Annotated in this window: 177 protein-coding genes, 2 tRNA genes, 1 other RNA gene, 2 pseudogenes, 2 riboswitches and 1 other annotated feature; of the genes and pseudogenes, 101 read left to right on the plus strand and 81 right to left on the minus strand. The window is 71.7% G+C overall.

Annotated features, from left to right (window positions below):
• Positions 1 to 675, plus strand: a 675-nt coding sequence (locus tag BM314_RS14875; RefSeq protein ID WP_280142560.1) for a flagellin, incomplete at its 5' end; no start/stop codon positions are given.
• Positions 676 to 1002: 327 nt separating this feature from the next.
• A complete protein-coding gene (locus BM314_RS14880) occupies positions 1003 to 3444 on the plus strand; it encodes a PAS domain S-box protein (protein WP_091978693.1) in 2442 nt (813 codons plus the stop codon).
• 339 nt (positions 3445 to 3783) lie between these two features.
• On the opposite strand, the gene BM314_RS14885 is transcribed toward BM314_RS14880, so the two are convergent.
• The 4 genes from BM314_RS14885 to BM314_RS14900 form a co-directional block, all read right to left on the minus strand.
• Positions 3784 to 4230 (minus strand): lysozyme inhibitor LprI family protein, encoded by a 447-nt coding sequence (locus BM314_RS14885; protein ID WP_091978695.1) that lies wholly within the window; start codon positions 4228 to 4230, stop codon positions 3784 to 3786.
• A gap of 101 nt (positions 4231 to 4331) precedes the next feature.
• Positions 4332 to 4652 (minus strand): YbjQ family protein, encoded by a 321-nt coding sequence (locus tag BM314_RS14890; protein WP_020094546.1) that lies wholly within the window; start codon positions 4650 to 4652, stop codon positions 4332 to 4334.
• A gap of 42 nt (positions 4653 to 4694) precedes the next feature.
• A complete protein-coding gene (locus BM314_RS14895) occupies positions 4695 to 5099 on the minus strand; it encodes a lysozyme inhibitor LprI family protein (RefSeq protein ID WP_244539946.1) in 405 nt (134 codons plus the stop codon).
• A 50-nt stretch (positions 5100 to 5149) separates the two neighbouring features.
• Positions 5150 to 6202 carry a hypothetical protein gene (locus tag BM314_RS14900; RefSeq protein WP_091978698.1) on the minus strand — a complete coding sequence of 351 codons (1053 nt, stop codon included), beginning with the start codon at positions 6200 to 6202 and terminating at the stop codon, positions 5150 to 5152.
• A gap of 767 nt (positions 6203 to 6969) precedes the next feature.
• Between BM314_RS14900 and BM314_RS14905 the strand changes: the two genes are divergently transcribed.
• The 13 genes from BM314_RS14905 (at position 6970) to BM314_RS14965 (ending at position 20803) form a co-directional block, all read left to right on the plus strand.
• On the plus strand, positions 6970 to 7227 hold the full coding sequence (locus tag BM314_RS14905; protein WP_091978700.1) for a hypothetical protein: 258 nt from the start codon (positions 6970 to 6972) through the stop codon (positions 7225 to 7227).
• Positions 7228 to 7506: 279 nt separating this feature from the next.
• A complete protein-coding gene (locus BM314_RS14910) occupies positions 7507 to 9600 on the plus strand; it encodes a caspase family protein (protein ID WP_091978702.1) in 2094 nt (697 codons plus the stop codon).
• Positions 9597 to 10931, plus strand: a complete 1335-nt coding sequence (locus tag BM314_RS14915) for a hypothetical protein (RefSeq protein WP_091978704.1) — start codon at positions 9597 to 9599, stop codon at positions 10929 to 10931. Before BM314_RS14910 ends, BM314_RS14915 begins: the two co-directional genes overlap by 4 nt.
• A gap of 161 nt (positions 10932 to 11092) precedes the next feature.
• The gene (locus BM314_RS14920) at positions 11093 to 12484 is read left to right on the plus strand and encodes a hypothetical protein (protein ID WP_091978706.1); all 1392 of its coding nucleotides are present in this window, start codon (positions 11093 to 11095) and stop codon (positions 12482 to 12484) included.
• Positions 12481 to 12993, plus strand: coding sequence for a hypothetical protein (locus tag BM314_RS14925; RefSeq protein WP_091978708.1), 513 nt, complete (start codon positions 12481 to 12483; stop codon positions 12991 to 12993). The genes BM314_RS14920 and BM314_RS14925 overlap by 4 nt, the downstream gene beginning before the upstream one ends.
• A 70-nt stretch (positions 12994 to 13063) precedes the next feature.
• Positions 13064 to 14194, plus strand: a complete 1131-nt coding sequence (locus tag BM314_RS14930) for a hypothetical protein (RefSeq protein WP_091978710.1) — start codon at positions 13064 to 13066, stop codon at positions 14192 to 14194.
• 80 nt (positions 14195 to 14274) lie between these two features.
• Positions 14275 to 15255, plus strand: coding sequence for a trypsin-like serine peptidase (locus BM314_RS14935; protein WP_091978712.1), 981 nt, complete (start codon positions 14275 to 14277; stop codon positions 15253 to 15255).
• A gap of 107 nt (positions 15256 to 15362) precedes the next feature.
• A complete protein-coding gene (locus BM314_RS14940) occupies positions 15363 to 16178 on the plus strand; it encodes an OmpA family protein (protein ID WP_091978714.1) in 816 nt (271 codons plus the stop codon).
• A gap of 44 nt (positions 16179 to 16222) precedes the next feature.
• Positions 16223 to 17209, plus strand: a complete 987-nt coding sequence (locus BM314_RS14945) for a hypothetical protein (protein WP_234082334.1) — start codon at positions 16223 to 16225, stop codon at positions 17207 to 17209.
• A gap of 53 nt (positions 17210 to 17262) precedes the next feature.
• Entirely contained in the window at positions 17263 to 18264 is a 1002-nt protein-coding gene (locus BM314_RS14950) for a hypothetical protein (RefSeq protein WP_091978718.1), read from the plus strand.
• A 33-nt stretch (positions 18265 to 18297) separates the two neighbouring features.
• A complete protein-coding gene (locus tag BM314_RS14955; RefSeq protein WP_091978720.1) occupies positions 18298 to 19023 on the plus strand; it encodes a hypothetical protein in 726 nt (241 codons plus the stop codon).
• A gap of 50 nt (positions 19024 to 19073) precedes the next feature.
• Positions 19074 to 19391 (plus strand): hypothetical protein, encoded by a 318-nt coding sequence (locus tag BM314_RS14960; RefSeq protein WP_042670658.1) that lies wholly within the window; start codon positions 19074 to 19076, stop codon positions 19389 to 19391.
• Complete coding sequence (locus BM314_RS14965) at positions 19388 to 20803, plus strand: hypothetical protein (protein ID WP_091978722.1); 1416 nt, start codon at positions 19388 to 19390, stop codon at positions 20801 to 20803. Before BM314_RS14960 ends, BM314_RS14965 begins: the two co-directional genes overlap by 4 nt.
• On the opposite strand, the gene BM314_RS14970 is transcribed toward BM314_RS14965, so the two are convergent.
• Complete coding sequence (locus BM314_RS14970; protein ID WP_091978724.1) at positions 20787 to 21035, minus strand: hypothetical protein; 249 nt, start codon at positions 21033 to 21035, stop codon at positions 20787 to 20789. The genes BM314_RS14965 and BM314_RS14970 overlap by 17 nt on opposite strands.
• A gap of 304 nt (positions 21036 to 21339) precedes the next feature.
• Here BM314_RS14970 and BM314_RS14975 point away from each other — a divergent pair, with 304 nt between their 5' ends.
• From BM314_RS14975 to BM314_RS14995, 5 genes are all read left to right on the plus strand, one after another.
• The gene (locus tag BM314_RS14975) at positions 21340 to 21756 is read left to right on the plus strand and encodes a hypothetical protein (RefSeq protein ID WP_091978726.1); all 417 of its coding nucleotides are present in this window, start codon (positions 21340 to 21342) and stop codon (positions 21754 to 21756) included.
• Positions 21757 to 22096: 340 nt separating this feature from the next.
• A complete protein-coding gene (locus tag BM314_RS14980; RefSeq protein ID WP_020094563.1) occupies positions 22097 to 22321 on the plus strand; it encodes a ribosome modulation factor in 225 nt (74 codons plus the stop codon).
• 164 nt (positions 22322 to 22485) lie between these two features.
• Positions 22486 to 24564: an ATP-binding protein gene (locus tag BM314_RS14985; RefSeq protein WP_091978888.1), complete on the plus strand. Its 2079-nt coding sequence runs from the start codon at positions 22486 to 22488 to the stop codon at positions 24562 to 24564.
• A gap of 10 nt (positions 24565 to 24574) precedes the next feature.
• Positions 24575 to 25243, plus strand: a complete 669-nt coding sequence (locus BM314_RS14990; RefSeq protein WP_091926902.1) for a response regulator transcription factor — start codon at positions 24575 to 24577, stop codon at positions 25241 to 25243.
• Between the two features lie 125 nt (positions 25244 to 25368).
• The gene (locus tag BM314_RS14995; protein ID WP_026605162.1) at positions 25369 to 26361 is read left to right on the plus strand and encodes a DUF808 domain-containing protein; all 993 of its coding nucleotides are present in this window, start codon (positions 25369 to 25371) and stop codon (positions 26359 to 26361) included.
• On the opposite strand, the gene BM314_RS15000 is transcribed toward BM314_RS14995, so the two are convergent.
• A complete protein-coding gene (locus tag BM314_RS15000) occupies positions 26335 to 29574 on the minus strand; it encodes an efflux RND transporter permease subunit (protein WP_091978728.1) in 3240 nt (1079 codons plus the stop codon). The two genes, BM314_RS14995 and BM314_RS15000, sit on opposite strands and share 27 nt — an antisense overlap.
• A 114-nt stretch (positions 29575 to 29688) precedes the next feature.
• On the minus strand, positions 29689 to 30933 hold the full coding sequence (locus tag BM314_RS15005) for an efflux RND transporter periplasmic adaptor subunit (protein ID WP_091978890.1): 1245 nt from the start codon (positions 30931 to 30933) through the stop codon (positions 29689 to 29691).
• 103 nt (positions 30934 to 31036) lie between these two features.
• Here BM314_RS15005 and BM314_RS15010 point away from each other — a divergent pair, with 103 nt between their 5' ends.
• Complete coding sequence (locus tag BM314_RS15010) at positions 31037 to 31636, plus strand: TetR/AcrR family transcriptional regulator (protein ID WP_091978730.1); 600 nt, start codon at positions 31037 to 31039, stop codon at positions 31634 to 31636.
• Between the two features lie 142 nt (positions 31637 to 31778).
• Here the strand turns inward: BM314_RS15010 and BM314_RS15015 are convergent.
• From BM314_RS15015 to BM314_RS15025, 3 genes are all read right to left on the minus strand, one after another.
• Positions 31779 to 31853 (minus strand) — tRNA-Gly (locus BM314_RS15015).
• Between the two features lie 107 nt (positions 31854 to 31960).
• The gene (locus tag BM314_RS15020; protein ID WP_042670671.1) at positions 31961 to 32425 is read right to left on the minus strand and encodes an NUDIX domain-containing protein; all 465 of its coding nucleotides are present in this window, start codon (positions 32423 to 32425) and stop codon (positions 31961 to 31963) included.
• A 13-nt stretch (positions 32426 to 32438) separates the two neighbouring features.
• The gene (locus tag BM314_RS15025; protein WP_091680704.1) at positions 32439 to 33134 is read right to left on the minus strand and encodes a fumarylacetoacetate hydrolase family protein; all 696 of its coding nucleotides are present in this window, start codon (positions 33132 to 33134) and stop codon (positions 32439 to 32441) included.
• A gap of 137 nt (positions 33135 to 33271) precedes the next feature.
• Here BM314_RS15025 and BM314_RS15030 point away from each other — a divergent pair, with 137 nt between their 5' ends.
• The 3 genes from BM314_RS15030 to BM314_RS15040 all read left to right on the plus strand — a co-directional run bounded on the left by BM314_RS15030 (position 33272) and on the right by BM314_RS15040 (position 37011).
• On the plus strand, positions 33272 to 34717 hold the full coding sequence (locus BM314_RS15030; RefSeq protein ID WP_091978732.1) for an FAD-binding oxidoreductase: 1446 nt from the start codon (positions 33272 to 33274) through the stop codon (positions 34715 to 34717).
• A gap of 258 nt (positions 34718 to 34975) precedes the next feature.
• A complete protein-coding gene (locus BM314_RS15035) occupies positions 34976 to 35269 on the plus strand; it encodes a DUF2218 domain-containing protein (RefSeq protein ID WP_012320003.1) in 294 nt (97 codons plus the stop codon).
• Between the two features lie 149 nt (positions 35270 to 35418).
• Entirely contained in the window at positions 35419 to 37011 is a 1593-nt protein-coding gene (locus tag BM314_RS15040) for an ABC transporter substrate-binding protein (protein ID WP_091978734.1), read from the plus strand.
• Between the two features lie 16 nt (positions 37012 to 37027).
• Here BM314_RS15040 and putA read toward each other — a convergent pair whose 3' ends face one another.
• Positions 37028 to 40714 carry a trifunctional transcriptional regulator/proline dehydrogenase/L-glutamate gamma-semialdehyde dehydrogenase gene (gene putA / locus BM314_RS15045; protein WP_091978736.1) on the minus strand — a complete coding sequence of 1229 codons (3687 nt, stop codon included), beginning with the start codon at positions 40712 to 40714 and terminating at the stop codon, positions 37028 to 37030.
• Positions 40715 to 40816: 102 nt separating this feature from the next.
• Positions 40817 to 41629: a polysaccharide deacetylase family protein gene (locus BM314_RS15050; RefSeq protein WP_091978738.1), complete on the minus strand. Its 813-nt coding sequence runs from the start codon at positions 41627 to 41629 to the stop codon at positions 40817 to 40819.
• Between the two features lie 141 nt (positions 41630 to 41770).
• On the opposite strand from BM314_RS15050, the gene BM314_RS15055 reads away from it, so the two are divergent.
• Positions 41771 to 42817, plus strand: coding sequence for a saccharopine dehydrogenase family protein (locus tag BM314_RS15055; protein ID WP_091978741.1), 1047 nt, complete (start codon positions 41771 to 41773; stop codon positions 42815 to 42817).
• 143 nt (positions 42818 to 42960) lie between these two features.
• Here BM314_RS15055 and BM314_RS15060 read toward each other — a convergent pair whose 3' ends face one another.
• From BM314_RS15060 to BM314_RS15080, 5 genes are all read right to left on the minus strand, one after another.
• Entirely contained in the window at positions 42961 to 44484 is a 1524-nt protein-coding gene (locus BM314_RS15060) for a UxaA family hydrolase (RefSeq protein ID WP_091978743.1), read from the minus strand.
• Between the two features lie 46 nt (positions 44485 to 44530).
• Positions 44531 to 45841 carry an MFS transporter gene (locus BM314_RS15065; RefSeq protein ID WP_091978745.1) on the minus strand — a complete coding sequence of 437 codons (1311 nt, stop codon included), beginning with the start codon at positions 45839 to 45841 and terminating at the stop codon, positions 44531 to 44533.
• Between the two features lie 107 nt (positions 45842 to 45948).
• Positions 45949 to 47019, minus strand: coding sequence for a malate/lactate/ureidoglycolate dehydrogenase (locus tag BM314_RS15070; protein WP_091978747.1), 1071 nt, complete (start codon positions 47017 to 47019; stop codon positions 45949 to 45951).
• A gap of 120 nt (positions 47020 to 47139) precedes the next feature.
• Positions 47140 to 48639 (minus strand): M81 family metallopeptidase, encoded by a 1500-nt coding sequence (locus BM314_RS15075; RefSeq protein WP_091978749.1) that lies wholly within the window; start codon positions 48637 to 48639, stop codon positions 47140 to 47142.
• Positions 48640 to 48671: 32 nt separating this feature from the next.
• Entirely contained in the window at positions 48672 to 49388 is a 717-nt protein-coding gene (locus BM314_RS15080; RefSeq protein WP_091978751.1) for a DUF1194 domain-containing protein, read from the minus strand.
• Between the two features lie 222 nt (positions 49389 to 49610).
• On the opposite strand from BM314_RS15080, the gene BM314_RS15085 reads away from it, so the two are divergent.
• A complete protein-coding gene (locus tag BM314_RS15085) occupies positions 49611 to 49832 on the plus strand; it encodes a hypothetical protein (protein WP_020094582.1) in 222 nt (73 codons plus the stop codon).
• Between the two features lie 18 nt (positions 49833 to 49850).
• Here BM314_RS15085 and BM314_RS15090 read toward each other — a convergent pair whose 3' ends face one another.
• The 10 genes from BM314_RS15090 to BM314_RS15135 all read right to left on the minus strand — a co-directional run bounded on the left by BM314_RS15090 (position 49851) and on the right by BM314_RS15135 (position 60132).
• Positions 49851 to 50618 carry a DUF1223 domain-containing protein gene (locus tag BM314_RS15090; RefSeq protein ID WP_091978753.1) on the minus strand — a complete coding sequence of 256 codons (768 nt, stop codon included), beginning with the start codon at positions 50616 to 50618 and terminating at the stop codon, positions 49851 to 49853.
• Between the two features lie 7 nt (positions 50619 to 50625).
• A complete protein-coding gene (locus tag BM314_RS15095; protein ID WP_091978755.1) occupies positions 50626 to 51642 on the minus strand; it encodes a lipid A biosynthesis lauroyl acyltransferase in 1017 nt (338 codons plus the stop codon).
• A gap of 139 nt (positions 51643 to 51781) precedes the next feature.
• The gene (locus tag BM314_RS15100; protein ID WP_091926887.1) at positions 51782 to 52804 is read right to left on the minus strand and encodes a zinc-binding dehydrogenase; all 1023 of its coding nucleotides are present in this window, start codon (positions 52802 to 52804) and stop codon (positions 51782 to 51784) included.
• A gap of 11 nt (positions 52805 to 52815) precedes the next feature.
• Positions 52816 to 53133, minus strand: a complete 318-nt coding sequence (locus BM314_RS15105; protein ID WP_091978757.1) for an SH3 domain-containing protein — start codon at positions 53131 to 53133, stop codon at positions 52816 to 52818.
• A gap of 2 nt (positions 53134 to 53135) precedes the next feature.
• Positions 53136 to 53903: an SDR family oxidoreductase gene (locus BM314_RS15110; protein WP_091978759.1), complete on the minus strand. Its 768-nt coding sequence runs from the start codon at positions 53901 to 53903 to the stop codon at positions 53136 to 53138.
• Complete coding sequence (locus BM314_RS15115; RefSeq protein ID WP_091978761.1) at positions 53900 to 55183, minus strand: beta-ketoacyl-ACP synthase; 1284 nt, start codon at positions 55181 to 55183, stop codon at positions 53900 to 53902. Before BM314_RS15115 ends, BM314_RS15110 begins: the two co-directional genes overlap by 4 nt.
• A 99-nt stretch (positions 55184 to 55282) precedes the next feature.
• Positions 55283 to 56539 carry a Zn-dependent hydrolase gene (locus BM314_RS15120; protein ID WP_170868123.1) on the minus strand — a complete coding sequence of 419 codons (1257 nt, stop codon included), beginning with the start codon at positions 56537 to 56539 and terminating at the stop codon, positions 55283 to 55285.
• Between the two features lie 126 nt (positions 56540 to 56665).
• Positions 56666 to 57127 (minus strand): tellurite resistance TerB family protein, encoded by a 462-nt coding sequence (locus BM314_RS15125; protein WP_020094590.1) that lies wholly within the window; start codon positions 57125 to 57127, stop codon positions 56666 to 56668.
• 230 nt (positions 57128 to 57357) lie between these two features.
• Positions 57358 to 58524, minus strand: a complete 1167-nt coding sequence (locus BM314_RS15130) for a carboxylate-amine ligase (RefSeq protein WP_091978765.1) — start codon at positions 58522 to 58524, stop codon at positions 57358 to 57360.
• Between the two features lie 90 nt (positions 58525 to 58614).
• The gene (locus BM314_RS15135; protein ID WP_091978767.1) at positions 58615 to 60132 is read right to left on the minus strand and encodes a CYTH and CHAD domain-containing protein; all 1518 of its coding nucleotides are present in this window, start codon (positions 60130 to 60132) and stop codon (positions 58615 to 58617) included.
• 375 nt (positions 60133 to 60507) lie between these two features.
• Here BM314_RS15135 and selB point away from each other — a divergent pair, with 375 nt between their 5' ends.
• Positions 60508 to 62445, plus strand: coding sequence for a selenocysteine-specific translation elongation factor (gene selB, locus BM314_RS15140; RefSeq protein ID WP_244539947.1), 1938 nt, complete (start codon positions 60508 to 60510; stop codon positions 62443 to 62445).
• A 69-nt stretch (positions 62446 to 62514) separates the two neighbouring features.
• On the opposite strand, the gene BM314_RS15145 is transcribed toward selB, so the two are convergent.
• From BM314_RS15145 to BM314_RS15155, 3 genes are all read right to left on the minus strand, one after another.
• The gene (locus BM314_RS15145) at positions 62515 to 62814 is read right to left on the minus strand and encodes a hypothetical protein (protein ID WP_091680741.1); all 300 of its coding nucleotides are present in this window, start codon (positions 62812 to 62814) and stop codon (positions 62515 to 62517) included.
• 98 nt (positions 62815 to 62912) lie between these two features.
• A complete protein-coding gene (locus BM314_RS15150) occupies positions 62913 to 63191 on the minus strand; it encodes an MSMEG_0570 family nitrogen starvation response protein (RefSeq protein WP_026605168.1) in 279 nt (92 codons plus the stop codon).
• Entirely contained in the window at positions 63184 to 64410 is a 1227-nt protein-coding gene (locus BM314_RS15155) for an MSMEG_0565 family glycosyltransferase (RefSeq protein WP_091978771.1), read from the minus strand. Before BM314_RS15155 ends, BM314_RS15150 begins: the two co-directional genes overlap by 8 nt.
• A gap of 333 nt (positions 64411 to 64743) precedes the next feature.
• On the opposite strand from BM314_RS15155, the gene BM314_RS15160 reads away from it, so the two are divergent.
• The 7 genes from BM314_RS15160 to BM314_RS15190 all read left to right on the plus strand — a co-directional run bounded on the left by BM314_RS15160 (position 64744) and on the right by BM314_RS15190 (position 74388).
• Positions 64744 to 65553 (plus strand): SGNH/GDSL hydrolase family protein, encoded by an 810-nt coding sequence (locus tag BM314_RS15160; RefSeq protein WP_020094597.1) that lies wholly within the window; start codon positions 64744 to 64746, stop codon positions 65551 to 65553.
• 124 nt (positions 65554 to 65677) lie between these two features.
• Positions 65678 to 66205, plus strand: a complete 528-nt coding sequence (hslV, locus tag BM314_RS15165) for an ATP-dependent protease subunit HslV (RefSeq protein WP_020094598.1) — start codon at positions 65678 to 65680, stop codon at positions 66203 to 66205.
• 470 nt (positions 66206 to 66675) lie between these two features.
• On the plus strand, positions 66676 to 68364 hold the full coding sequence (locus BM314_RS15170) for a methyl-accepting chemotaxis protein (RefSeq protein WP_091978773.1): 1689 nt from the start codon (positions 66676 to 66678) through the stop codon (positions 68362 to 68364).
• Between the two features lie 148 nt (positions 68365 to 68512).
• Positions 68513 to 70183, plus strand: a complete 1671-nt coding sequence (locus tag BM314_RS15175; RefSeq protein ID WP_091978775.1) for a methyl-accepting chemotaxis protein — start codon at positions 68513 to 68515, stop codon at positions 70181 to 70183.
• A 129-nt stretch (positions 70184 to 70312) separates the two neighbouring features.
• Positions 70313 to 70368 (plus strand) — a sequence feature (sul1 is cis-regulatory element that is thought to sense ions involved in sulfur or methionine metabolism; They are found in Alphaproteobacteria).
• A gap of 60 nt (positions 70369 to 70428) precedes the next feature.
• Positions 70429 to 71925 carry a SulP family inorganic anion transporter gene (locus BM314_RS15180; protein ID WP_091978777.1) on the plus strand — a complete coding sequence of 499 codons (1497 nt, stop codon included), beginning with the start codon at positions 70429 to 70431 and terminating at the stop codon, positions 71923 to 71925.
• A 100-nt stretch (positions 71926 to 72025) separates the two neighbouring features.
• The gene (gene hslU / locus BM314_RS15185) at positions 72026 to 73339 is read left to right on the plus strand and encodes an ATP-dependent protease ATPase subunit HslU (protein WP_056528150.1); all 1314 of its coding nucleotides are present in this window, start codon (positions 72026 to 72028) and stop codon (positions 73337 to 73339) included.
• Between the two features lie 161 nt (positions 73340 to 73500).
• A complete protein-coding gene (locus BM314_RS15190) occupies positions 73501 to 74388 on the plus strand; it encodes an EamA family transporter (RefSeq protein WP_091978779.1) in 888 nt (295 codons plus the stop codon).
• Positions 74389 to 74398: 10 nt separating this feature from the next.
• Here the strand turns inward: BM314_RS15190 and BM314_RS15195 are convergent, their stop codons facing one another.
• The 4 genes from BM314_RS15195 to BM314_RS15210 form a co-directional block, all read right to left on the minus strand.
• Positions 74399 to 74800, minus strand: a complete 402-nt coding sequence (locus BM314_RS15195) for a PTS sugar transporter subunit IIA (RefSeq protein WP_010682249.1) — start codon at positions 74798 to 74800, stop codon at positions 74399 to 74401.
• 174 nt (positions 74801 to 74974) lie between these two features.
• On the minus strand, positions 74975 to 75415 hold the full coding sequence (locus tag BM314_RS15200) for an HPr kinase/phosphorylase (protein WP_091978781.1): 441 nt from the start codon (positions 75413 to 75415) through the stop codon (positions 74975 to 74977).
• The gene (locus BM314_RS15205) at positions 75415 to 77220 is read right to left on the minus strand and encodes a sensor histidine kinase (RefSeq protein WP_020094606.1); all 1806 of its coding nucleotides are present in this window, start codon (positions 77218 to 77220) and stop codon (positions 75415 to 75417) included. Before BM314_RS15205 ends, BM314_RS15200 begins: the two co-directional genes overlap by 1 nt.
• A 17-nt stretch (positions 77221 to 77237) precedes the next feature.
• On the minus strand, positions 77238 to 77948 hold the full coding sequence (locus tag BM314_RS15210) for a response regulator transcription factor (protein WP_020094607.1): 711 nt from the start codon (positions 77946 to 77948) through the stop codon (positions 77238 to 77240).
• 313 nt (positions 77949 to 78261) lie between these two features.
• Between BM314_RS15210 and BM314_RS15215 the strand changes: the two genes are divergently transcribed.
• The 3 genes from BM314_RS15215 to lepA all read left to right on the plus strand — a co-directional run bounded on the left by BM314_RS15215 (position 78262) and on the right by lepA (position 81338).
• Positions 78262 to 79047, plus strand: a complete 786-nt coding sequence (locus BM314_RS15215) for a HugZ family pyridoxamine 5'-phosphate oxidase (protein WP_091680758.1) — start codon at positions 78262 to 78264, stop codon at positions 79045 to 79047.
• A 61-nt stretch (positions 79048 to 79108) separates the two neighbouring features.
• Positions 79109 to 79309 carry a hypothetical protein gene (locus tag BM314_RS15220; protein ID WP_010682254.1) on the plus strand — a complete coding sequence of 67 codons (201 nt, stop codon included), beginning with the start codon at positions 79109 to 79111 and terminating at the stop codon, positions 79307 to 79309.
• A 226-nt stretch (positions 79310 to 79535) separates the two neighbouring features.
• On the plus strand, positions 79536 to 81338 hold the full coding sequence (lepA, locus tag BM314_RS15225) for a translation elongation factor 4 (protein WP_091978892.1): 1803 nt from the start codon (positions 79536 to 79538) through the stop codon (positions 81336 to 81338).
• A gap of 107 nt (positions 81339 to 81445) precedes the next feature.
• Here lepA and BM314_RS15230 read toward each other — a convergent pair whose 3' ends face one another.
• The 3 genes from BM314_RS15230 to BM314_RS15240 all read right to left on the minus strand — a co-directional run bounded on the left by BM314_RS15230 (position 81446) and on the right by BM314_RS15240 (position 84961).
• Complete coding sequence (locus tag BM314_RS15230) at positions 81446 to 81763, minus strand: c-type cytochrome (protein WP_020094610.1); 318 nt, start codon at positions 81761 to 81763, stop codon at positions 81446 to 81448.
• A gap of 148 nt (positions 81764 to 81911) precedes the next feature.
• A complete protein-coding gene (locus BM314_RS15235; RefSeq protein WP_091978783.1) occupies positions 81912 to 83195 on the minus strand; it encodes a PQQ-dependent sugar dehydrogenase in 1284 nt (427 codons plus the stop codon).
• 263 nt (positions 83196 to 83458) lie between these two features.
• On the minus strand, positions 83459 to 84961 hold the full coding sequence (locus BM314_RS15240) for an NAD(P)/FAD-dependent oxidoreductase (protein WP_020094612.1): 1503 nt from the start codon (positions 84959 to 84961) through the stop codon (positions 83459 to 83461).
• A gap of 208 nt (positions 84962 to 85169) precedes the next feature.
• Between BM314_RS15240 and BM314_RS15245 the strand changes: the two genes are divergently transcribed.
• Positions 85170 to 86954: a hypothetical protein gene (locus BM314_RS15245; protein ID WP_091978785.1), complete on the plus strand. Its 1785-nt coding sequence runs from the start codon at positions 85170 to 85172 to the stop codon at positions 86952 to 86954.
• A gap of 3 nt (positions 86955 to 86957) precedes the next feature.
• Here the strand turns inward: BM314_RS15245 and glp are convergent, their stop codons facing one another.
• The 7 genes from glp to BM314_RS15280 all read right to left on the minus strand — a co-directional run bounded on the left by glp (position 86958) and on the right by BM314_RS15280 (position 94805).
• Entirely contained in the window at positions 86958 to 88187 is a 1230-nt protein-coding gene (gene glp / locus BM314_RS15250) for a molybdopterin molybdotransferase MoeA (protein WP_020094614.1), read from the minus strand.
• A complete protein-coding gene (gene moaC / locus BM314_RS15255) occupies positions 88184 to 88675 on the minus strand; it encodes a cyclic pyranopterin monophosphate synthase MoaC (protein ID WP_020094615.1) in 492 nt (163 codons plus the stop codon). The genes glp and moaC overlap by 4 nt, the downstream gene beginning before the upstream one ends.
• A gap of 3 nt (positions 88676 to 88678) precedes the next feature.
• Positions 88679 to 89566 carry an indole-3-glycerol phosphate synthase TrpC gene (gene trpC / locus BM314_RS15260; RefSeq protein WP_056528117.1) on the minus strand — a complete coding sequence of 296 codons (888 nt, stop codon included), beginning with the start codon at positions 89564 to 89566 and terminating at the stop codon, positions 88679 to 88681.
• On the minus strand, positions 89563 to 90600 hold the full coding sequence (gene trpD / locus BM314_RS15265) for an anthranilate phosphoribosyltransferase (RefSeq protein ID WP_091978787.1): 1038 nt from the start codon (positions 90598 to 90600) through the stop codon (positions 89563 to 89565). The genes trpC and trpD overlap by 4 nt, the downstream gene beginning before the upstream one ends.
• 34 nt (positions 90601 to 90634) lie before the next feature.
• Positions 90635 to 91249 carry an anthranilate synthase component II gene (locus BM314_RS15270; protein ID WP_091978894.1) on the minus strand — a complete coding sequence of 205 codons (615 nt, stop codon included), beginning with the start codon at positions 91247 to 91249 and terminating at the stop codon, positions 90635 to 90637.
• Positions 91250 to 91379: 130 nt separating this feature from the next.
• Positions 91380 to 92900, minus strand: a complete 1521-nt coding sequence (gene trpE, locus BM314_RS15275; protein ID WP_091978789.1) for an anthranilate synthase component I — start codon at positions 92898 to 92900, stop codon at positions 91380 to 91382.
• A gap of 3 nt (positions 92901 to 92903) precedes the next feature.
• Positions 92904 to 94805: a peptidylprolyl isomerase gene (locus BM314_RS15280; protein WP_091978791.1), complete on the minus strand. Its 1902-nt coding sequence runs from the start codon at positions 94803 to 94805 to the stop codon at positions 92904 to 92906.
• 186 nt (positions 94806 to 94991) lie between these two features.
• On the opposite strand from BM314_RS15280, the gene tpiA reads away from it, so the two are divergent.
• Complete coding sequence (gene tpiA, locus BM314_RS15285; RefSeq protein WP_020094621.1) at positions 94992 to 95753, plus strand: triose-phosphate isomerase; 762 nt, start codon at positions 94992 to 94994, stop codon at positions 95751 to 95753.
• Between the two features lie 55 nt (positions 95754 to 95808).
• On the opposite strand, the gene BM314_RS15290 is transcribed toward tpiA, so the two are convergent.
• Positions 95809 to 96267, minus strand: a complete 459-nt coding sequence (locus BM314_RS15290) for a nuclear transport factor 2 family protein (protein ID WP_056528103.1) — start codon at positions 96265 to 96267, stop codon at positions 95809 to 95811.
• 305 nt (positions 96268 to 96572) lie between these two features.
• Between BM314_RS15290 and secG the strand changes: the two genes are divergently transcribed.
• From secG to BM314_RS15310, 4 genes are all read left to right on the plus strand, one after another.
• Positions 96573 to 97007: a preprotein translocase subunit SecG gene (gene secG, locus BM314_RS15295; RefSeq protein ID WP_091978794.1), complete on the plus strand. Its 435-nt coding sequence runs from the start codon at positions 96573 to 96575 to the stop codon at positions 97005 to 97007.
• A 156-nt stretch (positions 97008 to 97163) separates the two neighbouring features.
• Positions 97164 to 98792: a CTP synthase gene (locus BM314_RS15300; RefSeq protein WP_020094624.1), complete on the plus strand. Its 1629-nt coding sequence runs from the start codon at positions 97164 to 97166 to the stop codon at positions 98790 to 98792.
• 58 nt (positions 98793 to 98850) lie between these two features.
• Positions 98851 to 99303, plus strand: a complete 453-nt coding sequence (locus BM314_RS15305) for a DNA polymerase III subunit chi (RefSeq protein WP_020094625.1) — start codon at positions 98851 to 98853, stop codon at positions 99301 to 99303.
• Positions 99303 to 100895, plus strand: a complete 1593-nt coding sequence (locus BM314_RS15310; protein WP_091978796.1) for a S10 family peptidase — start codon at positions 99303 to 99305, stop codon at positions 100893 to 100895. The genes BM314_RS15305 and BM314_RS15310 overlap by 1 nt, the downstream gene beginning before the upstream one ends.
• Positions 100896 to 100917: 22 nt before the next feature.
• On the opposite strand, the gene BM314_RS15315 is transcribed toward BM314_RS15310, so the two are convergent.
• Positions 100918 to 102282, minus strand: a complete 1365-nt coding sequence (locus BM314_RS15315) for a discoidin domain-containing protein (protein WP_091978798.1) — start codon at positions 102280 to 102282, stop codon at positions 100918 to 100920.
• A 161-nt stretch (positions 102283 to 102443) separates the two neighbouring features.
• Positions 102444 to 102639, plus strand: a riboswitch (cobalamin riboswitch).
• Positions 102640 to 102673: 34 nt separating this feature from the next.
• On the opposite strand from BM314_RS15315, the gene BM314_RS15320 reads away from it, so the two are divergent.
• Genes BM314_RS15320 through cobJ form a run of 9 tightly spaced genes read left to right on the plus strand, consistent with a single transcriptional unit; the run spans position 102674 to position 111986 of the window.
• Positions 102674 to 102856: a CbtB domain-containing protein gene (locus tag BM314_RS15320; protein WP_026605173.1), complete on the plus strand. Its 183-nt coding sequence runs from the start codon at positions 102674 to 102676 to the stop codon at positions 102854 to 102856.
• Positions 102857 to 102872: 16 nt separating this feature from the next.
• The gene (locus tag BM314_RS15325; RefSeq protein ID WP_091680780.1) at positions 102873 to 103625 is read left to right on the plus strand and encodes a CbtA family protein; all 753 of its coding nucleotides are present in this window, start codon (positions 102873 to 102875) and stop codon (positions 103623 to 103625) included.
• Positions 103618 to 104019 carry a DUF1636 domain-containing protein gene (locus tag BM314_RS15330; protein WP_020094630.1) on the plus strand — a complete coding sequence of 134 codons (402 nt, stop codon included), beginning with the start codon at positions 103618 to 103620 and terminating at the stop codon, positions 104017 to 104019. The genes BM314_RS15325 and BM314_RS15330 overlap by 8 nt, the downstream gene beginning before the upstream one ends.
• Positions 104016 to 105050, plus strand: a complete 1035-nt coding sequence (cobW, locus tag BM314_RS15335) for a cobalamin biosynthesis protein CobW (RefSeq protein ID WP_091978801.1) — start codon at positions 104016 to 104018, stop codon at positions 105048 to 105050. Before BM314_RS15330 ends, cobW begins: the two co-directional genes overlap by 4 nt.
• Before the next feature lie 46 nt (positions 105051 to 105096).
• A complete protein-coding gene (gene cobN, locus BM314_RS15340; protein WP_091978803.1) occupies positions 105097 to 108426 on the plus strand; it encodes a cobaltochelatase subunit CobN in 3330 nt (1109 codons plus the stop codon).
• Positions 108423 to 109760 carry a precorrin-3B synthase gene (gene cobG / locus BM314_RS15345; protein WP_091978805.1) on the plus strand — a complete coding sequence of 446 codons (1338 nt, stop codon included), beginning with the start codon at positions 108423 to 108425 and terminating at the stop codon, positions 109758 to 109760. Before cobN ends, cobG begins: the two co-directional genes overlap by 4 nt.
• Positions 109757 to 110449 carry a precorrin-8X methylmutase gene (locus BM314_RS15350; RefSeq protein ID WP_280142561.1) on the plus strand — a complete coding sequence of 231 codons (693 nt, stop codon included), beginning with the start codon at positions 109757 to 109759 and terminating at the stop codon, positions 110447 to 110449. Before cobG ends, BM314_RS15350 begins: the two co-directional genes overlap by 4 nt.
• Positions 110449 to 111228: a precorrin-2 C(20)-methyltransferase gene (locus BM314_RS15355; RefSeq protein ID WP_091978806.1), complete on the plus strand. Its 780-nt coding sequence runs from the start codon at positions 110449 to 110451 to the stop codon at positions 111226 to 111228. Before BM314_RS15350 ends, BM314_RS15355 begins: the two co-directional genes overlap by 1 nt.
• Positions 111225 to 111986 (plus strand): precorrin-3B C(17)-methyltransferase, encoded by a 762-nt coding sequence (gene cobJ, locus BM314_RS15360; protein ID WP_091978809.1) that lies wholly within the window; start codon positions 111225 to 111227, stop codon positions 111984 to 111986. Before BM314_RS15355 ends, cobJ begins: the two co-directional genes overlap by 4 nt.
• Here cobJ and BM314_RS15365 read toward each other — a convergent pair.
• Complete coding sequence (locus BM314_RS15365; RefSeq protein WP_244539949.1) at positions 111953 to 112750, minus strand: cobalt-precorrin-6A reductase; 798 nt, start codon at positions 112748 to 112750, stop codon at positions 111953 to 111955. The genes cobJ and BM314_RS15365 overlap by 34 nt on opposite strands.
• A gap of 13 nt (positions 112751 to 112763) precedes the next feature.
• Between BM314_RS15365 and cbiE the strand changes: the two genes are divergently transcribed.
• Genes cbiE through BM314_RS15385 form a run of 4 tightly spaced genes read left to right on the plus strand, consistent with a single transcriptional unit; the run spans position 112764 to position 116474 of the window.
• Positions 112764 to 113984, plus strand: coding sequence for a precorrin-6y C5,15-methyltransferase (decarboxylating) subunit CbiE (gene cbiE, locus BM314_RS15370; RefSeq protein ID WP_091978813.1), 1221 nt, complete (start codon positions 112764 to 112766; stop codon positions 113982 to 113984).
• Positions 113981 to 114385, plus strand: a complete 405-nt coding sequence (locus BM314_RS15375) for a cobalamin biosynthesis protein (protein ID WP_244539950.1) — start codon at positions 113981 to 113983, stop codon at positions 114383 to 114385. Before cbiE ends, BM314_RS15375 begins: the two co-directional genes overlap by 4 nt.
• Positions 114382 to 115158, plus strand: a complete 777-nt coding sequence (gene cobM, locus BM314_RS15380) for a precorrin-4 C(11)-methyltransferase (protein ID WP_091978817.1) — start codon at positions 114382 to 114384, stop codon at positions 115156 to 115158. Before BM314_RS15375 ends, cobM begins: the two co-directional genes overlap by 4 nt.
• The gene (locus BM314_RS15385; RefSeq protein WP_091978819.1) at positions 115155 to 116474 is read left to right on the plus strand and encodes a cobyrinic acid a,c-diamide synthase CobB; all 1320 of its coding nucleotides are present in this window, start codon (positions 115155 to 115157) and stop codon (positions 116472 to 116474) included. The genes cobM and BM314_RS15385 overlap by 4 nt, the downstream gene beginning before the upstream one ends.
• Before the next feature lie 60 nt (positions 116475 to 116534).
• Here the strand turns inward: BM314_RS15385 and BM314_RS15390 are convergent, their stop codons facing one another.
• Positions 116535 to 116972 carry a helix-turn-helix domain-containing protein gene (locus tag BM314_RS15390; RefSeq protein ID WP_020094642.1) on the minus strand — a complete coding sequence of 146 codons (438 nt, stop codon included), beginning with the start codon at positions 116970 to 116972 and terminating at the stop codon, positions 116535 to 116537.
• Positions 116973 to 117327: 355 nt separating this feature from the next.
• Between BM314_RS15390 and BM314_RS15395 the strand changes: the two genes are divergently transcribed.
• Positions 117328 to 117675 (plus strand): heme-degrading protein HmuQ, encoded by a 348-nt coding sequence (locus BM314_RS15395; RefSeq protein ID WP_091978821.1) that lies wholly within the window; start codon positions 117328 to 117330, stop codon positions 117673 to 117675.
• Positions 117676 to 118010: 335 nt separating this feature from the next.
• Complete coding sequence (locus BM314_RS15400) at positions 118011 to 119516, plus strand: undecaprenyl-phosphate glucose phosphotransferase (protein WP_020094644.1); 1506 nt, start codon at positions 118011 to 118013, stop codon at positions 119514 to 119516.
• 35 nt (positions 119517 to 119551) lie between these two features.
• Here BM314_RS15400 and BM314_RS15405 read toward each other — a convergent pair whose 3' ends face one another.
• On the minus strand, positions 119552 to 120037 hold the full coding sequence (locus tag BM314_RS15405; RefSeq protein ID WP_020094645.1) for a transcriptional repressor: 486 nt from the start codon (positions 120035 to 120037) through the stop codon (positions 119552 to 119554).
• Between the two features lie 124 nt (positions 120038 to 120161).
• On the opposite strand from BM314_RS15405, the gene BM314_RS31285 reads away from it, so the two are divergent.
• The 3 genes from BM314_RS31285 to BM314_RS15415 are packed head-to-tail and all read left to right on the plus strand — an operon-like array spanning position 120162 to position 121962.
• Entirely contained in the window at positions 120162 to 120296 is a 135-nt protein-coding gene (locus tag BM314_RS31285; protein WP_020094646.1) for a hypothetical protein, read from the plus strand.
• Entirely contained in the window at positions 120293 to 121090 is a 798-nt protein-coding gene (locus BM314_RS15410; protein ID WP_091680804.1) for a metal ABC transporter ATP-binding protein, read from the plus strand. Before BM314_RS31285 ends, BM314_RS15410 begins: the two co-directional genes overlap by 4 nt.
• Positions 121091 to 121137: 47 nt before the next feature.
• Positions 121138 to 121962 (plus strand): metal ABC transporter permease, encoded by an 825-nt coding sequence (locus BM314_RS15415; protein WP_091926923.1) that lies wholly within the window; start codon positions 121138 to 121140, stop codon positions 121960 to 121962.
• Here the strand turns inward: BM314_RS15415 and BM314_RS15420 are convergent, their stop codons facing one another.
• From BM314_RS15420 to BM314_RS15430, 3 genes are read right to left on the minus strand one after another with little or no spacing between them, the layout of a single operon-like run.
• A complete protein-coding gene (locus tag BM314_RS15420; RefSeq protein ID WP_091926852.1) occupies positions 121963 to 122826 on the minus strand; it encodes an SDR family oxidoreductase in 864 nt (287 codons plus the stop codon).
• A complete protein-coding gene (gene queG / locus BM314_RS15425) occupies positions 122823 to 123968 on the minus strand; it encodes a tRNA epoxyqueuosine(34) reductase QueG (RefSeq protein WP_091978897.1) in 1146 nt (381 codons plus the stop codon). Before queG ends, BM314_RS15420 begins: the two co-directional genes overlap by 4 nt.
• A 29-nt stretch (positions 123969 to 123997) precedes the next feature.
• Positions 123998 to 124690 (minus strand): glutathione S-transferase family protein, encoded by a 693-nt coding sequence (locus tag BM314_RS15430; protein WP_020094651.1) that lies wholly within the window; start codon positions 124688 to 124690, stop codon positions 123998 to 124000.
• Between the two features lie 253 nt (positions 124691 to 124943).
• Between BM314_RS15430 and BM314_RS15435 the strand changes: the two genes are divergently transcribed.
• From BM314_RS15435 to BM314_RS15455, 5 genes are all read left to right on the plus strand, one after another.
• A complete protein-coding gene (locus BM314_RS15435) occupies positions 124944 to 125747 on the plus strand; it encodes an undecaprenyl-diphosphate phosphatase (RefSeq protein ID WP_020094652.1) in 804 nt (267 codons plus the stop codon).
• Positions 125748 to 125975: 228 nt separating this feature from the next.
• Entirely contained in the window at positions 125976 to 127865 is a 1890-nt protein-coding gene (locus BM314_RS15440; RefSeq protein WP_091978823.1) for a methylmalonyl-CoA mutase subunit beta, read from the plus strand.
• Positions 127866 to 127884: 19 nt separating this feature from the next.
• A complete protein-coding gene (locus BM314_RS15445; RefSeq protein ID WP_244539952.1) occupies positions 127885 to 128280 on the plus strand; it encodes a hypothetical protein in 396 nt (131 codons plus the stop codon).
• A gap of 135 nt (positions 128281 to 128415) precedes the next feature.
• Positions 128416 to 128865: a hypothetical protein gene (locus tag BM314_RS15450; protein WP_091680812.1), complete on the plus strand. Its 450-nt coding sequence runs from the start codon at positions 128416 to 128418 to the stop codon at positions 128863 to 128865.
• A 48-nt stretch (positions 128866 to 128913) separates the two neighbouring features.
• Positions 128914 to 129633, plus strand: a complete 720-nt coding sequence (locus BM314_RS15455; protein ID WP_091978825.1) for a glutathione S-transferase — start codon at positions 128914 to 128916, stop codon at positions 129631 to 129633.
• A 15-nt stretch (positions 129634 to 129648) separates the two neighbouring features.
• Here BM314_RS15455 and BM314_RS15460 read toward each other — a convergent pair whose 3' ends face one another.
• Entirely contained in the window at positions 129649 to 131406 is a 1758-nt protein-coding gene (locus BM314_RS15460) for a bifunctional protein-serine/threonine kinase/phosphatase (RefSeq protein ID WP_091978827.1), read from the minus strand.
• On the minus strand, positions 131403 to 132941 hold the full coding sequence (locus BM314_RS15465; protein WP_091978829.1) for a YifB family Mg chelatase-like AAA ATPase: 1539 nt from the start codon (positions 132939 to 132941) through the stop codon (positions 131403 to 131405). The genes BM314_RS15460 and BM314_RS15465 overlap by 4 nt, the downstream gene beginning before the upstream one ends.
• 143 nt (positions 132942 to 133084) lie before the next feature.
• On the opposite strand from BM314_RS15465, the gene BM314_RS15470 reads away from it, so the two are divergent.
• From BM314_RS15470 to BM314_RS15485, 4 genes are all read left to right on the plus strand, one after another.
• Positions 133085 to 133345, plus strand: coding sequence for a PepSY domain-containing protein (locus tag BM314_RS15470; protein WP_020092787.1), 261 nt, complete (start codon positions 133085 to 133087; stop codon positions 133343 to 133345).
• Between the two features lie 75 nt (positions 133346 to 133420).
• Positions 133421 to 133519: signal recognition particle sRNA small type (ffs, locus tag BM314_RS15475), an RNA gene on the plus strand.
• Between the two features lie 37 nt (positions 133520 to 133556).
• Positions 133557 to 135470, plus strand: coding sequence for a DNA polymerase III subunit gamma/tau (locus BM314_RS15480; RefSeq protein WP_091978831.1), 1914 nt, complete (start codon positions 133557 to 133559; stop codon positions 135468 to 135470).
• A 62-nt stretch (positions 135471 to 135532) separates the two neighbouring features.
• On the plus strand, positions 135533 to 135856 hold the full coding sequence (locus tag BM314_RS15485; RefSeq protein WP_020092789.1) for a YbaB/EbfC family nucleoid-associated protein: 324 nt from the start codon (positions 135533 to 135535) through the stop codon (positions 135854 to 135856).
• A 154-nt stretch (positions 135857 to 136010) separates the two neighbouring features.
• Here the strand turns inward: BM314_RS15485 and BM314_RS15490 are convergent, their stop codons facing one another.
• On the minus strand, positions 136011 to 137630 hold the full coding sequence (locus BM314_RS15490) for a phosphoenolpyruvate carboxykinase (RefSeq protein WP_020092790.1): 1620 nt from the start codon (positions 137628 to 137630) through the stop codon (positions 136011 to 136013).
• Positions 137631 to 138045: 415 nt separating this feature from the next.
• Here BM314_RS15490 and recR point away from each other — a divergent pair, with 415 nt between their 5' ends.
• From recR to truA, 4 genes are all read left to right on the plus strand, one after another.
• The gene (gene recR, locus BM314_RS15495) at positions 138046 to 138651 is read left to right on the plus strand and encodes a recombination mediator RecR (protein ID WP_020092791.1); all 606 of its coding nucleotides are present in this window, start codon (positions 138046 to 138048) and stop codon (positions 138649 to 138651) included.
• A 104-nt stretch (positions 138652 to 138755) separates the two neighbouring features.
• The gene (def, locus tag BM314_RS15500; RefSeq protein ID WP_091680823.1) at positions 138756 to 139271 is read left to right on the plus strand and encodes a peptide deformylase; all 516 of its coding nucleotides are present in this window, start codon (positions 138756 to 138758) and stop codon (positions 139269 to 139271) included.
• Positions 139272 to 139278: 7 nt separating this feature from the next.
• Positions 139279 to 140208, plus strand: a complete 930-nt coding sequence (gene fmt / locus BM314_RS15505; RefSeq protein ID WP_091978833.1) for a methionyl-tRNA formyltransferase — start codon at positions 139279 to 139281, stop codon at positions 140206 to 140208.
• Positions 140209 to 140428: 220 nt separating this feature from the next.
• The gene (gene truA / locus BM314_RS15510) at positions 140429 to 141190 is read left to right on the plus strand and encodes a tRNA pseudouridine(38-40) synthase TruA (RefSeq protein ID WP_091978835.1); all 762 of its coding nucleotides are present in this window, start codon (positions 140429 to 140431) and stop codon (positions 141188 to 141190) included.
• Here the strand turns inward: truA and dapE are convergent.
• From dapE to BM314_RS15525, 3 genes are all read right to left on the minus strand, one after another.
• Positions 141172 to 142350: a succinyl-diaminopimelate desuccinylase gene (gene dapE / locus BM314_RS15515; RefSeq protein WP_091978837.1), complete on the minus strand. Its 1179-nt coding sequence runs from the start codon at positions 142348 to 142350 to the stop codon at positions 141172 to 141174. The two genes, truA and dapE, sit on opposite strands and share 19 nt — an antisense overlap.
• 80 nt (positions 142351 to 142430) lie before the next feature.
• Positions 142431 to 144776 carry an amylo-alpha-1,6-glucosidase gene (locus BM314_RS15520; RefSeq protein ID WP_020092796.1) on the minus strand — a complete coding sequence of 782 codons (2346 nt, stop codon included), beginning with the start codon at positions 144774 to 144776 and terminating at the stop codon, positions 142431 to 142433.
• 148 nt (positions 144777 to 144924) lie between these two features.
• Positions 144925 to 146055 carry a glycosyltransferase family 4 protein gene (locus BM314_RS15525; RefSeq protein ID WP_091978839.1) on the minus strand — a complete coding sequence of 377 codons (1131 nt, stop codon included), beginning with the start codon at positions 146053 to 146055 and terminating at the stop codon, positions 144925 to 144927.
• A gap of 466 nt (positions 146056 to 146521) precedes the next feature.
• Between BM314_RS15525 and rpmI the strand changes: the two genes are divergently transcribed.
• The 5 genes from rpmI to BM314_RS15550 all read left to right on the plus strand — a co-directional run bounded on the left by rpmI (position 146522) and on the right by BM314_RS15550 (position 151796).
• Positions 146522 to 146725, plus strand: a complete 204-nt coding sequence (gene rpmI, locus BM314_RS15530) for a 50S ribosomal protein L35 (RefSeq protein WP_007561407.1) — start codon at positions 146522 to 146524, stop codon at positions 146723 to 146725.
• 51 nt (positions 146726 to 146776) lie between these two features.
• On the plus strand, positions 146777 to 147154 hold the full coding sequence (gene rplT, locus BM314_RS15535) for a 50S ribosomal protein L20 (RefSeq protein WP_012320099.1): 378 nt from the start codon (positions 146777 to 146779) through the stop codon (positions 147152 to 147154).
• Positions 147155 to 147303: 149 nt separating this feature from the next.
• Positions 147304 to 148386 carry a phenylalanine--tRNA ligase subunit alpha gene (gene pheS / locus BM314_RS15540; protein ID WP_091978841.1) on the plus strand — a complete coding sequence of 361 codons (1083 nt, stop codon included), beginning with the start codon at positions 147304 to 147306 and terminating at the stop codon, positions 148384 to 148386.
• Positions 148387 to 148484: 98 nt separating this feature from the next.
• On the plus strand, positions 148485 to 150905 hold the full coding sequence (gene pheT, locus BM314_RS15545) for a phenylalanine--tRNA ligase subunit beta (RefSeq protein WP_091978843.1): 2421 nt from the start codon (positions 148485 to 148487) through the stop codon (positions 150903 to 150905).
• A 9-nt stretch (positions 150906 to 150914) separates the two neighbouring features.
• Positions 150915 to 151796, plus strand: coding sequence for a DUF1186 domain-containing protein (locus BM314_RS15550; RefSeq protein WP_091978845.1), 882 nt, complete (start codon positions 150915 to 150917; stop codon positions 151794 to 151796).
• On the opposite strand, the gene moeB is transcribed toward BM314_RS15550, so the two are convergent.
• From moeB to BM314_RS15565, 3 genes are all read right to left on the minus strand, one after another.
• Positions 151785 to 152570, minus strand: coding sequence for a HesA/MoeB/ThiF family protein (moeB, locus tag BM314_RS15555; protein ID WP_091978847.1), 786 nt, complete (start codon positions 152568 to 152570; stop codon positions 151785 to 151787). The two genes, BM314_RS15550 and moeB, sit on opposite strands and share 12 nt — an antisense overlap.
• A gap of 304 nt (positions 152571 to 152874) precedes the next feature.
• On the minus strand, positions 152875 to 153396 hold the full coding sequence (gene infC / locus BM314_RS15560; protein WP_020092802.1) for a translation initiation factor IF-3: 522 nt from the start codon (positions 153394 to 153396) through the stop codon (positions 152875 to 152877).
• A gap of 200 nt (positions 153397 to 153596) precedes the next feature.
• Complete coding sequence (locus tag BM314_RS15565) at positions 153597 to 154883, minus strand: glycosyltransferase family 4 protein (RefSeq protein ID WP_091978849.1); 1287 nt, start codon at positions 154881 to 154883, stop codon at positions 153597 to 153599.
• Between the two features lie 107 nt (positions 154884 to 154990).
• Here BM314_RS15565 and BM314_RS15570 point away from each other — a divergent pair, with 107 nt between their 5' ends.
• On the plus strand, positions 154991 to 155758 hold the full coding sequence (locus BM314_RS15570; protein ID WP_091978851.1) for an alpha/beta hydrolase: 768 nt from the start codon (positions 154991 to 154993) through the stop codon (positions 155756 to 155758).
• A 41-nt stretch (positions 155759 to 155799) separates the two neighbouring features.
• Here the strand turns inward: BM314_RS15570 and BM314_RS15575 are convergent, their stop codons facing one another.
• Together BM314_RS15575 and BM314_RS15580 are read right to left on the minus strand one after the other, a co-directional pair.
• The gene (locus tag BM314_RS15575) at positions 155800 to 156084 is read right to left on the minus strand and encodes a BQ00720 family protein (RefSeq protein ID WP_091978853.1); all 285 of its coding nucleotides are present in this window, start codon (positions 156082 to 156084) and stop codon (positions 155800 to 155802) included.
• A gap of 101 nt (positions 156085 to 156185) precedes the next feature.
• Entirely contained in the window at positions 156186 to 156614 is a 429-nt protein-coding gene (locus BM314_RS15580) for an Hsp20 family protein (RefSeq protein ID WP_012320108.1), read from the minus strand.
• A gap of 413 nt (positions 156615 to 157027) precedes the next feature.
• Here BM314_RS15580 and BM314_RS15585 point away from each other — a divergent pair, with 413 nt between their 5' ends.
• The 7 genes from BM314_RS15585 (at position 157028) to BM314_RS15615 (ending at position 161307) form a co-directional block, all read left to right on the plus strand.
• The gene (locus BM314_RS15585; protein WP_091978855.1) at positions 157028 to 157507 is read left to right on the plus strand and encodes a hypothetical protein; all 480 of its coding nucleotides are present in this window, start codon (positions 157028 to 157030) and stop codon (positions 157505 to 157507) included.
• Positions 157508 to 157581: 74 nt separating this feature from the next.
• Positions 157582 to 158052 (plus strand): Tat pathway signal protein, encoded by a 471-nt coding sequence (locus BM314_RS15590; RefSeq protein ID WP_091978857.1) that lies wholly within the window; start codon positions 157582 to 157584, stop codon positions 158050 to 158052.
• A 132-nt stretch (positions 158053 to 158184) separates the two neighbouring features.
• Positions 158185 to 158874 carry a MotA/TolQ/ExbB proton channel family protein gene (locus BM314_RS15595; RefSeq protein ID WP_020092809.1) on the plus strand — a complete coding sequence of 230 codons (690 nt, stop codon included), beginning with the start codon at positions 158185 to 158187 and terminating at the stop codon, positions 158872 to 158874.
• Positions 158875 to 158928: 54 nt separating this feature from the next.
• Positions 158929 to 159423 carry an ExbD/TolR family protein gene (locus BM314_RS15600; protein ID WP_056527994.1) on the plus strand — a complete coding sequence of 165 codons (495 nt, stop codon included), beginning with the start codon at positions 158929 to 158931 and terminating at the stop codon, positions 159421 to 159423.
• Between the two features lie 4 nt (positions 159424 to 159427).
• On the plus strand, positions 159428 to 160423 hold the full coding sequence (gene tolA, locus BM314_RS15605; protein ID WP_056527992.1) for a cell envelope integrity protein TolA: 996 nt from the start codon (positions 159428 to 159430) through the stop codon (positions 160421 to 160423).
• A gap of 299 nt (positions 160424 to 160722) precedes the next feature.
• A complete protein-coding gene (locus tag BM314_RS15610; protein WP_020665400.1) occupies positions 160723 to 161040 on the plus strand; it encodes a hypothetical protein in 318 nt (105 codons plus the stop codon).
• Positions 161041 to 161046: 6 nt separating this feature from the next.
• The gene (locus tag BM314_RS15615; protein WP_056527989.1) at positions 161047 to 161307 is read left to right on the plus strand and encodes a BrnA antitoxin family protein; all 261 of its coding nucleotides are present in this window, start codon (positions 161047 to 161049) and stop codon (positions 161305 to 161307) included.
• A 42-nt stretch (positions 161308 to 161349) separates the two neighbouring features.
• Here BM314_RS15615 and BM314_RS15620 read toward each other — a convergent pair whose 3' ends face one another.
• The 3 genes from BM314_RS15620 to BM314_RS15630 are packed head-to-tail and all read right to left on the minus strand — an operon-like array spanning position 161350 to position 163105.
• A complete protein-coding gene (locus BM314_RS15620) occupies positions 161350 to 161832 on the minus strand; it encodes a YaiI/YqxD family protein (RefSeq protein ID WP_091978859.1) in 483 nt (160 codons plus the stop codon).
• Positions 161829 to 162032, minus strand: a complete 204-nt coding sequence (locus BM314_RS15625) for a hypothetical protein (protein ID WP_056527984.1) — start codon at positions 162030 to 162032, stop codon at positions 161829 to 161831. The genes BM314_RS15620 and BM314_RS15625 overlap by 4 nt, the downstream gene beginning before the upstream one ends.
• On the minus strand, positions 162032 to 163105 hold the full coding sequence (locus tag BM314_RS15630; protein ID WP_056527981.1) for an adenylate/guanylate cyclase domain-containing protein: 1074 nt from the start codon (positions 163103 to 163105) through the stop codon (positions 162032 to 162034). The genes BM314_RS15625 and BM314_RS15630 overlap by 1 nt, the downstream gene beginning before the upstream one ends.
• Positions 163106 to 163402: 297 nt before the next feature.
• Here BM314_RS15630 and BM314_RS15635 point away from each other — a divergent pair, with 297 nt between their 5' ends.
• Complete coding sequence (locus BM314_RS15635; protein WP_056527978.1) at positions 163403 to 164242, plus strand: aldo/keto reductase; 840 nt, start codon at positions 163403 to 163405, stop codon at positions 164240 to 164242.
• Positions 164243 to 164255: 13 nt separating this feature from the next.
• On the opposite strand, the gene BM314_RS15640 is transcribed toward BM314_RS15635, so the two are convergent.
• From BM314_RS15640 to BM314_RS15650, 3 genes are all read right to left on the minus strand, one after another.
• Positions 164256 to 165806, minus strand: coding sequence for a GGDEF domain-containing protein (locus tag BM314_RS15640; RefSeq protein ID WP_091978861.1), 1551 nt, complete (start codon positions 165804 to 165806; stop codon positions 164256 to 164258).
• 292 nt (positions 165807 to 166098) lie between these two features.
• A complete protein-coding gene (locus BM314_RS15645; protein WP_091978863.1) occupies positions 166099 to 168285 on the minus strand; it encodes a transglycosylase domain-containing protein in 2187 nt (728 codons plus the stop codon).
• Between the two features lie 253 nt (positions 168286 to 168538).
• On the minus strand, positions 168539 to 169405 hold the full coding sequence (locus BM314_RS15650; RefSeq protein WP_042672295.1) for a LysR family transcriptional regulator: 867 nt from the start codon (positions 169403 to 169405) through the stop codon (positions 168539 to 168541).
• Between the two features lie 99 nt (positions 169406 to 169504).
• Between BM314_RS15650 and BM314_RS15655 the strand changes: the two genes are divergently transcribed.
• Positions 169505 to 169723 (plus strand): hypothetical protein, encoded by a 219-nt coding sequence (locus BM314_RS15655; RefSeq protein ID WP_020092819.1) that lies wholly within the window; start codon positions 169505 to 169507, stop codon positions 169721 to 169723.
• Positions 169724 to 169727: 4 nt separating this feature from the next.
• Positions 169728 to 170444, plus strand: coding sequence for a YoaK family protein (locus BM314_RS15660; RefSeq protein WP_091978865.1), 717 nt, complete (start codon positions 169728 to 169730; stop codon positions 170442 to 170444).
• A gap of 37 nt (positions 170445 to 170481) precedes the next feature.
• On the opposite strand, the gene BM314_RS15665 is transcribed toward BM314_RS15660, so the two are convergent.
• The gene (locus BM314_RS15665; RefSeq protein ID WP_091978867.1) at positions 170482 to 170865 is read right to left on the minus strand and encodes an ATP-dependent helicase; all 384 of its coding nucleotides are present in this window, start codon (positions 170863 to 170865) and stop codon (positions 170482 to 170484) included.
• Between the two features lie 184 nt (positions 170866 to 171049).
• Here BM314_RS15665 and BM314_RS15670 point away from each other — a divergent pair, with 184 nt between their 5' ends.
• Both BM314_RS15670 and BM314_RS15675 read left to right on the plus strand, forming a co-directional pair.
• Positions 171050 to 171553, plus strand: coding sequence for a hypothetical protein (locus BM314_RS15670; RefSeq protein WP_091680853.1), 504 nt, complete (start codon positions 171050 to 171052; stop codon positions 171551 to 171553).
• Between the two features lie 100 nt (positions 171554 to 171653).
• Positions 171654 to 171899, plus strand: a complete 246-nt coding sequence (locus BM314_RS15675) for a hypothetical protein (protein ID WP_020092823.1) — start codon at positions 171654 to 171656, stop codon at positions 171897 to 171899.
• A gap of 6 nt (positions 171900 to 171905) precedes the next feature.
• Here the strand turns inward: BM314_RS15675 and BM314_RS15680 are convergent, their stop codons facing one another.
• The 3 genes from BM314_RS15680 to BM314_RS15690 form a co-directional block, all read right to left on the minus strand.
• The gene (locus tag BM314_RS15680) at positions 171906 to 172976 is read right to left on the minus strand and encodes an acyltransferase family protein (RefSeq protein WP_091978869.1); all 1071 of its coding nucleotides are present in this window, start codon (positions 172974 to 172976) and stop codon (positions 171906 to 171908) included.
• 116 nt (positions 172977 to 173092) lie between these two features.
• On the minus strand, positions 173093 to 173467 hold the full coding sequence (locus BM314_RS15685; protein ID WP_091978871.1) for an HNH endonuclease family protein: 375 nt from the start codon (positions 173465 to 173467) through the stop codon (positions 173093 to 173095).
• A 15-nt stretch (positions 173468 to 173482) separates the two neighbouring features.
• Complete coding sequence (locus BM314_RS15690) at positions 173483 to 174313, minus strand: alpha/beta hydrolase (protein ID WP_091978874.1); 831 nt, start codon at positions 174311 to 174313, stop codon at positions 173483 to 173485.
• A 114-nt stretch (positions 174314 to 174427) separates the two neighbouring features.
• A riboswitch (TPP riboswitch) is annotated at positions 174428 to 174533 on the plus strand.
• A 71-nt stretch (positions 174534 to 174604) separates the two neighbouring features.
• On the opposite strand from BM314_RS15690, the gene thiC reads away from it, so the two are divergent.
• Positions 174605 to 176491, plus strand: a complete 1887-nt coding sequence (gene thiC / locus BM314_RS15695; RefSeq protein ID WP_091680898.1) for a phosphomethylpyrimidine synthase ThiC — start codon at positions 174605 to 174607, stop codon at positions 176489 to 176491.
• Between the two features lie 22 nt (positions 176492 to 176513).
• On the opposite strand, the gene BM314_RS15700 is transcribed toward thiC, so the two are convergent.
• Complete coding sequence (locus BM314_RS15700; RefSeq protein ID WP_128083392.1) at positions 176514 to 177032, minus strand: TY-Chap domain-containing protein; 519 nt, start codon at positions 177030 to 177032, stop codon at positions 176514 to 176516.
• A 254-nt stretch (positions 177033 to 177286) separates the two neighbouring features.
• Between BM314_RS15700 and BM314_RS15705 the strand changes: the two genes are divergently transcribed.
• A complete protein-coding gene (locus BM314_RS15705; RefSeq protein WP_020092829.1) occupies positions 177287 to 177625 on the plus strand; it encodes a flagellar protein FlaG in 339 nt (112 codons plus the stop codon).
• Between the two features lie 10 nt (positions 177626 to 177635).
• Here BM314_RS15705 and BM314_RS15710 read toward each other — a convergent pair whose 3' ends face one another.
• Both BM314_RS15710 and BM314_RS15715 read right to left on the minus strand, forming a co-directional pair.
• On the minus strand, positions 177636 to 178460 hold the full coding sequence (locus BM314_RS15710; RefSeq protein ID WP_091978876.1) for a class II glutamine amidotransferase: 825 nt from the start codon (positions 178458 to 178460) through the stop codon (positions 177636 to 177638).
• Between the two features lie 118 nt (positions 178461 to 178578).
• Complete coding sequence (locus BM314_RS15715) at positions 178579 to 180348, minus strand: N-acetylglutaminylglutamine amidotransferase (RefSeq protein WP_056527957.1); 1770 nt, start codon at positions 180346 to 180348, stop codon at positions 178579 to 178581.
• A gap of 254 nt (positions 180349 to 180602) precedes the next feature.
• On the opposite strand from BM314_RS15715, the gene BM314_RS15720 reads away from it, so the two are divergent.
• A tRNA-Gly gene (locus BM314_RS15720) sits at positions 180603 to 180677 on the plus strand.
• A gap of 183 nt (positions 180678 to 180860) precedes the next feature.
• Here BM314_RS15720 and BM314_RS15725 read toward each other — a convergent pair.
• A pseudogene (locus BM314_RS15725) lies at positions 180861 to 181992 on the minus strand (IS3 family transposase).
• A gap of 187 nt (positions 181993 to 182179) precedes the next feature.
• Positions 182180 to 182785, minus strand: coding sequence for a DUF2239 family protein (locus BM314_RS15730; RefSeq protein ID WP_091978878.1), 606 nt, complete (start codon positions 182783 to 182785; stop codon positions 182180 to 182182).
• 118 nt (positions 182786 to 182903) lie between these two features.
• Between BM314_RS15730 and BM314_RS15735 the strand changes: the two genes are divergently transcribed.
• Together BM314_RS15735 and BM314_RS15740 are read left to right on the plus strand one after the other, a co-directional pair.
• The gene (locus BM314_RS15735) at positions 182904 to 183239 is read left to right on the plus strand and encodes a GIY-YIG nuclease family protein (protein WP_026604874.1); all 336 of its coding nucleotides are present in this window, start codon (positions 182904 to 182906) and stop codon (positions 183237 to 183239) included.
• A 23-nt stretch (positions 183240 to 183262) separates the two neighbouring features.
• Positions 183263 to 184165, plus strand: coding sequence for an alpha/beta fold hydrolase (locus tag BM314_RS15740; protein ID WP_020092836.1), 903 nt, complete (start codon positions 183263 to 183265; stop codon positions 184163 to 184165).
• A gap of 215 nt (positions 184166 to 184380) precedes the next feature.
• On the opposite strand, the gene BM314_RS15745 is transcribed toward BM314_RS15740, so the two are convergent.
• Entirely contained in the window at positions 184381 to 185019 is a 639-nt protein-coding gene (locus tag BM314_RS15745) for a TetR/AcrR family transcriptional regulator (protein WP_020092837.1), read from the minus strand.
• A gap of 73 nt (positions 185020 to 185092) precedes the next feature.
• On the opposite strand from BM314_RS15745, the gene BM314_RS15750 reads away from it, so the two are divergent.
• From BM314_RS15750 to BM314_RS15760, 3 genes are all read left to right on the plus strand, one after another.
• Positions 185093 to 186253 carry an FAD-dependent monooxygenase gene (locus tag BM314_RS15750; protein ID WP_091978882.1) on the plus strand — a complete coding sequence of 387 codons (1161 nt, stop codon included), beginning with the start codon at positions 185093 to 185095 and terminating at the stop codon, positions 186251 to 186253.
• 642 nt (positions 186254 to 186895) lie between these two features.
• The gene (locus BM314_RS15755) at positions 186896 to 187168 is read left to right on the plus strand and encodes a hypothetical protein (protein ID WP_091978884.1); all 273 of its coding nucleotides are present in this window, start codon (positions 186896 to 186898) and stop codon (positions 187166 to 187168) included.
• 610 nt (positions 187169 to 187778) lie between these two features.
• Positions 187779 to 188333 (plus strand): hypothetical protein, encoded by a 555-nt coding sequence (locus BM314_RS15760; RefSeq protein ID WP_244539953.1) that lies wholly within the window; start codon positions 187779 to 187781, stop codon positions 188331 to 188333.
• 372 nt (positions 188334 to 188705) lie between these two features.
• Here BM314_RS15760 and BM314_RS15765 read toward each other — a convergent pair.
• Positions 188706 to 190395 (minus strand): annotated as a pseudogene (locus BM314_RS15765) (methyl-accepting chemotaxis protein).
• Between the two features lie 207 nt (positions 190396 to 190602).
• Between BM314_RS15765 and BM314_RS15770 the strand changes: the two are divergent.
• Complete coding sequence (locus BM314_RS15770; protein ID WP_348272735.1) at positions 190603 to 190974, plus strand: bleomycin resistance protein; 372 nt, start codon at positions 190603 to 190605, stop codon at positions 190972 to 190974.
• 393 nt (positions 190975 to 191367) lie between these two features.
• On the opposite strand, the gene BM314_RS15775 is transcribed toward BM314_RS15770, so the two are convergent.
• A partial coding sequence (locus tag BM314_RS15775) for a transposase domain-containing protein (RefSeq protein WP_139237836.1) occupies positions 191368 to 191673 on the minus strand: 306 nt, incomplete at its 5' end.

Below are 191673 nucleotides of genomic sequence, written 5' to 3' on the forward strand. Positions count from 1 at the left end.
GCTCAGGCGGACGTGGAATTCCAGAACTCCGGCAGCCAGACGGCGCTCGGCTTCACCGCCTCGGCCACCACCGCCTCGACCTACGGCACCGCCGCCAGCACCGTGGTGTCCAGCGACCTGTCGATCTCGGGCGTGACGCAGCGCGCCTCGCTGGCCAACCAGTACAACAACCTGCTCAACCAGATCACGCAGCTCGCCAGCGACGCCAGCTACAACGGCGTCAACCTCATTGCCGGCAAGGGCAATGACATGAACATCAAGTTCAACGACACCGGCAGCTCGAACCTGAACGTCGCCTCGGTCGACGCGACCTCCAGCGGCCTGGGCCTGTCGTCGATCACCAACTCGAACAGCTCGACCAGCCAGAACGGCCTCGGCAACTTCCTGCTGAACGCCGACGTCAACAAGACCCTGGCGGTCCTGACCACGGCCGGCGCGGCCCTGAACTCCGCGGCGAGCACGCTGGGCTCGAACCTGTCGGTGGTTCAGAACCGCCAGGACTTCTCCAAGCAGCTGATCAACGTGCTGCAGACGGGCTCGGCCAACCTGACGAACGCCGACCTGAACCAGGAGGCGGCCAACTCGCAGGCGCTGTCGACCCGCCAGTCGATGGGCATCTCGGCCCTGTCGCTGGCCAACTCCGCCCAGCAGGGCGTCCTCCAGCTCCTGCGGTAAGCGACACGCACCGCGTCGACCGAGCGGCCGGAGTTGAACTCCGGCCGTTCGCGTTCGCGGGGTCCCGAGGCCGCATCCGGCCGGAACGCGAGAGACCGGTCCCGGCGGCACGACCGCCCGCAGCCCGCCGCTGTCTCCGGACTCCCGTGGAGTCAGCGCCGGTCATCGCGGGTCGGGAACCGGCGGACCCGCCCCCTTCCGGCATCGCAGGATCCGAACGTCCGGTGGCCGACGCCGGCACTGTCGGGACCAGAGGTCACACCCCCTTCTCGCATCCGCGTGCCGGTTGCGGTTGGACGCGGCGGCGGCTCCGGATAAGACCGGGCCATGAGCATCGAAGATCTTCGGGGGGAGGTCGAGCGGCTGCGTCGGCGCGAGCGCGCGCTGGTTGAGGAGAACGCGCGCCTGCGCGCGTCACAGGCCCCGGTCACCGCCCCGACAACCACTCTGGCCGGAGTCGGCACCGCCCGCTCCGATCTTCTGTTCACCGCCGCCGACAAGACCCGGATGGCGATGATCGTCACCGATCCGAATCTGCCCGACAACCCGATCGTCTTCGCCAACCGCGCCTTCCTGGAACTCTCCGGCTATTCGGCGGGGGAGCTGATCGGGCGCAATTGCCGCTTCCTCCAGGGGCCCGCGACGGATCCGGCCGATGTCGCCCGCATCCGCGATGCCATCGCCGCGCGGCGCGACGTGGTGGTCGAGCTGCTGAACTATCGGCGCGACGGCAGCACCTTCGTCAACGAACTCTACATCAGCCCCGTCTTCGGACCGCTCGGCGAGTTGCTGTTCTTCTTCGGCAGTCAGCTCGACCTCACGCGCTTCCGGCAGCGCGAGGCGCAGGCCGTCGAGCGGACCATCGCGCCGCGGCATGCCCGGGCGGACGACGCGGTGGGCTTCTGCATCGTCGAGCTGCGCTTCGACGGGGATGGCAGGGCCGCGGATTACCGCGTCGTGGAGACCAACGCCGCCTTCGAGGATCAGTCCGGCCTCGGCGCCGCAGCGGGACGCTGGATGAGCGCGCTCGAGCCGGACCACGCCCGACGCTGGTTCGACACCCTCGGTGACGTGGCGCGATCCGGGCACAGCGCCCGGTTCAAGGGAGCCCTGTCGCGAACGGGACCCATCCTCGATGTCCGCGCGATGCGGACCGGTAGCGGGACGCAGAACCGCGTCGCGATCCTTCTCGAGGATCCGGCGGCCCGGCAGGCGGACGAGGAGCGGCGGGAGGTCCGGACGCGCGACCGGAAGATCGAGCATGACCTGGTCTGGCGGACGAGCCGCGACCTTCTCGTGGTCTGCGCCCTCGACGGAACCTGCCAGGCGGTCAACCCGGCCTGGACGGAGCTGCTCGGGTGGCCGGCCGGCAGCTTGGTCGGCATCCGCATCGATACCCTGATCCATCCGGACGACGGCGAGACCGCGGCCAGCGCGTTCGAGACGTTGCGGACCGGCCACACGCTGTCGGACCTCGACGTCCGGTTCCGGACCGCCGACGGCGCGTATCGCTGGATCGCCTGGAACGCCATCGCGCGCGAAGACCGGTTCCACGCGACAGGGCGCGACGTCACGGAGCGCCGCGCCCTCGAGGAGCAGCTGCGTCAGTCGCAGAAGATGGAGGCCGTCGGGCAGCTCACCGGCGGCGTGGCGCACGACTTCAACAACCTGCTGACCGTCATCAAGTCGTCGACCGATCTGTTGAAGCGACCGGGCCTCAGCGAGGATCGGCGGGGCCGCTACGTCGACGCCATCGCCGACACGGTCGACCGTGCCGCCAGATTGACCAGCCAGTTGCTGGCCTTCGCGCGCCGGCAGGCGCTCCGGCCGTCGATCTTCGACGTGGTGCAGTCGGTGGCCGCCATCGCCGACATGGTCGGCACGCTGACCGGCGCGCGCATCCACGTCGCGACCGACACGGATGCCGGCACGGACGCGGACGGCCGCAGGCTGCGCTGCCACGTCGATGCCGACCCCAGCCAGTTCGACACGGCCCTCGTCAACCTCGTGGTGAACGCCCGCGATGCCATGCAGGGCGAGTGCCGCCTCGTGATCAAGGTGCGGCGCGCGGACCGCATCCCGGCGCTGCGGGCGCATCCGGCCGTGCCCGGCGATTTCGTGGCCGTGTCGGTCTCGGATACCGGCTCGGGCATCGAAGCCGACCTCCTCGAACGCATCTTCGAGCCGTTCTTCACGACGAAGGGCGTCGGCCACGGCACCGGCCTCGGCCTCAGCCAGGTGTTCGGCTTCGCCAAGCAATCGGGCGGTGACGTCGCGGTCGACAGCGTCGTCGGCGTCGGGACCACCTTCACGCTGTTCCTGCCCCGGTCCCAGCAGGCGGAGGTCCAGGAGGGCGTGCCGGACGAGCCGGAGCCGCTCGCCGAGGGTCACGGCACACCCGTCCTCGTGGTGGAGGACAACGAGGAGGTCGGCGCCTTCGCCCGGCAAGCCCTCGTGGAACTCGGCTACAGGGCTGTCTGGGTGAAGGACGCGCAGGCGGCTATCGCCACGATCGAGGCGAACGGCCAGGAGATCGAGATCGTCTTCTCCGACGTGGTGATGCCGGGCATGAACGGCGTCGATCTGGCCCGGGAGATCAGGCGCCGTCGTCCCTACCTGCCCGTCGTCCTCACCTCCGGCTACAGCCACGTGCTGGCGTCGGAGGGCACCGACGGCTTCGAGCTCCTGCACAAGCCCTACTCGGTGGCCGACCTCAGCCGGGCCCTGCGCAGGGCGCTCCGGGAACGGTCGGCGCTGACCTTCGGCTGACGAGGCCGCATCCGACCGGACCGACGCGCGTTACGTCCCCGACCGCCCAAAGATTCGGACAGGACACCGCACCATGTCGTCGGATACGCCGCGTCCCGGGGACGACCCGCTGCCTCCCATCGACGATCCGCTGCCGGAGCCCGCACCGCCCGACGGGGACCCGCCGGCCGAGCCGCCGGCGCCGCGTCCTCCCGGTCCCATCGAAGCGGGGTGAGATCGGGCGCCGGACGGCCGCCCGTCCGCAAGCGGACGAGGACTGCATCGGGGCCGGGGGAGCTTCCGGCGGAACCGAAGTGTTCACCGGTTCGCGACGGGCCCCAGGCGATGCCGCGCCGCTTCTCAATGCAGCGGGTAGCGGCTCAGCAAGTCGTCCGTCCTCTGGACGGTCTTGTCGTAGAGGCAGGCGGGCAGCGCCGCGTTCGCGCCGCTCCCGTTGGCCCACTCGCTGTCGGTCAGGTCGCCGCAATCCGCGTCCCGGAAGGCGATCCAGGCCCGCTGCGCCCGCTCGAGCCGCGTCTTCCAGAGCGCCCTGGCGTCGGGGTCCGGCGTGCGGTCGTCGTGATCGATCACCGACATCGCCTTCCTGTAGGCCGCGTTGAGCTTCGCGTCGGCCTCCTGCAGGGCGCGGGTCATGCACGCCGTCGTGCCCGGCGTGGAGGTCTCGGTCAGGCAGAGTTTCGCGGACGGCTGGTCGGCTCCGGCGGTCGTCGGCACGGCGAGGCAGGCGAGCAGCCCGGCAAGGACGGGGGCCGAGGCCTGCAGCAGGCGTGGGCGCTTGTGATTCATGGCTCTGAGATCCGGTTCGCACGTCGCATCGACCCGGCTGAGGGGTCCTGCGCGCGGCGGGTGACGGCGGGTCGGAGCGGAACGCGGCCCGGGCCGCGACCTCAGCGTGCCTCGACGACCACGGCGGTGCCGTAGGCGACGACGCCCATCATCGACTGGTCGGTGTCCGCGGTATCGAAACGCATCATGACGACGGCGTTGGCGCCGAGTTGCGCCGCGTTCTGCGCCATGCGGTCGATCGCCTGCGACCGCGCCTGCTCGATCAGCTGGCTGTACTCGCTGATCTCGCCGCCCATGATGCTGCGCAGTCCGGCGGTGAAATTGCCCACCGCACCGCGACTGTGCACCACGGCGCCGAAGCAGGGGCCGCGGACCTCGCGCACGTGGTAGTTCGGAATGTTCTCGGTCGTGACGATGATCATGGCAGCTCGCTCAGGCCGGTGGTTGGGAAAGACGGGAGGTAGTCAGGGCGAGCACGACAGGTCGCCGCCCGGGCACTTGATCTGGGCTGCCAGGTCCTGGATCCGCTGGCGCGTCAGCGTGATCTTGCACGCGCCCAGCAGCATCGGGGCGATGCTTCCGTTGTCGTCGGGCGTCAGCGTGTTGAAGCCTGTCCGCAGGTTGCACTCGGAATCGCGGAAGGCGATCCAGGCGCGCTCGGCGGCGACCAGATTGCGTCGGCCGTTCTCGTCGAGCTTGCTGCGCAGGGTCGCGTAGCGGCGGTTCAGCTCCGCATCGGCCCGGTCGAATTCCTGGGCCGTGCAGATGTTGGCGTCCATCTGGTTCGCGGAGGCGCCGCAATCGACCTCCGCCGCGTATCCGGCGGTCGGGACGAGGATCACGGCAGTGAGAAAGGCGTTGCGCAGCATGGCGGACTCGGTGCGGGAGAAGGCGGACGACACGGCGGCCGATGCGCAGATCACGGGTCGTCGGACGCCGACTGTGCGTCGCGGGCTTGGAAGCCGTAATAGCCGCGGTCGGCGTCGTAGAGGACGTCGAAGCCGTTCAGGACGTGCAGTCCCGTGTTGATGAAGGGCTGCGGGCGCACCGTGTTGAGGACGATGCGTTCGGGAGCGAGCGGCGCGGCTCGGTCTCCGACATCGATCGCGTAGCCGGCCGCGTCGCCGAACTGGAAGCCGAGACGCGTTCCCGGGCGGAGCACGGCGTGATCGCCCGCATCGGCCCGGAGGCTGTCGGCGACCTGGGACGGCGGCAGCGTCAGGAACATGCCGGTGACACCGGTATCGAGGAGCCCCCGGCCGCAGGCGGCGGGCTCACGGCCGTCGACGGTGATGCAGACGGAAACGCCGAGCCAGTCGCCCGGCACGTGCGGGTGCGGGTCGAGCTTCACGAAGCGATAGCGGCCGCGCGTGTTGGCGCGCGTCAAGCCGACATGCACGCCGCGTCGGGTCAGCACGTAGCCGCGGTGCACCGAACCGGGTCCCGGCGGCTCCGCGTTGAGGAGCGGATTGGTGTCCGGCGTGCTCTGCGTCTGGCTGTCGTCCTCGCGGCCGAAACCGATCCCCATCATCGCCACGTGGGCCGGCGCCACCTCGGGCGTGCAGCTGCGAGCGCGCGCGGTGCAGTCGATCCGGTCGACGGCGAGGACCCGGATGGGCTGCGTGACCACGCTCGCTCCATCGCGGCCGACGATGGAAACCGGGACGCGCACCCAGCGTCCGACCATGATCCGGCCGGAACTCGAGTAGGTCAGCCGTCCGGGCTCGCTCGGCAGGCTCTCGTTGTCGGGAATCCGAGCGGCTGAGACCACGATGCCGGTCGAACCGGTATCAACGAGCACCGGACGAGGCTCGCGGCCGAACGACAGGCCGAGGCGCGGGGACTTCGTGATGGCGTCGCCGGGTCGCGGCGCGTTGAGGAAGGGCAGGAAGATGCCGCGTCGGTCATCGCCGTAGCTCGGCCCATCGTCGGCCCGCGCCGACATCGCCGGGCCGAGCAAGGCCGCGCTCACGATCCCGACGCCGAGGAGAGCCGAGACCGATCGGGTGTGAGGGTCCCCAGGACGGACGGTCAGGCAAGCTGAGCGCGGAGGATGCTGAAACACCTGGCACATGTCGGCCCCGGGAGATGTCGTTTCCGAGTCGACACCGCGCGCGATCCGCACCGGCGTCGAGAACAGGTCTGCAGTCCGCGCACGGTTGCGCAGGCGTGGTGGACCGGATCCGGGCGGTCGGCGGCGAGAGCCTGTCCACCCTCAGGCGGTCGGGAGCACGATCCGGTCCGCCACGCGCGCAGCCGGAGCCACCACGAGAGATTTCATGAATACCTCTCAAATGAAGAGAAGCCCTTAACAGTATTCGCCGTCCATCGCATAGGCTCTCAACGATCAGTGGACGCTGTATTGACCCCTCTCCGATCCCGGGTCAACGAATCGTGAGAAATAGTGTTACCGGTTCAGTAAGCCGGGATGGCTTGCGGCGGATGATGAGCATTCGACGCCGTCGCGTCGCGTGTTCTGGACAGAACGCAGTGCCCGCGTCGCTCTCGATCGGAGCGCGCTGACGGTCCTGTGGGTCAAGGCTGATCGTGGTGACCCTGCCGTCGATGGCGACGGACACCGCCGCCGTCGGGCGGTTACCGGACGACCGACGCCATCTCGGCCGCGCCTGTCGGAAAAAATTTTTCGCGTCACACCGCGCCGGCCGCACGAAACCGCGTCTGGCCGACCCATGCCCCTGTCGAGGCGGACGATCCACCGCCCGACCAGGGAGACCCGAGATGACCAAGACCAAGATCCTCGTCCTCTCCGCCAGCCTTCTCTGCGTCGCGGGTCCCGCTCTCGCCCAGGAGGCTGCGCCGCAGCACGGGAACCAGGAGTTCCTCGGCGTCGATCTCGACAACGGCGGCGTCTACTACAACGGTCGCAACTCCGGCCGTTACTGCGTCTACCGCACGGTCGAGGTCTACAACCGCTACACCGGCTACTTCGAGGCGCGGCGCGCCCGCCGCTGCGGCCGCGGTCTCTACCTGCCGTGAGGAGCGAGACCATGCTGACCGCCCTCTCGCCGCTCCACCTCGCCGCCCTCAGCCTGATCGTCGCGTATCTCGGCTGGGGCTGAGATGCCCGCTCCCCGCACCGGCACCTGCGCCCCCGATGTCATCCGCATCGTCGCGGAGCCCGCCTCGACCGGTCGCGCTCGCACCGTGAGATTGTTTCCCGATCCTCCAGCGGATAACCCTGTCGCGCGTGCCGACCGGGCGCGCCCCGTTCCGAGGACGATGAAACCGGGCCGCGACCCGGACAGGAGGACGCGCTTGCCGAGAGCCAACCCGGTATCCGCGCTGCGGCGGGCCACCCGCACCGCGCTCATCCTGCTCGGGATGAGCTGCCTCGCCCCGCTCGCGCCGGCCAGGGCCGCCCCGGATCCGGCAGCCTTCGCCGACAATGCCGATGCCGTGGCGGTGGTGATCGGGAACCGCAGCTACAAGCAGACCGTGCCTGTCGACTACGCGCACAACGATGCCGAGGCGATCCGCGCCTACCTGATCGAGCGCCTGGGCTACCGCGAGAGCAACGTCTTCCTCCTGAAGGACGCGACCCTCAACGAGTTCAACCAGGTCTTCGGCACCGAGCGGAACCCGCAATCCGGCCGCCTCTGGCGCAGCGTGCGCGAGGGCCACTCGAACGTCTTCGTGTACTATTCCGGCCACGGCGTCCCGGATCTCGCCACCAAGCAGCCGTTCCTGCTGCCCGAGGACGGCAACCCGAACCAGGGCGAGAGCGGGTACGCGCTGGAGACCCTGTACCGCAACCTCGAGCTCGTGAAGCGCAAGATCGGCGCCGACCACCAGCTCGTCGTGATGGTCGATGCCTGCTTCACCGGCGAGACCGGCCGCAAGGGCGAGAGCCTGCTGGCGGTGTCCGCGCCCGGCTTCGCCCCCGCCCGGCCGAAGACGGAGGGCGGCATCGTCCGGCTGGTGGCGACATCGGGCGCGACACCGGCCAACTGGGACGAGGCGAACAAGCTCGGCCTGCTGACCAGCCGGTTCCTGATGGGCGTGTCGGGCCTCGCCGACGCGCGCGACCATCAGGGCGACGGCGACGGGCTCGTGCAGTGGACGGAGCTGAAGCGCTACCTCCGCCGCGAGGTGGAGGACGCGGCCCGCCGCGCGTCGGGCCGCGAACAGGTGCCCGAGATCGACGAGGCCCCGATCGTCCTCAAGGCCTCCCTGCCGGTGGCGGCCGTCGCGAAGGGGGTCGAGGCCATCCGGGACGAGGCGGCATGGCGGCGGGCCGAAGCGCTCGGCAACCGGGAGGGCTTCGAGGCCTATATCGGCGCCTGCGGCGAGATCTGCCTGTACCGGCCTCAGGCCATGGACAGGCTCCTGGCCGGGCGGCGCCGGGACGCGGCGGCGATCGATCAGGAGAACTGGGCCAAGTTCGGGACCCAGCGGCAATATCAGGCCTATCTCGATTCCTGCGGCGAGGTCTGCGCCTATCGCAGCCTCGCCGAGGGCTATCTCGGCGGCAAGAACCCGAGCGCCGATCCGCGCGTCAAGCGCTGCGACGAGCTCGCCGCCGGCACGGACGATCCCGACCGTCCGAGCGGGGTCGCGGGCGTGAAGCTCGGCCGGATCGAGCCCGCGGCCGCCATCGAAGCCTGCCGCGGGGCCGCGGCCGCCTATCCGGACCTGCGCCGGCTCTCCTACCAGCTCGGCCGCGCCTACGACCGGGCCGACCGCTACAAGGAGGCCCTCGCCGCCTACGACCGCGCCGCCAAGGCCGGGAGCATCTCGGCGCTGAACAACCTTGCCGCCCTCTACGAGAACGGCCAGGGTGTGAAGCGCCAGCAGGCCGAGGCGTTCCGCCTCTACCGGCAGGCGGGCGAAGGCGGGAACGTCGTGGCGCTGGCCAACGCTGCCCGGATGCTGGAGTACGGCAACGGCATCCCGAAGGACGAGGCGCAGGCGGTCGCCCTGTATCGCCGCGCCGTGGCCGGGGGCGACGTCGCGTCGATCAGCAAGCTCGTGCCGCACTACGCGACGGGCGCCTACGGCTTCCCGAAGGACCTGCGCCAGGGCTTCGACCTCTTCCGGCAGGCGGCGGACCGGGGCGACCCGGTGGCGATGGCCACGATGGCGACGCTGATCGACAACGGCTTCGGGCGGTATTTCCCCGGCGTGCGCTCGGCCGACATGGTCCTGCGCGCGCTGAAGCACGGGGAACTCGGCGCCGCCTCCGTCTCGGCGACCGACACCGCCGCTCAGAAGCTCAAGCCCGAGACGATCCGCTCGGTGCAGCGCGCCATCAAGGACGCGGATTACTACACCGGTGCCCTGGACGGGCGGTTCAATCCGGTCTTCGTCCGCGCCCTCGATCAGTACGCCCGGGCGAACGAGACCGAATGAGGCGCCTCCTCCTCGCCGCGCTGCTGCTCGCCCCGGCGGCTGCGCGCGCCGACCCCGCGACGCAGGCGCTGGCACCGTTCCTCGATGCGGTGGCGGCCTGTGCCGGCCGGCCGGACCTGACGCTCGCGGTCGTCGGCGTCGAGCCCGGCCAGACGGCCCTGTCGCGCGAGCAGTCCGAGGAAGTGCGCCTCGCCGTCGAGACGCGGCTCCAGGCGACCGGCCGGGTCAGGCTGGCGGCGGCGGCCGACGTCGTGCGGATCAAGGCCCTGCGCGAGGGCACGACGGGCCTCTCGGGCGCGGAGGCCGAGGCGCAGATCCGGTCCGCCTTCGCGGGGGACGCGGCCGTGTTCCTGGTCGAGCCCCGCCGGGCCGGCGAGACCGCCTCCCTCCGGCTCCAGGCCGTGACGCAGAGCGCCGCCTGCAAGGCGACGAGCGACCCTCTGGTCGTACCGATCCATGTCGGCGCCGGCGTCGCCGACGTCGACGCGGTCATGGACGGTGCGGTGAAGGCGTTCGCGCAGGCCGCACCGAATGCCGGCGCCGTCGAGGTCTGCCCGTTCGTGGCGGAAGGCGGCCATTCCACCTGCGCCGGCGCCCTCACGGACCGCCTCGTCATCGCCCTCGACGCGGAGGCCCGCTCGGCCAATCGGGTGCTCCGCGGCGCGCGCCTCGACGTGCGCCGCCGGCCGCCCGGCAGCGCCTGCGCCGGCACCGTCACCGCGCGCGGCCGCTTCCGCACGGACCACGACCGGCAATCCTGGATGGAGGTCGAGTTCCAGCGCGACGGCGCTGTCCTGGCCCCGACGGGGCGACGCCGGATCGCGACGGAGGGGCTCGGCTGCGATCCCGTCCCGCGGCCGTTCCTGGACCACCTCGCCGCCACCGCGCGCACGGATGCCGGCCGCCTCTCGGTGGCGGCCGCCGCCACGCCGTTCGCGGCCGGTCAGCGCCTGGAGATGCGCATCGAGTCCCGCGTCGCGCAGAACCTGTACTGCTGGGTGGTCGCGGCCGACGAGACCGCCTTCGTCGCCCTGCCGGTGCGCGACAACCCGGCCTCGCAGCTGGCCCTCAAGCCGGGAGACTCGCGGCGCTATCCACGGGGCTACGGCCTCGACGAGATCGTCGCGGGGGAGCCCTTCGAGAACCTGTTCGCCTGCTTCGGTGTGCCGGGCGGCCTGCCGCCGGAGCTCGCCGCGCGGTGGCTGGCGGCGGCGCCGGGCGCCGACGGCGAGGCGCGTCTCCTGCAGCCCCCGGACGTGCTGGACCTCCTCGACCGGATCCGGGCGACGCCCGGGGTCACGGAGGCCGCCGCGCGCGTCGTGGTGCGCTGAGCCGGAGCGCGACGGGATCAGAACCGCGTCTGGACCGCCCAGAGCAGACGGGTGGCGCCCGGATGGCCGCCGGAGGTCGACGGATGGCCGGTCGCGAGGTAACCATAAGGCGAATCGAACGATCACAAGGGGTTGCGTGGCAGCCCGCGACCGGGAGGCGCATGACGGGCGGATACGATGAGCGCTGCGCGGCCGACCTCGCCAATATCGGCGACGGCCGCGATCTCTCCCGCGCCGACCGTGCCTGGCTCGCCCGCGTGGTCACGGGTGCCGTGCGCCCGAACCGCGACAAGCCCCTGTGGGACCTCGCCCACGCCCTCGCCGCGCTGGCCGAGGCGGCCGGGGCCCGCGACGGGCGCGATCTCATCACCCTCGCCCTGGACCCGGGCCTCGCGCGACCGGCCGCCCTCTCGGCGCGCTTCGGCGGCGGCCCGGCCGTCGACGACCGCGGCCCCGTGCTCGGCACCGCCTGGTCCACCGGCTGGGCCGGGCTCGCCCGGCTCCTCGCGCTGGCCGAGTTCGTGCTCACCGCGGAGGACTTGGCCCAGTTCGCGACCGTCGCGGGCTGGCTCGACGAGCTCGCCGCCGCGCCCGACCCGGAAAGCGCGGCGATCCTGGCCAAGCGGCTGGCCCGGCATCTCGCCGCCTACCGGAACGCCCATCTGCCGCTGGCGCCGCTGGAGCGGCGCTTCCGGGCGCTCCTGACCTTCCTGGGCGGCCGCCGGTCGGTCGCGGACGACGACATCCTCGATTTCTGGCGCGCCGAGATGGCGACGGGCGAGCGGCCGGGCTTCCGCATCGTCGCGGAGCATTTCGTGACCTTCGAGGCGGCCGGCCGCCTCCTCGAAGGCCTCGACGCCCTCGCGGCCCCCGCCGCCCTCGACGCCCACGCGGGCTGGGAGGAGCGGCTGGACGCGGCCCTGGGCGATCTCGCGGCCGCCGAACCCGCCGCGGCGCTGGCGACCCTGCTGGCGGACTGGCCGGAGGGCCCGAAGATCCTCACCGGCGCCGAGCGCGAGGACCTGGCCGACTTCCTGCGCCTCGAGCCCTACCACCGGACCCGCCCGCTGACGACGCTCCGGGCCGTGAGCTTCGGCCGGGTCCAGTCGGGCATCGCCAACCGCCTGCGCCGCGGCGGCGGCGGCGCCGCCATCGCCGAGCGGACGACCTGCCTGGAGGCCGAGAGCTACGCCGAACTCCGGACGCGCGCGGGACTGCTCGCGGCCCATCTCGGCCGGATGCTGCGCATCGCGGCGGCCCTCCGGATCGCCGATCGCGACGCGCTGCCCGAGGCGGTGCGGGGCGCGCTGGAGGCCGCCGAGGCCGACCTGCGCCGCGTGCGCCGCGCCGGATTCGACGATCGGGAGGGCCTCGCGGCCGGGTTCGCGGCCGCCGAACCGGCGCTGCTGCGCCTCGCCGAGGCGGCGGCCGAGCTGGAGCGGTCGCTCGAAGGCCTCGCCCGGCACCGGCCGCTGGACGCGCTGTTCCCGGCGGATCGGGACATCTTCGCGGTCGCGTTCGCGGCGGCCTATGCCGGGGAGGCCGCGGCGTGAGCGACGCGGCACGGCTCCTCGCCGAGATCCACGCGGCCCGCGCCCTCGTGCGCGATGCGGCGACGACCGCCCGGCCGGACCACGCGGGGCTCTGGGCCCACGCGACCCGTGCGCCCGACGGCCCGGTCGACCTCGCGACGGTGCGGGCGATCCGCGGCGACCCCGCGACGGCCCGGCGCTACCGGACGATGCTCGGCGCCCTGGCGCTCGCCCACGCGCCGCTCGCCGCGGCCGCCTCGGACGGCGCGATTCTCCGGCGCCGGGTCGGCGCCTACGCGCTGGAGATCCTCGAGGCCGCGGACGGCGCGCCGCCGCTCCTCGTCCTGCGCGGCGAGTCGGGGCAGATGCCGCGGGTGATCGAGGCGTGGCTCGGCGACGAGACGGTCCGGCTCGACCTCGGTCCGGCGATCGAGGGCGCGGCGGTGCTCGCCCTCGACCCGGCCGTGCCGGACGCGGCCCTCATGGGCCGGATGCTCCGCGACCCGGCCTGCGCGGTGTTCCTGCTTTGACGAGCCGTCGGACGAGCCGTCGGACGAGCCGGCAGGCCGGTCTCGGCCCGTCCGGGAGACCGGCCCGCGCATGACGCGTCCGGCCATCCTCGTCGTGGTGCCCACAACCCGCGGACCGCTGGTGCTGCGCGGGCTCAGGCCGCGCCCCGGCCTTCCGGCCCCGGCCGCCTTCGCGGACGGCGATTATCGCCCGCTGCCGTGGTCGGCCGATTACGCCCGGCTCTGCGGGGCCGCCGGCCCGCTCGCCCGGTGGACGGGCCGGATGCCCGAGCCCCACGAGCTGCGGCTGTCGGGCTCCTTCGATGCCGGACGCTCCTGGGAGGTTCCGGTCTGCCTGGCGCACGGCCTCGCCGAGGGCGGCCACCCGCTCGCCGCGGCACCGGAGGAGGCCGACCTCATCCTCTGGGCGACCGGCGCGGTCGATCTCGACCTCGCGGTGCTGCCCGGCGACTACGCGCTCCTCGACAAGATCGAACGCTCCACCGCGACGATCGCCGGAGCTCCGAACGCCGCGCTGGCGGTCCTCCTGCCGGACGGGCCGGAGCGCGCGCAGGCCGAAGCCGTCTTCCGCGGCATGGGCCGGAACGTGCGGATCCTGCCGTCGCACAGCGTGCCCGGAGCCCTGGCCGCATTGACCGCGCTGCGGCCTCCGGAGAGGGCCGAGACGCCGCCGGCGCGGCGATGGTGGCGTCTCGCGTTGCCGGTCGGCGCCGTCGCGGCAGCCGGACTCGCCGGTGTGCTCGCTCTCGGGGCCACGCGGCCCGATCCCGTCAGCGAGCCGCGCCCCGACGCGCCGGCCGTTCCCGCCGCCCCTCCCCCCAGCATCGAAGTCCGGATCGCGTCGCCGATCCACGTCTCCGAGCTGCGCGCCCCGGCGGGCTCCTCCTGCCGCCGCGTCGCCTTCGGAGCCGACCCGCCCGAGCGGCGCCCGGTACCGGCGGAGTCGGGCGATCACCTGGCCGCGAGCCGCCTCACGCCGGACCTGTGCGGGCTCGCCATCGGAGCGGAGCCGGGCCTGCGCGTGCAGGTCGGGCCGGAACTGCGCGACGCCGCCCTCCCGGCCGTCCGGCTGGCGGACGGCGCGCTCGGCTATTTCCTGCGCGAGGGCGCGCGGCAGAACCTCGTCTACACGGTCCAGGCCGTTCCGGAGGCCGGAACCGGCGCGCTTGCCGGCCGCCTGGTCCACACCCTGGCGCGCTGATGAGAATCCGGCGTGTTGCGAATGCTGTCGATCGACCCCGCGAGCGCGGGCCCGATTCGCGGACCGAGAGGAGGGAGAGGATGATCGCGATGCGCCGGAGAGGCCCACTCCTTCTGGGAACGGCCTGCGCGCTGATCGTGCTCGGCCGCGGCGATGCCGCGCGGGCGCAGAGCGTCGGCTTCGATCCCGCCGATTACGGCCGGGCGCAGCTGCCCCTGCGCCAGACGACCGGCGACGCGGCCGCCTATGTCGACCAGAACAAGGGCGCCTTCGAGCCCGTGAGCGAGCTCGACCCGAAGGACGGCCTCGCGGCCCTCGCCCGACCGATCGGCCGCGTCGACATCGTGCTCCAGAACGGCCGCACCGGGCAGCAGGTCGGTGCCTCCTGCACGGGGACGCTCCTGACCGGCGACTACGTGCTGACCAACCACCATTGCCTGCCGCAATCGGGCGACCTGCGCCCGATCAAGGCGTCGATCCTGATGGATTACCTGACCCTCGACGGGAAAGGCTCCCGCCGGTTCGAGATCGACCCGAAGCCCGTCGAGTTCGACGCCCGCCTCGACTTCGCCCTCGCCCGCGTGGCGGGCAATCCGACCGCGACCTACGGCGCCGCGCGGCTCTCGGGCGAGCCGGTGACGGCCAACCGCTCGATGCTGGTCATCCACCATCCCCTCGGACGACCGAAGGTGATGAGCCGCTTCCGCTGCTTCGCCGTGAAGGACCAGGCCGAAGGCCCGGACCTGCGCCACCGCTGCGACACGCTCGGCGGCTCGTCCGGTTCGCTCATGTTCGACGCCTCCGTGGCCGGCATCGCGCTCCACAAGGAGGGCGGCCTCGATCCGAAGGATCCGACGAGCTTCAACAGCGCGACCCGCCTCTCGGCGATCCTGGGCCGGAGCCCGACCCTGACGCGGATCGCGGCGGCCCAGGGGCGCCCGGTCGCCGCCGCGGATCCGGGGACCAGGCCGGTCGGGCCCGGCCCGGCACCCCAACCCAGGCCGGCGACCGACGGACCCCTCGACCCGGCCGGGATGAACGCCATCCTGCGGGGACGCTGAGCGCCGTCGCGAAGATCGCGAGGCCGGGCGACGAAAATCGCTCTGGGCCGCCCATGGACGGGGTGAGAGGGGCCGAAGCAAGGCCCGGGACACTGGAAGGGTAAGCGATGCGGACCCACGATCTGCCGCGCGCCGCGCGGGCGCGCCTCGGCCGCTCCGGACTGTTGCTCGCCGTCGGCCTCGCCCTCGCGCTGGCCGCGCCCGCGCGGGCGAACCCGCTCACCGAGGTGCCGGGTGCCCGGGCAGCGCAGCCGGACGAAGCGCCTCCGCCGCGGGACCCGGCCGCGGAGCGGGCGGAGGCCGAGGAGGCGCGGGCCGCGAACCCGGGTCCGACCGCGATCATCCGGTCGCTCGCGCCGTTCGCCGACGGCAATCCGGGAGCGCCCGCGCGGCCGCTGGCGGTCAGCCCCGACGACGGCGGCCCGGCGGTCCGCGTCGTTCCCGCCCGGTCGATCGATCTCACCGTGTTCTTCGCCTACGACAGCGCGCGCCTGACCCCCGAAGCGCGCATCCAGCTCGAACCGCTCGGCGAGGCCCTGCGCGCCGAGCCGCTCGCGGGCCACGGATTCCTGATCGCCGGCCACACCGACGCCGCCGGCGGCCGCGCCTACAACCGCCGCCTCTCCCTGGCCCGGGCCCGGGCCGTGAAGGCGCATCTCGTCGAGACCTACGGCATCGCCCCGGAGCGCCTGCGCGTCCACGGCTGGGGACCCGCGCGGCCGAAGGATCCCGACGCACCCCTGTCACGGGTGAACCGCAGGGTGGAGGTCAGCCTGATCGCGCCGGCCCGCAGCGGTGCCCTCCGCTTCGTCCTGCCGGTCGCGGATGGTCCGTGCAGCGACCTGGCCGATCCGCGCCTGCGGACGGATCTCGACCTCGACGATTTCCGCGCGGCGCCGACCCCACGTCCCTGCACCGAATGACGCCAACTCGCCTCACCGACGGTCCGAAGACGGAGAGACCCGCGATGTCCTGGAGGATCCCGATGCCCCTCGTCCGCACCACCGCGTTCCGCACCACCGCGTTCCGCGCCGCCTGCCTCGCCGTCCTGGCCCTCGGTTCCGCCTACGCGGCACCGGCCCGGGCGCAGACCAAGCCCAACGTCGTCGTGATGGGCGAGGACGCCGACGAGGACGCGGTGCCCCGCGGCAACCGCATCTTCCAGCGGGTGATCCACGAGCTGTCTGAGACCATGAACCTGCGCGGCTACAACGTCTACGACGAGACCGCCGTCGCGATGGGGTTCACCCAGGCCAACCGGGTGCGCCGGCGGGATGCCGAGCTGATCGAGGTCGCCCGCGCGGTCCAGAATCCGCCGCTCGACGTGGTGGCGGTGTTCCAGATCTACGCGTCGGCGTCGAAATCCGCCTACTCGGATATCGTCCGTCCGGAGATCCGTATCCCCGGACGCCTCCTCAACGTCCGCACCGGTCAGTCGCTCGGCTCGTTCGAGGTGGCCGGGCTCCAGCTGCCGCCCCTGCCCCAGGGGTGCGACCGCGAGTGCCTGCTCGAGCGGGTCGGCGCCGAGGCGAAGACGGTGGCCGCCGACCTCGCGGCCGCCCTCACCGCGAAGCTCGACGGCGTCATCGCGCCTCGCCGCGGTGCCGATGCCGGCGCTGCGCCCCCTGACGCCGCTCCGGTCGGCGGCGCCGTGGCGGCGGCGCCCGGCGGCGAGGGCTGTGGGGGTTTGCCCAGCGCCTACGTCGTCCGTCTGAGCGGCTTCTCGGCCCAGGAGGTCCAGGCGGCCGAGGAGTACATGGCGGCCTTCCGCTGCTACGAGCACCACCGTCCGGTGCGCGCGAGCGGGGCCAGCACCGAGTACTGGTACGAGACCCGCTCGGATTCCGCCCGGCTCGGCCGGAACCTCCGCCTGATGCTGGAGCACATGAGCGCGCCGGGTCAGGTCCAGTTCTCGGGCAACACCTTCGTCATCAGCCGCGTGGCGACGCGGTAGCCGAACCTTCGCCTTCCCCGCCTCGTCGTCCCACCGTTCCCTGAAGGTTGACCATGTCGGTTCGCGAGCGCCTGCGCGGCGCCCTCTCCCATCTTGTCCCGCAACGCCCGGCGCGGCGCGTCATCCTGGCCGGACTGGTCTTCGCGCCCCTGGCGATCGCGGCCCGCGAGGCCCGGGCCGACCCGGTCTTTCCGGGCGCCGGCGCCCTCGGCCTGACGCCGCCGGCCGGGATGAGCGTGAGCCGGCGCTTCGCCGGTTTCGAGCATCCGGCCGGCGCGTCGATCATCCTGGTGGAGATGCCGCCGGAGGCCTGGGACCAGATCAACGGCCGGTTCACCCCCGAGGCGCTGGCCGCCACGGGCTTCCGGGTGAAGGGCGGGGCCGAGCCCCTGCCGGTCGCGGGCGGTGAGGGCTTCGTTTTGCGCGGCACCCAGCCGGCCAACGGTCTCACCTACGCGAAATGGGTCGCCGTCGTGCGCGGCGCCCCCGGGACCGGGCTCGTCACCGTGCAGGTCCCCGAGAAGGCGGCCCGGCAGGTGCCCGCCGCTTCCGTCGAGGCGGCCCTCCGCACGATCGCGTTCCGCGCGAAGGCGAGCCTGACCGATCAGGTCGCGGCGCTGCCCTACACGGTCGGCGACATGGCGGGCTACCGGCCGACCGCGGTCTTCGCGGGCAACAGCCTCCTCCTCACCGAGGGACCCAAGGACGTCGATCCCGAGCGCGAGCAGCCGGTGATCGTCGTCGCGCCCTCGCTCGGTCAGGCGCCGGTCCCGGCGGGTGCGGAGGTCGCGGTCGCCCGCCGGCTGTTCGCGGCGCAGAAGGACTTCGCCGACGTGAACGTCACGGACGAGGCGCGGTCCAGTCGCGGCGAGGCGGTCGTCGTGCGGCTGCGCGGCACCGGGACCGACACCAAGAGCGGCCGTGCCCTCGGCGTGACGCAGACGATGGTCTTCGACGGCCAGCGCTACCTGCGGGTGCTGGGCTTCGCCGATGCCGGTCGCCCCGACGCCCTGGACAGGGCCGACCGTGTCGCCGCTTCGGTGGCGATGCGCTGACCGACCTCTGCACCCACAACGAGAGCCTTCCCGATGCGCCCGCCGCTCCTCGCCCCGCTGCTCCTGGTCTCCGCCCTCGCCCTGCTCGCTGGTCCGGCGCGCGCGGAGGAGAACGAGTGCCGGCGGTCCCCCTCGCTCGCGTCCGGCGCGCCCCCAACCTTCGGGCGCATCAGCGCGCCGGGGCGCACGGCCTTCGTCAAGGACGGGCTCGCCCGCGCCGGCTGCCCGGACCCGAGCGCCACGTGCCGCGAGCGCGCCTACCTGGTGAGCGCCGATCCCGTCATCCTCGGCGAGCGTCGCGGCGCCTATGTCTGCGCCCACTATCGGGGCGCGGGCGACGATATGGGCCGGACCGGCTGGCTCCCGGGCGAGGCCGTCGCCGTCGAGCCGCCCGGTGCCGTCGCGCCTGGGGACTGGCTCGGCACCTGGACCCGTGCGGAGGCGCGCATCCGCATCACCCAGGCCGACAAGCCGGGGCTGCTCACCTTCGGGGGCGACGCCACCTGGGGCGCCGGGGATCCGGAGCGGGCGCGCCGCGGCGGCGTCCATATCGGCGAATTCGCCGGCACGGTCGCCCCGCAGGGCGCCGCGGTGAGCTTCGCCGTCGGCGAGAACGGGGCGCTGCCGGTCGAGGCCGGTGACGCGTCCGATTGCAAGGTCTGGCTGCGGCGGGTCGGCCCCTGGCTGGTCGTCGACGACAACCTCGCCTGCGGAGGCGTCAACGTCACCTTCCGCGGCCTCTACCGCCGCCAGCCATGAGCGGCGCAGCGCGACGCGGCCGCCCCGGCTCCGCTTAGGGGTTGTGACCGATGGCCATCCCCACGATGGCGCGGCCGAGCCCGTCCCGGCGACGCCTGCGCGTGATCCTCATCCTGCTGCTCATCACGTGGCTGCCGGTCGTACCCTTCGCGCTCGGCCTCGCGCTGACGAACCTGACCGGCTGCACCGTCAACGAGGCGGGGACGCACCCCTGCCCGGTGGCCGGACACGATATCGGCGGCCTGCTCTACACGCTGACGATGACGGGCTGGCTGCTGATCCCGTTCCTGCCCTTCATGGCCCTGACACTGCTGCTCACCGTCGTGCAGGGCCTGCTGATGATCCTTCGAGCGTGGTTGCGGCGATGATGCGGTTCACCTTCCGGCGCGCGGCCGCGCTGCTCGGCCTCGGCGTGACAGCCGTCCCGCTGTGGAGCCTGGCGATCCCGGTAACGGCGACCCCGGCACGGGCGCAGGCGACCGAGGTGGAGGGACCGGCCCTCCCCTACGCCTCGACGCCCGACCTGCGGGCCGCCACGGTCGCGCGGGCGGTGCGCGACCAGCGCGCCACGAACCCGATCGCCGCGGCCGAGACGGCGCGAGAGCTGGCCCAGCACGATTACGACACCATCTTCCGCGGCTTCCTCGACGGGACGCCGCTGCGGCCGGACGATGCGGGCGACGTGCTCACCGCCTTCATCGCCCTGCAATGGATGGTCGCCAACGACGCGACGGTCGAGCCGAGCGCGGCGGCGCTGCGGGCGATCCGGACCCGGTTCGTGGCGCCGATGGCGGAACGGCCGCCCCTGTCCCAGCCGGCCACGCGGGCGGCCTTCGCCGAGCAGGTCAAGCTGCGCGCCGTTCTCCACCATGCCGGCTGGCAGGCGGCCAAGCGGCTCGGCGTGCTGCCGCGTTTCCTGGCGGGCCTGTCCAACGAGTTCATCCCGGTCGCCACGCTGCGGAATCTGGCGCTGACCGAGGACGGGCTGGTGCCGAAGGGCCGGGCCGGACGCGCGGCCCCGAAGCCGCCGCCGGTCGCGGAGAGCCCGCCCGTGCCGGACGCGCGGCCGGCTCCCTCCCCGGCTCCCTCCGCCCCGGACGCGGCCGGTCCCCCGCGCCACGCCGCCAATTGGGATCAGGTCGAGGGCGTGTACTTCCGTTCGACCACCGGATTCGGCGTCGGCGGTCTCATGACGATCGATTTCGAGCCGCTGATCTTCCTGCGCGACGGAACCTACTACGAGATCGCCGACACCGCGCTCGAAGACGTGGACCTCGCCGCCGAGCGGGCCGCACGGCCCAAGCGATTTGGGCGGTGGAGCGCCAAGGGCGCCGGCTTCGTCCTGACGGACGCGCGCGGCCGCGCGAACGATTACGCCCTCGGCGACGGCAGCTTCTTCCGGGCCTTCCCGGCCGTCGCCAATGAGCGGGTGGCGCGGGCGTACCGGCGGCTGTCGGGCGGCGGCAACACCGCCCTGGGCGGCGACGTCGCGATCGCCGTCGAGAGCCGCTACGACTTCCACGCGGACGGGAGTTACGGTCGCGGCGGCTCGGTCGGCGCGACGAATTCGGGGGCGAGCACCGGCGTCGGCACGGCGATCGCCCGTCGGCGCGCGCCGGAGGGCGGGCGCTACGCCCTCGATCGCCACACGCTCACGCTGACCGCGGCGGATGGCCGGACCCGGCGCCTGTTCTTCGCCTACGGCTCGCAGAAGGATCCCCCCGAGATCGACCGCGAGATGATCTTCGTGGGCGACGACGTCTTCAGCCCGGCGGACTGATCGGGATGCCGAGGGCGGCCCCTCGATCGGCGCGGATCTCAGGACGCGGGGCATCGGCGGATTCCGGGCCGAGCAGACCGCCGCCGAACCGCGCCCAGTCCTCCAGCGAGCGTCCGGAGGCGGCCTGCGGGCCCTGCTTGACTGGTCGCGGCGTCCGCGGCGCGCCGAGGCGCCCGTAGCGCCGGTACCAGGATCGCGCCCTCTGCACCGGCCGTCCCAACGCCTTCCGCATGCCGTCCCCCTGTGCAGCGCGCGCGAATGTCCACGGCCAAGCTAATCCAGGCCGGTCGCCCGGGCATGTCGGGCCGACCCTGACACGATTGCCGATCTCTCCGACTGCGGATCGGCGCCAGGCAACACAGATGAGCCTGCGGGACAGCGACCGGCGGTCTCCCGCCGTCCGCGCGTCCCGGGGAATGCGCGGTGGCCCGCGATGGCGGCCGGCATCGCCGTCCCGACAGACCGCGCCGCGCGGTCGGATCCGGCATCGGGTCCGATCCGTGCGGACGTCCTTCACCGTCTCTGGAGCTCAGCCCATGAAACGTCTCGCGATCGCCCTCACGGCGCTGTCGAGCCTCGTCCTGTTCGCCCCGTCGAGCGAGGCGCGGCCCCACGGCCGCGGCTTCCATCATGGGCCCCACCATCTGGGTCACGGCGTCTGGAGGGGGCGGCGCCACGGCCTCCATCGGTACCGCCATCACCGTCTGCACCGGCACTACCGGCGGCACCGGGGCTACCGCGGATATCGCGGCGTCCACTTCCGCCCCGCCGGCTACGGCTTCCGGCCCCACGCGTATCGCTCGGGTGGCTGGGGCGGCTATCGCGGGGTCGGCTTCGCGACCGGCGCCGGCCTGGGCCTCGCGGCCGCTGCACGGCCCAATCTCTACGGCGCGGCCTACGGGCGGCCCTACGGGTACGGCTACGCGCCGATCGGCTACGGCTGCGCCTACTAGGCGGCGCATCCGGACCGGGAGGCCGGGCCGTCACGGCCTCCCGGTCGGCGTCCCACGCCACGCCCACGCCGGCGGGGCACGCGTGATCCTCGCGTCCGACGACGCGAGGATCTCGTGTCTCTCCGCGCATCATTCGGACGGATCGGGGCGATCTCCGAAAGACCCGGTGCCGCTTTCGTGCAATGGTCAATCGATCATCGCACGCACGGCCTGTCGGGATATTCCCGACAGGCGTCGGTGTGAGCGGTATCCCGGCTCGAAACAGCTTGCTTGGCCGTTCGAACTCGGCGCTTCTGACCCGGCGGGACAGGCTCCCGAGCGGCCGGAGAGATCAGCGCCCATGCTCATGGACATCGTCAAACAGGGCGCCCGCGCGCGCGCCGTCGGTCGGCCCCGCGACGCCTGCCCCTATCCCGGCGAGTCGCGCGAGCGTCGGGCCTGGTACGAGGGCTACGACGGCTCCTCATGGGCGGTCGCGACGCGGATGCCGCACCCCGCCCGGATGCTGCCCGGATCGGCCCTTTCCGACGCCGGTGCCGCGTCCGACCCCGCCTCTCCGGCCTGACGGCGGCCCGACTTTCCCGTAGGAGAGCTGTGAGCTTACGGGCCGATGCGGGGATACGGGAGGCGGGCGAGGGTGCGCGCGGGACGGCGAGACAGGGGCGTCGGGCCGTCCGAGCGATGGGCGCCGGGTCCGGACCGACGCGCAGCGTGTCCGCGCACGGCCGCATGAATGTTCGCGCCCGCGACACCGGGATCCGGAGGCCCGAGCTCCAGCTGAGCCGCGGCAGCCGCCGCACCTTCGTCGCCCTCGCCCTCGCGGCCGCGATCCCGGTCCTGCTGCTCAGCGGCTGGGTCGCGACGCTGATGGCGCAGCAGCAGCGCGACCTCGCCCGGAGCGCCGCCGTCGCCAGCGCGACCCGGGTGGCCGAGCGCGTCGCCTCGGACATCGCCGCCCAGATCGCCGTCCTCGAGGCCGAGGCCGCCTCCGCGACCCTCGACAGGCCCGACCTCGCGGCCTTCTACGCCGAGGCCGTGCGCCTCCGGCAGGCGCACCCGCTCTGGGAGACGGTGGAACTCGCGCGACCGGACGGCGCCCAGATCGTGAATCTTCTCCGGTCCCTCGAGGAGGAACTCGGACCGACCTCGGACCGGACGAGCTTCGACGCGGTGGTGCGCACGCGGCAGCCGGTGATCGGCGGCATCGGCCCGGCCGGCTCGATCTCGGGCAAGCGCCTCGTCGCGCTGCGCGTGCCGGTCATCCGGGACGGCACGCTGCGCTACGTCCTCTCGATCCGGCTCGCCACGAACGCGGTGAGCTCGATCCTGCGCGACGCCGGCGCCCCCGAGGGCTGGGTCGGCACCATCGTGGACGCGGAGGGCAACACGATCGCCCGGACCCGGGCCGAGGTGGAGGAGCTCGGCCACCCGGCGAACCCGGCGCTCCAGGCGGCGATCCGGAACGCCCCGAACGGCTTCTACACCGGACCGACGCTGGAAGGCGCCGATGTCGAGGTGGTCTACCGGACCCTGCAGCATACGGGCGGCTGGTCGGTGCATTTCGGGATGCCGGTCGCGACGCTCAACGCGCCGGTCTCGCGGTCCTACGCCGTCCTGGGTGGCGGCAGCTTCGTCAGCATCGGGCTCGCCCTGGCGCTGGTCGGTCTCGTCGGCCGCGACATGGCGCAGCGCCGGGCGGGCGAGCAGGCCCGGTTCTCCCTCGCGCTCCGCTCCAGCGAGGAACAGGGCGCCGTCGCCGCCGAGGCCGCGGAACTCGGCACGCTGCGCTGGGACACCGTCGCGCACCGGGTCACCGGCTCGCCCCGCGCGGCCGATCTCCTCGGTTGGACGGCCGCCGCCGAAGGGCGCGACAGCGCCGTGGACGCCGACACGGTCCTGCAGGCGGTCGATCCCGAGGATCGCGGGCGCCTGAGCGAGGCCCTGCGCCGGAGCCTCGCCGAGGGCACGCCGCTCGACGTCGAGTTCCGCGTGATCCAGGAGGGTCGGGAGCCGCGCTGGGTCCGGGTCGCCGGCCGCGTGCCGCAGCTCCACGAGCATACCCCGGCCGGACTGATCTACGGCGTGGTGTCGGACATCGAGCCGCGCAAGCGCGCGGAGGCCGAGCGCTTCGCGCTGCTGCGCCGCCTCGGCGAGGCTCAGGAGAACGAGCAGCGCCGGATCGCCCGCGAACTCCACGACCAGGTCGGCCAGACGGTGACGGGTCTGTCGCTGGGCCTCAAGAGCATGGAGCGGCTCCTGGCACGCGGCGCGACGGCCGAGGCCGGCCGGCAGGTGGAGTGGCTGCAATCGCTCGCCGGGGAGATCGGCCGCGACATCCACCGGGCCGCCGTCGACCTCCGGCCGACCGCCCTCGACGATCTCGGGCTGCGCGAGGCCCTGGCCACCCTGCTGCGCGACTGGAGCCAGCGGCACGGGATCCGCGCCGACCTGGAGTTCCTGAGCGAGGCGACCCGGCTGCCGGCCGCGATCGAGACGGCCGTCTACCGGATCGTGCAGGAGGCCCTGACCAACGTTCTCAAGCACGCCCGGGCCGCGAGCGTCAGCGTCTCGGTGGAGAAGCGCGCGGGCGAGATGCGGGTCGTCATCGAGGACGACGGCGCCGGCTTCAACGCCGACGAGCAGCGTGAGCGCGCCGGCGGCGAGGCGCCGGCCAAGCTGCGGCTCGGCCTGTCGGGCATCCGCGAGCGGCTGTCGCTCCTGAGCGGGACTCTCACGCTGGAATCGTCCCCGGGCATCGGTACGACGCTGTTCGTCACCATCCCGATTCCGGAACATCCCGAGACCTGAGGAGAAGCGCATGACGGACCGCATCCGCGTCGCCCTGGCCGACGACCATCCCATCGTCCTCGCGGGGATCCGGACGCTCCTGAACGCCGACCCGGAGATCGAGCTGGTCGGCGAGGCCACCAGCGGCAGCGAGGCGCTGCCGATGATCCACGCCGCCGACCCGGACGTCGCCGTCGTCGACGTCTCGATGCCGGGCCTCAACGGCCTGGAGCTGACCGAGCGCGTCGCCGGGTCGTGCCCGCGGACGCGGGTGCTGGTGCTGACGGTTCACGAGGACGCGGCCTACGTTCAGCCGCTGCTCAAGGCGGGCGCCCGGGGCTACCTCCTCAAGCGCTCGGCCGCGGAGGACCTGCTCCGCGCGGTCCGCGCCGTCGCGGCGGGCGGGATCTACCTCGACCCCTCGGTGGCGAGCCACGCCATGGCGCATCCGGGGGCCCCGACGCAGGGCGCGGAGTCCGAGCCGTCGGCCGAGGCGCTGAGCCCGCGCGAGACCGACGTGCTCCGGCTGATCGCGCAGGGCTTCAGCAACAAGGAGATCGCGCGGCGCTTCGATCTCAGCGTGAAGTCCATCGAGACCTACAAGGCGCGGGCCGCCGAGAAGCTGGGCCTGCGCACGCGCGCGGAGATCATCCGCTACGCCGCCGCGCACGGATGGCTCGACGCCCTGGCGCTGCGCTAGGCGCGAGCGAGCGGGGGCAGCCAGTCCCGGGCGACGGCCGGGTCCGCCGATTTTTCGCCGGTCAGGGATCAAATCCTGCCGCGGATCGTCTGTCTGGCGGACCGGTCAGGGACGAGGGGGGACGGGTGAGCGTCGGATTGATCGCCCTGTTGGACGATGTCGCCTTCATGGTGAGGGCCGCGGCGGCCTCGCTCGACGACGTGGCCGGCCAGGCGGCGCGCGCCGGCACCAAGGCCGCCGGCGTCGTCATCGACGACGCGGCCGTGACGCCGCGCTACGTCGTCGGCTTCGCCGCGGAGCGCGAATTGCCGATCGTCGGCAGGATCGCCCTCGGATCGCTGCGCAACAAGATCCTTTTCCTGCTGCCGGGTGCCCTGGCGCTGAGCGCCTTCGCCCCCTGGGCGATCACGCCACTCCTCATGCTGGGCGGCGCGTACCTGTGCTTCGAGGGCGCCGAGAAGGTCTACGAAGCCGTGTTCGCCCATCACGGCCACGGCGACGAGGCGGACCAGGAGGGTGGAGCCGGCGGCGATCAGGCCCGGGAAGACCGGCGCGTGGCGAGCGCCATCAAGACGGACTTCATCCTGTCGGCCGAGATCATGGCCATCACGCTGGCGGCGCTGCCGGAGGGCAGCTTCTGGATGCGGGCGGCGGTGCTGGCCATCGTCGCGGTCGGCATCACCGCGGGCGTCTACGGCGTGGTCGCGCTGATCGTGAAGGCCGACGATGCCGGTCTGGCCCTCGCCCGCAGCACCGCGGGCCCGCCGCTCGGAAGCCTGATCCGCGGGCTCGGCCGCGGCGTCGTCAAGGGCATGCCGATCCTGCTCAAGATCCTGGCCGTCATCGGGACGGCGGCGATGATCTGGGTCGGCGGCGGGATCCTGATGCACGGTCTGGAGACCTACGGGTTCTCGGCCCCGGCGCACGCCGCCCACGCGATGGCGGAGGCCGCGGCGGCGCGCGTGCCGTTCGCCGCGGGCCTCGTCGAGTGGCTCGTCACCGCGACCGTGTCGGGCCTCATCGGGCTGGTCGTCGGCGGGGCGCTGATCCCGCTGACGAACGTCGTGCTGGCGCCGGCGTGGCGCGCCCTGTCAGGCCTGTGGCAGCGGCGCGGCTGACGGGATCCCGTGATCGGCCGGGGCGGAGCCCGGCACAGCTACTGGCGCCGGGACCGGCGCTGCGGCGCCGTGATGCTTCAGGGGCCTGTTGCCGCTCAGGCGACGCAGCAGCACGTAGAAGACCGGGGTCAGGAACAGGCCGAAGGCGGTCACGCCGATCATGCCCGAGAACACCGCGACGCCCATCGCGCGGCGCATCTCCGATCCGGCGCCGGTCGCTGTCACCAGCGGCAGCACGCCCATGATGAAGGCCATCGACGTCATCAGGATCGGCCGCAGCCTGAGGCGGCTCGCCTCGATCGCCGCCTGGAGCGGGGTCCGACCGGCGAATTCGAGCTCACGGGCGAATTCGACGATCAGGATGGCGTTCTTGGCCGAGAGCCCGACGAGCACGATCAGGCCGATCTGCGTGAAGACGTTGTTGTCGCCGGCCGACAGCCACACGCCGAACATCGCGGCGAGCAGCCCCATCGGCACGATCAGCAGGATCGCCAGCGGCAGGGCGAGGCTCTCGTACTGCGCGGCGAGCACGAGGAAGACCAGGAGCAGCGCGAGGGGAAAGACCCAGATCCCGGAATTGCCCGCGATGAACTCTTGGTACGTCAGGTCCGTCCACTCGAAGGCGAAGCCCCGCGGCAGCGTCTCCGCCGCGATCCGCGCCGCCGCCGCCTGGGCCTGCCCCGACGAGTAGCCGGGCGCCGCGCCGGCGTTGATGTCGGCCGACAGGAAGCCGTTGTAGCGCATGGCCCGCTCCGGTCCGGCGGTCTGGCGGACGCGCAGCAGAGCGGAGAGTGGGACCATCTCGCCGGAACCGGCCCGGACCTTCAGCAGACCGACATCGTCCGACCGCGCCCGGAACGGGGCGTCGGCCTGGACGCGCACCGAGTAGGTGCGGCCGAACTTGTTGAAGTCGTTGACGTAGAGCGAGCCGAGATAGATCTGCAGCGTGTCGAAGACGTCCGTCACCGGGATGTTGAGCTGACGGGCCTTCGTCCGGTCGATGTCCGCGAAGAGCTGCGGCACGTTCATCTGGAAGCTCGAGAACAGCCCGACGAGTTCCGGCGCCTGGGCGGCCTTCGCCATGAACGCCTTCGTGGCGTCGTTCAGCGCCTCGTAGCCGAGGCCGGCGCGATCCTCGATCTGCAGCTTGAAGCCGCCGATCGTCCCCAGTCCGTTCACCGGCGGCGGCGGGAACATCGCGATGAAGGCCTCCGGGATCGCGGCGTACTTCCTGTTCAGCGACTGCGCGATCGCCGCCCCGTTGAGGGACGGATCCCTCCGCTCGTCGAACGGCTTGAGCGTCGAGAACACGATCCCCGAGTTGGAGCTGTTGGTGAAGCCGTTGATCGAGAGGCCCGGGAAGGCGACGGCGCTCTCGACGCCGGGCTCCCTGAGGGCGATCTCGCTCATGCGGCGGATGACCTCCTCCGTCCGGTCGAGGGTCGCGCCGTCGGGCAGCTGCGCGAAGCCCACGAGGTACTGCTTGTCCTGGCCCGGCACGAAGCCGCCCGGGATCTGGCGGAACAGGCCGACGGTCAGCCCGACGAGCAGGACGTAGAGGGTCATCATCGCGGCCTTGCGCGACACCGCGAAGCCGACGCCGCGGCCATAGCCGTTCGAGGCCCGCCCGAAGGCGCGGTTGAAGCGGCGGAAGAACCAGCCGAGCAGCCGGTCGAGGATGCGGGTGAGACGATCCTTCGGCGCGTGGTGATCCTTCAGCAGCAGCGCCGAGAGGGCCGGCGAGAGGGTCAGCGAGTTGATCGCCGAGATCACCGTCGAGATCGCGATGGTGAGGGCGAACTGCTTGTAGAACTGGCCCGTCAGGCCGCTGATGAAGGCCAGGGGCACGAAGACCGCGACCAGCACGAGGGCGATGGCGATGATCGGGCCCGAGACCTCGCGCATGGCCTGGTAGCTGGCGTCCCGCGGGGACAGGCCGCTCTCGATGTTGCGCTCGACGTTCTCGACGACCACGATCGCGTCGTCGACGACGATGCCGATGGCCAGCACGAGGCCGAACAGGCTCAGCGCGTTGATCGAGAATCCGAAGACGTGCATCACCGCGAAAGTGCCGACGATGGAGACCGGCACGGCGAGCAGCGGGATGATCGAGGCCCGCCACGTCTGCAGGAACAGGATCACCACGAGCACGACGAGGGCGATGGCCTCCAGCAGCGTGTGGATCACGGCCTCGATGGAGGCGCGCACGAACTGCGTCGGGTCGTAGACGATCTGGTAGTCGACGCCCTCCGGCATGGTCCGCTTGATCTCCGCCATGGTGCGGCGGACCTCGTCGGAGATCTGGATCGCGTTCGAGCCCGGCGACTGCGAGATCGGGATCGCCACCGCCGACTTGTTGTCGAGGAGCGAGCGCAGGGCGTAGTCGGAAGCGCCGAGCTCGATGCGCGCGACGTCGCGCAGGCGCGTGATCGCGCCGTCGGCGCCGGTCTTGACCACGATGTCGCCGAACTGCTCCTCGCTGCTCAGGCGCCCCTCGGCGTTGAGCGAGAGCTGCAGGTCGAGGCCCGGAACGGCCGGCGACGCACCGATCACGCCGGCCGCGGCCTCGACGTTCTGGGCCTGGATCTCCCGCACGACGTCGCCCGCGGACAGGCCATGCTCGGCCACCTTCTGCGGGTCGAGCCAGATCCGCATCGCGTAGTCGCCGGAACCGAAGAGCTGGACCTGGCCGACGCCGTCGAGTCGCGCCAGGCGGTCCTTGATGTTCAGCACCGCGTAGTTGCGCAGGTAGGTCATGTCGTAGCGCCCGTTGGGCGAGACGAGATGCACGACCATGGTGAGGTCGGGGGAGCTCTTCACCGTGACGATGCCGAGCTGGCGCACCACCGCCGGCAGCCGCGGCTCGGCCTGCGAGACCCGATTCTGGACGAGCTGCTGCGCCTTGTCAGGGTCGGTGCCCAGCCGGAAGGTGACGGTCAGCGTCATGATGCCGTCCGTCGTGGCCTGGCTCGACATGTAGAGCATGCCCTCGACGCCGTTGATCTGCTCCTCGATCGGCGTCGCCACGGTCTCGACGATGACCTTGGGGTTGGCGCCCGGGAAGGTCGCGCGGACGACGACGGAGGGGGGCACCACGTCCGGGTACTCGGAGATCGGCATCGCGAAGAGCGACAGCAGGCCGCCGATGAAGATGAGCATCGAGAGCACGCCCGCGAAGATCGGGCGGTCGATGAAGAACTTGGAGAGATTCATGCCGCCCTCCGAGGGCGTGAGGCAGGGGCGTCCGGGCGGCCGCGCGCGGCCGCCGTCACCATCGCGTCGGGGATCTGGGTCGGGGGAAGGGGAGCGGCGCCCGGGCGCCGGCCGTCAGCGCTGGGCGAGTCTGCGCGCTCCGGACGCGGCATCCTGCGGGCGCGCACCCATCGCCACGGGTTCGGGGCGCAGGAGCGTGCCGGGACGGACGCGCTGCAGGCCGTTGACCACGATGCGCTCGCCGCCCGTCAGGCCGGAGGTGACCACGCGGAGGCCGTCGACGGCCCGGCCGAGGGTGACGGCGCGGAACTCGGCCCGGTTGTCCGACCCCACGAGGAGCACGAACTTCTTGTCCTGATCGGTGCCGACGGCCCGCTCGTCGACGAGGACGAGGCGTTCCGGCGCGGCCTGACCGAGGCGCATCCGGGCGAACTGGCCCGGGATCAGGCGGCCGTCGCCGTTGGAGAAGGTCGCGCGCACCCGGACCGTGCCGCTGCGCGCGTCGACCTTGTTGTCGATGAACTGGAGATGCCCGGCCGCGCGGGCGCCGTCGGCGGTCGCCATCTCCACGGGGATGCGGTCGAGCTTGCCGCGCCGGCCGCCCGGCTCGGCGACCGAGGCCAGCGCCTTCAGGACCACGCCCTCGTCGGCATCGAAGCTGGCGTAGACCGGATCGACCGAGACGAGCGTGGTCAGTACGGCGGCCCCGGCGCCCGTGGCCACGAGGTTGCCCGGCGTGATCTCGCGGCGGCCGACGCGGCCGCCGACGGCCGCCCGGACCTGCGTGTAGCCGAGGTTCAGGCGCGCCGCCTCCAGGGCCGCCTTCGCCGCGTAGAGGCTCGCCTTGGCCTCCTTGAACGCATTGGCGCGGACGTCGAGGTCGCGCGCCGTGACGATGCGCTGGTCCGACAGCTTCTGCCCGCGCTCGAGGTCGCTCGCCGTCATGCCGACCCGCGCCTCGGCGCCCGCGACCTGGGCTTCCAGCCGCTGGACCTCGGCCGCGTAGGGCGCGGGATCGATGGTCACCAGCAGGTCGCCGGCCTTGACCACCTCGCCTTCCGCGAAATGCGTGGCCAGGATCGCGCCGCCCACCCGGGCACGGACGTCGATGCGGTCGACGGCTTCCAGACGACCCGAGAACTCGTCCCAGAGGATGACGTCGCGCGGCTCGACGGTCGCGACCGAGGCCGGCATCGCCACCTCGGTCGGCGGCGTCGCGGCGACGGCCACGGTTCCCCGGACCAGGGCGCCGGGTATGAAGGTGTAGGAGACGCCTGCGAGAAGGGCGACCGCGAGGCTTCCGGCCGCGAGGCGCCGGGCACGGAGAGGATTGCGCGAGGGATGACGCTGAGGTTCCACGAGCGACTCCAACATCTGTATAGGTCGCTACACATGTCGGCATGGACGCGGGGCGTCAAGTGACTTATCTACCACTCGATATAAAAGTTGGAGTCCGCAGGCAATGGTGATGGGGCGCCCCCGGTCCTTCGACACGGACAAGGCCCTCGACGAGGCGATGGAGGTGTTCTGGCGCCACGGCTACGACGGCGCGAGCCTCGCGATGCTCACGAAGGCGATGGGCATCAAGCCGCCGAGTCTCTACGCGGCCTTCGGCAGCAAGGAGGGGCTGCTCAAGGCCGCCCTCGACCGGTACGCGCAGCGGCGCTCCGAGCACATGCGCTTCGTCCTGGCGGGCGAGACCGCGCGCGACGTGGCCGAGCGCTTCCTGAGCAGCATCGCCGAGAGCCACACGGATCCGGCGAACCCGCCCGGCTGCCTCCTCGTTCAGGGCGGTCTCGCCTGCGGCGCGGGCTCGGAGAACATCCCGTTCGAGCTGGCGTCCCGGCGGGCGCAGGGCGAGATGGAGCTCCGCGAGCGCTTCATCCAGGCCCAACAGGACGGTGACCTGCCGGCGGATTCCGACCCGGTCGCGCTGGCGCGATTCCTGTCCACCGTCGCCTCCGGCATGGGCGTGCTGGCCTCCTCGGGCGCCGACCGGGAGGCGCTGCGGGAGGTCGCCCGGGTCTCGCTGCGGGCCTTCGCGAGGGAACACGACGCCTGAGCTGGGCTGACCGGGCGCGATCCCGCGCCTCGGTCCACCCGGACGCCGTTCGCCTTTCCGCGACCGGCGGTTCGCCGAGGTCCAGAAACGACAAAGGCCGCAGAGCTGCGGCCTTGTAAGTCGATCGTATGGTTGGGAAAACTGGAGCGGGCGAAGGGATTCGAACCCTCGACCCCAACCTTGGCAAGGTTGTGCTCTACCCCTGAGCTACACCCGCTCACTGTGCCGCGCCGCCCGGACTTTCGTGCCGGCGGCCCCCGGCGCGGCTCTCTAAACACCATTCCGCCGGGCGACGCAAGCGCCCTTTTCGCGAACCGTCACGATTTACCAGTTCGGCTCCGGCGGGAGGCCGTCGCGGATCTCCCGGAGCCGGGCGCGGGTCCCGCGCGTGGTCCCCTCGGGGAGCGCGTCCATCGGGAAGAAGGCGCACTCGGCGACCTCCCGGTCCGGCGCCTTCGGGCGCAGGACCGTGAAGGCCGGCAGGACGAACAGGGCGACGTGGTCGCGGGGCGCGGCGACCACGTTCCGATAGAGGCCGTGCAGGCGCGGCTCTCCCTCGGCGACGATTTCCGCCTCCTCGCGGAACTCCCGCACGATCGCGTCGCGCGCGGTCTCGCCGCGCTCGACGCCGCCGCCGGGGAGGTGCCAGCCACTCACGTAGGTGTGGCGCACCAGGGCGACGCGCCCGGCCCCGTCGAGGGCGACGCCGCGCACGCCGAGGGTCATGCCCCGGGACGCGAGCGCCCCGAGGTGGAACAAGCGCCGCAGCAGCGGCCGATCGAGGAGCATGCGGCCGCGCGGCTCAGACGACGTCGAGGGTGATGGCGCCGAGACCGTCGATCGCCGCGACCATGCGCTGGCCGCGCTGGACCGGGCCGACGCCGGAGGGCGTGCCGGTGAAGATCAGGTCGCCGGGCTGCAGGGCGAAGTAGCCCGACAGGTAGGCGATCTGCTCGGCGACGGACCAGATCATGTCGCCGAGGTCGCCCTTCTGGCGGATCTCGCCGTCGACCGACAGGGTGATGGCGCCCTTGGCCGGGTGGCCGATGGCGGAGACCGGGTGGAGCGCGCCGATCGGCCCCGACCCGTCGGCCGCCTTGGCGGTGTCCCAGGGCCGCGACATCTTCTTGGCCTCGTCCTGGACGTCGCGCCGGGTCATGTCGAGGCCGATGGCGTAGCCGTAGACGTGCTCCAGGGCGGTCTCGGCCGGGATGTCGCTGCCGCCGCTCGCGAGGGCCGCGACCATCTCCACCTCGAAATGGTAGTTGGCGGTCTTCGGCGGGTAGGCGTGGGCCGTCGGCTCCGGCCCGACGATCTGCAGGGCGTCGGCGGGCTTCATGAAGAAGAACGGCGGCTCGCGGTCCGGGTCCGCGCCCATCTCGCGGGCATGGGCGGCGTAGTTGCGCCCGACGCAGTAGACGCGGCGGACGGGATAGAAGTCGCTGCTGCCGACGATGGGGAGCGCGATGCGGGGCGGGTTCTGGATGACGGAGAGCATCTCTGCCTCTGCGGTGGATCGTCCGGGTGGACCGGCGCGACGACGCCCGGGCCCTACATCATCGTTGTAAGGTCCGCATCGGCGCGCGCCATACCGGCGCTTGCGTCCGGCCTGCTCCGGCCTACAGAATCCGCACGATGACGCCGACAGCCGCCCTCGACACCCTGCTGACCGCGCTCCGGGACGGGCTCGGCGCGCGGCACGTGCTGACGGATCCCGACGCCCTCGCGCCCTACCTGACGGAGAGCCGCCGCCTGTTCACGGGGTCGGCCCTGGCCGTGCTTCGGCCGGGTAGCACCGAGGAGGTCGCCTTCGCGGTCCGCGCCTGCACGCAGGCCGGGATCGCCGTCGTGCCGCTCGGCGGCAATACTGGCCTCACCGGCGCCGGCGTGCCGCAAGGCGGCGTCGTCCTGTCCCTGGAACGCATGAACCGCCTGCGCGCGGTCGACCCGGTGGACGCCACCATCACGGTCGAGGCCGGGATGATCCTGCAGGAGGTGCATGAGGCGGCCGAGGCCGCCGGCATGCTGTTCCCCCTCTCCTACGCGTCGCGCGGCTCCGCCCGGATCGGCGGCGGCGTCAGCACCAATGCCGGCGGGATCGCGGTCCTCGCCTACGGCAACGCCCGCGATCTCGTCCTCGGGCTCGAGGTCGTGCTCGCCGACGGGCGCGTCTGGAACGGGCTCAGGGCCCTGCGCAAGGACAATGCCGGCTACGACCTGAAGCAGCTCTTCATCGGCTCGGAGGGCACGCTTGGCATCGTCACGGCGGCGGTGCTGAAGCTGTTCCCGCGGCCGCGCTCGACGAGCGTCGCCTTCGTCGGCTTCGACTCGGCGAAGGCGGCTCTGGACCTGTTCGTCTTCCTGCGGACGCGGATGGACCGCGACCTCACGGCGTTCGAGTACCTGCCGCCCTTCGCCCTGGAGATCGTGCTGCGCCACGTCCCGGGGACGGTGCGGCCGCTGGACGGCGCGCACGGCGCCTACGCGCTGATCGAGGTCGCGTCCGCGCGACCGGACGCCGACACGGGGGCCGAACTGGAATCGGCCCTCGGGCAGGCCCTGGAGGACGGGCTGATCGCCGACGCCACCATCGCGACCAGCGGGGCCCAGAACGCCGCGCTCTGGCGCCTGCGCGAGGGCGTTCCCGAAGCGCAAACCCGCGAGGGCGCCTCGATCAAGCACGACGTGTCGGTGCCGCTCTCCCGCCTGCCCGAGTTCCTGGAGCGGGCGGGGGCGGCCTGCCTCGCCGAGATGCCGGGCCTGAGGCCCTGCGGCTTCGGCCATTTCGGCGATGGCAACATCCATTTCAACCTGTCACAGCCGCCCGGCATGGAGCCCGCGGCGTTCCTGTCCGCCTGGGGCCAGTTCAACCGGATCGTTCACGACCTCGTGCACGCCCTGGGCGGCTCCATCGCGGCCGAGCACGGCGTCGGCCTCATCAAGCGCGAGGAACTCGTGCGCTACGGCGACCCGGTCGGGCTCGACCTCATGCGGCGCCTGAAGGCCGCGCTCGATCCGGACGACCTGCTCAACCCCGGCAAGGTGCTCGTCCCGACCGATCGCGGCCCGCCGCCGGCCTGAGCGAATTTGTGCATCGCGCCATAATTCGGCGCGGAGACGGGTGCAGGACAGCCACGCCGCGCCGCGAACCGCCGGGGCGGCCCGTCGCGTTAAGCCGCTGCTAACGCTTCGGACACACGCTCAACACAGACGGCGGAGACGGATCCGTCGGCGCCAGGCATGGCAATTGCTCTGAGGCCTCCCTATCTCGCACGTGCGAGATCGAACGACGAACCGTCACCGACAGGCTGTTTTCACATCCATCTGGAGACCGACGGAATGCCCACCTCCCAGGCCCGCGTGCAGACCACCGAGGCGAGCCGCTACCTGCAGCAGCTCTGCCGGCACTGGAGCCACAAGTTCAAGGTCGAGGCGACCCCCGTTCACGGCACCGTGCCCTTCGGCGAGGACCGCGTCTGCACCTTCGATGCCGAGCCCGACGCGCTGGTGATGCGCATCGACAGCTCCGACCCGGTCAACCTCACCCGGCTGGAGAACGTCGTGGCCGACCATCTCGCCCGCTTCGCCTTCCGCGAGAGCCTCGGCGACATCCGCTGGTCGCGCGCCGCCTGAGGGCCCGCGCAGCGCGATCACGGGCGACCCGTCCGGCTACCGGCCCGGGCGGGTTCTGAGATCCCGATCTAAGCGCGGCAGTGGCGCACCACTTGCACGCGAACCCGGCTTGCGGCCAGATCGGACGCCGCCGTGACCGGGATCGATTCATGAAGCGACGCACCCTGCTGACCGGCGCCGGAGCCCTGATGGCCGGGGCTCTCGCCCGGCCGGCCCTGGTCCGGGCGGCCTCCGCGACGACCCTGCGGTTCGTCCCCTACGCGGACCTCGCGCTCCTCGACCCGATCATCACCACCAATTACGTCACGCGCACCCACGCGCTGATGGTGTTCGACACGCTCTACAGCCTCGACACCGCCTACCGCGCTCAGCCGCAGATGGTGGCGGCCCACGAGGTCGCGTCCGACGGCCTCACGTGGCGCCTGACCCTGCGGGACGGCCTGCGCTTCCACGACGGGACGCCCGTCCTCGGCCGCGACGTGGTGGCGAGCCTGAAGCGCTGGGCGCAGCGCGATGCCTACGGCGGGGCCCTGTTCGCGACGGTGGACGAACTCTCGGCGCCCTCCGACACGGTGGTGCAGTTCCGCCTGAAGCGGCCCTTCCCGCTCCTGCCCGACGCCCTGGCCAAGCCGACCTCCTACGTCCCGGTGATCATGCCGGAGCGCCTGAGCGCGACGCCCGCGACGCAGGCGGTGCCGGAGATCGTCGGCAGCGGTCCGTTCCGCTTCGCCGCCGACGAGCGTGTTCCGGGCTCGCTCAACGTCTACCGCCGGTTCGAGGCCTATCGACCGCGCCCCGACGGCACGCCGAGCTTCACGGCGGGGCCGCGGATCGCGCATTTCGACCGCGTCGAGTGGCGCACGATCCCCGACGGCGCGACCGCGGCCGGCGCCCTGCGCTCGGGCGAGATCGACTGGTGGGAGCAGCCCCTCGTCGATCTCGTGCCGGACCTGAACCGCCAGCCCGCCGTGCGGGTGGATCTGGTGGAGACCGCCGGGCTGATCGGCCAGATCCGCCTCAACCACACCCTGCCGCCCTTCGACAATCCCGCGATCAGCCATGCGCTGCTCGCGGCCGTCGACCAGACCGAGATGATGGACGCCGTCGCCGGCAGCGACCCGGCGATCCGGCGCGGGCCCGTCGGCATCTTCACGGCCGGCGGGCCGATGGCGTCCTCGGCCGGCATGGAGGCGCTGACCGCCCCCCGCGACCTCGCCGCCGCGAAGCGGGCGCTGGCGGCGGCGGGCTACAAGGGCGAGCGCGTCGTGCTGCTCTCCGGGACCGACGTGCCGCGGATCAACGCGATCTGCGAGGTGATGGCCGATGCCTGCCGCAAGATCGGGATGAACCTCGACGTCGTCGCCACCGACTGGGGGACGGTCAACCAGCGGATCCTGAACGCCAAGCCCCTGGACCAGGGTGGCTGGTCGATGTTCGGCATCTTCTCCGGCGGGCTCGACCACCTCTCGCCGGCCTACCATCTGGCCGCCCGCGGGAACGGCCGGGCCGGCGTGCCGAGCTGGCTGACCGACGCGCCCCTGGAGGAGCTGCGCGGCGCATGGTTCGACGCGCCGGACCTCGACGCCCAGAAGGCGCTGGCGGCGCGGATCCAGGCGCGGGCGCTGGAGGTCGGCGCCTACCTGCCCTGCGGCCAGTATTTCCAGCCGACCGCCTACCGGCGGGACCTCGAAGGCATGCTGACCGGGCTGCCGCTGTTCTGGAACCTGCGCCGGTCGGCCTGACCGGGCAGTTCCGGGCTCACCCGACGCTCATCAGGCTGGCATTGCCGCCGGCCGCCGCGGTGTTGATCGTGGTGGTGACCTCCTCCACGAGGCCGGCCGGATCGTAGAGGTCGCCGGCCGCCAGCGCCTCCGGGCAGCGGGCCTGGATCGGCAGGATCGCGCCGTCGCGGGCCGCGACGGCCCTGTTCAGGGCCAGCAGGTCGTCGGCGTCGCCCGCGAACAGGATTCCGGCGATCGCGCCTGCGCGCCCGAGATCCGGCGCCCGGGCAACCCGCGCCGCGCACGCTTCCGGCAGACCGTCCAGGACCGGATCGCGCCCGTCCGGCCCGATGACGACGGACGCGTTGCCCGTGCCGAGGATCGCGCCGATCTGGAGCAGGAGCGCCGTCTCGGTGGCCGCGACGGCCGCGACGCGCCCACGGGGATGCAGCGCGTAGAGGTTGCGCTCACCGACGGGACCGGCCAGCGCGATCGCGGCGCGGCTGGGATAGCGGACGGATTCGAGCCTGTCCGCGAGGTCGTGCCGGTGCCGCGAGCGCAGCCACGCCGTGTAGGGACGCAGTGCCGAATCGTCGGCGGCCAGCCCGTCGCGGGCGGCGGCGGGTGCGCGTCGCAGCAGGCGGCCGAGGGCCAGCGGGCCGCCGGCCTTCGGGCCCGTCCCCGACAGCCCGGAGCCGCCGAAGGGCTGCACGCCGACAACCGCGCCGATGATGTTGCGATTGACGTAGCGGTTGCCGGCCCGCACGCGGTCGAGGACGCGGTCGATGGTCTCGTCGATGCGGCTGTGCAGCCCGAAGGTGAGCCCGTAGCCGGTCGCGTCGATCGCCGCGAGGAGCGCGTCGAGGCCGTCGCGGCGGTAGCGCAGCACGTGGAGCACGGGACCGAACACCTCCTGCTCGACATCGGCGACGGCCCCGATCTCGATCAGGGTCGGCGGCACGAAGGTCCCGGCGCCGGCCTCGGGCGGCAGGGGAAACTGCTCCACCGGGAAGCCCCGCGCGCGCATCCGCGTCACGTGTCCGACGACCCGGTCGGCGGCCTCGGCGGTGATGACCGGCCCGACATCGACGGGCAGGCGCCGCGGGTCGCCCACCCGCAGCTCCCGCAGGGCGCCCTTCAGCATGTGCAGCGTCCGGTCGGCGATCTCCTCCTGCAGGCACAGGATGCGGAGCGCCGAGCAGCGCTGCCCGGCGGAATCGAAGGCCGAGGCGATGACATCGGCCACCACCTGCTCGGCGAGCGCGGAGGAATCGACCACGAGGGCGTTCTGGCCGCCGGTCTCGGCCACGAACGGCACCGGCTCGCCGAAACGGTTCAGCCGCTCCGCCAGAGCCCGCTGGATGCCCTTGGCCACCGCCGTCGATCCGGTGAACATCACGCCCTGCACGCGCGGATCCTCGACCAGGGCGGCGCCGACCCGGCCGTCGCCCGGCAGGAGGTGCAGCGCCTCGACGGGAATCCCGGCCGCGTGCAGCGCGCGGACGGCAGCGGCCGCGATCAGCGGGGTCTCCTCGGCGGGTTTCGCCAGGACCGTGTTGCCCGCCGCCAGGGCGGCCGCGACCTGACCGACGAAGATCGCCAGCGGGAAATTCCACGGCGCGATGCAGGCGACCGGACCGAGCGGCGCGTGCGTCTCCCCGAGGGTCCGCTCGGCCTCGGCGGCGGCGTAGCGGAGGAAGTCGACCGCCTCGCGGATCTCCGCGACGGCGCTCGCGCTGGTCTTGCCCGCCTCCCGCACGACGAGCCCGATCAGCGGCGGCATCTGCGCCTCGAGGGCGTCGGCGGCCCGCCGCAGGCAGGCGGCGCGCGCCGTCGCTGGCGTCGCCGCCCAGCCGGCCGCGCCCACTTGCGCGCGCGCCACGGCGACCGCCACGGTCTCGGCCGTCGCCGCCCGGTAGAAGCCGACGATGTCCCGGCGGTCGGCGGGATTGTGGACGGGTTCGTCGGCCGCCGCGTCGTCCGCGCCCGAGGGTGCCGCCCGCCACGCGGTGCGGCCGCTCGCCGCCAACCCGTCCGACAGCCGGGCGAGCTCCGCCTCGTCGGCGAGGTCGAGCCCGGCCGCGTTGGCGCGGGCCGGGCCGTAGAGCGCCCGGGGGGCCGCGATCCGCGGGTGCGGCGCGCCGGGATCCGGCGCAGCCTCGACGGCGGCGACCGGGTCGGCGATCAGGTCCGCCACCGGCACGGCCGCGTCGGCGACCCGGTTGACGAAGGACGTGTTGGCTCCGTTCTCCAGGAGGCGCCGCACCAGGTAGGCGAGCAGGGTCTCGTGCGTGCCCACCGGCGCGTAGATGCGGCAGGGCCGCTGCAGGACGGCGTCGGCCATCACGGCCTCGTAGAGTGGCTGGCCCATGCCGTGCAGGCACTGGAATTCGTACTGACCGAGCCGGAAATCCGGGCCTGCCATCGCGACGATGCTCGCCAGTGTCTGCGCGTTGTGGGTGGCGAATTGCGGGAAGACCGCGTCGGGCGCCGCGAGCAGCCGGCGCGCGCAGGCGAGGTACGAGACGTCGGTGTGGACCTTCCGGGTGAAGACGGGGAAGTCAGCGAGGCCGTCGACCTGCGCCCGCTTGATCTCGCTGTCCCAGTAGGCGCCCTTCACGAGGCGCACCATCAGCCGCCGGCGGCACCGCCGCGCGAGGTCGATCAGCACGTCGATGACGAAGGGGCAGCGCTTGCCGTAGGCCTGGACTACGAAGCCGAGCCCGTCCCAGCCGCCGAGATCCGGGTCGGCGGCGAGACGTTCCAGGATGTCGAGCGACAGGTCGAGGCGGTCGGCCTCCTCGGCGTCGATGTTGAGGCCGATGCCGTGCTCCCGCGCGAGGCGGGCGAGGTCCCGCACGCGGGGATAGAGCTCGGCCAGGACCCGGTCGCGCTGCGCGCGGGCGTAGCGGGGATGGAGCGCCGAGAGCTTGATCGAGATTCCGGGGCCGCGGAGCACGCCGCGCCCGGCCGAGGCCGCGCCGATCGCCGCGATCGCGTCCGCGTAGGCGCGCCGGTAGCGCTCGGCGTCCTCGGCGGTCACGGCGGCCTCGCCGAGCATGTCGTACGAGTAGGTGAAGCCCTTCGCCTCGAGCCGCGCCGCGTGCCGCAGGGCCTCGGCGATGGTCCGCCCCGCCACGAACTGTTCGCCCATCATCCGCATGGCGAGATCGACGCCGGTGCGGATCACGGGCTCGCCGCCGCGGGCGATCAGCCGGGTGAGCGCGGCGGACAGGCCGGTTTCGTCCCGGGTCGCCGCCAGCTTGCCGGTCACGAGCAGGCCCCAGGTCGCCGCGTTGACGAAGGGCGACGGGCTGTGCCCCAGATGGGCGGCCCAGTCGCCGCCGGCGATCTTGTCGCGGATCAGCGCGTCCCGTGTCGCCGCGTCGGGGATGCGCAGAAGCGCCTCGGCGAGGCACATCAGCGCCACGCCTTCCTGGCTGGACAGCGCGTACTCGTGGATCAGCCCCTCGACGCCGCCGCGGGTGCCCTGGCGCCGCAGGGTCTCGACGAGGCGCCGCGCGTCCTCGGCGACGCGCCGAGCCGCCTCGGGCGGTAGGCGCGCTTCTTCGAGGAGCGGGAGCACGCAGTCCCGCTCGGGCCGCCGGCAGGCCGCGACCACCGCCCGCCGCAGGGGCGACAGGTCCGCAAGGCCGGCCGCGAACGCGCCGAAAGTCTCGCTCGCCGCCGCGGCCGCCTCGTCGACAACGCCGGATCCGGACATGGGCCGCCCCTCGGACACGGCGCGCTGGCATCGCGCCGTCGCGGACTCACGCTACACCGTCGGGGGCCCGCGTCGAGGCCGAACACGCTGTGGCCGATCGCGTCACTTCGAGGCCTGCGCGTGGGCGGATTCCAGCGCGACGGCCAGGAGCGGCTGCGCACCCTCCCGACGCAGCGTCGCTACGGGAATCTCCACCGGGTCGGCACAGGCCTGGACGACGTGCGCGAGGTCGAACTGCACCGCGAGGCCGCCGGCCTTGGCGTCGAGCCACGCCATCATGGCCGGGGGCTGTCCGTCATAGGTTTCGGCAACGGCCTCGCGGCACTCCTTGTCGGCGTCGTCCGCCTTCGGATCGCCCGTCTTCGGACGATAGCCCGCGAGGTAGAGGGCGTGCAGCCTCTTCGACGCGAGCGTCACCATCTTGGTCCCGCCCGGGCCCTCCGCCAGGGCAAGCTTCCCGGTCAGCGAGGGGGGCAGCAGGGTCGTCCAGTCGACCGGGGCGCCGGTGGTGAGATCGTAGACAATCGACATCGTGCCGCTGTTCGGGTGCGCGCCGCCGCAGAACCCGCTGTCGAAGATGACGAAGCTCAGGAAGCGCGGGCCGCGCATCGGGGCCTGGACGGTGCGCTCCCAGGAGCTGTTCTTCCCGCCCTGATCCTTGCACGCCTGCTCGGCCTTGAGGGCCCGCGCGTCGAGGCGCTTCAGCGCCGCGTTGATCCGACGCTCGGCCTCATCGGCCGGCGCGGCGATCTGCGGCATGGCGGCGATGCCGGGGCTCGCGTCGGACGGCGCCTTCAGGACCACCGGCCCGTCACCGGCCTGGGCGGGCGCGGCCAGGCCCAGGAGGACGGCGCCAAGGCAGCCGATCCTGCGGCTGGCGCGGCGCGCGCGCGGCGGGAGGTTACGCTCGTACATCGTGCCTCGGCTCCTGTTCGGGCGGGGACGGAGGGTGTCAGATCCCCGCCACGGGACGATCGGATCGGCGCAGCCCTAGCATCCGGGACGGCGACGCGGCGCGCGCTTTGACACCGGCGGAAGCGGTGTCAGAACGCCGGGATGACCGCGATCCTGATCTACGGCGCCACCGGCTATACCGGGCAGCTCCTGGCCGCGCACGCCGTCGGGCAGGGATTGCGCCCGATCCTGGCAGGGCGCGATCCCGAGAAGCTGCGGCCGCTGGCGGCCCGGCTGAACCTCGAGATGCGGGCCGCGCGGCTCGACGATGCCGCGGGCCTGCGGTCCGCCCTCGCGGGCGTGGCGGCGGTGATCCACGCGGCCGGCCCGTTCTCGCAGACGGCGCGGCCGATGGCCGAGGCCTGCCTCGCGGCCGGCGCGCACTACGTCGACATCACCGGCGAGATCGCCGTGCTGGAGGCCCTCGCGGCCAAGGATGCCGAGGCGAAGGCGGCCGGCATCGTCCTCCTGCCGGCGGCGGGCTTCGACGTGGTGCCGAGCGACTGCCTCGCCGCCCACGTGGCCGGCCGCGTTCCCGGCGCGACGCATCTGCGCATCTCCATCGGCGGGTTCGGCGGCTTCAGCCGCGGCACGGCCCGCACCATGGTGGAGGGCATCGCCTGGGGCACGCGGGTGCGCCGGAACGGGCGCATCGTCGAATTGCCGAGCCCTCCGCGCGCCACCGCGGATTTCGGAACGGGACCGCGCCGGACCGTCGGGCTCGGCTGGGGCGACGTGTCGAGCGCGTGGTACTCGACCGGTGTCCCGAACATCGACGTCTACTTCGAGGCCTTCCCCGCCATGGCTGCGGCGGCCGGCCTGCCCGCCGGCATTCGGCGGATCATCGCGGGCGGCACCGCCCAGCGCCTGATCAACCGCGGCATCGACCGGCTGCCGGAGGGCCCTTCGGCCGCCGCGCGCGAGAAGGCCCGCAGCACCTTCCTGGCGGAGGCCTGGGACGGCGCCGGCCGCCGCGCGGCGAGCCGGATGGAGACGCCTGAGGGCTACACGCTCACCGTCTGGACCGCCTTGGAGGCGGCCCGCCGCGTCGCCGCCGGCACCGTCGCGCCCGGCTTCCACACGCCGGTCACGGCCTTCGGCGCCGACTTCATCCTGAGCTTCCCGCACGTGGTCCGGACCGACCTCTGAGACGAGGCCTGCACGGCGGTCGGAATGGCCGTCTCTGCGAGCGCAGCGAAGCAATCCAGGGCTGCGCCACGCTCACCGAAGTTTCGCCTCCCCGGATCGCCGCGCTGCGCCCGCGATGACGGCGGAGCGCGCGCGCCGCTCCCTCACACCGTCGCGCCGATCTGCCAGGGGGCGAATTCCGACGCGCCGAAATCGAACTGCTCGCTCTTCGTCCGCTCGCCGCCGGCGACCCGCAGGATGAGGTCGAAGATCCGGTGGCCGGCCTGCTCCACGCTCTCCGCGCCGTCGAGGATCGTGCCGCAATTGACGTCCATGTCCTCCTCGAGTCGACGGTACATGGCCGAGTTGGTGGCGATCTTGATCGAGGGCGACGGCTTGCAGCCGAACACGCTACCGCGGCCGGTGGTGAAGCAGACGAGGTTCGCGCCGCCCGCGACCTGACCGGTCGCCGAGACCGGGTCGTAGCCGGGCGTGTCCATGAAGACGAAGCCCTTGGCGGTGACGGGGTCGGCATAGCGCAGCACGTCGACCAAGTTGGTGCTGCCGGCCTTCGCCATGGCGCCGAGGGACTTCTCCAGGATCGTGGTCAGGCCGCCGGCCTTGTTGCCCGGCGACGGGTTGGCGTCGATCTCCGAGCCCTCCTTGCGGGTGTACTCCTCCCACCAGTGCATCAGGTCGACGAGCTTCTGGCCGACCTCCGGGCTGATAGCGCGGCGGGTGAACAGGTGCTCGGCGCCGTAGGTCTCGGTGGTCTCCGACAGGATCACCGTGCCGCCGTTCCGCACCACGAGGTCGCTGGCGATCCCCAGCGCTGGGTTGGCCGACACGCCGGAATACCCGTCCGAGCCGCCGCACTGCAGGGCGACGATCAGCTCGCTCGCCGGCACCGGCTCGCGGTGGACCACGTTCGCCTCGGCCAGGATGCCGGTCACGAACTCGATCCCGGCCTCGACGGTCTTCCGGGTGCCGCCGAGGCTCTGGATGTTCATGCTGCGGATCCGGCCGCCGAGCCCCTGCTCCTCCAGGAAGGCGCCGATCTGGTTCACCTCGCAGCCGAGCCCGATCATGACGATGTGGGAGAAGTTGACGTGCCGCGCGTAGCCCGCGAGCGTCCGCCGCAGGAGCCGGAGCGGCTCGCCCATCGCCATGCCGCAGCCGGTCTTGTGGGTCAGCGCCACGACACCGTCGACGTTGGGATAGGGGGCGAGCGGGTCGAGGCCGAGGATCGGGTGCCGCCGGAACGCGTCGGCGATCAGGTCGGCGACGTGCGCGCTGCAATTCACCGAGGTGAGGATGCCGACGTAGTTGCGCGTCGCCACGCGCCCGTCGGGGCGGCGGATGCCCTGGAAGGTCGCGGGCGGCGTCACCAGCTGGGTCGGCCTCGCATCGACCCCGAACGCGTAGTCCCGGGCGAACTCGCCCATCCCGAGATTGTGGACGTGGACGTGGCGACCGGCCGCGATGTCCGCCTTGGCGAAGCCGATGATCTGCCCGTACTTGGTCACCGGCTCGCCGCTCCGGTGGGCTCGGACCGCGACCTTGTGGCCGGCCGGGATCCGCTCCGCCGCCGCGACGCCGTCGGCGACCGGCGTTCCCGGCTCGATGGCGCCGCGGGCCACGGCCACGCCGTCGGCGGGGCGGAGGGTGATCACGGGATACGTGGACATCGGTCTCTCCTCGGATGCCGTCGCGCCGGTCGCCGTCACCGCGCCGTCACCGCGCCGCTTCGGGGCGCAGGGCCGGGGCGCGAGCGTCGCGGACCGGCAGCGGCGCGATCTCGCCGACCACGAACAGGTAGATGAAGGCGCCTAGCAGGCAGAACCCGCCGGCCACGATCAGGGGGATCACGAACGAGCCCTGGGTGACCGTCAGCATGACGCCCGTGAAGGTCGTCGTCACGATCCCGGCGACGTTCGATGCGAAGTTCTGGATGCCGCCGATCGAGGCCACGTGGGCCGGGGTCGGCGCCACGTCGCCGGGTAGCGCCCAGATCGAGGCCGCCGTGAAGGCGAGGCTGCCGTAGGCGACCGCGAAGCACAGCAGCGCCACGTAGATGTTCGGGGAGATGATCGACAGGGTGATCACCGACGACATCAGCATGCCGCCGACGAGGCAGGTCTTGCGGGCCGCGGTGAGGCTCCAGCCGCGGCGGTAGAGCGCGTCCGACGCGAAGCCGCCGAGCCAGCCCGCGGGGATCGACGCCAGGGCGGGCAGGCTGCCGAGCGTGCCGAGCTCCGCAAGGGAGAAGCCCCGCGCCTTGACCAAGTAGGTCGGGAACCACGTGATGAAGAAGTAGATCACGAAGTTGAGGCAGAAGAACCCGGCCATCATGCCCCAGATCGTGCGGTAGCGGAACAGCGACAGCCACGGCACCTGGTTCCGGGCGTCCGCCGCGTCGACGGTCTTCGGCCGCTCCTGCGCGGCCCGCAGTCGGGCGAGCTCCTCCGGCGACACCTTCGGGTGGTTCTCGGGCTCGCGGTAGAGCCACATCCAGAACACCGCCCAGACGAAGCCCAGCACGCCGGTGATGACGAAGGATTCCCGCCAGCCCAGCGTCGCGATGACCCAGGAGACCAGCGGGATCGCCAGGGCCGAGCCCACCCGGGAGCCGCTGTCGAAGATGCTGCTGGCGAAGCTGCGCTCGCTGCGCGGGAACCACGAGGCCGCGACCTTGGCGAAGGACGGGTAGGCCCCGGCCTCGCCGATACCGAGCAGCATGCGCAGGCCGAGCAGGGACAGGAACCCCCGTCCGACCGCGGTCAGCGCCGTGCAGGCCGACCACCAGACCACCGCGACGACGAGGGAGAGCCGCGCGCCGACCCGGTCGGCCACGTAGCCGAAGGGCAGCTGCATGATCGCGTAGGTCCAGAAGAAGCCCGACAGGATCAGGCCCATGTCGGTGGCGTCGAGCCCGAGTTCCTTGGTCATGGAGGGCGCGGCGACCGCGAGGTTGGCGCGGTCGATGTAGTTGATGGCGTTGGCGGCCATGCAGAGGCCGATCATGAGCCAGCGCAAGCGAGGCATCGTGGGCTCCTCCCGTCTTCCGGGTATGGCGTCCCCGGTCCGTGCGGCGCCCCCGTTGAGGCCGGGGGTCGCCGCCGAGCGTGGTGTCGTGCCGGATCGTTCCCGGCTCAGGTGCGATAGGCGTTGCCGTCGAGGCCGTGTGGCCGGCCGGCGGCGAGCAGGGTCTCCCAGACGGGCTCGGGCAGCGGCACGCCCTCGGCGAGGCGCTCGGCGCGCATCCGCCGCTCCGGCTCGCCGGGCAGCAGGACCTCGGCGCCCGGCATCGGCTTGGCGCTCTTGAAGAAGTCGAGATAGGCCCGCGTCTCGGCCGCGAGGGCGTCCTCGGTGCCGAGGGCCGACGGTGTGACGTAGATCGACAGCATGCCGTTGCAGATCCGCCGCTGCCCGGGCCCGGCCGTGCCGGAGCCGGTGAGCGCGCCGGCCAATAGCTCGCACATCAGCGCGAGGCCGGAACCCTTGTGCTCGCCGAAGGCCCGGATCGCACCCGCCCCGCGCTGGTTGTCGCGCTCGACGCCCTCCAGCGGGCCGAACAGGGTCGCCGGGTCGGCGCTGAGGCGGCCGTCGGGCTCGATCAGCGCCCCCTCGGGCAGCGGCTTGCCGCCCCTCGAGGCGACGAGCACCTTGCCCTCGGCGACCAGCGAGGTGGCGAAGTCGAGGATGATCGGGTCGCCGCCCGGAACCGGGAAGCCGGCCGCGAAGGGCGCCGTCGAGAAGCGGCGCTCCACGGAGCCGAACGGCGCCACGAGGAGGCTGCCCGCCACGTTGACGAAATGGACCGAGACGAGCCCCGCCGCCGCCGCCCGCTCGGCCCACTCGCCGATCCGGCCGATATGCCCGGCATGCCGCAGGGCGATGATCGCGACGCCGTTCGCCCGCGCCTTGGCGATCCCGAGATCGACGGCGACGGGGCCGGCCGTCTGCCCGAACCCGTAATGGGCGTCGACGAGTGCGAAGTTCGGCGCGTCGGTCACGATCTCGGGCGTGCGGCCGGCCTCGACCTCGCCGGCGCGCAGCCACTCGACGTAGCGGGTGACGCGGACCACGCCGTGGCTGTCGTGGCCGGTGAGGTTCGCCGCCACCAGGAAGCGGCCGATGCGCTCGGCCTCCGGCTCGGCGCATCCCTCGCGCACGAAGATGTCCCGCACGTAGGCGGTCAGCCTGTTGGCCGGAATCCGCATCCCGTCTCTCCCTCGCCGCGCCTCACCGAGCGCGTGCGGGATGGACCTAGCGCCCTCGCACGTGCGGGGCGAGCACCGGCGGGTGACGGCGGCCGCCGCCTGTCGTCCCCGCCGGACCGGTCACGGGTCGGACGGGACGGGCCCGGGCGGGTCGCCGTAGGGGAAGAAGTCGGCGGCCCGCATCTGCGCGTAGGCGAGGTGATCGAGGCGCACCGTGCCGAGGAACGGCTCCGGCGGCTCCACCAGCAGGATCGTGCGGGCGTAGCCGCTGTCATCGAAGCCGCGCCGGAAATGCACCCGCGACTTGATCGCCACGACGTCGAAATCCGCCGGGTCCAGGCCGAGCCGCCACAGCTCGTCGGGCTCGACGATCTGCGCGAGCTGCGGGCTCAGCACGAGGACGTTGCCGGCCCCGAACGCGACGCAGATCCAGGTGCCTCCGCCGCCGCTGCCGGCGACGCCGGGCTCCGGCGCGGCGACGACGCGCAGCACGGTCCCGGTGACGCGCACCGGGTCGCCCGCGGACGGGTCGCCGCCACCGCCGACCGGCGCGTCGAACGGGTCGCCGGCCGCGAGGGGCCCCGCCACGATGTCGGTGGACGCCACCGTGGCGACCAGGGTGCGGGCGAGGCCCTGCCGGAGGATCTCGCCCAGCAGCCAGGTCGCCCGGCCCGACCGGTCGCTGTGGTCGGCGAGGACGACCGGGGCGGCCCCCTCCGCCACCGCCGCCCGGGCGAGGCGCACGCCGTCGGCGATCGTGTGGATCCGCGTCGTCTCGAGCAGCGCGCGCCGCTGCCGCCACGCGAAATCCGCGACGTCCCGCGCCACCCGCTCGGCGAGGGCCGGGTCGTCGTCGGTGATCGCCTGCACGGTCATCCCGCCGTCCGGGGCGTCGCCCCACGGGAAGCCGAAGAAGACGTTGACGTACACGTCCGGCTCGCGCGCCTCCCAGACGAGGGCCCGCTGCACGAGGTCGGACCACGGTGCGGCGCCGGTCCACTGCACGACGGTCGGCGAGAGGATCGGCACCTTGAGGGTCCGATGCGCCGGCCGGTAGTCGCCGCGCACGGCGCGCACCAGCATCCGGGCAGCCCGCTGCCCCTGCAGGTGGCCGTCGTAATGCGGGAAGTACTTCACCGCGAAAGCCATGTCGGCGTGGTCGAGGAAGGCGGCGTCCTCGTTGCCGTGCAGGTCGAAGGTCCCGACCAGGATCGCCCCCTCGCCCACCGCGGCGCGCACCTGCCGGGCGATGTCGGCCTCCGGCCTGGGGACGCCGCGCACCGCCATCGCGCCGTGCAGGGCGAGATAGACCCCGTCGAACGGGCCCTGCGCCCGCAGCTCCGCCACCATCTGCCCGAGGAAATGCGCGTAGGCGTCGGCGGTGATCCAGCCCGAGGCGGTGCCGGTGCGCGGCCAGAGCGGCGAGGTGATCCCCACGAGCTCGACGCCGTCGTACTCCCGCGCCACCTGCACGAAGCCGCCCATGTAGCCCTTGGGATCGGTGGCGAGCAGCGCGGCTCCGGCAGCCGGTGAGCCGGGATAGATGAAGTCGTCCCGGGTCGTGTCGTTCGGCAGGAACGTGACGGTCTCGTGCGTGAACTGGAGGACGGCAAGGCGCATCGATGGTCGGTCCTCTGGGATCCGGGTGACGGTCAGGAGATCTCGCGCACGAGCTTCGCGATGAGCGAGCGGCCGAAGGCCGCGAAGCTCTCGGCGGTCATCACGAAGGCGCCCTCCCCGCCGATCACGACGCTCCGGTAATAAGCGGCCAGGCCGCCCGCCGGATTGGTATGCTCTTTCAGGAAAGCCGGCATCCCCTCGGGTTCGGTGAGGATCACGATGCCGTTGACCGTGATGCCGGCCGCGACGGCGGCGTCCCGGGCCTCGGCGATGGGACGCCCGGCATTGCCGGTGCCGTCACCGGAGATGTCGATCACCCGGCGCTCGGCGCGGAACGGCGCCCGGGCCAGCAGGTCGGCGGCGAAACCGATCGCCGAGCCGATGGCGGTGCGGCCGTAGAACGGCCGCGGCACGGCGCCCAGACGCGCCGCGAAGGCGGCCGCGTCCTGCGCGGAGGCGATCACCATCCAGTCGACCGCCACCTGCTGCTCGCCGGGCCCGGCCCAGTCGAACAGGGCGACGCCGATGCGCCCGGTGGGGCCGTCGCCGATGGCTTGCAGCACGCGCGGGTCGCCGAAGGCCTCGACGTAGCCGCGGCGCTCGAGGTCGAACCGGGCCTCGCTGATGCTGAGCGACACGTCCACCGCGAGGACGAGGAGGAGGTCGACGCCCGTATCCGCCGCGCGCGCGGGGCGTCCGGCCAGCGACAGGGCGGCGAACATCCCGGACAGGAACGGGCGTCGCCGCATGGCCGACCCTCGATCTCGGGCGCCCGCGTGGGACGGCGGGCCGCTCACCCATGCAACGAGCCTGCCGACCCGCCGGTTCGAGCGCTCCGGCCGCGCCGCGCGAAGGTTCCGCTCCCGCGGCGCGGACCCGCGCCGCTTTCGGCCGCATCACGGGCCTGGGCGGCCGCCCTACCTGCGGCGGATCGGGGCGCCGCCGGCGCCGCCCACCCAGAGACAGTCGTCATGCAGCGTGTTCGCCGAATCGGTCGTGCCATCGAGAACGGGATCGTCGGGGCCGTGACCGGGACGGTCGCAGGCGTCAGCCGGATGATCGACGGGCTGATCGGGCTAGTGGGCCGCCTGTCCGAGCGCCTCGACGCTCGCCTGTCGTCGCTCGCCGACGCGTCCCGGGCGCGCCACCGGCGCGAGGGCCGCCGGCAGATCGACCCGATCTCGCTGGAGTAGCAGCGCGCGACCCCGCGCCTAGAGCCCCGGTCCCTTGGCGGCCCCGAAGATGCGGCCCGGCTTGCCGTCGGCCGCGCCCTGGAGCAGGACGACCCAGCTGTCCGCGTCGGCGACGCGGGCCTGGGTGTCGGGCACCTCGAAGCGAGTCGGCTGGCCCGTCCAGGGACCGAGCCGCTGCATGCCGCGGACGATGTTGACGTAGGTCGCCGTCCGGCCGCCGTTCTCCCCGGACTGGATCGCGATGGCGCGGCTGCGGAGCACGGGCACCAGCCAGACGTCGCCGCGGATCTCGGTCTTGGCCTCCGGGGCCGCCCCGACCTCCACCAGGATCCGGTCGCCGTTGGTCTCCCCGCGCACCGGCACCGGCAGCCCGCCGTGCTGGCAGGCATCGCGGATCAGGCGCTCCAGGGCCGGCCGGTCGGACCCGACGGCGAAGCCGTTGCCGTCGACCACGACCTGGGGCGTGAAGACCTGTCGGGCCCCGCGGCCCCGCGCGTAGGCGCGCTGGCGCTCGGTCAGCGGCCGCAGCGCGAGCGTGTCCTTCCAGCCGAGATAGTCCCAGTAGGTCACCGGCAGGGTCAGGGCGATGACGCCGGGCTTGTGGGCGAGGTCGCGCAGGACCGGGTCGGCGGAGCGGCAGGCGCCGCAGCCCTGGCTGGTGAAGAGCTCGACCACGGCGCGGACGGGCTCGGCCCGCGCCGGCATCGCGGCCAGCGCCGCGCAGGCAAGCAGCGCGGCGCGCAGCGCGCGGCGGTCGCGGGTCGGGGCGCGGTGCCGGGGCGTCATCGATCCATCAGACCGTCTGCGAGGCCGAAGGTGAAATCACGTTGGCTTGAGAGATCTCTACTGTCGGTTGAAGTGGCGCCGGCGCCACTCTCGGCTTGGGCAGCATGTCGGGCCGCCAGCGGCGATGCATCCACAGCCACTGGCCGGGATTCTCCCGCACCCAGTTCTCGACCACGGCCGTCATCGCCTGCATGGCGCCGGCGACGTCGATGGTCCCGTCGGCCGCCCTGGGCAGGTCCAGGGGTGGCGTCAGCTCGAGGCGGAAGCGGCCCTCCGGCAGGCGCACGACGCGCACGCCGTGCACCGGGCAGTCGTAGTGGCGGGCGAGCTTGGCCAAGAGGGGGTTGGCGAGGCATGGCCGGCCGAGGAACTCCACCACGACGCCACGGGTGAAGTGCTGGTCGATCAGCTGACCCAGGTGGCCGCCGGTCTCGACCACGTCGCGCATGGCGAAGACGGCGCCCGGCGTGGAGGCGGCGAGCCCGCCCATCGTCCGGCGGCGGACCTCCTGGACGAGGCGCGCGGCGGCGGGGTTGTTCGGCGGCCGGAACACCGCGGTGGCCTCGAGGCCGAACTTGGCCGCGCAGATCGCCGGCAATTCCCAGTTCGCCAGATGCGCCGAGAAGATCAGACCGGGCCGGCCGTCGTCCCGCAGGGCGTAGAAGTGCTCGATCCCGGCGACCTCCGTCCGCAAGTCGCCGGTGGCGGCGGGATCGTAATCGAATAGGCTATCGAGATGGGCGTACTCGGCCCCCGTCCGGCCGAGATTGTCCCAGGCCTCCAGGGCGATCCGCTTCCGCTCCGCCTCCGACATTTCGGGGAAGGCCGCCCGGAGGTTCGCCATCGCCGTGCGGTGCGCCGGCAGGAGCGGTCCCAGGGTTCGCAGGAGCGCGGCGCCGAGTACCGTGGACCGGACCGGCCCGAGGATCCGGGCCAGCAGCACCAGGGCGCGGATCACCGGGATCATCGCGAAGCCCGCGAGGCGCGGGTACGACCGTTTGAGCAGGAGGGCGAGACGCAGCACAGTCGATTCCAGGATACGGTCCGGGCGGCCCCCCAGCGCACCCGTACAGCGACGTTTACGACAAGTCTCCCGCAGCGCGAAATGCGGATCGCCGCACCCGGTGACGGTGCGGCGCCGGGCGGGTGCGCCGCTGCCGGCGCTAGAGGCTGACGAGGATCTTGCCGAACACCCGGCGCGATTCGAGGCGCTCCAGACCCTGCGCGAAATCCGCCAGCGGGTACACGGTATCCACCACTGGTCGAATGCCCGCTTCCATCTTGGCGAGGGCCTGCCCGATATTCGCGAGCGAGCAGCCGAACGAGCCGGTGATGCGGTACTGCTGCTGGAACAGCTGCATCAGGTTCATGGTCGCCGAGACGCCCGAGGTCGATCCGCAGGTCACGAGTCGGCCGCCGCGCTTCAGGCAGAGCAGGGAGCCGTTCCAGGTATCGGCGCCGACATGCTCGAACACCACGTCGACGCCCTTGCGCTTCGTGAGCCGGCGGACCTCGCCCTCGAAGCGCTCGGTGCGGTAGTTGATGACGTGGTCGGCGCCGAGCTCGGCGGCCTTGCGACCCTTCTCGTCGTCGCCGACCGTCGTGTAGACGGTGCAGCCGATCGCCTTGGCCATGCGGATCGCCGCGGTCCCGATCCCGGAGCCGCCGGCATGGACCAACACGCTCTCGCCGGGCTCAAGGCGCGCGTTGTCGAACAGCATGTGCTGGACCGTGCCGAAGGCGATGCCCGCACAGGCGGCGTCGGTGTCGCTGACGCCGTCCGGCACCTTCACGACGAGGCGGGCCGGCATGGTCACCAACTCCCGGGCGAAGCCGTCGAGATGGAAGCCCATCACGCCGGACACGTCCTCGCAGAGGTTGTCGCGCCCCTCGCGGCAGGCCTTGCACTTGCCGCAGGTCATGGCGCCGTACGGCACGACCCGGTCGCCCGCGACGAGGCCGGTGACGCCCGCCCCGACCGACTCGACGGTCCCGGCCGCCTCCGCGCCGACGATCAGCGGCATCTTCCGCTTGGCGAAGGCCATGCCGCGGAAACCCCAGACGTCGATGAAGTTGAGGCCGACCGCGCGGATGCGGATCCGGACCTCGCCGGCGCCGGGCGCGGGCGGCGGCTCGATCTCGGTGAGGCGCAGGTCGCGGTCGCCGAACAGTTGGAGGGCTCGCATCGTGTCTCTCGTCACTCCGGCGCCAGGTAGCGCCGCCGCGCCCATCCGAGGGCGCGTCCGGCCTTCACCCGGCACCACGTGGTGCGGCTCGGCGTGTCGTTGGTGCAGCCGAAGACCAGGGCGCGGCTGCGGATCTCGCCGATCTGCTCAGCGGACGGGTCCGGCTCGGCGCGGATGCTGAGCGGCTCGCCCGGCGGCAGGCCAGAGATCCGGTAGACCTGCGGCTCCGCCCGGGCGTCGCCCGGGGCCAGGAGAGCCGCGCTGCAGAGGGCGGCGGTGAGGGCGAGGCTGGCGCGCATCGGCAGGATCGTCCGGTTCGGCGGCGCCACCGTCAGGTCCGGTGGACACCCATCATGGCGGTCAGGCCGCCATCGACGGGCAGCACGGTCCCGGTGATGTAGGATGCCCCCTCGCCCATCAGGAAGGCCGCCAGCGCCGCGACATCCTCGGGCCGCCCGAAGCGGCCGGCGGGAATCTGGCGCTCCATCCCGTCGCGGTAGGCGGCGTAGCGGTCCATCATGGCGGTGTCGACGAAGCCCGGGGCGATCACGTTGACGGTCACGCCGCGCTTGGCGGTCTCGATCGCCAGGGTGCGGCAATAGGCGATGAGGGCGCCCTTGGTCGCCGCGTAAGCGGCGTTGCCGGCATTGGCCCGCAGGGCGGCGACGGAGCCGACCGCCACGATGCGGCCCGCGCGCGCCCGGGTCATCTCCCGCACCAGCGCCTTGGCGAGGCGCGTCAGCGAGAAGAAGTTGACCTGCATGGCGGCCTCGGCGCGCTCCTGATCGAGCATCGCCGCGAGGGCGTCGCAGGACTGGCCGGCATTGTGGACGAGGCCGTAATAACCCGCGGCCTCGGCGGTCTCGCAGAAGGTGTCCAGCGCGGCCCGGTCGGCGAGGTCGACGGGATGGGCCGCGAAAGACCGGTCCGGATACGCCGCCCGCAGCTCGGCCAGCAGCCCCTGCGCGGCCTCGGCCGAGGCGCGGTAGGTGAAGTCGACGCCGAGGCCGGATCCCGCCAGCGCGCGGACGATCGCGGCGCCGATGCCGGACGCGCCGCCGGTCACGAGGACCCGGCGCGGGGTGTCGGCGGCGCTCACGCGGGCTCCGCGCCGAGGACCAGGCAGGTGTTCTGGCCGCCGAAGCCGAACGAGTTCGACAGCACGGTCCGCACCGGCAGGTCGCGGGCGGTCTCCACGATGTCGAGGGCGATGGTCGGGTCCGGCACACGGTGGTTGATGGTCGGCGGGATGCGGCCGTGACGGATGGTCAGCAGCGAGACCGCCGCCTCGATGGCGCCGGCCGCCGTGAGGGTATGGCCGATCATCGACTTGTTGGAGGTGACCGGCAGGGCGGTCGCGCGGTCGCCGAACACGGCCGCGAGGCCCAGGGCCTCCATCTTGTCGTTCTCCGGCGTCGAGGTGCCGTGCGCGTTCACCGTGTCGATCGCCTCGGCCGCCACACCGGCATCGTCCAGGCTCGCCCGGATCGCCGCGATGATCGGCGCGCCGTCGGGGCTGGACCGGGTGCGGTGGAAGCCGTCGCCCTTCTCGCCGCAGCCGAGGACGTAGCCGAGGATCGCGGCGCCGCGCGCGACGGCGGCCTCGGCGTCCTCGAGCACCAGGGCGGCCGCGCCCTCGCCCATGACGAACCCGTCCCGGTCCTTCGAGAACGGCTTCGAGGCGGTCGCGGGGTCGTCGTTGCGGGTCGAGAGCGCCGACAGCAGCGAGAAGCGGATCAGCGATTCCGGGTTCACCGAGCCGTCCGTGCCGATGCAGAGCGCCGCCGCGGTCTCGCCACGCCGGATCGCCTCGACGCCGAGCTGGATCGCCGTGGCCCCCGACGAGCAGGCGGTCGAGAGCGAGATCGGCGAGCCCTTCGTGCCGAAGCGGTCGGCGATGCGGTCGGCGACCGTGCCGAAGATGAACAGGTCGTGCCAGGGATCGAAGCGGCGCGTCGCTGCCGCCCGCAACAGGCCGGCGTAGTCGACCGGGCCGTCGCCGGCCGCGGCCTCGGCCAGGGCCTGCCGCTGCGGCCACTCCATCTCGACCGGCGGGACCGCGATGAACAGGGCGCCCGGGAAATCGCCCCTGGCGCCGATCCCGGCCTGCGCCACCGCCTCCTCGGCGGCGACGGCGGCGAACCGCTCGGACAGGAGCGGCGCGACGAGCGGATCGGTGTCGAGGAAGTCTACCGTCCCGGCGATGCGGGTGCGCAGCGTGTCGGTCGGGAACCGCGCGATCGCGTGGATGCCCGACCGGCCCTCGGTCATGGCCGCCCACGTGTCGGCCTGTCCCTGACCGAGGGAGGAGACGACGCCGATGCCGGTGACCGCGACGAGCGGCCGGCCCCTGGCGTCGCGGTAGGATCGCGCGCTCATGGAGCGGTCCTTACGGGATTTTCCGCCGCGGTACACCTCCGCGCGGGCGGTGCGGCGCGCTCGGCGCCGGGACGACGGGCGCCGTCCCGGCGGGAAGCCTCAGGCGCGCGGCGTGTTGGCGAGGCGGAGCACCGTCTGCAGCAGGACGTCGGCGCCGGCGGCGCAGTCGGCCTGCGTGGCCGATTCCGACTCGTTGTGGCTGACGCCGTCCTTGCACGGCACGAAGATCATCGCCGCCGGGACCTTCGCGGCGAGGTTGCAGGCGTCGTGGCCGGCACCCGAGATGATCCGGCGGCGCGGATGCCCCAGGCTCTCGGCGGACGCGTCGATCGCCGCCACGATCGCGGGGTCGAACGGCACCGGCTCCTTCCGCCAGATCCGGGTCAGCGCGATCTCCAGATGGCGCCGCGCCGCGATCTCGGCGGCCGCCTCGCCGAGCGCCGCCTCCATCGCGTCGAGAGTCTCGGAGCGCGGATCGCGCACGTCCACCGTGAAGGCGACCCGGCCCGGCACGACGTTGCGGGACGGCGCCAGGATCGCGGCCTCGCCGATCGTCGCCACCGCGGTGGGCGCGTGGCCCAGCGCGATCCGCTCGGCGGCCAGGGCGAATTCCGAGAGGGCGAGCAGCGCGTCGCGGCGGCGCGGCATCGGCGTCGTCCCGGCGTGGCTCTCGAAGCCGGTGATCACGCCGTCGAACCACATGATGCCCTGGCCGCCCTCGACCACACCGATGGTCTTGCCCTCGGCCTCCAGGATCGGCCCCTGCTCGATGTGCAACTCGACGAAGGCGCCGATCTCCCGCGTGCCGACGGCCTCCACCCCGCGGTAGCCGATGGCGTCGAGGGCCTCCGCCACCGTGGTGCCGGCGGCGTCGCGCTTGGCCAGGATCTCGTCCGTGGTGAAGTCGCCCGCGTAGGCCGCCGAGGCCATCATGGCGGGGGCGAAACGCGAGCCCTCCTCGTTGGTCCAGTTGACCACGAGGAGCGGCGCCTCGGTCTCGATGCCGGCATCGTTCAGGCTGCGCATCACCTCCAGCCCCGCCAGCACGCCGAGGACCCCGTCGAACTTGCCGCCGGTCGGCTGGGTGTCGAGGTGCGAGCCGAAGGCGATCGGCTTGCGGCCCTTGTCGCGGCCCGGCCGCAGGGCGTACTGCGTGCCGAGTGCGTCGACCGACACGGTGAGCCCGGCCGCCTCGCAGGCCTCCCGGAACCAGTCGCGAACCTGGCCGTCCTCGGCCGAGAGCGTCAGGCGGTTGATGCCGCCGGCCGGCGTGCCGCCGAATTCCGCGGTCTCCAGGATCGTCGCCCAGAGGCGCGCTCCGTCGGCGCGCAGGTTGTGGGTCTTGCTGAGGCTCATCTCGGCCATGCCGGTTCCTTTCACGGCGGGTCGCCGTGCGACGCTGACGTTATAGGCGGGCGCGACCGACTTGGCAGCGCTCCCACCACGCGCACCCGAGAGCAACCGCGGTGCCAACCGGGCCGGTCAGGCCAGCGGGCGCCGCACCGGGTTGGCGCGCAGCAGCGCGATCGCGTCGACCCGGAGGGCGACGGCTATCTCGCCAAGGGCGCCCGCCTCGATGTTGCTGATCCCGTCTTGGTCGGCGACGTCCGCGGCGATCAGGAAGACGTTCTCGCGCTGGGCCGCGGGCCGCTCGGCGACCGCCGCGACGTGGCGCAGGTTCTCGGCCCGGCCGAGGCGGGTGCGGGCCCGGGCGATGCCCTCGTAGAGCTCCGTCTCCAACATGAGCGCGTCGTAGCCCTTCATCAGGACCGGGTCGGCCTTCAGGCCGTGCAGGGCGGCGTCGAATTCGGGGCCCGCGACCTCGCCGTCGGCCACGATGACGTTGGCGGCGGCCGAGACCGCCGCGAGCATCAAGGCTTTGTCGCCGGCATAGGCCGTCACGGTACGGCCGACATGGCCGAAGAGGTCGCGCAGGAGGCTCATCTCGGAGGGTCGGCCGCGGAGTCGGGGTGGCTGCTGGAACGCGAGGGATAGCAGAGGACGGCACGGAGGGAACCCGTCGCCGCGCGACCGGCCATAAAGGCGCGCGGTACCGGCGGCCAGACATCCTTCGGCAACATGGCCATGCGACTCATACGGCCGACCGCGTCCTCGAGCGCGGCCGACGGAACGCGGCCTCGACGATCCCCCCTCAGCCGGTTCCGCGCCCGTCGTCACGCCGCCGGAGCGATGTTCGGGTGCCCCCCAGGCCCGGACCTCGAGCCGGCGGCGGTCTCCGCCGCGAGATGATCGACCACCGCCGACAGAGCCGCGCGCTCCCGCGCGCCCGACCGGCGCGCGGCCGCGAACACGCCCATCTGCCTGTCGGCGCTGGTCCCCTCCGCCACGATCCGCGCCGCGTGCCCGCAGGCGGCGGCGCAGCCCAGCGCCTCGGCATCCTCGGCGATGTCGGCGAGGAGGGTCTCGACCAGCGCGGAGATCGGCACCGTCCGGACCTGCGCCTCGTCGATGAGCGTCGCGCGCACGCCGTCGCACTCGGCCCGCCAGAGATTCTCCATGACGAAGCCGCGGGAGGCGGCGGTCAGGCCGGCATTGAGCCGCTTGTCCCGGACCACCCGGCGCACGAGGCAGCGGAACAGCGCGGCGATGCACAGCGCGTCGTCGAGGCGCGTGCAGCTGTCGGCGACACGCAGTTCGAGGGTCGGATATTTCAGCGACGCGCGCACGTGCCACCAGAGATAGCTGGCATCCGCGATGGCGCCCGAGCGGGTCATCACGTCGACGTAGCGGGCGTAGTCGTCGGCATCGGCGAACAGCTCGGGCACGCCCGTGCGCGGCAGCTCGGCGTAGGCGCGCATCCGGTAGCCGGCGAGGCCGGTCTGCTGCCCCTGCCAGAACGGCGACCCGGTCGAGAGGGCGAGCAGCACCGGCAGGTAGGGCAGCAGCCGGTTGATCAGCCCGACCCGCGCCTCGGGGTCCGGGACCTCCACGTGGACGTGAAGGCCGCAGACGAGGTTGCGCCGGCCGAGCATCCGGAGGTCGGCCATGATCCCGTGGTAGCGGGCCTTGTCGGTGGGGCGCTGGTCGCGCCACCGGGCGGTCGGATGCGTGCCCGCGGCGAAGGTCAGGATCCCGCGCTCGGCGCCGATCTCCGCGAGGCTGCCGCGCAGATCCGCGAGATGCCCCCGTGCCTCGGCGAGATCGGCGGTCGGCGGCGAGGCCACCTCAACCTGGCACTGGAGCTGCTCGCGCTCGGCGTCGTCGAGGCGGGCCCGCACGGCGGCATGGAAGGCCCGGAGGCCAGCCCGCGGCGTGCCGCGCGTGCGCGCATCGGCCAGGAAGAACTCCTCCTCGATGCCGAACCTGTAGGCGTGGGCCATCCGCGCTCCCTGCCCCGGACGGGCCGATCCGCGTCCGGCGAATGCCGCCGCACCGGCCGGGTTCCGACCGGGCCGGCGGCGCGAGAAGCCTCAGCGCCAGAAGGGCTTGACGTCGAGGAGCTCGGACCGTGCGTCCGCGGCCGCGTCGAGCAATTTCTGTGCCCCCGGATCGTCGGGACCCGGCATCGGCGGTCCCGACAGGCTCTCGGTCATCGCCCGGGCCGTCTCCAGGTCGTTGAGCGCGCCGAGGTGGTCCTGCAGGTCGGAGAGCGCGGCGCCGAACTTCTCCTGCCGGCGGACCGCCTTCTTCTTCCGGTAGAGACCGGCGAAGAACTCTGCGCCGTAGCGGAGCTTCTTGGCGGCGATCCGCGCCCGGTGCCGCGTGTGCGGATCGAGGTGCCGGAGGCCGCGCCCGCGCTTCTTGAGGCGCGCGCGCGCCTTGTCGAGCACCTGCGCGGCGAAGTGGCGCCCGTCGACGGCCGCGTCCGGGCCGTCGGCCCAGGAGCCCGACTCGACCCAGCCGGCGAAGTCGATGACGAGCGCGCGCCATTGCGGGCTCTCGAGGGTCTCCGAGACCGCGTCGTACGCGGTGGCGCGCTCCGCCTCGGCGCGCGCGCGCAGGGCGTCCAGGCCGGGCTCGTCGGGGCGCTGTTCCGCGAGATCCGGCAGCGTGTCGCTCAGAAATACGTCGAGGTTGCGGGCGTGGCCGAAGGGCTCGGTGACGCGCTTGATCTCGTCGTTGAAGCCGGCCGCCCGGGGATCGCTCTCCAGCATGGGCCCGAACAGCGACAGCGCCGAGCGCAGGCGGCGCAGGGAGACGCGGATCTGGTGGAGCGCCTCGGGCGGGCGGCCGCCTTCCAGGAAGGCGGTCTCGTTGAGGCGCATGTGGCGCAGGCAGGCGCGCGCCACCCGGCGGAAGACCTCCCCGGCGCTCGCGCCCTCGGGCAGATCCACGGGCTCGGCCTTCACGACGCCGGGCTCGATCCCGTCGAGGAGCGCGTAGCCGACCGCGCTCTTGGCTTTTACGCCGAGGCGCAGCGGCACGGTCTCGGCCAGCTCCCGCGCCAGCGCGAACAGGTCAGCCGGATCGCCGGACTGGAGTTCCAGCTCGACCTCGCAGAGCGGCGCGACGCCCGAGTCGGTCTCGACACGGCCCTCGTCGAGGGTCACGAGCACGCGCGACTCGCCCTGCGCGACCGGGACCTCCCGGCGCTGCACCACGGTGGCGAACAGCCGCTCCAGCGGCGCGTCGGCCTCGCGCAGGACCGGCCCGGCGGCCGTGTCGGCCCAGGCCGCGGGCTCCGGCGCCTGCCCGGCGATCTCGCTCTCCCACTCGGCCCGGTCGAACAGGCCAACGCCGCCGCTCCCGGCCTTCACGGTCTGGATATGGCGGTCGCCCTTGGCGCGGACGCGCAGGGTCAGGCCGTTCTTCCGGAGCGCGCGATCGGGCGTGTCGTAGTAGGTCGTCACCAGGGATTCGGGCTCGGTCGCCGACGCGTCCTTCAACCGGGGATGGGACACGAGCGCCGTCAGATCCGGCCCGGCGCAGTCGAGCTTCAGCTCGACCTCGCGGGGGGCCGCCGCGGCGTGGCTATCGGTGTCGCTCATACGCTCCTCTTCGTCGCCTGCCCCGGCTAACAAGCCAGGGATGGGCTCCGGTTGCATCGCATCCTGCGTCGCATCTCGCGGAACCGGCATCGGGGCGTGACCGTCCGACGCACCCGCGGCAGCAAAGGCGGCGGCGCCGCCGTCGTCAAGCTGGGACGGGACCGGTCGCCCGCGGCGGATGGATGCTGCGCTGCGTTAAAATCGCGCTTTCCCAAAACGGCACGGCGTGGCAAGACAAATTGTCCACAATCCATCTGCCTCGCAGCCCCGGCCCCGACCGCCCGGAGGCGCACACGGCGCCGCGACGCGCCGGCGCGGCGGATTCCCCTTCGAGCGAGCGGTGCGCCCCTTGTGGACGGCGGCACCGCGGAGAAGATGCGGTCGGTGGCTGCTTTGAAGACACTCCTCGTCGGCGTGATCGGGCACGTCGATCACGGCAAGACGGCGCTCGTCCGCGCGCTCACCGGCGTCGAGACCGACCGGCTCAAGGAAGAGCGCGCCCGCGGCGTGTCCATCGTGCCGGGCTTCGCGCTGCTGACCGCCGCGCAGGGCGAGATCGACCTCGTGGACCTGCCGGGCCACGAGCGGTTCGTCCGCGCCATGATCTCCGGCGCCACCGGCATGCGGGCCGTTCTGCTGGCGGTCGACGCCCACGAGGGCATCAAGCCGCAGACGGTGGAGCATCTCGAGATCGCCGCCCTCATCGGCGTGCGCCGCGGTGTCCTGGCGCTGACCAAGGCGGACCTCGCGACGCCCGAGACCGTGGCCGCGCGCGCCGCCGAGATATCCGCAGCGGCCGCCCGGGCCGGGATCGAGGCCGGCCCGGTCATCGCCACCTCGACCGTGACGGGCGACGGCCTGCCTGAGCTCGCCGCCGCCCTCTCGGCGCTGGTGGCGGAGACGGAACCGGTCCGCGACGACGGCTTCCCCTACCTTCCGGTCGACCGGGTCTTCTCCCGGCCGGGCTTCGGCACCGTCGTGACCGGGACGCTGCGACGCGGGCCTCTCACGGTCAGCGACACCGTCGAGATCGCCCCCGGCGGCCGCACCGCCACGGTGCGCGGCCTGCAGATCCACGGGCGCGCGGTCGAGCGCGCCGAGCCGGGGCGCCGCACGGCGGTCGCCCTGCGCGGGATCGACCTCGACCAGATCGCCCGCGGGCAGGCGCTGTCGCTACCGGGCCTGCTCGCGCAGAGCCCGTGGCTCGACGTGGCGATCACCGCGGCCGCGAGCCTGCCGGACGCCCTGGCGGGCGGCACGGCCTGCCGCCTGCTCTTCGGCACCACCGAGGTCGAGGCGCGGCTGCGGCTGCTCGACCGCGACGCCCTGGAGCCGGGCGCCAGTACCCAGGCGCAGCTCCACCTCGGCGAGCCGGCGGCTGTGCCGGCGCGGGAGCCCTTCGTGCTGCGGCTCGATTCGCCCTCCGTCACGGTGGCGGGCGGCCGGATCCTCGACCCGGCGAGCCGCCGCCGCCGGCGCCACGATCCCCGGGTCATGGCCGACCTCGCCGCCCTGGCGGCGGGCGGTCCTGCCGAGGCGATCACGGTCCGCCTCGGGCAGCTCGGCGCGGCCGGGGCACCGCTCAACGAGCTCGCCCGGATCGCCGGTATCGCGCCGGACCGCGCCCGGCAGGCGCTCTCCGAAGACGGTGCCCGCGCGATCGGCGACCGCTTCGTCGGGGCCCCGGCCTTCGAGGCGCTGCGCACCGGCACGCTGGCCGCCCTGGCCCACCATCACCGCGACTACCCGATGGAGCACGGCATCGCCCTGGAGCGCCTGTCCCGCGCCCTGGCGCTGCCCGAGGCGGTGACCGGCGCGGTCCTGCGCGACCTCGCGGCGGCCGGCGGCGTCGCCCAGGCGGGCGCCCTGTGGCGACGGGCCGAGTTCGACCCCGCGCGGAACGAGAGCGAGGCCGCCCGCCGGCTGGAGCAGGTCTTCCGCCGGGCCGGCCTCAGCCCGCCCGACGAGGCCGAGGCCATCGGCCGGGACGTGCGCCGCCGCGAGGCGCTGACCTACCTCGTGGGAGCCGGCACGGTGATCCGCGCCGTCGACCGGGTGCAGCGCCGCGCCGTGCTGTTCCACCGGGAAGCGGTGGCCACCGCCAAGAGCCGCCTGATCGACGCCTTCCCGACGGCGCGGACGGCGGAGACCGGATTCCTGGCCCGCGAGGCCGGCGCGACCCTGGGAATCTCGCGCAAGTTCTCGATCCCGCTGCTGGAGCACCTCGACGCCACGGGCTTCACCCGCCGGGCCGGGGATCGTCGGGTGATCGTCGCCCTCGAACCCGGGCGGGCGGTCCCGGACGCCGGCTGACGCGGCGCGCGTCCCGCACCTCCCCCGCTCTCTCCCGCTCAGGGCGCGGCTGCGCGATCGGGAACGGTGCTAGTCGTCCACACCCAACCAGTCACCGCGTCCGGGCTCGTAGCAGGTGTACCCGATCAGGCAGTTCGGGTTGTCGCGGGTCGGCCGAAAGGCGCGCCGCGCGATCTCGGTGGGCTCGCAGAACGAGCGGTCACGGACGAACCGATCGTAGGTCATGCCGCCGGTCCCGAGGACGAGCGCTCCGCGGGCCTGGATGAGGCGGATCGTCTGCTGGCAGGTCATCGCCGTGGTGGACGGCCGCGTCTGCGCCGCCGCGGGCGACGCGGCCAGCACTAGCACTGCCGCAATCCGGGTCATCATCGCCTGGGCCTCCGCGCGCCGTGGGTCCTGCGGACAACCCGGCGCGCTGCTCGTCCGCGCCGCGTCGCCTCGCCGCACGGCGAAGCCGCGGGCCCTTATCAGTCCTCGAAGGCCTCGACGTGGACGGTCCCGGGCTCCTGGCGGCGGGCGCCCTCCTCGATCCGGGCGAGTTGCGCCTGCGCGCGGCCGCACGGGAACCCGTAGCGGGCGCGGACGCGCTCGCTGGCGATGCCCAGGGCCAGCCGGGTCAGCGCGACGAACTCGTCGAGCGGGTAGTCCTGCCCGACCGCGAGGTGGTCCTTGATCACCAGCGACGGCGAGTAGCAGGCCTCGCGGGTCCCGTCCGGCCACCGGATATGGAAGCGCATCTCAGGCATCGCGCGGGACCCGAAGCGTGTTCCAGGCCGCCGCCCCCGTGGCCGCGGCCATTAAGGGCGCGTCCCCGGGCGCGAGTTCCGCGTAGGTCGGCAGGTGGCGCGCCGCGCAGGCGTCCCAGACATGGGCCCGGGCGACCTCCCGGCCGGCATTGCGCAGCCGCGCCCGCCGGCTCGGCTCCAGGCTCGCCCGCATGGCGGCCGCGATGGCGTCGGTGTCGTCCGGGTTCACCGACAGGGCTTCGCCGGGGGCGATATACTCGGTGAAGGGCGGCCGGCCCGACACGATCACCGGCGTTCCGCTGGCCATCGCCTCCAGAACGCACAGGCCGTAGCTCTCCGCGAGCGAGGGAGAGACCAGGGTGTCGGCCAGCCGGTAAAGGCCCGGCATGTCCGCCTGCGCCAAGGCGCCGGTTCGGATCACCGGCCGGCCGGGCCCGACCTCGAGCCCCTCGCGCTCGAGCGTGGCGCAGCACCGGGCCTCGTAGCCGGCCTGATCGAGAGGCGGCGCGGCGCCGGCCACGACGAGCTGCGCGTCGGGGCAGGTCCGGCGCAGGGCCGCGAAGGCCTCGACGATCGCCAGCGTGTTCCTGCGCGCCTCGAAGCCGCCGACGCTGAGGAAGACCGGGCCGCCGCCGAGGCCGAGGCGGCGGCGGAGCGCGTCATCCTCCGGCCCGGGATCGGGCGTGAAGGCCGCCCCGTCGACGCCCGTGCCGACCACGTCGGCCCGGGCGCCGTACTCGGCCGCCAGCGTCGCCGCCCAGGTCCGGCTGACGCAGAGCAGGCGCCCGGCATCGAGGATCGCCCGCTCCTCCCACTGCGCGAGCCGCGGATCGGTGAACGTGTCGATCCGGTGGACCGTGCGCACGAAGCCCGGGATCAGGCGGCGCCGGGTCAGGGTGGCGAGCGCGTTGCCGCTGATCCGGCACTGGGCGTGGAAGACGTCGAAGTCGCAGGCGGCGGGTGTCGAGAAGTGCGCGAGGTAGTCGGCGATCCGGGCGCCGACCAGGGCGGCGGCCGGTCCCGCAACCGGCTTGGCCGCGACCGAGATCACCGGACACTGCGCCGCGCGGAAGAAGCCGCCGCCGGTCGGGTCGGGCGCGTGGACCACCGCCTCGTGGCCGAGCCTGCCCAGGGCCTCCCCGAGAGCCAGAGCGTGGACCACGCCGCCGCGCGGGTCGGTCGAGTGCGTGAGGATCGCGATGCGCAAGCGGTCGACCATGGGACGGCTCACGGAGCCCCGCGGCCGGTCGGGGGACGCGCCGCGGCCCCGACCGCGCGCTCCGCCGCCCTGTCGGAGACGCGTCGGAGCGTGTTCTGCATGGTTCATGCCGACTCGGCGTCGGGCGTGCGGGTGCCGCGACGCCAACGTCGCTGGGGTCGACCCGCCGCGCCGATGTTGCCGGGAATCCTCGGGCAAGGGCGCGCCTTCCCACTCATGCCTAATTTTGCGTTACGAATTCAGTGCGTTTTCAAACTCTGCCCGGAACCGCTCTTTTCAGGGCCCTGTGTCAGATTGTATCTACCGCTCACGAGAGCCGGAGCCGTCGGTCCCGTGTCCAAGACGCTGAACACTGTCTTCCCCGCCCGCAGGATGCTGCGCCGCCTGGGCTTGTTGGGCGCCCTCTTGGTCCTTCCGACGGCGGTCCTCGCCTACGCGGACCTGCTGCCCGAATCCCTGGACATGCTGGGCTTCGACCTGGGCGACAGCCCGGACCTGCCCCACGTCGCTCGCCAGATCGCCATCGGCGCCCCGCTCAAGATCGTCGCCTTCGGGTCGTCCTCGACGGAGGGCGTGGGCGCGTCGACCCCGGCCAACGCCTACCCGGCCCGCCTGCAGATCGACCTGCGCAAGAAGCTGCACGGGATGGACGTGGCGGTCATCAACCGCGGCATCGGCGGCGAGCACGTTGACGACATGCTGGCGCGCCTCGACCGCGACGTGATCGCGGCCGAGCCCCAGCTGGTCATCTGGCAGACGGGCAGCAACGACCCGCTGCGCGGCGTGTCGCTCGACCATTTCCGCGAGGCCACCGTGTCGGCGATCCGCCGGATCCGGGAGGCCGGCATCGACGTGGTGCTGATGGAGCCGCAATGGTGCCCGAAGCTCGAATCCACGCCGGGCGCCTCGCGCTTCCGCGACGCGGTGCGCAGCATCGGCGACGAGCTCGACGTGCCGGTGATCCGCCGGGCCGACCTGATGCACGGCTGGGTGCGCGAGGGTAAACTGACGACCAAGCAGCTCTTCGCCGCCGACGGCCTGCACATGGCCGACCGCGGCTACGCGCTCCTGGCCGAGGCCGCCGCGCAGTCGATCCTGCAGGATGCCGGCCCGGTGCGCAGCCCCGAGGCGGTCGCCGAGTAGGCACGCGAGCCCGGCGCCGGCTGGACTCGGCCGGCGAAGCTCCCCATCTCGGCGCGATCGAGAGCGGAGCCGAATCTTGAGCCAGGACGCATTCAGGTACGACGATCGGGGCGCCGTCCCCCAGATGCACGCGACCACGATCCTGATGGTCCGCAAGGGCGGCCGCGTCGTCATCGGCGGCGACGGTCAGGTCAGCCTCGGCCAGACCATCGTGAAGGGGAACGCCCGCAAGGTCCGGCGCCTCGCCAAGGGCGCGGTGATCGGCGGCTTCGCCGGCGCCACCGCGGACGCGTTCACGCTGTTCGAGCGCCTCGAAGCCAAGCTGGAGCAGTATCCCGGTCAGCTGACCCGGGCCTGCGTGGAACTCACGAAAGATTGGCGGACGGACCGCTACCTGCGCCGGCTTGAGGCGATGATGCTCGTCGCCGACCGCGAGGTCAGCCTGCTCCTGTCGGGCTCGGGCGACGTACTGGAGCCCGAGAGCGGCGTCATGGCCATCGGGTCTGGCGGCAATTACGCCTTGGCGGCCGCCCGCGCGCTGGAGGACGGCGACCTCGACGCCGAGGCGATCGTGCGGCGGGCCATGACGATCGCCGCCGAGATCTGCGTCTACACCAACGGAAACCTCGTCATCGAGGCGCTGGATACCTGAGACCCGGCCGGGCGGAGCCGAGTTCGCCGGCTCCGCCGCCGTCGCCGCGCGCTCGATCGCTCACGGTGTGCCCGCGTCGCCCGGATCCCGTCGCGGGCGCTCGCGCATCGGCGCGGGGTCTGCCCGGCTGAACGCGGGTCATCACAGCTTCAGCGCGAACCGCGCCGCGCGCGAATACGCTGCGGCGCCGGTCTCCGTATCCTGCAAACCTTCCTCGGAACCGCGCCCGGATCGCCGCATCGCTACAAAATCCGACCCGGCGCCTCTTATCTCAGGTTGTACTCGCCGACGACAGCAGTGCGCGGGACGATCACCGACGCTCGATTGCTGACAGCAGGTTTTCAACCGCCGTTCAACCGGGTTCATCCGGGCGATACAGCCCACTGTAAGACAAAATTTACAGCGTATAATTTATCACAACCGTCAGGGAACCAAATCCGAATTCCCGAATGGGACCCTGGGGACTGACTATGCGCTCGATCAACGATGTCCGGATCGTAACGAAGCTGACTGCCGCATTCGGCAGTCTGGCGGCGGTCACGGTGGGGATCAGCGCCATCGGATACAGTCACCTGTCTTCGATCGAGCGCGTCAATCATCTCACGGAGCACTCCTATCAGGTCATCTCCGCCCTCGACGGCCTCACGCAGGCGATGGTCAATCAGGAGACCGGCCTGCGCGGTTACCTGATCGCGGGCGATCCGAAATTCCTGGAGCCGCTCCGCGCCGGCCAGAAGTCCTTCAAGGTGTCCCTGGAGAGCGCCAAGTCGCTCACCGCCGACAACGCCGCCCAGCAGGCGCGCCTGGAGGCCGTGCGCGGCTCGGCGGACTCGTGGTCGAGCGACATCGCCGCCAAGGAGATCGCCCTCGTCGAGGCCGGCAATCTCGACAAGGCCCGGCAGATCGAGGCGAGCGGCGCCGGCAAGGCGTCCATGGACGCCCTGCGCGCCAAGATCGGCGAGGCCGAGAAAGCGGAGCGCGACCTCCTCGCCGCCCGAAGCGACGAGCAGGCGCGCTCCTTCGGCGCCGCCTACCTCGCGAGCCTGCTCGGCAGCGTCGCCAGCGTCGTCATCGCGGGGCTGCTGGCCTTCCTCGTCTTCGCCATGCTGACCCGCCCCCTCGGCCGCCTCGTGGCCGTGCTGCAGCGCATGGCCCGCGGCGAGATCGAGGCCGAGATCCAGGAGGCCGCCCGCGGCGACGAGATCGGCGCGGTCGGGCGTGCCGTGGACGGGATCAAGGCGATGGTCGCCAAGAAGGCCGCCGAGGAGGCCGAGATGAAGCGGATCGCCGACGCGGCCGCCGCGGCCGAGCGGCGCCGGACCATGATCGAACTCGCCGACAGCTTCGATCGCGCGGTCGGCGGCATCGTCGGCATGGTCTCGTCCTCGGCCACCGAGCTGCAGGCGACCGCCCGGACCATGTCGGCGACGGCGTCCCAGACCTCGAGCCAGTCGAACACGGTCGCGGCGGCCGCCGAGGAGGCCGCCTCCAACGTCAACACCGTCGCGGCCGCGGCCGAGGAGCTCGGCTCCTCGGTGCAGGAGATCGGCCGGCAGGTGGACGGCTCGGCGCATCTGGCGCAGCGGGCCGTCTCCGACGCCGATCAGACCGGCGCGCTCGTCCAGGAACTGAGCAATTCCGTGTCGCGGATCGGCGACGTGGTCGGGCTGATCTCCAACATCGCCGGCCAGACCAACCTGCTGGCCCTCAACGCCACCATCGAGGCGGCCCGCGCCGGGGCCGCCGAAAAGGGCTTCGCGGTCGTCGCCTCCGAGGTGAAGGCCCTGGCCGAGCAGACTGCCAAGGCGACGCACGAGATCTCCGGCCAGATCGCGCAGATCCAGGCCTCGACCGGGCAGGCGGTCACGTCGATCGCCGGCATCACCGACCGGATCCGCGAGATCAGCGGCGTCGCCACCTCGATCGCCGCCGCGGTCGAGGAACAGGGTGCGGCGACCCAGGAGATCGTCCGCAACGTCGCGCAGGCGGCCGTCGGCGCCGGCGAGGTCACGAGCAACATCTCCGGCGTCGCCGGCGCGGCCGAGGAGACCGGCGTCGCCGCCGGCCAGGTCCTCGACGCGGCCTCGGAGCTGTCCCGGCAATCCGAGCACCTGACCGCGGAGGTCAGCCGCTTCCTCGACACCGTCCGGGCGGCCTGATCGGGTCGGGCGCGGCGCCCACCGCGCCCCTTCCTCATCAGGACCCTGCTCAGAGGCGAGACAAATAATTCCGGATCAGCTCAGTTTACGACGTCTTGACGAATAACCGGCATTTTGACGCCAATCGCGCCTCGACGGTCGGATAGCAATGAAAATCGGCGGAAAACTCCTGAGCTTCGTCGGCGCCTGCAGCCTGACGACGCTGGTCGTAGCAGGGGTCAGCGTCGCGACGCTGAAGAGCTTCGAGCGCTCGCTGACGAGCGTCGAGAGCGCGTCGATCCGGGCGCTCGACGCCGCGAACTTTAACCGCCTCGCCGCCGAAGTCACCATGGACTCGCGCGGCGTCTACGCCTCCGCCGACCGCGCGGAAGCCGCGAAGTACACCGCCGGGATCCGCAAGGGTCTCGCCGAGATGGACGCGTTGCGGGCCGACTGGGCACCGCGGGTGACCGAGGCCGAGCGGCCGCTCTTCGAGACGATGGTGCGCAACGCCGACGCGTTCCGCGCCCTCCGCAGCGCCCTCGCGGACGCGGGCGACACGACCGGCCCCAAGGCGGCCGCGGAGCTCGGGTTCAACGACGCCAACCGGGCAAACCGCAAGGCCTTCCAGGCCAGCATCGACGCCCTGGTGAAGCAGGGCCGGGGCGAGATGGCGGTGATCAAGGCCGACACCCAGGCCCTGTTCGAGACGCGCACGCTCCTCCTGCTCGGCCTCGCCCTGATCGGCACCGTGATCTGCTGCGCCCTCGGCCTGCTCATCGGTCAGCGGCAGATCGCCCGGCCGCTGCGGGCGGTCTCGGACGCGATCCAGCGCCTCTCGCGCGGCGACCACACCCTGCCCGCCGTCAAGCCGGGACGCGACGAGATCGGCGCGATCTGGACGAGCATGCAGGTCTTCAGCGACACGATGCGGGAAGCCGAGGGCCTGCGGCACGAGCACCAGCGGCTGGAGGCCGACACGGCGACGCGCAAGCGCGCCGAGATGGCCGGACTCGCCGAGCGCTTCCAGGGCAGCATCGGCGGACTCGTCGAGCACCTCGCCGGGGCCGCCGCCGGGCTGGAGCGTGCCGCCGCGACTATGGCGGGCAACGCCGAGCACGCCGGCACGCAGTCGCAGGCGGTCACCCGCGCCGCCGAGACGACGGCCCACAACGTCGAGGCCGTCGCCGCCGCCACCGAGGAGCTCGCCGCCACCGCCAGCGAGATCGGCGTCCAGGTGACCCAGACCTCGACGGCCGCCGAGAGCGCCGTCGAGGCGACGCGGCGGACCCGGGCGAGCGTCCAGGCCCTCGCCCGCAGCGCCGACGGCATCGGGCAGGTCGTCTCCCTCATCTCCACCATCGCCGGGCAGACCAACCTGCTGGCGCTCAACGCCACGATCGAGGCGGCGCGGGCCGGCGAGGCCGGGCGCGGCTTCGCGGTCGTCGCCACCGAGGTGAAGGATCTCGCGACGCAGACCGCCAAGGCCACCGAGGAGATCGCCGGGCAGATCGCCGCGATGCGGACCGCGACCCACGACGCCGTCGCGGCGATCGAGGAGATCGGCGGCACGATCGAGCAGGTCCACGGGATCGCCCTCGGCGTGGCCGCCGCCGTCGAGGAGCAGCAGCTGGCGACCCAGGAGATCGCCCGCAGCGTCTCCGAAGCCGCCAGCGGTACCCGCGCCGTCACGGACACGATGGCGCTGGTCCTGGGCGCGGCCCGCGAGACGGGCGCCAGCGCCGCGGAAGTCCTCGACGCCGCCGCCGACATCGCGCGCCGCTCGAACGGGCTCGGCGGCGAGGTCGCGGGCTTCGTGACCCAGGTCCGCGCGGCCTGAGGCGGCCGGACCGACGCGCCCGTCATTTCGGAACCGCGGAGCCGGACCCGCGATGACGGAAGCGTCGCCGAACGTTTCCCGCCACGTTGTTGCATTGCAGCGCGCGCGCCCCTAGGGTCGGCGCATTCGCAAGGACCCGGTGAAAGCCCGGGTGGCTCTTCCGGCCGCCGATCCGCCGGACCACGCATTCGAGACGCGCTCTGACCCGCCAGCGACGCGGGCACGCCGCTCGTGCGGATTCATCGATGTCAACACACGCAGCCCGGAACGCCGGATATCTCCGGTCGTGGACCTCCAACCTGCGCGGCGACACCCTGTCGGGGATCGTCGTCGCCCTCGCGCTGATCCCAGAGGCCATCGGCTTCTCGGTCATCGCCGGGGTCGACCCGAAGGTCGGCCTCTACGCCTCGGTCGTCATCGCCTGCACCATCGCTTTCGCCGGCGGTCGCCCGGCCATGGTCTCGGCCGCCACCGCCGCCACCGCGGTGGTGATGGTCGACCTCGTGCGCGAGCACGGCGTCCAGTACCTCTTCGCCGCCACGATTCTGATGGGCGTCATCCAGATCCTGGCCGGGTTGCTCAGGCTGGGCCGGCTGATGCGGTTCGTCTCGCAATCGGTGATGACCGGTTTCGTCAACGCGCTGGCGATCCTGATCTTCCTGGCGCAGTTGCCCGAGCTCACCGGGGTCACGCCGGCGACCTACGGGCTGATCGCCCTCGGTCTGGCGATCATCTACGGATTCCCGCGGATCACCCGCGCGATCCCGTCGCCGCTCGTGGCCATCGCGGTGCTGACGGCGATCACCGCGATCTTCCACCTCGACGTGCGCACGGTCGCCCATCTCGGCGCCCTGCCCTCGACGCTGCCGAGCTTCGCCCTGCCGGACGTGCCCCTCACCCTCGAGACCCTGCGGATCCTCCTGCCCTACGCGGCGACGCTCGCCGCGGTCGGCCTGCTGGAGAGCCTGCTCACGGCGCAGATCGTCGACGACATGACCGACACGGCCAGTGACAAGAATCGCGAGTGCATGGGCCAGGGCATGGCCAACATGACCTCGGCCCTGTTCGGCGGCATGGGCGGCTGCGCGATGATCGGCCAGTCGGTGATCAACGTCTCGTCGGGTGCCCGCGGGCGCCTCTCGACGCTCGTGGCCGGCGCGTTCCTGCTGGTGCTCCTCGTGGCACTGCAGGACCTGCTGGCCGTCGTGCCGGTGGCGGCGCTGACGGCCGTGATGATCATGGTCTCGATCAACACCTTCTCGTGGCGCTCGCTGCTGCGGCTGCGCACCAACCCGCTGCCCTCCTCGGCGGTGATGCTGGCGACCGTCCTGGTCGTGGTCGCCACCAAAGATCTCGCGATCGGCGTGCTGGTCGGCGTGCTGCTGTCCGGCGTGTTCTTCGCCGGCAAGGTCGCCCGGCTCAACCGGATCACGTCCGCCCTCTCGGCCGACGGCGGCACCCGGACCTACACCGTCACCGGGCAAGTGTTCTTCGCCTCGGCCGGCACCTTCTCGGAGGCGATCGACGTGCTGGAGCCGGTCGAGCGCCTCGTGATCGACGTCCACGCGGCGCATTTCTGGGACATCTCGGCCATCGCGGCCCTCGACCGGGTGGTGCTCAAGGCCCGCGCCCGGGGCCGCGACGTGACGGTCATCGGCCTCAACGAGGCCAGCGCGACCCTGGTGGAGCGGTTCGGCCGGCACGACAAGGGCGACGCCGCCGCGGTCCCGGCGGCGCACTGAGGCGGCGACCGGCCGACGCGTGGCCCCTTGCGCGGGGCCGCGCGCGACCCCATTCCCGGCGCGGGGCCGTTTTCGGGCCGGGAACAGGGATGGCAAAGCGGTGACGACGTTCTCTCCCCGCGAGATCGTGTCCGAACTCGATCGGTTCATCGTCGGGCAACACGACGCCAAGCGCGCCGTGGCGATCGCGCTGCGCAACCGCTGGCGGCGCCAGCAGCTGACCGGTCCGCTCCGCGAGGAGGTCGCGCCCAAGAACATCCTGATGATCGGGCCGACCGGCTGCGGCAAGACCGAGATCGCGCGCCGCCTCGCCCGGCTCGCCAACGCGCCGTTCCTCAAGGTCGAGGCGACCAAATTCACCGAGGTCGGGTACGTCGGGCGCGACGTCGAGCAGATCGTCCGCGACCTCGTCGAGGTGGCGATCGGCCTGACGCGGCAGGTGAAGCGCGAGGGCGTCAAGGCCAAGGCCGAGGCGGCCGCCGAGAACCGGATCCTCGACGCGCTGGTCGGCCCGACGGCGAGCCAGGCCACCCGCGACAGCTTCCGGCGCAAGCTCCGCAACAGCGAGCTCGACGACAAGGAAGTGGAGCTGGAACTGACCTCCGGCGCCCCCGCGGGCATGCCGATGTTCGAGATTCCCGGCGTTCCGGGCGCCTCGATGGGCGCGATCAATATCGGCGACATGCTCGGCAAGGCGCTCGGCGGCCAGCGCGGCAAGCCGCGCCGTGTGCTGGTGCGGGACGCCTACGCGCCGCTGATGGCCGAGGAATCCGACAAGCTGGTCGACGACGAGGCGCTGGTCCGCGAGGCGATCCGCGAGGTCGAGAACAACGGCATCGTCTTCCTCGACGAGATCGACAAAATCTGCGCCCGCGAGGGCCGCTCGTCCGGCGACGTCTCGCGCGAGGGCGTGCAGCGTGACCTGCTGCCGCTGATCGAGGGCACGACCGTCGCGACCAAGCACGGTCCGGTGAAGACCGACCACGTGCTGTTCATCGCCTCGGGCGCCTTCCACGTCTCGAAGCCGGCGGACCTCCTCCCCGAGCTGCAGGGCCGCCTGCCGATCCGGGTGGAATTGCAGCCGCTGACGGTGGACGATTTCAAGCAGATCCTGACCGCCACCGAGGCGAGCCTTCTCAAGCAGACGGTCGCGCTGATGGAGACGGAGGGCGTCACCCTCACCTTCTCCGACGACGCCGTGGACGCCCTCGCGCGGGTCGCCGTGGAGGTGAACTCCTCGGTGGAGAATATCGGCGCGCGCCGGCTCCAGACGGTGCTGGAGCGGGTGATCGACGAGATCTCCTTCACTGCCACCGATCGGTCCGGCGAGACGGTGCCGATCGACGCGGCCTACGTGCGCGACCGGGTGCAGGATCTGGCCTCGAACGCGGATCTGAGCCGCTTCATCCTGTAAGGGCCTGTCACGGACGACGCCGGGCCGGCGGACGCTCCGCTGGCCCGGGACAACGAGCCGTGCGCGCGGATGGCGTGTGCCATGAGGCCGAGCGTGGGCCGCGGCGGCCCCGGCATCTGCTATGCCCGCGCCGGGTCCCGGTCCTCAGGAATGTCGCCCCCGTGTCACGCAACAGGTTCGGCCTCGGCGATACGGTGCTGTCCGTGGCGGCGCTGGTCACCGGCATGGTGTCGCTCCAGTGCGGCGCGACCTTCGCCAAGAGCCTGTTCCCGGCGCTCGGCGCGGCGGGGACCTCGGCCCTCCGGGTCGGCTTCTCGGCGCTGATCCTGATCGCCGTCTGGCGGCCCTGGCGGCGCAGCCTCCCGGCACGCGAGGCCGGCTGGATTGCCCTCTACGGGACGGCCCTCGGGCTGATGAACCTCCTGTTCTACCTCGCGCTGGCACGGCTGCCGCTCGGACCGGCCGTGGCCATCGAGTTCGTCGGGCCGCTGGCGGTCGCGCTGATCGCGTCGCGCCGCCGCTCGGATTTCCTGTGGATCGGCGTGGCGGTGGCGGGGCTCGCGCTGCTGCTGCCGATCGCCGGCGCGGACGGCCTCGACCCGGTCGGCGTCGCCCTCGATCTCGGCGCGGCCCTGTGCTGGGCGCTCTACATCCTGTTCGGACAGCGCGCGGGGCGGATCGACGGCGGCCAGGCCGTGTCCCTGGGCATGCTGACGGCGGCCCTCGTCGTCGCGCCGTTCGGCGTGGCGGAGGCCGGACCGGCCCTGCTCACGCCCGGACTCCTCATCGCCGGCTTCGCGGTGGCGCTGCTGTCGAGCGCCCTGCCCTACTCGCTGGAGATGGTCGCCCTGCGCCGCCTGGACCGGAAGAGCTTCGGCGTGCTGATGAGCCTGGAGCCCGCCGTGGCGGCCTGCGCGGGTCTGGTCCTGCTGGGAGAGCGAATCAGCGCCGTCCAGTGGCTGGCGATCGCGCTGGTGATCGCGGCATCGGTGGGAATCACCGTGAGCGCGCGGCGCGCGGCTCCGCCGGCGGCCGTCCTGGAAGCTTGATCCCGGAGAACTACTTGCCCGCCAGGACGCGCGAAGCGACGTTGATATATTTGCGTCCGGCTTCCTGCGCGTGCAGCACGGCGTCGCCGAGCTTCTCCTCGTCGCGGACGCTGGCCAGCTTGATCAACATCGGCAGGTTGATCCCCGCCACGACCTCCACCGATCCGCCGTTCATGCAGGACAGCGCGAGGTTCGACGGCGTGCCCCCGAACATGTCGGTCAGCACCACCACACCGTCCCCGGTATTCACGCGACAGACCGCGGACATGATGTCCCGGCGTCGCAGCTCCATATCGTCCTCCGGCCCGATCGTGATCGTTTCGATCTGATCCTGTGGACCGACCACGTGCTCCAGCGCGGCCTTGAACTCGGTCGCCAGGAGTCCGTGGGTGACGAGCACCATGCCAATCATCGACACGTGTTCCAACGTCCTGTGTGTGCCGCCATGTTGTGCATCGCACAGCCCCCCACAAGGCGATCGCGACTTTTTTGCCCGGACATTGGTGCGATCATGCCACGGCCGCCGCGTGTGCGCCATGGGGGATACCAGTCTTGGGCGAATCGAGGCGCCTGTGCGGCTGCGAAGTCACGGCCGCGGCTTTCGCAGCGCCGCACGAACCAGGAGCGGTGCGATGCCGGCCGCCCGCACACCCCGATCGAGGACGAGGCGCGGAACAGCGAGGCCGAGGATGTCGGCGGGTTTCGGCGGCTCGGGCAGGCGCGGTGCCGTCTCCACCAGGTCGACGGCGAGATGCAGCACCGCCTCCGGCCGCACCGCCAGGCCGAGATCGGCCGCCGACAGGATCCCCTGGCCGCGGACCTCGACACGTCCGGCGAGCGCGGGATGGGGACCGGCCGTGATTCGCCCGTCGCGAATCGCGCAGACGACCCGGTCGTCCGCCACGAAGGCGCCGTCCGGCGCGGCGGCGAGCAGGAGCGCGAGGCTGGACTTGCCCGCACCCGAGGGACCGCGAATCAGGATCCCGGCCCCGCACAGCGCGACGCAGGCGCCGTGCAGGGTGACCATCAGGCGTGGAGCTGCCGCGGCGCCGCCGGCAGGCGCACGATGAAGCGGGCGCCGCGCACCGTCGGCTCGCCGTCCTCGTCGGGGGCGCCGGGCCGGTTCTCGGCGCGGATCGTGCCGCGATGGGCCTGGACGATCTGGCGGGAGATCGACAGGCCGAGGCCGGAATTCTGGCCGAAACCCTGCTCCGGCCGGTCGGTGTAGAAGCGCTCGAAGATCCGCTCCAGGGCGTGCTCCGGGATGCCAGGTCCCTCGTCCTCGCAGATCATCTCGACCTCGCCGCGCACGCGGCGCAGCACGACCCGGACCTTCGCGTCGGTCGGCGAGAACGAGCGGGCGTTGTCGAGGAGATTGTTGACCACCTGCCCGAGCCGGCTGTCGTGGCCGATGATCGTGAACGGCGCGTCCTGCTCCGAGCCCGTCGCCTCGACGTCGAGCTGGATCAGGCAATCCTTCGGGCGCCGGCGCTCGTTGGCGACCGACACGACGGTGGTGAGCAGCCGCCGGAGATCGACGCGCCGGGCCTCGGCGCGGGCGAGCTCCGCGTCGAGGCGCGAGGCGTCGGCGATGTCGCTGATCAGACGGTCGAGGCGCTTCACGTCGTGCTGGATGATCGCCATCAGCCGGCCACGGGACTCGTCGGTCTTGGCGAGCGGCAGTGTCTCGACCGCGCTGCGGAGCGAGGTCAGCGGGTTCTTCAACTCGTGGCTGACATCCGCCGCAAAACTCTCGATCGCGTCGATCCGCCGGTAGAGAGCCTGAGTCATGTCGCGCAGGGCGCCCGACAGGTGGCCGATCTCGTCCGTGCGTTCGGTGAAGTCCGGGATCTCCTCGCGGGTCTTGATACCCATGCGGACCTTCTCGGCGGCCTCCGCGAGACGGCGGACCGGTCCCGCGATCGCCCCCGCCAGCAGGAACGAGAGCACCACCATCACCGCCGAGGCGACGAGGAAGACCTGCAGCAGACCGAACCGCTCCGAAGCGATGACCCGGTCGATGGCGTCGCCCTGAGTCGAGATCAGGAGGGCGCCGCGGACCGAGCCCGCCCGGTGGATCGGCACCGCCACCGAGACGGTGGTCTCACCGAGCTTGTTCCGGCGCACGAGGCTGCCGCGGTTGCCGCCGAGCGCCGCCTGGACCTCCCGGAGCGAGTGCCCGTTCACCGGCCCCGTCTCCTCGGTGGTCTCGGACCGGCTGCGGAACAGGCCGCCGAGCTTGGACTGGACCGCCTCGAAGGCGGATTCGAGGATGCCGGGCTTGTGGGGCTTCGGCTCGAGCGGGTCGGGCCGGCTGGCATCGCCGCGCTTGAACAGGGTGCGGGTGTCGAACAGGAGGCCGCCCTCCTGGTCGTAGACCCGGGCGCGGTTGCCCGTCGGCGTCACGAGGCGCGACAGCAGCGGCGCCACCTTCTCGGGGTTCAGCGAGAAGGCGAGCGGCTGCGATTCCTCCTCCGCCGCCTCGCCGGCCTGCTGCTGGAGCAGCTTGTCGGGATCGATGCGGATCGTGTCGGTGTCCACCGAGGCCGAGGCGGCGATCGCCCCCGCGATGATCTCGCCCTGGATGGCGAGGCTCTGGATCCGGGCCTGGATCAGGCCCTGGCGGAACTGGTTGAGGTAGAGGAACCCGACGAGGAGCGCGATCAGCCCGACGAGGTTGAGGACGACGATGCGGCGCGTCAGGCTCGACGAGGCGCGCTGGCCGACTGCCTCCCACACGGCGCGGGGCCAGCCGAGCGGTCGGGACAGGGTCTGGGCCAGGGAGGCGCGGGGCGGGGCATCCTCGGTCTGGGTCTGGGTACGTGCGGCCACGGGGCTGATCCTGGAGATCACGCCTCCTTGAAGCGGTAGCCGACGCCGTAGAGCGTCTCGATCATGTCGAAGCTCTGGTCGGTGACCTTGAACTTCTTCCGCAACCGCTTGATGTGGCTGTCGATGGTCCGGTCATCGACGTAGACTTGGTCGTCGTAGGCCGCGTCCATGAGCGCGTTGCGGCTCTTCACGACGCCGGGGCGCTGGGCGAGCGCCTGGAGGATCAGGAACTCCGTGACCGTCAGCGTCACCGGCTCGCCCTTCCACGTGCAGGTGTGCCGCTCGGGATCCATCATCAGCGCGCCGCGCTCGAGCGACCGGGCCGCGACCTCGGCCTCGCCGCGGGGCGTGCTGCCGGGGGCCTCCTTGGCGAAGCGCCGGAGCACCGCCTTCACCCGCTCCACCAGCAGGCGCTGCGAGAACGGCTTATGGATGAAGTCGTCCGCGCCCATCTTGAGGCCGAACAGCTCGTCGATCTCCTCGTCCTTCGACGTCAGAAAGATCACGGGAAGGTCAGATTTCTGCCGCAGGCGTCGGAGAAGCTCCATCCCGTCCATGCGCGGCATCTTGATGTCGAAGATCGCGAGATCGGGCGGGGAGTGGCGCAGACCGTCCAGCGCGGAGGCCCCGTCCGTGTAGGTCTGGATGCGGTAGCCTTCGGTCTCCAGCGCGATCGACACAGAGGTGAGGATGTTCCGGTCGTCGTCGACGAGGGCGATGGTCGGCATGCGCGGTCCCTGACTGAACGGGCTCAGGCGCGGTCCCGGCTCTTCGCACAGGCCGCGCCACGTCCCGGCCCCGAGGGGGCAGACAAAAACGCGAACCGGGCAGTTTGGGCGCAGCCCGGCACACGCAAAGGGACAGGTGCTTTAGTACGGCCGATCGGAAAAAGCGAGCGGCGGTCATAGCTTGGCCGTAACACGGGAGCGCACCGGTCCTTCCGCGGCCCATCTGACGCGGTCGCGGTGCCTCGCGCCGCCGACGCTGCGCCGCTAACGTGGCGGCGAAACCGGGCGGCTGTCCGGAGGGGAGGAATCGCGCATGGGCGAGACGATCGACACGGGTCCGGGCGCGGGCGGACCGGCCCGTCCGCTGCCGGCCGAGGCGGCGCCGTTCGACGCGATCGGCCTGGCGCGCACGCTCCTGCGCAGCGTCCGGTCCGGGGCGCTCGCGACCCTGGAGCCGGACGGCACGCCCTTCGCCTCCCTCGTCACCATCGCCACCGACGCGGACGGCACGCCGCTGATGCTGCTGTCGCGGCTGTCGGCCCACACCCGCAACCTGCTCGCCGACCCGCGCTGCTCGCTGCTGTTCTCGCAGGGCGGCAAGGGCGATCCCCTCGCCCATCCCCGCCTGACGGTGGTCGGACGCGCTCTGCAGACCGCCGAGGCGCGGGCCCGGGAGCGGTTCCTGGCCCGGCACCCGAAGGCCAAGCTCTACGCCGATTTCCCGGATTTCGGCTTCTTCGCCCTGGCGCCGGAGGCCGGCCACCTCAATGGCGGCTTCGCCAAGGCCGCGACCCTGACCCGCGACCAGCTCCTCCTCGACCTCTCGGACGCGCAGGCGATCGTGGCGGGCGAGCGGGGCGCCGTCGAGCACATGAACGCCGACCACGCCGACGCGCTGGCGCTCTACGCTGCCGGCGCCGGCGGCGCGGCCGACCTGCCCTGGCGACTCACCGGCCTCGACCCCGAGGGCATGGACCTGATGGCGGCCGACCGCACGGTGCGCGTCCCCTATCCGGAGCGCGTCACCGACATGGGTGCGCTGCGCAAAAGCCTCGTTGCCATGGCCGCGCGGGCGCGCGCGACCGGTGCGGACGCGTAAACGCGCAAGGACTTGGCGATCAGGCATGGCGAAAGGTCGCTGACCGCCCCATATCGGCCCCATGAGCGATACCCAGACAGATACCTACCCCTTCAGCCTCGACGTGGAGCCGGTCGGCGAGAGCGGCTCCCTGTTCCAGTGGAGCATCCGCAAGCACGGCAAGCTGCACCAGCGCTCGGACCGGAAGCATCCGACCGAGGCCAAGGCGCGCTCCCACGGCGAGGCCGAGATCGAGCGACTGATCCGCGACCGCGGTCGCTGAGCCGGATCGCTCCTCGGCGCCAGATACGATCGTGACCCGGGGGCCGGCTCGTTCCGGCCCCCGTTCGCTTGCGTGCGATCACCGACCGGGCCCGCTCTCCCCTCCCGGCGCTCAGGCCGCGCTTGGCGCCTTCCCGCCGCGCTGCTATCTCGCGCGGGAGCCGCTCCATCCGAACACGTCCCGACGTCAGACGGTGCGCGCCGGCGCGCGCCCGAACGGAATGCCGATGACAGCCCCGATCGACACCATCCGCAACTTCTCGATCGTCGCGCATATCGACCACGGCAAATCGACCTTGGCCGACCGGCTGATCCAGGCCACCGGCACGGTCGCGCTCCGCGACATGAGCGAGCAGATGCTCGACTCGATGGACATCGAGAAGGAGCGCGGCATCACCATCAAGGCGCAGACCGTGCGCCTGGAGTACAAGGCCCAGGACGGCAAGGACTACGTCCTGAACCTGATGGACACGCCCGGCCACGTGGACTTCGCCTACGAGGTCTCGCGCTCGCTCGCCGCCTGCGAGGGCTCGCTCCTGGTGGTTGACGCCTCGCAGGGCGTCGAGGCGCAGACGCTCGCCAACGTCTACCAGGCGCTCGACGCCAACCACGAGATCGTCCCGGTCCTCAACAAGGTCGACCTGCCCGCCGCCGAGCCGGACCGGGTCAAGGAGCAGATCGAGGAGGTGATCGGCCTCGACGCCTCCGATGCCGTGCCGATCTCGGCCAAGACCGGCCTCAACATCGAGGCGGTGCTAGAGGCGATCGTCACCCGCCTGCCGCCGCCGAAGGGCAGGAGCGACGCGCCCCTGAAGGCGCTGCTCGTGGACAGCTGGTACGACGCCTATCTCGGCGTCGTGGTGCTGGTGCGGATCATCGACGGCACCCTCAAGAAGGGCATGACCATCCGCATGATGGGTGCCGACGCCGTCTACGGCGTCGACCGGATCGGCGTGTTCCGGCCGAAGATGGCCGACATCGACGCGCTGGGACCGGGCGAGGTCGGCTTCTTCACCGGCTCGATCAAGGAGGTGGCCGACACCCGCGTCGGCGACACGATCACCGAGAACAAGCGCCAGACCACCGAGATGCTGCCGGGCTTCAAGGAGGTCCAGGCGGTGGTGTTCTGCGGCCTGTTCCCGGTGGACGCGGCCGAGTTCGAGAACCTGCGCTCCGCCATGGGAAAGCTCCGGCTCAACGACGCCTCGTTCTCCTACGAGATGGAGACGTCGGCGGCGCTGGGCTTCGGGTTCCGCTGCGGCTTCCTCGGGCTCCTGCACCTGGAGATCATCCAGGAGCGGCTGGAGCGCGAGTTCAACCTCGACCTGATCTCCACGGCGCCCTCGGTGGTCTACCACCTGAAGATGCGCGACGGCGAGACCAAGGAGCTGCACAACCCGGCCGACATGCCGGACATCATGAAGATCGAGACGATCGAGGAGCCGTGGATCCGCGCCACGATCCTGACGCCCGACGAGTATCTCGGCGGCGTGCTGAAGCTCTGCCAGGACCGCCGCGGCGTGCAGATCGACCTCAACTACGTCGGCAAGCGCGCCATGGTGGTCTACGACCTGCCGCTGAACGAGGTCGTCTTCGACTTCTACGACCGGCTGAAGTCGATCTCGAAGGGCTACGCCTCGTTCGACTACCACGTGTCGGATTACCGCGAGGGCGACCTCGTGAAGATGTCGATCCTGGTGAATGCCGAGCCGGTGGACGCCCTCTCGATGCTGGTCCACCGCACCCGCGCCGAGTCGCGCGGCCGGGCCATGTGCGAGAAGCTGAAGGACCTGATCCCCCGCCACCTGTTCCAGATCCCCGTCCAGGCGGCGATCGGCGGCAAGATCATCGCCCGCGAGACCATCCGGGCGCTGTCGAAGGACGTCACCGCCAAGTGTTACGGCGGCGACATCTCGCGCAAGCGCAAGCTTCTCGACAAGCAGAAGGAAGGCAAGAAGAAGATGCGCCAGTTCGGGCGCGTCGAGATCCCCCAGGAGGCGTTCATCGCCGCCCTGAAGATGGACGATTGATCCACCGTGTCTTTGCGAGCGGAGCGAAGCAAACCAGGTGCGCGACGCTCGTCAATGGCCCGCCGCCCTGGGTTGCTTCGCTGCGCTCGCAATGACGGTGGTGCCGCTTACCCCGGCGGCAGCACGTCGATCTGGATGCCCGCGTAGTACGCCGCCAGATTGGCGATGTCGGCGTCCGACAGCTCCTTCGCGACCACGTTCATGATCTCGTTCTGCCGCTTGCCGTCGCGGTACTCGGTGAGCGCTTTCACGAGGTAGGGCTCGACCTGCCCGGCGAGGTTCGGCGCCTCCGGCAGCTTCGAGAGCCCGTCCATGCCGTGGCAGGTCTGGCAAGCGGTCGCGCGCTTCTTGCCTGCGGCCGCGTCGCCGGCCTGCGCCGAGAGCGGGACGAGGGTGGCGGCGAGGAGGAGAAGCGGGCGGATCATCGGGCGGGCTCGAACTCTGAGATCAGTGAAGACTTGTCCGCTCGCGTCGGAACGGGACGCGCGCCCTCTCCCGCACGTCAGAGAGGGCGCGTTGCGGCTTTCCGCGACCTGGCGCCTCACGAGCGGAGAGGCGCCAGGTCACAAGAGACTACTTCTCGTAGGAGATCCGGTAGATCGCCCCGGCGGAATCGTCCGAGACCAGCAGCGAGCCGTCGAGCATCACCGCGACGTCCACCGGGCGGCCGAGATACTCGCCGTCGCCGGTGAGCCACCCTTCCGCGAACGGCTTGACCGACTCGACCTTCCCGTCGGCCCCGAGCTTGGCGAACATCACCCGGGCGCCCACCGGCTCGGTGCGGTTCCACGAGCCGTGCTCGGCGATGAAGATCCCGCCCTTGTAGGCGGCCGGGAACTGCTTGCCGTTGTAGAAGGTCATGCCGAGATCGGCCGCGTGCGGCGGCAGCTCGGCCTGCGGGGCGACGGCGTCGGCCGGCGGGGTCTGGTCCTTGTACTCGACCGTGCGGACCGAGCCGCCGCCGAACCACGGGAAGCCGAAATTCTCGCCCGCCTTGGTGGAGCGGTTCAGTTCGCCCGGCGGCTTGTCGTCGCCCATGCCGTCGACCTGATTGTCGGTGAACCACAGCGACTTGTCGGTATTGAAGTCCATCCCGACGGAGTTGCGGATGCCGGTCGCGTAGACCTCGCGGTTCTTGCCGTCGGCGTCGATGCGGATGATGCCGCCGATGCCGGCCTTCTTGTAGAGGTCCGCCTTCTCGGCGGGCGGCACGTTGTAGGGCTGGCCGAGCGCGATGTAGGTCTTGCCGTCCGGACCGACCCGGCAGACCCGGGCGGTGTGGTTGAAGCTCTCCTCGGAAGCTGGGATCAGCTGTCCCTGCTTGACCAGCACGCCGGCGGCGACGTCCGGGTTCTCGTAGAAGAACTCGGCGGCCGGGAAGGCCAGGACGCGGTTCTGCTCGACCACGGTGAGCACGCCGTCCTTCGAGAAGCAGACGCCGTTCGGGATCTTGAACGTGATGCCCGGCGCGAAGGGGCGGACCTCGTCGGCGACCCGGTCCTTGTCGCGGTCGGTGACCGTGTAGATCTTGCTCTTGCGCGTGCCGACGAACAGCACCCCGGCATTGGGACCGACCGCGATGGCGCGGGCATCCGGCACCACCGCGTACAGGTCGATCTTGAAGCCGTCCGGCAGCTTAATCTTCGACAGGTTCTTGCGGATCGCGTCGGGGCGGCGGCCGGTCTGCGGGATCTCGGCGGCGGCCTGCGTGTCCGTACTGTGGAAGCCCTCGAGCTTCTCGAGGTCGTCGGTCTTGGCCTTGGTCTCGGCAGGGGCCGCACCCTGCGCCAGGGCGGGGAGCACCGCCGCCGGCATGGCCACGCCCGCGAAGAGCGCGGCGAGAAGCAGAGATCGCATCGATAGAATCCTCCCGGCGGCCCTTGGACCAGGGCATTACCGGGAAGGAACGATAGGGGCGCCGCAGAGACCGGCAAGCCGCGCCGGTGACGCGGCAGGAGCCCTGTCGCTGTCCGCGAGGTTTCCGATCGTCACCTCAGTGGGGTCGCACCCTCCGTCATCGCGAGCGAAGCGACCCAGGGCAGCGCGACTTCGAGGCGCTCAGCGCCGCCCTGGATTGCTTCGCTTCGCTCGCAAAGACGGGAGGCCGACCGGAACTGGCCTCAGGCCACCTTGCGCGGGACAAGGCGCTCGCTGCCCAGGGCGACGTCGGCCCCCGACACCCCGGACTCGGTGTACTCGGCGTCCTCGTTCACCCGCCAGACGTCGTGCCGGCGCCGGCCGCAGAGGATGTTCTCCACGGTCAGCATCGCGGTCATCATCGCGTGGTCCTGATTGTTGTACTTGTGCATGCCGTTGCGGCCCACGAGGTGCAGGCTCGGAAAATCCCGCTCCAGCTCCCGCCGCACGGTGACGACGTGGCCGGCATACTCCTCGTCGTAGACCGGGTAGGCCTTCGGCTGGCGGACCACGCAGGCATCGACGACGTCGGCCGGGTCGATCAGGCCGATCTGACCGATCTCGCGCTTGGCGAGCTCCACCAGCTCCGAATCGTCGGCGTTCCAGAGGCCGTCGCCCTCGAAGCAGAAATACTCCAGGCCCAGGCAGGTGTGGTCCGCGTCCGGCACCATCTCGGGCGACCAGGAGCGGAAATTCTGCACCCGGCCGACCTTCACCGACGGGTCGTGGATGTAGATCCAGTTGTCCGGGAAGTTCTTGTCCGACTTGGCGATGAGCGCCACCGTCAGGAAGTCGCGGTACTTCAGCGCCCGGGCGTTGAAGGTGCTGAGCGGCCGCGGGCGGATGGCGTCGACGAGCTCGCGGACCGGCGCGGACGAGACGACGTTGCGGGCCGTGAAGGTCTCGCGGCTGCCGTCCGAGCGGCGGGCCGCCACCGTCCAGATGCCGGTGCCGGCATCGTAGCTGAGGGAGTCGACGCCGCGGTCGAGCTTCAGCTGCCCGCCCTGGGCGCGGATCTTGGCGGCTGCCGCCTCCCACATCATGCCGGGGCCGCGGCGGGGATAGCGGAACGACTCGATCAGAGTCTTGATGACGGGGCCGCCGGCCTTCGGCGCCTTGCGCAGGCCCAGCGACCGCTTGATGCCGTCGCGGATCGCCGCGCCGAGGTCGAGCCCCTTGATGCGCTGCGCCGCCCAGTCGGCCGAGATCGCGTCGCACGACATACCCCACACCTTCTCGGTGTAGGTCTTGAAGAAGATCGAGAACAGGCGCTCGCCGAACTGGTTGCGGACCCAGGCGTGGAAGGTCTTGGGCTCCGCCACCGGCCGCAGGCGGGCGTAGAGGTAAGAGGCGACGCAGGCCGCACTGGTGAGGATCCCGAGGTTGCGCAGAGCCTCGAAGGCCTTCAGCGGGTAGGCGTAGTAGCGCCCGCGATAGTAGATCCGCGACAGGCGCGGGCGCTCGATGAAGTCGTCGGGCAGGATCTCGTCCCAGAGATCGACCACGGCCTGAGACTTCGAGAAGAAGCGGTGGCCGCCGATGTCGAACAGGTAGCCGTTGTGCGAGACGGTGCGCGAGATCCCGCCGACCTGCGCCGGATCCCGCTCCAGGACGGTGACGGAGCGGCCCTTCTTCGATAGCAGGTAGGCGGCAGTCAGACCCGCAGGCCCGGCGCCGATCACCAGCGTCTCGGTGTGGTGGCTCATCCCATGCTCCGGCGATTGGTGCGACGAGCGACGCGCAGGACGCCGACCGGTCGCCAGGATGCCCGGTCGTGGTTAAGGAATCGCTGGCGCCGCGGGGCCGGCTCGACGTCCGGGCCGCGCGTCCGGTGCCCTTTGACCGCACGTTAAGCGGAACCGCGCGAGCATGCCGGCGAGGGCATCGACCGCCCGCCCGGGTGATCCACCAACCATGCCGGCTCCGGCGCTACCCCTCTCCCGACCGCGCGGGCGGATCGAGGCCCGCACGCTGCTGTGGATCCTCGCCGCCCTCTGCATCGCGACGATGAACGCGCCCCACGCGGTTTGGGAAACCGTCCAGCACCTGCGCGTCCCGGATACCGACGACGCGATGCGCCTCGTGGAAGTGCGCGACCTGCTGGCCGGCCAGGGCTGGTACGACAACGTCCAGTACCGATTCCTGCCCCCGGGCGGCGTGCCGAGCCACTGGTCGCGCCTCGTCGACGCGCCCATCGCCGGCCTGATCCTGGCGCTCACGCCCCTGACGGGACCCGCGCTCGCCGAGGGCCTGACGGCGGCACTCTGGCCCGTGCTGCTCTTCGGGGTCTACGGCTGGCTCCTGTATCGCGGGGTCCGGCACAGCTTCGGCAGCCGTGCCGCGCTGCTGGCCCTGATCGCGGGCACGCAGACCTTCGGTGTGACGATCCAGTTCCAGGCCGGGCGGGTGGACCACCACAATCTGCAGATCCTCTCGATCCTCGGTCTCGCCTTCTGCATGATCCGCGGCGGCCTGCGACCCGGCCTGATCGGCGGGATCCTGGCAGCCGTGTCGCTGGCGATCGGGCTCGAGGGCCTGCCCTTCGTCGCGCTGGCGGCCCTCTTCCTCACGGGCGACTGGTGCCTGCGCGGACGGCGCGCGCTGGCGCCGCTCGCGGGCTTCGGCCTGGGTCTCGGCCTCGCCGCCCCCGCGCTGTTCGCCGTCCAGACGGCCCCCTCGCTCTGGGGTGTCTCCCACTGCGACGCGCTCTCGCCACCCTGGCTCTGGCTCACCCTGGGCGGCCTCACCCTCGCCGCGATCGCCGCCGGCGCTGGCGAGCGCCTCGCGACGGTTCCGGCGCGCCTCGCCATCGCAGGCTTCGTAGGAAGCGTCTTGCTCGTCGGGTTCGCCGCCGCCTTCCCGTCCTGCCTCGGCGGCCCGTTCCCCGACATGCCGCCGCTGGTGCGGATCCACTGGCTGCTCACGGTCAACGAGATGGCGCCGCTGGCGAAGTTCGTGGCCCGCGGCCAGTGGGAGGCGCTGGTCTTCTACCCGGTCGTGATCCTCGCGAGCCTCACGGCCGCCGGGATGGCGTGGCGCGGCCCCGAACGCCGGGCCTGGTCGGTGGTCGCGCTGTTCCTGTGGCCGGGGCTGATCCTCGGCGTCGCGCAGTTCCGAGGCCTCTACATCGTCTCCGGCTTCGTGCCGCTGGTGGCGGGCGTGGTCCTCGACCGCGCGCTGGCACGGGCAGCCCTGCCGGCCGGGGCGCGGCGCTGGCCCGTCGCGCTCCTCGGCGCCGCGATGGTCAGCAGCCTCTGGATGATCCCGGCGCTCCTGGCGGAGACCCTCGCGCCCGGCCTGCGCACCGCGCCCGACGCGGCCGAGACCAATGCCTGCCTCGGCGACGCCGCGGTCCGCCCCCTGGCGCACCTGCCGGAAGGCACCGTGCTCGCCCCGATCTTCATGGGGCCGTCGATCCTCCTCCGCACCCCGCACAGCATCGTCGCCGCGCCCTATCACCGGGCCATTCCCGGCCTCAAAGCGGCGATCGAGGGGCTGGGCGGCACCGAGGCCGACCTCGACCGGGTGCTGACGGCGTTCGACGTCCGCTACCTCGTCGCCTGCCCGGCCCGGCCGGCCGAGAACCTTCAGGCGGAGACGGCGTTCGCCACGCGGCTCGCCGCGGGCACGGCCGGGAGCGCGCGCCTCGTGCCGCTGGACGTGCCCGGTCCCCTCAAGGTCTGGCGCGTCGTGCCCTGACGATCAGAGCAGGCGCCGATCGAGGCGGATGATCCGGCAGGGATCGCCGGCGCGCGCGGCCGGCGCGTGCGGGGCGCGGATCAGCAGGGCTTCGGACCGTCCGAGGACGGCGAGCATCGACGAGTCCTGACGCCGCTCGGCGGTCGCGACCGGTAGACGGTCGGGCTCGAGGGCGAGGCTCGCCCGCATGTAGTCGGCCCGGCCGTCATTCTCCGGCATGTCGCGGCCGAGCGTCGCCGGCTCGCTCCGGTCGGCACCGGCCCGCGGATCACCCTGGAGCGCGCGGATGGCGGGCACCACGAACAGGAGCCCGCACACGATGGACGAGACCGGGTTGCCCGGCAGCCCGATGACCAGCATGTCGCCGAGGCGGCCGTGCATCAGCGGCTTGCCCGGGCGGAGGGCGACCCGCCAGAAGCCAAGCTCCAACCCCTCCTTGGCGAGCGCGGCCTGAACCAGATCATGGTCGCCGACGGAGGCGCCTCCGAGGGTGATCAGCAGGTCGGCGCGCGCCGCGCGGGCGCGACGGAACGCGTCCGCCAGGGCGTCGTGGTCGTCCCCCGCGATGCCGAGATCGACGATGTCGGCGCCCGCCTCGGCGGCGAGGGCACCGAGCGCGAGGCTGTTGGAGGCGACGATCTGGTCCCAGCCGGGCGTCGCGCCCGCCTCCACCAGCTCGTCACCGGTGGCGAGGATCGCGACGCGCGGTCGGCGGCGGACCGGGAGGCGCGGATGACCGGCCGCCGCGGCGAGCGCCAGCCGCCGCGCATCGAGGCTCATGCCGGCCGGGATCAGGGTCTCGCCGGCGGTGAAGTCGAGGCCGGCCCGGCGGATGAACCGCGCCGGCTCCACGGGCTCCAGGACGCGCACCGCGCCCGCCTCGGCGGCGGCGTTCTCCTGGATCAGGATCGCGTCCGCGCCCTCCGGCACCGGCGCCCCGGTGAAGATCCGGACCGCCTCGCCCGGGCCGATGCGGCCGGAGAAGCCGTGACCGGCCGCGCTGGCGCCGATCAGCCGCAGGATCGCCCCGACCTCCCCGGCGTCGGCGCCGCGCACGGCGTAGCCGTCCATGGCGGAGGCCGGGAACGGCGGCTGGGTCCGTGAGGCGACGACGTCCGCGGCGAGCGTCCGGCCGCAGGCCTGCGCCAGCGGGACGGTCTCCGGCTCGACCGGCGCGGTGACGCTCGCGAGCACCCGCGCCAGCGCCTCGGCGACCGGGATCAAGCCGCTCATTCCGCCGGGGCCCGGTAGGTGCCCGAGCGGCCCCCGTCCTTGGCGGTCAGCCGGATCCCCTCGATCCGCATGCCGCGATCGACCGCCTTCACCATGTCGTAGACCGTCAGGCAGGCCACCGAGACGGCGGTCAGCGCCTCCATCTCGACGCCGGTCGGGCCCTGGACCCGGACCTCGGCGGCGATGCGCAGGCCCGGGAGCGCGTCGTCGGGCTCGCACTCGACCCGCACCTTCGACAGCAGCAGCGGGTGGCAGAGCGGGATCAGCTCGTGGGTGCGCTTGGCCGCCATGATGCCGGCGAGCCGGGCCGTGCCGATGACGTCGCCCTTCTTGGCGTCGCCCTCGCGGATCAGGGCCAGGGTCTCCGGCTTCATCACGATCTGGCCTTCCGCCCGGGCGGTCCGGTCGGTGGCGGGCTTGTCGGTGACGTCGACCATGTTGGCCGCGCCGCTGGTGTCGAGATGGGTCAGCGTCGAGCCCGGCCGCATGCCTTACGCCTTCTTCCGCGGCTTGCCGCCCTTGGCCTCCGCGGCGCCGAACAGCAGGGCGCGGGCCGCCTCCGCGACGTCCGGCTGCCGCATCAGGCTCTCGCCGACCAGCACCACGCCGAGGCCGTTGTCGCGCAGCCGGACCACGTCGGCGTGGTCGCCGATCCCGCTCTCGGCCACGGCGATCCGGTCCGCCGGGATCCCCGGCGCCAGCCGGATCGCGGTCTCGAACGAGACCTCGAAGGTTTTGAGGTTGCGGTTGTTGATGCCGATCAGCGCCGTGCCGAGGGGGATGGCCCGCGCCAGCTCGGCCTCGTCGTGCACCTCGACCAGGACGTCCATCCCGAGGAGGTGCGCCGTCTCGACCAGGGCGACGGCCTCGTCGTCGTCGAGGCAGGCCATGATGACCAGGATGCAGTCGGCGCCCCAGGCCCGGGCCTCGTAGACCTGATAGGGCTCGAACAGGAAATCCTTGCGCAGGACGGGCAACGCGCAGGCGGCGCGCGCCGCCGTCAGGTACTCTGGCCGCCCCTGGAACGAGGGCTCGTCGGTCAGCACCGACAGGCAGGTGGCGCCGCCGGCCTCGTAGGCGGCGGCGAGGCTTGCCGGGTCGAAATCGGCGCGGATCAGGCCCTTCGAGGGCGAGGCCTTCTTCACCTCGGCGATGAGCGCCGGGCGGTCCGCGGCGAGGTGGCTCCGGATCGCCGCCGCGAAGCCGCGCACCGGCTCCGCCTGCGCGACCTTCCGCTCCAGCTTGGCGAGCGGCACCCGCAGCTTCGCCTCGGCGATCTCGCGGCGCTTGTAGGCCTCGATGCGGGCGAGGACGTTCGGCCGCTCGGTCGGCGTCCCGGCGCCGGTCTCCGGGGTCGCCTCGTGCGTCAGCGAGCTCATCGGCCCTCCTGCCCGTTGGAGTGGTCGTTCGAGGCCCGGACGAGGCGGGCGAGCGTCGCCCGGGCGGCCCCGGAATCGACGGCATCCTGCGCCTGCGCGACGCCGTCCGCCAGGGCCTGCGCGGCCCCCGCGACCACGAGCGCCGCCCCCGCGTTGAGGACCGCGATGTCCCGGTAGGCGTTCCGCGCCCCCGCCAGGACGGCCTCCAGGGACCGCGCGTTGTCGGCCGGGTCGCCGCCGCGCAGCTCCTCGGGCGCGCGCAGCGCCAGCCCGAACTCCCGCGGGTCGATGGTGAAGTGGGACAGTTGCCCCTCGTCGAGGGCGACCACCCGCGTCGGCCCGGTGACGGTGATCTCGTCGAGCCCGTCGGATCCGTGCACGGTCCAGACCCGGCGGCTGCCGAGTTCGGCCAGGACCCGCGTCAGCGGCTCCGCGAGGGCCTCCTGGGCGACGCCGAAGAGCTGGTAGCCGACGCCGGCCGGGTTGCTCAGCGGCCCCAGCAGGTTGAAGATCGTCCGCACGGGCAGTTCGGACCGGACCGCCGCGACGTGGCGCATCGCCGGGTGGTGGGCCTGCGCGAACAGGAAGCAGAGTCCGGCCTCGGCGAGGCAGCGGGCCTGCGCGGCGGGGTCGAGCCCGAGCCGCACGCCCAGGGCCGCGAGCACGTCGGCGGCGCCGGAGCGCGAGGTCGCCGCCCGGTTCCCGTGCTTGGCCACCGGCACGCCGCAGGCGGCCACGACGATCGCCGCCAGGGTCGAGACGTTGACGCTGCCGGAATGGTCGCCGCCGGTGCCGACGACGTCGACGGCGTTCGCGGGCGCCGCGACGCGGGTCATGCGCGCCCGCATGGCCTCGACCGCGCCGACGATCTCCTCGACGGTCTCGCCGCGCACCTTGAGGGCGGTCAGGAAGGCGCTGGCCTGGACCGGCGTGACTTCGCCCGACAGCAGGTCGTCGAAGGCGGCGCGGGCCTCGGCGCGGTCGAGGGCGAGGCCCCCGGCGACCTTCGCGAGATGGGGTCTGAAGCTGTCCATGGGTTCTTACGGAGGGCCGCCCCGGCCCCCGGCGTCAATGCACGTCGGCACGCGTCCTGTCACGCGCCGTGTTCCAGGCGGCGGCGAGATCGAGGAAGTTCTTCACGATCTCCGTGCCGTGCTGCGACCGGATGCTCTCGGGATGGAACTGGACGCCGTGGAGCGGCCGCTCGGCGTGCTCCAGGCCCATGATCAGGCCGTCGGCCTCGGCGGTGACCCGCAGGGCCGCCGGGCAGGTCGCGCGGTCGACCACCAGGGAGTGGTAGCGCGTCGCCTCGAAACTGTCGTTCAGGCCGCGGAACAGGCCGCGCGCGCCGTGCCGGATGGTCGAGACCTTGCCGTGGAGCGGCAGGGGCGCCCGCACGACGTCGCCGCCGAAGGCCTGGCCGATCGCCTGGAGGCCGAGGCACACGCCGAAGATCGGGATCTCCTCGGACAGGTCGCGGACCACGTCGAGGCAGATCCCCGCCTCCGTGGGCGTGCACGGCCCCGGCGACAGCACGATCGCGTCGGGCGCCTTGGCGCGGATGTCGGCGATCGTGAGCGCGTCGTTGCGCGCGACCTCGACCGTGCCGCAGAGCGGCCCGATCAGGTGCACGAGATTCCACGTGAAGGAATCGTAGTTGTCGATGACGAGGACGTTGGGCATCGCGGCGGCACGCTCGGGCATGCAGGCGATGTGACCGCTCGCACCCGCGCGGTCAACCGTCGGCGTCGGACGGCGGCGCAGCCGCGCGTCCGCCCTACGGCCCGCGCTACGGCCCGCGCTACTGCCCGCGCTACTGCCCGCGCTTCGCCTGCGCGGCGAAGCGCACCGCCTCCTCGGCGGCCCGGAACAGCGCCTTGGCCTTGTTGACGCATTCCTGCTGCTCGGAGGCGGGATCGGAATCGTAGACGATACCGGCCCCGGCCTGGACGTGCATGGTCCCGTCCTTCACCACCGCGGTGCGCAGGACGATGCAGGTGTCCATCTCGCCCCGCGCGCCGAAATAGCCGATGCAGCCCGCGTACGGCCCGCGCTTCTCGCGCTCCAGCTCGTCGATGATCTCCATGGACCGCACCTTCGGGGCGCCCGAGACCGTGCCGGCCGGGAATCCCGCCGCCAGGGCGTCCAGGGGATCGTGGCGCGGGTCGAGGTCGCCCTCGACGTTCGACACGATGTGCATGACCTGGCTGTAGCGCTCGATGAAGAACGAGTCGGTCACGCGGACGCTGCCGATCCGCGAGACCCGGCCGGCGTCGTTGCGGCCGAGGTCGAGCAGCATCAGGTGCTCGGCCCGCTCCTTCGGGTCGGCGAGCAGCTCCTCGGCGAGGGCAGAATCCTCGGCCGGGGTCGCGCCGCGGCGGCGCGTGCCGGCGATCGGGCGGACCGTGACCACGCCGTCGCGCACCCGCACCAGGATCTCCGGCGAGGAGCAGACGATCTGGAAGCCCTCGAAATCGAGGTAGCAGAGGAACGGCGCCGGGTTGGTCCGCCGGAGCGAGCGGTACAGGCTGAAGGCCGGCAGCGTGAACGGCGCCGAGAACCGCTGGGACAGCACCACCTGGAAGACGTCGCCCGCGACGATGTACTCCTTGGCGCGCGCCACCATGGCGAAGAAGTCGTCCGGCGGCGTGTTCGAGACCGGCTCGGGCGGGGCGACCGCCGACAGGTCCACCCGCGCCTCGATCGGCAGCGGGCCCTCGAGGGCGGCGGCGACCCGGTCGACGCGCTGCAGCGCGTCCTCGTAGGCGGCCCGGGCCGCGGTGCCGGGGGCGGGCCGGATCGGCGAGACGACCGTGATGACGTCGCGGATCGAGTCGAACACCACCATCACCCGGGGGCGCACCAGGATCGCGTCCGGCACGCCCAGCGGATCCGGGTTCGGCTCCGGCAGCCGCTCCATGGCGCGGACCATGTCGTAGCCGAGGTAACCGAACAGGCCGGCGGCCATCGGCGGCAGGTCCTGGCCGTCCGACTCGCCGATGGCGCTCTCGGCGATCAGGGCCCGCAGGCTCGCCAGCGGCGCCCGCGAATCCGGCTCGAACCGCGTGAGATCGGCCCCGCGCGCGATCGCGGGCGCGCCCGCCCGGCAGCGCCAGATCAGGTCCGGATCGAGGCCGATCATCGAGTACCGGCCGCGGACGGCGCCGCCCTCGACCGACTCGAGCAGGAAGGCCGGCCCGGCATGGCCGGCGCGCAGCTTGAGGAACGCCGCCACCGGCGTCTCGAGATCGGCGACGAGGCTCACCGCCACGAGGCTCGGCTGCCCGGCCTCGTAGCGCGCCGCGAAGGCCGCGTAATCGGGCGCGTCGGCCATGCCTCAGTACTCGCCGCCGATGGCGCGCCGCAGGGCGGCCGGATCGACCTTCACGCCGGCGTTCTTCTGGACCTCGCTGATGTACTCGGACAGCACGTCGTCGGCGAGCGCCGCCTGGAAGCTCTGCGTGATCTGCTTGTCGCTCGGGCTGTCGGCCACGAAGGCCGGCACCGTCGCCGCCGTGACCTTGAAGACCGCCCGCGAATCGCCCGCGGCCGCCGTGCCGGCCTTGCCCACCGGGGTCGCGAAGATCAGGTTCACGACGTCGGCCGTGAGCATGTCCTTGGCTTGGTTGCGGGCGAGATCCTGCGCCTCCTGCAGGTTGACGCCGACCTCCTGGGCGGCGGCCTCCATGGTCTCGCCCTTGTTGATCTTCTCGACGAGCTCGCGGCCCTTGGCCTGGAGGCGCTTGGCGATCTCGGTCGCGGTCCAGCCGGCCTTCACGCCGTCCTTGACCTCGTCGAGGGGCTTGTCGTGGGCGGCGTCGATCCCGGTGACGTCGTACCAGACGTAGCCGCCGGTCTTGGTCCGCAGGGGCTCGTTGTCGCCGCCGATCTCGGCGCGGAACAGGGCCGGCAGGGTGGTCTCCGGGTCCGGGATGTCGGTGATCCGCTGCCCGTCAGGCCCCTTGCCGTTCACGTCCACCGCCTTCACGGCGACGACCTTGAGGCCGCGCTCGGCCGCGATGTCGGCCAGCGGCTTGGCGCCGGCCCGCTGGTCCTCGATCGCGTCGCGGGTGGTCTCCATGGCGTCGCGGGCGCGGGCCAGGGCGAGGGCCTTGCGGATCTCGCCGTCCACCGCCTCGAACGGCTTCACCGTCCCGGCCTCGACCTTGGTCACGCGCAGCAGCACGGTGCCGAACCGGCCCTGGACCGGCTGGCTCACGCCGCCCTCGGGCAGCGCGAAGGCGGCGTCGGCGACGGCCTTGTCGAACAGCTCGCTCTTGGTCAGCGTGCCGAGGGTCAGGTCCTTCTCGTCGGTGCCGCGCTCGGCCGCCACCGCGTCGAAGGTCTTGGAGCCGTCCGTGATCGCCTTGCGGGCCGCCTCGGCGGCGGCCGCGTCGGGGAACACGATCTGCTGGATCGTGCGCTTCTCGGGCGTGCCGTAGCGGTCCTTGTTCAGCGCGTAGGCGGCGCGGGCGTCGGCCTCGGTGATCGCGTCGGGCTTCGCCATCGCCTCGGGCTCGACAACGAGGAGGTTGGCCGCCCGGAACTCCGGCGCCCGGAAGCCGGACTTGTTGGCCTCGTACCAGGTCTTCAGCTCGTCGTCCGTCGGCTCGGGGATCTGGCCGGCCACCGAGGGCGTCAGCATCAGGTAGGCGGCCGCGCGGCGCTCGGTGGTGTAGCGATGGACGGCCTCCCGCATGGCGAGCGGCACGTGCAGGTCCGACGACACCGCCTCGGCCAGCTGGAGGCGGGCGATCACCGAGCGCTGCTCGCGCACGAACAGGGCCTCGTTGAGGCCGGCGCGCTGCAGGGTCTGATAGAAGAGTTGCGGCTCGAACTGACCCTGCTGGTTCTGGAAGCTCTTCTCCTCGTGGATCGCCTTGATCACCGAGGAATCCGGCACCGTGAGGCCGAGATCGTGGGTCTTCTGATCAAGGGCGGCCTCGGTGATCAGCTGGGACATCACCTGCCGGTCCAGGCCGAGCATCCGCGCCTGGTCGGGCGTCAGCGGACGCTTCAGCTGGGTCTGATAGCGCTGCAGCTGGTTCTGGTAGGCTTGGCGCACCTGCTCGGCCGTGATCGGCGTGCTGCCGACCGTGGCCACCTTGTTGCTCGCGCCGCCGCGGAAGAATTCCTCCACCCCGAAGATGCCGACACCGGCGATCAGCAGCGTGAAGATGATCGTCAAGACGATCTTGCCGAGCCAGTGTTGGCTGGCGTTGCGGATGCCCTGAAGCATGGTCTGTGATCGAGTACCTTCGGCAGCCGCCCCGTCACCGAGCCGGCGCTGTCCCTGAGAGCCGACCGCGATAGACCATTCGCGTCCACAGGCAAAGGCTCGGGCGGTCCCGGCCGTTTGCACGCTCAAGCTCGCTCTGGTAGGCCCCGGCGACTTCGAGAAAGCCGCGGCGGAGCGAGGGCAGGAATGACGCAGTCTGGGCGCAAGCCGCTTGTCGCTGGCAACTGGAAGATGAACGGGACCCGGGCATCCATCCAGGTTGTCGAGGCGATTCGCGACGGGCTCTCGCCGGACCTCGCGTCGCGCATCGACGTGCTGATCTGCCCGCCTGCGACGCTGATCGGATCCTGCGTGGCGGCGGCGGCCGGATCGCCGATCGCGATCGGCGGCCAGAACCTGCACGCCCGGCCGAGCGGCGCCTTCACGGGCTCGATCTCGGCCGAGATGCTCGCCGATCTCGGCGCCAAGTACGTGATCGTCGGCCATTCCGAGCGCCGGGCCTACCATCACGAGACCGACGACGGGGTCCACGCCAAGGCGCTGGGCGCCCGCCGCGCCGGCCTGTGCGGCATCGTCTGCGTCGGCGAGACCATCGAGGAGCGCGAGCAGGGCCGCGCCCTCGACATCGTCCGCGCCCAGCTCGCCATCGGCCTGCCGAAGGGCGCGACGGCGGCCGACACGGTGATCGCCTACGAGCCGGTCTGGGCGATCGGCTCCGGGCGGACGCCGACGCCGCGCGACATCGCCGAGGTCCACGCCTCCCTGCGGGAGATGCTCGACAAGCTCGTCGGCGACGAGGCGCAGAAGATCCGCATCCTCTACGGCGGCTCGGTGAAGCCCGGGAACGCCAAGGAACTCCTGTCGGTGGACAACGTCGACGGCGCGCTCGTGGGCGGCGCGAGCCTCGTGGCGGAAGACTTCCTGGGGATCTGCGCCGCCTACGCCTGAGCGCGGGCCCGCGAAGCCTGTCGGAGCGCGGCGCGACAGACGCGCCGCGCGACCGTCAGATCTTGAAGGCCTGCCGGGCGAGCAGCCGCCAGCGGCCGCCGTCGCTGTGCCAGACCTGCATCACGCCGATATGGACCGGCGACGTCTTGCCGCCCGAGACCACCTCGCCGGTGAAGACGTGGCGCGCGATGGCGTCGTCGCCGACCACCGAGACGGAGCGGTCCGACAGGGTGATGCTCGGGAAGGTCGAGCGCTTGCTGGTCAGCGTCTCGATGAAGGCCGCCTTGTCCTGCACCTGACCGCTGGAATGGCCGTAGCTCAGCCCGTCGAGGGTCAGGGCGTCGAGGGCCGGACCGTCGGCGGCGAGGAGAGCCTTGGTGAGGGCGTCGACCGCCTGCTCGACCGCGGCGCCCCGGGCGGAGGGATCGGTTCCGGCCGCGGAGCCGGAGCCCGGGCGGATCAGGACGGGTGCGGCGATGGCGGCGGCGAGCGCCGCACGGCGTGACACGGACATGGCTTGCCTCCCGGACCGGGCGGCGCGTTCGGTCGGCCGCCCTGCCCCGGCAGAGAGCACGGTGCGCCGACGAAGGCGAGGGTCGGAGCGGACAGTCGGCCGCGCGCGTCAGGTTGGCGGCGGGCGACCGGTGGTGTATGCCGTCGCCGAATTCCGGCCGGTCCGCCCGAAGCGTCCCCCGAAGCCCCCGCCGCACGCCCGTGCGTCGGGGCGGTTCGTGGACGATCGCGGGCCCCGGCCCTCGTGCGTTCGTCTTCCGGTGCCCGCTGCCGGCGCGCGGCGCTGAAGAAGATCCCGGAACACCGATGCAGACCGTCCTGATCGTCGTCCACCTCATCATCGTGCTCGCGCTGATCGGCGTCGTGCTGCTCCAGCGCTCCGAGGGCGGACTCGGGCTCGGCGGCGGTGGCGGCGGTGGCGGCGTCGGCGGGTTCATGACCGGCCGGGGCCAAGCCAACGCCCTGACGCGCGCCACCGCGATCCTGGCGGCCCTGTTCTTCGCGACCAGTCTGACCCTCGCGATCCTGTCGCATCGCTCGGCGGCGCCGAAGTCGATCCTCGACAGCGGCGCGCCGCAGACCTCCGGTCAGCCGGCCAAGCAGCCGACCGGTGCCGACAACCTGCTCGACACGCTGCGCCAGCAGCAGGACCGGGCGCCCGCGAACGCCCCGGCCCAGCCGGCCCCCGCGCAGCCGGCCCCCGCCCAGCCGGCGGTTCCGGACGCGCCGCAGTCGCGCTGACGGCGCGCGCCGCGAGCGGCGCAGCGTCCGACCCTTGTCCCGACGGACCGGCGCTCGGCCGGTCCACGCCATGCGTTCCGCGATCCCCAGCCCATGCGCGGGCCGGGGCCTCCGTCGTTTGGCAAATGCCAGCAGCTTCTTTATGGACCGAGGCCCATGACGCGGTACGTTTTCATCACCGGCGGCGTGGTCTCCTCCCTCGGCAAGGGCCTCGCCTCGGCGGCCCTGGCGGCGGTCCTCCAGGCCCGCGGCTACCGGGTCCGGATGCGCAAGCTCGACCCCTACCTGAACGTCGATCCGGGCACGATGAGCCCGACGCAGCACGGCGAGGTGTTCGTCACCGACGACGGCGCCGAGACCGACCTCGACCTCGGGCATTACGAGCGCTTCACCGGCGTTCCGGCGAGCCGGGCCGACAACATCACGACGGGCCGGATCTATCAGGACATCATCGCCAAGGAGCGCCGCGGCGACTACCTCGGCGCCACGATCCAGGTGATCCCGCACGTTACCAACGCGATCAAGGACTTCGTCCTCGACGGCAACGACAGCTTCGACTTCGTGCTGGTGGAGATCGGCGGCACGGTCGGCGACATCGAGGGCCTGCCGTTCTTCGAGGCGATCCGGCAGCTCGGGCAGGAGCTGCCGCGGGGCACCTGCTGCTACGTCCACCTGACGCTGCTGCCCTACATCCCGTCCGCCGGCGAGCTGAAGACCAAACCGACCCAGCACTCCGTGAAGGAGCTGCGCTCCATCGGCATCCAGCCCGACATCCTGCTCTGCCGCTGCGACCGGCCGATCCCGATGGACGAGCGGCGCAAGCTCGCGCTGTTCTGCAACGTCCGCCAGACCGCGGTCATCGAGGCCCTCGACGTGGCCTCGATCTACGAGGTGCCGCTCTCCTATCGGACCGCGGGCCTCGACCGGGAGGTGCTCGGCCATTTCGGCCTGGAGCACGGCGAGGAGCCGGATCTCGGCCGCTGGCAGACCATCGCCGAGCGCGTGCGCAATCCCGAGGGCGAGGTCTCGATCGCCATCGTGGGTAAGTACACGGGGCTGAAGGACGCCTACAAGTCGCTGACCGAGGCGCTGACCCACGGGGGCATCAGCCACCGGGTGAAGGTCAATCTCGAGTGGATCGAGGCCGAGGTGTTCGAGCGCGAGGATCCGGCGCCTTTCCTCGAAGGCCTAAACGGGATCCTCGTGCCGGGCGGCTTCGGCCAGCGCGGGGCCGAGGGCAAGATCCGGGCGGCCCGCTACGCCCGCGAGAAGCGCATCCCCTATCTCGGCATCTGCTTCGGCATGCAGATGGCGGTGATTGAGGCGGCCCGCTCGCTGGCCGGGATGCCGGAGGCCAACTCCACGGAGTTCGGCGACACCGCCGAGCCGGTGGTCGGCCTGCTCACCGAGTGGCTGCGCGGCAACGAGCTGGAGCGGCGCGCGGCGGCCGGCGATCTCGGCGGCACGATGCGGCTCGGCGCCTACGAGGCGAAGCTCGACCCCGAGTCCAAGATCGCCCAGATTTACGGGTCCGATCAGATCTCGGAGCGCCACCGCCACCGCTACGAGGTCAACATGGCCTATCGCGAGCGGCTGGAGGCCAAGGGCCTGCGCTTCTCGGGCGTGTCCCCCGACGGCCTGTTGCCCGAGACGGTGGAGCATGTCGGGCACCCGTGGTTCATCGGCGTGCAGTTCCATCCGGAGCTGAAGTCGCGCCCGTTCGAGCCGCACCCGCTGTTCAAAGGCTTCGTCGGCGCCGCGATCGAGCAGAGCCGCCTAGTCTGAGGCCGCGGCGGCGCGCCGCTGCTCGCGCGGCGGCCCGCGGCCCTATATCCTCGGTGCCGTGACCGAGATCCTCTTCTACCACATGCAGCGGCAGCCCCTGGAGAAGGTGCTGCCGAACCTCGTCGAGCGCTCGCTGGACCGCGGCTGGCAGGCCGCGATCCAGGCGGCGAGCGAGGAGCGCCTGCAGGCGCTCGATGACCACCTCTGGACTTATTCCGACGAGAGCTTCCTGCCGCACGGCACCGACCGCGAGCCCGACGCCGCGAGCCAGCCGGTGGTGCTCACGCTCCGGGACGTGAATCCCAACACCGCCTCGATCCGCTTCCTGGTGGAGGGCGCCGACCTGCCGCCCGACGCCGGCCAGTACGAGCGGATCTGCATCCTGTTCGACGGGACCGACCAGGACGCGCTGCTGCGCGCCCGCGAGCAGTGGAAGCAGGCCAAGGACGCCGGTCACGCGGTGGCCTACTGGCAGCAGGACGAGTCCGGACGCTGGAACAAGAAGGCTTGATGGTGGCCCTTCACGCACGTCTCGCGCGCGCCGCGCTCGCCCTCGCCCTGGCTCTGGCCGCGCCCCCGGCCACCCTCGCCCAGGACGCGCCGCACGGCCATCCCGCGGAGAGCAAACCGGCGCAGCGCGGACCGGAGGGGCGCCGCCTGCCGCCCGATTCGACGACCAAGCAGAGCGTGACGCTGCCGGACGGCCGGACCCTCGACTTCACCGCCACCGCCGGCAGCCTGCCCCTCGTCGACGAGGCGGGCAAGCTGCAGGCCGAGATCGCCTACGTCGCCTACACGATGGCGCCGCAGGCCGGCCGGGAGCGTCCCGTCACTTTCGCGGTCAACGGCGGCCCGGGCGCCGCCTCGGCCTATCTCAATATCGGGGCGATCGGGCCCTGGCGGCTTCCGGTCGGCGGCGACAGCATCAGCCCGTCGCAGCTGGTGACGCTGACGCCCAACGACGGGACGTGGCTCGGCTTCACCGACCTCGTCTTTCTCGATCCCGTGGGGACCGGGTACAGCCGGGCCGCGGACGGGAACGGCAAGGCCTACTGGTCGATCGATTCCGACGCCTCGACCCTGGCGGCGACCATCGCGCGCTACCTGCGCGTCAACGACCGCATGGCGAGTCCGAAATTCTTCGTCGGCGAGAGCTACGGCGGCTTCCGCGGCCCGCTGATCGCCGAGAAGCTCCAGGAGGAGATCGGCGTCGGCCTGTCCGGCATGGTGCTGCTCTCGCCGGTGCTCGATTTCGCGTGGCTGGAGACGCCGCGGGCCAATCCGTGGGGCTACGTGCTGAAGCTGCCCTCGCTGGCGGCCGGCGCCCTTGAGCGGGCCGGCACGGTGCCGACGCCGGCCCTGCTCGGCGACGCGGAGGCTTATGCCTCGGGCCCGTACCTGAGCGACCTGCTCAAGGGGCCGAGCGACACTGCGGCCGTCGCCCGGATGACCGACAAGGTCGCGCCCCTCGTCGGTCTCGACCCCGCCCTGGTGCGTGCCCAGGCGGCGCGCCTCTCGACCCGGAGCGTCCAGCGCGAGATCGACCGCGCCGAGGGCCGCGTGACCAGCGCCTACGACACCGGCATCACCGGCTGGGACCCGAACCCGGACGCCGCCCAGTCGAGCTTCGAGGATCCCCAGCTCACCGCCCTCCAGGCACCGCTGACGAGCGCGATGCTCGACCTCTACGCGCGGACGCTGAAATGGCCGGTGACCAACATGCGCTACGAGCTCCTGAACAACGCCGTCAATCGCGGCTGGAGCTGGGGCTCGGGCCGGCAGGCGCCCGAGGTCCTGTCGAACCTGAAGGGCGATCTGGCGCTCGACGGGCACCTGCGCGTCCTCGTGGCGCACGGCTTCACCGACCTGGTGACGCCCTACTTCGCCTCGAAGCTCCTGCTGGCGCAGGTCCCCGCCTACGCCGCCGGCCGCCTGAGCCTCGCGGTCTATCCGGGCGGGCACATGTTCTACACGCGTCCGGATTCGCGCGCCGCCTTCCGGACGGACGTGGAGCGGATGTACACGGACGCCCTGAAGGTGCGCGACGCCGGCTCGACCCGTCCGGCCGGAGCCCCCGCCGAGCATCTCAGGACCGCGCCGTAGCGCCTCCAGCCTACCGCAGCGGTCACGCGTCGTCGAAGGCGAGGGCTTCGGCCGGGTAATCCACCATCGTCCGGCGCTGCGCGTCGGTGTTCTGCCACTCGCCGACCTTCATGTAGCGGCCCTCGAGATCGCGGACCTCGACCACTTTCCCGATGGTGGGGATCGACTGGAAGCCCTGCGGCCAGTTCGACGCGAAGTAGAAGACCTGCTCGACGTGGTCCGAGAGGTGGCAGATCCCCGGCCCGAAGGTCCCCAGCCCGAAGACGAGGTAGCGGCCGTTCACGAGCGCCGCGACGTCGGAGATCAGCGACTCGCTCTGGATCTCCACCGGCAATCCGCGCCGCTCGGCGTACGCCTCCACCTCGGCGATGACCGGGTTCAGTCTGTTCTCGAAGACGAGCTTGACCGAGCGGATCCGGCCCTCGGCCAGGAGCCGGTCGATGACCATCCGGTAGAACGCGAAGGGCGGCTGCGGATAGTGCGGATCGACCCAGGTGCTGAAGATGTCGCCCGACCGGATGTGGATCAGGAGCTGGTCGTGGGGCTTCACCGGGAAGCTCTTCGGCAGGCCGTTGAACAGCGGCCGGATCACGCTCTGCACGATCACGCGCGAATCCGTCGGCCCCCGCAGCGCGGTCACGCGCTCGAACTGCGTCGGGTCGAAATACAGGCCCGACAGGAAGTAGCCGTCCGCCGGCAGCGGCTCGTCCGGCGGGATGAAGGTGAGGCCGTCGCAGGTCAGCCGCTCGGTCAGGAAGATCACCTTGCTGCGGTCGACCTTGGGCACCTTGATGTATTTCAGGTTGAGCGCCTTCGCGATCGTCACCGCGATGATGTACTGGACGAGGCAGTTGCCGAAGGCGCCGTTCTCGAACAGCGACAGGCCGACCAGGGCGTGGCTGGCGCGGTCGGGCGCCGACTGGAGCGCGTAGGTGACGTAGACGTTGGCGCCGGGCGTCTCGTTCAGGAGCGTCACGTCGAGGCCGAGCATCGCCCGCAGCGCGATCAGGTCGATCGCGGCCTCGTCGGCGCGGATGCCGATGCCGGCGATCCGGGCCGGTTCGGGCGCGGCGATCCGGACCGCGCGCGCCCAGGCCCGCTCGTCGGGGACGATCGCGGCGACGAGGGCGTCCGGGGTCGCGGTCCAGCCAGCGAGGTCCGGCTCGGCCCACGTCACGCCGTCCTGCGAGACCGCCACCGCGACGTCGCCAGGCTCGGCGGGAACCGCCCCCTCCCCCGGCCGCAGGGCGACGGAATGGATCGGGAAGCGGCCGCCGAGGTCGACCTCGAGCCACGTCGTTCCCGTGCCCGCATCGGAGACGATCCGCGGCTTACGGCCGGCCGCGAGATCGACGAGAACCGGGGTCGGATCGTCTGTCGGGGCCATCGGGTCTCCGGGAGTTCAGCGCCCGCGCCGGGGCCGGGCGGGTATCGGGTGCGGCGGTGCCCGCTCCGGGGCGCGGCCGTCAAGCCCACCCCGATCGCGGGGCGGGCGCGGGAAACGGCCGCGATCCGGCGCCGCTCCGTTGTGTCCTGGCGGTCATGCGTCTACAACGGCCGGGCGACGGTGCCCCGGAGACGGGGTGAAAAGGGAATGCGGTGAGGGGTTTGAAGCCCCGATTCCGCGGCTGCCCCCGCAACTGTGAGCGGCGAGCGCCCGCCAAGCGCCACCGGAGCGATCCGGGAAGGCGGTGGGCGCGCCGAGCCGCGAGCCAGGAGACCTGCCGTCGCGACAGGATCCCGCAATGCCGCCGGTGGGGCGGCTGGAGACGCTTCTGATGACGACGCAAACCCTCGCCCCCATCGCCGCCGGCACCCGCGCGTCGGAGCGCCCGATCGCCGTCGCGCTCGCGGCCGTGCTGGGCCTCGGCCTGCTATTCATGGCGGGCTTCTCGCCGGCGATCGCGCTCCACAACGCGGCGCACGACTTCCGCCACACCCAGAACTTCCCCTGCCACTGACGTTCCCGGACCAGGGATGATCATCCGGCTCCTGTCGGCGGCCCTCGCCGCCGGCTTCTTCGCGGCTGCCATCGTGACGGGCCTCGAACTCACGCTGACCTCGCCGCTGATCGTCGCGGCCGAGCGCTACGAGCAGCAGGAGGCGCCGAACCGGGCTGCCAAGGCGCTCCCGATCAAGGCGTTCCCGATCGTGCTGGCCCATGCCGGGCACGACCATGCCGCGCCCGACGCCGCGCCGGAATGGCAGCCCGCGCCCGGCCTGCCGCGGATGGCCTTCACCGGGCTCGCGACCCTCGTGGGTGGCGTGGGCTACGCGCTGCTGCTCGGCGCGGTGATGCTCGCCTGCGGCCGCGAACCCACGCCGCAGGTCGGCCTCGCCTTCGCGGTGGCCGCCTTCGCCAGCGTCGCCCTCGCGCCGGGTCTCGGCCTGCCGCCGGAACTGCCCGGCAGCGCGGCGGCCCCGCTCGCGACGCGGCAGGCGTGGTGGGTGATGACCGCCGCGGCGACCGGCATGGGGCTCTACCTGATCACGATTCGCCGCGCGCTGATCACGATCCTCGGGGGGCTCGTCCTGATCATCGCCCCGCACGTCGTCGGCGCCCCGCAGGCGCCCGAGGCCGCGTCCGAACTTCCGGCGGCGCTCGCCGCGCAATTCGCCGCGCGGTCGCTCGCCATCAGCTTCGTGTTCTGGATCCTGATCGGGCTGGGGCTCGGCTGGGCGTGGCAGGCCTTCGCCCGCGGCGCGGATCGGGGAGCGGCCCGTGCCTGAGACCGTTCTCTACGTCTGCACCACCTGCCGCCGGCCGGACGACGACCCCGACGGGCCCCGCGCCGGGGCCCGCCTGCTGGAGGCGCTCCGGGCGCGGAGCGGCGCCACGCCGGACCTGCGGGTCGAGGCGGTGGAGTGCCTGTCGGTCTGCAAGCGGCCCTGCACCGTGGCGGTCGCCGCGGCCGACCGCTGGACCTACGTCTACGGCGACATGGATCCCGCCGCCTCGGCCGAGATCATCCTCGGCGGGCTCGCGGCCTACGCGGCGACCCCGGACGGCATCGTGCCCTGGCGCGAGCGTCCGGAGGCGTTCCGCAAGGGCGTGATCGCCCGCATTCCCCCTTTCCCAGAACCCCGCCCGGTCCCCGCCGGCACCCTGGAGCCCGCGGAATGACCCTCGTGAACAAGATCCCCTGCACCATCATCACCGGCTTCCTCGGGGCCGGCAAGACGACCCTCGTCCGCCACGTGGTCGAGAACGCCAAGGGGCGCCGCCTCGCGATCCTGGTGAACGAGTTCGGTGATATCGGCTTCGACAAGTCCTTCCTGGCGGCCTGCGGCGTCGAGGGCTGCACCGAGGACGCCATCGTCGAGCTGCCGAACGGCTGCATCTGCTGCACGGTCGCGGACGATTTCGTGCCGGCGCTGGAGACCCTTCTCGGCCGCGCCGAGCCGCCGGAGCACATCCTGATCGAGACCTCGGGCCTCGCCCTGCCGAAGCCGCTGGTCCAGGCGTTCCAGTGGCCGGCGATCCGCTCGCGGGTGACCGTCGACGGCGTGGTCGCGGTGGTCGACGGCCCGGCGGTGGCCTCGGGCGCCTTCGCGGAGGATCCGGAGGCTCTGGCGGCCCAGCGGGCCGCCGACCAGTCGGTCGACCACGACAACCCCCTGGAGGAGGTGTTCGAGGACCAGCTCCTCTGCGCCGACCTCGTGGTCGTCAACAAGGCCGACCTGATCGACGCCGCGACCCGGGCGCGGGTCCGTGCCGAGGTGGAGGGGCACCTCCCTCGCGCCGTGAAGGTGGTCGAGACCGAGAACGGCGCCATCGACCCGCGGGTGCTGCTCGGCCTCGGCGCGGCCGCCGAGGACGATCTCGACGCCCGCCCCTCGCATCACGGCGAGGGCGAGGACCACGACCACGACGATTTCGAGACGGTCGCGCTGCCGGTGCGCCCGGCGGTGACCGCGGGGGATCTCGCGGCCCGGGTCGAGGCGGCGGCCGAGGCCGCCGGCGTCCTGCGCATCAAGGGCTTCGCCGAGGTCGAGGGCAAGCCGATGCGCCTCGTGGTGCAGGGTGTCGGCCGGCGCGTGACCCATCATTTCGACCGCCCCTGGCGGGCCGGGGAAGCCCGCGACGGGACGCTGGTGGTGATCGGCCTCAAGGGCTTCGACAAGAACGCCGTCGCGGCGGCCCTCGCGGGATGAGGCCGGTCGCGCACGCCCGCCCAAATTCGCTCTAGGGGCCGCCGCGGTGCATCTCGTGCGCATCGATGCCGTCTCCCTCGACGAGGGCGAGGCGGCCGTGGATCTCGGGCAGGAGCCCGGCGACCTCGTGGTGCTGTCCTTCACCGACAGCGACCTCGCGTCGGTCGGGCAGGCCCACGCCGCGGAGCCCGGCCTGCCGAGCCTGCGGCTCGCGAAGCTCGCCAAGCTGCGGCACCCGCTCTCGGTCGACCTCTACGTCGAGCGCGTCGTGGCGCGCGCCAAGGTGGTGGTGATCCGCTGCCTCGGCGGGCTCGATTACTGGCGCTACGGGATCGAGCGCTGCGCCGAGGCCGCGCGGGCGCACGGCGTCGTCCTCGCGGTCCTGCCGGGCGACGACCGGCCGGATCCGCGCCTCGCCGCCTTCTCCACCGATCCCGACCTCGCCGGGCAGCTCGACGCCTATTTCCGGGCCGGCGGCCCCGACAACCTGCGGCGGATGCTGCGGCGCCTGGCGATTCGCCTGGGCGCCGACGGACCGGTCGAGCCGCCCGTGCCGCTCCCGCGCGGCTTTCCCTGGTGCCCCGGCTGCGGAGTTCTTCCCCTCGAGGCAACCCTCGCCGCGGCCGCAACCGCGATCCCGCTCGCCGGAGCGCGCAGCGCGGCGGAGCCCGTCGCGCTCCTGCTGATCTACCGCTCCGCCGTGCTCGGCGGCGACACCGGCCCGTTCGTCGCCCTCGCCGCCGCCCTGCGGGCGCGCGGGATCGGCGTGCTGCCGATGGCCGTGTCGAGCCTGAAGGAGCCGCAGGCCGCCGCCGCGGTCGCCGCGGCCGTGCGCGCGCGCAGGCCCGACCTCGTGATCGCCGCCACCGCCTTCTCGGCCCGTGAGGACGAGACCGGCTTCGTGCTCGACGGCGCCGATTGCCCGGTTCTCCAGGCCTTCACGGTGGGGTCGCCCCGCGCGGCCTGGGAGGCCTCCGCCCGCGGTCTCGGCGCGGCCGATCTCGCCATGCAGGTCGCGCTGCCGGAATTCGACGGCCGGCTCTCGGGCTTCCCGATCTCGTTCAAGGAGGAGAGTGCCGAGATCGCCGGCTTCGCCGAGCGGCGCGCCGTGCCCTACGAGGCCGGCATCGCCGCGCTGGCCGACCGGGCCGCGGGATGGCTGCGGCTGGCCGCCCTGCCCCGGGCGGCGCGTCGCGTCGCCCTGGTCCTGTCCGACTATCCCGCCCGAGGCGGCCGGGCCGGGTTCGCGGTCGGCCTGGACACGCCCGCGAGCGCCCGCGCGATCGCCGCCGACCTCGCGGCCGCGGGCTACGCGGCGGGCGCGCTTCCGGAGCCCGGAGCGCTGATGGCGGCGCTCGCGAACGGCCCGGCCGCGTTCCGGGTGCCGCTCGCGGCCTACGCGGCGTGGTGGCGCACGCTCTCCGAGGACGTCCGCGCCGCCGTGACCGACAGCTGGGGTGAAGCCGAGGCGGACCCGGCCTGCGTCGACGGCGCCTTCCGGTTCCGGATGGTCCGGGACGGCGCCCTCGCGGTCTTCCTCCAGCCCGACCGCGGCCGCGACCCCGATCGCAAGACCGGCTACCACGACCTCGACCGCGCCCCGACCCACGCCTACCTGGCCTTCCATCTCGGCCTGCGGCAGCAATTCGACGCCCTGGTGCAGCTCGGCACGCACGGCACCGCGGAGTGGCTGCCGGGCAAGGCCGTGGCCCTGTCGCCCAACTGCTTCCCGGCGCTCTGCGTCGGCGGGCTGCCCGTGATCTACCCCTTCATCGTCGACGACCCGGGCGAGGCCGCGCCGCTCAAGCGCCGCCTCGGCGGCGTGGCGCTCGGGCACCTGACGCCCGACACCGCCGTCCACGCGCTGACACCCGAGGCGGCCCGGCTCCGCGAGCTGGTGGAGGAGTATTCGGCGGCCAGCGTGCTCGACCCCCGCCGCGCGGACCTCATCGCCCGCGCCATCCTGGAGGAGGCCGGGGCGGCCGGACTGCTGGACGGTGCCGGGATCGGCCCGGACACGCCGATGGACGAGGCGCTGACGCGGCTCGACGCCCATCTCTGCGATCTCGGCGAGACCGTCTTCCGCGACGGCCTGCACGTCTTCGCCCGCGCGCCGGACGGGGCCGCGGACGCCGTCGCGGCGAGCGCGGACTCCGAGCACGCCGGTCTGCTGGCGGCCCTCGACGGGCGGTTCGTCCGGCCCGGCCCCTCGGGCTCGCCGTCCCGTGGGCGGGCCGACGTGCTCCCGACCGGGCGCAACCTCGCGACCCTCGACCCGCGGGCCATCCCGAGCCGCGCCGCCGCGCTCCTCGGCGAGCGGGCGGCCGCCGCCGTGGTGACCCGATACCTCCAGGACGAGGGCGCCTATCCGGCCCGGATCGTCATGGATCTCTGGGCCTCGCCGACCCTGCGCACCGGTGGCGAGGACGTGGCCCACGCCCTGGCCCTGATGGGCGTGCGGCCGGTCTGGGACCATGCCAGCACCCGCGTCACCGGCTTCGAGATCCTGCCCCTCGCCATGCTGGACCGGCCGCGGATCGACGTCACCGTCCGCGTCTCCGGCGCGTTCCGCGACACCTTCCCCGACACGCTGGCGTTGCTAGACCGCGCCGCCCGCGCCGTGGCGGACCGGGACGAGACCGACGACGAAAATCCCCTCGCGGCGGCGCGCCGGCGGGGCGATGCGTCGGTGCGCGTCTACGGGGCCGCGCCCGGCCGCTACGGCGCCGGCACCGCCGCCACGGCCCTCGACGGCGCCTGGGACGGCCGCGCCGACCTCGGCCGCGCCTACCTGGCTGCGAGCGGCCACGCCTACGGCGACCGCGAGGGGCCCGACGCCGATTTCGCCGCCCGTGTCGCGGCGGCCGACGCCTATCTCCACGCCTTCGACGTGGCCGAGCGCGACCTGTTCGACGGCGACGCCGCCGTCGACGCGATGGGCGGTTTCGCGGCGGCGGCGGCCCTGGAGGGGGCGAGCCCCACCCTCTACAGCCTCGACGTGTCGGTCCCGGAACGGCCGAAGGCGCGGACGGCCCGGGAGGATTCCGCCCGCCTGATCCGCGGGCGCCTCGCCGATCCCCGCTGGATCGCGGCCCAGCTGCGCCACGGCTACCGGGGCGCGCAGGAACTCGCCCAGGGGCTCGACGCGGTCTTCGTCCTGGCCGCCGCGAGCGACGCGGTGACGGATGCCGGCTTCGAGGCGCTCTACGCGGCCTGGATCGCCGACGCCGAGGTGTTCGAGCGCCTGCGCGCCGCCAACCCCGCCGCGGCCCGCGCGATCCTGGAGCGGTTCGACGAGGCCCGGGACCGCGGCCTCTGGCACAGCCGACGCAACGCCCTCCCGGCCGACGCTCTGATGCGCGAGGCCGCCGAGTGAGCGCGGCCCCGCATCGGCGCGCCCTGCCCGAGGCGCCAGCCCGCCGGGGCTGGTGCCCCGGTCTGACGCGTCCCATGCCGACGGGCGACGGCCTGCTCGCGCGCGTCCACCCGCCGCTCGGGATCCTGACCCTCGATCAGGCCCGCGCCGTGGCGGAGGGTGCGCGGCGCTTCGGGAACGGGCACCTGGATCTCACCGCCCGGGCCAATCTCCAGATCCGCGGCGTCTCCGAGGCGACGCGCGCGCCGCTGGCCACTTGGCTCGCGGCCCGGGGCCTCGGCGACGTGCGCGCCGACGGCGGCCCCCAGCGCCTGACGCTCACGAGCCCCCTGGCCGGCCACGACCCGGACGAGACGATCGACGTGCCGGTCCTCGCCCGGGCGATCGAGACCGCGGGGCTCGCGATCCAGGGGTTGCCGGCCAAGACCCTGGTCGCCGTCGAGGGCCGCCCCGGCCGGGCGCTGCCGGAGGCGGATCTCTGCGTCGCCGCCGAGGGGCCGGGCCGCGTCGCGATCGCGGTCGCGCAGGGTGAGACCCCGCGGAAGCTCCTGACCTGCGCAGCCGACGCGGCGCCCGGCCACGTGGCGGCCCTGCTCGGCGCCTTCGCGCTGACCGGTCGGCGCCGGATGCGCGACCTGTCGGACGACGAACTGGCGGCACTGGCCGTAACGCTTCCGTCAGGAGAGACCCGCGCCGGACCGGCGCAGGCGTACCAGGGCTTCGCTCCGGAACAGGAGCCGGCACGTCCGGCGGGCGGACGCGACCTTAGAAGCGTCGCCGTCGACGCGCCCTTCGGACGCTGCACTGCCGACGCCCTCGACCGGATCGCGGCTACGGCAGCGGCGATCGGCTCCGACGAGATCCGCCTCTCCCCCACGCGCGGCTTCGTGATGCTGGCGCCGGCCGCTGCCGAAGCGGCGGCCGCGATTGCGGCGCTTGCGGCGGAGTTCATCGTCGTCCCCGACGATCCGCGGCGCGCGATCGCGGCCTGCACGGGGGCGCCGGGCTGCGCCTCCGGATCGACCCCCACGCTCGCGGACGCGGCCCGCCTCGCGGAGGCGTTCGGCCCCCTGGCGGTCGCGGGGCATGCCGCGCACGTCTCGGGCTGCGCCAAGGGCTGCGCGCGGCCCGGCCCGGCCGACCTGACCCTCGTCGGCCGCGACGGCCTCTACGGCGTGGTGATCGGGGGTGCGCCCGGCGATGAGCCGGCGATGGATCTCCCTATCGAGGCCGTGCTGGAGCGGCTAGGAAGGGCCGAGATCGACGGGCTTTCCGCCGCCTTCGCGCCGGAGACCACCCCTTCGGAATGCGGGAGGACCAAGAGACCGGCATGAGCGCGAGCCAGAACGCCCTGCGCCAGACAGGATCGGAGCCGGCCGCGGCCCACGAGTCCCCGTCCCGCTACGACTACATCCGCGACGGCGGCGCGATCTACGCGCGCTCCTTCGCGATGATCCGCGCCGAGTCCGATCTCGGGCGCTGGTCGGGCGCCGCCGAGCGCGTCGTCGTCCGCATGATCCATGCCTGCGGCATGACCGACCTGCCGGCCGACGTGGAGATGGCGCCCGGTTTCGCCGAGGCCGGCGTCGCGGCCTTGAAGGCCGGCGCGCCGATCCTGTGCGACGTCCGCATGGTCGCGGACGGCGTCACCCGGGCCCGCCTGCCGGCCGACAACAGGGTGATCTGCACCCTGGGCGACCCGCGCGTGCCGGATCTCGCCAAGAGCCTCGGCACGACCCGGTCCGCGGCCGCCATGGAGCTGTGGCGGGAGCACCTTCCGGGCAGCGTCGTGGCGGTGGGCAACGCCCCGACCGCCCTGTTCCGGCTCTTGGAGCTGCTCGATGCCGGCGTGGCGCCGCCCGCCGCGGTGATCGGCATCCCGGTCGGCTTCGTCGGCGCGGCGGAGTCCAAGGAGGCCCTGGCGCGGGACGGCCGCGTGCCGTTCGTAGTCGTGCACGGGCGGCGCGGCGGCAGCGCCATGACGGCCGCGGCGGTCAACGCGCTCGCCAGCGAGGTCGAGTGATGGACGGTTTCGAACGCCTCGACGGCCCGACCGAGGAGATCCCCGCGGCCGCGGTGACCGGCACCCTCTACGGCGTCGGGATGGGCCCGGGCGATCCGGAGCTGCTGACCGTGAAAGCGCAGCGCATCCTGATGCGCGCGCCCGTGCTGGTGCATTTCTGCAAGCGCGGCCGGCGGGGCAATGCCCGCACCATCGCGGACGCGATCCTGCGCGACCCGGCCCGCGAGATGGCCCTCGCCTATCCCTACACGACCGAGATCCATCCCGAGCACCCGGACTACGTCGCGGCGCTGGCCGGATTCTACGACGACGCGGCCGGGCAGCTCGCCGATCACCTGGGCGCCGGGCGCGACGTCGCGATCCTGTCGGAGGGCGATCCGTTCTTCTACGGCTCGTTCATGCACCTCTGGCGGCGCCTGAAGGACCGGTTCCCCGTGGAGGTGATTCCGGGCGTCACCGGCATGTCGGGCTGCTGGACCCGGGCCGGCACGCCGATCACCTGGGGCGACGACGTCCTCACCGTCCTGCCGGCGACCCTGTCGCTCGACGCGCTGACCGAGCGCCTGCGCGGCACGGACGCGGCCGTGGTGATGAAGCTCGGGCGGCACCTGCCGAAGGTCCGGGCCGCCCTGTCGGCCGCCGGGCTGCTGGCGCGCGCCGTCTACGTGGAGCGCGGCACGATGGCGGGCGAGCGGGTCGTGATGTTGGCCGACAAGGCCGACGACGAGGCGCCCTACTTCTCGATGGTGCTCCTGCCCGGAGAGGGCCGCCGACCGTGAGCGGAAGCCTCACCGTCGTCGGCCTCGGGCCGGGCGACGCGGCCCTGCTGACCGAGTCGGCCCGCCGGGCGCTGGACGCGGCGGAGGACGTCGTCGGCTACTTCCCCTACGTGGCCCGCGTGCCCGAGCGTCCCGGCATCGTCCGGCACGCCAGCGACAACCGGGTGGAGGTCGACCGGGCGCGCCACGCGCTGCAGCTCGCCGCCTCCGGGCGCCGGGTCGCGGTCGTCTCCGGCGGCGATCCCGGCGTCTTCGCCATGGCGGCGGCGGTGTTCGAGGCGGTCGAGTACGGCGAGCCCGGCTGGCGCGACCTCGCCATCACGGTGGAGCCGGGCATCACCGCGATGCTCGCCGCCGCGGCCCGGCTCGGGGCCCCGCTCGGCGGCGACTTCTGCGCGCTCTCGCTCTCGGACAACCTGAAACCCTGGCCGGTCGTGACCGCGCGGCTGGAGGCGGTGCTGCGCGCGGATTTCGTGGTGGCGCTCTACAACCCGATCTCTACCGCCCGGCCCTGGCAGCTCGGGGCGGCGCTGGAGATCGCGGCCGGGATCCGCGCGCCCGAGACGCCGGTGATGTTCGCCCGCGCCGTCAGCCGGCCGGACGAGGCGATCCGCGTCGCGACCCTCGCCGAGGCGCCCGCGGTGCCGGCCGACATGGCCACGATGGTGATCCTGGGCGCCTCGACGACGCGGCTGATCCCGCGCGCGGGCCGGGCGCCCTTCGTCTACACCGCCCGCAAGGTCGAGGGATCGGTGTGATCGCCCGCGTCCAGCCAGCGGCACGCGCCCGCGGCGTCCGCGACGCTCGGCACGTCGGGCTTGCCCGGCCGCCGCACCATCACGACCGGGATGCCGAGGCCGCGCGCCGCCGCGATCTTGCCGTAGGTCGCCGCGCCGCCCGCGTTCTTGCTGACCACGATCTCGATCCGGCTGGCCCGCATCAGGGCCGTCTCGGACGCGGCGTCGAACGGTCCGCGCGCCTCCAGGGCGGTCAGATGCGGCACCGGCAGGATCCCGCCCAGCGGCTCGACCGTCCGCGCCAGGTAGCTGTGCTGCGGCGCCGCCGCGAAGGCCCCGGCCTCCTGCCGGCCGATCGTCAGGAACACGCGCCGGGGCTCCGCGCCGAGGGCGGCGACCGCCTCCTCCATCCCGTCGACCTCGACCCAGTCGTCGCCGGGTTCGCGGTTCCAGGCCGGCCTGCGGATCGCGAGGAGCGGCACGCCCGTCAGGGCCGCCGCGCGCGCGGCGTTGGCCGACATCCGCGCGGCGAACGGGTGGGTCGCGTCGATCAGCCGGGTGATCGCCTCCGCCCGCAGGTAGCCGGCGAGACCCTCGGCGCCGCCGAAGCCGCCGATCCGGGTCGGCACAGGCTCGGGCTTCGGCGCCGCCGTCCGTCCCGCCAGCGAGAGCGTCACGGCGCGATCCGCGCCGCCTGCGAGCGACCGGACCAGGGCACTCGCCTCGCCGGTCCCGCCGAGGATCAGGATCCGCATCGTGCCGGTGATCGGGGGCGGCGTGTTCATGGGCGCCTTGTCCATGAGCGCTAACCCGCTGTCGAGCGCCCCGTGGCTGTCGATCGTCGGGATCGGCGAGGACGGCCGGGCCGGGCTGACGCCGTCCGCCGCCGCCGCGCTCGACGCCGCCCGCGTGGTCTATGGCGGCCGGCGCCACCTCGCCCTCGCCGGGCCGCTCGACGCGGAGACGCGGCCCTGGCCGAGCCCGATCCACGAGGCCTATCCGGAAATCCTGGCGCGGCGCGGCCAGCCGACCTGCATCCTCGCCACAGGCGACCCGTTCCACTACGGCATCGGCGCCGAGATCGCCCGGCTGGTGCCCGCGGGCGACATCCGCGCCTTCCCGCAGCCCTCGGCCTTCAGCCTCGCCTGTGCCCGGCTCGGCTGGCCGCTCGCCGAGTGCGCCCTGGTCACGCTCCACGGTCGCGCGCTGACCCGGATCGTCCCGCATCTCCAGCCGGGGGCGCGGCTCCTCGTCCTGTCTTGGGACGGCACGACGCCCGGCGCCCTCGCCGCCCTGCTGCGCGACCGGGGCTTCGGCGCGTCGACGCTGACGGTGCTGGAGGCGATGGGCGGGCCGCGCGAGCGCGTCCGCACCCTCCGCGCCGAAGCGTTCGACGGCGCCGACTTCGATCCGCTGAACACGGTGGCGCTCGCGGTGGCGGGGGCCGGCTGCGCCCTGCCCCTCGCACCGGGCCTCGACGACGACCTGTTCGAGAATGACGGGCAGCTGACCAAGTCCGAGATCCGGGCCCTGACCCTGTCGGCGCTGCGCCCGCATCCGGGACAGCATCTCTGGGATGTCGGTGCGGGCGCCGGCTCGATCGCGATCGAGTGGATGCTGCGCCACGCGAGCCTGCGCGCCACCGCGATCGAGGGAAGGCCGGACCGCGTCGAGCGGATCCGCCGCAACGCCGTCGCGCTCGGCGCCCCTGACCTCGCCGTCGTCGCCGGCACGGCACCGGGCGCGCTCGCCGGCCTGCCCGCGCCGGACGCGGTTTTCATCGGCGGCGGCGTCTCGGAGCCGGGGGTCCTCGCGACCGTGCTGGCGGCGCTGCGGGGCGGCGGTCGCTGCGTCGCCAACGCCGTGACCCTCGAGGGCGAGGCCGCGCTGCTCGCGGCCTTCGCGGCGCATGGCGGCAGCCTGCGCCGCTACGGCGTGGAGCGAGCGAGCCCGGTCGGGGGAATGCACGGCTGGCGCCCCGCCATGACGGTGATCCAGTGGGCCTGGACCAAGCCGTGACCGGAGCGCTGGTCGCCGGCATTGGGTTCCGCCGGGGCACCGAGGCCGAGGAGATCGCGGGGCTGATCGAGCGCGCCCTCGCCCTGGTCGGCGCCGCGCGGTCGAGCCTCGCGGCCGTTGCCACGGCGGACGACCGGGCGTCGGACCCGGCGATCCGAGCGGCGACGGCCCGGTTCGGCCTGGCACCCCATCCCATCGCCGCCGCCGCGCTGGAGGCGCGCGACGCCGAGATCGTCACCCGCTCGGCGCGGATCGAGCGCCTGCGCGGCGTCGGCTCGCTGGCCGAGGCGGCGGCCCTCGCCGGCGCCGGGCCCCAGAGCCGCCTCGCCCTACCCCGGATCGCGAGCGGCGGCGCCACTTGCGCCCTGGCTGTCCGATACGACACGACACGGGAACCATGACCGTCCACTTCATCGGCGCCGGCCCCGGCGCGGCCGACCTGATCACGGTGCGCGGGCGCGACCGCATCGCGGCCTGCCCCGTCTGCCTCTACGCCGGGTCGCTCGTCGCCCCCGAGATCCTGGGCTGGTGCCCGCCCGGCGCGCGGATCGTCGACACGGCGCCCCTCGACCTCGACGCCATCCTGGCGGAGATCCGTTCGGCGCACGCGGCCGGCCAGGACGTGGCGCGCCTGCATTCCGGTGACCTGTCGATCTGGAGCGCCCTGGCCGAGCAGATGCGCCGGCTCGACGCGCTGGCTATTCCCTACACGGTGACGCCGGGTGTCCCCGCCTTCGCGGCCGCGGCCGCGCTGCTGCGCCGGGAGCTGACGGTGCCGGGCGTGGCGCAGAGCGTGGTCCTGACCCGCACCTCCGGGCGGGCGAGCGCCATGCCCGAACGGGAGACGCTGGCGGCCTACGCGGCCACCGGCGCGACCCTGGCGATCCACCTGTCGATCCACGTGGTCGAGGCCGTCGCCGCGGAGCTGATCCCCTTCTACGGCCCGTCCTGTCCCGCGGCGGCGGTGTTCCGCGCTTCCTGGCCGGACGAGCGGGCGCTCGTGGGCGACCTCGCCGCGCTGCCCGGGCTCGTCGCGGAGGCCGGTCTGGAGCGCACCGCCCTCATCTTGGTCGGACCGGCGCTGGGCGCCGCGGAGTTCCGCGAGAGCGCCCTCTACGCGCCCGACTACGACCGGCGCTACCGTCCCGGCGGCACGGTGGGGTCGCGGTCGTGAGCGCCCCCGGCCTCCTCGTCGCGGCGCCGCGCTCCAGCTCCGGCAAGACGACCGTCGCCCTCGCGCTCATGCGCGCCCTCACCCGGCGCGGCCTGCGGGTGCGCGGCGCGAAGTGCGGCCCGGACTACATCGATCCGGCCTTCCACCACGCCGCGACCGGCCATCCGAGCTTCAACCTCGACAGCTTCGCCATGGCGCCGCCGCTCCTCGACGCGCTGGCGGGCGCGACGGCGGCGGCGGCCGATCTGCTGATCGCCGAGGGGTCCATGGGTCTGTTCGACGGCGTCCGGGCGGCCGAGAACCGCACCGGGGCGAACGCCGACATCGCCGCGCGCTACGGCTGGCCGGTGGTCCTCGTGGTGGACGTGTCGGGCGCGGCGCAATCGGCGGCCGCCGTGGCGCTCGGCTGCAAGCTCTACGATCCCCGCATCCGGATCGCCGGCGTGATCCTCAACAAGGTGGCGAGCGCCCGTCACCGGCGCCTCGTCGAAGCCGGCATGGAGCGCGCGGGGCTGCCGGTGCTCGGCGCGCTGATGCGCGACGCGCAGCTCGTCCTGCCCGAGCGCCACCTGGGGCTCGTCCAGGCCGGCGAGACCGCGGATCTCGCCGCGCGCCTCGACAGGCTCGCCGACCTCGCGGAGGCGGGCATCGACCTCGACGCCGTGACGGCCTGCGCGAGCGGCACCGTACCGCCCTCCGGTGGCCGCCTGCCCCGGCCGCCCGGACAGCGCGTGGCGGTCGCCCGTGACGCGGCGTTCAGCTTCCTCTACCCGCATCTCGAGACCGGGTGGCGGATGGCCGGCGCCGAACTCGTGCCGTTCTCGCCCTTGGCCGACGAGGGACCGCCCGAGGATTGCGACGTCTGCTGGCTGCCGGGCGGCTATCCGGAACTGCACGCGGGCCCGATCGCCGGCGCGACCCGCTTCCTGGACGGGCTGCGCCGCTTCGCGCGGACCCGGCCGGTCCACGGGGAGTGCGGCGGCTACATGGTCCTGGGCGAGACGTTGCAGGATGCCGACGGAGCGACCCATGCCATGGCCGGACTGCTACCGGTCGCGACCTCGTATCACCGGCGCAAGCTGCATCTCGGCTATCGCGTCGCGCAACTCTGCGAATCCGGCCTGCTCGGCGCCGCGGGCACGCGCCTCGTCGGCCACGAATTCCACTACGCCAGCGAACTCTCGCCGATCGCGCCGGCGGAAACGGCGCTCGCCCGCGTGACGGATGCCGAAGGTGTCGATCTGGGACTGGCCGGCCACCGGGTCGGACCCGTCACCGGCAGCTTCTTCCACCTGATCGCGACCGATCCGCCGTGACGCCGGGCTCGGCGCAGCCGCTTCGAAGGTCCCCGAGGTGAAGCCTGTTTCGCGCGCCGGTCAGGCCGGATCCGTCGTCGGCGCGGTTGCGCCGCGGTTCTGCGCGAGTCGCGCGGCGCTGCGGACCAGCGCGAGCACGTCGCGGCGCATCTGCTCGTCCTCGATCTGGGCGTAGGCGCGCAGCAGCTCGATGGCGCCGTGGGCGCTGAGGAAGCCGAACACGTCCTCCTGCGCGTTCTCGCGCGGCTCGTTCTCCTCGAAGAACGCGGAGACCGGAACCTCGAGGAGGCGCGCGATCTCGCGCAGCCGGCCGGCCCCGACCCGGTTCTGGCCCTTCTCGTATTTCTGAACCTGCTGGAAGGTCACGCCGACCGCGTTGCCCAGCGCGGTCTGGCTCATGCCGCGAGCCTTGCGCAGCGCTGTGATCCGGATGCCGACGAGGCGATCGACGTCCGTCGTCTGCTTCGGCATCGTCTGGCCGGAGGAATCCTTGTCCATGGCGTGGGCTGCATCCTCCTGCGGACGGGGTGTCTTCGCCTCGCTGTCGCGCCGCTTCACCGTCCGCCCCTTAGTCGCATGTCCTGCACGTCAGGTTGCCGGTACTCCGTGCCGATGTCCGGCTATAGCCCTGATCCCGACACAGGTGAACCGGGGCGCAGTAGGACACCAAGTTGTCAAGCTTCGCAAGTCGAAGGTTACATCTTCTAGTTTAAGCCCACACATCTTTGCAACATTGTTGCTCAAATGTCGACGTGGAGGTTAGGGCTGCTTTCGAGGTGCGCCTTGTCGCCGCGCGGCGGTACCCCTTAGGACCACAGGGGCATGTAGGTTCGGTACCGCGCAGGAGGCACGCATGTTCATCGCGATGAATCGCTTCAAGGTCGTTAAGGACGCGACGGCGGATTTCGAGGCCGTCTGGCTCGGGCGCGACAGCCACCTCGGCGAGATGCCGGGCTTCGTCGAGTTTCACCTGCTGCGCGGCCCCGAGCACGAGGACCACGTGCTCTACGCCTCGCACACGATCTGGCGATCGCGTGCCGACTTCGAGGCCTGGACCCGGTCTGAGCAGTTCCGCAAGGCGCATGGCCGCGTGCCCTCGACCAAGCCCCTGTATCTCGGCCACCCCCAATTCGAGGGTTTCGAGACGATCCAGACGGTCGGCGGGACGGCCGATGCGGGCCAGGACGCGGACGCCGTCTGAGCGCGGCGGACCCCGACCGCCCTTCGGCCGGGGTCATTCGAGGCGCCGATCCGGTTGAAACCGCGATGAAAGAAACCCGCGTGAATTGAAATAGCTCCGGCGAAAACGGTCCCCCGTCAAACCTCGCGACGGCTGGCTGCGCCGAACAGTCACTCAGCATTAACTATGTATTGCCTCCTCCGGAAGCAGGCCCTAAGTCGCAGCGCTCATCCGCGACTGCGATCGTGAACCCGCCGGGCCCGCGGCTTGCTCCGTGACCGTCACCAGGCGGCGCTGAAACCTTTCGTGTCTCAGACTGGTACAGAGTCCGACTAAGACGGGACGTTGCGGGTCAGATGTTTCACGATCGGCTTCCGGAGACGTTTCAGGCGCTGCCGACCTCGGCGGAGCGCCGCCGCAATGTGTGGTCGGCCCTGCTGCCGCGCCGCGGCCGTGCGCTGGCACGCATCGCCCTGTCCATGACTCTCGCCGCCACCGACATCGCGGCGATCGTGGCGGTCACGCTGGGCCTCGAATGCGCCTACCAAGTCCTCGCGCAGGACGGCACGGTGTGGGCGGGTCTCGTCCGCGGCTCGCGGCTGTCGGCGCTGCTGGCGCTGGTGATCGTCGCCACGAACGTCCTGCGCGAGGAGTACAGCCTCGAGAACGTGATGGCGCAGAAGCCGGGCGTCCAGCGGGTGGCCTCGCTCTGGCTGATCGCCTGGGCCGCCGTGCTCGTCGTCAGCTTCATGACGAAGACGACCAACGATTACTCGCGGCTCGTCTCGCTCGGGATCTTCGCCGCCGGCCTGCCGGTGCTCATCGCGGCGCGGGCCGCGGTGCGCCGGCTCGTGCGCGAGCGGCTCAGCGCCGGATCGGCCACCGCCAGCCGGATCCACCTCGTGGGCTACGAGGAGGACATCGCGCGCTTCTACGCCGGCAAGGAGGTCGACCAGCTCGGCTCGCGGATCATCGGGACGAGCTACCTGCGGCGGGTCGATCCCGGCGCCGACGCGGCCACGCGCCACGACCAGTTGCAGGAGGATCTCGACCTCGCCGTCTCCGTCGTCCGCTTCCTGCGGCCGGACGACGTCTTCGTGCTGGTGCCCTGGGCCGACACCGCGGAGGTCGAGCGCTGCATCGACGCCTTCCTGCGGGTGCCCTCGGCCCTCCACCTGCGTCCCGGCGCGGTCCTCGACCGGTTCCCGGACCTGCAGGTCGCCCGGGTCGGCGGCGTCTCGGGGATCAACATCGGCCGCCGTCCGCTCAACGTCGGCGAGGTCATGCTGAAGCGTGCCCTCGACCTGACGGTGGCGACCATCGCCCTCGTGTCGCTGTCGCCGCTGCTCGCCGCGATCGCGGTGGCGATCAAGCTCGACAGCCCCGGCCCGGTCTTCTTCCGGCAGAAGCGCTACGGCTTCAACCAGCAGCCGTTCGGCGTCTTCAAGTTCCGGTCGATGCGGGCGGATCCGAACGCCGCCTTCCGGCAGGCGACCCGCAACGACAGCCGCATCACCCGGATCGGCGCGATCCTGCGCCGGACCAACCTCGACGAGCTGCCCCAGCTGATCAACGTCCTGCGCGGAGAGATGTCGCTGGTCGGCCCCCGTCCGCACGCTTTGGCGCACGATCGGAGCTTCGAGCGCCGGATCGCCCTCTACGCCCGCCGGCACAACGTGAAGCCCGGGATCACCGGCTGGGCCCAGGTCAACGGCTATCGCGGCGAGACGCAGACCGACCTCGCCATGGAGCGGCGCGTCGCCTGCGACCTGCACTACATCGACAACTGGTCGATCTGGTTCGACATCCAGATCATGATCCAGACGGTCGTCTCGCGCCGCGCCTACCAGAACGCCTTCTGACCCGAACCAAGCGCCCGTCCGCTGGAAGTGGCGCCTCAGGGGGCCTGCTTCCGCTCCCGGCAGGCGCCGCAATCGCCCTCGACCTCCAAGATGCTGTGGGTCGGGGTGAAGCCGGCCCGCTCCAGCGTCCGCCCCAGGCTGCCCTCGACTTCCTCCGACGAGGCCTCGTCGACGCCGCCGCAGGTGCGGCAGATCAGAAAGATGACCCCCTCCCCGGGGGCGTGGCCGTGCGCGCAGGGGATGAAGGCGTTGCGGCTCGCGATCCGGTGGACCAGCCCCTGCTCCATGAGGAAGTCGAGGGCGCGGTAGACCGAGACCGGGGCCACGCGCTTGCCCGGCGCGCTCAGCCGCTCCGCGATATCGTAGGCGCCCTGAGCCTTGGCGGACTCGGCCACCGCCTCGAGCACCTCCCGGCGCAGGGGCGTGAACTGAAGACCGCGCTCGCGACACAGGGCCTCGGCCCGCGCGAGCATGTCACCGGTGCCGGCGTGGCACGCGTCGTGACCCTCGTGACGGTGCATGATCGCTCCAGACGTGATCCGCAGGTTGTCCCGCGGGTTTGTTACAGTGTATCACCGCCGCCCAGCACCGCACCAGTAGCCCCGCGTGGTGCCCGCGCCGGCGTGAGCGCGCGACGAGGACCCCGTGCCGACCATTCCCAGCCCGAGACACGCGGCGCGGCGATCGCTGTTCCAGAGCGGGATCGGCCTGCGGCTGGCGCTCGCCGCGCTGCTCTCGGCGCTGGTCTGGCTGACCATCGCCTGGGCGCTGGCGACATGAGCGGCGCGCGCCCGGATCCGATCCGCCTCGTCGGTCTCACCCTCGGTTACGACCGGCATCCGGCGGTCCACCACCTCGACGGGTCCGTGCGGGCCGGCGACCTGCTCGCCCTCGTCGGCCCGAACGGGGCCGGGAAGTCGACACTCCTCAAGGGCATGGCCGGAGAGATCCGCTGCCTGGACGGGCGCATCGAGCGCGCCGGCGCCCTCGCCTACATGCCGCAGGTCGACGAGATCGACCGGAGCTTCCCGCTCACCGTCATGGATCTCGCCGGCATGGGCCTCTGGCGGCGCGCGGGGGCGTGGCGCAGCCTCACCCGGCGGCGTCCGGCGATCGAGGCGGCGCTGGCCACGGTCGGCCTCGACGGCTTCGCGGCGCGCCCGATCGGCACCCTGTCGGGCGGACAGTTCCGGCGCGCCCTGTTCGCCCGTCTGATCCTGCAGGACTGCCCGGTCGTGCTCCTCGACGAGCCGTTCACCGGCATCGACGCGCGGACGGTGGACGATCTCCTGGCGCTGATTCGCACGTGGCACGGCGAGGGGCGGACCGTGGTCGCGGCCCTCCACGACCTCCAGCAGGTCCGCGCGCATTTCCCGACGACGCTGCTGCTCGCCCGGGAGCCCGTGGCCTGGGGACCGACCGCGCGGGTCCTGACGGCCGAGAACCTCGCGCGCGCCCGCAACCTGTCCGAGGCCTGGGACGAGGGCGCGGCGATCTGCGCCGGGCCGCGATCCGTCGCGGCGGCGCACGACCACGGCGGCGCGGACCATCACCACCACGAGGACGCCGCGTGACCGATCCGCTCGGATCCCTGTTCGCGCCGTTCGTGGAGTTCGGCTTCATGCGCCGGGCCCTGGCGGGCTGCCTCGCCCTTTCGGTCTCGGCGCCGCCCATCGGCGTGTTCCTGACGCTGCGCCGTATGAGCCTGATGAGCGACGCGATGAGCCACGCGATCCTGCCCGGCGCCGCGGTCGGCTTCCTCGTCGCCGGCCTGTCGCTGCCGGCGATGACGCTGGGCGGCCTCGTGGCCGGCCTCGCGGTCGCTCTCCTCGCGGGCGCCGTGACCCGCGCGACGGTCGTCCGAGAGGACGCGAATCTCGCGGCTTTCTACCTCATCTCGCTCGCGGCCGGCGTGCTGCTGGTCTCCCTGCGCGGCTCGCAGATCGACCTCATGCACTTCCTGTTCGGCTCGGTCCTGGCGCTCGACGACGCCGCGCTCTGGCTGCTCGGCGGCATCAGCACGCTGACCCTGCTGGCCCTGGCCCTGATCTACCGGCCGCTCGTGATGGAATGCGTCGATCCCCTGTTCCTGCGGAGCGTCAGCCGCAGCGGCGGCCCGGTTCACCTCGCCTTCCTGGCGCTGGTGGTGGTGAACCTCGTCGGCGGGTTCCAAGCCCTCGGCACGCTGCTGGCGGTAGGGTTGATGCTGCTGCCGGCGGTGGCGGCCCGGTTCTGGGCCCGCGACCTGGCCGGGCTGATCCCGGTCTCGATGCTGATCGCGGCCCTGGCGAGCGTGTCGGGGCTCAGCCTGTCGTACCGGTACGACGTGCCGAGCGGGCCGGCCATCGTGCTGGCGGCCGGCGCGCTCTATCTGGCCTCGATGTTGGTCGGCCCCCGCGACGGCCTGCTCCGCCGCCTCGTCCGGCCGCGGCACCTCGAGGCCTGATCAGGGCTGGTCCTTGAGGGCCGCGAGCCCCTCGCGATAGGTCGGGTAGGCGAGCGCCACGCCGAGCTCGTCGCGGATCAGGCGGTTCCGGACGCGCTTGTTCTCGCCGTAGAAGCTGCGCGCCATCGGCGACAGGTCGGCGGTCTCGAAATCGATCTCGGGCGGCAGCGGCAGGCCTGTGAGGGCCGCCGCGTGCTCGGTCACGGTCTGGGGCGCGGTCGGCTCGTCGTCGGTGACGTTGTAGATCGCCCCCGGCCGCGGCCGGTCGATCGAGGCGAGCAGCGTCGTGGCAATGTCGTCGACGTGGATGCGGTTGAAGACCTGCCCGGCCTTCACGATGCGCTGCGAGCGGCCCTCCCGCAGCTTCACGATCGGGTTGCGCCCGGGTCCGTAGATGCCCGAGAGCCGGAAGACCTGAACGGCCTTGCCGGTCGCGGCGCCGAGCGCCAGCCACGCCGCCTCGGCGTCGACGCGCACCTTGGACCGGGCGCTGCGCGGGGTCGCCGGCGTGGTCTCGTCGATCCAGGCGCCGCCCTGGTCGCCGTAGACACCGATGGTCGACAGGTAGCCGATCCACCGGATCCGGCTCGCCGCGACGGCGTCGGCGTAGCGGGCCAGCACCGGGTCGCCGGCCTCGCCGGGGGGCGCCGAGACCAGGAGCACGTCCGTGTCGGCGAGATCCGCCGCGATCCGGGGATCGTCGGCTTCCGGCCCGAAGGCGCGCATGGCGAAGCCCGTCTCCGCGGCGATGCGGTCGGCGGCCGCGGGGTCGGTCACCGTGGCGCGGACGGTCCCGAAACGCGGCCGCGCCCGCTCGGCGAAGTGACGGCCCGTGAAGCCGAGCCCGAAGACGAAGAGGTTCATGCCGCGGATGTCTCGTCCGTCCGCGGTTCCGTCAAGCCGGTGGCGGCCCGCCACTCGTCCCGCACGTGGGCGTCGGTCTCGGAATCGCCGTGCTGGCGCCCGAGCGCGCGCACGGCCTCGGGCGCCAGCAGCCGGCCGCAGGCCCAGACCGCCATGCCGCGCACCAGTGGAGACGGGTCGCGCAGGCGCGCGACGGCCGCCTCCGCGAGCGACGGGTCATCGGAATTCCCGATCGCGATCATGACGTTGCGGAGGAAGCGGTCGCGCCCGGTGCGCTTCACCGGCGTGCCGGCGAAGAGGGTGCGGAACGCCGCGTCGTCGAGGCCCGCGAGATCCGCGAGCGCCGGGGCCGCCAGGTCCGCCCGCGCGGCGAGGCGGCTCTCCGCCGCGGTGCGGGCGAACTTGTTCCAGGGGCAGACGGCCAGGCAATCGTCGCAGCCGAACACCCGGTTGCCGATCGCCGCCCGGAACGCCGCCGGGATCGGCCCGGCATGCTCGATCGTGAGGTACGAGATGCAGCGGCGGGCGTCGAGCCGGTAGGGCGCCGGGAACGCGTTGGTGGGGCAGACGTCCAGGCAGGCGCGGCACGAGCCGCAATGGTCGGGCTCCGGTGGGTCGGGCTCGAATTCCGCGCTCGTGTAGATCGCGCCGAGGAGCAGCCAGTTGCCGTGCCCGCGGGAGATCAGCACCGTGTGCTTGCCCTGCCAGCCGAGGCCGGCCGCCTCCGCCAGGGTCTTCTCCATGACGGGGGCGGTGTCGCAGAAGACCTTCACCCGCACGTCGCCCTTGGCCGACAGATACCCACCCAGTTCTTTCAGGCGGCCCTTCAAAACCTCGTGATAATCCCGCCGCTGCGCGTAGGCGGCCACGGCACCGCGGTCGCGAAGCGCCACGAGGTCGAGGGGATCGTGCTCCGGCCGGTAGCTCATCGCCAGGACCAGGATGCTGCGCAGACCGGGCCACAGCGCGACCGGGCTGGCGCGCTGGTCGGCCCGCTCCGCCATCCAGTCCATGGTGCCCTGCGCGCCCTCGGCGAGCCAGGCGGACAGGCGGCCGGGCAGGTCGGGCAGCCGGTCGGGTCGGGTCACGCGCAGGCCGCAGAACCCGAGCGTCCGCGCCCGGGTCTCGACGAGGCGGCGCAGGTCGGCGCCGTGGTAGGTCCGTCGGGCGTTCAGAAATCCAGATCCGCGTAGTGGGCGGCCGGTGCCATCCCGGCCACCCGGTCGGCGAGCAGGGCGCGGAACGAGGGCCGCGACTTGACCCGCGCGTACCAGTTCCGCGCCATCTCGTCCTCGTCCCAGGGCACGTCGCCCAGGTAGTCGACGCAGGAGAGATGGGCGGCCGCCGCGAGATCGGCATAGGTCAGGTTGTCGCCGGCGATCCAGCGCCGCCGCGCGATGAGGTAGCCGATGTATTTGAGGTGGTAGCGCACGTTGGAGCGCGCCGCGCGGATCGCGTTCATGTCGGGCGGGCCGCCGCCCTCGTTGGCCGACATGAAGCGCTTCGAGATCTTCTCGTTGACGAGGTAGGCGGTCACCTCGGACTCGAACTTGACCAGGAACCAGTCGAGCAGGCGCCGCACCTCCACGCGCTCGACGGTGTCCTCCGGCAGCATCCGCCGCCCCGAGAGTCCGAGGCCGCGGGTCTCGTCGAGGTACTCGGCGATGACGCCGGCGCCGGGAACCACGAGGCCGTTCTGCTCCAGCAGCACGGGCGTGACGCCCGCCGGGTTGATCAGCAGGAAGTCGTCGCGCCGCTCCCAGGGCCGTTCTTCGAACAGCGTCGGCTCCATGCCCATCTCGGCGAGCACGAGACGGATGAAACGGGAATTCGCGCAGAAGGGGAAATGGTAGAGGGTTGCCATTGAGGCCGTGCGGGACGTTCGGTCTGCCAGCGCGGCCGGTCCCGCGCTCGTCGTGGGTCCTGAAGCGCGGGTCTTCGGCGCAGAGGACTTCGGACCGAGCGTTATTGCTCGACCGTTGCCGAGCCCTTAACACGCGCGGCCCGGCCCGGTAACTGCCCGTCAACCCTGATCGGCGAAGCCTCGGGTACAACCATTTCGCGTGGCAGGCGGTGGCCCGACGGGGGCCTCCGCGCGCGCGGCACAGGGCGTCGCGATGGATCCGGCAAGCATCGGCAAGGCAGTGCTGCTCGCCCTGGTGGAGGGGGCGACCGAGTTCATCCCGGTCTCCTCCACCGGCCACCAGCTGCTGGTGGGGCACTTCATCGGCTTCCACTCGCCCAACAACACCTTCGAGGTGCTGATTCAGCTCGGCGCGATCCTGGCGATCCTGCTGGTGTATTTCCGCCGCCTCCTGGGGATCGCCACCGCGTTGCCGTCAGATCCGAAGGCGCGCCGCTTCGTCCTCGGCATCCTGGTGGCGTTCCTGCCGGCGGCGATCATCGGCGGCCTCTTCTCGAAGCTGATCAAGGCCTACCTGTTCAACCCGTGGATCGTCTGCGCGACCCTGGTGGCCGGCGGCCTCGTGCTCCTCGTCATCGACGACACCGACCTCGAGGTGAAGAAGACGGACGTCTACGACTTCTCGCTGCCGATGGACCTGAAGATCGGCATCTTCCAGTGCCTGGCGATGATCCCCGGCGTCTCGCGCTCGGGCGCCACGATCGTGGGCGCCATGCTGATGGGCGCCGACAAGCGCTCGGCCACCGAGTTCTCGTTCTACCTCGCGATGCCGACCATGGCGGGCGCCTTCGCCAAGGACCTGCTCGACAACTACAAATACCTCTCGAGCAACGATGTCGGGCTGATCGCGATCGGCTTCATCGTGTCGTTCGTCTCGGCGCTGTTCGTGGTGCGGTTTCTCCTCGACTACGTCTCCCGGCACGGCTTCTGGCTGTTCGCGTGGTGGCGGATCATCGTCGGTGCCCTCGGCTTCGCCGGCCTGATCATCCTCGGCTGACGCGGGGGGAGCGCGCCGCGTTCGGTCGGCCCGGGCTCGCCGGCAGCGGCTCGGGCTCGCGATCCGGATCGACAGGTGCCCCTCACCGCACCTGCGCCGCATCACTCAAAAATCGGTGATCCGCGGCTTGAGCTTTCCTCAACCATCGGGCGATTGCCAGCGGCGGAGCGGCGTGCGAGGCAAACGCATGAAAGCGGTGCAGAAGACGCCGCGCCCTGGGACGTACCGATGGAAGACAGACCGCTCGCCGACCTCTTCGAGCCCGCAGACCGGGCGCGCTGGCTCGGCCTCGTCGAAGGCGTCCTGAAGGGCGCCGATTTCGAGAAGCGGCTGGTGTCGCGGACGGCCGACGGACTGCGGATCGAACCCCTCTACGGACCGGCCGAGCCGGCGGCGCAGCCGGTGCGCGAGCCGGGACCCTGGCGGATCGCCCAGCGGGTCGACCATCCCGACCTCGGAACCGCGAACACGCAGACGCTCACCGACCTCGAGGGCGGGGCCGATGCCCTCGTGCTCGCCTTCGCGGGCGCGCCGGGCGCCCGCGGCTACGGTCTCACCGCGGCGAGCGTCGAGGAGCTCGACGCCGCCCTGAAGGGCGTGATGCTGCCGCTGATCGCCCTGCGGATCGATGCCGGCGGCCGCGGCCTGGAGGTGGCCCAGCTGGTCAAGGCGCTGGCGGAGCGCCGCGGCGAGGATCTCTCGACCTACGACGTCGATCTGGGGCTCGATCCCGTCGGTGTCCTGGCGGCCACCGGCAGCCTCGGAGCCGTCTGGACCGACATCGCGCCCCGCCTCGCCGAGGCCGTGGCCGAGCTGGAGGCGGCGGGTTTCCGCGGCCGGGCCTTCCTGGCCGACGGCCGGCCCTACCACGAGGCCGGCGCCGGCGAGGCGGCGGAACTCGGCGCGGTGCTCGCCACCGCCGTCGCCTACCTGCGCGCCCTGAAAGCGGCCGGTCACGATCTCGCGAGCGCGCGCGACCGCGTCGCCGTGCTGCTCGCGGCCGATGCCGATGAGTTCGTCACCGTCGCGAAGTTCCGCGCGATGCGGCGCCTCTGGGCGCGCGTCGAGCAGGCCTGCGGCCTCGACCCGAAGCCGCTGCGCCTCCACGCCGAGACCGCGTGGCGGATGATGACCAAGCGCGACCCGTTCGTGAACATCCTCCGGACCGGCATGGCGGCGGCCTCGGCCGGCATGGGCGGCGCCGACAGCGTCGCGGTCCTGCCGTACACGCAGGCCCTCGGCCTGCCCGACGCCTTCGCCCGGCGCGTGGCGCGCAACAGCCAGATCGTGCTCATCGAGGAATCGCACCTCGCGCGGGTCAGCGACCCCGCGGCCGGGGCCGGCGGTTTCGAGGCCCTGACGGCCGAACTCGCCGAGGCGGGCTGGGCGACGTTCCAGGCGATCGAGGCCGAGGGCGGGATCGTCGCCTCGCTCAGCGTCGGCAAGCTCCAGCGGCGGATCGAGCTGACCCGCGAGGCCCGCGCCAAGGCGGTGGCGACCCGCCGCGAACCGCTCACCGGTGCGAGCGAGTTCCCGAACCTCCCCGAGAAGCCGGTCACGGTTCTCGACGTGCCGCCCGTGGCGGCGGTGCGCGGATCCAACTTCGGCGCGGGCTCGGCGGTCGCCTGCGACGCGCTGCCGTCCCAGCGCCTCGCGGAGCCTTACGAGGCCCTGCGGGACGCCTCGGACGCCTTCCTCGCCAAGACCGGTCGCAGGCCGGTCGTGTTCCTGGCCAATCTCGGCCCGGTGGCGGCCTTCAACGCCCGGGCGACCTTCGCGGCCAACGCCTTCGCGGCCGGCGGGCTCGAGGCTCTGTCGAACGAGGGCTTCCCCGATGCCGAGGCGGCGGCGGCGGCGTTCCGGGAGTCCGGCGCGAGCCTCGCCTGCATCTGCTCCACCGACGGGATCTACGCCGAGTGCGCGGTCGCGACCGCGGAGGCGCTGACCGGGGCCGGCGCCGGACCGGTCTACCTCGCCGGGAAGCCGACGGACCTGGCCGAGCCGCTGAAGCAGGCGGGCGTGGCCGCCTTCCTGCATGTCGGTTGCGACCTCCTCGCTCTCCTCAACGGGGCACTCCGTGCGGCCATGCGGACGCCCGCGCCGCAGGCGCCGCGCTGACGGGGCGCCGATCTCCCCGATGCTCCCGGCACTCCAGATCCGCATGACGCCCCGCATCGCCGTCGCCCTGCTCCTCGCCGGCACGCTGCCCGCCGCGTCCGCCCCCCGCGCCGCCCTGCCCGATCGGTTCGACGGCACCTGGAGCGTCGAGATCATCACCGAGACGGGGAACTGCGACCGTGCCTACCGCTACCCGGTGCGGATCGAGCGCGGGCGGGCGCGCTTCATCGGGACCGCCTTCGTGGTCGAGGGTGGCGTCGCGCGGAACGGGGCGATCCGCGGCTCGATCTCCAACGGCGCCGCCACCGCCGACGTGCGGGGACGCCTGGGCTCGGACGGCTTCGGTGCCGGAACCTGGGTCTCAACCGGCGCCCTCGCCTGCCGGGGACACTGGAACGCGGAGCGGCGCGGCTGAGCGCGGCTGTGGCCGTCGCGAAACAGCCCGGATCTTGCCCGGAATCGGGCACCCGGACCGAACCGCCAGCCCCGATCCCGACGCAATCATGAGCGAGAGCTGAACACGGTTCGGACACCCGACGAGGCCGCCCGTATGAAGACTTCGATCCTCGCCACCTTCGCCGTCCTCGCGCTCGTCTCGGCCGCGGAGGCGCGGCCTCACCGGCACCCGGCCGCCCCGAAGGTGAACGCGGCGGAGGCCGAGAAGGTGTTGGCGCCGCTGCGGCAGGCCGCCACCGCGTGCTTCGCCGAGACGGTGCTGTCGAACCCGAAGGCGACGGCAGAGGCGCGCGCCGGCCGCTGGTACGAGGCCGTCGGCATCACGGGCTTCCTGTGCCGCCCGGAGGTCGCCGCGATGATCCGGACCCACGACAACCTCTACGGCGCGAAGACCGGTGAGCGCTATTTCAAGGGCGCGTACGTCAAGCATCTGGACCAGCAGCTCGCCGAGCGCCTTCAGCCGATGTTCGCCCGCAAGGCCGTCGCCAGCGCCGAGCCGCCGCTCGAGAAGGCCTCGGCGGAGGAGCCGGCCGAGAACAACTGAGCGGGAACCGTCCGGGGTCGCCGCGCCTTCCCCGACCCGGAGGCGGCGATGCCCTACGAGCTCCATTACTGGCTGATGATCCAGGGGCGCGGCGAGTTCGTCCGCCTCGCCCTCGAGGAGGCCGGCGCCGACTACGTTGACGTGGCCCGCCAGGACGACGATTCCGGCGGCATCGGACCGATGCTCGACCGACTGTCCGACCCCGCCGATCCGCGACCGCCCCTGGCACCGCCGTTCCTGCGCGACGGCGACGTCGTCGTCGGGCAGAGCGCCGCGATCCTGCTCTATCTCGGACCGCGCCTCGGGCTCGTGGGCCCGTCGGAGCGCGACCGGATCTGGACCCATCAGCTCCAGCTCACCGTCGCCGACGCGGTCGACGAGGCGCACGACACCCACCATCCCGTCGGCGTCGGCCTGTACTACGCGGATCAGAAGGCCGAGGCGCTGCGCCGGGCGTCCGAGTTCCGGGAGGAGCGCATCCCGAAATATCTCGGCTATTTCGAGCGGGTGCTGGCGGCCAACGGCGGCGGCGGCCTCGTCGGCGCGGAATTTTGCTACGCCGACCTGTCGCTGTTCCAGCTCGTCGACGGCCTGCTCTACGCCTTCCCCAAGGCGACCGCTGCGGCCCTCCGGAGAACCCCGCAGGTGGCGCGGCTCCACGAGACCGTGGCGCGGCGCCCGCGGCTCGCCGCCTACCTCGCCAGCGAGCGCCGGATCCCGTTCAACGAGGACGGCATCTTCCGCCGCTATCCGGAGCTGGATCCCTGAGGCGCGAGCCGGGGCTCACCGACGCGGGCCGGCGATCAGGATCGCCGCCAGCACCAGCGCGACGAGCCCGAGCACCAGCGACAGCAGGCGCCAGAACAGCAGCGGGTCGCGCTCCAGGAGCGACGCCCGCCGGCCATTCGTGAAAGCCGGGTTGGGGTGGCGCAGGTCGTGGACGAAGGCCGACACGGTCGCGTAGCGCCGCTGCGGATCGGGATGGACGGCCCTGCGCAGCGCGCCGTCGACCCAGACCGGCAGCAGCGGGCGCACGGTCAGCGCCGATGCGTAGCGCAGCCGCCGCTGCGCCGCGCGCGTCCGGGCCCGGGGCACCGCGTCGCCGTAGGGCAGCCGCCCCGTGAGCATCTGGTAGGTCATCACGCCGACCGCGAAGACGTCCGACTGGGCGGTCCCCGGGGCGCCGAGGAAGCACTCCGGCGCCGTGTACTGCACCGTGCCCAGGATCTCCGCCGGGTCGATCCGCGGGTCGCCCTCGACGACGCCGGCGACCTGGGTCGCGCCGAAATCGATGATCTGGACGGTGCCGGCCGCGTCGATCAGGACGTTGTCGGGCCGCAGGTCCTGGTGGACCATCTCCCGCCGATGGAAGGCCTGCACGCCCCGGGCGAGCTGCTCGACGAGCCCCCGCACCGCCTCCAGCTCGGGCGCCGCGTGGTCGCGCATCCACTGGGTCAGGGTCTGGCCCTCGACGTAGCGCATCACCGTGTAGAGGTGGCTGCGGCGGCCGGCCTGGGGATGGGCCTTCAGCACGTGGGGATTGTCGATCCGCCGCGCGATCCACTCCTCCATGACGAAGCGCTTCCGCTGGGCGGAATCGTCCCGCAGGTCCAGGGACAGCACCTTCAGCGCAACCTGGGCGCCGGTCTCCGCCTCGAGCGCCAGGTAGACGCGGCTCCGGGGACCGGAATGGAGGATCCGCAGCAGGCGGAAGCCGTCGAGCTCCGCGGGCGGGTCGAGGAGCGGCGCCGGGTCCAGCCCCTCGGCCTCGCCGAGGAGGTCGGCCGGCTCGCCCTCCGGCACGGTCTCGACCCGCACGATCTGGATCGTCAGGTTGTCCGGGCTGCCGGCCGCCAGGGCCATCTCGACGATCGCCCGCGCGGCCGCGTCCAGGGTCCCGGCCGCAGCGATCTCCGCGACCATGTCGCGGGGCAGGACATGCTCGTGAATGCCGTCCGTCGTCAGCACGAAGGTGTCACCGGCCTCGACGCCCACGGCGTGGTAGTCGATCTCGACGCGGCCCTGCGCTCCGAGGGCGCGGCCGAGATACGATTCCGCCGCGGAGACGACGACCCGGTGGTCCTCGGTGAGCTGCTCGAGCGACCGGCCGGACACCCGCCAGATCCGGGCATCGCCCACGTGGAAGAGGTGGGCCACGCGGGATTTCAGCACGAGGGCGTCGAAGGTCGTGACGTGGCCCCGGTCGGCATCGTTCGGATCGGCGCCGCGCCGCGTCTCGGCGTAGAGCCAGGAATTCGTGGCCGCGATCACGCGCTGCGCCGAGGTCTTCACCGACCACGTGTCCGGCGTGGCGTAGTAGTCGCTGAGGAAGCTCTTGACCGCGGTCTCGCTCGCCGCCGCGCCCGCCGCGCTGCTGCTGATCCCGTCGGCGAGGGCGACCGCGATCCCCTTCAGGCCCAGCGCCGGCTGGACGGGAACCAGCGCGCCGTTGAAATCCTGGTTGGCGACCTTGCGGCCGGCGCTGCTGTGCTGGCCGATCGTGACCGTCAGGTCGGCCGGGGCGCGCGGTTCGGCGCTCAAGCGGCGGCCGCTGCGCTGTCGCCCCGGCCGCGGTACGACAGCGCCTCGGCGAGGTGGAGCCGGCGGACCTGCGTCTCGCCGTCGAGATCGGCCAGGGTCCTGGCGACGCGCAGCGTCCGGTGGAAGCCGCGGGCGGAGAGGCGCATGCTCTCGGCCGCCTGGCGGATCAGCGCCGTCCCGTCGGCGTCGGGGCTCGCGACGTCCGAGATCAGCGTCGCGGGACAGGTCGCGTTGGTGGTGGATTCCGGCAGGCCGCGCGCGGCGTAGCGCGCGCCCTGGAGCGCGCGGGCCGCCGACACCCGCGCGGCCGCATCGCGGGAGCCCTCGGCCGGCGCGGGCAGGATCAGGTCGGCGGCCGTCACCGCCGCCACCTCGACGCGCAGGTCGATGCGGTCGAGCATCGGGCCGGAGATCCGCGCCTGATACTGCGCCATGCAGCGCGCGTTCGGCCCGCGCCGGCAGGCGTAGCCCGGTTCGAGACCGTGGCCGCAGCGGCACGGGTTCATCGCCGCGACCAGCTGGAACTGCGCCGGGTAGGTGATTCGGTGGTTGGCCCGGGCAATCATCACCGCCCCGGATTCCATCGGCTGGCGCAGGCTGTCGAGCACCTGCGGGGAAAATTCGGGGAGCTCGTCCAGGAACAGCACGCCGCCATGGGCCAGGGAGACCTCGCCGGGCCGCGCCCCGAGGCCGCCCCCCACCAGGGCCGCCATCGAGGCGGAATGGTGAGGCTGCCGGAACGGCCGGCGGTTCGAGAGCGCCCCGTCCTTCAGCGCGCCCGCCACCGACTGGATCATGGAGATGTCGAGCAGCTCGCGCGGCGTGAGCGGCGGCAGGATCGAGGGAAGACGCGCCGCGAGCATCGACTTGCCCGAGCCGGGCGGCCCGTTCATCAACAGGTTGTGGCCCCCGGCGGCCGCGATCTCCAGGGCGCGCTTGGCGCCCTCCTGCCCCTTGATGTCGGCGAGGTCCGGCAGCGGCCCGGCCGGCGCGGCGACGGCGGGCTCCGGCTGCGCCATCACCTGGCTGCCCTTGAAGTGGTTGGCGAGTTGGATCAGGGAGCGCGGCGCGAGCACGTCGAGGTCGCCCCCGGCCCAGGCCGCCTCCGGCCCGGTGGACGCCGGGCAGATGAGCCCGAGCCCCCGATCGGCCGCCGCCATCGCGGCTGGCAGCACGCCGCTCACCGCCGTGATGCTGCCGTCGAGGGCAAGCTCGCCCAGGACGCAGTAGCCGGCGAGCGCGTCCGCCGGGATCGCGCCGATGGCCGCCATGACGCCCAGCGCGATCGGCAGGTCGAAATGCGAGCCTTCCTTGGGAAGATCCGCCGGGGCGAGGTTCACCGTGATGCGCTTGGCCGGCAGCGCCAGCCCCGAGGCGATCAGCGCTCCGCGGACCCGCTCGCGCGATTCCGCCACCGCCTTGTCGGGCAGACCGACGACGGTGAACACCACCGAGCCCGGCACGATCTGGACCTGCACGTCCACCGCCCGCGCCTCGATGCCCTCGAAGGCCACGGTGGCGACGCGGGTGACCATTCGTGCAGTGTCCTCGCCGCCGCGTTCCGGTACGGCCAAGATGTGCGGCAGATTCGGTGGCGGCTCAAGGGGATCGTCGCCATGGAACTCCGCCGCGGCACGCCTGTTCACAACCGGAAACAATTGCCGGATCGGAGACAGCCATGCGCCTGACCACGTCCCTTCTCGCCCTGACCTTGATCGCGGGCACCGGCCTCGCCGCCCGCGCCGACGAGAAGCTTCCGCCCGATCAGCAGGCCAAGGTCGAGGCCATGCTCAAGCAGGAGGGCTTCACCAAGTGGAAGGAGATCGAGCTCGACGACGGCATGATCGAGGTCGACGACGCGATCGACGCGAGCGGCAAGCAGTTCGACCTGAAGCTCGATCCGAAGACCCTGGCCATCGTGAAGCGCAAGGCCGAGTGAGGCAGCGCTTCGGCTGCGCTTCGACTCGGCTTCAGCAGCGCTTGCGTTCGGGCCGAGGCCCGGCCATATAGCCGGCGGGGGGTTGGCGAGGGACGTTTCACTCGCCAACCGGGTCAGGTCCGGAAGGAAGCAGCCCTAACGAGACCGAGCGGGTCTTCGTCCAGCCTCCCACCTCATTCCACGGCGCGCGGCAGCCGGACCCAGACACGGCATGGACGCTACGACCGGCACGCCTGACGACGAGCCGGGCCTGCCCGGGTTTCCAGCGCCCCCCGCCGCGGCGACGCCCTACCGGGTGCTCGCGCGCAAGTACCGCCCCACCAATTTCGGCGACCTGATCGGCCAGGACGCGATGGTGCGGACCCTCGCCAACGGGTTCGCGGCCAACCGCATCCCGCAGGCCTGGATGCTCACCGGCGTCCGCGGAGTCGGCAAGACCACGACGGCCCGCATCCTGGCGCGCGGCCTCAATTACGCCCGCGCCGGACAGCCCGACACCGGCCCGACCGTGTCGATGCCGGAACTCGGCCTGCACTGCGCGGCGATTATGGAATCCCGGCACATGGACGTGCTGGAGATGGACGCCGCCTCGCATACCGGCATCGACGACGTCCGGGCGATCATCGACGGCATCCGCTACGGGCCGGTCTCGGCGCGCTATAAGGTCTACATCGTGGACGAGGTCCACATGCTCTCCGAGAAGGCGTTCAACGCCTTCCTGAAGACGCTGGAGGAGCCGCCACCGCACGCGAAATTCGTGTTCGCCACCACGGAGATCCGCAAGGTCCCGGTGACGATCCTGTCCCGCTGCCAGCGATTCGACCTGCGCCGAGTCGAGGCGCCGACCCTGCACGCGCATCTCGCGAAGGTCTGCGCGGCCGAGGGCGTATCGGTCGAGGACGAGGCTCTTGGCGCCATCGTGCGCGCCGCGGAAGGGTCGGTGCGCGACGCGCTCTCGCTGCTTGACCAGGCGATCGCCCACGGCGCCGGCACGATCACGGCGCAGAGCGTGCGCGACATGCTGGGCCTCGCTGACCGCGCCCGGATCCTCGACCTGTTCGAGGCGGTGATGCGCGGCGCGGTGCCGGCCGCCTTCGCGGAGTTGCGGGCGCAGTACGATTCCGGCGCGGACCCGTCGGTCGTGCTCTCGGATCTCGCGGCCTTCACGCACCTCGTCACCCGGCTCAAGGTGGTGCCGGAAGCCGCCGCCGACCCGACGCTCAGCGAGACCGAGCGCGTCCGCGGCGCCGCGTTCGCCGAGAAGCTCTCAATCCGCGCCCTGTCGCGGGCGTGGCAGATCCTGCTGAAGGCGATTCCCGAGGTCCAGGCGGCGCCCCGGCCCCTCGCGGCCGCCGAGATGGCGATCGTGCGCCTCGCCTACGCGGCCGACCTGCCCACACCCGACGAGGCCCTGCGCCAGCTCAGGGCCGAAGCCGCCGCCGCTCCCGCGGACGAGGCCCCGGTCGCGTCGGTCCGGCCGCCCCTGCCACCGATTCCCGACCTGCGCGGCGGAGGTTCCGCGGCGCTCGCCGCGGCACCCCGCACGGTCGCGCCGGAGCCCGCCCCGGTCGCGGCGCCCCTGGCCGCGCCCGTCGCGGTGAACGCGCCGGCGAGCGTCCCGATCAGCGCGCCCGTCGGTGCGCCGGCGCCGAGGCCGGCGCCCGCGGCACCGCCGACGCCGCGTCTCGGTCGGTTCGAGGACCTGATCGCGCTGGCCGACGCCAACCGGGACATCCTGCTGCGGACCGCGCTGGAGCGCGACGTCCACCTGGTGCGCTTCGAGGAGGGCCGGATCGAGTTCCGCCTCGCCTCCGGCGGCCGGTCGAGCCTCGCCAACGACATCGCCGCCGCCATCGAGCGCTGGACCGGGCGGCGCTGGGTGGTGGCCCTGTCGAAGGACGAGGGCGCCCCGACCCTCGACGCGGCCGCCCGCGCCGCGACCGAGACACGCCGGGAGAACGCCGCCGCCGACCCGTTCGTGCGCGAGGTCCTGACGCGCTTTCCCGGGGCCGAGATCGTCGACGTGCGCGAGACAATCTCCGAGGCCCTCCCCTCCGCCGAGCAGGAGATCCTCGGGGAAGGCGATGCCGCGCGGATCGGCGAAGTCGAGGACGACGACGCCTGACGCATGGTGGCGCCCGGGCCGCGCCATACCCAGATCAGACGAGGAAACGGAAAGAGAGCCGCATGCGCGACCTGATGGGCATCATGAAGCAGGCTCAGGCCATGCAGGAGAAGATGGCCAACCTGCAGTCCGAGATGGACGAGATCGAGGTGACCGGCGCCTCCGGCGGCGGCTCCGTCCGGGTCACCATGAGCGCCAAGGGCCAGATGAAGGGGGTCAGCATCGACCCCTCGCTGATGGTGGCGGACGAGCGCGAGATCCTTGAGGATCTGATCGTCGCGGCCTGCAACGACGCCCGCGGGAAGGCCGAGGCGACCATGCAGGAGCGCATGGCCGAGCTGACCAAGGGCCTGCCCCTGCCGCCGGGCATGAAGCTGCCGTTCTAGGACGCATCCCGGACAGGACGTCCGAACCGTCTTCGCGAGCGCAGCGAAGCAACCCGGTCGCGCTACGCTCGCAGATGTCGCGCTGCCCTGGATAGCTTCCCTGCACTCGCGAAGACGAACGGGACGGGCGGCCCCGCGGGCCGCCCGCTTTCGGTTACGCCGCGATCGCCTGCGCGGTCGGCCCGGCGGCGCGCACGTCGGCGTCGACATGGGCCTCGAACCGCTTGAAGTTGTCGTCGAACATCTTCACGAGCCGCGCCGCCGTCTCCACGAAGGCGCCCTTGTTGGCCCAGGTCTTCACCGGGGTCAGGATGTGCGGCTCGACGCCCGGAACCGAGACCGGCACCGCGAAGCCGAAATACGGGTCGCGGCGGAACTCGGCCTGCGCCAGCGAGCCGTCGAGGGCGGCGCTCAGCAGGCGGCGCGTCACGCGGATCGGCATCCGCCGGCCGGTGCCGACGCCGCCGCCGGTCCAGCCCGTGTTGACCAGCCAGCAATCGACGCTGTGCTTGGCGATGAGGTCGCGCAGCAGGTTGCCGTAGGTGCTCGGATGCCGCGGCATGAACGGCGCGCCGAAGCAGGTCGAGAAGGTCGCCTCGGGCCCGGTCAGGCCGCGCTCGGTGCCGGCCACCTTGGCGGTGTAGCCCGAGAGGAAATGGTACATCGCCTCGGCGCCGGTGAGCTTGGCGATCGGCGGCATCACCCCGAAGGCGTCGCAGGTCAGCATGACGATGTTCTTCGGATGCCCGGCCCGGCCGGAGGCGCTGGCGTTGGCGATGAAGTCCAGCGGGTAGGCACAGCGGGTGTTCTCGGTGAGCGACGCGTCGTCGAAATCCGGTGCGCGGGTGACCGGATCGATGATCACGTTCTCCATCACCGTGCCGAAGCGCTCGGTGGTGGCGTAGATCTCCGGCTCGGCGTTGCGCGAGAGGCGGATGGTCTTGGCGTAGCAGCCGCCCTCGAAGTTGAAGATGCCCTCGTTCGACCAGCCATGCTCGTCGTCGCCCAGCAGCTGGCGGGAGCTGTCGTTCGACAGCGTCGTCTTGCCGGTGCCCGAGAGGCCGAAGAAGATCGCCGAGCCGCCCTCGGCATCGAGCGCCGCGTTGGCGGAGCAGTGCATCGGCATCACGCCCTGGCCGGGCAGGATGTAGTTCAGGTAGGTGAAGACCGACTTCTTCATCTCGCCCGCGTAGGCGGAGCCGCCGATCAGCACGAGCTTCTTCGAGAAGTCGATGGCGATCACGGTCTTCGACCGGCAGCCGTGCCGGGCGGGATCGGCCTGGAAGCTCGGCAGGTCGATGATCGTCATGTCCGGCACGTAGGACGCGATCTCGGAGCGGTCCGGACGGATCAGCAGGTTGCGGATGAACAGCGAGTGCCACGCGAACTCGGTGAAGACCCGGGCCTTGACCCGGTAGGCCGGATCGGCGCCGCCGTAGAGGTCCTGGGCGAACAGCTCCTTGCCCTCGGCGTGCTTCAGGAAGTCCTGGCGCAGGGTCTCGAATTGCTCGGGCGTGATGGCGCCGTTGTTGTCCCACCAGACCTCGTTCTCGGTGCCGGCGTCGCGCACCACGAACTTGTCCTTGGGCGAGCGGCCGGTATGGCTGCCGGTGGTGGCGACGAGGGCGCCGCCGCGGGCGAGCTGCGCCTCCTTGCGGGACAGGGCCTCCTCGTAGAGGCGCGGGGCCTCGAAATTCCAGTGGACGGCCTTGAGGTCGCGGAAGCCCGCCGCCTCGGCGCCGTGGGCCGCGTTGTGATCACCGATGTTGGTCATGATCGTATCTCCCGGGCCCCTGTTCGACCGTCGACGCGACTGAGCCGGACGGCACCGCCGTCCGGGTTTGCCCGGGAGACGTCCGTGCGGTCGTACAGGACCGCCGCACGCAGGTTCTCCGTTCCCGGCCGCTCGCCATCCCACTCACGCGTAGGCGGCGAAGCTTCGCTGTCATAATGGGCTCCGCCGGGAGCCCGCAACGTGTACAAACAGGTTAGACCACAGTCGTGGACTCAGGAACCCAGGTCTGTAAGCAGTTCCGTTCGTCGTGCAGCATAATGCCACCGGCGAAGCGGCGTCGGAATACCCATATACCACATACGATGGACCGCATCGGCGCGCGGACCCTTGCGCGGCGCCCGGCGCCGTCTATGCCCGTCCCGATCCGCAGCCCCTTCCTCGCCCCAGAGGCACGATGCCCCAAGCCGTCGCCGGCCCCGAGATCGAGCGCCTGATCCAGCTCCTCGCCCGCATGCCGGGCCTCGGACCGCGCTCGGCGCGGCGGGCTGCCCTGCAGCTCATCAAGAAGCGCGACACGCTGCTCGGGCCCCTCGCCGACGCGATGCGGGTGGCGGCCGACCGCATCATCGTGTGCACGAGCTGCGGGAACGTCGACACCTCCGACCCGTGCACGATCTGCCGCGACGCCGAGCGGGATCCGACGACGCTCGTGGTGGTGGAGGACGTGTCCGACCTCTGGGCGCTGGAGCGGTCCGGGGCCGTGAAGGCGCGCTACCACGTGCTCGGCGGCGTCCTCTCGGCGCTCGACGGCGTCCGTCCGGAGCACCTGAACCTCGCGAGCCTCGTGGAGCGCGTGGCCCGGCCCGAGGTGACCGAGGTCATCCTGGCGCTCAACGCCACCGTCGACGGCCAGACCACCGCCCACTACGTCACGGAGTCGATCCGGCACTGCGACGTGAAGGTCACGCGCCTCGCCCACGGCGTGCCGGTCGGCGGCGAGCTCGACTACCTCGACGAGGGCACGCTCTCGGCGGCGATCCGCAGCCGGACGGTGTTCTGAGGGCCGGCGACAGGTCGCGAACCGGTATTTGACCGGTCCTCGGCCGCATCCTATTCGACGGTGAGCCCGGACCCGTGCCGGCGCCTTCCCTGCCGGTTCCCGCCATGACCATCCGCCCGCTCGTCATCCTTCCCGATCCCGTCCTGCGCCTGGGCTCCGAACCGGTCGGGCCGATTACCGCCGAGATCCGGACCCTCGTCGCCGACATGTTCGAGACGATGTACGACGCTCCTGGCGTCGGGCTGGCGGCGATCCAGATCGGCGTGGCGAAGCGCGTCGTGACGATCGACACGTCGAAGGAGGAGGGCGTCCGCGACGCGCGGGTCTTCATCGATCCCGAGATCGTCTGGTCGTCCGAGGAGAAGCGGGTCTACGACGAGGGCTGCCTGTCGATCCCGGACTACTACGCCGAGGTCGAGCGCCCGGACCGGGTGCGCGTGAAGTTCCGAGACCTCGACGGCAAGGAGCAGGAGATCGAGGCCGACGGCCTGCTCTCGACCTGCATCCAGCACGAGATCGACCACCTGAACGGCGTGCTGTTCATCGATCACCTGTCGAAGCTGAAGCGCGACCGGGTGATCAAGAAGTTCACCAAGGCGGCCAAGCGCGACGCGGCCTGAGCCGGCCATGCGCGTCGTCTTCATGGGCACGCCGGACTTCGCGGTGCCGACGCTGGCGCGGCTCGCGCAGGACGGGCACGACATCGCGGCGGTCTACACCCGCGCGCCCGCCAGGGCCGGCCGCGGCATGAGCCTGCGCCCCTCCCCGGTCCACGCGCTCGCCGACACGCTCGGCGCGCCGGTGCTGACGCCCGCGACGCTCCGCACACCCGAAGCCGCCGAGACCTTCGCGGCGCACCGGGCCGACGTCGCGGTGGTCGTGGCCTACGGGATGCTGCTGCCGCAGGCGATCCTCGACGCGCCGCGGCACGGCTGCCTCAACCTGCACGGATCCCTGCTGCCGCGCTGGCGCGGCGCGGCGCCGATCCAGCGCGCCGTGATGGCGGGCGACGCCGAGAGCGGCGTCGGCGTCATGCGGATGGAGGCCGGTCTCGACACAGGCCCGGTCGCCCTCGAGGCGCGGTTGCCGATCACCCCGGGCATGACGGCGGGCGCCCTGCACGACGCGCTCATGCCCCTCGGCGCCGACCTGATGGCGCGGGCCCTCGCGGCGCTCGACGCGGGCACGCTGACCTTCGCGCCGCAGCCGGAGGACGGAATCGTCTACGCCCGTAAGATCACCAACGACGAGGCGCGGATCGACTGGTCCCGCCCGGCGGCCGAGGTCGCCAACCGGATCAACGGGCTGTCGCCGTTCCCCGGTGCCTTCTTCGAGGTCGATCTCGGCAAGGGCTCCGAGCGCGTGAAGGTGCTCCGCGCCGCCCCGGCGGAGGGTTCGGGCGCGCCGGGCACGCTGCGCGATTCCGAAGGCACCGTCGCCTGCGGGGACAGCGCCGTCCGGCTCCTGGAGCTGCGCCGCGCCGGGAAGGGCGGCAGCGCCAGCGGGGCCGAGTTCGTCCGCGGCGCCCGCCTGACGCCCGGCGCCCGCCTCGGCTGATGCGCGTCGCCCGTTCACGGCATTCGGCGCGCGGCCCGACCCGTCATCGCGAGCGCAGCGAAGCGACCCAGGGCAGCGCACCCTGGCGAGGCTCGGCGCGACGCCGGATCGCTTCGGCACGCTCGCAGAGACGATCGCGCGCGCAGCTTTCCGAAGCTCTGTGCCGTATCGCGAGATCGAACATCGGAGCGCTATCGAGAGACCTTGAGGGGGCCGGCTGATGCCCCGCTACAAGCTCGTCATCGAGTACGACGGCGGTCCGTTCTGCGGCTGGCAGCGGCAGGCGGACGATCCCACGGTCCAGGGCGCGATCGAGGCGGCGGTCACGCGCTTCTCCGGCGAGGAGGCCCGGCTCACCTGCGCGGGCCGGACCGATGCCGGCGTGCACGCGATCCATCAGGTCGCCCATCTCGACCTCGCCAAGGACTGGCGGACCGACACGGTGCGGGACGCCCTGAACGCCCATCTGCGGCCGCAGCCGGTGGCGATCCTGTCCGCCGAGACCGTGCCGGAGAGCTTCGACGCCCGCCACTCGGCGATCCGCCGGCACTACCGCTACCGCATCCTCAATCGGCGCAGCCCCGCGGCGCTGACGCGCGCCCATGTCTGGCACGTGCCGTGGCCCCTCGACGCGGCACTCATGCACGAAGCCGCCCAGCGCCTCGTCGGCCGCCACGACTTCTCGGCCTTCCGGGCCGCCGAGTGCCAGGCGAACAGCCCGATCCGCACGCTGGAGCAGCTCGACGTGGGCCGCACGCCGATGGCGCTCCACGACGAGATCGTGGTAGCGACGTCGGCGCGCTCGTTCCTGCACCATCAGGTGCGGGCGATGGTCGGCACGCTGATGCTTGCCGGCTGCCGCCGCCTCTCGGCGGACGAGGTCGCCGCTATCCTGGCCTCGGGCGACAAGCGCCGGTGCGGGCCGCTGGCCCCGGCCGCCGGGCTGACCTTCGTGGGCGTCGACTACGAACCGCGGAAGTAGGCGTCGAGCACGCGCCCGTAGATCGCCGTCAGCCGCTCCAAGTCGGCGACCGCCACGCACTCGTCGACCTGGTGCATGGTCTCGCCGACGAGGCCGAACTCGATCACCGGGCAGGCATCCTTGATGAAGCGGGCATCCGACGTGCCGCCCGTCGTGGAGAGCGTCGGGGTCAGGCCGGTCTCGGCCCGGATCGCCTCCGCGACCAGCGTCACGAAGGCGTCCGGCCGCGTCAGGAAGGCCGGCGCGTTCGAGGGCTGCAGATCCAGGCTGAAGCGCACCGCGTTCCCGGCCGCCTGTTCCAGGCGCCGGCGGATCTCTTCGCCCAGGCTCTCGGCCGTCCAGTCGTCGTTGAAGCGGACGTTGAAGGTCGCCCGGGCGGTCGCCGGGATCACGTTGGTGGCCGGGTTGCCGACGTCGATCGTGGTGAATTCGAGGTTCGAGGCGTCGAAATGCGCCGTCCCGCGATCCAGCGGCTCGGCGACCAGCGCCGAGGCGAGGCGCAGCAGGCCCGGGATCGGGTTCTCCGCCTTGTGCGGGTAGGCGACGTGGCCCTGCCGGCCGAGAACGGTGAGCTTGCCGGTCAGCGACCCGCGCCGGCCGATCTTGATCATCTCGCCGAGCCGACCCGGATTGGTCGGCTCCCCGAGGACACAGTGGTCGAACCGCTCGCCCCGGCGCCGTGCCCAGTCGAGGAGCTTCACGGTGCCGTTGACCGCCGGTCCCTCCTCGTCGCCGGTGATCAGGAACGCGATGGAGCCGCCGAAATCGGCGCCGCGCCGGTCGAGGAAGGCGAGGGTCGCCGCGAGCATGCAGGCGACGCCGCCCTTCATGTCGGCCGCTCCCCGCCCGTACAGCATCCCGTCGGCCACGGCGCCCGCGAAGGGATCGTGGCGCCACGCGCCCTCGCCCTCCGGCACGACGTCGGTGTGGCCGGCGAAGACGAGGCACGGACCGTCCCGCCCGACGCGGGCGTAGAGGTTCGGCGTGTCGGGGTAGCCGGGCTCCGAGAAGACCGGCCGCTCGACCGCGAAGCCGGCCGGCCGGAGCGCGTCGGCGACGACGTCGAGGGCGCCTCGATCCTCCGGCGTCACGGACGGGCACCGGATCAGGTCCTGCGCGAGGCGCAGGGCCGCGTCGGGGGCGTGATGATCTGCCGGCATGAACCCGTCCTCGGCGGCGCGACGTGCCGCGCGGCCCGCTTAACCCGAAGCGGGCCGCCCCGGAACTCCCGTCCCGGGCCCTACTTGGTCACCACGACCTGCACGTCGCCGTGGCGGCGCTGCACCGACACGGTGACGTCGTCGTCGTAGCGCTGGAACCGGATGTCCAGGCGTGAGCCGCCGAGCTTGACGTTGTAGAGCGTCACGCCGTCGAGGAAGCCCGGCAGGATCGGGTTCTTGAGCCGGACGCGGTTGCGCTCGTGGTCCAGTTCGAGGCCGAGGCAGGCCGCCAGGAACGCGAACGGCGCCGCCGCCGCCCATGCCTGCGGGCTGCAGGCGACCGGGTACGAGACCGGTCCGCGCTGCTTGCGGCGCATGAAGCCGCAGAACAGCTCCGGCAGCCGCTTCTGGTCCTGGTAGAGCGAGGTGTCGAACATCCCCTGGAAGATGCGCGCGGCCTCGTGCTTGCGGTCGTAGCGGGCCAGACCCATCGCGATCAGCGCGTTGTCGTGCGGCCAGATCGAGCCGTTGTGGTAGGACATCGGGTTGTAGCGCGCCTCGCCCTTGGCGATCGTGCGCACGCCCCAGCCGTTGAAGCCATCCTTGCACAGCAGCGTCTCGGCGACCCGCGCCGCCCGCTCCGGCTTGGCGATGCCGGTGAACAGGGCGTGGCCGGCATTGGAGGAGCGCACCGCGCACTGCTTCTTGGCGCCGTCGAGCGCCAGCGCGTAGGTGCCGATCTCCTCGTTCCAGAACGCCGCGTCGAACCGCTCGCGCAGGCTCGCCGCCTCCTGGGTGAGGCGCTCCGCCATCGGGTCGTGGCCGAGGAGCGCCGCGAGCTTCGCCATGCCGTTCTTGGCGGCGTAGACGTAGCCCTGCACCTCGCAGAGGGCGATCGGGCCCTTGGCCAGGTGACCGTCGGTGTGGAAGATCGAGTCGTGGCTGTCCTTCCAGCCCTGGTTCTCCAGACCCTTGTCGGTGTCGCGGGCGTACTCGACGAAGCCGTCGCCGTCGCGGTCGCCGTAGCGGTCCATCCATTCGAGCGCGAGTTCGAGGGCCGGCCAGATCGCCCGCACGGTCTCGAGGTCGCCCGTGACCGCGTAGTACTCCCAGGCCAGCATCACGAAGAGCGGCGTGCCGTCGATGGTGCCGTAATAGTGCCGGAACGGCACCTCGCCGAGCATCGCCATCTCGCCGCGCCGGGTCTCGTGGAGGACCTTGCCGGGCTGCGCGTCGGCGGCTGGATCGACCGCCTTGGCCTGGGTCGAGGCGAGGTAGCGCAGCACGCCCCGGGCGAATTTCGGGTCGATCCAGAGCGCCATCATCGCGGTGATGATGCCGTCGCGCCCGAACACCGTGGAGTACCAGGGGATGCCGGCGAAGGGGTAGATGCCCTCCGGGGTTCGGCTCGCGAGCATGTAGAGGTCGGCGGTCGCCCGGCACAGCCCCTCGTTGAACTGGTCGTTCGACGAGATGATCGTGGTGATGCCCGCCGTCAGCGCCCGCAGGTCGCGCCGCGAATCGCGGTAGGCGCGGGCGAAGATCGTCCCCTCGCCGAGATCCTTCGGCTCGCGCCGGGCACCGCCGGCATTGGCGGCGAGCGTCAGCTTTGCGGCCGCGTCCTCGCCGACCATCGTGTCGGTCGGGGGCTTGGTGAAGGCCCGGTGCGCCTCGAAGGTGACGCGGATGAACAGGGAGGTCCGGCCCTCCGGCGGGAGCGACACGTCGAACACCACCTTGCCGGGCTCGATCGAATCGGGCTTCGGGCCGAAATGCAGGGAGGTCGTCCGGACGATCTCGTCCAGGCCGACGTAGCGGAACTGCACCTCTCGGTCGCTCGCCACGAGCACGCCGCGCTTGCCGCGCTCCTGTCGATCTGTCCCGCGAACCTCGAAGAGGTCGCGGAAATCCGCGTCGAAGGTGACGGCGATGCGCAGGCGCCGGTGCTTCGAATCGTAGGAGCGGAGGCCGATCCGGTCGTAGCAGGCGCCGCGGAACAGGAACTTGGTGCGCTCGATCGCGATCGTCTCGCGGGGGATCGAGGTCTCGTCGTGGGCGTCGATGCGGATATCGGGCGTCGTCATGTCGACGCTGAGCGCGCCGTTATCGTCCTGCATCACCGAGGAAAGCATCAGCGGGCGCTGGCCCTCGACCGTCACCTCCAGGCGCGAGAGGTAGCGCGTGTCCTGGAAATAGAGGCCTTCCGGGCCGGGCTGGACGCCGATATCGCCGTAGGAATCGAGGACGCCGAAGGCTTCGCCGAACTTCAGCGAGCGCAGCGGCCGCTCGACCAGGGAGGTCTGCGCCTCGATGTGATAGGTCGGGAGGACGTCGTCCGCGTCCTGGAATCCGTGCGCCACGCTTCCGGCGCTCGCCGCGGTCCGGGCCTTCGCATCGTGGGCCGCTGCCGTGTTGTCCGCCGCCATGCAGGGCATCTCCGGGTGCAAGTGAGGGGTGCGAATCGAGAGGGCTGCTGCATCCCTTCGATGCAGCAGCCCTTGTTCACCCTACGGATGAGTCGCCTTTAAGACGCTAGGCCGAGCCGGACCCGCCTCGCAAGCCCGGTGCCGGTTTTCAGGCCGGCATGGCGGCGACCGGGATCGCCGGACGCGCGGAACCGTTGACCTCACCGTACTGCGGCATGAAACCGGACTTCGGCAGCTTGATCACGTCGGCGCCGCGGGCGAGCAGGTCCTCGTAGGCGGCGACGTACTTCTTCACCATGCACTCGGCGGTGAAGGCGCTCTCGAAGTGGCGGCGCACGCCGGCGCGGCTCATGGTCTTCACCTTGGCGACCGCGGCCACGGCGTCGTCCATGCTCTCGCAGAGAACGCCGCCCACGCCGTCCTTGATGACCTCCGGCACGGAGCCGTTCCGGAACGCGATCACCGGGGTGCCGGCTGACATCGCCTCGATCATCACGAGGCCGAAGGGCTCGGGCCAATCGATCGGGAAGGCGAGCGCCAGGGCATTGCCGAGAAAGTCCTTCTTCTGCTCCTCGTTGATCTCGCCGATGTACTCGATCAGCGGGTGGTGGATCATCGGCTCGATGACCTCGTCCCAGTAATCCTGGTCGGCCTTGTCGACCTTGGCGGCGATCTTCAGGGGCGTGCCGGAGCGGATCGCCATCTCGATCGCGCGGTCGGGCCGCTTCTCGGGCGAGATCCGGCCGAGGAAGGCGAGATAGCCGCCCTTGGCGTCCGGGTAGTACGGGCAGTTCTCGGCCGGCAGGCCGTGATGGATCGTCGCCAGCCAGTTGGAGGTCGGCGGCATGGGCAGGCGCTGGTTGTCGGAGATCGAGACCAGCGGCATGCCCGTGAAGGTGCGGTAGACCGGCATGAAGTCCGGCACGTCCAGGCGACCGTGCATCGTGGTGATGCACTTATGGTTCAGATCCTCGAACATCGGGTACTGAAGCAGGTCGATGTGGAAGTGCAGGATGTCGAACTCGTGCGCGCGGCGGTGCACCTGATGCAGCATCGCCAGGTGGCTGGCCGTGTGATCCCGGTAGCCGAGCAGGCGCAAGCCTTCGGGCGTGCAGGCCGCGAGCTTGGCAGTCGTCTCGGAGTCACCGCTCGCGAACAGCGTGACTTCGTGGCCCTGGCGAACCAGTTCCTCTGTAATCCAGCTGACGACGCGCTCGGTGCCGCCGTAGAACTTCGGAGGGACGGCCTCCGACAACGGAGCGATCTGGGCAATGCGCACGAAGTGTCTCCTGGTTGGCCAATTTGACGGGGAGTCTAACCCTGCCGGCCTGAGCGGGACATGAATGAAACCGACGGCTAAGGTTATGGTTCCTGGCGCACCCGCTGTCCCTCGCCGTTTTGTGCGGCGCGCAAGCCGTCCCCGAATTCCTCCGAATCAGCACGGGCGAAACGGCCGCTGCCCCGCCGTTGCCGGCTCGCCGGCGCGAATGTCGTGCAGAGAAGCCCGGTCCCAGGGCTCGATACGCCGGAGCCCGGCGACGCGTTCCCCCGGATCTCGATCTCGTGCTCCGATCCGCGGGCGTTGCCGCCGCGTCAGCTTTCTGTCATAAGCCGCCCCGCGTCGAACCGCCCGGCCGATAGGGCTGCCGTGGCGGCTCGTGCTGCTCCACCAGAAGCATCAGCGCGCGAACCTCATCCGATCCTCCCGGATCGGTCCGGGATCATTTCGCGCAACGGAGAGCCAAATGCCCAAGTTGAAGACGAAATCGGGCGCGAAGAAGCGCTTCAAGATCACCGGCACCGGCAAGGTGATGTACGCCCAGGCCGGCAAGCGCCACGGGATGATCAAGCGGACGACCAAGCAGATCCGCAACCTGCGCGGCACCACGACCCTGTTCGAGGGCGATGCCGCCAACGTGAAGAAGTACTTCCTGCCGAACGCGCGGTAAGTCCTTCAGCACCCGTTGCCACTGTCTTTCGTCGAATCCAGGAGATAACCGATGGCCCGCGTCAAGCGCGGCGTGACCAGTCACGCGAAGCACAAGAAGGTTCTGAAGGCCGCCAAGGGCTATTACGGCCGGCGCAAGAATACGATCCGCATCGCCAAGCAGGCGGTCGAGAAGGGCATGCAGTATGCCTACCGCGACCGCAAGAACAAGAAGCGCACGTTCCGCGCCCTCTGGATCCAGCGCCTCAACGCGGCGGTCCGCGAGCACGGCCTGACCTACTCTCGCTTCATCGACGGCCTGGCGAAGTCCGGCATCGTCGTCGACCGCAAGGCCCTGTCGGAGCTGGCGATCCACGAGCCGGCGAGCTTCGCCGCCGTCGTCGAGAAGGCGAAGGCCGCGCTGCCGCAGAACACCGCCAAGGCCGCCTGATCCAGGCCTGAGGCGAGACGGACGGAAGGCGCGGTTCCCCAGGGAGCCGCGCCTTCGTCGTTTACGAGGTCCCGCGCTTGCGCCGGCGCCCGCAACGCGCGAGAGCACGGCCCGACGGCCGACTCCGCCAACCCTGCTCGAAGACAGCGATGACCGATCTCGACACCCTGGAACGCGACCTCCTGGCCCAGGTGAGCGCGGCCTCCGACGAGGCCACCCTCGACGCGGTCCGCGTCGCCGCGCTCGGCAAGAAGGGCAGCGTCTCGGATCTGCTGAAGACGCTCGGGTCGATGACGCCGGAGGAGCGCAAGGAGCGCGGGCCCCTGATCAACGGGCTGCGCGACCGGGTCCAGGGCGCCGTCACCGCCCGCAAGACCGAACTCGCCGAAGCCACCCTGGAGGCCCGCCTCGCCTCCGAGCGGGTCGACGTGACCCTGCCGGTCCGCGAGGCCCCCGAGGTGCGCGGCCGGATCCACCCGATCTCCCAGGTGATCGACGAGATCACCGCGATCTTCGCCGACATGGGCTTCGCGGTCGCCGAGGGTCCGGACATCGAGACGGACGAGCTGAACTTCACGGCGCTCAATTTCCCGCCCGGCCACCCGGCGCGCGAGATGCACGACACCTTCTTCCTGGCGCCCGACCGCGACGGGCAGCGCAAGGTGCTGCGCACGCACACCTCGCCCGTGCAGGTGCGGACCATGCGGGCGCAGACGCCGCCGATCCGCGTGATCATCCCGGGGCGGACCTACCGGCACGATTCCGACCAGACCCACACGCCGATGTTCCACCAGGTCGAGGGGCTGGTGATCGACAAGGCGGCCAACATCGCCAACCTGAAATGGGTGCTGGAGGAGTTCTGCAAGGCGTTCTTCGAGGTGGAGGGCGTGAAGATGCGCTTCCGCCCGTCCTTCTTCCCCTTCACCGAGCCCTCCGCCGAGGTCGACATCCAGTGCTCGCGCAAGGGCGGCGAGATCCGCTTCGGCGAGGGTGACGACTGGCTGGAGATCCTGGGTTGCGGGATGGTCCACCCGAACGTGCTGCGCAATTGCGGGCTCGACCCGGACGCCGTGCAGGGCTTCGCCTTCGGCGTCGGCATCGACCGCATCGCCATGCTGAAATACGGCATGCCGGACCTGCGCCCGTTCTTCGAGGCCGACGTTCGCTGGCTCGACCATTACGGCTTCCGCCCGCTCGACGTGCCGAGCCTCGTGGGCGGCCTCACGGGCTGAGCCGCCCCGGCCCCGCCGCGGCCCCCCGGCCCCGGCGACGGCCCCGCGATCCTGTTCCTCCGACGGTCGAGCCGATACCGGGCTCTCGAAGGTCCATCATGAAATTCACCCTCTCCTGGCTCAAGGACCACCTCGACACCGGGGCCTCCCTCGACACCGTCGCCGAGACGCTCACGCGGATCGGCCTGGAGGTGGAGGGCGTCGAGGACAAGGCCGCCGCGCTCAAGCCCTACGTGATCGCCCGGATCCTGACAGCCGAGCAGCACCCGAACGCCGACCGGCTCCGGGTCTGCACGGTCGACACCGGCGCGGGCGCGCCCGTGCAGGTGGTCTGCGGCGCCCCGAACGCCCGGGCCGACCTCGTCTCGGTCTTCGCGCCGCCCGGCACCTACGTCCCGGGCAAGAACATCACCCTGTCGGTGGGCACGATCCGCGGCGTCGAGAGCCACGGCATGCTGTGCTCGGGCGCCGAGCTCGGCCTCGGCGACGACCATGACGGCATCCTGGAACTCCCGACCGACGCGCCGGTCGGCCAGGCCTACGCGCTCTATGCCGGGCTCGACGATCCGGTCATCGAGATCAACCTGACGCCGAACCGGCCGGACTGCACCGCCGTCCACGGCATCGCCCGCGACCTCGCGGCGGCCGGCCTCGGCACGCTCAAGGGCGAGACGCTGCCGGGCCTGCGCGGCGAGGGTCCCTGCCCGGTCGCGGTCGAGCTGGCCCTCGATCCGGCCGACCGGCACCTCGCCCCGATGTTCGCCTTGCGGCTCGTGCGCGGCGTCCGGAACGGCCCGTCGCCGGCCTGGATGCAGGCCCGGCTGCGCGCCATCGGCCTGCGGCCGATCAACAGCCTCGTCGACATCACCAACTACGTCACCTTCGACCGCGGGCGGCCACTGCACGTCTTCGACGCCGCCAAGGTCGCCGGCACGCTGACCGTGCGGCGGGCGCGGGCGGGCGAGAGCCTGCGCGCCCTCGACGGCCGGACTCACACGCTGACCGACGACACCGTGGTGATCGCCGACGCGAACGGCGTCGAATCCATCGCCGGCATCATGGGCGGCGAGGCGTCGGGCTGCGACGCCGGCACCACGGACGTGCTGATCGAGTCGGCCCTGTGGGACCCGACCAACATCGCCCAGTCGGGCCGACGGCTCGGCATCATCACCGACGCGCGCTACCGCTTCGAGCGGGGCGTCGACCCGGCCTTCACGGTTCCCGGCCTCGACCTCGCGACGCGGCTGGTGGTCGATCTCTGCGGCGGAACGCCGACCGAGGCGCACGTCGCCGGCGCGCCGCCCGAATCCCGGCGCAGCATCGACTTCCCCTGGACCGAGGTCCGCCGCCTCGCCGGCCTGGACGTGCCGCGCACCGAAATGCAGCAGATCCTCGAGACGCTGGGCTTCCACGTGTCCGGCACCGGGGACCGGGTGACGGTGCTGCCCCCGTCCTGGCGGCCCGACGTCGAGGGCAAGGCCGACCTCGTCGAGGAGGTCGTCCGCATCGCCGGGCTCGACCGGATCGTGGCCGAGCCCCTGCCGCCGCTCGCCGGGATCGGCCGCCCGCTGCTCACCGTGATGCAGAAGCGGACCCGCCTCGCCAAGCGCGCCCTGGCGAGCCGCGGCCTCATGGAGGCGGTCACGTGGTCGTTCGTGCCGCACGACGACGCCGTCCTGTTCGGCGGCGGCGGGGCCGACCTGGTGCTGGCCAACCCGATCGCCTCGGAGCTGTCCGACATGCGGCCGAGCCTGGTGCCGGGCCTCCTGCGCGCGGCGCAACGCAATGCCGACCGCGGCTACCCGGACGCCGCCCTGTTCGAGGTCGGCCAGTGCTTCGCCTCCGACGTGCCGGAGGGCCAGACCGTCCGCGCGGCGGCGGTCCGCCGCGGCGGCGCGACCCTGGCCGGCGCCGGGCGGCACTGGGACGGCACGGCGGCGACCGTCGACGCGTTCGACGCCAAGGCGGACGCCATCGCGTTGCTCGGCAGCCTGGGCGTGCCGACCGGCGGCCTCCAGATCACGCCCGGCGGCCCGTCCTGGCTGCATCCCGGCCGCTCCGGCACGCTGCGCTTCGGTCCGAAGACGGAGATCGGCTGGTTCGGGGAGGTGCATCCGCGAACGCTGCAGGCCCTCGACCTGAAGGGAACGCTCGTGGCCTTCGAGATCGTCCTCGACGCCCTGCCCCTGCCCAAGCTCAAGCCGACCAAGGCCAAGGCCGCCCTGGCACTGTCGGAATTCCAGCCGCTGTCGCGGGACTTCGCCTTCGTGGTCGGCCGCGACGTGCCGGCGGGGGACATCGTCAAGGCCGCCCAGAACGCCGAGCGCAAGCTGGTGACGGGTGTCGACGTGTTCGACCTCTACGAGGGGCCGGGCGTGCCGGACGGCGCGAAGTCGGTGGCGATCGCGGTGCGTCTCCAGCCCGTCGAGCGGACCCTGACCGACGCGGAGATCGAGGCTGTGAGCGCCAGGATCGTCGCCGAGGTCACCCGCAAGACGGGCGCGACGCTCCGGGCCTGAGGCGCCGCCATGGACCGGATCGCCCTGCTCATCGACGACCTCGCGGCGGCCGAGTACCGGCCGAAGGCGGCGTTGCGGGAGGCCCTGAACCACCCCGCCGCCGTGGCGGAGGCGACGCTGCCGCTGCTGGAGGCGGCCGCCGACGGGCGCGAGCTGGCAGCGGAGGAGACGAACCTCCTGTTCTGGGGCCTGCACGTCATGGCCCATGCCCGGGACACGCGCGCTCTCGCGCCGCTCCTCAGGCTGCTCCGGCACGACGAGGAGACCCTCGACGCGGTGCTGGGTGACGCCGTCACGGCGACGCTGGCCAAGGTCGTGGCGAGCCTGTTCGACGGCGATCCGCAGCCGCTGTTCCGGCTGATCCTGGACAGCACGGTCGACGATCACGCGCGCATGGCGCTGATGTGCGCCTGCACCTTCCTGACCCTGGAGGGACGGATCGACCGGGCCGCGATGCACGACCTGCTGGTCCGTTTCGACGACGCGCAGGCCGCCGTGGAGGACGGGCCGGCCTGGGTCGGCTGGGAGGAGACGATCGCGCATCTCGGCTTCCGGGACCTCGCGCCCCGCGCGGCCGCGGCCCGCGCCGACGGACGGCTCACCGACGAAATCAGCGACGCCGGGTGGTTCAAGGAGGCCCTGCGCAAGGCGGAGACCAAGCCGGACGACCGGGACCGGCTCGGGCCCTACCAGTACGGCTACCTCGACGATCCGGTCGAGGCTCTCGACTGGGCCGAGGAGGGCGCGGGCGAGCCGCAGCGCAACCCGTTCAAGGATGTCGGCCGCAACGATCCCTGCCCCTGCGGCTCGGGCAAGAAGTTCAAGAAGTGCTGCCTCGGCAAGGCGGAGGCGGAGGGGCCTTGGATGCCGCCGGAACCCCTAGGCCGCTGAGGCGCCGCTGCCGCTGAGCGGGTTCTCGGGATCCCAGCCGTAGCTCAGGGTCTCGAACCGCATGGCGCGGGCGTCGACCATGAGGAGGCGCCCGACGAGGGGCTCGCCGAAGCCCGCCACGGCCCGGATCACCTCCATGGCCATCAGCGAGCCCATGACGCCGGCGAGCGCGCCGAGCACGCCGGCCTCCGCGCAGGCGGGCACGCTGCCGGGCGGCGGCGGGTTCGGGAAGAGGCAGCGATAGGTCGGGTTCGGGGTCCCGTCGGGCCCCGTCTCGTGGGCCCGGATCGTGGTCAGCGTGCCGTCGAAGCGGCCCAGAGCCGCCGTGACCAGCGGCCGACGCGCCCGGAAGCAGGCGTCCGACACCGCGTAGCGCGTGGCGAAATTGTCGGACCCGTCCGCCACGAGGTCGTAGCCGGCGATCAGGTCGACGGCGTTGTCCGCGTCGATCCGGTACGGGTGCGGGACCACCGACACGTGCGGGTTGAGGCGCGCCACCGCGTCGGCCGCGCTCTCGACCTTCGGCCGACCGAGATCCGGCGTCCCGTGGATCACCTGCCGCTGCAGGTTCGACAGGGAGACCGTGTCGTCGTCGACGAGGCCGATCGTGCCGATCCCCGCGGCGGCGAGGTACTGGATCAGCGGCGCGCCGAGGCCGCCCGCCCCAACGACGAGGATCCGGGCGGCCTTGAGCCGGGCCTGACCGGGACCGCCGACCTCCGCGAGGACGAGGTGGCGGGCGTAGCGTTCGATCTCATCGGGAGCGAGGGCCATAGGCTGCCCATAGACTGCCGTGGCCGCGCATGGAAGGATCGGGCGCGTCTCGAAGGCTCGTCGGAATCTCGGCCGACGCTTCAACCTCGTCATCGCGAGCGTAGCGAAGCGACCCAGGTCAGCGGGACGTCACTCAGCGCAGCGCAACACTGGGTGGCTTCGCTCCGCTCGCAAAGACGGCGGTGCAGTGATCAGCAAGAAGCGATATAGCCCCGCACGATCCGCTGTTCGACGGCTCGGAACGCGAAACGCCGCCCCCGGGTGAGGAGGCGGCGCGGGTCTCGCGTCTCTGGATCCGGGCCGCTCAGCGCGGCGCGAGGATCATGATCATCTGCCGGCCTTCGAGCATCGGCTCGCTCTCGACCTTGGCGATCTCGGCGGTCTCGCTCTTCACGCGCTCCAGGAGGCGCAGACCGATATCCTGGTGAGCCATCTCACGACCGCGGAAGCGCAGGGTCACCTTGACCTTGTCGCCCTCCTCGAAGAAGCGGTGCACCGACTTCATCTTGGTGTCGTAGTCGTGCTTGTCGATGCCGGGGCGGAGCTTGATCTCCTTCACCTCGACGGTCTTCTGCCGCTTGCGGGCCTCGTTCTGCTTCTTCTGCTCGTTGAAGCGGAAGCGCCCGTAATCGAGCAGCTTGCAGACGGGCGGCACGGAGTTCGGCGCGATCTCCACGAGATCGAGACCGGCCTCCTCGGCCAGATTGAGGGCGTCGAAGAAGGGAACGACGCCGCGGTTCTGCCCGGTGTCGTCGATCAGCTGCACTTCCCGCACACCGCGAATGTCGCGGTTGGCGCGCGGCCCGTCCTTCTGCGGGGCCGGCATGGCTCTCATCGGTCTACGAATGGCTTAGGTCTCCTGCTGCAACGGCGAAACGGCGGATCTTCAGGAAGATCTCCTGACCGCCAGCCGCTCCGGTCTCATCCGGACATACAACGTTGGTGGAACCGCGGCCAGAGTCAACCGGCTACCATCGCGACGCCGGAAATAATCGGCCGCCGCGTCGCGATTCGAGTCCGATGCCCTCAGGTCGAACGGCCGAGCAGCTCGGCGTAGACCGCCAGCGTGTCGCCGACCATCCGCTCCAGGGAGAAGTGCGCCTCGACATGCGCGCGGCTGCGCCGACCGAGGGCGTCGCGGGCGCTCGCGCCGAGGGAGAGGGCCTCGGTCAGAGCGGCGGCGAGCGCGGCCGGGTCGCCGGGCGGCACGCGCCATCCGGTGCGCTGGCCGGCGGGGGTCTCGGGCGGTGCCAGCACCGTCTCCGGCACCGCGCCGAGATCCGAGACGACCACGGGTGCGCCGAGCGCCTGCGCCTCGACGGCCGAGCGGCCGAAGGCCTCGGGCTCCACGGACGGCACCGCCACCACCGATGCGGCGCGGAAGGCCGCCGGCATGTCGGTGCAATGCCCGACCCTGCGGACGATGCCCTCGAGCCCGCGCGCGGCGATCAGTGCGTCGAGCTCGCGCTCGTAGGCGGCGCGGCCCTGCGGGTCCCCCGCGAGGACCACGGCCAGGTCCGGGACGCCGCGATCGCGCATCCGCGCGGCGGCCTCGATCAGCACGCGGTGGCCCTTCCAGGCCGTGAGGCGGGCGGCCAGCAGGATCACCCGCTCGTGCGGCGCCACGTTCCAGCTCCGGCGCAGCGCCTCGACCCGGGCGGCCCCGACCGCCACCGGGTTGAACACCGCGAGGTCGGTGCCGCGGTGGATGACCCGCACGCGGTCGCCGGCCTGCTCGGCGTGCAGCCGGTGGATCAGGTCCGCGGTGTAGTGCGAGTTGGCGATCACCACGTCGCCGCGGGCCATGATCGAGTTGTAGAGAACCTTCACGCCGGTCCGGCCGGAATAGCTGCCGTGATAGGTGGTCACGAACGGGAGCCCGAGCCGGCGCGCCGCCCCGAGGGCGACCCAGGCGGGCGCGCGGGAACGGGCGTGGATGATCTGCACCTTCTCGCGGCGGCAGAGCGCCATCAGCCGCAGGACATTCACCGCCATCGACGCCGGGTTCTTCGACGCGGCCGGGAATCGGAGCCAGTGCCCGCCCTTGGCCTGCAACTCGCCGACGAGCCGTCCGCCCTCGGTCGCCACCAGGGCGCGGGCGCCCACGGCCGCGAGACCGCCCGCGACGTCGACGGTGGTGCGCTCGGCGCCGCCCGCGTCGAGTTCGGGGATGATCTGCAGGATTCGCGCGCCGACCAGCGCCCCGACCTCCGCCGGGAAACCCGACAGGGCGTGGGGTCCGTCGCCCGTTCGCGGGCCCTCGGCGAGGACGCGCAGGCCCCCGGCCGGTATCTGCCAAATGCTCGCTGTCATTGATCCAGCATCGCCGCCGGGCTTTACGGTCCGGTAAACGAGAGTTGAAGCCGAACCGTTCAGGACCGGACTTCTTCCATGTCGAGACAGGGATACCGGAGAGTACGATGACGGATACGGCCCCCGAGTTCCTGACCGTCGGCATCGGCGACGCGGCCCGCCGCATCGCCGTGCGGGTGCGCGCGGGCGGCGGGCCGCCGGTGGTCTGGCTCGGCGGCTTTCGCTCCGACATGACCGCGACCAAGGCGACGGCGCTCGATGCCTGGGCCGAACGGACGGGCCGGGCGCTCCTGCGGTTCGACTACGCCGCGCACGGTGCCTCGGGCGGCACCTTCACGGACTGCACCATCTCGTCGTGGCTCGAGGACGCGCAGGCGGTCCTGGCGGCCTACGTGACGGAGGCGCCGGTGCTCGTCGGCTCGTCGATGGGCGGCTGGATCGCCTGCCTGGCGGCCCGCGACCGGGCCGCGCGCGGGGAGGCCACGGCGGGGCTGGTGCTCATCGCGCCGGCCCTCGACTTCACCGAGGAGCTGATCTGGAACCGCCTCAGCGAGGCGGCGCGCGCCATGCTGATCCGCGACGGCGTTCTCAGGAAGCCCAGCGACTACGCGCCGGAGCCGGACCCGATCACGCGGGCCCTGATCGACGACGGCCGCAGACACTGCATGCTGGGCGGCCAAGTCGATCCGGGCTGCCCGGTGCACATCCTCCAGGGCATGCGGGACACCGACGTCCCCTACACGCACGCCCTGAGGATCCTCGACCGCCTGCCGGCCGAAGGGACGGTGCTGACGCTGATCGCCGACGGCGACCACCGCCTGTCGCGGCCGCAGGACATCGCGCGGCTCGTGGCGGCGGTGGCCGAGATCGCCTGACCGGTCTCCCGGCCAGGCCTCTCAGCGGGTCGGGTGCAGGGTCAATGCAGGCTGACGGGCTGCAGGTCGTGCGCGGCGGCGTTGGCCAGCACGACGTCCCGCGAATCGGCGAGCAGGATCGGCGCGCCGCTCGCCGAGAGCAGGGCGAACAGGTCGAGGCCGGGCGTCAGCTCGGGGGCCTGCGGGAAGAAGCGGCGGACCTCGTCGGACCGGATCGGCCGGACGTAGGCGATGTGCCCCTCGCCCAGCGCCGCGAGATCGGCCGGCTGGAAATCGGCCGGATCGAGATCGGCGGGGGTCAGAGGAGACGGATTCAGATCGGTCATAAAGCCCTCCTGGGGTGGCAGAGCGTCCACCGCCGATCCTGAAGGCATCGGCGGCTCCACCCTGATGTGGGGATCCGCGCCGGCCAATCAATCGGTCGGCGTCAGCCGCGGGCGCCGATATCGATCTTGCGCACGATGCGGTCCGGCTCCGGCCGGACCAGATCGATCGACAGGAGGCCGTTGGCGAGGTCGGCGCCGAGCACCTCCATGCCGTCCGCGAGCAGGAAGGCCCGCTGGAACTGCCGCGCCGCGATGCCGCGGTGCAGGAAGTGGCGCTCGCGCTCGTCGACCTGCCGGCCGCGCACGACGAGCTGGCTCTCCTCCAGCATCACGTCCAGCTGATCGCGGGTGAAGCCGGCCACCGCCAGGGTGATCCGCAGGCGCTCGGGCTCGCTCTCGGTGCGGGGCAGGCGCTCGATGTTGTAGGGGGGGTAGCCGTCGTTGGCGGCCTTGGAGACCCGGTCGAGGGCCTGCTCGATCTCGTCGAAGCCGAGCAGGAACGGGTGCCCGAAGGGCGAGGATCGAGTCATCGCGGCCATCATCCAGAAAGCGAAGCCTCCGACCCCGGGATCTGCCGCAATCCCAGGATGCTCGAGCACCTCGTCGACAGGAGCCCGCCCGGGGCAGCGCTCCGCCGGACGCGACGACGCCGGCGATTCGGAGATATGGCCAAGGCCTTCCGGGCCATCAAGGGAGGGGACCGGAATCGACGGCGACCCGTGGTCGCGCATTTCCGGGAAGTTTCGGCAAATTTATGCGGGATCGATAGGCAAAGCCTGCAACGGCCACGCTTTCTTCTAACAGTTTGGAACTGCTCTGATTTTCTCGCCGGGCCTTGATCCGGGCGGCGGGCCTGGATACTGCCGCGGCAGGCGACGATCCGGCTCCCGAGCTCGATCGCCGCGATCCATTTCCGCGAGGCGCCGGAGCCGTGAGCACGCCCATGACCCCGTCGGACCACGCGGCGATGCGGCGCGTCGCAGACGTGTGCGGCGACGAGGCCGACATTCTGGCCCTGTCGGTGGCCCGCTTCGTGGCGGCCGGCTACATGACCAGCGACGTCGCCTGCTGGAACGCGGCCTTCGACGGGGCCGAGCAGTTGCTCGGGCCGACGGAAGGGTGCCGCTTCGTCGCCTGCGTGGTCGCGATCATCCGGGCGCTCCGCACGGAACGCGACGGCGACTGGTCGTTCATGCCAGCGAGCTGCTGCCGCGTGACCGGCCACGAATGCGCGCTGGTGAAGCTGATCAACCGGGGCCGGCAGCGCCTCTGGGCGGATCTCGAGGCCGCCGCGGCCGAGATCACCGGCCAGGACGCGGCGCCGCGCCTCGTGGCGGCGGTCCGCGCCGCGGTCGGGCCGCTCGACGCGGCGGCCGAGCGCCTCGCCCCGGCCTCCTGCCCCGCCGGAACGGTGCTGCACTGATCCGGCTCCCCGTCACCCCGGACCGCGCGGCCCGAGCCGCCGGCCGGCGCGAACTCGAAGAGGACTTTGTCACGGTGCTTGCCCTGCGCGCTCCCCTGTACCGCCGTCGGATCGGGCGTGTCGCCCTCGACACGGCGGCCTGCTTCGCGCTCTCGGCGCTGCTCGTCGTGTCGGCCCTGGCGCAGGACGCGTCCGAGAAGGCGCCGATCAAGTTGCAGCTCAACAAGGTCGAGACCGCGGGCGAGGCCTGCCGGATCACCATGGTGATCGACAACAAGGGTTCGGGCCTCAAGTCCTACAAGGTGGATCTCTTCGCCTTCGACCCCGACGGCGTCGCGCAGAAGCGCGTGGCGGTCGAACTCGGGCCGCTGCCGCCGAAGAAGACCACCGTGAAGATCTTCGATTTCCCCGGCATCGCCTGCAACAAGGTCGGTCGCGTCCTCCTGAACGACGTCCTGACCTGCGACGGCGGCGATCCGGGCCGCGAGGCCTGCCTCGAGCGGACCGAGACCGACAGCAAGGCCGGCCTGCCGTTCGACCGCTGATGCGGATGGTGTGACGGCTGACGAGACCAAACCGCCCGGCGGCGAGAGCCGCCGGGCGGCCTGCGGCTTTCGCCGCACCCCGAGACGATGGCGGCGCGACGCCGCGTGAGACCAGGACGCCAGGAGCCCGCGATGGACCCGACACAAGCCCCGATCGAGGCGGCCCACGACTTCTCGTTCCTCGGCCTGTTCCTGCAGGCCGACCCGATCGTGAAGGGCGTGATGATCCTGCTGGTGATCGCCTCGATCGCCTGCTGGACGGTGGTGTTCGAGAAGGTCATCCGGCTCGCCGCCGCGCGGCGCCAGGCCAAGGCCTTCGCGAATCTGGTCCGCTCCGGGGGCAGCCTCGACGGCGAGCATCGCGGCATCGCCGGCCACGTGGTGAAGGCGGCGATCGACGCGTGGCGCGATCAGGATTCCTCCGAGACCCGGGCCGAGCGCCGCGACCGCATCGAGCGGGCGATGAAGGGCGCCCTCGCCATCGAGGTGAAGCGCCTGCGCACCGGCCTGTCGCTGCTGGCGACCTCCGGCTCCACGGCCCCGTTCGTCGGCCTGTTCGGCACCGTCTGGGGCATCATGAACTCGTTCTCGTCCATCGCCCGGAGCCAGGACACCTCCCTCGCCGTCGTGGCGCCGGGCATCGCGGAGGCGCTGTTCGCCACGGCGATCGGTCTCGTCGTCGCGATCCCGGCGGTGATGGCCTACAACAAGCTTTCGAGCGACGTGAGCGGCATCCAGAGCACCTTCTCGTCCTATATCTCGGTCCTGGGCAACCGCCTCGCGCGCGACCGCGCCGGCGCCCACCGCGCGGCCGCCGAGTAGCGCGGCCGGCGCCAGCCCCCAGAGAGCCGAACGTAAAGGTACCGGAGACGCCCCATGGCGATGGGATCCATTCGCGCGAACGACGACGACGACCTCGACGATGTGCCGATGTCCGACATCAACGTCACCCCGATGGTCGACGTGATGCTCGTGCTGCTGATCATCTTCATGGTCGCCGCACCGCTGATGACCACTGGCGTGCCGGTCCAGCTGCCGAAGACCGCGGCGCCCAAGGTCGCGCAGTCGAAGAAGCCCGCCGAGGTGACGGTCGACAAGGACGGCAACCCGTCCATCGCCAAGGAGGTGTTCACGATGGAGAGCATCGTGCCGCGCCTGCGCGAGATGGCGGCGGCCGACAAGGATCAGGTGATCCTCGTGCGCGGCGACCGCGACGTGCCCTACGGCAAGGTCATGGAGGTCATGGGCCTCGTCGGGCAGGCCGGCTTCACCAAGGTGTCGCTGATCGCGCAGTCGCCCGGCGGCGCCGCTCCGGCCTCGCCTGGCGCCGCCCCGGCCGCCCCCGCTGCCCCCGCAGGGACCGCGCGCTGAGCCGATGAGCACCTACACGTCGACGGATATGCCGGCCGGTCTCGGCGAGCGCCGCCCGTCCGGGCTGCTCGCCGCTTTCCTGGTCGCCCTCGGGCTGCACGCCTGCGTGCTCGCCGCCGTGATGTTCCTGCGGCTCTCCCCGCCCGCACCGCCCGGCGAGCAGCAGATCACCGTCGACCTCGCGCCGCTCATGACCGACGCGGCCACCGAGGCCCCGGCGGAGCAGCAGATGAGCCAGGAAGCCCCGCCGGAGGCGAAGCCGGTGGACACGCCGCCCGACGAGGCCGTCCAGCCGCCGCCGCCGACCGAGATGACCGAGGTGAAGCCGGAGGACACCCAGGCGGTCGAGATGCCGCAGGAGGCTCAGCCCGTGGAGGCGCAGAGCCAGGTGATCACCTCCGCGTCCGAGGCCGCCGAGCCGCTGGCGCCGCCGCCCACCGAGGTCGCCAAGTCCGAGGAGCCGCCCAAGCCGACGCCCGATCCGGCGAAGCTGAAGGCGGAGCGCGAGGCCAAGCTGCGCAAGATCCGGGAGGAGAAGCTCCGCGAGCAGAAGCGCGAGGAGGCGCGGCAGGAGCGCCTGGAGGAGATCCGCGAGGCCAAGGCCAAGGCTGCGCGCGAGGCGAAGGCGCGCGAGGCCAAGGCACGGGCTGGCGCCGAGCGGAGTTCGGCGTCGGCCTCGCGGGCTAACGCGGCCGGCCGGGCCGCCGCGGGCAACGATCCGAGCGCCATGCGCCAGTGGCAGGGCGCCATCAGCGCGGCGATCCACAGCCGGATGAACGTGAACGCGGCCGTCGGCACCGGCGGCGGGACCGCGGTGGTGCGCTTCACCGTGATGCGCTCGGGTCAGGTGACGGGCGCCGGCGTGGCCCGGTCCAGCGGCGTCGGCCAGATCGACAGCGCCGCCCTCGCGGCGGTGCGCGGCTCGATGCCGGCGGCGCCCCCCGGCGTGACGCAGTCCAGCCTGTCGGTCTCCATTCCGCTCAACTTCCGCGTGCGCTGATCGGAGGACGATCCGGGCCGGATCCCGCCCGGCCGACCGCGAGCCCGATCCGGATCGTCCGGCGAACGCGTACGAATGGTGTGCGCCGTCAGTCCCACCCGGCGATCCGGATTCGCCATCGGCCGCGCGGGCATGCTAAAGCCTTCGTGAACCTGCCTTCCCCGCGCGCCTGACGGCGATGCGGGAGGGCGCCGATCCGGCCTTGCCCCCCGCCCCTCGAACAGGCCGGACCCGCTCAGACCCCGTCCCGCGCAGGCTGCGCCGGGTCGGACCCGTCGAGCCGGGGTGAAAGGGACAGGATGAACGACGACACTGAGTACGACCTCGACGAGGTGAATGCCACCCGCGACGCGGAGGCGGAAGCCAAGACCCGGGCGGAGAACCGCGCCGAGCGCGCGGAACGGGCGGAGCGCATGGCTCGCGAGGGCGCCCAGGCGATGGCGGAGCACCACGCGGCCATCAAGGCGATGGACGAGCGGACGGTGCGGCTGCGCTCGCTCCGGCTCGCCAAGGAGGCCGCGGACGCGCAGGCCAAGGCGGCCGAGAAGGAAGCCAAGGCGGCCGCCAAGGGCAGCGCGAAGAAGGCCGCGCCGAAGAAGACGACCGCGAAGGGCTAGAGGTCGATGGCCGAAGACCGCAACCGCCGCCGCTTCACCGACCCGCGCGCGGCAGCCGAGGCGGCCTTCCGGGCCGCGACGAGCCCGAAGACGGCCGCTCCGCCGCCTCAGGCCGCGCCGCGGCCGGCAACGGTCCCAGGATCTCGGGAAGTGGTGAGCCTGCGCCTCGACAGCGCCGTGCTCGCGCATTTCCAGAAAGACGGCCCGGGCTGGCAGGACCGCATCAACGAGGCGCTCAAGGCCCTCGTCCCGGCGGCCGAGGCCTGAGACCTCCCGCGCGGGGAACGCCGTCGCGCCTGGGACCGGTGCTCAGACCGGCTTCGGCCGCTCGCGCAGGATCCGGTTCACCGCCCGGTCGAGGGCGGACAGGAAGGCCGACCGGTCGGCGCGCGAGAACGGTTTCGGCCCGCCCGTGATGGTCCCGGCCTCGCGCAACGATTGCATCAAGTCGCGCGTCGCGAGGGCGAGACCGATCCCGGCCTCGCTGAACGGCTTCCCAGTGAACGCCAGGACCGTGGCGCCGGCCTTCACGCAGCGCGCGGCCAGCGGAACGTCGGCGGTGAGGACGATGCTCCCGGGTCCGGCCCGCGCGGCGATCCAGTCGTCGGCGGCGTCGAGTTCCGGGCCGACGACCACGCGCTCGATCCAGGGCTCGCGCGGCAGGTTCAGCACGCTGTTGGCGACGACGTGGACGGTCAGGCCGTAGCGCTCGGCGACCCGGTAGGTCTCGTCCTTGACCGGGCAGGCATCGGCGTCGAGGTAGATCGGCGGGCGCGCCGGCGCGTCGCTCATGGCCGGGGCACCAGCTTCGAGGTGAAACCCGCCAGGATCAGGAGCACGCCCAGGGCGAACTGGCCGTGCTCGATATCGCCGCCCACCGACAGAACGACGGCGCGGCCGAAGACCGCGAGCCCGATCAGCGGCAGCCCGAAGCGCAGCGCCATCTTCACGGCGATCAGGGTGTTCGCCCGCGCGGTGCTCGCCCCGGCCATCAGCGGGCGACCGCGGCGCGGCGCGGCGCCAGATCCGCCACGGGCGCGGTCTCGGCGGGTCCGCGCTCGAGCGTCGCCACCGACAGCGGCGCGCCGCGGCCGCGGAGCGCGTGGGCGCCGAGGGACCGTGCCCGGACGCCGGCCGGAAGGCGCGGGAGGCGGTTGAGCAGATCCTGCGAGATCAGGATGCCGACGCCCAGCGGGCGGCACAGGGCCTCGATCCGCGACGTCACGTTCACGGCGTCGCCGAAATACGCGATCTTGTGGCGGTCGACCCCGACTTCGGCCGTGACCACCGAGCCGCCGTGCAGCGCCGCCCGGAGCCGCGGGACCGTCCCGAACCGGGCGGTCCAGGCCGCGGCGTCGGCCTCGATCCGGTCGAGCACCTCGAACACGCAGGTCACGCAGCGCGCGTCCTTCAGGCCACGGGCCATCGGCCACGTCACCATGGCGAGATCGCCGATATAGTCGTCCACCGAGCCGCCGTTGCGCCGCACCGGCTCGGCGAGCGTGGCGAACACGGCGCTGAGATATTCCTGCGCGCGCAGGTCGCCGTGGGTCTCCGCGAAGGCCGTGGAGCCGACCACGTCGAGGAACAGGAAGACCCGCTCCTCCGCCACCGGCTTGTGGTAGCGGCCGATCATGAAGTTCACGAACACCTCGCCGCCGATCAGGTCGCGCATCCGTATGACGAAGACCAGCAGGCCCGACACGGCGAGGGCGTAGGCCAGCACCCGCGCGGTCATGCGGGTCGCGGTCGTGAGGTCGTCCGGTGTCAGGGCGAACGCCCAGACGAGCAGGCCGCCCAGGGCGTTGCCCGCCATGATCATCAGGACGTAGGCGAGTTCCGCGGCCAGCACGTAGAGCCAGGCCGGCAGCCGCCGGATCTTCGCCTGCAGGCCGGCCAGGATCAGCCCGCGGTCGAAGGCCAGCACCGTGGCGCCCATGCAGAGGCCGTACGTGAAGCCGGCGAGGGGCGAGGCGCCGGCCGCGAAGATGATGTTGTAGAGCAACCCCGCGCCGGCCGCCGCCAGCAGGATCAGACCCCAGAATATCCGGTGGGCCGGCAGCATCGAGGCATCTCCAGCATGGCCAGCCGACGGACCGTGCGCGGGTCCGGGCGTCGCGTGGCCCTGCGCGGCGGCACTGCGCGGGGCGGCGCAGACTCGGCGAGCCCGCGCCGCCGGACTTCGGGCATGGGCCTAAAGTTTAGCGCCGCGGGAGGCCGCATGCCATTGCTCAACGCCCCAAGATGGCGCGAGTAAGGCGTGCCGGGTTGTTGCGCGGCCGAGCCGTGATACGCCGGCGGCCCGGGACTCGACCGGACCGCCGCCAGCAACCCCCTGTGACAGCGAAGAGGGAGCGCTGCCATGTACGCCAGGAGCTTCGGCGCGACGCGCGTCTCTGTGCCGGTGATCGGCCAGGGCACGTGGCACATCGACAGTTCGGACCGGACGGACGCGGTCCGGGCGCTGCGGGCCGGGATCGACGCCGGCATGACCCATATCGACACCGCGGAGATGTACGGGGACGCGGAGGCGATCGTCGCCGCCGCCGTCGCGGATTGCCGCGAGGAGGTGTTCCTCGTCTCCAAGGTGGTGCCCGGTAACGCGACGCGCCGGGGCGTCGCGCGGGCCTGTGAGGCGTCGCTCCAGCGTCTGCGGACGGACCGGCTGGACTGCTACCTGCTGCACTGGCCGGGTCAGCACCCGCTCGAGGAGACGATCGCGGGCTTCGAGGATCTGCGCCGGGCCGGCAAGATCCTGTCCTGGGGCGTCAGCAACTTCGACGTCGAGGATCTCGATCGCGTCCGGGCCATCGCGGGGCCGGACCGGATCGCCTGCAATCAGGTCCTCTACCACCTGAACGAGCGGGCCATCGAGCACGCCGTGCTGCCCTGGTGCGAGAAGCACGGCGTCGCCATGGTGGGCTACTCGCCCTTCGGCAGCGGCGACTTCCCCGATCCGGCCAGCGCGGGCGGCCGCGTCCTGGCGGGCATCGCGCAGAACCACGGCACGACGCCCTACGCGGTGGCCCTCGCCTACCTGACCCGGCTGCCGGGCACGTTCACGATCCCCAAGACCGGTCGCCCGGACCGGGCCGTCGAGAATGCCGGCGCGGCGGACCTGCACCTCGGTGCGGCCGAGATCGCCCTGATCGACGCGCATTTCCCGCGTGGACCGCGGCCCCGGATGCTGCCGATGCTGTGAGCCGCGGGGCCGCTCAGGCCCGCAGCGCCAGGGCCACGGGATCCGCCGGCGCGGCGGCGCGGACGCGGTTGCGCCCGGCCTTCTTGGCCGCGTAGAGGGCCCCGTCGGCCGCCGTGAACAGCCCTTCAGGCGGATCGCCGCCGGCCGGGTCGGCACAGGCGACGCCGATGCTCACCGTCGCGATGCCCCCGACCTCCGGGGCGTGGGGGATGCGGAGGTTCACCACGGCCCGGCGGACGCGCTCCGCCGCGACGCTGGCGGCGGTCGCGTCGACGCCCGGCAACAGGGCGACGAACTCCTCGCCGCCGATCCGGAAGCTCAGCCCGGCGGTATCGAGGGAACGTTGCAGGCACTCCGCCACCGCCTTCAGCGCTTCGTCGCCACGCTGGTGACCGAAGCGGTCGTTGAACTGCTTGAAGTGGTCGGCATCGACGATCAACAGCGCCAGGGGCGTCCGCAGCTGTGCGGCCCGCTTCCACTCCACGGCGAAGTGCTCGTCGTAGCTGCGCCGGTTCGGCAGGCCCGTCAGGCCGTCGGTCCGCGCGAGCACGGCGAGCGCGGCGTTGGCCTCGCGGCTGGAGGCTTCCGCGGCCACGTGGCGCCCGACCTCCCGGTGCAGCAGGATCGTCAGGCCGAAGGCGAGGAGGCAGAGGCACAGGATCAGGACGGCGACGATCGCCGCCTTGTAGATCCAGACGCTGCGGATGCTGTCGACGTCCGTCGCCACGGTCACGATCAGCGGCAGGTCGTCGAGGTCGGCGAAGCTGTAGACCCGCTCGACGCCGTCGAGGAACGAGCGTCCCTGGAACTCGCCGCGCGGCTTGGCCCGGTACATCTTGTAGCCGGGGCTCGCGCTGATGTTCTGGCCGAGCGCCTCCGGCCGTGCCGGCGCCCGGATCAGCAGCGTCCCGTCCCGGTGGAAGACGTTCAGAGCGATGCCGTCGTCGAAGTGCAGGCGCTCGAACAGCGCCTGAAAATGCGCGAGCCTGATCGATCCCGACACGATCCCGGCGAATGAGCCGTCGGGCGTCCGGATCCGCCGGGTCATGCGGATGATGGGCTCACCGGTCATGAGAGATACGGTCGGCCCGGACAGGATCAGGCCGCCTTCGGGATTCGACCGATGGAACTCGAATTCCGGCAGCGTGCGCATGTTGGGCCGGGTCCGCACGCCGGGATCGCTCGTCAGCCGGACGTCGCCGGCCGCGTCCGTGACGGCGATCGGACCGAGGCCGGAGCCCGCCACAGCCGTGTCGAACAGCGCCAGGCGCCGAATATCCGGGTCCAGGGCCGCGATGTCGGCGCGGCTCGCGAGCCGTGCGGAGTTCCGCAGCGAGAGGTCGTAGACCCGCAGGCTGTGGCCGACGCCCTCCTCGATCACCGCCAGGAGATTCCCGGCGTTGCGGCGGGCGTTGTGCCAAGCGACGTCCCGCAGGTCCAGGCAGAGATAGACGCCGAGCAGCGCGAGGCAGAGCAGCAGGCATGTGCCGGCCGCCGCGATCAGGCGCGAGGCGCGATCGTCCAGGTGAGCTCTGATCGCTGTAGCGGTCGCGCGCAGGAGCATGGGCTCGATCGGGCTGCCACGAACCGCGCCATTGCGGTTGACGGGCTTACTGTTCACCCGATCTTACATCCACGAAGATTGAAAAAGCGGTTATTGGCAGCACTAAGAAGCGCTGAATCGCCGCTAATACAAATACAGGCCGCCGCGGCTGTCAGTCCCGCCTCGACGCGGTCGCCTTGAGCCGGAGCCCGGGCGTAGTCGCGCGGATGCGCGACGGCGCGCGCCGCGGGCCGCCTCTCGCCCGCGACGCGCGCCGCCGCCTGGTCCCGACGAATGCGGAGACCGCGGAGCGTCAGTCACCGATGCCGAACAGCTTCTCGATGAAGTTGCGGTCGTCCTTCGGCGCGCGCCGCGACGGCGCGGCCTGGCGCGGCGCCGGGGCCTCCGGCTCGCCGAGGATCTGGCCCAGGAGCCCGCCCGGGCCCGCCGGAGCGGCGCTCGCCACCGAGGCGGTCGTCTCCGGCTGGCGGCGCCAGCGGTTGAGGCCCGGGAGCGGGACCGGCGTCTGCCCCTTCAGGGCCTGGGTCATATAGGTCTTCCAGATCTCCGCCGGCAGGTTGCCGCCGGTGACCTTTTTGGTGAGCTCGCCGTCGTCGTTGCCGAGCCAGACGCCGGTCACGAGGCTGCCCGAGAAGCCCATGAACCACGCGTCGCGATAATCCTGGGTGGTGCCGCTCTTGCCCGCGAGGTCCCAGCCGGGGATGTCGGCCTTCTTGCCGGTGCCGCTGACGAAGGTCTCGTGCATCATGGCGTTCATCATGCCGTCGGCGTTGGCGTCGATGACCCGGCCCAGACCGTTGTCGGAGCGCTTGTAGAGGACCTTCCCGTCCTGGCTCTTCACGGCGGTGACCACGTAGGGGATCACGCCGATGCCGCCGTTGGCGAAGGCCCCGTAGGCGCCGACCATCTCCAGGAGCGTGACCTCGGAAGTGCCGAGGGCGATGGAGCCGTTGGCCTGGAGCGGCGAGGTGATGCCGAGCCGCTGGGCTGTCTGGACCACGGTCTTCGGCCCGACCTCCTGGCCGAGGCGCACCGCGACGGTGTTGAGCGACTGGGCGAGCGCCGTCCGCAGGGTGACGGGACCCTCGTAGCGGTGGGAGTAGTTCTCCGGCGCCCAGTTGCCGATCCGGATCGGCGCGTCCTCCCGGACCGTGTCGGGCGTGGCGCCGTGCTCCACGGCCGCGAGGTAAACGAAGGGCTTGAACGAGGAGCCGGGCTGACGCTTGGCGGTCGTGGCCCGGTTGAACTGGCTCTGCGCGTAGTCGCGGCCGCCGATCAGGGCGCGGATGGCGCCGTCCGGCCGCATCGAGACCAGCGCCCCCTGGCTGACGTTGTAGCGCGTGCCCTTGGCGTTGAGCTCGTCGGTGAGCGCCTTCTCGGCCGCCGCCTGGAGGCTCGGATCGACCGTGGTCTGGACCGTGATGTCGGTGTCGAACTTGCCGACGTAATCGTCGAGCACGTCCATCACGAGGTCGGCGACGTAGTTGGCCGACCCGCCGCCGCGGGCGTTGGCGGGCTTCGCCGGCTGGGCGAGCGCCACCTTGACGTCCTGCGCCGACGCGAAGCCCAGCTCCTGCATGGCGGCGAGCACCTGCGCGGCGCGGGCCTGGGCGGCCGGGAGGTTGCGGTTCGGGGCGAGGCGCGAGGGCGCCTGCACGAGGCCGCCGAGCATCGCGGCCTGCGCGAGGCTCACCTCCTTGGCAGGCTTGCCGAAATAGCGCTGCGCCGCCGCCTCGACGCCGTAGGCGCCGGCGCCGAAATAGACGCGGTTCAGGTAGAGTTCGAGGATCTCGTCCTTCGTGTACTTGTGCTCGAGCCAGAGCGCGAGGATCGCCTCCTGGATCTTGCGCGAGGCCGAGCGCTCCGGGGTCAGGAACAGGTTCTTGGCGAGCTGCTGTGTGAGGGTCGAGCCGCCCTGCGCCACGCCGCGCCGGGTCAGGTTCTGGCCGATGGCCCGCATGATGCCGACCGGGTCGACGCCGAAATGCTGGTAGAAGCGCCGATCCTCGATCGCCACGAAGGCGCGCGGCAGGTAGGGCGGCAGCTCCTTGATCGACACGACGCGGCCGCCGGTCTCACCGCGATTGGCGAGCAGGGAGCCGTCGCTCGCCAGGATCGCGATGTTGGGCGGACGCTTCGGCACCGCGAGCTGGTCGATCGGTGGCAGCTGCGAGGCGTGGTAAGCGATGAGCCCCGCGAGCCCGATCACCCCCCAGAGGCCGAGGACGACGCAGCCGTAGACGATGCGGCCGAGCCAGGAACGCCGGCGTCGGCCGCGACCCGAGGCCTTCGCCCGCCCCGTTGTCCGCGCCGGCGCCTTGTTCGGCTGCCGCGCTCCGCCGCCCGATCGCTTCGCCACGCCGTCTCCTGCCCCGGGACGGTCCTCACGAGTCAGGCGCAGGTCGAGTTCGCCGCGATCCCGCGCGCGCCCTTCGGGCACGTCGAAGTTCGGCTCAATCCTGCCCCGACCCTTGGCCATGCATCCCGTTCTCGAATGTTCCGCCGCGATGCGCGACCGTCAGGCACGCCGCAGGACGGTTTCCGCACGCCAAATGCGGCGGTTTCGCGCCCCGTCCGGCAACGACACCGGGGCCGGCACCGCCGGCGATCCTTGTCGAAACCGTTTGTGACCGCTTCGCGGTACGGTGCGGAAAAAGGCTGGCCAATCCGTTAAGGACCGCGCCGAACGGTCGGGATCGAGCCCGGCCACCGCGTGCCGGGAGGACGCCGCCCTAGCGCGCGGCGCCCTGAAGCTCGCCCGTGCTCGCCAGGATCGTCTCCTGCAGCGCGGTCGCCGCCGCGTGGTGGCGACCCGGGCCGAGCACGACGAACTCGACCGCGCCGAGCGGCGGCAGGCCGGCCGCCTCGGAGATCGCGGCGAGGCCCGGCGGCAGGATCTTGGCCGAGTGCGGCGCGATGCCCAGGCCCGCCTCGACGGCGGCCCGCAGCCCCATCAGGCTTCCGCTGGTGCAGGCCACCCGCCAGGACCGGCCCACCGCCTCGAGGGCGTCGAGCGCCAAGGTGCGGGTCATCGACGGTGGCGGGTAGAGCACGAGGGGCAAGGGCTTGGCCGGATCCGGCACGAGGCCGGGCCGGCCCGTCCAGATCAGATCCTCCGCCCAGGCCAAGGTCCCGCGCGGGTCGCCGCGCCGCCGCTTGCAGAAGATTACGTCGAGTTCGCCCGCATCGTAGCCCTGATAGAGGGCGCGGCTCAGCCCGACCGTGATCTGCAGATCGACCGCGTCGTGCCGATCGGCGAAGCGGGCCAGAACCTGTGCCAGGGTCGACAGGGTGTAATCCTCGGAGACGCCGAGCCGGATTCGGCCGCGCAGGCCTTCCGGCGAGAAGAAGGCACGCAGCCGGTCCTGCGCGTCCACCACGTCGCGGGCGAAGCCGATCATGGCCTGACCGTCCGGCGTGGGCGCGACCCGGTGGGTGTCCCGCGTCAGGAGCGCGCGACCGAGCGCCTGCTCGAGCCGAGCGATGTGCCCGCTCACCGTGGATTGCCGCAGACCGAGAGCCTGCGCCGCGGCGGTGAAGCTGCGGCTCTCGACGACGGCCAGGAACGAGCGCAGCAGCTCGATGTTCGGGTTGCCTATCATGAGTCACGATAACCGATATCGGTAACCTGCGGGCGCCGCGCGGCGTTAGGGTTCGGGACAGCCCCGTCCCAGAGCCGCGCCGCGAAGCCTTGCCCGATGTCCGCACCCGTTATCGTGACCACGCTGTTCGTCGGCGGCCTCATGGCGATCCCGACGCTCGGGAAATGGGCGACGCAGGTCACAGAGGTGCTCGCCTCCCTGCTGGCGATCGCCACCGTGCTGGTCGCGATCCTGTATCTCTGCGATCGCTGGCCCGACTACTTCGCCAATCCGCGGATGCCGGTCGGCCTGACGGCGACGCCCTTCGCCGACTGAGACGATGAGCCGTCCCGCGCGAGCTCGGAGACCGGGGAGCGGTCCCTTCGCCGGCGCCGCCCTGGCGTTCGTCGCCGGCTTCGTCGACGCGGCGGCCTTTATCGCCCTGACCGGCCTCTTCACCGCTCATGTCACCGGCAACTTCGTCCTGATCGGCGCCGAGCTGGTCGCGAGCTCCAGCGGCGTGGTTGCCAAGCTCCTGGCCCTGCCCGTCTTCGTCGGAGCGGTGGCGGGGGCGCGGGTCCTGGCCCTGGCGCTGGAGCGGCGGGCTTTCGACCCACTGCCCTGGCTCCTCGCCGTGGAGGTGACCCTGCTCGCGGGATTCGGGCTGTGTGGCACCGTCTGGTCGCCCCTCGGCGGAGCGGACAGTGCCGCTTCCATCGCCGTCGGCATGCTCGCGGTCGCGGCCATGGGGTTACAGAACGCCATCGGCCGCCTGTCTCTCGGCCATCTCGCCCCCACGACGGTCATGACGGTGAGCGTCAGCCAGGCCGTCATCGACGCGACCGACCTCCTCCTGGGGCGCGGCCAACAGCGCGATCAGACCCGGGAGAGGTTCCTGCGCGTGCTCCCGGGGATCGCGGCCTTCGCCGCGGGCGCGCTGTTCGGCGCCTTCGGGATCGCCCATCTCGCCTTCGGCAGCATCGTCCTGCCGCTCGGCGTTCTGACGGCCCTGATAGTCCTGGCCGCGGTGCCCGGAGACGCCGGCGCCGGGCCGTGAAGAGCCGCGCCGCGCGGCGCTCGGGCCGCGACCGCCGTCACCGCTCGGCCGGCGGTTCGGGGGATGGCTTACCCAACACCCGTCGCGCCTCGGTGAGCAGCACGGGATGGCGGGCCGCCTGCGGACCGGAATCCGGCGTCTCGCGGCCGAGCCGGGCGATGCGCGCCCCGAACAGGCGCCGGCGCAGACCGAACCGGCGGACGCTCATCAGCAGCGCCTGAAGCACGAGGCGGACCGCCTCGGTCCGCTCGCGCTCCTCCACGATCGCCGCCGCGAGAGCGGCCTCGCGCCGGAGCGCGGCCTCGAGCTCCTCCCGGACGGCGGCGCGGGCCGCCTCGTCCTTGCGCGCCGCGTCGAGCTGGATCCGGCATTCCTGGAGCGCGCTGAGCAGCAGAAGCTCCTGCGCGGACGCATCCCTCATCAAGGCCTCCCGGCTCGCTGTCTTCCGTCCGACGACGGGGCGTTCCGCCCGATCACCGTCGCGCCGGCCGCGGACCGGCCCGCGCGCATCCTGGTGCGACGCCATAGCGAGCGCGGCCGCTGGCCGGAAGCCGCCGACCGGATTATTCGGCACCCGCACCGCAAACCACGGGGGAATCGGGGACGTGCAGATTCGGATCGCTCTGGCCTTCGGGGCCATCACGCTGGGAGGCGGCGCGCTAGCACCCGCCCCGGCCCAGGCCTACCAGCTCGACACGGTGAACCTGGTCGGCTGCGCGCAGGAGGGCGGCGTCTGCCGGATGCCCTATCCCACCAACGTCTATTACGGCGTGCCCGGCCGGACGAACGGCCGGCCGTTCCCGCAGGGCGGCGTCGTGCCCTGCAACACCCAGACCTTCGGCGATCCGGCGCCGGGCCAGGCGAAGAGCTGCTGGTACGCCCCGCGGATCAACGCGGGCGGCGGTGGGGGCTACGGCGGCGGCGGCTACGGCGGTGGCGGCGGGGGTGCCTACGGCGGCGGGGGCGGATACCGGAATGACGGCTACGACGACCGGCGCGACGCCTACCGCGACCGCCGCGACTACGACCGCCCGCCGCCGCGCCGCTCCTACGACGACGATTACGGGCCGGGGCCACGCCGCTACCGGGGTGATCCCGACGAGTACTGATCTCGGTCGAGCAGGGCAGGCACGGGAACGTATTTGCCCTGTTAACCGCGATCCGGCATCGTCGGGCTCCGCGGAGCCACGAGACGGGACGGAGGAGCTGATGACGGAGAATCGCCGCGGCACCTTCCGGAAGAACGCCTTCACGTTCGGCGCCGTGCTGCTCGACGGCGGCGAGGTGAGCTGCCTGGTCTGGGACGCCACCGACGTCGGCGCGCAGATCGAGGTCGAGGACGATCAGGCCGTGCCGGACCGCTTCGCGCTTCGTGTCAGCACGGGCACCGAACCGCGCCCGGCCACCGTGGCGTGGCGGCGCAGCCGGCGGATCGGTATCGCCTTCGACGGCTGAGGTCCCTCAGGTCGCCTGCAGGGCCGGGCTCGGCTTAGGCCCGGACCCGGCTAGCCGGAACAGGCGCGGCCGGACGAACAGCAGGTCGAGCGCCGTCCCGCGGACCAGCCGCTCCAGCACCAGCGGCAGGATCACCGCCGTCGCCATGACGGTCAGGCTCGCGAGGCCGATATCGGTGATCGCGCCGGTGCGCACGAGGATCTCCCGCGTCGCCGCCATCGGCAGCGAGAAGGCGAGGTAGATCACGATCGAGCGCTGGCCGCAGGTCCGGACCGCCTCGGCGACCCGACCGCCGGCGCGGCCGATCAGAGCCGCCGCCACCACGATCGCGAGGGCTCCGGCCCCGCCGAGGGCGAGGCTCACCAGCGGCAGGCTGGCGAGGGTCGGATGATCCGGCAGGCCCGACGGGGTCAGCGCGAGCCAGCCTTCCAGGACCGCCCAGGCGGCGAGGCCGCAGAGGGCGAGCGGGACGCGGCGGCGCGCCGCGTCGGCGAGCGCGAAGATCCGCCCGGCGAACAGGTAGCCCGCGACGAAGTAGACGTAGCGGGCGCAGAACTCCTCGATCAGGGTCGACTCGCTGCGGATGTCGGCGATCTGCAGCAGGGCGGCGCCGGCGAGGAGCACGCCGCCGGGCACGCGGCGCAGGGCCTTGGTGACCACCGAGAACACCGCCAGCAGGTAGATGAACCAGAGGCTGGAATAGGGCTCGATCAGTGCGTGGGCGAGATGCACCGCGAAGGCCGCGGGACCGGCATCGCCGACGATCTTGCCGTACTTTGCGACCGACTGGATCACCAGCCAGAGGAGGTAGAAATAGGCGAAGTGGACGACCCGGCGGTCGGAGAACAGGCGCCAGTCGCGGTCGATCACCCGTCCCACGAACAGGCCGGAGAGCAGGAAGAAGTCCGGGATCCGGAACGGCTTCGCGAAGGCGACGACCGGGTGGAGGAAGCCCTCGCCGCCCATGGCCTCGCCGGTGCCGATGACCGAATGCATCATGACGACCAGGAGGATGCAGATCCCCTTGGCGATATCGACCCAGGCGAGTCGATCCCCCGTATCCCCGACCCCGGCCATCGTCCGAACCCTCGCGATCGGGGCGATCCTGGACCGGTTCGGGTTGACGGCAAGGAACGGGGCGGCGGCCACCTGCGGATGTGACGAACGCCCGGTAAACGCCGGCCGGGCAGGTGTCAGATCTGGCGGCGCGCCGACTTCCGCTCGCGGGTCATGCGCGTGGCGGCGTGGAAATCGTCGGGCTTGCCGCGGATCCAGACGAGGAAGCGCGCGATCTCCGGATCGGCGCGCAGGGCCTCGACGTCGGCGAGGCGCTTGGCGATCTCCGCCTCGCTGTAGCGGGCGTGGATCGCCGAGTGGCAGATCTGGTGCAGCCGGACCGTGCCGCGATGGGTCCCGCCCTTCAGCTTCGGCGTGAGGTGATGGAGGCTGGAGCGGGCGCGGCGCGGGATCGGGCGCTCGCAGAGGGGGCAGACCGGGTCCGGCGGGCCCGGGACGCCCGGCGCGTCCGGATCCTCGGCGCTCCAGCGCTGCGAGCGCCGTCCGACCACGCGAGCCTCCCTCTCCTACCCCTGCTGGTCCACCGGCTGCGGGCAGGCCGGACCGACGCCCTGTCCGAACAGCGCTTCGGCCTCGCGATCCCGGCTCCCCAGGATGGAGACGTGGTCCCCCGGGATCACGTCGATCCGCGCCCGCGGGCCGGCCGCCTCGGCGAGGTTCCGCGCCAGCTTGGCCGGCACCACCGTGTCGTCGCGGCCCTGCACGATCAGCACGGGCGCCGACCCGTCGCGGATGCGCAGGTCCGAGCGGTACGTGTCGCGCAGGAGCCAGATCGGGGCTAGCGGGACATGCAGCCGCACGGTGTGGGTCATCGAGTCGAACGGCGCCTCCAGGTACAGGCCGATCGTCGGCACCCGTTCGGCGACGGCCACGGCCACGGCGGCCCCGAGGAAGTGTCCGTGGAGGAGGATCGGCGCGTCGGGCGCCCGCGCCCGCGCGGCCTCGACGGCCGCCAGCCCGTCGCGGATCAGCCCATCCTCGCTGGGGCTGCCGGTGGAGCCGGGATAGCCGCGATAGGCCACAGTGAGCACGCCCCAGCCGCGCGCCCGCCAGGGCTCCGCGGCGAAGCGGGCCGCGTGCGGCTCGGGGCGGGATCCGTTGCCGTGGAAGCTCACGACGACGCCGCAGCCCGGCCGCGGAGGCCGCCACAGGCCGTGCAGGGTCTCGCCGTCGGGGGTCGCGACCGTGATCGTCGCAAGGCCCGGCGGGATCGTCCACGGGTTCTGCGGCCCGAAGGCGCCCGGATAGAGGAACCGGCGCTGCCCGAGCGCGAGCGCGGCGCAGGCCAGCCCGCAGAGGAGGAGCGCGGCGAGCAGGAGGCCGGCGATGAGGCGCATTGCGGTGCGATCGCGGTGCGAGAGAACGCGTGCGTTCGGACGAACGGTTTCGGGGATGTGTTTTCTAGGGCGGCCGGTCAGCATTGACAAAGCCGTCCGCGGGCCCGAGTCTGGAACCGTTCCGAGGGGGGCCCTGAAGAGGGCTGAGATTGGGCACGCTGCCCTGACCCTTGAACCTGATCCGGCTCATACCGGCGGAGGGACGGGAACCTGCGGTCGCATCTCGCGCGACCTCATCTCATCTCGGCCATCGCGTGGACCGGACCGCTCCAGCACGAGGAGAGGCCCACGATGAACGCACCCGTTCTCCCGAAGGACGTGAAAGGCAGCCCCGAGACCGTGACCACGGGTCCGGTCACCGGATCGCGCAAGGCGTACGCGAACCCGGCCGGGCGGCCGGACATCCGCGTCCCCTATCGCGAGATCGTCCTCTCCGATCCGAAGGAGGAACCGGTGCGGGTCTACGACCCGTCGGGCCCCTACACCGAGACCGATGCCCGCATCGACCTCAATGCCGGCCTCCCCGGCGTGCGCGAGCCCTGGGTCGCGGCCCGCGGCTACGCGGCCGTCGCGCCGCGCGCGGTGAAGCCCGAGGATAACGGATTCGCGGGCGACAAGCTCGTGGCCCCCTGCCCCGCCGAGCGGACCATCCGCAAGGCGGCCCCGGGCCAGATGGTGACCCAGTACGAGTTCGCCCGCGCGGGGATCATCACCGAGGAGATGATCTACGTCGCCCATCGCGAGAACGTCTGCCGCGAGGCCATGCTCGCGGGCGCCGAGGCCGCGCTCGCGGACGGCCAGAGCTTCGGGGCCTCGGTCCCGCCCTTCATCACCCCGGAATTCGTGCGCGACGAGATCGCCCGCGGCCGGGCGATCATCCCGGCCAACATCAACCACACCGAGCTGGAGCCGATGGCGATCGGCCGGAACTTCCTGGTCAAGATCAACGCCAACATCGGCAACTCCGCCGTGACCTCCTCGGCCGCCGACGAGGTCGAGAAGCTCGTCTGGTCGATCCGCTGGGGCGCCGACACGGTCATGGACCTGTCCACCGGCCGCAACATCCACAACATCCGCTCGTGGATCATCCGCAACAGCCCGGTCCCGATCGGCACGGTGCCGATCTACCAGGCGCTGGAGAAGGTCGGCGGCGACCCGCTCAAGCTCGACTGGGAGGTCTTCAAGGACACGCTGATCGAGCAGGCCGAGCAAGGCATCGACTACTTCACCATCCATGCCGGCGTGCGCCTCGCCCACGTGCCGCTGACCGCGCGGCGCGTCACCGGCATCGTCTCGCGCGGCGGCTCGATCATGGCCCGCTGGTGCCTCGCCGGGCACCGGGAATCGTTCCTCTACGAGCGGTTCGACGAGATCTGCGACATCATGCGGGCCTACGACGTCTCGTTCTCCCTGGGCGACGGCCTGCGCCCGGGCTCGATCGCCGACGCCAACGACGCCGCCCAGTTCGGCGAGCTGGAGACGCTGGGCGAATTGACCAAGGTCGCCTGGGACAAGGGCTGCCAAGTGATGATCGAGGGCCCCGGCCACGTGCCGATGCACAAGATCAAGGTCAACATGGAGAAGCAGCTGAAGGAGTGCGGCGAGGCGCCGTTCTACACCCTCGGTCCGCTGACCACCGACATCGCCCCCGGCTACGACCACATCACCTCGGGCATCGGCGCCGCCATGATCGGCTGGTTCGGCACCGCGATGCTCTGCTACGTCACCCCGAAGGAGCATCTCGGCCTGCCGGACCGGGACGACGTGAAGACCGGCGTCATCACCTACAAGATCGCCGCCCACGCCGCAGACCTCGCCAAGGGGCATCCCGCCGCGCAGCTCCGGGACGACGCGCTCAGCCGCGCCCGGTTCGACTTCCGCTGGGAGGACCAGTTCAACCTGGGCCTCGATCCGGATACCGCCCGGCGCTTCCACGACGAGACCCTGCCGAAGGACGCCCACAAGGTCGCGCATTTCTGCTCGATGTGCGGGCCGAAATTCTGCTCGATGAAGATCACGCAGGACCTGCGCGCCGAGGTGCTGGCGATGGAGGAGGCCGGCGAAGTCGTGGGCGCGGCGCCCGCGATGTCGAAGGCCGAGGCCGAGGCCGGCATGCGGGCGAAGTCGCAGGAATTCCTGGCCGAGGGCGGCAAGCTCTACGTCGACGCCGCCGAGTGAGATGGCGGCGCGCCCGGTCCGCTCAGGATTCGGGCGCGCCGCAGCCCCGCCCCGGCGTTCCGCCGTGCGGGGCCTCGATATCGAGAATGTCGCCCGGGCGGGCGCCGTAGGCATCGTGCAGCGCCGCGAGCATCAGATCCGCGGCGATGCCCGTGTCGGGCGGCGATCCCAGCTCCACCAGGCGCGCGAAGTTCTCCGCCGGGTCCGCCTGGACGTATCCGAGCGCCGCCAGCGCCTGCCGTGCCGTCGCATCCAGCCGCAGGCGCCTTCGGCCGGGTGGCCCGTAGGCGCCCGACGCGGCCTCGCAGAACATCCGCGTATCCCGATCCTGGAAGATGCACTGGACGTAGCGCTGCGCCTGTCCGTGCGGCGCGACGACGATGAAGCGGTCGCGCGAGACGTCGACCGGCCCGCGCCTGTGGATGGCGTCGAGACGCTCCACGACGGCGCAGCGGTGCTCGCGGATGAACGGCGCGCGCGTACCCGGATCGCCAGCCGCGGCCGGCGCGGCGAGCGCGGGACTGGTCGCCAAGACGAGCATCGCCGAGATCCTGTACATCGCGTGCTCCACGCTGCGCGGGGCGGGCCGCAGTCCCGTTGCGGGAAGACGAACCGGCTGGGCGCCGAGTCGACCCAGGAGAAAATTCAGCACGGATTTGTGTCGCCCCGGTAACGCGATGTTCATCGCATCTCCGATCCCGCCGCATCATCCGGTGGACCGGCGGTCGCCATTAAGGAACGATTAGGCAGGACCGCGCCTCAATCCTTCGATCACAGGATCGCAGGAGACCGGCGATGGAGATCCGAACGCTGACATCCACGACGCCGGGGCCGCAAGGCCTCGACGCGCTCGGAGCGACGGCCGCCGCCGCCGTGACCCAGCAGGCGCCCGAGCCCGAGACCTCCGCCAAGCCGCTCGAGCCCGCGGTGAAGCTCGACATCGGCACGAACGGCGGCAAGGCGCGGTACATCCAGGATCCGGACACCAGCTCGATCGTGTTCCAGGTGGTCGATCCGTCGTCCGGCAACGTGATCGACCAGCTCCCGAGCGAGACCGCCCTGCGCAATCGCGCCTACGATTCCGCCCGCAGCACGCAGGGTTCGCAGAGCGGCAGCCTCTCCCGCGTCGCCTGAGCGGAGTCGCTCAGGCGCGCAGCCGGCGGACCGAGTCATCGACCGGCGGCGCGGCCAGGCCGAACTGCGCCAGCGACAGGATCTCCACCGGCGCGTCCCGCCGCGCGACGAGCACGCTGTTCTCGGCGACCGTCGTCCAAGTGCCGTGATCCCGGTCGAGCGGCTCCGAGGCAACGACCACGCCGCCCTCCGAAGCGCGGTAGTAGAGCGAGTTCGCCTTGTCGTTCGCGGCGTAGCGGAACGCGTAGAGATCGCGCCCGTCGGCCAGCGCCGCGGTGAACCGGAACGGATGCGGCCCGGCGAGATCCGTGAGGCGCGCGAGCGCGCGCGCCGTCGCCTCGACAGGATCGCGGCGCGGCCCCGGTCCCATCAGGCCGCAGCCCAACAGCCCGAGGAAGATCGCTTCGGAATCGGTGGTCCCCGCGCGCGACGGGTACAGCTCGTCCGGGATCAGCGCCTCGACCGGGCGCCGCAGGCGGCTCCAGTCGCCGATATAGCCGTTGTGCATGAACAGCCACGGACCGCAGGCGAAGGGATGGCAGTTCGGCCGGGTGATCGGCGTCCCGGTCGCGGCGCGCACGTGCGCGAAGAACAGGTGCGAGTGCAGGTGCCGGCACAGGTAGCGCAGGTTGTCGTCCGACCAGGCGGGCTGGACCTCGCGGTACCGGCCGGGCTCCGGGTGATCACCGTACCAGCCGAGCCCGAACCCGTCGCCGTTGGTCGCCGCGGTCGATTCGAGCGCCGCGATGCTCTGCGAGACGAGGCTGTGGGACGGCTCGGTGACGTAGTGCTCCAGCGGGATGGTGCGTCCCGCATAGGCGATCCAGCGGCACATCGACGGGCTTCTCCGGGTGTCTGTCGACCGGCTGATCCAAGACGATCGTGGACAAAGCGCGGCACCTTGAGCGCGCGGTCGATCACGATCCGTCGCGAAAGGCGTGCCGCGGCCCGTCTCAGACGCCGTGCGTCTGGAGCCAGCTCTCCAGAAGGGCCACCTGCCAGAGCTTCGAGTTGCCCTTGGGCGTCAGCGTGCCGTCGGGATCGGCGAGCAGATGATCGACGTAGGCGCGGTTGAAGATGCCGCGCGCGCGCGCCTCGGGCCGGTCCAGCACGTCGCGGACGTAGTCGAGGAACGGGCCGCGGATGTGCTTCAGCGCCGGAACGGGGAAATACCCCTTCTCGCGGTCGATCACCTCGGCCGGGACGACCGCCCGCGCGGCCTCCTTGAGGATGTACTTGCCGCCATCCCGGACCTTTAGCTCCGCCGGGATACGGGCCGCCAGCTCGACGAGGTCGTGGTCGAGGAACGGCACACGCGCCTCGAGGCCGCAGGCCATCGTCATGTTGTCGACCCGCTTGACCGGATCGTCGACCATCATGACCTCCTGGTCGAGTTGCAGAGTCTTGTCGATGGCGCTGTCGCTCCGCGAGTTCGCGAAGAAGGTCGCGATGTAGTCGGTGCTGTGATCGCCGCCGACCATGTCGGGCGTCAGGGCCTCCCGCATCTCGGCATGGTCGCGGTCGAAATACGCTTTCGCGTAGTCGGCGACCGGGTCCGTCGAGCCCATCAGCTTCGGATACCAGTGATAGCCGCCGAACACTTCGTCGGCGCCCTGCCCGCTCTGGATCACCGTCACGTGCTTGGCGACCTCCTGCGAGAGCAGGAGGAAGGCCACCGCGTCGTGGCTCATCTGCGGCTCCGACATCGCCGCGATGGCCGCGGGCAGCGCCTCCAGCGTCCGGGTGCCGTCGACCGCGAGCTTCGTGTGGTCGGTGGCGAAGGTCTCGGCGATGATGTCCGAGTACTTGAACTCGTCGCCTTCGACGCCGTTCACCGCGTCGAAGCCCACCGAGAAGGTCTTGAGGCCGCGCTGGCCACCGCGCGCCAGCAGGGCCACCAGCAGCGAGCTGTCCAGGCCGCCCGAGAGGAGAACCCCCGTCGGGACGTCGGCGACCTGCCGGCGCTCGACCGCGGTGCCGAGGGCGTCGAGGACGGCCTCGCGCCAGTCCGCCTCGGTCCGGCCACGGTCGGCCGCGCGGGGGCCGATCGCCAGGGTCCAGTAGGTCGACGCGTGCCGCGTCCCGTCCCGCTCGATCGTCAGGATCGTCGCCGGTGGCAGCTTGCGCACGCCCTTGAGGATGGTGAGCGGGGCCGGGACGCCCGCGTGCCAGCTCATGTAGTGGTGGAGCGCGACCGGATCGACCGCGGTATCGACGTCTCCGGCGGCGAGCAGGGCCGGGAGCGACGAGGCGAAGCGGAAGCGGCCCTTCGTCTCGCTGTAATAGAGCGGCTTCACGCCGAGCCGGTCGCGCGCCAGCACGACTCGCCCGGAATCCCGCTCCAGGATCGCGAAGGCGAACATGCCGGCGAAGCGCTCGACGCAGGCAGTTCCCCAGGCGTGGAAGGCCTTGAGCACCACTTCGGTGTCGCTCGTCGAGAAGAACGCGTAGCCCTTCGCCTCGAGTTCGGCGCGCAGCGCGCGGAAATTGTAGATGCAGCCGTTGAACACGATCGCGAGCCCGAGGGCGGGATCGATCATGGGCTGCTGCCCGGCCTCGGACAGGTCGATGATCTTGAGCCTGCGATGGCCGAAAACGACCCGGCCGGAACCGAAGAGCCCCGCTGCGTCGGGCCCGCGCGGCCGCAGAGACCCCATCATCGCGTCGACGGCGGCGGGGTCCGCCGGCCGGTCGAAGCAGATCTCGCCGCAGATTCCGCACATGGTGTCAGCAGGGTCTCGGTCCGGCGCCACGCGCGCTTCGTCGAGCGAAACGGCTCGCGCGCCGCGGCGTTCCGCCGACCCGGCCGGGACGCCGCGCCGGGCTCACGCGGGGTCGCCCGGGGATCACGACCGGGAGATGCCGGACCCGTTTGACGCCATCGCCGTCGAACTGCTAGACCATGGCCGTACATGAGCGCACGGCGCCGTTCGGAGTTCGCGCTCCGCGACAGACCTTATCCGTGCCGACCATGTCGGCGGGCGTAGTTCAGTGGTAGAACGTCAGCTTCCCAAGCTGAATGTCGTCGGTTCGATCCCGATCGCCCGCTCCAATCCTCATAAGCACTTAGTAGGGGACCGTGGTACGCTGACAGGCGAGCGTACCACCAGCGTACCACCGTCAGCCGAATCAACGCTCGCTTCCGCGTTGTCCGAGCGCCCGCGAACTGCCACGCTGCCGGGACGACGACCCTCACCTGACCTGGCCGGTATTTTGGCCCGGGCCGAGTGGGAGGCTACTGCATGGTAGCGGCCATGGGTAGCCGGAAGGCCAGATCTGGGAAGCTGACAGGCGCAGGTGGCCGATAGCCAAGCGACGAGTGCGGTCGGACGCGGTTGTAGGTGGATTGCCACAGACCAATCACGATCTGCGCCTCCTTCAGCGAATCGAAGATCTCTTGGCGTAGGCACTCGTCGCGCAGCCTACCGTTGAAGCTCTCACAGTACACGTTCTCCCACGGCGAGCCGGGTGCGATGTACTGAATCTGTGGCCCCGTCTTGGCGACCCACTGGCGCAGCGCCTTCGAGATCATCTCGGGGCCGTTATCGCAGCGGATGTGCTCCGGGATGCCGTGCAGGCACATGGCGTCGGCCAGTGCCTCGATCACATCGAGGCTGTTGATCCGCCGCGCCACCTTCAGCGCGAGGCACGCCCGGCTGTGCTCGTCGATCAGCGTCAGGATGCGCAAGGTTCGGCCGTCGTGCGTCTGGGCCTGCACGAAGTCGAAGCTCCAGACGCGGTTGCGGCGGAGCGGGCGCAGCCGTTTGCCCGAGCCGTCGTTCAGCCAAAGCCGGCTGCGCGGCCGATGCTTCTGCGGGACCTTCAGCCCCTCGCGACGCCAGATGCCCTCATCCTGAGGTTCTCGAAGGATGAACCCGGTCCTTGCCCACCTGCCACCCTGCCGCCTGCAGCAGCGCGGTGACGCGGCGATAGCCATAGCGCCCGTACTCGGACGCCAGGGCGATGATGGCGCGGGTCAGCTCATCCTCGTCCGCCAACAAGGTCGGCACGTAGCGTTGCGTGCCGCGGTGCTGACCGACGATCCGGCAGGCGTGACGTTCGGAAGAGACCGTACTTCTCCCGGATCCCGTCCACCGCCTGCTGGCGTCGCTCGGGGGCTACAAGTTTCCCGAGGCGACGTCCGCCAGCACCTGATCCTCCAAGGATAGATCGGCTACCAGCCGCCGCAGCCGCGCGTTCTCGCGCTCCAGGCTCTTCATCTTCCTGGCCTGATCGACTTGGAGACCGCCGTACTCCTTGCGCCAGCGGTGATAGCTCTGCTCAGAGATCTCCGCCTCCTTGCACGCCAGCGCCAAGCTTTTGTTTTGTGCCGTCTGCACCTCGATCTGGCGCAGCTTCAGCACCACCTGCTCCGCACTCGTCTACTGACCTCGCCCCATGTCCAACGCCTTCGGGCCCAACTGATCCTCTCAATCAGCCCGGTCCAAAGCCAGCCGGTCAGGTCAGTTTCCAGAATGTCAGCTTTCTGACGCGGATCTGGAAAAGCTGCCGCTGCACGGGGCGGACCTCAGCCATCGGCCGTCGTTCGCTGGCTCAGGTGAGGGCTGCGAGCTTCAGCGCATGGTCTCGGATGTCCGGTGGCCATGCCGTCATGCGCTCGGCAAAGCCGTTGGCATCCCCGGCGAAAAGCGCCCGGATCACCTCCTCAAACCCGGGCAGATCGCCAGCCAACGCCGAAAGGAAGCGGTAGGCGGCCTCTCTCGCGGCCTTCATCAGGGTCTGCCTACCATCTGCCCGCCGCGCTTCATCAACGAGGCGCCGCAACGCTTGCGATGCACCTCCTGGCTGGGATGCAAGCCACTCCCACTGACGGGGAAGCAGCGTCACCTCGCGGGCGATGACCCCGAGTTTCGGGCGACCTCGGCTTCTTGGCGCACCATCAGGATCCGTTCGGCCCTCAACGGTGCTCGTAGCGTCTCCCGCATTCGCGGGTTCGGCGAACTGTGCGGTGATGTCCGCCTCTGTTCCACGCAGATCGAGGTCGATGACGGAGCCCGACCTGTCGTCGAAGGTCAGGATCGGATCGCCTTCTTCCGCCGCCCGCGCTTTCACGGCGAGAGCCACGTCGATCAAGCGACCGCTGGCGAGCCGCTGCACACCCGCGAACGCGGTGAACGTCCTGATTGGGTCTTCAGGCATGGCGCCTCCATCCTCTCCACCTTAGCCGGATCGACCACTTGATGTCAATTTTACCCGGGTGATATTGCGTCACCGGGGTGCCTTCGATAGCGTCGCCGCCAAGCTGTGAGGGCACATGATGAGAATGGAAGACCGAAAGGCGGCCGTGAGCGCCTACAAGAAGCGAGACGTCGACAGCGGCATCTACGCTGTCCACTGCATGGCCTCCGGTGAGGTTTGGGTCGGCGGCGCGCCCGACCTGTCCAAGATCCAGAACCGCCTCTGGTTCACTCTCCGGCAGGGCACGAACACGCACCGTTCGCTCCAGACCGCGTGGAATGCGCATGGAGCCGAGGCGTTCAGCTTCGAGATCGTCGAGCGGTTGGACGCTGAAGAGATCGCGTACGTCCGTGACCGGGTGATGAGGGAGCGCCTTATCCAGTGGGCGGAGCAACTCCGGGCCGTCCGGATATGAGCTCGGAACTTAGGTCAGCCCATGTGGCGGCCAACGGCATCACCCTGGCCTACGACAGCTTCGGCGACGGGGCGGCTGACACGATCCTCCTGATCGCTGGGCTCGGTACGCAGATGATCCGCTGGACGGACGCCTTCTGCCTTGAGTTGGTGACGCGCGGCTTCCGCGTCGTGCGGTTCGATAACCGGGACACGGGACGCTCAACCCACTTCGCTGAGCATGGCGCGATGGACTTTGCGACCTTGGCCTCGGCGCTCACTGAGGGACGGCGGCCGGAACTCGCCTACACGCTCGACGACATGGCCTCGGACGCGCTCGGTCTGCTCGATGCCCTGTCCATCCGCCGAGCCCACATTGTCGGCCGCTCGATGGGCGGCATGATCGCCCAGATCCTGGCGAGCGAGCACCCGTCTCGTGTGCTCTCGGTCGCCTCAATCATGTCGACCACGGGAAATCCGGACCTGCCGCCGGCAGGGCCTGACGTCATGACGATGTTGATGCGCCCCGCCCCCGATCCCGCCTTGGACGAGGCTGGTTTCCTCGATCACGGCGTTGCCTTCGCGCGGCGCATTGCGGGTACGGCACATCCATTTGACGAAGAGGCCCACCGTGCTCTCCTCTGGGAGGAAGTTCGGCGAGGCCGTGCGCCGGGTGGGTTCGGACGCCAGATCGCAGCGGTTGGATTAGCTGGCGACCGCCGGTCACGGCTCGCCGCGATCACGGCGCCCACCCTTGTTGTTCATGGGACAGAGGATCCTCTGTTTCCGCCTGCCTGCGGCGAGGACACCGCGGCCGCGATCCCGAATGCGGAGATGATGTTGATCCCCGGGATGGGGCACGATCTGCCGCCATTCCTGTACCGGACCATTGCCGATGCAATCGAGCGAACCGCTTGCCGTTCAAGCATCTCGATTTCGGGACTGTAGAAGGGCCTGCATCCACAGGTTCAAGCGACCACTTTTAAGAAGGCTGTTGTGCCGTCCCTTTGGCGATAGTGGGTCGATAGCAGGCCGTCCACTTATTTGTCAGATGGGCTTCAGGGCAACGGATTCGTTGTAGCGAATATAATCGCGGAAACCGCGCACAGCCTTGAGCAACCCCCCACAATATCTGCTGCCAGTCATTGCGCCTTCAAATATTCTCATCCCGCTTCGGCATAGGGAGTTCCCGCTGCCGCGCCCGCGGCGGCTTGGAAACCACGATCGATCAGACGAAGAAAGGCGCGACCGGCAGCCGCGGCGTCGCCGGGCGTTTCCGCCACCTTGTACCCTTCGAAGAAGGCGACGCTCCACGTCGCCACGAGCAAGCCCGCCACCAGATGCGCGTCGGGATCGTCCGCGGGTCGATCAACCGCCTCTGCCATCATCTCTGCCAAAACGCGCGTGAACTCGCTGCACATCTGGCGGGCGCGCGCCTTCAGCGCCTCGCTGGCCAGTGCCGTCGCCACGAACCTCAGCGACGCACCGAAAAGCGGGAGGAGAGGGTTCCGGTCCTCGATACAACGATGAGCGAGCAAGCGCAGTGCCGTGACCGGGCTTGCTCCCTCATCCCGCCCGTGGATGGCCGCGGCCACCATTCCGCGCACCTCATCCTCACGATCGAAGAACATGTCCTCCTTGCGGGGGAAATGGTTGAACACGGTCATGCGGCCGACATCGGCAGCCTCCGCGATCTCGTCGACCGTCACCCGGTCGAAGCCGTGCTCCATGAACAGACGCGTGGCTGCATCGGAGATGGCTTGGCGCGTCGCCAGCCGCTTCCGTGTGCGCCTGTCCAGCATGGGGCTTGCCCGTTCTTGCACGTCTATATATACTCAGTATAGTTTCATATCGAGATCATTCTGAGGTGACGGCATGCCTACGTCAACCGTGGTATCCGGTGCGTCCTCCAGCAAAACGCGAGCCGCACTCGTCAGCGGCGCGAGCTTCGCCGGCTTGGCCACAGCATTCTGGCTGAACCAGCTTGGATACTGCGTCACGGTAGTTGAGGTCGCACCGGGTCTGCGGCGCGGCGGGACGCCCGTCGACATCGAGGGCGAGACAATCGCAATCCTGACACGCATGGGCTTGATGGACGCCGTTCGCGCTCGAACGCTTCCCCCTCGACGCTTCGCCTTCAAGGATGCGGAAAACGCAACGCTGGGCGATATGGCCCACCACCCAGACGATGAGGCGGGGCCGCGCTACGAGATCCACCGCGACGACCTGTTGGATGTTCTGTGCGGCGCGATCGATGGCGATGTGGAACTGCGGTTCAACCGTTCGATCGTGGCGATTGAAGAGCGTCCGGACGCGGTGTCGGCGACGTTCAGCGACGGCAGTCAGCACGAATTCGCACTGATATGTGGTTGCGATGGAAATCGCTCCAATACGCGCAGACTGGCGTTTGGCGACGGTGAGCAGTTCACCCATTTCATGGGCGGATATTTCTACCTCAAAGTCGTGCCAGACACCGGACTGCTCGAACCGAACAGCTCGGAGCTTTTTGCCGTTCCTGGGCGGATGGCGATGCTGAACGGCTATGACGATCGTACAGATATTGGCTTCGGGTTTCGCACAGCCGGCGAGATCGAATACGACTACCGGAACAAGGATCAGCAATGTCGCCTGATCAGGGAAAATTTTTCCGGTCTGAAGTGGAAGGTACCGGATATGCTCGCTCGTATGGGCGAGGACAACGACTTCTATTTTGATCGTATCAGCCAAATCAGGATGCCGACGTGGTCTCACGGGCGCATCGTTCTTGTCGGCGACGCAGGCTATTGCGTGTCCCCGTTCGCAGGCCTCGGTGGCTCGATGGCCATCATCGGCGCGGGAAGGCTGGCCGACGCCCTGGCGCGGCATCCGGACAACCATGCCGCCGCATTTCAAGCTTATGAGGAAGGGCTACGGCCGTTCGTTGAGCAAGTACAAGAACGGGCCGCGATCGACAGCATACAGATGCTATTTCCCGGCGACGATAGCGAAATGGCAGAGCGAGATCGTAAGCTGGCCATCGGTGACATCGGCGTTTGACGGCCGCTTTGGAGAAGCTCCGACGGCAGTCCCACTGGCCGAGTTGGGTCGAATGCGGGGTCGTCCACTCGGGGTCGAAACCGGCTGCCCCTAACCCAGCAAACTGGCCCGAAGGCCATACTTCAGGGCAGACCACTCCAGTGGGGGCGGATCAGGAGAGGATGGAATGTTGCAGAATTTTCTCCCCAACGCCCTATCAGGTTTGAGGGTTACTTTAGATCAGCGCGACATGACATCAGCTGACCGAGCCCTCCGATCGAAGCCCCAAAAACCGCCCCGCCTATCGCCGGTAAGCCGCCGAAAAATGCCGCGGGTACTGCACCGCTGATCGCGCCTACCACTGCAGCATTGCGCATCGCCTGAGGGGTACATGAAGGCGGCACAGTGCCGCCAGCCACATTCATAATCTCTTCGTCATCAAGTTCGCGAATGGTATCGGTAAGTTCGCGGATAGCCTGCATATTTTAGCTCCTCCGCTTCAAACCATATCGCAGGGTCTTTGCAGGACCTCTTTGAGTCCTGCAAAGACCGTAGCAGGCGATCTCCCGGCTGCCACTAGTAAAGATGACCTATGAACTTGCGGATGGACCCTGCGCTAAATGTCGGAAGGGCGGCAGTTTTGCGGCAGCAGAAGGATGATTCATGAAGATCGGTGTCCTGATCCTGGTCGGCGCCTGCGGGGTCCTCGTCGGGATCGTCATCGGATACGTCGCGGGGACGCGACTCAGCCAGGCCTTCGCGCGGCTGCCGGTCACGGACCGCTCCCCTGCCGCGAAGGCGCTCCGGAGGGTGGACCGCGTCGCGATCAAGCACCGCCTCGCGCGGGACGTGTTGTTGATGGAGATGATCGGTCAGCAAGGCAGTAGGACGGAAATTTTGTGTCCTGCCAAGGAAACGGGCGAACAGGCCCGGTAAGCGTTACAAGGCCGCCGCAGCCGCGGGCGGATAAGCGGGGTCTAAGTTCGACTGTCGGCTTTTTGTGGCCGCCCAGACTTAGGATGGACACGTCGGGTGCCGATCCGAGTGGGGCAGGAGATAGAAAGTCCTTTCAGCCTACTCCAACGTAGAGCTAAAGTTTTTCGCGTAGGCCGCACAGTTTCGCAACCGCCGTGAGAAGCAGCCCCCGTGCGACAGATCGTTGTAGGTCAAACCAAACCAGATTTGCCCCTGCCGGCTCGAACGTCGGATATCAGCTGCAGCGGAACGACTGGTTGCTGTCGCTAGATTATTTGCCAAGTGGCCGAAGAGCGTCCGCTTTCGGGGAGCGCTGTTGGCTGTCGGAACGCGTGGGTCGGGTCGATAGAAGGCAGTCCGCTTCTCAAATCGACCTTCCGAAGCGTTGTTCCGCTTACGGCCAGACTTGAACACGTGGATGACGCGGCTGATCATACGCTGGTCGTTCACGCGCCGTTCGCTCAGGGTGTTGTTCGACAGATGCCGTGCCTCCTTGGCACGGATGTTGGCGATAGTGTAACGTGACCGAATGAAACGTCGAATAGCCATAATTGCAATGATCGTATCCTTGATGGCAATTGCAGAATTCTTCATGACGCATAAAAACTCTAAGCATCCCGCGAGAAATCCGCACCCCATCAAGCGCTATGATGTCATCGCCACTTCAAACGCTCCCGAGCCGTGGAATTCTATCGCGGGATACATTGGATATGAGATCATAAACAGGGAATGCCTGCCAATTAACTCGTTTCTAGGTCAGCAAGACGTGCCGAATTTTGGAATTTACATCGAAATGGAACGCGTAGACGATCATACTTGGAAAGGACATTTCTTCCGTGATGCTTGGCAGGATGCAGATATTTACAATCTCGGTATCTGTCATTGGGATGTCACCAGCGCAGGTATTTCTGCGATTGCCAGAAAAGTGAAATTCAACTGGAGCCACACGTTAACTACCCTTTTGCGTGATGGCATTCAGACGAGCTACTTCAAGAAAAGCCTATACGGAGATGCTGGTGCCGTGCGTTATGGCGCACAAGCCTTCACCGCCGAAGACCCCGAGGTATTGCAAGCACCGAGTGCGTATTTTCCTGTCACTATCGCTGTCGAAAACGTCTCCCGCTGAAACATATCAATCAAAACAATCCTCAACATCACCGCTCATTTATTCGAGGCAATATGAAGCAGAAACTCCATTTTTATAGTATTGCTGGATAATCTAGATGGAACAGAACATTGAGTAGTTCTCAAATATATCAATATTTCGAGACACAAAGATCTTGAAGGTCAACTTTTCGGAAAATTGGTTCGGGCGGCATCCAGCTGAATGTCGGCTTTGGAGGACATCGCGATCCGCGTTGAGCGTCAAGATTGGGTCGACAGCCGAAGGGCGGCTTCGGGTTAATTTTCGCCGGTCCGCCGCCCCTCGAAAATGAAGCGGAAGCGGACTCTCGGTGGTTAGATCCTCTAATAGATGATCAGCGTTGATAGGATTGTGTCAGGCGGCGCGGACGGCGGCGAGGAATCGGCTGACCTCCGCGGTCAGGTGCTCGGATTGCCGCGACAGCTCCGAGGCCGCCGACAGGACCTGCCCGGCCGCCGCCCCCGTCTCCTCCGAGGCCTGCGCCGCGCCGGCGATGTTGCCCGTCACCTCGTTCGTCTCCGCCGACGCCTGCGCCACGTTGCGCACGATCTCCTGCGTGGCCGCGCCCTGCTCCTCGACCGCGGCGGCGATCGAGGTGGCGACGCCGCTGATCTCGCGGATCCGGTCGGTGATGCCGGCGATCGACGTGACCGCCTGCCCGGTCGAGGCCTGGATCTGCGCGATCTGGCCGGAGATCTCGTGCGTCGCCTTGGCAGTCTGCTCGGCCAGCGCCTTCACCTCGGAGGCGACGACCGCGAAACCCTTGCCGGCGGCCCCGGCGCGGGCCGCCTCGATGGTGGCGTTGAGGGCCAGCAGGTTGGTCTGGCCGGCGATGTTGGAGATCAACCCGACCACGTCGCCGATCCGCGACACGGAATTGCTCAGTTCCTGGACGAGCGCGCCGGTCTGATCGGCGTCGGAGACGGCCCGCTGCGCCAGATGCGCCGAGCCGTCCACCTGCCGGCCGATCTCCTGCACCGACGAGCCGAGCTTTTCGGCCGCCACCGCCACCGTGCTGACGTTGGAGGCGGCTTCCTCGGCCGCCGCCGCCACGGTCGTCGACCGGCTCGCGGTCTCGGTGGCCGTGGCGGTCATCGCCTGCGTGGTCGCCTGCAACTCGGTCGCGGAGGATGACACCGTGCCGATGATGCCACCGACCGCGTCCTCAAAGCCATCGGCTATCTGCCGCATGCCGGCCTTGCGCTGCTCCTCGGCGGCCAAGCGCGCCTGCGCGGTCTCCTCTTCCAGACGGCGGGTGCGGATCAGGTTGTCCTTGAACACTTGGACGGCCGCCGCCGTCGCACCGACCTCGTCGCGGCGCGCGGTGGGGCAGCTCGCCGCCCGTGTCGCCCGCGGCCAGGCCGGTCATCACGCCCGTCATCGCCTGGATCGGACGCGAGACGTGCAGCAGCACGAAAGCGGCCGCGCCGCAGGCCGCGAGCACGCTCAGTGCGATGAAGAGATAGGCCGTCAGGGTCGCGGACTCGGTCGCCGCCATTGCGCTGTCGGCATCCACGTGCGCGCTACGCTCGTTCAGGGCAACGTCCTGGGCCAGCTTGTCGCGGGCTGCACTGTCGAGATCGATGTTGGCCGGTTCGGCCATGAGCCGGACACCCTCGGTGCTCTGGCCCGCCTCCGCCAAGCGGGCTGCCTCGCGGCCGACGGTCTGGTAGCGCTCCCAGGTGGCGCCAAACGCGGCGTACAGCGCCCGCTCCCCGGCCGAGGAGATCAGCGGCTCGTAGGCCTTCCGGGCGGCGGCGAGCGCCACGACGGCCTCGTCGATCTGCCGCGCGTTCTCGATCCGCTGATCGGGACTGCCGGACAGGGTCAGCGTGCGCAACTGCTTGATGCGCACCTCCGAGGCGGCGGCGCGGATGTTGGTGATCGCCACGAGGGAGGGGAGCCAGTTCATGGCGACGCCCGTGACATCGGCTCGGATGCCTGAGAGCGTGAGGGCCATGAGAACGGCCTGACCGGCGCAGAGAAGCGCGAGGAGGCCGAAGGCGGCGAGGAGCGACGCTTTGACGGTTAGATGAAGACGCATGATCTGGCCCTGGACGGGGCACCCCGCACGTCCGCTACGGCGCCTGCCGCGATCCTTCTTGGCACTTGACCGCTTCCACCAAGCCATGACCTTTTTGCAGGTCTGGAACCGCTAGCCGACCCTGCCGAACGCGCCCGCTCGTCCAGCTTTGGCCACCCTCCAGAAGGCGGCTTCGCGGCCCTGACGCCGGAACTGGATGTCGCCGACCTGGATGTGAGCTTGCGGTTCTGGTGCGACTTGCTCGGCTTCAAGATTGCCTTCGATCGATCAGCCGCGCGCTTCGCCTACCTCGCGCGGGGCAGTGCTCAGATCATGCTGTGTCAGCACAATAGTCGTTGGCTGACCGGTGCGCTTGATCGCCCCTACGGACGTGGAGTGAACTTCCAGATCATGGTCGACCGGCTGGATCCGATCCTCGCGGCCCTCGATGCCGCGCAGTGGCCGCTGTTCGAGGAGCCGATAGAGGCTTGGTATAGAACGGGTCCGGTAGAGGGCGGCCAGCGGGAGTTCCTTGTTCAAGACCCTGACAGGTATCTCGTGCGCCTCGCCGAGAGTCTCGGGCAGCGGCAACTGGATTAGCGACTGCTCTCCACTTTAAGCCGACGATGATAGCAGCCAACTCACGACCGCTTTCGAGAAACGCCGAAGGTGCTCCGAGCGGCCGGGGTGGGTCGGTAGCTGGCCGTCTGCTTTTCCCGCGGACGTTCTCCGAAGCGGATCGGCAGCTTACGGCCAGCTCCAGTCGCGTGAGTGGACGCCCCGGACGGCTGGGTAGGGTGGTTTTGCGACGTTCCGCTTAGGGGCGACCACGCGCGGAAGCGGACGCTGCTGATCAGACAGATGCGATCGCTGCCCGACCAGCGAGACAAGCATGATCTTTAAGCGTTGAGGCCGACCCTGCTGGAGATCATCATGTTTGCCAAGGTCTTCGTTGCTGCCGTTATCGGCGCCGTCGGGTCGTAAGCGTCGTTCTCAGGCCACGGCTTTGAGGGGCTGTGGTGCGTAGGCCCAGGGTAGCAGGTCGTCGATATTGCTCTGCGGGTGGCCGGCGACGATGCGGGTGATGACGTCGGTCAGGTAGGCCTGCGGCTCGACCCCGTTCAGCTTGCAGGTCTCGACCAGCGAGGCGACGACAGCCCAATGCCCGGCCCCACCGTCCGAGCCGGCAAACAGCGCGTTCTTCCGCGTCAGGGCCAACGGCCGGATCGCCCGCTCGACGGTGTTGTTGTCGATCTCGACGCGGCCGTCGTCGAGGAAGAGAGACAAGCCGGCCCAGCG

Origin of the sequence: Methylobacterium sp. 13MFTsu3.1M2 (assembly GCF_900112625.1) — a bacterium.
Classification (GTDB): Bacteria; Pseudomonadota; Alphaproteobacteria; order Rhizobiales; family Beijerinckiaceae; genus Methylobacterium.

Bases quoted from the DNA above. Each gene is read 5' to 3' on its own strand.
- BM314_RS14905 (WP_091978700.1), top strand. From the start codon at position 6,970: ATGACCAAGACCAAGATCCTCGTCCTCTCCGCCAGCCTTCTCTGCGTC.
- BM314_RS14970 (WP_091978724.1), bottom strand. From the start codon at position 21,035: ATGCGGAAGGCGTTGGGACGGCCGGTGCAGAGGGCGCGATCCTGGTAC.
- BM314_RS15730 (WP_091978878.1), bottom strand. From the start codon at position 182,785: ATGCCTGAAGACCCAATCAGGACGTTCACCGCGTTCGCGGGTGTGCAG.
- BM314_RS14885 (WP_091978695.1), bottom strand. From the start codon at position 4,230: ATGAATCACAAGCGCCCACGCCTGCTGCAGGCCTCGGCCCCCGTCCTT.
- BM314_RS15240 (WP_020094612.1), bottom strand. From the start codon at position 84,961: ATGAGCCACCACACCGAGACGCTGGTGATCGGCGCCGGGCCTGCGGGT.
- lepA (WP_091978892.1), top strand. From the start codon at position 79,536: ATGACAGCCCCGATCGACACCATCCGCAACTTCTCGATCGTCGCGCAT.
- BM314_RS15640 (WP_091978861.1), bottom strand. From the start codon at position 165,806: ATGCTCCTGCGCGCGACCGCTACAGCGATCAGAGCTCACCTGGACGAT.
- BM314_RS15715 (WP_056527957.1), bottom strand. From the start codon at position 180,348: ATGTGCGGAATCTGCGGCGAGATCTGCTTCGACCGGCCGGCGGACCCC.
- BM314_RS15325 (WP_091680780.1), top strand. From the start codon at position 102,873: ATGATCATCCGGCTCCTGTCGGCGGCCCTCGCCGCCGGCTTCTTCGCG.
- BM314_RS15115 (WP_091978761.1), bottom strand. From the start codon at position 55,183: ATGAGCGCGCGATCCTACCGCGACGCCAGGGGCCGGCCGCTCGTCGCG.
- BM314_RS15400 (WP_020094644.1), top strand. From the start codon at position 118,011: ATGTTTCACGATCGGCTTCCGGAGACGTTTCAGGCGCTGCCGACCTCG.
- tolA (WP_056527992.1), top strand. From the start codon at position 159,428: ATGAGCACCTACACGTCGACGGATATGCCGGCCGGTCTCGGCGAGCGC.
- BM314_RS15365 (WP_244539949.1), bottom strand. From the start codon at position 112,750: ATGAACACGCCGCCCCCGATCACCGGCACGATGCGGATCCTGATCCTC.
- BM314_RS15150 (WP_026605168.1), bottom strand. From the start codon at position 63,191: ATGCCTGAGATGCGCTTCCATATCCGGTGGCCGGACGGGACCCGCGAG.
- rpmI (WP_007561407.1), top strand. From the start codon at position 146,522: ATGCCCAAGTTGAAGACGAAATCGGGCGCGAAGAAGCGCTTCAAGATC.
- BM314_RS15405 (WP_020094645.1), bottom strand. From the start codon at position 120,037: ATGCACCGTCACGAGGGTCACGACGCGTGCCACGCCGGCACCGGTGAC.
- BM314_RS15000 (WP_091978728.1), bottom strand. From the start codon at position 29,574: ATGAATCTCTCCAAGTTCTTCATCGACCGCCCGATCTTCGCGGGCGTG.
- BM314_RS15020 (WP_042670671.1), bottom strand. From the start codon at position 32,425: ATGCTCCTCGATCGGCCGCTGCTGCGGCGCTTGTTCCACCTCGGGGCG.
- BM314_RS15455 (WP_091978825.1), top strand. From the start codon at position 128,914: ATGCCCTACGAGCTCCATTACTGGCTGATGATCCAGGGGCGCGGCGAG.
- hslV (WP_020094598.1), top strand. From the start codon at position 65,678: ATGCACGCGACCACGATCCTGATGGTCCGCAAGGGCGGCCGCGTCGTC.
- BM314_RS15435 (WP_020094652.1), top strand. From the start codon at position 124,944: ATGGATCCGGCAAGCATCGGCAAGGCAGTGCTGCTCGCCCTGGTGGAG.
- BM314_RS15410 (WP_091680804.1), top strand. From the start codon at position 120,293: ATGAGCGGCGCGCGCCCGGATCCGATCCGCCTCGTCGGTCTCACCCTC.
- BM314_RS14955 (WP_091978720.1), top strand. From the start codon at position 18,298: ATGCGCCCGCCGCTCCTCGCCCCGCTGCTCCTGGTCTCCGCCCTCGCC.
- BM314_RS14940 (WP_091978714.1), top strand. From the start codon at position 15,363: ATGCGGACCCACGATCTGCCGCGCGCCGCGCGGGCGCGCCTCGGCCGC.
- BM314_RS15430 (WP_020094651.1), bottom strand. From the start codon at position 124,690: ATGGCAACCCTCTACCATTTCCCCTTCTGCGCGAATTCCCGTTTCATC.
- BM314_RS14920 (WP_091978706.1), top strand. From the start codon at position 11,093: ATGACGGGCGGATACGATGAGCGCTGCGCGGCCGACCTCGCCAATATC.
- BM314_RS14915 (WP_091978704.1), top strand. From the start codon at position 9,597: ATGAGGCGCCTCCTCCTCGCCGCGCTGCTGCTCGCCCCGGCGGCTGCG.
- BM314_RS15445 (WP_244539952.1), top strand. From the start codon at position 127,885: ATGCTCCCGGCACTCCAGATCCGCATGACGCCCCGCATCGCCGTCGCC.
- BM314_RS15350 (WP_280142561.1), top strand. From the start codon at position 109,757: ATGAGCGCGAGCCAGAACGCCCTGCGCCAGACAGGATCGGAGCCGGCC.
- BM314_RS15100 (WP_091926887.1), bottom strand. From the start codon at position 52,804: ATGCGAGCCCTCCAACTGTTCGGCGACCGCGACCTGCGCCTCACCGAG.
- BM314_RS15010 (WP_091978730.1), top strand. From the start codon at position 31,037: ATGGTGATGGGGCGCCCCCGGTCCTTCGACACGGACAAGGCCCTCGAC.
- BM314_RS15040 (WP_091978734.1), top strand. From the start codon at position 35,419: ATGAAGCGACGCACCCTGCTGACCGGCGCCGGAGCCCTGATGGCCGGG.
- moeB (WP_091978847.1), bottom strand. From the start codon at position 152,570: ATGGCCCTCGCTCCCGATGAGATCGAACGCTACGCCCGCCACCTCGTC.
- BM314_RS15565 (WP_091978849.1), bottom strand. From the start codon at position 154,883: ATGACAGCGAGCATTTGGCAGATACCGGCCGGGGGCCTGCGCGTCCTC.
- BM314_RS15195 (WP_010682249.1), bottom strand. From the start codon at position 74,800: ATGATTGGCATGGTGCTCGTCACCCACGGACTCCTGGCGACCGAGTTC.
- BM314_RS15280 (WP_091978791.1), bottom strand. From the start codon at position 94,805: ATGCTTCAGGGCATCCGCAACGCCAGCCAACACTGGCTCGGCAAGATC.
- cobW (WP_091978801.1), top strand. From the start codon at position 104,016: ATGACCCTCGTGAACAAGATCCCCTGCACCATCATCACCGGCTTCCTC.
- trpE (WP_091978789.1), bottom strand. From the start codon at position 92,900: ATGGCCGACGCGCCCGATTACGCGGCCTTCGCGGCGCGCTACGAGGCC.
- BM314_RS15750 (WP_091978882.1), top strand. From the start codon at position 185,093: ATGCCTACGTCAACCGTGGTATCCGGTGCGTCCTCCAGCAAAACGCGA.
- BM314_RS15615 (WP_056527989.1), top strand. From the start codon at position 161,047: ATGGCCGAAGACCGCAACCGCCGCCGCTTCACCGACCCGCGCGCGGCA.
- BM314_RS14895 (WP_244539946.1), bottom strand. From the start codon at position 5,099: ATGCTGCGCAACGCCTTTCTCACTGCCGTGATCCTCGTCCCGACCGCC.
- moaC (WP_020094615.1), bottom strand. From the start codon at position 88,675: ATGCGGCCGGGCTCGACGCTGACCCATCTCGACACCAGCGGCGCGGCC.
- BM314_RS15060 (WP_091978743.1), bottom strand. From the start codon at position 44,484: ATGTCCACGTATCCCGTGATCACCCTCCGCCCCGCCGACGGCGTGGCC.
- BM314_RS15310 (WP_091978796.1), top strand. From the start codon at position 99,303: ATGGTGGCCCTTCACGCACGTCTCGCGCGCGCCGCGCTCGCCCTCGCC.
- BM314_RS15550 (WP_091978845.1), top strand. From the start codon at position 150,915: ATGGACCGGATCGCCCTGCTCATCGACGACCTCGCGGCGGCCGAGTAC.
- BM314_RS15055 (WP_091978741.1), top strand. From the start codon at position 41,771: ATGACCGCGATCCTGATCTACGGCGCCACCGGCTATACCGGGCAGCTC.
- BM314_RS15235 (WP_091978783.1), bottom strand. From the start codon at position 83,195: ATGCGATCTCTGCTTCTCGCCGCGCTCTTCGCGGGCGTGGCCATGCCG.
- selB (WP_244539947.1), top strand. From the start codon at position 60,508: ATGCGGTCGGTGGCTGCTTTGAAGACACTCCTCGTCGGCGTGATCGGG.
- BM314_RS15755 (WP_091978884.1), top strand. From the start codon at position 186,896: ATGAAGATCGGTGTCCTGATCCTGGTCGGCGCCTGCGGGGTCCTCGTC.
- BM314_RS15075 (WP_091978749.1), bottom strand. From the start codon at position 48,639: ATGCGCCTTGCCGTCCTCCAGTTCACGCACGAGACCGTCACGTTCCTG.
- BM314_RS15440 (WP_091978823.1), top strand. From the start codon at position 125,976: ATGGAAGACAGACCGCTCGCCGACCTCTTCGAGCCCGCAGACCGGGCG.
- BM314_RS15600 (WP_056527994.1), top strand. From the start codon at position 158,929: ATGGCGATGGGATCCATTCGCGCGAACGACGACGACGACCTCGACGAT.
- BM314_RS15270 (WP_091978894.1), bottom strand. From the start codon at position 91,249: ATGCCCAACGTCCTCGTCATCGACAACTACGATTCCTTCACGTGGAAT.
- BM314_RS15660 (WP_091978865.1), top strand. From the start codon at position 169,728: ATGAGCCGTCCCGCGCGAGCTCGGAGACCGGGGAGCGGTCCCTTCGCC.
- BM314_RS15130 (WP_091978765.1), bottom strand. From the start codon at position 58,524: ATGGCCCACGCCTACAGGTTCGGCATCGAGGAGGAGTTCTTCCTGGCC.
- BM314_RS15080 (WP_091978751.1), bottom strand. From the start codon at position 49,388: ATGCGGCGACGCCCGTTCCTGTCCGGGATGTTCGCCGCCCTGTCGCTG.
- putA (WP_091978736.1), bottom strand. From the start codon at position 40,714: ATGTCCGGATCCGGCGTTGTCGACGAGGCGGCCGCGGCGGCGAGCGAG.
- secG (WP_091978794.1), top strand. From the start codon at position 96,573: ATGCAGACCGTCCTGATCGTCGTCCACCTCATCATCGTGCTCGCGCTG.
- BM314_RS14880 (WP_091978693.1), top strand. From the start codon at position 1,003: ATGAGCATCGAAGATCTTCGGGGGGAGGTCGAGCGGCTGCGTCGGCGC.
- tpiA (WP_020094621.1), top strand. From the start codon at position 94,992: ATGACGCAGTCTGGGCGCAAGCCGCTTGTCGCTGGCAACTGGAAGATG.
- def (WP_091680823.1), top strand. From the start codon at position 138,756: ATGACCATCCGCCCGCTCGTCATCCTTCCCGATCCCGTCCTGCGCCTG.
- glp (WP_020094614.1), bottom strand. From the start codon at position 88,187: ATGAGCGGCTTGATCCCGGTCGCCGAGGCGCTGGCGCGGGTGCTCGCG.
- BM314_RS15315 (WP_091978798.1), bottom strand. From the start codon at position 102,282: ATGGCCCCGACAGACGATCCGACCCCGGTTCTCGTCGATCTCGCGGCC.
- BM314_RS15320 (WP_026605173.1), top strand. From the start codon at position 102,674: ATGACGACGCAAACCCTCGCCCCCATCGCCGCCGGCACCCGCGCGTCG.
- BM314_RS14950 (WP_091978718.1), top strand. From the start codon at position 17,263: ATGTCGGTTCGCGAGCGCCTGCGCGGCGCCCTCTCCCATCTTGTCCCG.
- BM314_RS15760 (WP_244539953.1), top strand. From the start codon at position 187,779: ATGGCAATTGCAGAATTCTTCATGACGCATAAAAACTCTAAGCATCCC.
- BM314_RS15300 (WP_020094624.1), top strand. From the start codon at position 97,164: ATGACGCGGTACGTTTTCATCACCGGCGGCGTGGTCTCCTCCCTCGGC.
- trpC (WP_056528117.1), bottom strand. From the start codon at position 89,566: ATGAGCTCGCTGACGCACGAGGCGACCCCGGAGACCGGCGCCGGGACG.
- rplT (WP_012320099.1), top strand. From the start codon at position 146,777: ATGGCCCGCGTCAAGCGCGGCGTGACCAGTCACGCGAAGCACAAGAAG.
- BM314_RS15570 (WP_091978851.1), top strand. From the start codon at position 154,991: ATGACGGATACGGCCCCCGAGTTCCTGACCGTCGGCATCGGCGACGCG.
- BM314_RS15620 (WP_091978859.1), bottom strand. From the start codon at position 161,832: ATGAGCGACGCGCCGGCGCGCCCGCCGATCTACCTCGACGCCGATGCC.
- BM314_RS14935 (WP_091978712.1), top strand. From the start codon at position 14,275: ATGATCGCGATGCGCCGGAGAGGCCCACTCCTTCTGGGAACGGCCTGC.
- BM314_RS15485 (WP_020092789.1), top strand. From the start codon at position 135,533: ATGCGCGACCTGATGGGCATCATGAAGCAGGCTCAGGCCATGCAGGAG.
- BM314_RS15450 (WP_091680812.1), top strand. From the start codon at position 128,416: ATGAAGACTTCGATCCTCGCCACCTTCGCCGTCCTCGCGCTCGTCTCG.
- BM314_RS15050 (WP_091978738.1), bottom strand. From the start codon at position 41,629: ATGTACGAGCGTAACCTCCCGCCGCGCGCGCGCCGCGCCAGCCGCAGG.
- BM314_RS15580 (WP_012320108.1), bottom strand. From the start codon at position 156,614: ATGACTCGATCCTCGCCCTTCGGGCACCCGTTCCTGCTCGGCTTCGAC.
- infC (WP_020092802.1), bottom strand. From the start codon at position 153,396: ATGCCGGCCCCGCAGAAGGACGGGCCGCGCGCCAACCGCGACATTCGC.
- BM314_RS15465 (WP_091978829.1), bottom strand. From the start codon at position 132,941: ATGGTCACCCGCGTCGCCACCGTGGCCTTCGAGGGCATCGAGGCGCGG.
- BM314_RS14975 (WP_091978726.1), top strand. From the start codon at position 21,340: ATGAAACGTCTCGCGATCGCCCTCACGGCGCTGTCGAGCCTCGTCCTG.
- BM314_RS15630 (WP_056527981.1), bottom strand. From the start codon at position 163,105: ATGCTGCCGGCCCACCGGATATTCTGGGGTCTGATCCTGCTGGCGGCG.
- BM314_RS15175 (WP_091978775.1), top strand. From the start codon at position 68,513: ATGAAAATCGGCGGAAAACTCCTGAGCTTCGTCGGCGCCTGCAGCCTG.
- BM314_RS15120 (WP_170868123.1), bottom strand. From the start codon at position 56,539: ATGAGCCTCAGCAAGACCCACAACCTGCGCGCCGACGGAGCGCGCCTC.
- BM314_RS15025 (WP_091680704.1), bottom strand. From the start codon at position 33,134: ATGCTCTCCGTCATCCAGAACCCGCCCCGCATCGCGCTCCCCATCGTC.
- BM314_RS15490 (WP_020092790.1), bottom strand. From the start codon at position 137,630: ATGACCAACATCGGTGATCACAACGCGGCCCACGGCGCCGAGGCGGCG.
- BM314_RS15520 (WP_020092796.1), bottom strand. From the start codon at position 144,776: ATGGCGGCGGACAACACGGCAGCGGCCCACGATGCGAAGGCCCGGACC.
- cbiE (WP_091978813.1), top strand. From the start codon at position 112,764: ATGAGCGCTAACCCGCTGTCGAGCGCCCCGTGGCTGTCGATCGTCGGG.
- BM314_RS15125 (WP_020094590.1), bottom strand. From the start codon at position 57,127: ATGAGCCTCCTGCGCGACCTCTTCGGCCATGTCGGCCGTACCGTGACG.
- thiC (WP_091680898.1), top strand. From the start codon at position 174,605: ATGAACGCACCCGTTCTCCCGAAGGACGTGAAAGGCAGCCCCGAGACC.
- BM314_RS15200 (WP_091978781.1), bottom strand. From the start codon at position 75,415: ATGGTCACCCTGCACGGCGCCTGCGTCGCGCTGTGCGGGGCCGGGATC.
- BM314_RS15690 (WP_091978874.1), bottom strand. From the start codon at position 174,313: ATGCGCCTCATCGCCGGCCTCCTGCTCGCCGCGCTCCTCCTCTGCGGG.
- BM314_RS15700 (WP_128083392.1), bottom strand. From the start codon at position 177,032: ATGCTCGTCTTGGCGACCAGTCCCGCGCTCGCCGCGCCGGCCGCGGCT.
- BM314_RS15575 (WP_091978853.1), bottom strand. From the start codon at position 156,084: ATGACCGATCTGAATCCGTCTCCTCTGACCCCCGCCGATCTCGATCCG.
- BM314_RS15705 (WP_020092829.1), top strand. From the start codon at position 177,287: ATGGAGATCCGAACGCTGACATCCACGACGCCGGGGCCGCAAGGCCTC.
- BM314_RS15645 (WP_091978863.1), bottom strand. From the start codon at position 168,285: ATGGCCAAGGGTCGGGGCAGGATTGAGCCGAACTTCGACGTGCCCGAA.
- BM314_RS15090 (WP_091978753.1), bottom strand. From the start codon at position 50,618: ATGACGCCCCGGCACCGCGCCCCGACCCGCGACCGCCGCGCGCTGCGC.
- pheT (WP_091978843.1), top strand. From the start codon at position 148,485: ATGAAATTCACCCTCTCCTGGCTCAAGGACCACCTCGACACCGGGGCC.
- BM314_RS14960 (WP_042670658.1), top strand. From the start codon at position 19,074: ATGGCCATCCCCACGATGGCGCGGCCGAGCCCGTCCCGGCGACGCCTG.
- BM314_RS14945 (WP_234082334.1), top strand. From the start codon at position 16,223: ATGTCCTGGAGGATCCCGATGCCCCTCGTCCGCACCACCGCGTTCCGC.
- BM314_RS15675 (WP_020092823.1), top strand. From the start codon at position 171,654: ATGACGGAGAATCGCCGCGGCACCTTCCGGAAGAACGCCTTCACGTTC.
- BM314_RS15035 (WP_012320003.1), top strand. From the start codon at position 34,976: ATGCCCACCTCCCAGGCCCGCGTGCAGACCACCGAGGCGAGCCGCTAC.
- BM314_RS15680 (WP_091978869.1), bottom strand. From the start codon at position 172,976: ATGGCCGGGGTCGGGGATACGGGGGATCGACTCGCCTGGGTCGATATC.
- BM314_RS15420 (WP_091926852.1), bottom strand. From the start codon at position 122,826: ATGAACCTCTTCGTCTTCGGGCTCGGCTTCACGGGCCGTCACTTCGCC.
- BM314_RS14985 (WP_091978888.1), top strand. From the start codon at position 22,486: ATGAATGTTCGCGCCCGCGACACCGGGATCCGGAGGCCCGAGCTCCAG.
- fmt (WP_091978833.1), top strand. From the start codon at position 139,279: ATGCGCGTCGTCTTCATGGGCACGCCGGACTTCGCGGTGCCGACGCTG.
- BM314_RS15710 (WP_091978876.1), bottom strand. From the start codon at position 178,460: ATGTGCCGCTGGATCGCCTATGCGGGACGCACCATCCCGCTGGAGCAC.
- BM314_RS15735 (WP_026604874.1), top strand. From the start codon at position 182,904: ATGAGAATGGAAGACCGAAAGGCGGCCGTGAGCGCCTACAAGAAGCGA.
- BM314_RS15390 (WP_020094642.1), bottom strand. From the start codon at position 116,972: ATGGACAAGGATTCCTCCGGCCAGACGATGCCGAAGCAGACGACGGAC.
- BM314_RS15085 (WP_020094582.1), top strand. From the start codon at position 49,611: ATGCAGCGTGTTCGCCGAATCGGTCGTGCCATCGAGAACGGGATCGTC.
- BM314_RS14930 (WP_091978710.1), top strand. From the start codon at position 13,064: ATGACGCGTCCGGCCATCCTCGTCGTGGTGCCCACAACCCGCGGACCG.
- BM314_RS14890 (WP_020094546.1), bottom strand. From the start codon at position 4,652: ATGATCATCGTCACGACCGAGAACATTCCGAACTACCACGTGCGCGAG.
- BM314_RS14980 (WP_020094563.1), top strand. From the start codon at position 22,097: ATGCTCATGGACATCGTCAAACAGGGCGCCCGCGCGCGCGCCGTCGGT.
- BM314_RS15665 (WP_091978867.1), bottom strand. From the start codon at position 170,865: ATGAGGGATGCGTCCGCGCAGGAGCTTCTGCTGCTCAGCGCGCTCCAG.
- BM314_RS15030 (WP_091978732.1), top strand. From the start codon at position 33,272: ATGACGCCGACAGCCGCCCTCGACACCCTGCTGACCGCGCTCCGGGAC.
- recR (WP_020092791.1), top strand. From the start codon at position 138,046: ATGCCCCAAGCCGTCGCCGGCCCCGAGATCGAGCGCCTGATCCAGCTC.
- BM314_RS15210 (WP_020094607.1), bottom strand. From the start codon at position 77,948: ATGCCGACCATCGCCCTCGTCGACGACGACCGGAACATCCTCACCTCT.
- BM314_RS15625 (WP_056527984.1), bottom strand. From the start codon at position 162,032: ATGGCCGGGGCGAGCACCGCGCGGGCGAACACCCTGATCGCCGTGAAG.
- dapE (WP_091978837.1), bottom strand. From the start codon at position 142,350: ATGCCGGCAGATCATCACGCCCCCGACGCGGCCCTGCGCCTCGCGCAG.
- BM314_RS15395 (WP_091978821.1), top strand. From the start codon at position 117,328: ATGTTCATCGCGATGAATCGCTTCAAGGTCGTTAAGGACGCGACGGCG.
- BM314_RS15595 (WP_020092809.1), top strand. From the start codon at position 158,185: ATGGACCCGACACAAGCCCCGATCGAGGCGGCCCACGACTTCTCGTTC.
- BM314_RS15290 (WP_056528103.1), bottom strand. From the start codon at position 96,267: ATGTCCGTGTCACGCCGTGCGGCGCTCGCCGCCGCCATCGCCGCACCC.
- BM314_RS15180 (WP_091978777.1), top strand. From the start codon at position 70,429: ATGTCAACACACGCAGCCCGGAACGCCGGATATCTCCGGTCGTGGACC.
- BM314_RS15355 (WP_091978806.1), top strand. From the start codon at position 110,449: ATGGACGGTTTCGAACGCCTCGACGGCCCGACCGAGGAGATCCCCGCG.
- BM314_RS15585 (WP_091978855.1), top strand. From the start codon at position 157,028: ATGACCCCGTCGGACCACGCGGCGATGCGGCGCGTCGCAGACGTGTGC.
- BM314_RS15155 (WP_091978771.1), bottom strand. From the start codon at position 64,410: ATGGTCGACCGCTTGCGCATCGCGATCCTCACGCACTCGACCGACCCG.
- BM314_RS15415 (WP_091926923.1), top strand. From the start codon at position 121,138: ATGCGCCGGGCCCTGGCGGGCTGCCTCGCCCTTTCGGTCTCGGCGCCG.
- BM314_RS15635 (WP_056527978.1), top strand. From the start codon at position 163,403: ATGTACGCCAGGAGCTTCGGCGCGACGCGCGTCTCTGTGCCGGTGATC.
- BM314_RS15610 (WP_020665400.1), top strand. From the start codon at position 160,723: ATGAACGACGACACTGAGTACGACCTCGACGAGGTGAATGCCACCCGC.
- pheS (WP_091978841.1), top strand. From the start codon at position 147,304: ATGACCGATCTCGACACCCTGGAACGCGACCTCCTGGCCCAGGTGAGC.
- BM314_RS15480 (WP_091978831.1), top strand. From the start codon at position 133,557: ATGGACGCTACGACCGGCACGCCTGACGACGAGCCGGGCCTGCCCGGG.
- BM314_RS15070 (WP_091978747.1), bottom strand. From the start codon at position 47,019: ATGCGGATTCCGGCCAACAGGCTGACCGCCTACGTGCGGGACATCTTC.
- BM314_RS15230 (WP_020094610.1), bottom strand. From the start codon at position 81,763: ATGATCCGCCCGCTTCTCCTCCTCGCCGCCACCCTCGTCCCGCTCTCG.
- BM314_RS15215 (WP_091680758.1), top strand. From the start codon at position 78,262: ATGGGCGAGACGATCGACACGGGTCCGGGCGCGGGCGGACCGGCCCGT.
- BM314_RS15245 (WP_091978785.1), top strand. From the start codon at position 85,170: ATGCCGGCTCCGGCGCTACCCCTCTCCCGACCGCGCGGGCGGATCGAG.
- BM314_RS15655 (WP_020092819.1), top strand. From the start codon at position 169,505: ATGTCCGCACCCGTTATCGTGACCACGCTGTTCGTCGGCGGCCTCATG.
- BM314_RS14990 (WP_091926902.1), top strand. From the start codon at position 24,575: ATGACGGACCGCATCCGCGTCGCCCTGGCCGACGACCATCCCATCGTC.
- BM314_RS15065 (WP_091978745.1), bottom strand. From the start codon at position 45,841: ATGCCTCGCTTGCGCTGGCTCATGATCGGCCTCTGCATGGCCGCCAAC.
- BM314_RS15745 (WP_020092837.1), bottom strand. From the start codon at position 185,019: ATGCTGGACAGGCGCACACGGAAGCGGCTGGCGACGCGCCAAGCCATC.
- BM314_RS15145 (WP_091680741.1), bottom strand. From the start codon at position 62,814: ATGATGACCCGGATTGCGGCAGTGCTAGTGCTGGCCGCGTCGCCCGCG.
- BM314_RS14965 (WP_091978722.1), top strand. From the start codon at position 19,388: ATGATGCGGTTCACCTTCCGGCGCGCGGCCGCGCTGCTCGGCCTCGGC.
- BM314_RS15135 (WP_091978767.1), bottom strand. From the start codon at position 60,132: ATGAGCGACACCGATAGCCACGCCGCGGCGGCCCCCCGCGAGGTCGAG.
- truA (WP_091978835.1), top strand. From the start codon at position 140,429: ATGCCCCGCTACAAGCTCGTCATCGAGTACGACGGCGGTCCGTTCTGC.
- cobM (WP_091978817.1), top strand. From the start codon at position 114,382: ATGACCGTCCACTTCATCGGCGCCGGCCCCGGCGCGGCCGACCTGATC.
- BM314_RS15470 (WP_020092787.1), top strand. From the start codon at position 133,085: ATGCGCCTGACCACGTCCCTTCTCGCCCTGACCTTGATCGCGGGCACC.
- BM314_RS15170 (WP_091978773.1), top strand. From the start codon at position 66,676: ATGCGCTCGATCAACGATGTCCGGATCGTAACGAAGCTGACTGCCGCA.
- trpD (WP_091978787.1), bottom strand. From the start codon at position 90,600: ATGGACAGCTTCAGACCCCATCTCGCGAAGGTCGCCGGGGGCCTCGCC.
- BM314_RS15220 (WP_010682254.1), top strand. From the start codon at position 79,109: ATGAGCGATACCCAGACAGATACCTACCCCTTCAGCCTCGACGTGGAG.